Source organism: Sphingomonas lycopersici, from assembly GCF_026130605.1.
In the GTDB taxonomy this organism is placed as follows: Bacteria; Pseudomonadota; Alphaproteobacteria; order Sphingomonadales; family Sphingomonadaceae; genus Sphingomonas; species Sphingomonas lycopersici.
The window spans coordinates 1-172,467 of sequence record NZ_JANFAU010000008.1 but is presented as its reverse complement, the minus strand read 5'-3'; the positions used below and the strand labels follow the sequence as shown (position 1 = coordinate 172,467).

Annotated in this window: 148 protein-coding genes, 3 tRNA genes and 1 pseudogene; 83 read left to right on the top strand and 69 right to left on the bottom strand. The window is 67.2% G+C overall.

Annotation, left to right across the window (positions count from 1 at the left end; all coding sequences use genetic code 11):
* The 4 genes from NED98_RS16445 to NED98_RS16430 all read right to left on the bottom strand — a co-directional run.
* Positions 1 to 1,211 (bottom strand): AAA family ATPase (locus tag NED98_RS16445; protein WP_265313688.1); only part of this gene is annotated, 1,211 nt, incomplete at its 3' end.
* Positions 1,212 to 1,235: 24 nt separating this feature from the next.
* A complete protein-coding gene (locus NED98_RS16440) occupies positions 1,236 to 1,967 on the bottom strand; it encodes a DsbA family protein (protein ID WP_265313687.1) in 732 nt (243 codons plus the stop codon).
* Between the two features lie 23 nt (positions 1,968 to 1,990).
* On the bottom strand, positions 1,991 to 2,665 hold the full coding sequence (locus NED98_RS16435) for a DsbA family protein (RefSeq protein WP_179512162.1): 675 nt from the start codon (positions 2,663 to 2,665) through the stop codon (positions 1,991 to 1,993).
* Positions 2,662 to 3,171 carry a DUF721 domain-containing protein gene (locus tag NED98_RS16430; RefSeq protein ID WP_265271415.1) on the bottom strand — a complete coding sequence of 170 codons (510 nt, stop codon included), beginning with the start codon at positions 3,169 to 3,171 and terminating at the stop codon, positions 2,662 to 2,664. Before NED98_RS16430 ends, NED98_RS16435 begins: the two co-directional genes overlap by 4 nt.
* Before the next feature lie 26 nt (positions 3,172 to 3,197).
* Here NED98_RS16430 and mutY point away from each other — a divergent pair, with 26 nt between their 5' ends.
* Genes mutY through nudC form a run of 3 tightly spaced genes read left to right on the top strand, consistent with a single transcriptional unit; the run spans position 3,198 to position 6,435 of the window.
* Positions 3,198 to 4,220, top strand: coding sequence for an A/G-specific adenine glycosylase (gene mutY, locus NED98_RS16425; RefSeq protein WP_265313686.1), 1,023 nt, complete (start codon positions 3,198 to 3,200; stop codon positions 4,218 to 4,220).
* Positions 4,220 to 5,566, top strand: coding sequence for a serine hydrolase domain-containing protein (locus tag NED98_RS16420; RefSeq protein ID WP_265313685.1), 1,347 nt, complete (start codon positions 4,220 to 4,222; stop codon positions 5,564 to 5,566). Before mutY ends, NED98_RS16420 begins: the two co-directional genes overlap by 1 nt.
* On the top strand, positions 5,563 to 6,435 hold the full coding sequence (gene nudC / locus NED98_RS16415; protein WP_179512158.1) for an NAD(+) diphosphatase: 873 nt from the start codon (positions 5,563 to 5,565) through the stop codon (positions 6,433 to 6,435). The genes NED98_RS16420 and nudC overlap by 4 nt, the downstream gene beginning before the upstream one ends.
* Positions 6,436 to 6,501: 66 nt before the next feature.
* On the opposite strand, the gene NED98_RS16410 is transcribed toward nudC, so the two are convergent.
* The 6 genes from NED98_RS16410 to NED98_RS16385 form a co-directional block, all read right to left on the bottom strand.
* Positions 6,502 to 7,398 carry an NAD(P)H-binding protein gene (locus NED98_RS16410; RefSeq protein WP_179512157.1) on the bottom strand — a complete coding sequence of 299 codons (897 nt, stop codon included), beginning with the start codon at positions 7,396 to 7,398 and terminating at the stop codon, positions 6,502 to 6,504.
* The gene (gene proB / locus NED98_RS16405) at positions 7,395 to 8,495 is read right to left on the bottom strand and encodes a glutamate 5-kinase (RefSeq protein WP_265313684.1); all 1,101 of its coding nucleotides are present in this window, start codon (positions 8,493 to 8,495) and stop codon (positions 7,395 to 7,397) included. Before proB ends, NED98_RS16410 begins: the two co-directional genes overlap by 4 nt.
* A gap of 136 nt (positions 8,496 to 8,631) precedes the next feature.
* Positions 8,632 to 9,351 carry an SDR family NAD(P)-dependent oxidoreductase gene (locus NED98_RS16400; RefSeq protein WP_265271427.1) on the bottom strand — a complete coding sequence of 240 codons (720 nt, stop codon included), beginning with the start codon at positions 9,349 to 9,351 and terminating at the stop codon, positions 8,632 to 8,634.
* 7 nt (positions 9,352 to 9,358) lie between these two features.
* On the bottom strand, positions 9,359 to 10,819 hold the full coding sequence (gene purF / locus NED98_RS16395; RefSeq protein ID WP_179512154.1) for an amidophosphoribosyltransferase: 1,461 nt from the start codon (positions 10,817 to 10,819) through the stop codon (positions 9,359 to 9,361).
* 143 nt (positions 10,820 to 10,962) lie between these two features.
* Positions 10,963 to 11,349 carry a DUF1801 domain-containing protein gene (locus tag NED98_RS16390; RefSeq protein ID WP_265313683.1) on the bottom strand — a complete coding sequence of 129 codons (387 nt, stop codon included), beginning with the start codon at positions 11,347 to 11,349 and terminating at the stop codon, positions 10,963 to 10,965.
* Positions 11,346 to 12,125, bottom strand: a complete 780-nt coding sequence (locus tag NED98_RS16385; protein WP_265313682.1) for a class I SAM-dependent methyltransferase — start codon at positions 12,123 to 12,125, stop codon at positions 11,346 to 11,348. Before NED98_RS16385 ends, NED98_RS16390 begins: the two co-directional genes overlap by 4 nt.
* 75 nt (positions 12,126 to 12,200) lie before the next feature.
* On the opposite strand from NED98_RS16385, the gene uvrC reads away from it, so the two are divergent.
* From uvrC to leuB, 6 genes are all read left to right on the top strand, one after another.
* On the top strand, positions 12,201 to 14,123 hold the full coding sequence (uvrC, locus tag NED98_RS16380) for an excinuclease ABC subunit UvrC (RefSeq protein WP_265313681.1): 1,923 nt from the start codon (positions 12,201 to 12,203) through the stop codon (positions 14,121 to 14,123).
* A gap of 58 nt (positions 14,124 to 14,181) precedes the next feature.
* Positions 14,182 to 16,965, top strand: a complete 2,784-nt coding sequence (locus tag NED98_RS16375; RefSeq protein WP_265313680.1) for a DUF3857 domain-containing protein — start codon at positions 14,182 to 14,184, stop codon at positions 16,963 to 16,965.
* Positions 16,966 to 17,104: 139 nt separating this feature from the next.
* Positions 17,105 to 18,052 (top strand): polysaccharide deacetylase family protein, encoded by a 948-nt coding sequence (locus tag NED98_RS16370; protein ID WP_265271436.1) that lies wholly within the window; start codon positions 17,105 to 17,107, stop codon positions 18,050 to 18,052.
* Positions 18,049 to 18,930, top strand: coding sequence for a GNAT family N-acetyltransferase (locus NED98_RS16365; protein WP_265313678.1), 882 nt, complete (start codon positions 18,049 to 18,051; stop codon positions 18,928 to 18,930). Before NED98_RS16370 ends, NED98_RS16365 begins: the two co-directional genes overlap by 4 nt.
* A 185-nt stretch (positions 18,931 to 19,115) precedes the next feature.
* Positions 19,116 to 19,847 carry a DNA repair protein RecO gene (gene recO, locus NED98_RS16360; protein ID WP_265271439.1) on the top strand — a complete coding sequence of 244 codons (732 nt, stop codon included), beginning with the start codon at positions 19,116 to 19,118 and terminating at the stop codon, positions 19,845 to 19,847.
* Between the two features lie 44 nt (positions 19,848 to 19,891).
* On the top strand, positions 19,892 to 20,935 hold the full coding sequence (gene leuB / locus NED98_RS16355) for a 3-isopropylmalate dehydrogenase (RefSeq protein WP_179512148.1): 1,044 nt from the start codon (positions 19,892 to 19,894) through the stop codon (positions 20,933 to 20,935).
* 41 nt (positions 20,936 to 20,976) lie between these two features.
* Here the strand turns inward: leuB and NED98_RS16350 are convergent, their stop codons facing one another.
* Positions 20,977 to 22,242, bottom strand: coding sequence for a glycosyltransferase family 39 protein (locus NED98_RS16350; protein ID WP_265313677.1), 1,266 nt, complete (start codon positions 22,240 to 22,242; stop codon positions 20,977 to 20,979).
* 212 nt (positions 22,243 to 22,454) lie between these two features.
* Here NED98_RS16350 and NED98_RS16345 point away from each other — a divergent pair, with 212 nt between their 5' ends.
* The 11 genes from NED98_RS16345 (at position 22,455) to tatC (ending at position 31,736) form a co-directional block, all read left to right on the top strand.
* On the top strand, positions 22,455 to 23,663 hold the full coding sequence (locus tag NED98_RS16345; RefSeq protein WP_265271445.1) for a trans-sulfuration enzyme family protein: 1,209 nt from the start codon (positions 22,455 to 22,457) through the stop codon (positions 23,661 to 23,663).
* Positions 23,660 to 24,058: a Co2+/Mg2+ efflux protein ApaG gene (gene apaG / locus NED98_RS16340; RefSeq protein ID WP_265271447.1), complete on the top strand. Its 399-nt coding sequence runs from the start codon at positions 23,660 to 23,662 to the stop codon at positions 24,056 to 24,058. Before NED98_RS16345 ends, apaG begins: the two co-directional genes overlap by 4 nt.
* Positions 24,055 to 24,846, top strand: coding sequence for a LysR family transcriptional regulator (locus tag NED98_RS16335; RefSeq protein WP_179512145.1), 792 nt, complete (start codon positions 24,055 to 24,057; stop codon positions 24,844 to 24,846). Before apaG ends, NED98_RS16335 begins: the two co-directional genes overlap by 4 nt.
* Before the next feature lie 94 nt (positions 24,847 to 24,940).
* A complete protein-coding gene (gene argS / locus NED98_RS16330; RefSeq protein ID WP_265313676.1) occupies positions 24,941 to 26,665 on the top strand; it encodes an arginine--tRNA ligase in 1,725 nt (574 codons plus the stop codon).
* A gap of 12 nt (positions 26,666 to 26,677) precedes the next feature.
* A complete protein-coding gene (locus tag NED98_RS16325) occupies positions 26,678 to 27,412 on the top strand; it encodes an SPOR domain-containing protein (RefSeq protein ID WP_265313675.1) in 735 nt (244 codons plus the stop codon).
* 177 nt (positions 27,413 to 27,589) lie between these two features.
* Positions 27,590 to 28,591 (top strand): beta-N-acetylhexosaminidase, encoded by a 1,002-nt coding sequence (gene nagZ, locus NED98_RS16320; RefSeq protein WP_265313674.1) that lies wholly within the window; start codon positions 27,590 to 27,592, stop codon positions 28,589 to 28,591.
* Between the two features lie 200 nt (positions 28,592 to 28,791).
* Positions 28,792 to 29,523 (top strand): segregation and condensation protein A, encoded by a 732-nt coding sequence (locus NED98_RS16315; protein ID WP_179512141.1) that lies wholly within the window; start codon positions 28,792 to 28,794, stop codon positions 29,521 to 29,523.
* Positions 29,520 to 30,095 (top strand): SMC-Scp complex subunit ScpB, encoded by a 576-nt coding sequence (gene scpB, locus NED98_RS16310; RefSeq protein ID WP_265313673.1) that lies wholly within the window; start codon positions 29,520 to 29,522, stop codon positions 30,093 to 30,095. Before NED98_RS16315 ends, scpB begins: the two co-directional genes overlap by 4 nt.
* Positions 30,096 to 30,273: 178 nt before the next feature.
* A complete protein-coding gene (locus NED98_RS16305) occupies positions 30,274 to 30,507 on the top strand; it encodes a twin-arginine translocase TatA/TatE family subunit (RefSeq protein WP_179512139.1) in 234 nt (77 codons plus the stop codon).
* Between the two features lie 57 nt (positions 30,508 to 30,564).
* Complete coding sequence (tatB, locus tag NED98_RS16300; RefSeq protein WP_265313672.1) at positions 30,565 to 30,963, top strand: Sec-independent protein translocase protein TatB; 399 nt, start codon at positions 30,565 to 30,567, stop codon at positions 30,961 to 30,963.
* A complete protein-coding gene (gene tatC / locus NED98_RS16295; RefSeq protein ID WP_265271461.1) occupies positions 30,960 to 31,736 on the top strand; it encodes a twin-arginine translocase subunit TatC in 777 nt (258 codons plus the stop codon). Before tatB ends, tatC begins: the two co-directional genes overlap by 4 nt.
* Positions 31,737 to 31,739: 3 nt before the next feature.
* Here the strand turns inward: tatC and NED98_RS16290 are convergent, their stop codons facing one another.
* The 3 genes from NED98_RS16290 to NED98_RS16280 all read right to left on the bottom strand — a co-directional run bounded on the left by NED98_RS16290 (position 31,740) and on the right by NED98_RS16280 (position 33,797).
* The gene (locus tag NED98_RS16290; protein WP_179512136.1) at positions 31,740 to 31,865 is read right to left on the bottom strand and encodes an entericidin A/B family lipoprotein; all 126 of its coding nucleotides are present in this window, start codon (positions 31,863 to 31,865) and stop codon (positions 31,740 to 31,742) included.
* Positions 31,866 to 32,102: 237 nt separating this feature from the next.
* The gene (locus NED98_RS16285; RefSeq protein WP_265271463.1) at positions 32,103 to 33,656 is read right to left on the bottom strand and encodes a sensor histidine kinase; all 1,554 of its coding nucleotides are present in this window, start codon (positions 33,654 to 33,656) and stop codon (positions 32,103 to 32,105) included.
* A 51-nt stretch (positions 33,657 to 33,707) separates the two neighbouring features.
* Entirely contained in the window at positions 33,708 to 33,797 is a 90-nt protein-coding gene (locus NED98_RS16280; protein ID WP_179513686.1) for a NepR family anti-sigma factor, read from the bottom strand.
* A 326-nt stretch (positions 33,798 to 34,123) separates the two neighbouring features.
* Between NED98_RS16280 and NED98_RS16275 the strand changes: the two genes are divergently transcribed.
* On the top strand, positions 34,124 to 34,918 hold the full coding sequence (locus NED98_RS16275; protein ID WP_179512134.1) for a response regulator: 795 nt from the start codon (positions 34,124 to 34,126) through the stop codon (positions 34,916 to 34,918).
* A 295-nt stretch (positions 34,919 to 35,213) separates the two neighbouring features.
* Positions 35,214 to 35,858: a sigma-70 family RNA polymerase sigma factor gene (locus NED98_RS16270; RefSeq protein WP_265271468.1), complete on the top strand. Its 645-nt coding sequence runs from the start codon at positions 35,214 to 35,216 to the stop codon at positions 35,856 to 35,858.
* Between the two features lie 147 nt (positions 35,859 to 36,005).
* Here NED98_RS16270 and NED98_RS16265 read toward each other — a convergent pair whose 3' ends face one another.
* Positions 36,006 to 36,173, bottom strand: coding sequence for a hypothetical protein (locus tag NED98_RS16265; protein WP_265271470.1), 168 nt, complete (start codon positions 36,171 to 36,173; stop codon positions 36,006 to 36,008).
* Between the two features lie 53 nt (positions 36,174 to 36,226).
* On the opposite strand from NED98_RS16265, the gene NED98_RS16260 reads away from it, so the two are divergent.
* Positions 36,227 to 38,905: a bifunctional [glutamine synthetase] adenylyltransferase/[glutamine synthetase]-adenylyl-L-tyrosine phosphorylase gene (locus NED98_RS16260; RefSeq protein ID WP_265313671.1), complete on the top strand. Its 2,679-nt coding sequence runs from the start codon at positions 36,227 to 36,229 to the stop codon at positions 38,903 to 38,905.
* Complete coding sequence (locus NED98_RS16255) at positions 38,898 to 39,344, top strand: peroxiredoxin (protein WP_265271474.1); 447 nt, start codon at positions 38,898 to 38,900, stop codon at positions 39,342 to 39,344. The genes NED98_RS16260 and NED98_RS16255 overlap by 8 nt, the downstream gene beginning before the upstream one ends.
* A gap of 51 nt (positions 39,345 to 39,395) precedes the next feature.
* Here the strand turns inward: NED98_RS16255 and NED98_RS16250 are convergent, their stop codons facing one another.
* From NED98_RS16250 to NED98_RS16230, 5 genes are all read right to left on the bottom strand, one after another.
* A complete protein-coding gene (locus tag NED98_RS16250) occupies positions 39,396 to 40,148 on the bottom strand; it encodes a PEPxxWA-CTERM sorting domain-containing protein (protein WP_265313670.1) in 753 nt (250 codons plus the stop codon).
* Positions 40,149 to 40,344: 196 nt separating this feature from the next.
* A complete protein-coding gene (gene moaC / locus NED98_RS16245; RefSeq protein WP_265313669.1) occupies positions 40,345 to 40,827 on the bottom strand; it encodes a cyclic pyranopterin monophosphate synthase MoaC in 483 nt (160 codons plus the stop codon).
* A complete protein-coding gene (gene trpC / locus NED98_RS16240) occupies positions 40,824 to 41,603 on the bottom strand; it encodes an indole-3-glycerol phosphate synthase TrpC (protein ID WP_265313668.1) in 780 nt (259 codons plus the stop codon). Before trpC ends, moaC begins: the two co-directional genes overlap by 4 nt.
* A complete protein-coding gene (gene trpD, locus NED98_RS16235; RefSeq protein ID WP_179512125.1) occupies positions 41,600 to 42,589 on the bottom strand; it encodes an anthranilate phosphoribosyltransferase in 990 nt (329 codons plus the stop codon). The genes trpC and trpD overlap by 4 nt, the downstream gene beginning before the upstream one ends.
* Entirely contained in the window at positions 42,586 to 43,152 is a 567-nt protein-coding gene (locus NED98_RS16230) for an anthranilate synthase component II (RefSeq protein ID WP_265271482.1), read from the bottom strand. The genes trpD and NED98_RS16230 overlap by 4 nt, the downstream gene beginning before the upstream one ends.
* 135 nt (positions 43,153 to 43,287) lie before the next feature.
* On the opposite strand from NED98_RS16230, the gene NED98_RS16225 reads away from it, so the two are divergent.
* From NED98_RS16225 to NED98_RS16195, 7 genes are all read left to right on the top strand, one after another.
* Positions 43,288 to 43,773 carry a hypothetical protein gene (locus NED98_RS16225; protein ID WP_179512123.1) on the top strand — a complete coding sequence of 162 codons (486 nt, stop codon included), beginning with the start codon at positions 43,288 to 43,290 and terminating at the stop codon, positions 43,771 to 43,773.
* Between the two features lie 311 nt (positions 43,774 to 44,084).
* On the top strand, positions 44,085 to 46,022 hold the full coding sequence (locus NED98_RS16220) for a heme lyase CcmF/NrfE family subunit (protein ID WP_265313667.1): 1,938 nt from the start codon (positions 44,085 to 44,087) through the stop codon (positions 46,020 to 46,022).
* Positions 46,019 to 46,546: a DsbE family thiol:disulfide interchange protein gene (locus tag NED98_RS16215; RefSeq protein ID WP_265271487.1), complete on the top strand. Its 528-nt coding sequence runs from the start codon at positions 46,019 to 46,021 to the stop codon at positions 46,544 to 46,546. The genes NED98_RS16220 and NED98_RS16215 overlap by 4 nt, the downstream gene beginning before the upstream one ends.
* Positions 46,543 to 46,959 (top strand): cytochrome c-type biogenesis protein, encoded by a 417-nt coding sequence (locus tag NED98_RS16210; RefSeq protein ID WP_265313666.1) that lies wholly within the window; start codon positions 46,543 to 46,545, stop codon positions 46,957 to 46,959. Before NED98_RS16215 ends, NED98_RS16210 begins: the two co-directional genes overlap by 4 nt.
* A 204-nt stretch (positions 46,960 to 47,163) precedes the next feature.
* The gene (locus tag NED98_RS16205; RefSeq protein WP_265271490.1) at positions 47,164 to 48,375 is read left to right on the top strand and encodes an LLM class flavin-dependent oxidoreductase; all 1,212 of its coding nucleotides are present in this window, start codon (positions 47,164 to 47,166) and stop codon (positions 48,373 to 48,375) included.
* Entirely contained in the window at positions 48,372 to 49,442 is a 1,071-nt protein-coding gene (locus tag NED98_RS16200; RefSeq protein ID WP_265313665.1) for a zinc-binding dehydrogenase, read from the top strand. The genes NED98_RS16205 and NED98_RS16200 overlap by 4 nt, the downstream gene beginning before the upstream one ends.
* 11 nt (positions 49,443 to 49,453) lie before the next feature.
* Positions 49,454 to 50,791 (top strand): cytochrome P450, encoded by a 1,338-nt coding sequence (locus NED98_RS16195; protein ID WP_265313664.1) that lies wholly within the window; start codon positions 49,454 to 49,456, stop codon positions 50,789 to 50,791.
* A gap of 114 nt (positions 50,792 to 50,905) precedes the next feature.
* On the opposite strand, the gene NED98_RS16190 is transcribed toward NED98_RS16195, so the two are convergent.
* Complete coding sequence (locus NED98_RS16190) at positions 50,906 to 51,286, bottom strand: VOC family protein (protein WP_265271496.1); 381 nt, start codon at positions 51,284 to 51,286, stop codon at positions 50,906 to 50,908.
* 326 nt (positions 51,287 to 51,612) lie between these two features.
* Here NED98_RS16190 and cysQ point away from each other — a divergent pair, with 326 nt between their 5' ends.
* Both cysQ and NED98_RS16180 read left to right on the top strand, forming a co-directional pair.
* Positions 51,613 to 52,449: a 3'(2'),5'-bisphosphate nucleotidase CysQ gene (gene cysQ, locus NED98_RS16185; protein WP_265271498.1), complete on the top strand. Its 837-nt coding sequence runs from the start codon at positions 51,613 to 51,615 to the stop codon at positions 52,447 to 52,449.
* A 384-nt stretch (positions 52,450 to 52,833) separates the two neighbouring features.
* Positions 52,834 to 53,418, top strand: coding sequence for an opacity protein (locus tag NED98_RS16180; protein WP_265271502.1), 585 nt, complete (start codon positions 52,834 to 52,836; stop codon positions 53,416 to 53,418).
* A 207-nt stretch (positions 53,419 to 53,625) separates the two neighbouring features.
* Here the strand turns inward: NED98_RS16180 and NED98_RS16175 are convergent, their stop codons facing one another.
* Entirely contained in the window at positions 53,626 to 53,865 is a 240-nt protein-coding gene (locus tag NED98_RS16175) for a hypothetical protein (RefSeq protein WP_265271503.1), read from the bottom strand.
* Positions 53,866 to 53,949: 84 nt separating this feature from the next.
* Between NED98_RS16175 and NED98_RS16170 the strand changes: the two genes are divergently transcribed.
* On the top strand, positions 53,950 to 54,375 hold the full coding sequence (locus NED98_RS16170) for an ExbD/TolR family protein (protein ID WP_179512112.1): 426 nt from the start codon (positions 53,950 to 53,952) through the stop codon (positions 54,373 to 54,375).
* A gap of 198 nt (positions 54,376 to 54,573) precedes the next feature.
* Here NED98_RS16170 and NED98_RS16165 read toward each other — a convergent pair whose 3' ends face one another.
* The 5 genes from NED98_RS16165 to NED98_RS16145 form a co-directional block, all read right to left on the bottom strand.
* Entirely contained in the window at positions 54,574 to 55,632 is a 1,059-nt protein-coding gene (locus tag NED98_RS16165) for a ribonucleotide-diphosphate reductase subunit beta (RefSeq protein ID WP_179512111.1), read from the bottom strand.
* A gap of 55 nt (positions 55,633 to 55,687) precedes the next feature.
* Entirely contained in the window at positions 55,688 to 55,885 is a 198-nt protein-coding gene (locus tag NED98_RS16160) for a hypothetical protein (protein ID WP_179512110.1), read from the bottom strand.
* A complete protein-coding gene (locus NED98_RS16155; protein WP_265313663.1) occupies positions 55,882 to 56,226 on the bottom strand; it encodes a hypothetical protein in 345 nt (114 codons plus the stop codon). The genes NED98_RS16160 and NED98_RS16155 overlap by 4 nt, the downstream gene beginning before the upstream one ends.
* 373 nt (positions 56,227 to 56,599) lie before the next feature.
* Positions 56,600 to 57,913 (bottom strand): ABC transporter ATP-binding protein, encoded by a 1,314-nt coding sequence (locus NED98_RS16150; RefSeq protein WP_265313662.1) that lies wholly within the window; start codon positions 57,911 to 57,913, stop codon positions 56,600 to 56,602.
* A 17-nt stretch (positions 57,914 to 57,930) separates the two neighbouring features.
* Entirely contained in the window at positions 57,931 to 59,679 is a 1,749-nt protein-coding gene (locus NED98_RS16145; protein WP_265313661.1) for an ABC transporter permease, read from the bottom strand.
* Between the two features lie 649 nt (positions 59,680 to 60,328).
* On the opposite strand from NED98_RS16145, the gene NED98_RS16140 reads away from it, so the two are divergent.
* A complete protein-coding gene (locus NED98_RS16140) occupies positions 60,329 to 61,303 on the top strand; it encodes a phosphatase PAP2 family protein (protein ID WP_265313660.1) in 975 nt (324 codons plus the stop codon).
* Between the two features lie 244 nt (positions 61,304 to 61,547).
* Here the strand turns inward: NED98_RS16140 and NED98_RS16135 are convergent, their stop codons facing one another.
* Both NED98_RS16135 and NED98_RS16130 read right to left on the bottom strand, forming a co-directional pair.
* On the bottom strand, positions 61,548 to 63,434 hold the full coding sequence (locus tag NED98_RS16135; RefSeq protein ID WP_265268852.1) for a ribonucleoside-diphosphate reductase subunit alpha: 1,887 nt from the start codon (positions 63,432 to 63,434) through the stop codon (positions 61,548 to 61,550).
* Positions 63,435 to 63,923: 489 nt separating this feature from the next.
* Entirely contained in the window at positions 63,924 to 66,575 is a 2,652-nt protein-coding gene (locus NED98_RS16130) for a putative bifunctional diguanylate cyclase/phosphodiesterase (RefSeq protein ID WP_265313659.1), read from the bottom strand.
* Between the two features lie 209 nt (positions 66,576 to 66,784).
* On the opposite strand from NED98_RS16130, the gene NED98_RS16125 reads away from it, so the two are divergent.
* Positions 66,785 to 68,986, top strand: coding sequence for a ribonuclease R family protein (locus NED98_RS16125; protein ID WP_265313693.1), 2,202 nt, complete (start codon positions 66,785 to 66,787; stop codon positions 68,984 to 68,986).
* 1 nt (position 68,987) lies between these two features.
* Entirely contained in the window at positions 68,988 to 69,296 is a 309-nt protein-coding gene (locus NED98_RS16120; RefSeq protein WP_265313658.1) for a hypothetical protein, read from the top strand.
* 31 nt (positions 69,297 to 69,327) lie between these two features.
* Here NED98_RS16120 and NED98_RS16115 read toward each other — a convergent pair whose 3' ends face one another.
* Both NED98_RS16115 and NED98_RS16110 read right to left on the bottom strand, forming a co-directional pair.
* Positions 69,328 to 70,491: a saccharopine dehydrogenase family protein gene (locus tag NED98_RS16115; RefSeq protein ID WP_265313657.1), complete on the bottom strand. Its 1,164-nt coding sequence runs from the start codon at positions 70,489 to 70,491 to the stop codon at positions 69,328 to 69,330.
* Positions 70,492 to 70,547: 56 nt separating this feature from the next.
* Positions 70,548 to 72,341 (bottom strand): ABC transporter transmembrane domain-containing protein, encoded by a 1,794-nt coding sequence (locus tag NED98_RS16110; protein WP_265268856.1) that lies wholly within the window; start codon positions 72,339 to 72,341, stop codon positions 70,548 to 70,550.
* 324 nt (positions 72,342 to 72,665) lie between these two features.
* Between NED98_RS16110 and NED98_RS16105 the strand changes: the two genes are divergently transcribed.
* From NED98_RS16105 to NED98_RS16095, 3 genes are all read left to right on the top strand, one after another.
* The gene (locus tag NED98_RS16105; protein ID WP_265313655.1) at positions 72,666 to 73,883 is read left to right on the top strand and encodes a polyhydroxyalkanoate depolymerase; all 1,218 of its coding nucleotides are present in this window, start codon (positions 72,666 to 72,668) and stop codon (positions 73,881 to 73,883) included.
* Positions 73,884 to 74,216: 333 nt separating this feature from the next.
* The gene (locus tag NED98_RS16100) at positions 74,217 to 75,425 is read left to right on the top strand and encodes a methionine gamma-lyase (protein WP_265268858.1); all 1,209 of its coding nucleotides are present in this window, start codon (positions 74,217 to 74,219) and stop codon (positions 75,423 to 75,425) included.
* A 49-nt stretch (positions 75,426 to 75,474) separates the two neighbouring features.
* Entirely contained in the window at positions 75,475 to 75,930 is a 456-nt protein-coding gene (locus NED98_RS16095; RefSeq protein WP_265313654.1) for an Lrp/AsnC family transcriptional regulator, read from the top strand.
* A 127-nt stretch (positions 75,931 to 76,057) separates the two neighbouring features.
* On the opposite strand, the gene NED98_RS16090 is transcribed toward NED98_RS16095, so the two are convergent.
* The 5 genes from NED98_RS16090 to NED98_RS16070 all read right to left on the bottom strand — a co-directional run bounded on the left by NED98_RS16090 (position 76,058) and on the right by NED98_RS16070 (position 82,631).
* Positions 76,058 to 76,819, bottom strand: coding sequence for an ABC transporter permease (locus NED98_RS16090; protein ID WP_265268860.1), 762 nt, complete (start codon positions 76,817 to 76,819; stop codon positions 76,058 to 76,060).
* Positions 76,816 to 77,748 (bottom strand): ABC transporter ATP-binding protein, encoded by a 933-nt coding sequence (locus NED98_RS16085; protein ID WP_265313653.1) that lies wholly within the window; start codon positions 77,746 to 77,748, stop codon positions 76,816 to 76,818. The genes NED98_RS16090 and NED98_RS16085 overlap by 4 nt, the downstream gene beginning before the upstream one ends.
* Entirely contained in the window at positions 77,745 to 78,467 is a 723-nt protein-coding gene (locus NED98_RS16080) for a DsbA family protein (RefSeq protein ID WP_265313652.1), read from the bottom strand. Before NED98_RS16080 ends, NED98_RS16085 begins: the two co-directional genes overlap by 4 nt.
* The gene (locus NED98_RS16075; protein ID WP_179512094.1) at positions 78,464 to 79,816 is read right to left on the bottom strand and encodes a M48 family metalloprotease; all 1,353 of its coding nucleotides are present in this window, start codon (positions 79,814 to 79,816) and stop codon (positions 78,464 to 78,466) included. The genes NED98_RS16080 and NED98_RS16075 overlap by 4 nt, the downstream gene beginning before the upstream one ends.
* A gap of 244 nt (positions 79,817 to 80,060) precedes the next feature.
* A complete protein-coding gene (locus NED98_RS16070) occupies positions 80,061 to 82,631 on the bottom strand; it encodes an Rne/Rng family ribonuclease (RefSeq protein ID WP_265313651.1) in 2,571 nt (856 codons plus the stop codon).
* A gap of 460 nt (positions 82,632 to 83,091) precedes the next feature.
* On the opposite strand from NED98_RS16070, the gene NED98_RS16065 reads away from it, so the two are divergent.
* The 4 genes from NED98_RS16065 to NED98_RS16050 all read left to right on the top strand — a co-directional run bounded on the left by NED98_RS16065 (position 83,092) and on the right by NED98_RS16050 (position 88,924).
* Positions 83,092 to 84,315, top strand: coding sequence for an N-acetylmuramoyl-L-alanine amidase (locus tag NED98_RS16065; protein WP_432423335.1), 1,224 nt, complete (start codon positions 83,092 to 83,094; stop codon positions 84,313 to 84,315).
* A gap of 47 nt (positions 84,316 to 84,362) precedes the next feature.
* Positions 84,363 to 86,879, top strand: coding sequence for a penicillin-binding protein 1A (locus NED98_RS16060; protein WP_265313649.1), 2,517 nt, complete (start codon positions 84,363 to 84,365; stop codon positions 86,877 to 86,879).
* 123 nt (positions 86,880 to 87,002) lie between these two features.
* The gene (gene prfB, locus NED98_RS16055; RefSeq protein WP_265268866.1) at positions 87,003 to 88,130 is read left to right on the top strand and encodes a peptide chain release factor 2; all 1,128 of its coding nucleotides are present in this window, start codon (positions 87,003 to 87,005) and stop codon (positions 88,128 to 88,130) included.
* A 32-nt stretch (positions 88,131 to 88,162) separates the two neighbouring features.
* Complete coding sequence (locus NED98_RS16050) at positions 88,163 to 88,924, top strand: class I SAM-dependent methyltransferase (protein ID WP_265313692.1); 762 nt, start codon at positions 88,163 to 88,165, stop codon at positions 88,922 to 88,924.
* Here the strand turns inward: NED98_RS16050 and NED98_RS16045 are convergent.
* A complete protein-coding gene (locus NED98_RS16045) occupies positions 88,847 to 89,209 on the bottom strand; it encodes a JAB domain-containing protein (protein WP_265313648.1) in 363 nt (120 codons plus the stop codon). The genes NED98_RS16050 and NED98_RS16045 overlap by 78 nt on opposite strands.
* 116 nt (positions 89,210 to 89,325) lie before the next feature.
* Between NED98_RS16045 and thyA the strand changes: the two genes are divergently transcribed.
* A complete protein-coding gene (thyA, locus tag NED98_RS16040; protein ID WP_265313647.1) occupies positions 89,326 to 90,252 on the top strand; it encodes a thymidylate synthase in 927 nt (308 codons plus the stop codon).
* Positions 90,253 to 90,276: 24 nt separating this feature from the next.
* On the opposite strand, the gene NED98_RS16035 is transcribed toward thyA, so the two are convergent.
* The gene (locus tag NED98_RS16035) at positions 90,277 to 91,161 is read right to left on the bottom strand and encodes a LysR family transcriptional regulator (RefSeq protein WP_265313646.1); all 885 of its coding nucleotides are present in this window, start codon (positions 91,159 to 91,161) and stop codon (positions 90,277 to 90,279) included.
* A 99-nt stretch (positions 91,162 to 91,260) separates the two neighbouring features.
* Here NED98_RS16035 and NED98_RS16030 point away from each other — a divergent pair, with 99 nt between their 5' ends.
* The 3 genes from NED98_RS16030 to NED98_RS16020 all read left to right on the top strand — a co-directional run bounded on the left by NED98_RS16030 (position 91,261) and on the right by NED98_RS16020 (position 94,180).
* A complete protein-coding gene (locus NED98_RS16030; protein WP_432423337.1) occupies positions 91,261 to 93,333 on the top strand; it encodes a malate synthase G in 2,073 nt (690 codons plus the stop codon).
* Positions 93,334 to 93,564: 231 nt separating this feature from the next.
* Positions 93,565 to 93,690, top strand: coding sequence for a hypothetical protein (locus tag NED98_RS16025; protein WP_265268870.1), 126 nt, complete (start codon positions 93,565 to 93,567; stop codon positions 93,688 to 93,690).
* 16 nt (positions 93,691 to 93,706) lie between these two features.
* Positions 93,707 to 94,180, top strand: a complete 474-nt coding sequence (locus tag NED98_RS16020; protein WP_265313644.1) for a dihydrofolate reductase — start codon at positions 93,707 to 93,709, stop codon at positions 94,178 to 94,180.
* A 69-nt stretch (positions 94,181 to 94,249) separates the two neighbouring features.
* On the opposite strand, the pseudogene NED98_RS16015 reads toward NED98_RS16020, so the two are convergent.
* From NED98_RS16015 to rpoB, 3 genes and pseudogenes are all read right to left on the bottom strand, one after another.
* Positions 94,250 to 94,503 (bottom strand): annotated as a pseudogene (locus NED98_RS16015) (GIY-YIG nuclease family protein).
* A gap of 120 nt (positions 94,504 to 94,623) precedes the next feature.
* Complete coding sequence (rpoC, locus tag NED98_RS16010; protein WP_265313643.1) at positions 94,624 to 98,907, bottom strand: DNA-directed RNA polymerase subunit beta'; 4,284 nt, start codon at positions 98,905 to 98,907, stop codon at positions 94,624 to 94,626.
* Between the two features lie 132 nt (positions 98,908 to 99,039).
* On the bottom strand, positions 99,040 to 103,188 hold the full coding sequence (rpoB, locus tag NED98_RS16005) for a DNA-directed RNA polymerase subunit beta (RefSeq protein ID WP_265313642.1): 4,149 nt from the start codon (positions 103,186 to 103,188) through the stop codon (positions 99,040 to 99,042).
* 412 nt (positions 103,189 to 103,600) lie between these two features.
* Here rpoB and NED98_RS16000 point away from each other — a divergent pair, with 412 nt between their 5' ends.
* Positions 103,601 to 105,520: a CocE/NonD family hydrolase gene (locus NED98_RS16000; RefSeq protein ID WP_265313641.1), complete on the top strand. Its 1,920-nt coding sequence runs from the start codon at positions 103,601 to 103,603 to the stop codon at positions 105,518 to 105,520.
* On the opposite strand, the gene NED98_RS15995 is transcribed toward NED98_RS16000, so the two are convergent.
* Complete coding sequence (locus tag NED98_RS15995; protein ID WP_265313640.1) at positions 105,439 to 106,089, bottom strand: hypothetical protein; 651 nt, start codon at positions 106,087 to 106,089, stop codon at positions 105,439 to 105,441. The two genes, NED98_RS16000 and NED98_RS15995, sit on opposite strands and share 82 nt — an antisense overlap.
* Between NED98_RS15995 and NED98_RS15990 the strand changes: the two genes are divergently transcribed.
* Entirely contained in the window at positions 106,052 to 106,789 is a 738-nt protein-coding gene (locus tag NED98_RS15990) for a hypothetical protein (RefSeq protein ID WP_265268876.1), read from the top strand. The two genes, NED98_RS15995 and NED98_RS15990, sit on opposite strands and share 38 nt — an antisense overlap.
* 124 nt (positions 106,790 to 106,913) lie before the next feature.
* On the opposite strand, the gene rplL is transcribed toward NED98_RS15990, so the two are convergent.
* The 12 genes from rplL to NED98_RS15930 form a co-directional block, all read right to left on the bottom strand.
* Complete coding sequence (gene rplL, locus NED98_RS15985) at positions 106,914 to 107,297, bottom strand: 50S ribosomal protein L7/L12 (RefSeq protein ID WP_179512080.1); 384 nt, start codon at positions 107,295 to 107,297, stop codon at positions 106,914 to 106,916.
* A 67-nt stretch (positions 107,298 to 107,364) separates the two neighbouring features.
* Positions 107,365 to 107,880 (bottom strand): 50S ribosomal protein L10, encoded by a 516-nt coding sequence (rplJ, locus tag NED98_RS15980; RefSeq protein WP_179512079.1) that lies wholly within the window; start codon positions 107,878 to 107,880, stop codon positions 107,365 to 107,367.
* Positions 107,881 to 108,215: 335 nt separating this feature from the next.
* Positions 108,216 to 109,385, bottom strand: coding sequence for an alpha-hydroxy-acid oxidizing protein (locus NED98_RS15975; protein WP_265313639.1), 1,170 nt, complete (start codon positions 109,383 to 109,385; stop codon positions 108,216 to 108,218).
* Positions 109,386 to 109,444: 59 nt separating this feature from the next.
* Complete coding sequence (locus NED98_RS15970; protein ID WP_265313638.1) at positions 109,445 to 111,514, bottom strand: TonB-dependent receptor; 2,070 nt, start codon at positions 111,512 to 111,514, stop codon at positions 109,445 to 109,447.
* 240 nt (positions 111,515 to 111,754) lie between these two features.
* Positions 111,755 to 112,447 carry a 50S ribosomal protein L1 gene (rplA, locus tag NED98_RS15965; RefSeq protein WP_179512076.1) on the bottom strand — a complete coding sequence of 231 codons (693 nt, stop codon included), beginning with the start codon at positions 112,445 to 112,447 and terminating at the stop codon, positions 111,755 to 111,757.
* Between the two features lie 2 nt (positions 112,448 to 112,449).
* A complete protein-coding gene (gene rplK / locus NED98_RS15960; protein ID WP_179512075.1) occupies positions 112,450 to 112,881 on the bottom strand; it encodes a 50S ribosomal protein L11 in 432 nt (143 codons plus the stop codon).
* A gap of 155 nt (positions 112,882 to 113,036) precedes the next feature.
* Complete coding sequence (locus tag NED98_RS15955; RefSeq protein WP_265313637.1) at positions 113,037 to 114,050, bottom strand: CAP domain-containing protein; 1,014 nt, start codon at positions 114,048 to 114,050, stop codon at positions 113,037 to 113,039.
* Positions 114,051 to 114,130: 80 nt separating this feature from the next.
* Entirely contained in the window at positions 114,131 to 115,426 is a 1,296-nt protein-coding gene (locus NED98_RS15950) for a sensor histidine kinase (protein WP_265313691.1), read from the bottom strand.
* Positions 115,427 to 115,469: 43 nt separating this feature from the next.
* Entirely contained in the window at positions 115,470 to 116,189 is a 720-nt protein-coding gene (locus tag NED98_RS15945) for a response regulator (RefSeq protein ID WP_179513675.1), read from the bottom strand.
* Between the two features lie 116 nt (positions 116,190 to 116,305).
* Positions 116,306 to 116,890, bottom strand: a complete 585-nt coding sequence (locus NED98_RS15940) for an EF-hand domain-containing protein (RefSeq protein WP_265313636.1) — start codon at positions 116,888 to 116,890, stop codon at positions 116,306 to 116,308.
* A 150-nt stretch (positions 116,891 to 117,040) separates the two neighbouring features.
* Positions 117,041 to 117,826, bottom strand: coding sequence for a thioesterase family protein (locus tag NED98_RS15935; RefSeq protein WP_265313635.1), 786 nt, complete (start codon positions 117,824 to 117,826; stop codon positions 117,041 to 117,043).
* A complete protein-coding gene (locus tag NED98_RS15930; RefSeq protein WP_265313634.1) occupies positions 117,823 to 119,355 on the bottom strand; it encodes a class I adenylate-forming enzyme family protein in 1,533 nt (510 codons plus the stop codon). The genes NED98_RS15935 and NED98_RS15930 overlap by 4 nt, the downstream gene beginning before the upstream one ends.
* Positions 119,356 to 119,426: 71 nt before the next feature.
* On the opposite strand from NED98_RS15930, the gene NED98_RS15925 reads away from it, so the two are divergent.
* Positions 119,427 to 120,215 carry an SDR family NAD(P)-dependent oxidoreductase gene (locus NED98_RS15925; protein ID WP_179512070.1) on the top strand — a complete coding sequence of 263 codons (789 nt, stop codon included), beginning with the start codon at positions 119,427 to 119,429 and terminating at the stop codon, positions 120,213 to 120,215.
* A 53-nt stretch (positions 120,216 to 120,268) separates the two neighbouring features.
* Here the strand turns inward: NED98_RS15925 and NED98_RS15920 are convergent, their stop codons facing one another.
* The gene (locus NED98_RS15920; protein ID WP_265313633.1) at positions 120,269 to 121,477 is read right to left on the bottom strand and encodes an MFS transporter; all 1,209 of its coding nucleotides are present in this window, start codon (positions 121,475 to 121,477) and stop codon (positions 120,269 to 120,271) included.
* Between the two features lie 289 nt (positions 121,478 to 121,766).
* On the opposite strand from NED98_RS15920, the gene NED98_RS15915 reads away from it, so the two are divergent.
* The 3 genes from NED98_RS15915 (at position 121,767) to NED98_RS15905 (ending at position 125,248) form a co-directional block, all read left to right on the top strand.
* Positions 121,767 to 122,987 carry an acyl-CoA dehydrogenase family protein gene (locus NED98_RS15915; RefSeq protein ID WP_265313632.1) on the top strand — a complete coding sequence of 407 codons (1,221 nt, stop codon included), beginning with the start codon at positions 121,767 to 121,769 and terminating at the stop codon, positions 122,985 to 122,987.
* Between the two features lie 108 nt (positions 122,988 to 123,095).
* On the top strand, positions 123,096 to 124,160 hold the full coding sequence (locus tag NED98_RS15910) for an acyl-CoA dehydrogenase family protein (protein WP_179512067.1): 1,065 nt from the start codon (positions 123,096 to 123,098) through the stop codon (positions 124,158 to 124,160).
* Between the two features lie 245 nt (positions 124,161 to 124,405).
* Positions 124,406 to 125,248, top strand: coding sequence for a helix-turn-helix domain-containing protein (locus NED98_RS15905; protein WP_179512066.1), 843 nt, complete (start codon positions 124,406 to 124,408; stop codon positions 125,246 to 125,248).
* Between the two features lie 138 nt (positions 125,249 to 125,386).
* Here NED98_RS15905 and NED98_RS15900 read toward each other — a convergent pair whose 3' ends face one another.
* Complete coding sequence (locus tag NED98_RS15900; protein WP_432423334.1) at positions 125,387 to 126,631, bottom strand: TetR/AcrR family transcriptional regulator; 1,245 nt, start codon at positions 126,629 to 126,631, stop codon at positions 125,387 to 125,389.
* Between the two features lie 155 nt (positions 126,632 to 126,786).
* On the opposite strand from NED98_RS15900, the gene NED98_RS15895 reads away from it, so the two are divergent.
* The 5 genes from NED98_RS15895 (at position 126,787) to NED98_RS15875 (ending at position 132,114) form a co-directional block, all read left to right on the top strand.
* Entirely contained in the window at positions 126,787 to 128,094 is a 1,308-nt protein-coding gene (locus NED98_RS15895; protein WP_265313631.1) for an acyl-CoA dehydrogenase family protein, read from the top strand.
* A gap of 144 nt (positions 128,095 to 128,238) precedes the next feature.
* Complete coding sequence (locus NED98_RS15890) at positions 128,239 to 129,327, top strand: Zn-dependent alcohol dehydrogenase (protein WP_265313630.1); 1,089 nt, start codon at positions 128,239 to 128,241, stop codon at positions 129,325 to 129,327.
* A complete protein-coding gene (locus NED98_RS15885; protein WP_265313629.1) occupies positions 129,324 to 130,382 on the top strand; it encodes a phosphotransferase family protein in 1,059 nt (352 codons plus the stop codon). Before NED98_RS15890 ends, NED98_RS15885 begins: the two co-directional genes overlap by 4 nt.
* 15 nt (positions 130,383 to 130,397) lie before the next feature.
* Positions 130,398 to 131,162 (top strand): SDR family NAD(P)-dependent oxidoreductase, encoded by a 765-nt coding sequence (locus tag NED98_RS15880; protein ID WP_265268887.1) that lies wholly within the window; start codon positions 130,398 to 130,400, stop codon positions 131,160 to 131,162.
* Between the two features lie 154 nt (positions 131,163 to 131,316).
* Positions 131,317 to 132,114 carry an SDR family NAD(P)-dependent oxidoreductase gene (locus NED98_RS15875; protein WP_179512061.1) on the top strand — a complete coding sequence of 266 codons (798 nt, stop codon included), beginning with the start codon at positions 131,317 to 131,319 and terminating at the stop codon, positions 132,112 to 132,114.
* 42 nt (positions 132,115 to 132,156) lie between these two features.
* Here the strand turns inward: NED98_RS15875 and NED98_RS15870 are convergent, their stop codons facing one another.
* From NED98_RS15870 to NED98_RS15840, 7 genes are all read right to left on the bottom strand, one after another.
* Positions 132,157 to 133,995 (bottom strand): DUF885 domain-containing protein, encoded by a 1,839-nt coding sequence (locus NED98_RS15870; RefSeq protein ID WP_265313628.1) that lies wholly within the window; start codon positions 133,993 to 133,995, stop codon positions 132,157 to 132,159.
* A gap of 181 nt (positions 133,996 to 134,176) precedes the next feature.
* A complete protein-coding gene (locus NED98_RS15865; protein WP_265313627.1) occupies positions 134,177 to 135,070 on the bottom strand; it encodes an acyl-CoA thioesterase II in 894 nt (297 codons plus the stop codon).
* 144 nt (positions 135,071 to 135,214) lie between these two features.
* Complete coding sequence (locus NED98_RS15860) at positions 135,215 to 136,342, bottom strand: acyl-CoA dehydrogenase family protein (protein ID WP_265313626.1); 1,128 nt, start codon at positions 136,340 to 136,342, stop codon at positions 135,215 to 135,217.
* Between the two features lie 100 nt (positions 136,343 to 136,442).
* A complete protein-coding gene (locus NED98_RS15855) occupies positions 136,443 to 137,627 on the bottom strand; it encodes an acyl-CoA dehydrogenase family protein (protein ID WP_265313625.1) in 1,185 nt (394 codons plus the stop codon).
* A complete protein-coding gene (locus NED98_RS15850; RefSeq protein ID WP_265313624.1) occupies positions 137,627 to 138,946 on the bottom strand; it encodes an amidase family protein in 1,320 nt (439 codons plus the stop codon). Before NED98_RS15850 ends, NED98_RS15855 begins: the two co-directional genes overlap by 1 nt.
* A gap of 171 nt (positions 138,947 to 139,117) precedes the next feature.
* Positions 139,118 to 141,145, bottom strand: coding sequence for a 3-hydroxyacyl-CoA dehydrogenase NAD-binding domain-containing protein (locus tag NED98_RS15845; protein WP_265268893.1), 2,028 nt, complete (start codon positions 141,143 to 141,145; stop codon positions 139,118 to 139,120).
* Between the two features lie 43 nt (positions 141,146 to 141,188).
* Positions 141,189 to 142,412 (bottom strand): serine hydrolase domain-containing protein, encoded by a 1,224-nt coding sequence (locus NED98_RS15840; RefSeq protein ID WP_265313623.1) that lies wholly within the window; start codon positions 142,410 to 142,412, stop codon positions 141,189 to 141,191.
* Positions 142,413 to 142,563: 151 nt separating this feature from the next.
* Between NED98_RS15840 and NED98_RS15835 the strand changes: the two genes are divergently transcribed.
* A complete protein-coding gene (locus NED98_RS15835) occupies positions 142,564 to 144,261 on the top strand; it encodes a class I adenylate-forming enzyme family protein (RefSeq protein ID WP_265313622.1) in 1,698 nt (565 codons plus the stop codon).
* Between the two features lie 132 nt (positions 144,262 to 144,393).
* On the opposite strand, the gene NED98_RS15830 is transcribed toward NED98_RS15835, so the two are convergent.
* Positions 144,394 to 145,854, bottom strand: coding sequence for an FGGY family carbohydrate kinase (locus NED98_RS15830; protein WP_265313621.1), 1,461 nt, complete (start codon positions 145,852 to 145,854; stop codon positions 144,394 to 144,396).
* A gap of 230 nt (positions 145,855 to 146,084) precedes the next feature.
* Here NED98_RS15830 and NED98_RS15825 point away from each other — a divergent pair, with 230 nt between their 5' ends.
* Together NED98_RS15825 and NED98_RS15820 are read left to right on the top strand one after the other, a co-directional pair.
* The gene (locus tag NED98_RS15825) at positions 146,085 to 147,344 is read left to right on the top strand and encodes an AI-2E family transporter (RefSeq protein ID WP_265313620.1); all 1,260 of its coding nucleotides are present in this window, start codon (positions 146,085 to 146,087) and stop codon (positions 147,342 to 147,344) included.
* 23 nt (positions 147,345 to 147,367) lie between these two features.
* A tRNA-Asp gene (locus tag NED98_RS15820) sits at positions 147,368 to 147,444 on the top strand.
* Positions 147,445 to 147,469: 25 nt separating this feature from the next.
* On the opposite strand, the gene NED98_RS15815 is transcribed toward NED98_RS15820, so the two are convergent.
* A complete protein-coding gene (locus tag NED98_RS15815; RefSeq protein WP_179512049.1) occupies positions 147,470 to 147,652 on the bottom strand; it encodes a hypothetical protein in 183 nt (60 codons plus the stop codon).
* 108 nt (positions 147,653 to 147,760) lie between these two features.
* On the opposite strand from NED98_RS15815, the gene NED98_RS15810 reads away from it, so the two are divergent.
* Positions 147,761 to 147,845, top strand: a tRNA-Leu gene (locus NED98_RS15810).
* Between the two features lie 61 nt (positions 147,846 to 147,906).
* Positions 147,907 to 149,538 (top strand): trigger factor, encoded by a 1,632-nt coding sequence (tig, locus tag NED98_RS15805; protein ID WP_265268897.1) that lies wholly within the window; start codon positions 147,907 to 147,909, stop codon positions 149,536 to 149,538.
* A gap of 66 nt (positions 149,539 to 149,604) precedes the next feature.
* On the opposite strand, the gene NED98_RS15800 is transcribed toward tig, so the two are convergent.
* Positions 149,605 to 149,889 (bottom strand): helix-turn-helix domain-containing protein, encoded by a 285-nt coding sequence (locus tag NED98_RS15800; protein WP_265268898.1) that lies wholly within the window; start codon positions 149,887 to 149,889, stop codon positions 149,605 to 149,607.
* On the bottom strand, positions 149,886 to 150,254 hold the full coding sequence (locus tag NED98_RS15795) for a type II toxin-antitoxin system RelE/ParE family toxin (protein ID WP_265313619.1): 369 nt from the start codon (positions 150,252 to 150,254) through the stop codon (positions 149,886 to 149,888). The genes NED98_RS15800 and NED98_RS15795 overlap by 4 nt, the downstream gene beginning before the upstream one ends.
* Before the next feature lie 133 nt (positions 150,255 to 150,387).
* On the opposite strand from NED98_RS15795, the gene NED98_RS15790 reads away from it, so the two are divergent.
* The 3 genes from NED98_RS15790 to clpX all read left to right on the top strand — a co-directional run bounded on the left by NED98_RS15790 (position 150,388) and on the right by clpX (position 153,443).
* Positions 150,388 to 151,317: a glycosyltransferase family 2 protein gene (locus NED98_RS15790; protein ID WP_265268900.1), complete on the top strand. Its 930-nt coding sequence runs from the start codon at positions 150,388 to 150,390 to the stop codon at positions 151,315 to 151,317.
* Positions 151,318 to 151,372: 55 nt separating this feature from the next.
* Complete coding sequence (locus NED98_RS15785) at positions 151,373 to 152,062, top strand: ATP-dependent Clp protease proteolytic subunit (protein ID WP_265268901.1); 690 nt, start codon at positions 151,373 to 151,375, stop codon at positions 152,060 to 152,062.
* Positions 152,063 to 152,177: 115 nt separating this feature from the next.
* Positions 152,178 to 153,443 carry an ATP-dependent Clp protease ATP-binding subunit ClpX gene (clpX, locus tag NED98_RS15780; protein ID WP_179512046.1) on the top strand — a complete coding sequence of 422 codons (1,266 nt, stop codon included), beginning with the start codon at positions 152,178 to 152,180 and terminating at the stop codon, positions 153,441 to 153,443.
* Positions 153,444 to 153,576: 133 nt separating this feature from the next.
* On the opposite strand, the gene NED98_RS15775 is transcribed toward clpX, so the two are convergent.
* Positions 153,577 to 153,894: a GIY-YIG nuclease family protein gene (locus tag NED98_RS15775; RefSeq protein ID WP_265313618.1), complete on the bottom strand. Its 318-nt coding sequence runs from the start codon at positions 153,892 to 153,894 to the stop codon at positions 153,577 to 153,579.
* Positions 153,895 to 154,040: 146 nt separating this feature from the next.
* On the opposite strand from NED98_RS15775, the gene NED98_RS15770 reads away from it, so the two are divergent.
* Positions 154,041 to 155,159, top strand: coding sequence for a calcium:cation antiporter (locus tag NED98_RS15770; protein ID WP_265268902.1), 1,119 nt, complete (start codon positions 154,041 to 154,043; stop codon positions 155,157 to 155,159).
* A complete protein-coding gene (locus tag NED98_RS15765) occupies positions 155,156 to 155,737 on the top strand; it encodes a GNAT family N-acetyltransferase (RefSeq protein WP_349293270.1) in 582 nt (193 codons plus the stop codon). Before NED98_RS15770 ends, NED98_RS15765 begins: the two co-directional genes overlap by 4 nt.
* A gap of 54 nt (positions 155,738 to 155,791) precedes the next feature.
* Here NED98_RS15765 and NED98_RS15760 read toward each other — a convergent pair whose 3' ends face one another.
* Complete coding sequence (locus tag NED98_RS15760) at positions 155,792 to 157,429, bottom strand: M1 family metallopeptidase (protein WP_265313689.1); 1,638 nt, start codon at positions 157,427 to 157,429, stop codon at positions 155,792 to 155,794.
* A gap of 153 nt (positions 157,430 to 157,582) precedes the next feature.
* Between NED98_RS15760 and lon the strand changes: the two genes are divergently transcribed.
* From lon to gspK, 14 genes are all read left to right on the top strand, one after another.
* On the top strand, positions 157,583 to 159,979 hold the full coding sequence (lon, locus tag NED98_RS15755) for an endopeptidase La (RefSeq protein ID WP_265313617.1): 2,397 nt from the start codon (positions 157,583 to 157,585) through the stop codon (positions 159,977 to 159,979).
* A 170-nt stretch (positions 159,980 to 160,149) separates the two neighbouring features.
* Complete coding sequence (locus NED98_RS15750) at positions 160,150 to 160,422, top strand: HU family DNA-binding protein (protein WP_179512043.1); 273 nt, start codon at positions 160,150 to 160,152, stop codon at positions 160,420 to 160,422.
* Positions 160,423 to 160,494: 72 nt separating this feature from the next.
* Positions 160,495 to 160,569: transfer RNA gene (locus NED98_RS15745), tRNA-Val, on the top strand.
* Between the two features lie 224 nt (positions 160,570 to 160,793).
* Positions 160,794 to 161,447, top strand: coding sequence for a PEPxxWA-CTERM sorting domain-containing protein (locus NED98_RS15740; RefSeq protein ID WP_265313616.1), 654 nt, complete (start codon positions 160,794 to 160,796; stop codon positions 161,445 to 161,447).
* Between the two features lie 605 nt (positions 161,448 to 162,052).
* Complete coding sequence (locus NED98_RS15735) at positions 162,053 to 162,706, top strand: PEPxxWA-CTERM sorting domain-containing protein (protein ID WP_179512041.1); 654 nt, start codon at positions 162,053 to 162,055, stop codon at positions 162,704 to 162,706.
* A 398-nt stretch (positions 162,707 to 163,104) separates the two neighbouring features.
* Positions 163,105 to 163,950, top strand: a complete 846-nt coding sequence (locus NED98_RS15730) for a type II secretion system protein N (RefSeq protein WP_265313615.1) — start codon at positions 163,105 to 163,107, stop codon at positions 163,948 to 163,950.
* Entirely contained in the window at positions 163,947 to 166,139 is a 2,193-nt protein-coding gene (gene gspD, locus NED98_RS15725; protein WP_265313614.1) for a type II secretion system secretin GspD, read from the top strand. The genes NED98_RS15730 and gspD overlap by 4 nt, the downstream gene beginning before the upstream one ends.
* Positions 166,136 to 167,680 (top strand): GspE/PulE family protein, encoded by a 1,545-nt coding sequence (locus tag NED98_RS15720; RefSeq protein ID WP_265313613.1) that lies wholly within the window; start codon positions 166,136 to 166,138, stop codon positions 167,678 to 167,680. Before gspD ends, NED98_RS15720 begins: the two co-directional genes overlap by 4 nt.
* Before the next feature lie 137 nt (positions 167,681 to 167,817).
* A complete protein-coding gene (gene gspF, locus NED98_RS15715) occupies positions 167,818 to 169,041 on the top strand; it encodes a type II secretion system inner membrane protein GspF (protein WP_265268910.1) in 1,224 nt (407 codons plus the stop codon).
* Between the two features lie 8 nt (positions 169,042 to 169,049).
* Positions 169,050 to 169,493, top strand: coding sequence for a type II secretion system major pseudopilin GspG (gspG, locus tag NED98_RS15710; protein ID WP_179512036.1), 444 nt, complete (start codon positions 169,050 to 169,052; stop codon positions 169,491 to 169,493).
* Between the two features lie 40 nt (positions 169,494 to 169,533).
* The gene (locus tag NED98_RS15705; RefSeq protein ID WP_349293269.1) at positions 169,534 to 170,034 is read left to right on the top strand and encodes a GspH/FimT family pseudopilin; all 501 of its coding nucleotides are present in this window, start codon (positions 169,534 to 169,536) and stop codon (positions 170,032 to 170,034) included.
* Positions 170,035 to 170,071: 37 nt separating this feature from the next.
* A complete protein-coding gene (gspI, locus tag NED98_RS15700; protein ID WP_432423336.1) occupies positions 170,072 to 170,509 on the top strand; it encodes a type II secretion system minor pseudopilin GspI in 438 nt (145 codons plus the stop codon).
* 59 nt (positions 170,510 to 170,568) lie between these two features.
* Entirely contained in the window at positions 170,569 to 171,327 is a 759-nt protein-coding gene (gene gspJ, locus NED98_RS15695) for a type II secretion system minor pseudopilin GspJ (protein WP_265313611.1), read from the top strand.
* Entirely contained in the window at positions 171,317 to 172,333 is a 1,017-nt protein-coding gene (gene gspK / locus NED98_RS15690; RefSeq protein WP_265313610.1) for a type II secretion system minor pseudopilin GspK, read from the top strand. Before gspJ ends, gspK begins: the two co-directional genes overlap by 11 nt.
* Positions 172,334 to 172,467: the final 134 nt, after the last annotated feature.

Below are 172,467 nucleotides of genomic sequence, written 5' to 3'. Positions count from 1 at the left end.
CGATCCGCGCGCGTCCGGGCGGCAGCGAGCGCGGCGTGCGCGACGCGCGCCTCGGCCGCCTCGCTCGCCTGCCGCGCGAGCGCCTGCGCCAGCGCCACCTCGGCGTCGCGCGCGAGCCGTTCGGCCTCGCCCTGCGCCTGATCGAGCGCGGGCAGTTCGGCGGCGACCGCGGCGATCTCCGCCTCCAGCGCCTTGCCCTCGTCGGCGAGCCGGGTCAGCGCCTCGGCGGCGTCATTGGCGAGCTGCCCCTCGCGGTCGCGGTCGGCGACGATCCGCTCTGCCGCCTCGGCCAGTTCGGCGAGCCGGCGTTCGACCCCGGCCTTCTCGGTGTTGAGCGTCGCGAGCTTGTGCGCCGCCTCGGTCGCGCGATCACGCGCGGCGAGTGCCGCGGCGCGTGCCTCGGCCAGCGCCTCGGTCGCCTGTGTCTGATAGGCGCCCGCCGCGCGCTGTGCCTCGGCGGCGGCGTTGACGCGGGTTTCGGCCGCCGCGGCCTCGGCCTTGGCCGCATCCGCCGCCTCGGCGGCCTCGCGCCAGCGGCTGAAGATCAATCGCGCCTCGGCGACGCGGATTTGCGCGGAAAGCACGCGATAACGCTCGGCCTGGCGTGCCTGTCGGCGCAGCGCGGCGGCGCGCGCCTCCTGATCGGCGATCACTTCGTCGAGCCGTTCGAGATTGGCCTCGGTCGCGCGCAATTTCTGCTCGGCGTCTTTGCGGCGGACGTGCAAGCCCGCGATCCCGGCGGCTTCCTCCAGCATCGCGCGGCGCTCGGCCGGCTTGGCGGCGATCACCGCGCTGATCCGCCCCTGGCTGACGAGGGCGGGCGAATGCGCGCCGGTCGCCGCATCGGCGAACAGCAAGGCGACATCCTTGGCGCGCACGTCGCGCCCGTCGATGCGATAGGCGGAGCCGGCGCCGCGCTCGATGCGGCGAACGACCTCCTTCTCCTCGCCGTCAAGCTCGGCGAGGATCGAGACTTCGGCGAAATCGCGCGCCGGCCGCGTCGCGGTGCCGGCGAAGATCACGTCTTCCATCCCCGCGCCGCGCATCGATTTGGGCGAATTCTCGCCCATCGTCCAGCGCAGCGCTTCGAGCAAATTGGATTTGCCGCAGCCGTTGGGGCCGACCACCCCGGTCAGTCCCGGCTCGATGCGCAGATCGGCCGCGTCGACGAAGCTCTTGAAGCCCGACAGCCTCAGTCGCTTGATCTGCATCGCGCGCGGCCCCCTTCGCGCTCGTCAGGCGCCGGCGTTCTTGAGCGCGGCCTCGATCTGCGGCCAGGTGACCGAACCGTCGAGCTGCTTGCCGTTGAGGAAGAAAGTCGGGGTGCCGGTGACGTTCTTCTCCTGCATCGCGGTTTCGGTGATCTTGCCGATCGCCTCGAGCTTCTTGGCGTCGGCGAGGCAGGCGCGCGCCTGCTGCTCGGTCACGCCGCGCTGCTTCACGAAATCGATATAGCCGAGATACTCGACCCAGGCGTTCGCCTGCTGCGCCGGGCTCATCGACTGGAGCTTCTGCTGGAAGTCGGCCGGCACCTTTTCAAGTTTTTCGAGGAAGGCGGGCTGTTCGACATACATTTGTTCGAGCAGCGGGAAGAACGGCGCCTCGCCGACGCATTCCCCCAAGGCAGCAACGCCAAGATCGGGCGCGTGGACCAGGAAGTCGCGGAATTCATACGAGACCTTGCCGGACTTCACATATTTTTCCTCGAGCGGCTTCATCCCGGTCTGACCGAAGGCGCCGCAGGTCGGGCAGGTGCGCGAGCCGTATTCGACCAATTTGATCGCGGCATTGGGGTTGCCCATCACATAGCCGCCGTCGGCGGTCTTGGAGACGACCTGGGTCCAGTCCTGGCCCGCCGGCGGGGCGACCGCGGCGACCGGCGCGGCGGGGGCGGAGGAATTGCCGTTGCCGCCGCAGGCGGAAAGCAGCGCCAGCGCGGCGACGGAAACGGCGAAACGAACGGTCATTGAGTAATCCCTCCAGATAACAATTACTTCGCCCCGGCGGCGCGGAGCATCGGTTCGAGCTTGGCCCAGTCGATACCCTGGACCAATTTGCCGTTGATCTCGAACGCCGGGGTGCCGGCGATCTTGTCGCTGATCGCATTGGCGCGCTCGACCACCGCCTCGGCGACCTTGGGATCGGCGAGGCATTGGTCGATCGCCGCCTGCGTCATCCCGGCATTGCGCGCGATCGCATCGAGCCCGGCGCCCTGCGCCATCGCGCGATATTGCGCGGCGGCGGCGTACATCCCGAGCCGCTGGCCGTTGCTGCTGTCGAAATCCTGCGCGCGCTGCAGCCATTGCTCCTGCCCGGCGAAGAGCGCGTCGTGGAGCCTGGGGAAGATCGCCGGCCCGGAGCAGCGCGCCAGCATCGCTGCGACCAGATCGTAGCGATCGTGGACCGCGCTGCGCACTTCGAGGCTGAGCGAGCCCGAGGCGATCATCTTGCCCTTGAGCACCGCCGCCGACTCGCGCGCGAAATGGCCGCAATGCGGGCAGGTGTAGCTGGCATATTCGACCAATTTCACCCGCGCGGCGGGGTTGCCGATGACATAGCTGCCCTTAGGCGCGGTCGCGGCGACGCTGACCCAGGGGCGCGGCGCGGCGACCAGCGGGGCGGCGGCGAGTAGGGCGAGGAGCGGGAACAGGCGTTTCTTGATCATCGGACGGTCGGCAGCCTCGGGGTTACGACGCCGGCGGCAAGCGCCTCCAGCACCGCCTTGAGTTCGGGATCGCCGATCGTGCGCAGGCTCTGGCCCAGCTCGGCGGGGACGGGTTGCGGCTCGGGGCGCGGGCGCGGCACCGCGCGCGGCGCGACGTCGCCCTGGCGGATCGATACTCGTGCGACCGCGGTGTAGCCGAAGAAGCGGTTCACCCGCTCGATGATCTCCGGGGTGATATGGCTCAGCATCGCGGCATGCGCGCCGCGCACGGTGAGCGTCAGCACCCCGTCCTGCTTCTTGCCCTGCGGGAAGCGGATCGATTCGGGGCAGGAGGCGCGCGCCAGTTTCTCGCCGACGATCTCCGGCCAGCGCGTGACGATCGACGATTGGACGAAGCCGAATTTGCGGAATGCGGCCGCGCCGACCGCCGGCAAAAGCTCGGCGACCTGACGGGCGCGATTCTGCCGCACGGGCTCTGGCTGGGGGGCGCGAGGGCGCTTGCTCATTCGCCGCCTCATGCCATAGCCGGGGCGTGGACGCCAAGCATTCGATCGCAGCCGATTTGCTCAATTGGTATGACGCGCACCGCCGCGATCTGCCGTGGCGCGCGCCGCCGGGCGCGCAGGCCGATCCGTATCGCGTCTGGCTCTCAGAGGTGATGCTCCAGCAGACCACCGTCGCGACCGTCACCCCGCGCTTCACCGCATGGGTCGCGCGCTGGCCCGATATCGCCAGCCTCGCCGCCGCCGACGAGGCGGAGGTGATGGCCGCCTGGGCCGGGCTCGGTTACTACGCCCGCGCCCGCAATCTGGTGAAGGCGGCCAAGGTCGTCGCCGCCGAGCACGGCGGCCGCTTGCCCGATAACGAGGCGGCGTTGCGCGCACTCCCCGGGCTCGGCGATTATACCGCCGCTGCGGTCGCCGCGATCGCCTTCGGACGGCGCGCGGTGGTGATCGACGGCAATGTCGAGCGCGTCGTCGCGCGGTTGTTCGCCGCTGCCGGCAAGCCGGCGGTCCGCGCCGCGGCGGAAGCGATCACCCCCGATCGGCGCGCCGGCGATTTCGCCCAGGCGATGATGGACCTCGGCGCGACGATCTGCACCCCGCGCAGCCCGCGCTGCATGCTCTGTCCGCTCGCCGCTGCCTGTGTCGCGCGCGCCACAGGGGCGCAGGAAAGCTTCCCGGTGAAGCCCGCGAAGAAGCCGCGCCCGCAACGCTTTGGAACGATCTTCTGGCTCCAACGCGGCGACGACGTGCTGCTCGTCCGCCGCCCCGCGCGCGGGCTGCTCGGCGGGATGCGCGCGCTGCCGACCGGGCCGTGGGGCGAAACCCGACCCGCGCTGGCGGATGCCCCGGCGGATGCCGACTGGCGATTGCGCAATGCGACGGTGACGCACGTCTTTACCCATTTTGCGCTCGAACTCGCGCTTGCCGTCGCCCGCTGGGACGCGCAGACAATTCCGGTGGCTGGAGAATGGTGGCCGGTGCGCGAGATCGATTCGGCGGGCCTGCCGACCGTCTTCGCCAAGGCTGCCGCGGCAATAAGAGGGGAATGATGCGCGCAATTCATCTGATCGGGGCGAGCGTGGCGCTGGCGGCGGTCGCCGCCGGGGCGAGCCTCGCGCGGCAGGCGCAACCGGCACCGGCCAACCCCGCGCAGCCCACCGTCGCGGCACGCGCCAACAGCCTGCTGCCCAACATGCAGGCGCTGTTCGACGGCTATGTCGCCGACGGCAAGATGCCGGGCGTCACCGGCGCCTTCGGGTTCGGCGACCGGCCGACGCTGTTCGTCTCCGCCGGGCGGATCAGCGACGATCCGGGCGCGGCGCCGGCGGGGCCGGACAGCCTGTGGCGGGTCTATTCGATGACCAAGCCGATCACCGGGATGGCGGCGATGATCCTGGTCGAGGAAGGCAAGATCAGGCTCGACGATCCGCTGAGCAAATATTTCCCCGCCTTCGCCAACATGCGCGTGCTGACCAGCCCCGATACCTCGCTGGACAGCGTGCCGGCGAAGAATCAGATCACGATCCGCGAATTGCTGACCCACACCGCCGGGCTCAGCTACAACATCATCGCCAAGGGGCCGCTGCTCAAGGAATATGAGCGGCTCGGCATCCTGCCCGGCGCGGTCAATGCGCAGATGGAGGCGCAGGCGCGCAAGGCGCGGCCGGCGACGCTCGCCGAATTCGCCGATCGCGTCGCACAGGCGCCGTTGATCGCCGAGCCGGGGACCAAGTGGAGCTATTCGATCGGGCTCGACGTGATGGGGGCAGTGATCGAGAAGGCGAGCGGGATGCCGTTCGACCGCTTCGTCCAGACCAGATTGCTCGATCCGCTCAAGATGAATTCGACCTATTGGACCGTCCCGGCGAGCGCGGCGGGGCGGCTGTCGACCAATTACATCTTCGTCGGCGACAAGCGCACCCCGATCGACGCGGGCGCGGCATCGGCGTGGCTCTCGCCGCCCAGCTTCCCTTATGGCGGCGCCGGGCTGGTCTCCTCGGCACGCGATTACGACCGTTTCCTCCACATGCTGCAGGACGGCGGCACGCTCGACGGGGTGCAGGTGATGAAACCCGAAACCGCGGCGCTCGCCATGTCCAACCTGATGCCCCCCGGCGTCGTGTTCGGCGGGATCGGCGGCGGCACCGGGGGCAATATGTCGGCGAAGATGGGGTTCGGCGCGGGCGGCTCGGTCTATCTCGAGGACGGGCCGGGCGGTTTGCCGTCGAAGGGGACTTACGGCTGGGGCGGGGCCGCGGGAACGGTCGCCTGGGTCGATCCGGTGAAGAAGGTACGCGGGACGGTGATGGTGCAATATTTTCCGGCCGAGAAATGGCCGCTGCGCGCCGAGGTGGTCGGCGCGCTGACCAAGGATGTCGCGAGGTTCCGCCGATGAACGTTCCGGGCTTCACTGGCGGGATGCTCGACCGCGCCGATCGGTTGCGCCACGACGAGGAAGCGCTCGCCGCCGCGATCGGCAATTGGCAGGCGCGGCTGCTCAAGCTCCACGCCTGGGAGCCCGAGGTGACCGACGATGGCCGGCTCGGCTGGACGATGCTGAGCGAGGCGTCGGAGGAGGCCGAATTCATCCTGCTCGGGCTCGACGAGGGCCGACCGCGCTTCGCCGCGTTCGAGCCCGCGGTGGGCGCGGCGCCCGCCGCGTTTCGCTCGCCGACTTTGCTCGCCGCGCTCGACCAGCTTCAGATGGGGGAGGCCGCGACCTTCGCCGCGGCGCGATCGGTGCTCGACTGGCACGCACGGCATCGCTTCTGCGCCAATTGCGGCACCCCGACCACGATGTTCCGCGCCGGCTGGGCGCGTCGCTGCGGCAATTGCGGGGCGGAGCATTTCCCGCGGGTCGACCCGGTGGTGATCATGATCGCCGAGCATGACGGCCGCGCGCTGCTCGGGCGCCAGCCGAGCTGGCCCGCTGGGCGCTATTCGGCGCTCGCCGGGTTCGTCGAGCCGGGCGAATCGATCGAGGAAGCGGTGCGGCGCGAGATCGCCGAGGAAGCGGGGGTGCGTGTCGGCGCGGTGCGCTATGTCGCGAGCCAGCCGTGGCCGTTCCCGTCGCAGCTGATGATCGCCTGCGTCGGGATCGCCGAGGGCGATGCGCTGACGATCGATACCAACGAGCTGGAAACCGCGGGCTGGTTCACCCGCGACGAGGTGCGCGACGTGCTGGCGGGGAAAGAGGGCCCCTTCCTCGCCCCGCCGCCCTATGCGATCGCGCATACCTTGCTGACCGAATGGGCGCGGGGGTAGGGCTTTTCCACACCGTCACCTTATTCTGCTCCCCTCCCTCGTGAAGGGAGGGGAGTAGGGAAGGGACTATAACAACCCCGCCGCGCGATAGCTTTCCGCGGTCTCGCGCAACCCCGTCTCGGTCGCGATCTGCGGCACCCACAGCGCCGCCGGCGGGCGCTTCGTCACGTCGACCGTCCAGTCCGGGTGGCAGAAATAGGCGACGCGGTCGGCGGTGAGCCTTGCGCCCTTGCCGCGCGCCAGCCGGTCGATCCGCGCGCCCACCCGCAGCAATGCGCGTGGCAGCGCGATCGGGCGTACCCGCCGCCCGACCGCCGCGCCGATCGCGCTGGTGAAGCCCTTGTGCGTCCACGCCCCGTCGCGCGCGTCGTCGACCTCGTAGATCGCGCGCGTCGCCGGCGCCGCCGCGAGCGCGACGAGCAATCGCGCGAGATCGTCGGCATGGATCACCGACAGCCGCCCCGCTGGCGGGGTTAGTGCCACCCCGCGCCGCGCGAAGCGGAACAGATCGAGCATGTCCATATCGCCCGGCCCGTAGATCGCCGGCGGGCGCACCATATCCCAGTCGAGCGGTGCCGCGGCGACGACCGCCTCCGCCTCGCGTTTCGACCAGCCGTAGATCGAGAGCTGCGGCTCGCGCGCGCTGAGCGAGGAGACATGGACGAAGCGCGTCCCCGGCGCGGTCGCGGCGACGATCGCCTGCGTGCCCGCGATATTGCCTGCGACGAAGCCGGCGCGGTCGGGCGCATTGACCACCCCCGCGATATGGATCACCGCGTCCGCGCCCTCGACCAGCGCGGCGAGCGCCGCCGCATCGTCGAGCGCCCCGGCGATCCACGTCACCCCGTCGCGCGGCGGTTGCGGGCGGCGGGCGAGCGCGCGGACCTGATGCCCCGCCTCGACCGCGCGGCGCACGACATGCCCGCCGACGAACCCGGTCGCCCCGGTCAGCGCAAGGATCACAGCAAGGCCATATGGTTGCGGTGGACGAGGGCGGCGCGCGGGGCATAGCCGAGGATCGCCTCATGCTCCTCGCTGCGCCGGCCGAGCAACGATTGCGCCTCGGCCGCGTCATATTCGGCGAGCCCGCGCGCGATCGCGCCGTCGGGGCCCTCGATCGTCACCACGTCGCCGCGCGCGAACCGCCCGGTCACCCCGGTCGCCCCCGCCGCGAGCAGGCTGCGCCCCGCCGCCAGCGCCCGCGCGGCGCCGGCATCGACCTGGATCGCGCCCTTGGCGGTCAGCCGTCCGGCGAGCCACGCCTTGCGCGCGCGCTTGCGCTTCTCGGGGGTGAAGATCGTATGCCGTGCCTCGGCCGACAGCGGGCGATCGATCCGCCCCGAGGCGATCGCCAGCGCCGCGCCCGCGCCGGTGGCGATCCGCGCCGCCTGGATTTTCGAGACCATCCCGCCCGATCCCATGCCGGAGGCGGAGCCGGTATCGGCCATCGCCGCCACCCCGGCGTCGATCCGCTCGACCCGCGCGATATGCAGCGCGCCGGGGAGGGCGGGGTTGCGATCGTAGAGCCCGTCGATGTCGGACAGCAACACCACGCCCTGCGCCCCCGCCGCCTGCGCGACGCGCGCGGCGAGCCGGTCATTATCACCGAAGCGGATCTCGGCGGTCGCGACGCTGTCATTCTCGTTGATGATCGGCACCACGCCGAGCTGGAGCAGCCGGCCCAGAGTCGCGGCGGCGTTGAGATAGCGGCGGCGATCCTCGAGATCGTCGAGCGTGACGAGGATCTGCGCCGCGGTCAGCCCGCGCGCGGCGAGCACCTCGGCCCAGGTATGGCCGAGCGCGATCTGCCCGGTCGCGGCGGCGGCCTGCGCATCTTCGAGGCTGGCGCGGCCGCCCTTGGGGAGGTTGAGCCGCCGCGCGCCGAGCGCGATCGCCCCCGACGAGACCACCGCGACCTGCTGCCCCGCGGCGACGCGCTCGGCGATATCGGCGGCGATCCCCTCCAGCCACGCGCGGCGCACCCCGCCGGCGGCATCGACGAGCAGCGCCGAACCGATCTTGACGACGATCCGCGGGCAATTTTCGGGAGGAAACAGCATCGCCGCCCGCGTTAGCGCGTCACGGGCGCGGCGCCAATCGTTGCGATCGTATGGGACGCCGGCATCTCGGGGCACTGTTTCCCCGCGAAGGCTGGGACCCAGTCCGGGCTCCCGCCTTCGCGGGAGCACGATCAGATCACCCCTCGACGCGCTCGAAGTGATTGGTCTCGAACCCGTCGACCGCCAGCGCCGCGATCCGCTCGGCCACCACGCGCGGGTCCTTCACCGAGGCGGGGTCTTCGCCGGGATAGGCGCGCGCGCGCATCTTGGTCCGCGTCGCGCCGGGATCGACGATCGCGGTGCGCACGCGGCTGATCGCCTCCACCTCGTCGCCATAGGCCGCGATCAGCGTCTCCAGGGCCGCCTTCGAGGCGCCGTACGCGCCCCAATAAGCGCGCGGCGTGCGCCCGACCGAGGAGGTCAGCGCGATCACCTTGCCGGCGTCGGCGCGGCGCAGCAGCGGGTCGAACGCCTGGATCAGCGCGACCTGCGCCGACACGTTGAGCGTCAGCACCGCGGCCAGTTCCTTGGCGTCGATCGCCGGCACCGGGGCGAGCGAGCCGAGCATGCCGGCGTTGAGCACCAGCACGTCGAGCGCCTGCCAGCGTTCGCCCACCGCCGCGGCGAGCCGCGCGATCGCATCGGTCTCGGTCAGGTCGAGCGGCGCGATCGTCGCCGATCCGCCGGCGTCGAAGATCGCTTCTTCGACCGCTTCGAGCTCCTTGGCGGCGCGCGCGGTGATCACGACATGCGCGCCCTTTTCGGCGAGCGCCATCGCGGTCGCCGCGCCGATGCCGCGCGACGCGCCGGTGACGAGCGCGAGCTTCCCCGCGAGCACTTTGTTCTGATCGGTCATTGGAGGCTCAGGCGACCCGTTCTTCGAGAAGCGCGAACTGGTCGACCTCGGCCAGTTCGTCGTGATCGGTCAGCGTGGTCGGATAATCGCCGGTGAAGCACGCATCGCAATATTTCGGCCGCACGCCCTCGCGCGCCGCCTCGCCGAGCGCCTTGTACAGCCCGTCGATCGAGACGAAGCCGAGCGTATCGGCGTGGATGAAATCGGTCATCGCGCGCAGGTCGAGCTTCGCCGCGAGCAATTTGGCGCGCTCGGGCGTGTCGACGCCGTAGAAGCAGCTATGCTTGGTCGGCGGGCTGGCGATGCGCATGTGCACCTCGGCCGCGCCGGCCTCGCGCATCATCTGGACGATCTTCAGGCTGGTGGTGCCGCGCACGATCGAATCGTCGATCAGCACGACGCGCTTGCCCGCGATCAGCGCGCGATTGGCGTTGTGCTTGAGCTTGACGCCGAGGTGGCGGACCTTGTCGCCCGGCTGGATGAAGGTGCGGCCGACATAATGCGAGCGGATGATGCCGAGCTCGAACGGGATGCCCGATTGCTGGGCATAGCCGATCGCCGCGGGGACCCCCGAATCGGGCACCGGAATGACCAGATCGGCGTCGACCGGCGATTCGATCGCGAGCTGCGCGCCGATCGCCTTGCGCACCGAATAGACCGAATGATCGTCGACGATCGAATCGGGGCGCGAGAAATAGACCCATTCGAAGATGCACGGCCGCGCCGCCGCTTCGGGGAAGGGGCGGATCGAGCGCATCTCGGTGCCCTGGACGATCACCAGCTCGCCCGGATCGACCGAGCGGACGAATTCCGCCCCGACCACGTCGAGCGCCACCGTCTCGGAGGCGAAGATGATCGCATCGCCGAGCTTGCCCATCACCAGCGGGCGGATCCCCAGCGGGTCGCGGCACGCGATCATCCCTTCCGGGGTCATCACGATCAGCGAATAGGCGCCCTCCACCTGGCGCAGCGCATCGATGAAGCGGTCGAGCAGCGACCGGTAATTGGAGGTGGCGACGAGGTGGATGATCGTCTCGGTATCGCTGGTCGACTGGAAGATCGATCCGCGCCGCACCAACTCGCGACGCAGCCGCATTGCGTTGGAAATGTTGCCGTTATGCGCCACCGCAAACCCGCCCGAGGCGAGCTCGGCATAAAGCGGCTGGACATTGCGCAGCGCGGTCTCGCCGGTGGTCGAATAGCGGACGTGGCCGCAGGCGACGCTGCCCGGGAGCGCGCGGATCACCTCGTCGCGGTCGAAATTGCCCGCGACATGCCCCATCGCGCGGTGCGTGTGGAATTGCGCACCGTCGAAGGTGGTGATCCCGGCGGCCTCCTGCCCGCGATGCTGGAGCGCGTGAAGGCCGAGCGCCACCAGTGCCGCGGCGCTGTCAGCAGCGCCGGAAACACCGAAGATGCCGCACTCCTCGTGCAGATGGTCGTCGTCGAAAGGATTCGTGGTCAGCATGGCGGGGGCTCGCGTCGTGCGGGGGCGCATATAGTGGCTGTCGCGGATTTGTCACGGTCCGAACGCCGCCGCTTTGGTGAGGAGGCTCAGATTTTACGGATCGCGCCTCTCCAAATGTGCTCCCGCCTTCGCGAGAGCACATCTTACTTCCGCTTTTTCGCCAGATTGTGCGCCACTGCCGCCTGCACCAGCGCGGTGAAGGCGGCGGCGTCGATCGTTTCGCCCTTGCGGATATCGATCGCGCGGCGGGTGTTGCCTTCGAGGCTGGAATTAAACAGCCCCGCCGGATCGGGCAGCGCCGCGCCTTGCGCGAAGGTCAGCTTCACCACCGCTTTGTAGCTCTCGCCGGTGCAGATGATCCCGCCGTGCGACCACACCGGCACGCCGCGCCACTTCACCTCCTCGATCACATCGGGATCGGCGGCGCGGATCAGCGCGCGGACATCTGCCAACGTCTCACCGCGCCAGTCGTCCAACGCGGCGATCTTCGCGTCGATCGCGTGAGAGGCCGATTCGGTCTCCGTTGTCACGATTTGACGAACTTGTAGACGAACTGGTCGGTCTTGCCGCGGATCACCGGGTCGAACACCTTGTTGGTGTGCGGATCGGCCGGATTGGCATAGATCGGGCTGGTCCCGGCGAGCTTGAACCCGGCGGCCTCGATCTCCTTCTTGGTCGCGTCCGCATCGCCGCGATGCAATGTCTCGGCGACCGCGAAGGGCGTCGCGCCGGGCTCGCCGACATGATCGACCACGAGCAGCACCCCGCCCGGCTTCAGCGAATCATACAGCGCCCTGGCCACCGATGCGCCGAGCGTTGCCGGCGATTTGGCGAGGTGCAGGTCGTGCCAGTTCTGCACGGTGATGATCGCGTCGAGCTTTTCGGGGAAGGTCACCGCGCCCAGCGATTCGCGCGACGGGACGACATTGGCATAGGGCTTTGCCGCGTCGTCCTGATCGGTGCCATAAGCGGCGCGGAACGCGATGAACTCGGCGGGCTGATAGGCATAGACCTTGCCCTTCTCGCCGACGGTCTTGGCGAGGATGCGGGTCCAATAGCCGCTGCCCATGATGAAATCGCCGACCTTGTCGCCGGGCTTCACCCCCATGAAGCTGAGCAGCTCGGCGGGGTGGCGCGTCGCGTCGCGTTCCTTGTCCTTGGCCGGGCGCGCGGGATCGGCGAGCGCGGCGTGGAGCGCATGCTCGGCCATCGGGTGCGCGGCCATCTTATGCCCCTCATGCTGCGCGAGGCTCGGCGCGGCGAGAAGCAGCGCGGCGGCGGCAGTCGAAACAACAGCGAATCGCATCGTTTCATCCTCTCTCTAGATGGCGGCTGCCGTACCACATTGCTGGCGCCAGCGTACGTCCCTAGATCACTGAAAATGTCTGGTTACGGCCCTCCCGATCGCTTCAACGAGGAAAAGGCGACCTTCGCCGTGCGCGGCGCCGACGCGCCCGATCTGGAGGCGGGTGTCGCCGCCATCCGCAACGTGGTGCAGACGCTGCCGCTCAAGCCCGGCGTCTATCGCATGCACGATGCGCGTGGCGACGTGCTCTATGTCGGCAAGGCGCGTGCGCTGAAGAATCGCGTCACCAATTATACCCAGGTCGAGCGGCTGCCGCGGCGGCTGCAGCGGATGGTCGCGCTCACCCGGTCGATGACGATCGTCACGACCAACAACGAGGCAGAGGCGCTGCTGCTCGAGGCGCAGCTGATCAAGCGCTACCGCCCCGCGTACAACGTGTTGCTGCGCGACGATAAGTCCTTCCCGTTCATCCTGCTGCGCGCCGATCACGATTTCCCGCGAATCCAGAAGCATCGCGGCGCGCGGCGGGCGAAGGGCGATTATTACGGCCCGTTCGCCAGCGCGGGGAGCGTCAACACCACGCTCAACGCGCTGCAGAAACTGTTCCTGCTTCGAAGCTGCACCGACGGTTTCTTCAAGACGCGCGACCGGCCGTGCCTGCTGTTCCAGATCAAGCGCTGTTCGGCGCCGTGCGTCGGGCGGATCGACGCGGCGGGCTATGCCGAGCTGGTCGCCGACGCCAAGCGCTTCCTGTCTGGGAAGGCGACCGACGTCCAGGCCAAGCTCGGCGCGCAGATGACCGCGGCGGCGGAGGCGATGGACTTCGAGCTCGCCGCGGTGCTGCGCGACCGGTTGAAGGCGCTGACCTTCATCCAGGGCAGCCAGTTCATCAACGCCGAGGGGGTGGGGGACGCCGATATCTTCGCCCTCGCGCGGCACGAGGGGGTGATCGGCATCCAGGCCTTCTTCATCCGCGGCGGGCAGAATTGGGGCCACCGCAGCTTCTTCCCCGCGCACACTACCGATGTGCCCGAGGAAGAGGTGCTCCAGCAGTTCCTGATGCAATTCTACGAGGAAGTGCCCCCGGCGCGCTGCGTGCTGGTCGATCGCGCGCTGCCCGAGGCGGCGCTGCTGGCGGAGGCGCTGTCGGCGCCGGCGGGGCGCAAGATCGCGATCGAGGTGCCGCGGCGCGGGACGCGGCGGCGGCTGATCGATCAGGCGCGCCGCAATGCCGAGGAAGCGCTCGAACGCCGGCTCGCCGAGAGCACGACGCAGGCCAAGCTCAACCGCGAAGTGGCCGATCTGTTCGAGCTGGCCGAGCCGCCGCAGCGGATCGAAATCTACGACAACAGCCATATCCAGGGCACCAACGCGCTGGGCGCGATGGTCGTCGCGGGGCCGGAGGGGTTCCGCAAGGGCCAGTATCGCAAGTTCAACATCCGCAGCAAGGACACCATCCCCGGCGACGATTTCGGGATGATGCGCGAGGTGCTCACCCGCCGCTTCGCGCGCGCGCTGGAGGAGGACCCCGATCGCGATGGCGACACCTGGCCCGATCTGGTGCTGATCGACGGCGGGCGCGGCCAGCTCAATGCGGCGCGCGCGGTGCTCGAGGAACTGGGGATCGAGGATATCTGCATGGTCGGCGTCGCCAAGGGGCCGCACCACGGCCGCGAAGGGCGCGAGGTGTTCCACCTGATGGACGGGCGCGAGCTGACCCTGCCGGTCAATGCCCCGGTGCTGTTCTATCTCCAGCGGCTGCGCGACGAGGCGCACCGCTTCGCGATCGGCGCGCACCGCCAGAAGCGCGCCAAGGCGATCGGTGCCAGCCCGCTCGATGAGGTGCCGGGGATCGGCCCGGCGCGGAAGAAGGCGCTGCTGATGCATTTCGGCACCGCGCGCGCGGTGCGCGACGCCAGCCTCGCCGATCTGCAGAAGGCGCCCGGCGTTTCGGCGACGGTGGCGCAGCAAGTGTATGATTTCTATCACGCGAAATAGGTTGCGGGGGCGGCGCGGCTGAGCCTAGCATCGCATCGGGGAAAAATTGGGGGACAAGATGCGGCGTCTGCCGTTGTTTGTGGTGTTGCTTGCCACCAGTGCGATCGCGCACGCTGGCGATAAGCCGCTCTATCAGCCGATGCCGGATTGGGTGAAACCCGCCCCGGCGATCGATGCGACCAAGCTGGGCGACGACGCGCCGATGGTGCTGATATTCGACAACCAGCAGCGGCTCGAGAACGGGCGCGCCTGGTCGTATATGGAAACCGCGACCCGCGCCGCGTCGGCCGAGGCGTTGAGCAGCATCGGCACGATCAAGATCGATTGGCAGCCGTCGCAAGGCGATCTCATCGTCCACCGCGCGCAGATCATCCGCGGCGCGGAGCGCATCGATCTTATAAAAAACGGCAATCCGCTCACCGTGTTGCGGCGCGAAGAAGGGATGGAGCAGCGCGTGCTCGACGGTCGCCTCACCGCGACGATGCCGGTCGAGGGGCTGCGCGTTGGCGACGTGCTCGACGTGGCCTTTTCGGTCACGCGGCGCGATCCGACGCTGAAGGGCGATGTGCAGGCGTTCGCGCCGCTGCTCCTCGCGCCGTTGCGGGTGCAGTTCGCGCGGGCGCGGCTGTCGTGGCCGGTGGGCAGCGACATCAAGTGGAAGGCCTATGCCGACGGCGTCGCCGCACAGCCGGTGGTCGAGGGCGGGTATAAGACGCTGACGGTGACGATGCCGCTCGCCAAACAGCCGGAAATGCCCGACGATGCGCCCGCGCGCTTCGCCAAATTGCCGCTGCTCGAAGTGACCAGCTTCGCCGATTGGGCGGCGGTGTCGAAGGTGATGGCGCCGCTTTACGCCACCGACGGGCTGATCGCGCCGGGCAGCTCGCTGGCGGCCGAGGTCGCGCGGATCAAGGCCGCGGAGAGCGACCCGCTGAAACGCGCCGCGCTCGCGCTGCAACTGGTGCAGGACAAGATCCGTTACCTGATGCTGGGGATGGATACGGGCAATTACGTGCCCCAGTCGCCGACGCGGACCTGGGAATTGCGCTACGGCGATTGCAAGGCCAAGACGCTGCTGTTGCTCGCGCTGCTCCACGAGATGGGGATCGAGGCCGAGCCGGTGACGGCCAATTCGCAGCTCGGCGATCTGGTGCCGAGCCGCTTGCCGAGCGCCGCGGCGTTCGATCACGTGCTGGTCCGCGCGACGATCAACGGCGAAACCCTGTGGCTCGACGGCACCGGCGCGGGCGCGCGGCTGGCCGATATTCGTGATACGCCGCCGCTCGGCTATGTCCTGCCGCTGCGCGCGGTCGGCGCCGAGCCGGTGCGGATCGCGCTGCACGCGCCGGCGCGGCCCGATATGACGCTGACCTTCAGCTATGATCAGGGGGCCGGCATCAACCTGCCCGCGCCGTTCAGCGCCACGGTGACGATGAAGGGCGCGGTGGCGCAATTGGTGCGGCTGGCCAAGACGCAGGGCAGCCAGGACGATTTCGAAAAGCTCGTGAACCGGATGATCGCGAATTTCGACAAGAACGCGACCCTCGTTTCGCGCGATTTCAGCTTTGACGAAGCGGCGGGCACCGCAACGGTGACCGCGACCGGGGTCGCTTATCCCGCGTGGGACCGCGAGAATGAACGCTGGCGCCGGCCGCTCTATGCCGCGCAGACCGAATTTTCCCCGGATCGCGCGCGCACCGCGTGGAAGGACATCCCGGTCAAGACCGATGCGCCATTCTACGTGATGATGCGCACCCGCTTGCGCCTGCCGCGCGCCGGCTTCACGATCGACGGGGCGAAGACCGAGCAGGCGGTGCTGGCGGGGCATGCGGTCGATCGCAGCGTCACGCAGGAAGGCGAATGGATCGTCGCCACCGACAAGACGACGACCAGCGGGGTGGAGATCCCCGTCGCGGATATCCCGGCCGAGCGCCGCAAGGTCGCTGCGGCAAAGGCCAATTCGCCGCGAGCGATCGCGCCGGCCGATTATCCCAGTTCGTGGGACGAGATCGCCCCCGCACGGCGCGACAAGAAGCTCGATCCGATTCTCGCGGTCTATACCCGCCAGATCCGCGACCGGCCTGACGACCGGACGAGCTATACCAATCGCGCCTGGTTTCTGGAGAGGGTGTACGATCGCAAGGCGGCGATCGCCGATCTCGACAAGGCGCTGGCGATCGAGCCCGATGCCGATACCTATGTGAAGCGCGCACGGCTCTATGCCGCGCTCGGCAACGACGACAAGGCGCTGGCCGATGCGATCGAGGCCAACCGGCTCGATCCGTCAGACGACGACGCGCTCGCGCGGCTCGCCAACTCGCGCGCCGATCGCGGGGAAAAGACGGCCGCGCTAGATCTGATCCAGGAACGGATCGATCAGGGCGACAAGAACAAGGCCGACTATATGTCGTTCAAGGCCACGCTGCAGATGAAGTTCGGCGACAAGGACGGCGCGATCGAAACGATCGACGGGGCGATCGGGCTGAAGCCCGCCGATGCGGGGCTGCTCAACACGCGGTGCTGGTTGAAGGGGTTGGGCAATGTCGCGCTCGATACCGCGCTCAAGGATTGCACCAAGGCGATCGCGCTGAGCGACAATAGCGCGCAGGTGCTCGACAGCCGGGCGATGATCTATTTCCGCATGGGGCGGATGGACGAGGCGCTGGCCGATCTCGATTCCGCGCTGGCGATCGCGCCCGACATGGCGGCCAGCCTCTATATGCGCGGGGTGATCCGCCGGCACAGCGGCAAGACGAAGGAGGGCGACAGCGATCTCGCCGCCGCGCGCACGCTCTCGCCGCGGATCGATCGCGATTACAGCCGTTACGGGATCGTGCCGTAGCGGCCTACTCCCGCGCGAGCGTGAGAGTGGAGGCCGGGTGTCGTTCCGCCCCCGCTCTCGTCGCGCGCCGGAATCCTAACCTCTTTTTTTATTTCGGTTTTGCGGTTTGTTCATTCCCCGCTCATAAGACCGCGGCGGGATGCAGGTTTTTCTGACGATCGATACCGAATTGTCCTGGCGCCACCACGCGTCGGGGTTGGCGGTGGGGGAGATAGCGGCGCGGTCGTTCGAGCCGGCCGGGGTGGGCGTGGCGCATCAGCTCGATCTGCTCGCGCAGCACGGGCTGAAAGCGACCTTCTTCGTCGATCCGATGCCGGCGCTGGTCTATGGCATCGCGCCGATCCAGGCGGTGGTGTCGGCGATCCTCGCCGCGGGGCAGGAGGTCCAGCTCCATCTCCACCCCAATTGGCGCGGCGCGTCGGCGGCGGACCGGCGCGAGCACGGCCAGTTCGATCTGGTCGATTTCTCGCGCGCCGGGCAGCAGATGCTGATCCGCGAGGCGGTCGCGCTGATCGTCGAGGCGGGGGCGCCGCTGCCGATCGCCTTCCGCGGCGGCAATTATGCCGCCAATGACGATACGTTGCGCACGCTCGCGGCGCTCGGCTTCCGCTACGACAGCAGCCATAACGGCGCGGCGCAGCCGTGGCCGAGCGCGATCGACCTGCCCGCGGCGCAAATCGCCCCGGTGGTGCGGCACGGCGTGACCGAGGTGCCGGTGACGGTGATCGAGGATTTCGCGGGCAGCTATCGCCAGTTCCAGATCTGCGCGCTGTCGATCGACGAGCAGCAGGCCGCGCTCGATCACGCAATTGCCGAGCGCCACGCCGCGACGACGATCGTCGGGCACAGCTTCGAGCTGGCGGTGCGCGACGGCACCCGCCCCAATGCGGTCCACACGCGCCGCTTCGCGCAATTGTGCGAGCTGCTCGCCGCGCGCCGCGCCGAGGCGCCGACCGCGCATTTCACCGATCTGCCCGCGCTCGCGCTGGGGCAGGACGATCGGCCCTTGCCCGCCAATTCGAGCCGGCGGCGGATGCGCCAGGTCGAGCAGGTGTGGTCCAATCTGGTGGAGGAGCGCACGACGTGAGCGCCAGCGCGCTGAAATTCCAGATCGGCGCGCGCACGCTGGCGGAAATCCCGCGCCGGTTGCGCCGCATCGCGCTGTCGCTCGATCAGGCGCTGGCGGGCGCGCCGCCGCTGTTGCCGCCCCTCGATGCCGATGACGACGGCTATCTCGTCACGTCGCTCCCGGCGGAGGCGGCGCTGCCGTGGCGTGGCGTGGCGTTCGTGCGGCAGCATTATACGCGCTATTATGTCGATCTGGCGGCGGGGGAGGATGCGTGGCGCGCCCGGCTTTCAGGGCAGGCGCGCGCGACGCTCAGGCGCAAGACGCGCAAGCTGGCCGAGGCCAATGGCGGGCGGCTCGACGTGCGCAGCTATCGCGCGCCGACCGAGCTCGCGGCGTTCCATCCGCTTGCCCGCGCGGTATCGGCGACGACCTATCAGGAGCGGCTGATGCAATCGGGGCTGCCGGCCGATCCGGCGCACGGCGATGCGCTGGCGGCGGCGGACGGGGTGCGGGCGTGGCTGTTGTTCCTGCGCGATACGCCGATCGCTTATCTGTGGTGCCGCGGCGACGGCGATACCCTGCGCTACGATCATGTCGGGCACGATCCGGCCTATGGCGCGCTGTCGCCGGGCAATGTGCTGCTCGGCGCGGCGCTGGAGAGCCTGTTCGGCGACCGTTTCCGCCGCTTCGACTTCACCGAGGGCGAGGGGCAGCACAAGCGCGCGCTGGCGAGCGGCGGGGTGGCGTGTCGCGACTTGCTGCTCCTGCGCCCGACGCTGACGAATCGCGCCTCAGTGGCGGCGGTCGGCGGGTTCGATGCGGCGCTGCGGGTGGCGGCCCGCGCGGCGCGGACGCCGGCGCTGGCGGGGATCGCGCGGCGTATCCGGCGGGCTTGATTCGATGTCGGGGTGCGCCGGCGTCTCCCTCCGTTCGCCCTGAGCTTGTCGAAGGGCTGACCTTCTTCCGCGGAAGAAAAGCACAGGGCTTCGACAGGCTCAGCCCGAACGGGGAAAGGAAGGTCGCCCGCGATTGCAGCACACCGGCCCTGTTCCCCGCGCGCTTTTCGCCTACATCAGCCCGCATGCATCTGACCGTCGACGCCATCGTCCTCGCCGTTCGCGCGCATGGCGAGCACGGTGCGGTGGTGCGCGCGCTGACCCCGGCGGACGGGGTGCTCGCGGGCTATGTCCGCGGCGGCCGCTCGCGCCGGCTCGGTCCGATCCTGCAGCCGGCCAATATTGTGCGCGGCGAGTGGCGCGCACGGACCGACGACCAGCTTCCCGCACTCACCGTCGAATTGCTGCGCAGCCGCGCCGCGCTGTTCGATGCGGCGCTGCCGGCGGCGGCGATCGCGTGGCTGACCGCGCTCACCGCGGCGACGCTGCCCGAGGCGCAGCCCTATCCGCGGCTCCATGCCGCGCTCGCCGGGGCGCTCGATGCGGTGGAGGCGGCACCGACGGCGCGCGGCTGGGCGGGGAGCATCGCGCGCTACGAACTGCTGCTGCTCGCCGAGCTCGGCTTCGGGCTCGATCTCGATCGCTGCGCGGCGACCGGCAGCGCGGACGACCTTGCTTTCGTCAGCCCCAAAAGCGGTGCCGCGGTGAGCCGCGCGGCGGCGGCCGGCTATGAATCGCGGCTGTTCGCCCTGCCGCCGTTCCTCCGCGCCGGCGGGGCGGCCGAATGGAGCGATGCGCTCGCCGCGCTCGATCTCACCGGGCATTTCCTCGCGCGCGACGTGCTCGTCGAGCGCCGTGCCGAGCTGCTCCCGGCGCGCGCGCGGCTGCTCGATCGGCTGAAAAGGGCGGTTGCGTGATCGCGGTTACCGCCTAAGAGCGCCCGCGAACGAAAGGGACTTTCATGGCATTGATCGCGATCCTGCCGGGCGACGGCATCGGCCCCGAAGTAACCACCGAGGCGCGGCGCGTGCTCGAACGGCTCGGGCTCGATCTCAGCTTCGAGGAGGCACCGGTCGGCGGCGCGGCCTATCATGCCGCGGGGCATCCGCTGCCGCCGGCGACGCTCGATCTCGCGCGGCGCGCCGACGCGATCCTGTTCGGCGCGGTGGGCGATCCGACCTGCGATTCGCTCGACCGGCATCTGCGCCCCGAACAGGCGATCCTCGGGCTGCGCAAGGCGCTCACCCTGTTCGCCAATCTGCGCCCGGCGAAGATGTTCGCGGGGATGGAGGACGCCTCGGCGCTGCGCCCCGAAGTGGCGCGCGCGATCGATCTGGTCATCGTCCGCGAGCTGAACGGCGACGTCTATTTCGGCGAAAAGGGGATGCGCACCACCGCGGACGGGCTGCGCCAGGGCTATGACGTGATGAGCTATGACGAGGCCGAGGTGCGCCGCATCGCGGTCGCCGGGTTCGAGGCGGCGCGGCGGCGCCGCGGCAAGCTCTGCTCGATCGACAAGGCCAATGTTCTCGAAACCTCGCAATTGTGGCGCGACGTGGTGATCGAGACCGCGGCGGATTACGCCGATGTCGCGCTGACCCATATGTATGTCGACAATGCCGCGATGCAGCTGGTGCGCGATCCCGGCCAGTTCGACGTGATCGTCACCGGCAATTTGTTCGGCGACATCCTCTCCGACCAGGCCTCGATGTGCGTCGGGTCGATCGGGCTGCTGCCCTCGGCGGCGCTCGATGTCGCGGGCAAGGGGCTGTACGAGCCGATCCACGGCTCGGCGCCCGATATCGCCGGGCAGGGCAAGGCCAATCCGTGCGCCGCGATCCTCTCCGCGGCGATGATGCTGCGCCATTCGCTCGGCGAGCCGGCGGCGGCCGATCGTATCGAGGCGGCGGTGGCGGCCGCGCTCGCTTCGGGCAAGCGCACCGCCGATCTCGGCGGCACCTGCTCGACCCGCGAGATGGGCGACGCGGTGCTGGCGGCGCTCTGAATTATCGCTCCCCTCCCTTGCTCAGGGGAGGGGAGGAACACTCAAACCCACGACGGCAGCCACGTCCAATATTGGAAAGCGCGCGGCGACCCGAGCGCCTGCGCCGACAGCACCGGGAAATAGCAAAGCGCGAGGATGAAGGCGGCGATCACCAGCCGCTCGTCCCATTTGCCCAGCCGCGCGCGCCAATGATCGAAGACGGCGGCGATCGCGATGACGATGAAGATGCTCGACGGATAGTAATAATAATAGAATCCCAAGGACTTGGGGATCAGGGCAAAGATCGCCACGCTCCCCGCCCATAAGGCGAAGGCGGCCAGCAGCCGCGCGCTGCGGCTCGTCATCCAGCCCCACAGGCACGCGGCGACCGCGACCAGCCCGCCCCACATCAGCAGCGGATTGCCGATCATCAGGATGCCGCGCTGCGCCCCGTCGGTCACTTCGTAGAGATACCAGATCGGGCGGATCAGCAGAGGCCAGGTCCACCAATCGGATTGATAGGTGTGATGCGGCAGCACCTGCACCTGCTGCTCGTACATATAATATTGGTAGCTCAGCAGCCCGCGCCACGTCAGCGGATCGACGCGGAAATGCAGCACCGGCGCGAAGCTCAGGAAATAGGTCGCGACCGATACCAGGCCGAGCAGCGCCACCGCCGGCAGCGGCGCGAGCCCCGGCCAGCGCTGCAGATGCCCGCGCTTGAGCAGCAGGAAGGCGAAAGCGGCGAAGGCGACATAGGGCGCGGCGGCCCATTTGCACGCGGTCGCCGCGCCGAGCAGCATCGCGCCCGCGAGCCACTTGCCCCAGCCGCCGTCGCGCATCGCCCAGGCGATCGTCGCGATCCCCGCAAGCAGGAAGGCGGTCATGAACGTATCGAGCATCGCGATCCGCGCCTGCACCAGCACGGTGAAGTTGAGGATCGTCAGCACTCCCGCGACCAGCGCGCTGCGCAGCCGCCCGGTCATCAGCTGGACGATCGCGAACACCGCCAGCACCGTCGCCGTCCCCGCCAGCGTCGACATGAAGCGCCAGCCGACCGGCGTGTCGCCGAACAGCCGGATGCCGAGTGCGATCAGCTCCTTGGCGAGCGGCGGATGCTCGCGGTTGAGCAGATAGGCGCGCTCCAGCATCGCGCGTGCGGCGGGGACGTAATAGATTTCATCGAAGATCGGGCGATGCGGCACCGCGACGCGGACGAGGAACAAAGCCTCCGCCACCGCGCCGAGCAGGATCGCGACCGGCAGCGGGGTGCGCGGCAGCCACGCGTTGATCGCCGTCCCGCGCGTCGCCTTGCCGGTTTGCTTCATCGCCGCGGGTTTAACGAGCGGGATGCGGTGGGCAAGCCTCTTGCCCCGCCGTCACCCCGGCCTCGAGCCGGGGTCCATCGGGAACAGGCGCGGGGCAAGAGGTTCTGGCCGTGGCGTTCGCGGCACAATGGACCCCAGCTCATGGCCGGGGCGACGAAGGCATCGGCACCAGACCTTGCGATACCCCTGCTTTTGCGGGCAAAGGGCACGACATGAAACGCCGTACCGGACAAGACCGCTCGATCACCGCCAATTGGCGCCCCGCCACGCGTGCGATCCGCGGCGGCACCGCGCGCTCGGAGTTCGGGGAGACGTCGGAGGCGTTGTTCCTCACCTCGGGCTATGCCTATGATTGCGCCGGGGATGCCGCCGCGCGCTTCGCCGGCGAGCAGCAGGGGATGACCTATTCCCGCCTCCAGAACCCGACGGTGCAGATGCTCGAGGAGCGGATCGCGCTGCTCGAGGGCGCCGAGGCGTGCCGCACGATGGCCACCGGCATGGCGGCGATGACCGCGGTATTACTGTGCCAGCTCCAGACCGGCGATCATGTCGTCGCGGGGCGCGCGGCGTTCGGCTCGTGCCGCTGGCTGGTCGATACCTTGCTGCCGCGATTCGGCATCACCACCACGGTGATCGACGCACGCGATCCGCAGCAATTCGCCGATGCGGTGCGGCCCGAGACCAAGGTGTTCTTCTTCGAGACCCCGGCCAATCCGACGATGGACGTGGTCGATCTGCGCGCGGTGTGCGGGATCGCGCGCGAGCGCGGGATCACGTCGGTGGTCGACAATGCCTTTGCGACGCCCGCGCTCCAGCGCCCGCTCGATTACGGCGCCGATGTCACCGCTTATTCGGCGACCAAGATGATGGACGGGCAGGGCCGCGTTCTCGCTGGCGCGGTGTGCGGCTCGGCCGATTTCGTCGAGAACACCTTGCTCTCCTTCATTCGCAACACCGGGCCGACGCTGTCGGCGTTCAACGCCTGGGTGGTGCTCAAGGGGCTGGAGACGCTTGATCTGCGTATCCGCCGCCAGTCGGAAAGCGCGTTGAAGGTCGGCCGCTTCCTCGAGGGCCGCGTCCCGCGCGTGCTCCACCCGGGGTTGCCGAGCCACCCGCAGCACAATCTGGCGATGTCGCAGATGGACGCTGCCGGGCCGATCTTCGCTTTCGAGGTCGATGGCGGGCGCAAGCAGGCGCATGCTCTGCTCGATGCGCTGCAACTGATCGACATTTCGAACAATATCGGCGATTCTCGATCCTTGATGACCCACCCCGCCACCACGACGCATCATTCGGTCGCCGAGGACAAGCGCATCGAAATGGGAGTCAGCGACGGGATGCTGCGACTTAACGTCGGGCTGGAGGACGTGGACGATCTGATCGAGGATCTCGATCAGGCGCTCCGCGTGGCGGGATTGTGAAGGCGCTCTTCCCCTATGAGGAAACCACGCACGGCGTGACCGTGCGCGTCTCGGTCACCTATCTGCCCGAGCAATCGGAGCCCGAGCGCGGGCGCTGGTTCTGGGCCTATCATATCCGGATCGAGAACCACGGCGAGCACAGTATCCAGCTGCTCAGCCGCTATTGGCTGATCACCGACGGGCGCGGGGTGCAGCATCCGGTCGAGGGCGAGGGCGTGGTCGGCGAAAAGCCGGTGATCGAGCCCGGCGCGAGCTACGATTATGTCTCGGGCTGCCCGCTGGGCACCTCGTCGGGATCAATGCAGGGGCATTATCGCATGATCGGCGAGAGCGGCGCGCCGTTCGACGTCGCCATCCCCAAATTCGCGCTGCTCGCGCCGGCGGTGGGGGCATGAAGCGCACGCATCTGCCGCTCAACGGGCTGCGCGTGCTCGATGCGGCCGCGCGCCATCTGTCCTTCACCCGCGCGGCGGACGAGCTGGCGGTGACCCCGGCGGCGGTCGGCCAGCAGATCCGCGCGCTCGAGGATACGCTGGGCGTCGTGCTGTTCCGCCGTACCACCAAGGGGCTCGAACTGACGCAGGAGGGCGAGGCGGGATTGGCCGCGCTGCGCGACGGTTTCCTCCATTTCGAGGAATCGGTGCGCGCGATGCAGGCCGGGCAATCGTCCAAATCGCTGACGATCGCCGCGCCGCGCGACGTGACGCAGAAATGGCTGATGCCGCGGCTCGCGGAAATCGCGCGCGACGACGGCGAATTGCGCTTCATCCTCGTCGCGGCGGACGATGTGATCGACTTCACCGAGGCCAATCTCGATCTCGCGATCCGCTGGGGGGAAGGCCCCGGCGCGCATGAGGGCGAGGCGCTGGAGAGCGAGGGGATGGTCACCGTTGAGTGCCCCGGCGGCGGCAGCGAGCTGCGTATCGCCTGGCCCGGGTGTGGCGCGGAGGATGTGTCGGCGCCGATCCGCGTCGCCGACGCGGGGTTGGCGATCGACGCCGCGGCGCAGGGGCTGGGGCGCGCGACCGTGCCCGAATTGCTCGCCGCGCGCGATATCGCCGCGGGGCGCGTGGTGCGTGTCGGCGAGGCGAAGTCGTCGCGGCTCGGCTATTGGCTGGTCGCCCCGCTGCCGCAATGGCGGCAGAAGAAGGTCCAGGCGCTGGTCGACGCGCTGACGGCTTAGGGGGGCTCAAGCCCCTCCCCTTCGGAGGAGGGCTTTTTGCTTCCGGCGCCCGCTTGGTCTATCGCGCGCGCAATCCCGGACGATCACGGACACCATGACGCTTTATTCTCGCTTTGCCGCGCATATCGACGCGGCGCTCGATGCCCTTGTCGCTGGCGGCGCGCTGCCGGCGGATCTCGATCGTCGCAACGTGACGGTCGAGCCGCCGCGCGACACGAGCCACGGCGATCTCGCCACCAATGCCGCGATGGTGCTGGCCAAGCCGGCCAAGTCCAACCCGCGCGCGCTGGCCGAGAAGATCGCTGACGAGCTGCGCCGGCTCGACGAGGTGGCGGCGGTCGAGATCGCCGGCCCCGGCTTCATCAACCTGCGGCTGACCGACGATACGTGGCGCGCCGAGCTTTCCGCGATCCGCGACGCGGGCGGCGATTACGGCCGGTCGCAGCGCGGCCACGGCACCCGCGTCAACGTCGAATATGTCTCCGCCAACCCGACCGGGCCGATGCACATGGGGCATTGCCGCGGCGCGGTGGTCGGCGATGCGCTCGCCGCGCTGCTCGAATTCGCCGGCTATGACGTGACGCGCGAATATTATGTCAATGATGCCGGCGGGCAGGTCGACGTGCTCGCGCGCTCGGCGCATCTGCGCTACCGCGAGGCGCTGGGCGAGGCGGTCGGCGAGATCCCCGAGGGGCTCTATCCGGGCGACTATCTCGTCCCGGTCGGCCGCGCGCTCGCCGACGAATTCGGCGATCGTTACGCGACGGCGCCCGAGAGCGAATGGCTCGTGCTGTTCCGCACCCGCGCGGTCGCGGCGATGATGGCGCTGATCAAGGCCGATCTCGCGCTGCTCGGCATCCACCACGCGGTCTTCGCCTCCGAGGCGGAGCTGCAGGCGGCGGGCAAGCCCGAGGCGGCCGAGCAATGGCTGCGTGAGCGCGGTCTCGTCTATGACGGGGTGCTCGATGCGCCCAAGGGCGAGGTGCCCGACGATTGGGAGCCGGTCGAGCTGCCCCTGTTCCGCTCGACCCAATTCGGCGACGATCAGGATCGCCCGATCAAGAAGTCGAACGGGCAATGGACCTATTTCGGCGCCGATCTCGCCTATCACTTCCAGAAGGCGCAGGCCGCCGACGAGCTGATCGACATCTGGGGCGCCGATCACGCCGGCACCGTGAAGCGGATCGTCGCCGCGGTCGCCGCGCTGACCGAGAACAAGACGCGCTTCGATATCAAGCTCGTCCAGATGGTCCGCCTGCTCCGCGCCGGCGAGCCGGTGAAGATGTCCAAGCGCGCGGGCAATTTCGTCACGCTCGCCGATGTGGTGCGCGAGGTCGGCAAGGACGTCGTGCGCTTCACGATGCTCACCCGCCGCGCCGATGCGCAGATGGATTTCGACTTCGCCAAGGTGGTCGAGGCGTCGAAGGACAATCCGGTCTTCTACGTCCAATATGCGCACGCCCGCATCGCCTCGCTGCATCGCCGCGCCGCGGAGGCGGGGATCGATGCGACCAGCCCCGATCTGTCCCGTCTTGATACGGAAGAGCTTGCGCTGGTGAAGCTGGCGGCGCAATTCCCGCGGATCGTCGAAACCGCCGCGGCGGCGCGCGAGCCGCACCGTATCGCTTTTTATCTCTACGATTTGGCTGCGGCCTTTCACTCTTTGTGGAATGTCGGCAATGATCGGCCCGATCGGCGCTTCCTGGTCGTCGAAGATCCGGCGTCGAGCGCGGCGCGTCTACTCTTGGCGGATGGCTGCGCGCAAATTATTCGTAACGGACTTTCCATCGTGGGGGTGGAAGCGGTCTCGGAGATGTAGGCGGTGACGGCGGTGGACAAGATCGATCTCAGTAACCTTGATCGTTTGCCCTGGCTGGAATCGGTAGAGCCCGAGGAAGAGGATAATGGCGCGCCCGGCGTTCTGCGCCAGGTGCTGCTCGTCATCGTCGGGCTGGTGATGCTCGCGGGCATCGTTTTCGGCATCTACAAGATGCAGCAGCATGTCGGCACCCCCTCGGGCAGCGGCGATCTGATCAAGGCGCCGCCGGGCGATTACAAGATCAAGCCGGAGGAGCCGGGTGGGCTCAAGGTGAGCGGCGAGGGTGATTCGGCGATCGCGACCAGCGCCGGCGCCAATTCCTCCGCGGCGATCGACCTGAGCGCGGTGCCCGAAGCGCCGATCGACGGCCGCCGCGCCGGCGCCAAGCCCGTGCCAGCGCCGGATGCCGGCGAGCGCGTCGCCGCGGCGAAGGTGCCGCCGAGCGGCGGCAAGCTCACCGCGGAAGCCCCGGTCAGCGTGCCGCGCGCGGCGGTGCCGGGGGCAGGATCGGGCGGATCGCTCGTCCAGCTCGGCGCTTTCCCCAGCGAGGCGGTGGCCAATGCGGCGTGGAGCGCGCTGGCGAAAAGGTTCAACTATCTCGCGACGTTGAACAAATCGGTCGAGGCGGCCGATGTCAACGGGCGCAAGGTCTATCGCTTGCGGGTCAATGCCGGCAGCGCCAGCGCCGCCGCCGATATCTGCGGCCGGCTGAAGGTGGCGGGCGAACGCTGCTTCGTGGCGGGGTAATTTCAGCGCATCGCGTTACCTTAATCCGGCATTCCTCCCTCTCCCCGTTCGCCCTGAGCTTGTCGAAGGGCGTCCCCCACCGGGTGGGACAGGCCGCCCTTCGACAAGCTCAGGGCGAACGGAAGATATCGGTTGGCGTGCCTTCCCCCCCGGCAGCGCTGACGGTATCGACCGGGCATGAAGCCAGTCATCTTCGGCCTCTCCGGCCCGACGCTCTCCGCCGACGAACGTGCATTCTTCCGCGAGGCGCGCCCGGCCGGCTATATCCTGTTCAAGCGCAACGTGATCGATCGCGCGCAACTTCGCGCGCTCACCGATTCGCTGCGCGATCTGGAGAGGCGGGGCGATGTCGCGATCCTGATCGATCAGGAGGGCGGGCGCGTCGCGCGGATGGGGCCGCCGGAATGGCCCGCCTTTCCCGCCGGCCCGGCGTTCGACGCGCTTTACGAACGCGCGCCGATGTCGGCGATCGAGGCGGCGCGCGCCAATGCCCACGCGCTCGGGCTGATGCTCGCCGAAATGGGGATTACGGTCGATTGCATGCCGTTGCTCGATGTTGCGCGCGCGGGGACGACCGAGGCGATCGCCTGCCGCGCTTATGGCCGCGAGCCTAAGCGTGTCGCGGCGATGGGCCGCGCGACGCTGGAGGGGCTCGCGGCGGCCGGGGTGGTCGGGGTGGTCAAGCATATGCCGGGGCACGGCCGCGCGATCGTCGATTCGCATTATGATCTGCCCACGGTCACCGCGAGCGACGCCGAATTGGAGGAGGATCTCGCCCCGTTCCGCGCGCTGGCCGGCGCGCCGATGGGGATGACGAGCCATATCGTGTTCGAGGCGTGGGACCGCGATCGTCCGGCGACGCTGTCGCCGATCGTGATCGAGCAGGTGATCCGCCGCCGCATCGGGTTCGACGGGCTGCTGATGACCGACGATATCGACATGAAGGCGCTCAGCGGCACCGCCGGCGAGAAAGCCGCGGGGGCGATCGCGGCGGGGTGCGATGTGGTGCTCGATTGCTGGGCGCGAATGGACGAGATGATCGAGATCGCGGGGCGGCTCGATGAGATCGCGCCGGCGGCTCGGGATCGGCTGGATCGTGCAATGGCGAGCGTCCCGCCCGCCGAGGGCGATTTCGGCGGGCTGATCGAGAAGCGCGACGCGTTGTTGGCCCTCGCCTGACCCCTTCCGTCACCCCGGCTCAACGCCGGGGTGACGTTTGTTAATAAATATATGAAATAAAAGGATTTATTTTGATTTGGCCACATTGGTGCCAAACCTTCACTCGTGTGAACTTCGTGAACTTTGCGCAGCCGGCTGGGCAACGCCCGCCCATTCTGCCAGCATAGTGTGATGTATCCCTCCTGCCCCCCAGCAAGCCGTTGACCGAAGACGACGATATCCTGAAGCTCGATCTCGAGGGCTGGGAAGGGCCGCTCGACCTGCTGCTCGCGCTCGCCCGCTCGCAGAAGGTCGATCTCAAGCAGATCTCGATCCTCGCGCTGGTCGAGCAATATCTCGTCTTCATCGAGCAGGCGCGCTCGCTGCGGCTCGAGCTGGCGGCGGATTATCTCGTGATGGCGGCGTGGCTCGCCTATCTCAAATCGGGCCTGCTGCTGCCGCGCGACCCCGAGGTCGAGCCGAGCCCCGAGGAACTGGCGCTCCGCCTGCAATTGCGGCTCGAACGGCTCAACGCGATGCGCGAGGCCGGCGCGCGGCTGATGGCGCGCGACCGGCTCGGGCGGGACGTCTTCCGCCGCGCTGCGCCCGAAGGGTTGCGCACGGTGCGCAAGGCGCGCTGGACCGCCGAAATCTATGATCTGATCGCGGCTTACGGGCGTATCTCGGCGCGTACCCGCCCGGTGATGCACGTCGTCCACGATCGCCAGGTGATGACGCTTGAGGCGGCGATCGAGCGCGTCTCGGCGCTGATCGGCAGTACGATCGAATGGGCGTCGATCGAGCGGTTCCTCCCCGACGGCGCGTCGGGCACCTTCCGCAAATCGGCGCTGGCGTCGAGCTTCCTCGCCGCGCTCGAACTGGCGCGGCAGGGGCGGGTGGAGCTCGCGCAGAAATCGCCCTTCGCCCCGCTCTACCTGAGGGCCTCGGCATGACCCCGCCTGACGATCTCGCTCGCGCGGTGGAAGCGGTGCTGTTCGCCGCGACCGAGCCGATGCCCGCGGAGGCGATTCGCGCGCATGTCGGCGAGGGTGACATCGCGGCGGTGCTGGAGACGCTGGCGGCGGATTATGCCGGGCGCGGCATCAACCTCGTCGAGCGCGGCGGGCGATGGCATTTCCAGACCGCGGCCGATCTCGCCCATCTGCTGCGCCGCGATCGCGAGGAGGCGCGCAAGCTTTCGCGCGCCGGGATCGAGACGCTGGCGATCATCGCCTATCACGAGCCGGTGACCCGCGCCGAAATCGAATCGATCCGCGGGGTGCAGATCTCGAAGGGCACGCTCGACGTGCTGATGGAAGCGGGCTGGGTGCGCCCCGCGGGGCGGCGCGAGGTGCCGGGCCGACCGCTGATGTTCGCGACGACGCCGGGATTCCTCGATCATTTTGGACTTGAAAGCCGGCGTGACCTGCCCGGGATCGACGATCTGAAGGCCGCGGGATTGCTCGATCCGGTCGATCTCGCCTTCGATCAACTCGCGGTGGAAAAAGACGACGATGATGACTAGGGCCGTGGCGTCATGCCGGACTTGATCCGGCATCCAGGGCAACCGGCGCCGGTCCTTGCGGCTCTGGATGCCGGGTCAAGCCCGGTATGACGGTGAATGAGGTAGCCAGCCCGCTCACGGCGTTGTCCTGAGCGCGTTTAGACCCTAGATACAGGGTTCGCTTATCAGGAGAGCCGTCATGGGCACGTTTGGCCCGCTGCATTGGATCGTCGTCGCCATCATCGCCATTCTTCTCTTGGGGGGCGGGCGCTTTTCGAACCTGATGGGTGACGTCGCCAAGGGCGTGAAGAATTTCAAGAAGGGCATGGCCGAGGAGGACGAGGACGTCCCCGCCAAGCCGGCCGCGCGGATCGAGGCGCAGCAATCGGTGCGCCCCGCCGAGACGATCGTGCAGGACGAGAAGGCGCGCTGATCGGCCGACGCCCTCAGCCCGCTCCTTTGCCGTCCCCCTCGCGCCGCCGGCCCGCTCATGCTTGATTTCAATTTCTCCGAATGGGCGGTCGTCGCGCTTGTCGCGCTGGTCGTCATCGGGCCGAAAGACCTGCCCAAGGCGATGCGCGTCCTGGGCTATTGGGTCGGCCGCGCCCGCTCGGTCGCGCGCCAGTTCCGCGCCGGCTTCGACGAGATGATCCGCGAGGCCGAACTCGCCGAGATGGAAAAGAAGTGGAAGGAAGAGAATGAACGGATCATGCGGCTGCATCCGTCCGACTCTTCCGCCGATACCCCCGATTATCCGCATCCGTTGCCAGCCGAGACGGCGACCGACGGCGAGGATGCGCCACCGGTGATGGTCGAGAAACCGGTCGTCGCGCCGCCGCCGGCACCCGCCGATGAGGCGCATCCGGTCGAGAGCAAGCCCGCGTCATGAAGGACATCGACGACACCAAGGCGCCGTTGCTCGAACATCTGATCGAGCTGCGCCGGCGGCTACTCTACAGCATCGCCGCGCTGATCCTGGCGTTTTTCGTCTGCTATTATTTCGCCGAGGATATTTTCGGCGTGCTGGTCCGCCCGTTGCTCCAGGCGGGGCAGACTAAGCTCATCTACACGCAGATTTTCGAGGCGTTCTTCGTCAAGGTGAAGGTCGCCTTCTTCGCCGCGATGATGCTGTCCTTCCCGGTGATCGCCAACCAATTGTGGCAGTTCATCGCGCCCGGCCTGTATCGCAAGGAAAAGCGCGCTTTGCTGCCGTTCCTGCTCGCGACGCCGGTGCTGTTCTGCCTCGGCGCGTCGATGGCCTATTTCATCGCGGTGCCGATGGCGCTGCATTTCCTGCTGAGCTTCCAGGGCAATATCGGCGGGGTGAACCAGGAGGCATTGCCCGCGATCGGCAATTACCTGTCATTCATCATGCAATTCCTGTTCGGCTTCGGGATCGCCTTCCTGCTGCCGGTGCTGCTGATGCTGCTGGAACGAGCGGGGATCGTGACGCGCAAGCAATTGGTGAGCGCGCGGCGCTACGCGATCGTCGCCGCCTTTGCGATCGCCGCGGTGCTGACCCCGCCGGACGTGGGATCGCAACTGCTTCTCGCGATCCCCTTGTGCTTCCTCTACGAACTCGCGCTGATCGGGATCTGGTTCACCGAGCGCCGTCGTGCACGTGACACGACGGGCGAAGGTGAGATTGTTCCCGGCGAGTAAGCGTTACTTCGCCGCCTTGGTGACCGTCTGGCCGACCGACGAGACGTCGCGGCCGACGCCCTGAACCGTGTTGCAGCCGGCGAGCAGCAGCCCGGCAGCGATTGCGGTGAATCCGATAATCTTGCGCATGGCGAACCTCCTGAAAGCGCGGGACCGCACCGGTCTTACGGCGATTTTGGGAAACCCGCAAAAATGAAGGCCCGAAAGCGCCACCGGGGGGGAGTGACGACGCTTTCGGGCCTGTGACCTGGATAGCGAGAGCGGGGGGGCATGATTTCGCTATCCGAAGAGCAGAACGACCGTTGTGAAGCGCGGTTCCGTCCATCGTAAAAAAAAGTCAATTCGCGGGTCGACGGCGTTTCGCGGTCATTCGAGCCCGAGAATAGTGATCGCGATCGCATATTCGCCGATCGCGGCATCATAATCGAGCGGCGCGCGCAATTGGCGCGACAGCCCTTCCATCACCCGCCCGTAGCGCTGGCTGAGCCGGGCGACGAGCGTTTCGCTTTGGATCAGCGCGGGGGAGGAGATGCGCAGGATCGCACGATCCGCCTCGCCAGGCGCCGGCTTCAGCGTGATGCGGATCTGCGCCTCGCGATCGCACGCCATCGCCAGTTCGACCGCCTCGGTGACTAGAAAGGCGATCGGGACGGCGACATCCTGCCCGACGAAGAAGGGATCGAGATCGAGCGCCAGCCCGACCCGGCTTCCCTCCGGCGCGGTCGCGCGGATGCTGGTGGCGAGTTCGCTGATCACCGGGCGCAGCCCGAGCCCGCGGTTTTCCTCCAGCTCGGCGAAATGGTGGCGATGCACCACCGCCAGCGCATCGACGCGGCGCTGGATCGAGGCATAGGCCTGCGTCACCTCGGGCGTCCGCGCGCTGCGGGCGTGGAGGTTGATCAGGCTGGAGATCACCTGGAGGTTGTTCTTCACACGATGATGCACCTCGCGCGTCAGGCGGGTCTGGCGCACCAGCCCCTCGGCCAGCCCGGCCTCGTGCAGCGAGACGGTGCGGGTGAGGGCGCGGAACGTATCGCCCAACTCGCGGATCTCCTGCGCGTGGAGCGTGCGCAGGATTGCCGGATCGAGCTCCTCGCCGGGGTGGAGCGCGGCGATATCGGTGCGGAGCTGGCGCAACGGGCGCACCAGCAGGCGATCGACTACGAACCACGAAATCCCGGCCGCCGCGGCCCACATCAGCAACGGCAGCAGCAGCGCGATGACCAGCGACGAGGTGATCGGGGTGCGCCGCATCTCCATTTCCAGCGCCAGCCCGGCGATGCCGAGATCGGTGCGGTTGGCGCTGCGCCGTTCGAGCGCGGATTCGCGCGGCATGGCGTCGATCACCAGCCGTTCGTTGCCCTTGACCAGCGAGAGCTGATAGGACTGGATGGCGCCGCTCGGCCGGCTGAGGTTGGCGAGGAATTCGGTGGGGAAAAAGGCCGCGCCGAACATCCCGTGCCGGTTGGACGCGATGCCGAGCAGCAGCCCGCGCCCCGGCACCAACCGCGCGAAGACGATCGCGTGCCTGGCCTGGCTCGCGACATCACGCGCGCCGGGGAAGGAAACCCCGCACACCGCCCGCCCTTGCCGATCGAAGATGACGAACCGGGTGCCAATCGTCGATTGCTGCGCAAATACGCCCTGCGCGCGCGCGCAGCTCGGGCCGTTATGCGGATCGAGCTCGAGCGCATCGACCGCGGCGTGGAGCGCGGTCATGTCGCCGATCAGCTCGATCGCCATCGCGCGGCTGCTTTCGTTGGAGGCGAGGCGCAGCCCGGCGCGCGATTCGGTGTCGGCGATGCGGGTCGTCTGCAAGGTGGCGAATACCGCGATCACCGCCAGCGGCAGCAACGCCACGCTTAGGATCACGAATAATTTGGCTCCGGTCGGCCAGCGCGCGACGAAGATTCGCGCCAAGGCTGTCGCCGAGCCGGGATATCCTGCGTTCCCAGCCACTTCGGCTACGATCTAGTCGAGCTTGCCGAGCAGCGACAGCATCTCGTCCGGGATCGCTTCCTCGACTGTCTTTTGATAGATCGAGCGCAGGGCCGAGCCCATATCGCGGTCCTTGCGCTGGACCGCCGCGCCCTTCTGTCGATCCGGTTTTTTTGCCTGATCGTCCGAACTCAACACATGCCCCCCGGAACCGCCCGACCGTCGGGATTCTAAAAGACGCGGTTGCCAGAAACCGCAAGGCCCCGCACACACATTGTGCGGTGAGCATAATGAAACCAAAAACCGGCTCGTTGGTTCCACTTGCCGGTGACAAATTCGCCGGTTGGCCGCAGGGCCGGTCGGCGGGCGATCGGTTGCCGTGTTATCGCGTTTGAATCGGCCGGGCGAGGCAAAGGCGCTTCCGGCCCTGTGAGGAGAAACCACCGCCAATGTCGCTTGGACAACAGCTTGCGCCGCATCTTCCGTTTCTTCGGCGCTACAGCCGCGCGCTGACGGGCAGCCAGTCCCAGGGTGACCAATATGTCCGTGCGACGCTGGAGGCGATCGTTGCCGCGCCGGCGGAATTCCCGCGCGATGTCGATCCCCGGCTCGGCCTTTATCGTACCTTCCAGGTGATCTGGGGGTCGGCGCATATCGAGGGCACGGCGAGCGCCGATGCCAGCGAGCATGAGAGCATCGCGCGTGCGCGGCTGGCGCGGATGACGCCGCTGTCGCGGCAGGCGCTGCTGCTGACCGCGATGGAGGGGTTCACCCCCGAAGACGCTGCCTATCTGATCGATGTCGAACCCGAGGAGGTGGAAGAATTGGTTGCGGAGGCAATGACCGAAATCGAAAAGCAGACCCGCGCGCGCGTATTGATCATCGAGGATGAGCCGATCATCGCGATGGACGTCGAGACGATCGTGCGCGATCTGGGCCATGAGGTGACCGGCGTCGCGGTGACCCGCGACGAAGCGGTCGCGCTGGCGATGGAGGACCGGCCGGGACTGGTGCTGGCGGATATCCAGTTGGCCGACGACAGTTCGGGAATCGACGCGGTGAAGGATATTCTCGCCGAATTCCAGGTACCGGTGATCTTTATCACCGCTTTCCCGGAACGCCTGCTGACCGGCGAGCGGCCGGAGCCGACCTTTCTGATCACCAAGCCATTCCAGCGCTCTACCGTGAAAGCCGCGATCAGCCAGGCATTGTTTTTCGATCAATCGACCGTGCCCGCCGAATGAGTTGATACGGACCCAAAACGGTTGTTGTTCGTTGGTGTTCTATGGCGGACGAAAACGAAACGGTACACCGCAGCACGGAACAGGCGAGAGCTGGTGCAACACCGCATATGACGCGGTATATCCTCGGTTTTTCCCTCGTGCTGGTGGTGGTGATCTTTGCGATCCTCGTGCTCGTGCGGGTCTAGTCGCCTCGACGGCGGCAGCATGGCAGGCGGGTGGCAAATTGCGCCTGCACGCCTATCTTATAAATACAGACCGGGCAGAGCCGGTTGCGACGGGGAATGATCGCGACATCATGACGCAAGATCCATCGCAGGATGATGGGGCGGATGTGACGTCGCCTGCCGGGCACGTCGCGCTTTCCGACCCCGAGTTCAAGGCCGAGCTGGCGCAGGTCATTCCGCACCTGCGCGCCTTCGGCCGATCGCTTTCGGGTAACCGCGATCTCGCGGACGATCTGGTGCAGGAGACGCTGCTCAAGGCCTGGGCGGCGCGCAAGCGCTTTCAGGCCGGCACCAATATGCGCGCCTGGACCTTCATCATCCTGCGCAACCTTTATCTGTCGCAGATGCGGCGCTCGCGCTTCCGTGGCGAGTGGGACGATCTCGTCGCCGATCGGCTGCTCGCCGCGCCGGCGGGGCAGGACAAGCATGTCGAGCTTGCCGACATGCAGCGCGCCTTGCTGATGTTGCCGCAACCGCAGCGCGAGGCGCTGATCCTCGTCGGTGCCGGCGGCTTCGCTTATGAAGAGGCGGCCGAAATCTGCGGGGTTGCGGTCGGCACGATCAAGAGCCGCGTCGCGCGCGGCCGCGTCGCGCTCGAGGCGCTGATGAGCGGTCGCGACATGACCGGCCGCACCGGGCAGAAGGGCGACGATTCGGGGCGCACGACGCTCGATACGATCATGCACGAGGTGGACGAGCTGAGCCGGGATCGCTGAGCGTTTTTGCGAAACGGGCTCTTATCGTCATGCCGGGCTTGTCCGGCATCCAGAGTCACAAGCGATGCCGCCCCTGGCTCTGGATGCCGGGTCAAGCCCGGCATGACATGACGTGTGGAATGAGAACAGGCGCGACCTGTCTTCCGCTTATTCCAGCCGATACAGCCGATCGAGCAATCCGCGCATCGAATCCGGCACGGGGGGCGGCTGGAAGGCGCGGCGCAGCGATTCGCCGATGCCGTCGCTGCGCTGCGGCGGCGATACGACGAATCCCGCGGCGGGCGAGACGTCGGACGAGGTAAAACGACGTTCCATCCTCGCGAAAACGGTTGAACGCCGATGAAGTTTCTCGGCAGGTAGCGCCGGCAATGAATGATATCGTCCAAATCGCTCCCGCCGTCGCGAAAAACGCGCTCGATCGCGCCCGCGACAATGCGCCGTTCCTCGCGATGCTGCTCGATCGCGAGCCCGACCTCGCGGCGACGCTGGCGCAGGGCGCGCTGCCGCTCGGTGCGGCGGCGAGGTTCGGCGAGGGACCGGTGAGCCAGTCGCTGCGGCTCGCGCGGCGCCGGCTTGCGCTGGTCGCGGCGGTCGGCGATCTTTCCGGCGCGCTCGATCTTACCGCGGTCACCCGCGCATTGTCCGATTTCGCCGATGCCGCGCTCGATCGTGCGATCCGCGCGGCGATCGAGGAGCGTACGCCGGGCGCCGAACCGGTCGGCTTCGCCGCGATCGCGCTCGGCAAACAGGGCAGCCGCGAACTCAATTATTCCTCGGACATCGATCCGATCCTGCTGTTCGACCCCGAGACGCTGCCGACCAAGCCGCGCGAGGAACCGGTCGACGCCGCGGTCAGGATCGGGCGGCGCGTCGTGGAACTGCTCCAGACGCGCGATGGCGACGGCTATGTGCTGCGCGTCGACCTCAGGTTGCGCCCGTCGCCCGAGGTGACCCCGATCGCGATCCCGATAGAGGCGGCGATCACTTATTACGAATCGCAGGCGCTGCCGTGGGAGCGTGCCGCCTTCATCCGCGCGCGTGCCTGCGCCGGCGATATCGCGCTCGGTACGCGCTTCCTCGACGCTATCCGCCCGTTCGTGTGGCGGCGCAGCCTCGATTTCGGCGCGATCGGCGAGATCGTCGACATCACCCGCCGGATCCGCGATCATCATTCGCAGGGCCAGGCATTCGGCCCCGGCTATGATCTGAAACGCGGGCGCGGCGGAATCCGCGAGGTCGAATTCTTCGCGCAGATCCACCAGCTGATCCACGGCGGCCGCGATCCGGCGCTGCGCGTCGGCAATACCCGCGAGGCGCTCGCGGCGCTGGCGGAGGCCGGGCGGATCGACCCCGACGACGCGCGCGCGCTGACCGCGGCCTATGAGGCGCTGCGCACGATCGAGCATCGCGTCCAGATGATCGACGATCGCCAAACGCATCATCTGCCGACCGGCGACGCGCTCGATCGGGTCGCGCGGCTCGACGGGCGTGCCGATGGCGCGGCGCTGCTCGATCACCTCCGTCCGCATGTCGAACGGGTGGCGGCGGTGTTCGACGTGCTCGCCGCGCCGGCCGACACCGCTTTGTCGAGCGATCCGGCCAAGCTGGTCGAGCAGCTCGCCGCGCTCGGTTTCGCCGATGCGGAGGGGGCCGCGGCGCGGATCGGATCGTGGCGCTCGGGGCGCTATCCCGCGCTGCGCAGCCCCGCGGCCAAGGCGGCGCTGGAGGCGGTGCTCCCGGGGATCGTCGCGGCGGTCGCGGACGCGCCGGTGCCGCAGGCAGCATTGCAGCGCCTCGATACGTTGCTTGAGCGATTGCCGAGCGCGATCAACATCTTTCGCTTGCTGGAGGCGCGGCCGGCACTCGCCAATCTGCTCGCCACGGTGCTGAGTCACGCCCCGACCCTGGCTGACGAACTGTCGCGCCGCCCCGATCTGCTCGACGGGTTGATCGACGCGACCGCCTTCGCCCCGGTCGGCAGCGTCGCCGAACTGGTCGCCGAGATGGAAGCGGTCGAGCGCGGCGCCGATTATCAGGCGCGGCTCGATCATGCGCGCCGCGTCGTCGGCGACAAAAGGTTCGCGCTGGGGACGCAGATCATTGCGGGCGTCGCCGATCCGCTGGAGGTTTCCGCGGGTTACGGCCGGGTCGCCGAGGCGGCGATCGAGGCGCTGGCGGCGGCGACCGTCGCCGAATTCACCATCGCGCACGGCCGCGTGCCGAACAGCGAATTCGTCATCCTCGCGCTCGGCCGGATGGGCGGGGGCGAGCTGACCCACGCCTCCGATCTCGATCTGATTTATCTGTTCACCGGCGATTTCGCGGCGGAATCGGACGGCGCCAAGCCGCTCGGCGCGACGCTCTATTACAATCGGCTGGCGCAGCGCGTCACCGCGGCTCTGTCGGTCGCGACGGCGGCGGGGCCGCTCTATTCGGTCGATACCCGGCTGCGCCCGTCGGGGGCGCAGGGGCCGCTGGTGGTCAGCCTCGATTCGTTCGCGCGCTATCAGCGCGAGGAGGCGTGGACGTGGGAGCATATGGCGTTGGCCCGCGCCCGTCCGGTGTTCGGCTCGGCCGCGGCGCGCGCGGCGCTCTCGGCGGAGATCGCGGCGGTGCTGGCGGGCGCGCGCAAGCCGCACGACGTGGTGAACGATGCCGCGAACATGCGCGCCGAAATGGCCGCGCATAAGCCGCCGGCGGGGCCGCTCGACGCCAAGTTGCTGCCGGGCGGGCTGGTCGATCTGGAATTCGCGGTCCACACCTTGCAACTCGAGCACCGCACCGGGTTCGATCCGCGGCTGGGGCGGGCGATCGACTTGCTCGGCGCGTTGCTGCCGCCCGGAATGGGCGCGGCGCACGATCTGTTGACGCGGCTGCTCGTTACGCTGCGGCTGGTCGCGCCCGATGCGCAGGAGCCGGAGGCGGCGGCGACGCGTGCGCTGATCGCGCGCGCGCTGGGCTATGAGGATTGGGCGGCGGTGCTTGCCGGCTTCGCTGCGGCGCGGCAGGAGGTGCGCGCCGCGTGGCTAGGAGTGAGCAATGGATAAGATTCCCGACCTGACCTTGGTCGACCCCAACGGCGCCCCGGTGCGGCTCGCCGCGCTGCCGCGACCGCTGGTGGTCTATTTCTACCCCAAGGACGATACGAGCGGCTGCACCCGCGAGGCGCAGGACTTCTCCGCGCTGGCGGACGATTTCGCCGCGGCAGGCGTGGCGCTGCTCGGCATCTCGAAGGACAGCCCGAAGCGGCACAGCAATTTCATCGCCAAATATGACCTTAAGGTGCCGCTGGCGAGCGACGAGGATGGCGCGGCATGCGAGGCGTTCGGCGTGTGGGTCGAAAAGTCGCTCTACGGCCGGAAATATATGGGGATCGAGCGCGCGACCTTCCTGTTCGGGAAGGAAGGCGCCTTGGTCCGGGCGTGGCGCAAGGTGAAGGTGCCGGGCCACGCCGCCGCGGTGCTGGCGGCGGCGAAGGAGGTTTGAGGCGCCCCGTCATCCCAGCTTTCGCTGGGACGACGGAGTGCTTGTATTCCCTTATTTCGCCGCTTCGGCCCGGCGCGGGCGGCGGCGCATCACGCCGGCGACGGCGCCGAACCCCATGATCATCATCGCCCAGGTGCTCGGCTCCGGCACCGCGCCGACCGGCGCCTCATAGGCTTTGAGCGACACGCCATCGAGCATCGCGATCGGCGGCTGGCCGTTGGGCGTGCCCTCCGCGAGGAATGTCAGCACCTGCGACGTTGCCGATGCGACGAAGGTCATCGACTGCTTTTGCCAATCGCCGACCGCACCCTCCGCGAGCAGGAATTTGTCCGAATATTGGACGTCGTTCCCGAACGATACTTTCCACTGTTCGGTGGTCGGCCCGACGCGATCGATCTGCTGGCCGGCGGCCTGCCAGAAAGTGAGCGTATATTTCTCGCCGACCGTCAGACCTTTCACCGTCTGATATAGCGTTCCGTTGAAATCGGTATCGGCGTCGGCGAGGATGAAGTCGCCGCCGTCGGGGCTCGTCTTCGGGAACGGACCGTAAACGGTTAAACCACTGCCGGTCTGGACGTCGGCCGTGCCGGGCGTGGCAATAAATGTCAAGTTGTGCTGAAAATTGTACTGGTCGATCCGATTTTGATAAGACCAGTCGGCGAGGCCAGCATAGAATATCCACTGCTTTGTGCCGTCCGAAACCGTGTTATTCTCGAACGAGCCATTCTTGATAAGTTCTACGGCGGCGAATGCAGGCGTAGGCAAGATCATCGCCGCAAGCGCGGCCATCGCAAAATTCTTCATTTCCATCACCCCGATAATGTGCCGTGAGGGAATAATGCGGCACCGTTGGGGACGATATAAATCACAAGGTGCGAATAGTACGGCGTAAAAGGTTGTAAACTAAGTAACGGATCGTTTACGGAATCCAGCATTGAGACATTTGCTTTGTCTCAGTCGCTTGACAGTCCCGCATTTTCCGATCCGCGCATCGCCCGATTCAGGCGTCGCCGGTCTCCGCCCGCCAATCCCCCGATCGCCCGCCGCTCTTGGCGAGCAACCGAACGCCGTCGATCCGCATCGCGCGGTCGAGCGCCTTGGTCATGTCGTAGATTGTCAGCAGAGCGACCGAGACCGAAGTCAGCGCTTCCATCTCCACCCCGGTCTTGCCGTCGGTCGCCGCGGTCGCGGTGGCTTCGACATGATCCGCGCCGACCGTCAGATCGAGCGACACGCGGGTGAGGGGGAGCGGGTGGCACAAGGGGATCAGCTCGCTCGTCCGCTTGGCCGCCATGATCCCCGCAACCCGCGCCACCGCGAGCACATCGCCCTTGAGCGCGGCGCCGTCGCGGATCGCGGCGACGGTTTCGGGGGACATCAGGATGCGGCCGGTCGCCACCGCCTCGCGCCGCGTTACTTGCTTGTCGCCCACATCGACCATATGCGCCGCGCCGGCATCGTCGATATGCGTGAGCCGCGTCATCCGATCAGCGCCCGCGTCGCCGCCTCGACATCGGGCTGGCGCATCAGCGATTCGCCGATCAGGAAACAGCGCACGCCATGCGCGGCCATCGCATCGAGATCGCCGCGGGTGGTGAGCCCGCTCTCCGCGACGAAGGTGCAGCCCGCCGGCGCGCGGCCGACCAGTTCGTAGGTCCGCGCGAAATCGACCGTGAAATCGCGCAGGTCGCGGTTGTTGACGCCGATCAGTCGCGACTTGAGCTTGAGCGCGCGCTCCAGCTCGTCGGCGTCATGGACTTCGACCAGCACGTCCATCCCGCGCTCGATCGCCGCCGCTTCGATCTCGGCCAGCGCCACATCGTCGAGCGCCGCCATGATCAGCAGGATCGCATCGGCGCCGATCGCGCGCGCTTCCGCCGCCTGCCACGGGTCGACCATGAAATCCTTGCGCAGCACCGGCAGGTCGCACGCCGCGCGCGCCGCGACCAGATAGGCCTCGCTGCCCTGGAAATAATGCGCGTCGGTCAGCACCGAGAGGCACGCTGCCCCGCCGGCCTGATAGGCGCGGGCATGCGTCGGAGGATCGAAATCGGCGCGGATCAGCCCCTTCGAGGGGCTCGCTTTCTTGATCTCGGCGACGAGGCCGTAACCCGGCGCGCGATCGAGCGCGGCGCGGAACCCGCGCGGGGCGGTCTGCTCGCCCGCGCGCGCATCGAGATCGCCGAACGACGCCTTAGCGCTGCGGCTGCGCACCTCGTCGCGCTTGGTGGCGAGGATCCGGTCGAGAACGTTGCTCATGCCCAGGCGATCCAGCGGTCGAGCAGCGCATTGGCGGCGCCTGAATCGATCGCTTCCGCCGCGCGCGCCACACCCGCGGGCAGCGTCGCGCCGTCGAGCGCCAGCGCGGCGGCGGCATTGAGCAGCACCGCGTCGCGATAGGCGCCGCGCTCGCCGCCGAGCAATCGGCGCAGGGCAGCGGCGTTATAGTCGGGGTCGCCGCCGTGGATCGCCGCGATCGGGTGACGCGGCAGCCCGGCGTCCTCCGGGGTGATGCGATCGGGCAGCGCGACCGCGCCGACCGATACCGCGATCGTCGGCCCGGCGCCGGACACTTCGTCGAGCCCTTCCTCGCCCGAGACGACCAGCGCCGCCTCCGCGCCCAGCTCGGCCAGCGCGGCGGCATAGACCGGGGCGTAGTCAGGGCGGGCGATGCCGATCAGCTGGCGGCCGACCCGCGCCGGATTGGCGAGCGGCCCCATCAGGTTGAAGATCGTGCGCTTGCCGATGTGGCGGCGGATCGGGGTGATCCGCTTCATCGCCGGGTGGTGATTCGCGGCGAACAGGAAGCAGATGCCGAGCTCGGCGAGCGTCTCCTCGGCGCACGCCCCGGCGCGATCCATATCGAGCCCGAGCGCCTCGAGCGTGTCCGCCGCGCCGGCCTTGGACGAAGCGGCGCGGTTGCCGTGCTTGGCGACCGGGACGCCGCACGCTGCGACGACGAGGCTGACCGCGGTGGAGACGTTGAGCGTGTGATGCCCGTCGCCGCCGGTGCCGCAGACGTCGATCGCATGCGCGGGGGCGTCGATCGGGATCAGTCGTTCGCGTAGCGCGCGTGCCGCCTCGGCGATCTCGATCTCGGTTTCGCCGCGGTCGCTCAGCGCGATCAGGAAATGCGCGATCGCTTCGTCGCTGGCGCCGCCGTCGAGGATATCGGCAAAGGCCTGCGCGGCACCGGCGCGATCGAGCGGCGCGGCGGGATCGGGCAGCGGGCCGAAATCGGTCATGCCCCGGTCGTCTTCAGGAAATTGGCGAGCAGCGCGTGGCCATGTTCGGTGGCGATGCTTTCCGGGTGGAATTGCACGCCGTGGATCGGCAGTTCGCGGTGGCGCAATCCCATCACCGATCCGTCGGGCGCAGTGGCGTTGACCAGCAACGTATCGGGCACGTCCTCGACGATCAGTGAGTGATAGCGCGTCGCGGTGAATGGCGAGGGCAGCCCGGCGAATATTCCGGTGCCGTCGTGGGTGACCGGGCTGGTCTTGCCGTGCATCAGCCCGCCGCGCACGACATGTCCGCCGAAATGCTGGCCGATCGACTGGTGCCCCAGGCACACGCCGAGCAGCGGGCGGCGCGCCTCGGCGCAGGCGGCGACGAGATCGAGGCTGATCCCCGCCTCGTTCGGGGTGCACGGGCCAGGCGAGATCAGGAAGCCGGTGGCGTTGCTCGCCAGTGCCTCGGCGGCGGTCAGCGCGTCGTTACGCACCACGCGCACCTCGGCGCCCAGCTCCATCAGATAATGGACCAGGTTCCAGGTGAAGCTGTCGTAATTGTCGACGACAAGGATCATTACAGCGCCGCCTTAGGGGGCAAAGTCAGTTACGGCAACGACTGTTGCTGCAACGAAACATCGGGTAATCCGAAGGCTACGTTCGGCCGGGATACAAGCCCCGCAGGGGACGTTAGGATATAACAGGAGTCTCGCATGTTACGTCCCCTGATCACCGTCGCCCTCGCCGTGCTGCCGGCCGCGGCGCTTGCGGCGCAGGCAAGCCAGCCCGCGCCCGCCAAGGCGCCGGCGGAGACGGTGCATCAGGAGGCGCAGGCCGAAACCGGGCAGCCGCCGAAGCGGATTCGCAGCGTGACGTTGAGCGGCACCGAGAAATGCCCGCCGTCGACCTCGACCGAGGTGGTGGTGTGCAATCGCATCGACCCCAACGAACAATATCGCGTCCCCAAGGAATTGCGCCGCCCGCCCGAAGTGCCGGCGAAGAACCAGAGCTGGGTCAACCGCGCCCAGCAACAGGATGAGGTGGGCCGCACCGCGGGCGGCTTGCCCAATACCTGTTCGGCGGTCGGCACGGGCGGGCAGAGCGGCTGCGCGCAGATGAATGCGCGGCAATGGTATCTCGAGCGGCAGGCGATCAAGCGCGCGCAGCAAGAGGGCACGAATCCGCCGCCGCAGGATTGAGGCCGCTTGCGTCCCCGCGAAGGCGGGAGCCCATCGGGGGTAACGCCTTCGCGGGAGCACAATTGAGAGAGGGTGGCCCCGGGCTATTATACATCGTCATGCCGGGCTTGACCCGGCATCCAGAGTCTCAGGCGGTGTCCTTTGTGGCTCTGGATGCCGGGTCAAGCCCGGCATGACGGATAAGAGGCGAAGGCGGCGGATGAAGATTGGCGGCTTGTGTCGCGAGGCATCGTGCCGCAAGAGCGGCGACCGATGCGTCCTGATCGTCAACGCCCCATGATGTCCGCCGCACCCGTGCGGAGCGACCGCGCGTGACCGCCGAAGCCGGCCTCGCCGCTTTATGGCTCGCCGCCGCGCTCGCCGGGCTGCAATTGCTGCTCGCGGGGCTTGCGGTGAAGCGCGGCGAGGCGACCCTGCTCGGCGCGGTCCGCCCGGTGGCGATCGTGCAGGGGATCATGGCGCTGATCGCGATGGGCGCGTTGATCGCGGTGTTCTGCGCCTCCGACATGTCGGTCGCGCTGGTGGCTGAGAACAGCCATTCGGCCAAGCCGATGCTGTACAAATTCGCCGGCGCCTGGGGCAATCACGAAGGCTCGATGCTCTTGTGGGTCACGATCCTCGGGCTCGCCGGGGGTGCGGTGGCGCTGTTCGAGCGGCGACTCGACGAACGCACCTTGATCGCCACGCTCGGTGGGCAGGCCGCGATCGCGCTCGGCTTCTACGCCTTCCTGCTGTTCGCCTCCAACCCGTTCGGCCGCGCCGATCCTGCGCCGCCCGACGGGGCGGGGCTCAACCCGTTGCTGCAGGACCCCGGCCTCGCCTTCCACCCGCCGACGCTCTACATCGGCTATGTCGGCCTGTCGGTTGCTTTCTCCTTCGCGATCGGCGCCCTGGTGACGCGCGACGTCGGCCCGGCCTTCGCGCGCGCGATGCGGCCGTGGGTGCTGGGGGCGTGGATCTTCCTGACGCTCGGCATCACCGCGGGCAGCTATTGGGCCTATTATGAGCTCGGCTGGGGCGGCTGGTGGTTCTGGGACCCGGTGGAGAATGCCTCGCTGATGCCGTGGCTCGCCGCGACCGCGCTGCTCCATTCGGTCACCGTGCTCGCGACGCGCGACGGCCTGCGCGCCTGGACGGTGATGCTCGCGGTGGTCGCTTTCTCGATGTCGATGATCGGCACCTTCCTCGTCCGTTCGGGCATTCTCACCAGCGTCCACGCCTTTGCGGTCGATCCCGAGCGCGGGGCGTTCATCCTTGCCTTGCTGGCGATCTATATCGGCGGCGCGCTCGCGCTGTTCGCGTTGCGCGTCGGCACGGTGCGGGCGGGCAACACCTTCGAATTCCTCAGCCGCGAGGGCGGGCTGGTGATCAACAACCTGTTGCTCTCGGTGATCCTCGGGCTGGTGCTGATCGGCACCTTCTACCCGATCGTCGCGGCGGCGATGGGGACGCAATTGTCGGTCGGGCCGCCGTTCTTCGATGGCACCGCGGGGCCGATCGCGCTGGTGCTGGTCGCGGTGATGGCCGCCGGGCCGCTGCTGCGCTGGCGCCGCGACGATATGCAGGCGGTGCTCGAACGGCTGATGCTGCCGATCGCCGCGACTTTGTTCGCGGGCGCCGGGGTGTTCGTGCTGTCGTCCAAGCCGGTCGGCGCCTTGTCGCTCGCCGGGCTGGCGCTCGCGGCGGGGCTGGCGGTGGCGAGCGTCGCGCCCTTGTGGAAGCGCGATCTGCGCCGCGCGCCGCTGTTCCTCTACGGGATGGTCGTCGCGCATCTCGGCATCGCGGTGACGCTGGCCGGCATGGCCGCCTCGACCACCTGGACCGAGGAGCGGCTGGTCGCCGCGCGGGTCGGCGAGCCGGTGCAGGTCGGCCCGTTCAGCGTCACCTTCGAAGGGGTGAATCCGGTGCTCGGCGCCAATTGGTCGGCGCTTGAGGCGCGGCTCGCGGTCCAGCGCGGCGAGGATGGCGCGACCTTCTATCTCCGCCCGCAATCGCGCTTCTTCGCCAACCCCGTCACCAACACCAGCGAGAGCGCGATCGCGACGACGCTCGACGGCCAGCTCTACACCGTGCTCGGCCAGCCCGATAACGCCGGGCGCTGGCAGCTGCGCTTGTGGTGGAAGCCGTGGGTGACGTTGATCTGGCTCGGCGGGGCGATGGTCGCGATCGGCGGGGCGCTGTCGATGCTCGGGCATATCCTGCGCGAGCGTCGCGCGACGCGGCGTGCGATGGAGGCGGCCTGGGCATGAGGCGCTGGTTGCTCTGGCTGCCGCTGCTCGCGCTGCTGGTCGTGCTCGGGTTCGCCGCGCGCGAGCTGATGAAGCCGGCCGATCGCACTGTCTATTCGGCGATGGTCGGCCAGCCGGTGCCCGATTTCGCGCTGCCGCCGCTCGTTCCGGGCAAGCCGGGGGTCGCCGCTGCCGAATTCCGTGCCGGCCAGCCGCGGCTGATCAATATCTTCGCGAGCTGGTGCATCCCGTGCATCGCCGAAGCGCCGCAACTGATGCGGCTCAAGGAAATGGGGGTGCCGATCGAGGGGATCGCGATCCGCGATACCCCGTCGGCGGTGACCGCGTTCCTCGCGCGCAACGGCGATCCCTATCGCGCGATCGGCGACGACAAGGTGAGCCGCGTCCAGCTCTCGCTCGGCTCGTCGGGGGTGCCCGAGACGTTCATCATCGACGGGCAGGGCAAGATCGTGAAGCAGCATGTCGGCGATATCCGGGCCGACGAGGTGGACGCGATCTATCAGGCGTGGCGCGCCGCGCGATGAGGCGTGCCGCGCTCCTCGCGCTGTTGCTGTGCGCCGCGCCGGCTGCGGCGGATTCGGGGCTGCCGCCCGCTGCCTTGGCCTATACCCAATTGCCCGATGCCGCGCAGGAGGCGAAGGCCAAGGCGCTGATGGAAACGGTGCGTTGCGTCGTCTGCCAGGGCCAGTCGATCGCCGACAGCGACGCCGATATGGCGGGCGACATGCGCGCGATGATCCGCCAGCGCATCGCCGCGGGGGAGACGCCCGCGCAGATCCGCAAATGGCTGATCGCGCGCTACGGCGATTATATCACCTACGATCCGCCGCTTTCGGCGGTCACCTTGCCCTTGTGGCTGGCGCCGCTGGTGCTGCTCGGATTGGGCGCGTGGATCGCGCGCGCGAGCTTCCGGCGGCGGCGGAGAACGAACGAGTAGAACCACCTCTCCCCATTCGGGCTGAGCCTGTCGAAGCCCTGCACTTTCTTCCTCGCAAAGAAGGGCGACCCTTCGACAAGCTCAGGGCGAACGGGGAGAGTTTGCGTCCTCCAATTTAGCCCGCACGAATAAGCTGGATTCCGCCCCGACTCTCCCATAGCCTGCGTCGCAGAACAAAAGTTATGTAGCAAGGAGAGACGCTTCATGGGCGAGAAGCTGCGATTCGGCACGTTCATCGCGCCGTTCCACCCGTTGCGGGAGAATCCGACTCAGGCGATCGAACGCGATCTCGATCTGGTCGTCCATCTCGACAAGCTCGGCTATGACGAAGCGTGGATCGGCGAGCATCATTCCGCCGGCTATGAGCTGATCGCCAGCCCCGAACTCTTCATCGCCTTCGCCGCCGAGCGGACGCGCAACATCCGGCTCGGCACCGGGGTGTCGTCGCTGCCCTATCACCACCCGCTGATGCTGGCGGACCGCATCAACCAGCTCGATCACATGACGCGCGGGCGGGTGATGTTCGGGGTCGGGCCGGGGGCCTTGCCCTCCGACGCCTTCATGATGGGCATCCCGGTGGCGAAGCAGCGCGACCGGATGGACGAGGCGCTCGACGTGCTGGTGCGGCTGCTGCGCGGCGAGACGGTGACGCGCAAGACCGACTGGTTCGAGCTCGCCGAAGCCAAGTTGCAGATGACGCCCTATACCCGCCCCTCGGTCGAGATTGCGGTGGCGAGCCAGGTGTCGCCGACCGGCGCGCAGGCGGCGGGGCGCAACGGGGTCGGCATCCTGTCGATCGGCGCGACGCAGACCGGCGGGTTCAACGCGCTCGCCTCCAATTGGGCGATCGCCGAAGATGTCGCGCGCGAGAACGGCAAGACGATGGACCGCGGCCGCTGGCGGCTGGTCGGCCCGATGCACGTCGCCGCGACGCGCGAGGAGGCGCGCGCGCAGGTGCGCTTCGGGATCGAGGACTGGCTCTATTATTTCCGCGAGGTCGCCGCGCTGCCGCTCGCCCCGACCGAGGGCGATCCGATCGATGCCCTGGTCGACAACGGCATGGCGGTGGTCGGGACGCCCGAGGATGCGGTTCGCCAGATCGAGCGGCTCCAGCAGCAATCGGGCGGGTTCGGCGCGTTCCTGACGCTCGACACCAATTGGGCCGAATGGGACGCCAAGAAGAAATCCTACGAGCTGATCGCGCGCTACGTGATGCCCAAGTTCCAGGATCTCAACATCAACCGCGATACCTCGCTCGCCTGGGCGCGCGACAACCGGCCACGCTTCATCGGCGAGGCGCAGGCGGCGGTCGGCGCGCGGGTCGCGCAGCATATCCAGCAGAAGGGCACCGAGAATATCCGCCCCGAAATCCTCGCGGCGATGGGGCTCGACAAGAAAACGGACGCCGCGGAATGAGGGCGGTCGTCCGCCGCGGCGCGTCGCTGGTACTCGATAGCGTCCCCGATCCGACGCCGGGCGCGGGACAGGTGCTGGCGCGGACCCTGTGCTGCGGGATCTGCGGCTCCGATCTTCATGCCGTGCATGCGATGGAAACAATGGTCGAACTCGGGCGGCGCAGCGGCGAGCCCGCGCTGATCGATCCGACCCGCGATATCGTCTTCGGCCACGAATTCTGCGCCGAAATCCTCGATCACGGCCCCGATACCGACCGGCGATTGAAGGCGGGGACGCGGGTCGTCGCAATGCCGGTGGTCGCCACCCCGCAAGGCTTCGAAACGGTCGGCTATTCGAACCGCTACCCCGGCGGGTTCGGCGAGGCGATCGTGCTGACCGAGCCGATGCTGCTCGCGGTCCCCAACGGCCTCGGCGACGTCCAGGCGGCGATGACCGAGCCGTTCGCGGTCGGCGAACATGCCGTGGCGGAAAGCGATGCGGGGCCGGATACCGTCAATCTCGTCGTCGGCTGCGGCCCGGTCGGGCTGGCGGTGATCGCCGCGCTCAAGGCGCGCGGGCTGGGGCCGGTGATCGCGTCAGACTATTCCCCCGCGCGGCGCCGCGTGGCCGAGGCGTTCGGCGCCGATGTGGTGATCGATCCGGCGGCGGAAAATCCGCATTCCCGCTGGAGCGCGCTGGGGGTGCCGCATTCGCGCACCGAGCGGTCGGTGCTCGCGCTGACCGGCAATACCGGCAAGCGCGCGGTGATCTTCGAATGCGTCGGGGTGCCCGGGGTGATCCAGTCGCTGATCGAGGCGGTACCGGTGGGGTCGCAGATCCTCGTCGTCGGGGTGTGCATGCAGACCGACGCGATCGAGCCGTTTCTGTGCATCAACAAGAGCCTCGAGCTCAAATTCGTGCTCGGCTACACCCCCGAGGAATTCGCCCGCACGCTCCATCATATCGCCGAAGGGGTGATCGACGTGCGCCCGGCGATCACCGCCGAAGTGGGGCTGGAGGGCGTCGCCGATGCCTTTCGCGCGCTCGGCGATCCCGAGGCGCAATGCAAGATGGTGGTGCGTCCCTAGGAGAGCGACACATGCGGCTGGTCAGCGATCATATCGTCGAGGGGCGCGAGGGGCCGACACTCGGCCAGGTCTATCCCACGCTCCTCGACGTCGATCTTTCGGACATCTATGCCTTCACCAAGGGGCAGCCCTGGGCGGACTATGCGCGGATGCGCGCTGAGGCGCCGGTGATGTGGCACCCGATGCCGCGCAGCGGGGTCGGCTTCTGGGCGGTGACGCGGTTCGAGGACGTCAAGCGCGTCAACGGCGATCCCGAGACGTTCAGCTCCGAAAAGGGCGGCATCCTGATGGCGCTGGGGCCGGAGGAGACGCGCCACCCGACCTTGTTCTCCGCCTCGACCAATTCGATGATCAACCTCGATGCGCTGCCGCATCGCCAGCTCCGCAAGGAGCATATGCCCTATTTCACCGCGACCTATATCAGGGGCCTGCGCGAGCGGGTGGCAGGGGAGGTGACCCGGCTGCTCGACGCGATGGCGCCGCTCGGCACCTGCGACATGGTCGAGAAGTTCAGCCAGCGGCTGCCGATCTTCACTTTGTGCGAGATGCTCGGGGTGCCCGAGGCGGATCGCGAGCGCTTCATGGGCTGGATCCATTTCCTCGAAATGGCGCAGCAGGTGGCGATGGAGCAGATCGACCAGCTCGACGGCCTGTCCGAACCCAGTCCGCAGATCGCGGCGTTCATCGAGCTGTTCAACACCAATGTCGCGGATATGTTCGATTACGGCCGGCATATGCTCGCCAAGCGTCGCGCCGATCCGCAGCCCGATCTGATGAGCGCGATCGCCAATGCGACCGTCGACGGCGAGCATTTGCCCGATCCCTATCTCGACGGCGCGTGGCTGCTGATCGTTTTCGCCGGCAATGATACGACGCGCAACTCGCTGAGCGGGGCGATGAAATTGTTCACCGAAAATCCCGATCAGAAGGCCCGGCTACAGGCCGACGGCACGCTGTTGAGCAATGCGGTGCACGAGATCACGCGGATGGTCTCCCCCGTCATCTACATGCGCCGCACCGCGACGCGCGATACCGAGATCGGCGGGCAGCGCATCGCCGAGGGCGAGAAGGTGATCATGTATTATGGCGCGGCCAATCGCGATGATGCGATGTTCGCCGATGCCGATCGCTTCGATATCACCCGCGCCAATGCCGAGAAGAATATCGCCTTCGGCTACGGCCCGCATATCTGCATCGGGCGGATGACCGCGCAATTGCAGCTCGAGGAAGCCTATCGCCAGATCTTCGCGCGCTTCCCCGATATCCGCTGGACCGGCGAGATGGATATCGCGCCGAACAATTTCGTCCATGCGGTGCGGCGGCTGGAGGTGGCGTTTACGCCGGCGTGACCGAGGTCAAGTCAGGGGCTCCCCTCCACCGTTCGGGCTGAGCCCGTCGAAGCCCTGCACTTTCTTCGCGAGGAAGAAGGGCAGCCCTTCGACAAGCTCAGGGCGAACGGGGACTTACGGCATACGGTGGAGCGCGCAGAGCTTGTTGCCGTCGGGATCGCGCAGATAGGCGAGATAGAGGTTCATCCCGCCGCCCGAGCGGACCCCGGGCGCATCCTCGATCGCGGTGCCGCCCGCCGCGACCCCGGCCTGGTGCCACGCATCGGCCTGCGCCGGCCCGTCCATCGCGAAGCCGATCGTGCTGCCGTTGCCGTGCGTCGCGGCTTCGCCGTCGATCGGCTTGGTGATCATGAAGATACCGCCGTTGTGCAGATAGACCAGCCGGCCCTTCTCGTCCTGGATGCCCGGCTTGCCGCCGACCGCGCCGAATACGGCGTCGTAGAATTTGCGCGAACGATCGAGATCGTTCGAACCGATCATCATATGGCTGAACATCGTGCCTCTCCCTAGAAAACGCGAGTCGCGGGATGTTTCCCGGAGCTTCCGGCATAGGCGCGATACGCGCCACGGCAAGCGATATCGCGGTAGGAGAAATAGTTGCTGGCGTGCGAGCAGCGGCGAGGATTAGAGCGGCTCGATCGAACCCTTTCCGTCACCGGCCTTGAGCCGGGGTCCATCGGGAGGCAAAGGCTGGACAAGAGGTTCTTGCCGCTGAGCATGCGGCACGATGGACCCCGGCTCGGCCTGCCCTGAGCGCCTGCCTTGCAGGCAGTCGAAGGGCCGGGGTGACGGTGTGGTGGGCGCAGAGGAAGATCGCGAATATGACGGGCAAGGCAGCGATTGACGGGCTGGATCGCGGCGTGCTGCTCGAGGCGCTGATCGCATTGGCGGAGGCCGCCGGGGACATCGTGTGGCGGCATTTCGTCGAGGGCGCGACGGTCACGATCAAGCCTGACGAATCCCCCGTCACCGCCGCCGATCACGCCGCCGAGGCGGCGATCCTTGCCGGGCTTGCCGAGGTTGCCCCGCATATCCCGATCGTCGCCGAGGAAGAGGCCGCCGCCGGGCGCGTGCCCGATGTCGACGGCGCCTTCTTCCTTGTCGACCCGCTCGACGGCACCAAGGAATTCATCCGGCGCGGCAATGATTTCACGGTCAATATCGGGCTGATCGAACAGGGCGCGCCGACGATGGGGGTGGTCTATGCCCCCGCGCGCAACGCGCTTTATTGGGGCGACGCCACGATCGGGCAGGCGTGGCGCGCGGATCGCGCACCGGACGCGCCACGCGCCGCCGAGCGCAGGATCGCGGTGCGCGATCCGCATACGCCACCCTGTGCGGTCGCGTCGCGCAGCCACGCCGATCCGGCGACCGCGGCGTGGCTCGACGCTGGCGGGATCTGCGATTGCGTGTCGGTCGGGTCGAGCCTGAAGTTCGCGCTGGTGGCGAGCGGCGAGGCCGATGTCTATCCGCGCACCGGGCCGACGATGGAATGGGATACCGCCGCGGGCGACGCGCTGCTGCGAGCGGCCGGCGGCACGACGCTGGATCCCGACAACCGTCCGTTCCGCTATGGCAAGCCGGGGTTCCGCAACACCGGCTTCGTCGCGGCGGGGCGCTACCGCCCCGCGCCGCTGCGGCCGTTCATCCGCGATTGAGATCGCCCGGCAAAGTTCACGAAGTTCACACGAGTGAAAGCTCTCTCCCCTCCCTTCACCAGGGAGGGGGCGGGGGCGGGTTGGTGTGGGGGGCACCGGATCGCCAGCCTCATACCCACCCACCCCCAGCCCCTCCCTTCACCAGGGAAGGGGAGTAGGTAAGCGGGCGCGCCCGCCGCCGGCCATGCGCTTGCCCGATCCCCGCCGCAATTGGTTCATCGCAGCGAAAGAAACCGTGACATCAACGCAACAACCGCGGATTTCGGCCGGTTTTTTCGGTTTGCGGTGCAACAAATCGGGTGGCGGGCGGGTTCGATCAGTCCCGGTGCAGGGCGATGTGCTCGCCCCAGTATCCACCAGGGAAGGAGTAAAAGAGGTTTAGTCATGCGTAAATTCATGCTGTCCGCCGCGGCCGTCGCCGCGACCTTTGCTGCGCTGCCGGCGATCGCGCAGGATCAGGCCAGCGCGCCGGCACCCGACACCGACCGCGCCAACCGCATCGAACCCTATTTCGGCGTGATGGGCGGCTGGGAAGGCTTCGACAACCAGCCGAACAAGGCCGGGATTCCGCCGGTCGCGTCGTCGGACAAGCTCAACGGCGGGCTGGTGCAGGCCGTGGCCGGGGTCAACGTCCCGGTCGGGCCGGTGTTCGTCGGCGCCGAGGGTAATGTCGCCAAGGGCTTCTCGGGCGATATCAATTGGGAATATGGCGCCGCGGGCCGCATCGGCGTGCGCGCCGGGCATAGCGGGCTGATCTATGGCAAGGTCGGCTATCAGTGGGTCAATTTCGACAAGCGCGTCGATACCGATCGTCACTATAACGACTGGACCTATGGCATCGGCTTCGAAGTCGGCCCGCGGGATCTGGGCGCCCAGAGCGACGGCGGGATCCGCCTGCGCGGCGAGGTTTCGACCTTCGGCAATTTCCACAGCTTCCGCCCGATGATGGGTCTGGTCAAAGCGTTCTGAGGTAACGTCATGCCGGTTCGCGCACGCGTAGCGTAACTGTGCGCGCATGACGGAAGGGCGGGGGCCGGCGACGGTTCCCGCCCTTTTTCAATATTGTGCGTTCAATCCAGACCATTCCGTTCGCCCTGAGCCTGTCGAAGGCCGTCCTGCCGTCCGAGAGGTGGGGCTGCCCTTCGACAAGCTCAGGGCAACGGGTCATATGTCGCCCTAACGCCCCATCGCATTGGCGAGGGTGGCGAGGTCGCGCTGGTCGACCGCGCTGCCGGTCGCGTCGGTCGCCTCGGTCGCGGCATTGGCGGTCGTCGCGTTGGCGGCGGCGTGGCCGCCCGGTTTGACCCCGGCCACCTCGATCGCGAACCACAGGATCCCGGCGGCCCACCACAGGGCCGCCCAACGGCTGCGGAACAGGCGCGGCGTCGGCAACATGCCGGCGATGATGCGGGGCAAAGGTTAACGCGCGGTGCGCGGGGACGCGCTTGACGAGGCGCAGGATGTGTGATGGTATTTCATTACATATCGAGGGGATGTGCTATGCGCCGAGTCCGTTCGTTTGCGTCGCCTGTCGTTGCCGAGGAACCGATCGGGACGATCAACACCACGCCGCTGATCGACGTGATGCTGGTGTTGCTGATCATGTTCGTGATCACCATTCCGCCGATGCTCAATCAGGTGCCGATGGAATTGCCGCAGCCGGCGCCTGCGCGCACGCTGCCGATCACGACGCACCGGCTGGAATTGCTGAGCGACGGCGGGTTGCGGCTCGACGGGGCGGCGGTGGATCAGGCCGGATTGAAGGCGAGGCTCGCGCTATTGCGTGCCGATCCGCAGAATTCACTGGTGATCCGCAGCGACGCCGCGACGCGCTACGGCCTGTTCGTCGAGACGCTCGCGACGGTGAAGCGCGCGGGGATCACCCGGCTCGGCTTCGAGGGAAATGCGCAATTCGCGCGGGAGTGAGTGGCTGACGCTGAAGCATGACCACCTATCCTCCGTTCGCCCTGAGCTTGTCGAAGCCCTGCCTTTTTCTTCGCAAGGAAGAAAGACAGCCCTTCGACGAGCTCAGGGCGAACGGATTTTATGGCGCCTCCTGCTTTAACGCCTGGCGTTCAGCGAAATCGAACGAGCGAGGGGCGGCACGCGCCGCCACTCGCGGGCTCACTCCGCGGCGACGCCGGCCGCCGAGAACATATCGCCTTCGCCGCCCGAGGCATCCTCGTTCGCCGCCTTGCCGGCCTTGGCCTTCTGGCGCGTGTCGAAGCTGTCCCACACGTCGGACCATTGGCCGCGGGTCGCCGCCTTCGAATATTCGGTCGCGCGGGTCTCGAAGAAATTGGCGTGCTCGACCCCGTTGAGCAGCGGGGTGAGCCACGGCAGCGGGTGTTCGTCGATCATATAGATCGGCTTGAGCCCGAGCTGCCCCAGCCGCCAGTCGGCGATGTAGCGGATATATTTCTTGATATCCTTGGGCGCCATGCCGTTGACCGGCCCCATCTCGAACGCGAGGTCGATGAAATTATCCTCGAGCCGCACGGTCGTCTGGCAGACGTCGGCGATATCGTCCTTCACCGCCTTGGTCAGGCAACCGCGCTCCTTCACGAAGGTGTGGAACAGGCGGATGATCCCCTCGCAATGCAAGCTCTCGTCGCGCACCGACCAGCTGACGATCTGCCCCATACCCTTCATCTTGTTGAAGCGCGGAAAGTTCATCAGCATCGCGAAGCTGGCGAAGAGCTGCACCCCCTCGGTGAACCCGCCGAACATCGCCAGCGTCCGCGCGATATCCTCGTCATTCTCGACCCCGAAGCGCTGGAGGTAATCGTGCTTGTCCTTCAGCTCGGCATAATCGAGGAACGCGCCATATTCGCTTTCCGGCATGCCGATCGTGTCGAGCAGATGGCTGTAGGCGGCGATATGCACCGTCTCCATGTTGCTGAACGCGGTCAGCATCATCTTGATCTCGGTCGGCTTGAACACGCGGCCGTATTTCTCGTGGTAGCAATCCTGCACCTCGACGTCCGCCTGGGTGAAGAAGCGGAAGATCTGCGTCAGCAAATTGCGCTCGTGATCGGTCAGCTTCTGCGCCCAATCGCGGCAATCCTCGCCCAGCGGCACTTCCTCGGGCAGCCAGTGAAGCTGCTGCTGACGCTTCCAATATTCGAACGCCCACGGATATTCGAACGGCTTGTACTGTTTGGAGGCTTGGAGGAGGGGCATGGGGATTACTCCGAGAGAAATTCGAACATAGGAAGAAAGGCAGGGGAACGGCGCATCACGTCAGCCCGCCGCGCCACATTGCGGTGGCGCTCATCGCGAGCACCGCGCCGGCGGCGAGTGCCATGATCCCGGTCATGCGGAAGACATAGACCTTGGCCGGCCCGCTCGGCCGGATCAGCGCGAGCAGCAGCCCCGCGCCGGTCAGCGCCAGCACCACGGCGACGGCATACATGATGGCGACCTGGATCGTCACCGGTTGCGCCATTTCACGACGGTGACGGTGCGCGTCTTGCGCGCGCCGACGCCGAAGAAGACGATCCCGACGAAGAAGCCGAAATCATACCAGCCGCCGTTGTTGGGCACCGCATAGACCGCGACATCCGGCATGAACAGCGAGAGCACCCACGCCACCGGGAAGATGAAACCGTGCCACAAGCCGAGCAGGAACCCGGGCGTATCGGCCGCGTGGTTCACCGCCGACGGCACCTGATGCGCGCAGGCGGCGAGCGACAGCGCGAGGAGCGGCGGCGCGAGGCGACCCAGCCCGTGAAACGGACGCGTCGATGCGACTGCGGCGAAATTGGGCATACGCATTTTCTGTCGCTTTCCCAATGACCTGCCCCCCGGCGGACGAAGGGAATATCCCGACGTCCCTGCCACCGGATGGAGCTTAACCCGACCGGCCCCCGCGTCCAATGCCTAAAAGGATCGGCTCACCGATTTTTTCTGGGGATAACACTATCCCTAGTGGGCGAACGCGGCGCACAGGCGCGATATAGCCGGTACGGTCTATATATTCCCGATTTGTTCCAGGATCAAGGGCGCGCCCCTTCCTCTCCCCTCCCTGGAGAAGGGAAGGGAGGGGGTGGGGGGCGGGTATGGGGGCACCGATACGCTTCCTCGCAGGCCAACCCATCCCCGACCCTCCCTTGTTCAAGGGAGGGGAGAAGAAGAGCGGCGAAGGAGATCAGATCGGATTGTCGAGGCTGAATTCGTCCGCATCCTCGTCATAGGCGAACAATTCGGCATAGCGGCACCAGTGCGTCACCGCGCGCAGCGTCTCGTCGGCATAATCGGGGGACATATGGTCCTCCAGCTCGTCGCGGAAGCGCCGCGCGGGGGCGGTGTGGCTCGGGCGTTCGTCGAGGATGCGGCGGATGTGCTGGGCGAGCGGGACATGCTGGACCAGCGCCTGCGCGAAGATCGCCTTGCGCGCGTCGGTATCGGCCTGGGCATAGCGCCGCGCCGCCGGGGTGAGCAAAAGATCGCCCCCCGACAGATCGGCGAAGCGCATCAATTGCAGCGTTTCCGCCATCGGGAACAGGTCGTCGATCTCGAGCTGGAGCTGATCGGACAGATCGGCCATCGCCGCGCGGCCGTCGAACGGGGTGGCGTCGACCTCCTCGATCAGCCCGGCGAGCGCGTTGGTCGAGACGACCGGCAGCACCATCGAGATGCCCGTGCCCGGGAACAGCCCGTCGCGCGCCGGTTGCGCCACGGTGCGCGCGGTCATGCGGGCATAGATATCCTCGACCAACGCGCGGAACGCCGGATCGAGCCGGTCGCGCGGCTGGGGTAGATCGACCTTGATCTCCGCCGCGATCCGCCCGGGATTGGAGGCGAAGACAAGGATGCGGTCGCACATCAGCACCGCTTCCTCGATATTATGGGTGACGATCAGGATCGACTTGATCGGCATCCGCCCTTCGGACCACAGATCGAGCAGATCGGTGCGCAGCGTCTCGGCGGTCAGCACGTCGAGTGCGGAGAAGGGCTCGTCCATCAGCAGCAGCGAGGGATTGACGACGATCGCGCGCGCGAGGCCGACGCGCTGGCGCATCCCGCCCGACAATTCCTTGGGATAGGCGTTCTCGAAGCCGTCGAGCCCGATCAGGTCGATCGCGGCCAGCGCACGGGTGCGGCGCTCCTCGGCGGGGACGCGCTGCGCCTCCAGCCCCAGTTCCACATTTTGCAGCACGGTAAGCCACGGGAACAGCGCGAAGGTCTGGAACACCATGCTGACGCTCGGGGCGCTGCCGTCGAGCTGCGGCTCGAAGCGGATCTCGCCCTCGCTCGGCGCGATCAGCCCGGCGATCGAGCGCAGCAGGGTCGACTTGCCCGAGCCCGAGCGGCCGAGCAGCCCGACGACCTCGCCCTCGTTGAGCGTCAGATCGACATTGTCGAGCACCAGAAGGTCGCCGGTGCTCTTGCCATAATGGTGGCGGACCCCCGCGACGGTGACGAGCGGGGCGGCGGCGGGGAGGCGGGCGAGGGTGGCCATGATTGCGTCTCCTCTGGTCAGCCGAGCCGCAACCGGCGGTCGGCATAAGCGTAGAGCGGCCGCCACAGCAGCCGGTTGAACCCGATGACGAAGATCGACATCACCGCGATGCCCAGCGTCACGCGCGGGAAATCGCCATCGGCGGTGGCCTGCGCGATATAGGCGCCGAGCCCGGTCGCGGTGAGCTTCTGATTGCCCCACATCACCAGCTCGGCGACGATGCTGGCGTTCCACGACCCGCCCGAGGCGGTCAGCGCGCCGGTGACATAATAAGGGAAGATGCCGGGGATCGCGAGGCTGCGCCACCATTGCCAGCGCCTCACGCCGAACATCCCCGCCGCCTCGCGCAGATCGTTGGGGATCGCGCTCGCGCCCGCAATGACGTTGAACAGGATATACCATTGCGTCCCCAGCACCATCAGCGGCGACAGCCAGATATCGGGGTTGAGGTGCCAGTGGACGATCGCGATCACCGCGAACGGGAACAGCACGTTGGCGGGAAAGGCGGCGAGGAATTGCGCGACCGGCTGGAGCCGCTCGGCCCAGCGCGGGCGCAGCCCGATCCACACCCCGATCGGCACCCAGATCAGGCTGGCGAGCGCGATCAGCACGAGCACGCGGACCATCGTGATCACCCCGAGCCCGAAGGCGCGCAGCACGTCGCCGGCCGACAGATTGTGCGCGACATAGCCGGCGATCAGCCACACCGCCCAGCCGACCGCGCCGGCGACCAGCGCGAGCCACAGCCAACGGCCGACGTCGCTACGCTCCGTAGGTTCGCGTCGCGCGCGTTGCGCCACACGGCGATCGAGCGTCATCAGCGCCTGCCCCAGCGCGGTCAGCGGGGCGAAGATCACCGGCAACAGCCGGGTGCGGCGGAACAGGTCATAGGCCCAGGAGCGCGGGCGGTGCGCGCTCGCGGTCTGCTCGAAGCGGAAGCGATCGGCCCACACCACCACCGGGCGGAACACGAACTGGTCGTAGAGCAGGATCACCACCGCCATCGCCGCGACCGCCCAGCCGACGCTGACGAAATCCTGTCGGTCGATCGCCAGTGCGAGGTACGAGCCGATTCCGGGGAGCATGATCCGCGTATCGCCGACGCTGATCGCCTCCGACGCGACGACGAAGAACCAGCCGCCCGACATCGACATCATCGCATTCCACACCAAGGCCGGGGTGGCGAAGGGCAGGTCGAGCCGGATGAAGCGCCGCCACGGCGAGAGCGCGAAACTGTCCGCGACTTCCTCGAGGTCGTTGGGCACCGAGCGCAGCGACTGATAGAAGCTGAACGCCATGTTCCACGCCTGGCTGGTGAAGATGGCGAAGATCGCCGCCAGCTCGACGCCGAGCTGGCTCGCCGGGAACAGCCCCATGAAGAAGGTGACGGTGAAGGTGAGGAAGCCGAGGATCGGCACCGATTGCAGGATATCGAGCGCGGGGACGATCACCATCCCCGCGCGCCGGCTCTTGGCGGCGAGCGTCGCGACGACGAAGGTGAAGACGAGGCTCGCGCCGAGCGCGGCGAACATCCGAAGCGTGGTGCGCAGCGCATAGCCCGGCAGATTGGCGGGATCGAGCGTCACCGGCGCGATATGCAGCCGCGACAGCGGGGCGATCATCCCCTCCGCGCCGCGGATCACCAGCACCGCGCCGCCGGCGAGCAGCAGAAAGGCGATCGCGTCGGCCCAGCTCGGCGCGACTCTCCCGCGCCATTGGCGCGACAGGCTCAGCAGGCCGCGTGCGGTCTGTGGTACGAAATCCATGTCTCACCTCGTTGGGACGCCACCGGCGGTGCCCTTGGGCGAGACTGACGCGATCAGGCCCGGCCGGGCGCCTCCGATGGCGCGTACAATCGACTTTTACTGTCGCTTGGCATTGCGTTGCGGGTTCCTGATCTGCCGGCGGGGAGCGCCGACGCGGCCGCCCCTGCGCCCGGCGCGCGGCCGAGTCAACCGGGGAGCGGCGATGTTTTCGCGCGACGGGCGGGTGTCGCCGCCATGTCACAGCGATGCAACGAAGTGGTGCTTAACAGGCTGTTTTGCGGTGGACGGAGTCTTTTCCGGGTGACAATAGGCTGCGCCGCGCGCATTCACCCGACAGAAACCATATCGGGCCGAGGCGGACGCCTCCTCAGGGCCCAAACTCACTCAGGACAACCCCGTGACGGAGCGGATTTTGGCGCCAGGCAAGGAGCAAGGAGGGAGCGATGCTGATGCATCGTGACCGACGAGGGACGCCGCATGGCGTCAAAAGCCGCCCGCCGCAGGGCGGTCGCCCGGAGAAGTCCGCTGGACGGCGTCGCTTGCTTGCGCGTAGCATCTGCTACGCGTCTGCGCTGCGCTCCTTGCCAGCGGACTTCTCCGGGCGATCACGGGGCTGTCCTGAGTGAGTTTGGACCCTAGGGCGCTGCCGTTGAAGTCATCCACATCCGCCATTGCGCCGCTGCGGCCCACGCAGGCGCAGGACGCGCTGGCATTATCGACTTCCACTTCCCCGCGAGGCTATGGCTGGGCGCTGTTCGCCTGTCTCTTTGCCGGCTTCGCGGCGCTCACCGCGATGATGTACGCCGCCGGGCTGGTGATCGATCCGGCGAGCCGCGGCATCCTGCCTTATTACGTTGTCGCCGCGGTGCTGATCCCGTTGCGGCTCGGTGCCGGGCGGTGGATCCCGCGTTACGGGCAGGCGATCGCCGATTGCGCCGAATCCTACGGCGCCTTCATGCTCATCGCGCTGACCGGGGCGACCGCCGCCTATCCGATCGCGGCGCTGACCAGCGGGATGCACGATGCCGCGCTGCAACGCATCGACGCGGCTTTGGGGTTCGACTGGCTCGCCTGGTATCGGCTGGTCGCCGATCACCGCCCGCTGCAATGGCTCGGGCTGGCGGCGTATCGCAGCATCTATCTCACCCCGGCGATCCTGCTCGGCTGGTTCGCCTGGACCGGGGAGCGCGCCGCGGCGCATCGCTTCCTGCTGACCTTCTGGGTCGCGGCGATCCTGACGCTGGCGCTCTATCCGCTGATGCCGGCGATCGGGCCCCTGTCCTACCTGTGGCACGGCCCGCTGCCTTATCTGCCCGAAAGCGAGCAATGGCAGCAGTCGCTGATCCCCGCGCTGCGCGCGCATCAGGTGCATTGGGTCGATCTCGGGCATTTGCGCGGGATCGTCTCGGCGCCGAGCTTCCACACCGCGGCGGCGGTGCTGTATATCGCCGCGGCCTGGCCGCGCCGCGAATTGCGCGCGCCGATCGTCGCGCTCAACGTCGCGATGCTGCTTTCCACCCCGGTGGAGGGGACGCATTATCTGGCGGACATGCTGCTCGGCGCGGCGGTCGCGGTGGTCGCGATCCTGGCGATGCGGGTGATGCTGCCGGCGGAGAGCGACTGAGCGGTTTCGGTTAAATCGGAACCACCTCCCCGTTCGGGCTGAGTTTGTCGAAGCCCTGTACTTTTCTTCGCAAGGAAGAAGGGCAGCCCTTCGACAAGCTCAGGGCGAACGGGTTTTGCTTAAACGTCATTCCCGCGAAGGCGGGAATCCATTCTGGCTGGCCCATGCGATAGAAACGCGACGGCAGCGCGAATGGATTCCCGCCTTCGCGGGAATGACGGAATAGGGGGCGTCTCCACCCGCCTTACTGGCAGGCGAGGCACTCGTCGTAATCGGTGGTCTCGGCCAGTTCGAACTTGGGCTTCTCGATCGTATTGTCCGCCTCGACCCCGCCGGCGAACCCGGCGCGCTGGACCGATTTCGAGCGGAGGTAATAGAGCGATTTGATCCCCAGCTCCCACGCGCGATAGTGGAGCATCAGCAGATCCCATTTCTCCACATCGGCCGGGATGAACAGGTTGAGCGACTGCGCCTGATCGATGAACGGCGCGCGATCCCCCGCCAGTTCGAGCAGCCAGCGCTGATCGATCTCGAACGAGGTCTTGAAGCAATCCTTCTCTTCCTGCGTCAGGAAATCGAGGTGCTGGACCGACCCGCCCTGTTCGAGGATCGAATTCCACACCGCATCGGTGTTCTTCGCCTTCTCGACCAGCAATTTCTCGAGATACGGGTTCTTGACCACGAACGAGCCCGAGAGCGTCTTGTGGGTATAGATATTGGCCGGAATCGGCTCGATGCAGGCGGACGTGCCGCCGCAGATGATCGAGATCGACGCGGTCGGCGCGATCGCCATCTTGCAGCTGAACCGCTCCATCACCCCCATGTCGGCGGCGTCGGGGCAGGGGCCGCGCTCGACCGCGAGCTGCATCGACGCTTCATCGACCTGCGCCTTGATATGCTTGAAGATGCGCAGGTTCCAGGATTTGGCCATCGCGCCTTCGAACGGCAGCCCGCGCGCCTGGAGGAAAGAGTGGAACCCCATCACGCCGAGCCCGACCGAACGCTCGCGCCCGGCGGAATAGGCCGCGCGCTCCATCCCCGGCTCGTGGCGCTCAATATAATCGCTCAGCACATTGTCGAGGAAACGCATCACGTCCTCGATGAAATTCTTGTCGTCCTTCCACTCGTCCCAGGTTTCGAGGTTGAGCGAGGAGAGGCAGCACACCGCGGTGCGATCGTTGCCGAGATGATCGACCCCGGTCGGCAGCGTGATCTCGCTGCACAGGTTCGAGGTGGAAACCTTGAGCCCGAGATCGCGGTGATGCTTGGGCATGTTCTTGTTCACGTGATCGGCGAACACGATATACGGCTCGCCGGTCGCCAGCCGGGTTTCGACCAGCTTCTGGAACAGCGCGCGCGCGTCGACCTTGCCGCGCACCGAGCCGTCCTTGGGCGATTTCAGCTCCCATTCGGCGCCGTCGCGCATCGCTTCCATGAAGGCGTCGGGGATCAGCACGCCGTGGTGCAGGTTGAGCGCCTTGCGGTTGAAGTCGCCCGAAGGTTTGCGGATCTCGAGGAATTCCTCGATCTCCGGGTGCGAGATGTCGAGATAGCAGGCGGCCGAGCCGCGGCGCAGCGAGCCCTGCGAAATCGCGAGCGTCAGGCTGTCCATCACGCGGACGAAGGGGATGATCCCGCTGGTCTTGCCGTTGAGCCCGACCGGCTCGCCGATCCCGCGCACATTGCCCCAATAGGTGCCGATCCCGCCGCCGCGCGAGGCGAGCCAGACATTCTCGTTCCAGGTGTCGACGATGCCGTTGAGGCTGTCGGGCACCGAATTGAGATAGCAGGAGATCGGGAGGCCGCGCCCGGTGCCGCCGTTCGACAGCACCGGCGTCGCCGGCATGAACCACAGCCGCGAGATATAGTCGTAGAGCCGCTGCGCATGCGCGGCATCGTCGGCATAGGCCGAGGCGACGCGGACGAACAGATCCTGATAGGATTCGCCCGGCAGCAGATAGCGGTCGTTGAGCGTATCCTTGCCGAAATCGGTAAGCAGCGCGTCGCGCGCGTGATCGACCTCGACCGGAAAGGGCGCGCGCGGGGTCGCCCTGTCGCCGGTGCCCGCGCCGCTCGTCGCTTCCAGTGTCTCGGTCGCCATACCTGCCTCGCTCGAGTCTCTGAAATCCATCGCCGCCATTCCCTCGTCTATCTACACCGGGGCGAGCCGCCGCGCTCTGACCGATGTGACCGGCGCTGCCTAAAAAAGCGCGCGAAAGGCCACCCCGCAATATAGCATTGCGGACACGGTTCTACCAGCGATTGGGTCGTCCCCCGAACTCAACCCCAACAGATTGTGGGAATCGCGCGCGGGGCGCAAGAGCGTAAATGGGCCCGCACCGGGCGCTTCGGCGCAGTTCGCCGGGGTTTCGCCGATCGCGTGAATCGCGACGCGCGGACTTGAGCCGCTTTCCGGGAAGGCAAGCGCGAATTGGCAAATTTAAAAAATTTTCGGTGGAAAGGGTAAAGCGCTCGTCCACCAAAATTGGCTGTCACGCTTCTCCGCTCCCTTGAACGAAGGAGGGGTCGGGGGTGGGTTGGCCTGCGAGGTTACCGGTCCGCGCGCCTTATACCCACTCACCCCCAGCCCCTCCCTTCACCAGGGAGGGGGAGAGGGGAATCACCCCGTCGCCGTGCGCTTGCGATTCTCCGCCGGCGCGCTCTGGCCGAGCCGGTCGATGTCGAACGCCTCGGCGAATTGCAGCCCCGCGCGGCCGTCGCTGGCCCAGCGGATCGTCGCGGCGAACAGCTCGTTGTCGAGCAATTCGATCAGCACGTCGGCGCCGACCGCTTCGGCGGGGAAATCGACCCCGTCGATCAGCGCGCCGGTGGTGGAGATGTTGCGGATGCGGATATTGCCCGCCTCGTCGCCGATCTCGAGCCGCGCGGTGCGCAGGATCGAGGTGCGCGGCGCGCGGCTGGTGCGGTGCCCGATCGCGAGCGCCCGCCCCGCCGCCGCCTTGAGCTGCTCGGCGACATCGCCGGCACGCGCGGGCTTGCCGTAGACGAAGCCCTGGATGTGGCTGCACCCCAGCTCGCGGATCAGCGCGATCTCGTCCTGCTGTTCGACCCCCTCGGCGGTGGTTTCCATCCCCAGGGTCTCGGCCAGCGTCACGATCGCCTTGATGATCGCGGCGTTGCGGTTGCCGGGCTGGACGGCGCCGCGGACGAAGGTCTGGTCGATCTTGATCTTGTCGAACGGCGCCTTCTTCAGATAGCCGAGGCTCGAATAGCCGGTGCCGAAATCGTCGAGCGCCAGCCGCACGCCGATCCCCTTCAAGGTGCGGAACATGAAGTCGGTCGAGGCGCTTTCGTCGAGGAACACCCCCTCGGTGATCTCCAGCTCCAGCCGGTGCGGCGCGATCCCCGATGCCGCGACCGCGCTGGTGACGATCGCGGGGAGCACCGGATTGGCGAACTGGATCGGCGAGACGTTGACCGCGACGCGCACATCCTCCGGCCAGTGCGCGGCCTCAGCGCAGGCGGTGCGCAACACCCATTCGCCGATCTGCTCGATCAGCCCGCATTCCTCCGCCACCGGCACGAATTCGGCCGGGCTGATCGGTCCGCGTGCCGGGTGATCCCAGCGCAACAGCGCCTCATAGCCGACGATCCGTTCGTCGGCGGTCGAGACCACCGGTTGATAGGTGAGGTGGAATTCGTCGCTCGCCAGCGCCTGGCGGAGATCGTCCTCCAATTGCTTGCGGTTCTGCGCTCCGGCGAGCAATTCGGGGCGGTAGAAGCGGTGGATGCCGCGTCCGTCCGCCTTGGCCGCGTAAAGCGCGAGATCGGCGTTGCGCACCAGCGTCTCGGGGTCCTCGCCGTGATCGGGGGCATTGGCGATGCCGATCGAGCAGCCGATCGACAGCGTCGTGCCCGAAATGAAATAGGGCTCGGACAAAGCGGCGATAATGTCCTGCGCCATCGCCGCCAGCCGCGCGCGATCGCCTTCGCGCGGCAGGACGACCTGGAATTCGTCGCCGCCCAGCCGCCCGACCAGCCCCGAATCCCCCACCGTGCGCTGCAAGCGATGCGCGACCTGCTTGAGCAATTCGTCGCCCACCTGATGCCCGAGCGTGTCGTTGACCGCCTTGAAGCGATCGAGATCGAGCAGGAACAGGCTGGTCGCGCCCGGCGCGCTGCGATGCGACGCGAGCGTCTTTTCGAGCGACAGCCGCATCCGCTGGCGGTTGGCGAGCCCGGTAAGGCTGTCGAACAGCGCCAGCCGGGTGATCTCGGCCTCGGCGCGGCGCTTTTCGGTCAGATCCGAACCGGAGCCGATGAAACCCTGGAAGCAGCCGAGCTCGTCGAGGATCGGACGGCCCGAGATCGACCACCAGCGATCGAGCGCCGCATCGAACGCCGGGCGCACCGAATAATCGGAGAAACTGGTGCGCGACGAAAGGTGGAAGGTCAGCGTGCGCTCGGTCTCGGCGAGCTTCGAATCGACGCGGAAGATGTTCACCAGCCGCTCGCCGATCGGCGACACCCCCATCCGCTTCAGCTCGTCGGCGACCTTGCTCGTGAGATAGGTGAGGTTGCCCATCCGGTCGGTCTGCCAGAACCAGCCGCTGCCGTGCGCCTCGAACTCGCCGACCAGCCGCGAGGCGAGGCGATCGGCGTCGCGCTCGGCGGCCTGGGTCGCCAGCTCGTCCAATTGCCGCGACGCGACGCGGAGCATCCCCGCGGTGAAGATCGCCGCGAGCAGCGCGCTGATCAGAAAGGCGAGGCCCAGCCCCGCGGACACCACCACCATCGCCGCGAGCGTGACCGCAAAGGCGATGCTCGCCGCGCGAATGGCGTGGAGCGCGACCGCGACGACGATGATCCCGCCGAATGCCGAGACGAATGCCGCCAGCCGGATCGGGGCCGCGGTCAGCGTCTGCGCGCCGTTCAGCAGCAGCGACAGCGTCACGCCCAGGCCGATCGCGAGGACAGCGATCGCCGCGATGCGCTGATGCGGCGGGCGCGTCTTGGCCACGGGCAGGGTAAGAATGCCCCAGATCGCCAGCCCGAGCAGCGCGGCGAGCGCGCCGGCATCGAATACCAGCCCGATATTGGCGCGGTCGAACAGGTCGCGGCCGAGCGTCGCGATCGGGCCGAACACCAATACCGCCACCGCGATCGGCCAGATCGCGCGGGTCTCGCCGAGGGTGCGCGCACGCGCCGCGTCGACGATCTGATCGCTTGTCGGCGCCAGCGCCAACAGGTCGCGCAGTGTCGGGGGCGCCGCGTCATCGGCGCTCCGTGCAGCGTGATGAAGTCTTCCCATAGCGGCGCAGATAGCGAAGGCGGGTTGGAATCAGGTTAGGGATCAAGCTTAATTTTGCGTGGAGATTGCAGCAGTATCTATATTTATCAAAATCTTAGTGCGTAATTGTAAGGAAGTGCCGCTTGCCGGGACGCGGCGCGGGGGCAACCCGGCGGGGATTTATCCGCTTGGTGCGTGACGCTGGCGCGTTTCGTCCCTATTTCCGACGGATGCGAAAACCGAAGGCCGGCTTGCCGACCCGCCAGCAGATCCTGGATTTCATCACGTCGAGCGAGAGCCCCGCCGGCAAGCGCGAAATCGCGCGCGCCTTCGGCCTCTCCGCGCAGGAAAAGATCGCGCTCAAGGCGCTGCTCAAGGACATGGCCGACGAGGGGCTGATCGATTCGGCGCCGGGCCGCGCGTTTCATCGCATGGGCGGGGTACCCAAGGTGACGGTGCTGCGCGTTGCCGATGTCGACGACGGCGGCAATGTCTGGGCGGTGCCCGAGCGCTGGGAAGCGGAGACCCCGCCGCCGCGGCTCCGGGTGCGCGAGCGCAAGCGCGGCGCGCTCGGCGTCGGCGCACGCATCCTCGCGCGGACCGAGGAGGCGGGGAACGGCTGGATCGCGCATCCGATGAAGGCACTCGCGCCCTCGTCCGAGCAACTGATCGGCGTGTTGCGCGGCGAGGGCGACCGTTTGTGGTTGCAGGGCGTGGAGAAGAAGGAACGCCGCGAATTTCCCGTCTCCGATGCGGGCGGGGCGGTGGCCGGCGATCTCGTGCTCGCCGAGCGTGCCGGGCGCCCGCCGCGCTTCACTGCGCGGGTGGTGCAGAAGCTGGGCGATCCTTTCGCGCCGCGCAGCTTCTCGCTGATCGCGATCCACCAATTCGATATCCCCGACACATTCGCCGAGGCCGCGCTCGATGAGGCGGTCCGCGTCGCGCGCCAGCCGCTCGGCGAAGATCGCGAGGATCTGACGCATCTGCCGATCGTCGCGATCGATCCTGCCGATGCGCGCGACCACGACGACGCGGTATGGGCCGCGCCCGACGACGATCCGGCCAATGACGGCGGGTGGCAGGCGATCGTCGCGATCGCCGATGTCAGCTTCTACGTCCGCCCCGGGTCGGCGCTCGACCGCGAGGCCCGATCGCGCGGCAATTCGGTCTATTTCCCCGATCGCGTCGTGCCGATGCTGCCGGAGATATTGTCGGCCGATGTCTGCTCGCTCAAGCACGACGAGGATCGCGCCGCGCTCGTCTGCCATCTGCAGGTGACGAAGGGCGGCGCGCTCAAATCGTGGCGTTTCACCCGCGCGGTGGTGCGGATCGCGGCCAATATCGCTTATGAGGATGCGCAGGCGACGATCGATGCCGGCGCGGGGCCGATGTTCGAGGCGCTCGAACCGCTCTGGGCCTGCTGGCGTGCGCTCGCCGCGGCGCGCGACAAGCGCGAACCGCTCGAACTCGATCTGCCCGAGCGCCGCGTGGTGCTCGACGAGAAGGGGCGGATCATGTCGGTCGCGCCGCGCGAGCGGCTCGATGCGCACCGGCTGATCGAGGATTATATGGTTGCTGCCAATGTCGCCGCGGCGCGCGCGCTGGAGGCGAAGAAAGCCCCGGTGATGTACCGCGTCCACGAGCCGCCGGCGCGCGAGAAACTGGTCGCGCTCAAGGATTATCTCGAAACCTTCGGGGTGCCTTTCGCGCTCGGGCAGGTGATCAAGCCGGCGACCTTCAACCGCATCATCGAGCGGGTCGGCGACGCCGATTTCCGCCCGCAGGTGATGGAACAGGTGCTGCGCACTCAGACCCAGGCCTATTACGCCCCCGCCAACCACGGCCATTTCGGGCTCGCGCTGGGCAGCTATGCGCATTTCACCTCGCCGATCCGGCGCTATGCGGACCTCGTGGTGCATCGCGCGCTCGTCTCGGCCTATGGCCTCGGCGACGGCGGGCTCAACGGCGACGAGGATTTCGAACGCGTCGGCGAGACGATCAGCCGGCTCGAACGCCGCGCGATGGAGGCGGAGCGCGACACGATCGACCGTTATGTCGCTGCCTATCTTGCCGAGCGCGTCGGCGAGACGGTCGAGGCGCGGATCACCGGGGTAGCCAATTTCGGTTTCTTCGCCACGGTCGACGGGGTCGGCGGCGACGGGCTGATGCCGGTGCGCGATCTGGGCGGCGAATATTTCCGCTTCGACGAGGCGGCGCGGCGGCTGGTCGGCGAGACCAGCGGCGAGGAATATGCGCTGGGCCAGCGGCTGTCGCTGCGGCTTGCCGAGGCCAATCCGGTGTCGGGCGCGCTGCGCTTCGAGCTGCCCGAGGGGAAGGGCGCGCTGCCGCCGTCGCGCGGGGCGGGGCCGCGGCGCGAGATCAAGCGGCGCGGTCGCCCCGCCAATATCCGACATCAGGGGCGCAGGAGGTAGGATGAACATCGTCGGCCGTATCGCCGAGCGCGTCGCGATCCGCGCGCAAGCAGCGATCGTCACCCATTTCACCGCGGCGAAGGCGACCAGCGCGGATCGCGCGATCGCGTTCGAGCCCGAGGGGCGGGCGCAGAAGCGCATGTTCCGTCGCATGACGCGCTTCGGCGCGATCGTCGCGGCGGCGGAAGGGCATTGGTGGCTCGACGAACGCGCGCTGGCCGATTTCCGCAAGGAGGAACTGGCGCGGCTGCTCGGCGTGATCGCGCTCACCGGCTTCGCCGCGGCAGGGGCGATCGCGCTGGGGCGTTAGTGTCTTTTTTGTGTCCCCGCGAAGGCGAGCGTCACCCCGCGGCGAAGGTCATCCCCGCCTTGGCGACCAGCCGTTTGACCAGCGCGTCGCCCATCAGCGCGCCCGGGGTCCAGATCCCGCCCGCACCCTTCACGTCCTCGACGAGGCAAAGCGCGCTTTCCGCGAGCATCTTGCTGGTCGAGCCGTAACCCGGATCGCGATCGCCGGTGACGACCGCGTCGACGCGCGCGCCGTCGGGCATCAGCCCGATGAACAGCACGTCATAATGCCCGCTGTCGCGCTCCTCTTTCGAGGGGCCTTCGCCGGGCTTGGGGCCTTTGTCGCCGGCGAGCGGGTTGATCTTGGCGAGCGCCTCGGCGGCCGCCTTGCCGACATCGCCGAGCCCGGCGACGATCATCTCGTCATAGACGAAATCGGCGCCATATTTCTGCCCGAGCAGGAAATTGGTGCGGTGGACGTTCTTGGTGTTGATCGGCGCCATGATGAACGGCGCGACCCAGGCGGCGATCGTCGAATCATATTCGGGGATCAGCCCGGTCGGCTGGTGCGGCCCGCTATGCCCCGGGGTCAGCGCGAACGGGCTGGTCAGCAGCGCGACGAGCGAGGGATCGCGCGCCGCCGCCGCCAGCGTTGCCTTGAGGCTCGCCGCGGTGCCGCCGGAGAATTTGCCCTTCATCGTGCGGACGCGGCATTTGACGCGCGGCGCGGGGCGGCCGAAGCGCTTGATCGCCGCCTCCTGCAAGGTCAGCACACCGAGATCGAACGGGATCGAATCGAACCCGCAGGAAAAGACGATCCGCGCGCCGCTCGCCTTGGCGGTCGCCTCGTGCGCGTCGATCATCTTGCGCATCCAGGCCGGCTCGCCGCACAGATCGACATAAGCGGTGCCCGTCGCCGCGCAGGCCGCGACGAGATCGCTGCCGTAAAGCTGATATGGCCCGACCGCCGAGATCACCACCGTCGCGCGCTCGGCCATCGCGGCGAGGCTGGCGGGATCGTCCGAATTGGCGGTGACCAGCGGCACGTCCGTCGCGATGCCCATTTCGTCGCGGACTTCCTGCAGCTTGCTCAGCGAGCGCCCCGCCATCGCCCATTTCGGCCCGGCGGTGCCATAGGTCTCCTGGAGATATTCCGCGACGAGCCGCCCCGTAAAACCGGTGGCGCCATAGACGATGACGTCGAATTCGCGGGCCATTGCTGCTCTCCCTTATGCCGTGCGGCACAGGTTAGAGCAGAAAGGTCGGGGCGGCGCTATGCCGCTTCGCTGAATTGCAGGCTGGCGAGCCGTGCATAGAGCCCGCCTTGCTTCATCAGCGCGGCATGGGTGCCCTCCTCGACGATCCGGCCGTCGTCCATCACCACGATCCGCCCCGCCGCGCGCACCGTCGCGAGCCGGTGCGCGATGACGAGCGTCGTGCGGTCGACCATCAGCCGTTCGAGCGCTTGTTGGACGAGCAATTCGCTCTCCGCATCGAGCGCGCTGGTCGCCTCGTCGAGCAGCAGGATCGGCGCATCGCGCAGCAAGGCGCGCGCGATCGCGACCCGCTGGCGCTGCCCGCCCGAGAGGCGTGCGCCGCCCTCCCCGAGATAGGTATCGAGCCCCTGCGGCAGCCCGCGGAGGAAGTCGGCGGCATTGGCGGCTTCGGCGGCGTCCCACAATTCGCTATCGCTGGCGTCCCAGCGGCCGTAGCGGAGGTTGTCGCGCGCCGAGGCGGCGAAAATCACCGTCTCCTGCGGCACCATCGCGATCCGCGAGCGAATCCCGGCGGGATCGGTCTCCCTGAGATCGATCCCGTCGATCAGCACCCGCCCATTGTCGGGATCGTAGAAACGCTGGATGAGCTGGAACAAGGTCGTCTTGCCCGCGCCCGACGGGCCGACCACCGCCACCGTCTCGCCCGGCGCGATCGACAGGCTGAAATCGTGCAGCGCCGCGGTTTCGCGGCGGGTCGGGTAACGGAATTCGACATGATCGAAGGTCACCGCGCCGCGCGGCGGGAGCGGCAGCAGTAAAGGCGCGGGGGGAGCAGCGATCTCGGGCTTTTCGGCGAGCAATTCGGCGAGGCGCCCGGCGGCGCCCGCGCCGCGCAGCAGCTCGCCGTAAACCTCGGTCAGCGCGCCGAACGCGCCGGCGACGATCCCGCCGGTCAGCACGAAGGCGGCGATCGACCCGCCCGAAATCCGCCCCGCGGCGACATCGATCGCGCCTTCCCACAGGACGAGCGTGATCGAGCCGAAGATCAGCCCGATGACAATCGCAGTCATCACCGAGCGGAGCATGATGCGGCGGCGCGCGGCGGCCATCGTCGCCTCGACCGCGTCGGAGAAGCGGTGCGCTTCGCGCTCTTCCTGCCCGAACGCCTGGACGATCTTCATCGCGCCGAGCGTTTCGGTGGCCATCGCGCCGACATCGGCGATGCGATCCTGCGAGGTGCGCGAATAGCTGCGCACCCGCCGGCCGAGCAGCACGATCGGCAGGATCACCACCGGGATGCCGAGCAGCAGCAGCCCCGCCAGCTTCGGCGAGATCGCGAACAGATAGATCAGCCCGCCGATGCCGGTGAACAGGTTGCGCAGCGCGACCGAGACGGTCGATCCGACGACGCTTTCGATCTGCGCGGTATCGGCGGTGAGCCGCGAGGCGATTTCCGACGGGCGGTTTTCCTCGAAGAAGCGCGGGGTAAGCGTGAGCAGATGGCGCTGCACGCGGGTGCGGATATCCGCGACGACGCGCTCCCCGAGCCACGAGACGAAATAGAAGCGGATCGCGGTCGCGATAGCGAGCACCGCGACGATCATCAGCATATAATGGAAGGCGCTGGCGACATCGCCGTGCGCGCCGGGGCCGAAGCCGCGATCGATCACCCGCTTGAAGCTATAAGGGATCGCGATCGTCGCCAGCGAGGTGACGCTGAGCGCGCCGAGCGCCGCGGCGATCTGGCCGGGATAACGGCGCACATGATCCCAGACGAGCGCGAGGTTTCCCAGTTTCCGGTTGGACGGGGCAGGGGCGGCTTCGGCTGGGGCAGGGGCATCGCTGGACATGATGCAATGCGCCTAGCAGCGCCGCCCCCGCGGCTCAACGGCTGCGCCGATCGCATCCGTCCTACGCCTCCCTTTCCGCGTCCCCGCGCAGGCGGGGACCCAGAGCGACGGAACGGAACGCGGGCCACCTGGGGACTGGGTCCCCGCCTGCGCGGGGACGCGGGAAATTTCATCCGCACCACCCCAGCCTTCGCCGGGTGGTGGGAAGGATGCAAGTCGTCCCGTTTTCACCCCGCAATTTCGCGATTGCAGCATTTGAAATTGTCATCTGGATGAAACACGCTACCTACTTCAGGTTCAAAGTGTCGGGAAACAGGATACCGAATGCTCTACGACGCCTATGAAATTCAGCGTTCGATGCTCGCCAGTGCCAGTGCATTGGCCAATTTTGGCGCGGGCATGCTCCAGAACCCGGCAAACCCATTCGCCTATTTCGGCGGCGGAACGGTCATGGCCTCCGCGCTCGAAGTGTTCGCTCATGCTGCGGCGCCGCGCGGCAAGCCGGCGTTCGGGCTCGATCGCACCACGGTCGACGGCCGCGAGGTCGAGGTGATCGAGGAGATCGTGCTGCAGAAGCCGTTCGGCCAGTTGAAGCGGTTCGCGCGCAAGGGCGTGAAGGGCGGGCCGAAGCTGCTGATCGTCGCGCCGATGTCGGGCCATTATGCCACGCTGCTGCGCGGCACGGTCGAGCGGATGCTGCCGACCTGCGACGTCTATATCACCGACTGGCGCGACGCGAAGCTCGTGCCGCTGGCCGAGGGCTTCTTCGACCTCGACGATTATATCGATTATCTGGTCGAGTTCATGGAGGCGATCGGGCCGGGCGGGCATATGCTCGCGGTGTGCCAGCCGTCGGTGCCGTGCTACGCCGCCGCCGCGCTGATGAGCGCGGACAAGAATCCGTGCCGTCCCAAGACGTTGACGATGATGGGCGGCCCGATCGACACCCGCGAGGCGCCGACCGCGGTCAACGAGCTCGCGACCCAGCGGCCGCATGCCTGGTTCCGCCAGAATGTCATCGCGACAGTGCCGGTGGTCTATCCGGGCGGCGGGCGGCGGGTCTATCCCGGCTTCCTCCAGCTCACCGGCTTCATGTCGATGAACCTCGGCAACCACATGATGAGCCATTGGGAGATGTTCAAACATCTCGTCCGCGGCGACGGCGAGAGCGCCGAGGCGACCAAGGATTTTTACGACGAATATCGCTCGGTGTGCGACATGACCGAGGAATTCTATCTCCAGACGATCGACGTGGTGTTCCAGGAGCATAAATTGCCGCGCGGGCTGATGACCCACCGCGGGCGCCCGATCGATCTGTCGGCGATCACCGATATCGGGTTGCTCGCGATCGAGGGCGAGCGCGACGATATCTCCGGCATCGGCCAGACCAAGGCCGCGCTGACGCTGGCGAAGAAGCTGCCGGCGGCGAAGAAGCGCTATCTGCTCGCCGAGGGCGTCGGGCATTATGGGATCTTCAACGGGTCGAAGTGGCGTAATCGCATCGCGCCCGTGGTTGAGGAATGGATCGCGGCGAACAGCTAGGCGCGCGCTGCGCGCCGGTCGCGTAGCGGAGCTGAGCGAAGCTGTCGCCCGGCCGGCGGGTCGGCATAGCCGAACCCGTCCGACGACGCGGCTTTGCCGCGGCGGGCCACGTTATCTTCCGTCATTCCCGCAAAGGCGGGAATCCATTCTGGCTGGCGGAGCGGTTCTTTCGCTGACCTGCGAGAATGGATTCCCGCCTTCGCGGGAATGACGGGGAGGGACGATATTGGCATCATCTGCCAAAATCGCCCGCAATAGCAGCCGACTTTGGCAGCACCTGCCCCGCACGCGCTGTTAGGTCTCCGATGGCATCTCCACCGGAAGGACCAAATAGTGAGCGACCCCAAAGCGCCCGGTTTCATGACCCGCGCGATCCACCTGGGTTACAACCCCGCGGATAACGATTGGGCGCTCACCCCGCCGCTGCACCTCACCTCGACCTTCGCGTTCGAGGATGCCGATCACGGCGCCGCGATCTTCGCCGGCGAGCGTGCCGGCCACGCATATTCGCGGATTTCCAACCCCACGCTCGATCTGCTCGAACAGCGCTGCGCCTCGCTCGAAGGCGCCGAGGCGGGGCTGGCGCTCGCTTCGGGGATGGGGGCGATCACCGCGGTATTGTGGACGCTCGTCTCGCCCGGCGACGAGATCGTCATCGACAAGACGCTCTACGGCTGCACCTTCGCCTTCATGCGCCACGGGCTCGGCCGGTTCGGCATCCGCGTCACGCATGTCGACATGATGGATCTGGATGCGGTCGCGGCGGCGATCTCGGACAAGACGCGCGTGGTCTATTTCGAGACTCCGGCCAACCCCAATATGCGGCTGATCGATATCGCGGCGGTGGCACGGGTCGCCAAGGCGAAGGGCGCCAAGGTCGTCGTCGACAATACCTATGCCACCCCGGTGCTGACCCGCCCGATCGAGCATGGCGCGGATATCGTGGTGCATTCCGCGACCAAATATATGGGTGGCCACGGTGATCTGATCGGCGGCATCGCGGTCGGCTCGCGCGCGGATATCGCCGAGGTGCGCCTCGTCGGGATGAAGGACATGACCGGCGCGGTGATGGCGCCGTTCAACGCGATGCTGGTGCTGCGCGGGCTCAAGACGCTCAAGCTCCGCGTCGAGCGGCATTGCGCCAATGCGCTGGCGGTGGCCCGGATGCTGGAGGCGCATCCGGCAGTGGAGGTGGTCCATTATCCCGGGCTCGAAAGCTTCGCGCAGCATGAGCTGGCGGCGCGCCAGATGCCGGGGTTCGGCGGGATGATCGCGTTCGAACTGGCCGGCGGCGCGGCCGCGGGGCGCGCGATGATGAACCGCCTGGCGCTGATCCAGCGCGCGGTATCGCTCGGCGATGCCGAGACGCTGATCCAGCATCCCGCCTCGATGACGCATTCGACCTACACCCCCGAGGAGCGCGCCGCTTACGGCATTTCCGAGGGGTTGATCCGGCTGTCGGTCGGGTTGGAGGATGTCGAGGATATCATCGCCGATCTCGATCGGGCGCTGGGCGGATCGGTGACCGCGCTCGCCGCCTGATCGCGCGCGCGCATTGACGAAACGCCCCGATCGTCGTGAAGGATCGTCGATGGATGCGAAAGACCGCCAGATTCTCGCCGCGCTGCAGGAAGACGGACGGCTGACCAATTTGGAGCTGTCCGAACGCGTCGCACTGTCACCGTCGCCGTGCCTGCGGCGGCTGCGCGCGCTCGAAAAGAGCAGGGTGATCCAAGGCTATACCGCGATCGTCGACGAACAGGCCTATGGCCTGCCGCTGACCGCCTTCGTCCGCATCCGGCTCGATCGGCATAGCGAGGAGGCGGTCGCGAGCTTCGAGGCGAGCATCGGCGGGATGGACAATATCCTCGATTGCTATGTGATGACCGGCGACGCCGATTATCTGCTGCGCGTGCTGGCGAAGGACCTCGCCGATTACGAGCATTTCGTCCGCTCGAAGCTCCACCGGCTGAAGCATATCGCGTCGATCGATACGAGCTTTGCCTACGGGGTGGTGAAGCGCTCGAACAATTTTCCGAAGATTTGAGCCTTGGCGCACGGAAGGACGGTGTCTCCCGTTCGCCCTGAGCTTGTCGAAGGGCTGCCCTTCTTGCGTGGAAGAAAAGTGCAGGGCTTCGACAAGCTCAGCCCGAACGGGGAGGGGCAGCTTGCCCCTAATGCTTGAGCCGCCACCCGGTGCGGAAGATCACCGTCACCGCGATCAGGCACGCCGCGAACAGCGCGAACGTCGCTGAAAGGCTCACCGCCACCGCGACGTCGCTGGTGCCGAAGAAGGTCCAGCGGAAGCCGTTGATGAGGTACACTACCGGGTTGAACAGCGTCACCGTCCGCCACGGCTCGGGCAGGATCATCACCGAATAGAAAGCGCCGCCCAAGAAGGTGAGGGGGGTGACGATCAGCAACGGGATCACCTGAAGCTGCTCGAACCCCTTGGCGAAAATCCCGATCACGAAACCGAACAGGCAGAAGGTGACACAGATCAGCACCAGATAGCCGATCATCGCGAACGGGTGGACGATCGTCAGGTCGACGAACAGATGCGCGGTGGCAAGGATGATCAGCGCGATCACCAGCGACTTGGTCGCCGCCGCGCCGACATAGCCGAGCACCGTCTCGAACGGCGATAACGGCGCCGAGAGCAGTTCGTAGATCGTCCCGGTGAACTTGGGCATGTAGATGCCGAAGCTGCCGTTCAAGATGCTCTCGGAGAAGATCGCGAGCAGCATCATCCCCGGCACGATGAACGCGCCATAGGGCACCCCCGAAACCTCGCGCATCTGCGACCCGATCGCCGAGCCGAACACGACGAAATAGAGCGAGGTGGTGATCACCGGCACCAGCAGGCTGGTCCAGAAGGTGCGGCCGAAGCGCGCCATCTCGAAGCGATAGATCGCCCAGATACCGTTGAGGTTCATGCCGTTTCCCTCACCAGATCGACGAAGATGTCCTCGAGGCTCGATCGCTTGGTTTCGAGATCGCTGAACGAAATGCCGCGATCCGATAGCGCGCGGAGCAACGAGGGGATGCCGGTATGCTCGGCCTGTGCATCGAACGTGTAGCGCAGGATCCGCCCGTCGGCCTCAAGCTCGAGATGCCATTGCTCCAGCCCCGCGGGCAGCGCGGCGAGCGGCTCGGCGAGCGTCAGCGCGAGCTGGCGGCGGCCGAGCTTCTTCATCAGCGCGTCCTTCTCCTCGACCAGCAGCAATTTGCCGCGGTTGATGACGCCGACGCGGTCGGCCATTTCCTCGGCCTCCTCGATATAATGCGTCGTCAGGATGATCGTCGCGCCATTGTCGCGCAGCCGGTGGACCAGTTTCCACATGTCGCGACGCAGCGCGACGTCGACCCCGGCGGTCGGCTCGTCGAGGAACAGAATCTGCGGCTCGTGCGCCAGCGCCTTGGCGATCAGCACGCGGCGCTTCATCCCGCCGGAAAGCTCCAGAATCCGCGACTTGCGTTTGTCCCACAGCGACAGGTCGCGCAATATCTGCTCGATATAGGCGGGGTTGGGGCCGTGCCCGAACAGCCGCCGCGAGAAGGTGACGGTGGCGAGCACGCTTTCGAACGAATCGGTCGAAAGCTCCTGCGGCACCAGCCCGATCGCGCGGCGCGCGGCCTTGTAGTCGCGCTGCGCGTCATGCCCCGCGACGGTGATCGTCCCGGCGGAGGGGGTGACGATGCCGCAGATGATGCTGATCAGCGTCGTCTTGCCCGCGCCGTTCGGCCCGAGCAACGCGAAGATCTCGCCCTTGCGGATCGAAAGGTCGACCGGCGACAGCGCGGTGACCCCGCCGGCATAGGTCTTGGTGACGCCCTCCAGGCGCAGGATCGTGTTTTCGCTCACGATTTTGCTGCCCGTGCGGCGGCGATCGCTTCCTGGAGGCGATCGAGCGGGAGCGCGCCCGACAGCACGCGATCGCCGACGATCCAGCTCGGGGTGCCGCGCATCCCGAGCTTGGCGGTGAGCGCGAGGTTGTTGCGGATCTCGTCGTCGGTGTCGGACGGCCGCTTGGAAAGGTCGACCCCGGCGGTGCGCGCGGCGGCGGCGATCGTCTGGTCGCTCACCGGCCCGGCGGCGTAGAGCGCGTCGTGGAACGGCTTGAACTTGCCCTGCGACGCGGCGGTCAGCGCGGCGCGCGCGGCGGCGATGCTGCTCTCCGCCAGCACCGGCATCTCGCGGAACACGATGCGCAATTTGGGATCGGCCTGCACCAATTTGTCGAGCGTCGGCAGGCTCGCGCGGCAATAGCCGCAATTGTAATCGTAGAACTCGACCAGCGTCACATCGCCGTTGGGATTGCCCATATAGGCATTGCCATAGGGCGTCTCGATCGCCGAGCGCTGCGCGGCGATCACCTTGCCGTTCTCGCGGTCGGCGAGCCGCTGCATCGCCTCCGGGATGATATCGGGGTTGGCGAGGATGTAATCATGCACCGCGCGATCGACGCGCGCGCGATCCGCCCCGCTCAGCTCGCCGGGCGCGACGCGCTCGGCAAGCCATGTTCCGCCCGCGCCGAAAGCTGCGCCGAGCAGCACCAGCCCCACCAATAAAGTCCGATTCATCTGCGCTTATACTTCTTCGGATTGTCGTCCATGTCGTTCTGCGCCGTCATCGCGATATCCTGCGCGCGAATCCAGTCCGGCGTGTTCTTCGGGATGCCGGCCATCGCCGCGCGCGCGCTATAGGCGGCGGTGCGGCTGTCGCCGTTCATGCTCGCCCGCTCGGCGGTGGCGAGCATCGCGCGCGGCTCGTCGCCGGTCAGCTCGTAGACCGTGCCGAGCTGGAGCCAGGCGAAGGGATTTTCGGTGTCGCGCGCCACCGCGGTACGCAGCACCTTGATCGCCTCCGGGTAATTGGCCTTGTTCTCGGTCGCGATCAGCGCGTGGCCGAAGGTCGTGGCGATCAGCGGGTTGCTGCGCGACAGCTCGGTCGCCTCGCGCAGCGGCGCGAGCGCTTCGGCCGGCTTGCCGGCTTCGAGCAGGATCTGCCCCTTCACCTCGAGGAAATAGGGGTCGTGCGGCGCGGCCTTGACCAGCGCATCGGCCTCAGCATCGGCTTTGTCGGGATAGCCGCCCTTATGATAGGCATAAGCGCGCGCATAATGCGCATAGACGCTCTGGTCGCTCAGCGGATAGGTGTTGAGCGTTTGCGTCGGCGTGCCGACATAGCCGATCAGCTTGGCCTTCACGCGCAGGAAACGCTCCTGCAGCGCCGGGTCCGCCGGCTTGTTATAGGCCGGCGAAGCGGTGATGTCGGCGGTCATCGTCTGGATGCGCTCGCCCGACAAGGGGTGGGTCTGCATGAACGGATCGATCTTGCCGACCCCGTAGCGATATTCCTGCTGCTGCAAGATCTTGAAGAAAGACAGCATGCCTTTGCCGGTGATCCCGGCGGCGTTGAGATATTTGACCGCACTGGCGTCCGCGGTCGATTCCTGGGTGCGGCTGAAGGCGAGGAACTTGCCCATCGCCGCCTGCTGCCCGGCGGCCATCACGCCCATCCCGGCCTCGCCCGCGCCCGCAGCGGTCGCGGCCAGCCCCAGCACCATCGAGAGCAGATAGATCGCCATCGCCGGCCTCGTCCCGGCATCGGCGTTGACGATATGGCCGTCGGCGATGTGGCCCAGCTCGTGCGCGATCACGCCCTGCACCTGATTGGCGTTATCCGCCGCCTGGATCAGCCCGCTATGGATATAGACGACCTGCCCGCCGACGACGAAGGCGTTGATCGAATCGTCGTTGATCAGCGCGAACTGCACGTCGCGCGGGTTGAGCCCGGCCGCTTTCACCAGCGGCGCGGACATGTCCTTGAACAGCGCCTCGGTCTCGGCGTCGCGCAGCAGCGACTGCGCATGCGCGGGCTGCGCCCAGATCAGGATCGCGGTGAGCGCGGCGGCGAGCGTCTTCTTCATCAGATGACCGCCTCGACCGTCACCCCGGCCGCCGCTGTGCTCCCGCGCGGGCGGGAGCACAGGCTGGGTCCCCGCCCGCGCGGGGACACAAGGAGGCGCGCGCTATCGCGCAAACACTTTACGGAACAGGCAAAAGCCCTGCGCGTCATCACGTCTTTCCTGCGCATGGCCCGAACGGGGCGGTGGTGGCCGGATTTCTGCGCGGTTCGCGATGAACCGCCGCTGAAACCCGGCGACGCACGGCTCAGGCGCCGAACGTCCGCTGCCACCAGCCGCGACGCGGGCCGCCGGCGGGTGCGTCGTTCGCCGCTTCGGGTGCCGCTTCCTCCTCGGCCGCGCCATTGGCGTTGGCGGCGTCGGCGGCGATGGGCGTTTCCGCCGTATCGGCCTTCTTGCGGCGCGTGCGCTTCGGCTTGGCCGGCGCTTCGGCCGCTTCGGCCGGCGCGGCTTCGGGGGCCGGGGCGGCCTCGGGCGCAGCCGCGTCCGCCTTCTTGCGACGCGGCGCGCGCTTCGGCTTCGGTGCGGCTTCCGCCGCCGCCGCTTCGGCCGGTGCCGGGACTTCGATCACCGGCGCTTCGGCCGCGGGCGCCTCGGCGACCGTTTCGGCCTTGGCACGGGCACGCGGGCGGCGGCGCGTCTTGGGCGCTACCTCGGCGAGCACTTCGGCCGGCTCCTCGGCGACGGGCTCGGCAGCCGGCGCTTCCTCGACGGTTTCGACCGCCGTTTCAACCGGTGCCTCGGCACCGCCGCGGTTGCGACCGCGCCGGCCGCGCCGGTTGCGCCGACGCACACCTTCGCGTTCGCCTTCCTCTTCGGCGTGCGCCTCGGGCTGTGCGACGACCTCGGCTTCGGCCTCCTCGGCCTCGGCGTCGGCATGTTCGCCACCCTCATGCGCCTCGCCATTCTCCGGCCGCCCGCGACCGCGCCGGCCGCGACGGCGACGGCGGCGACGCCCGCCTTCGCGATCGCCGTCCTCGCGCGGCTGACCCGCGTGACGCTCCTCGGCGACTTCCTCTTCCTCAGCCTCCTCGGCTTCGTACTCCTCGGGGAAATCTTCCTCGATTTCCTCGACCGGGGCGGCGAACTTCGGCGCATAGGCCGGCGGCGGGCCCGAGGCCTCGACCGACATGCGCGCGCCTTCCTGCTCACCGTCGGGCAGGATCTCGACGCGCACGCCGTAGCGATCCTCGATCTCGGCGATGTCGCCGCGCTTGCGGTTGAGCACGTAGAAAGCGGCTTCCTGGCTGGCGCGCAGCGTCAGCAGCGAGCCGCGCCCGCGCGCCGCTTCATCCTCCAGCAGCCGCAGCGCGGAAAGGCCGGCCGACGACGCGGTGCGGACGAGCCCGGTGCCCTCGCAATGCGGGCAGGCGCGGGTCGATGCCTCGAGCACCCCGGTGCGCAGCCGCTGGCGGCTCATTTCCATCAGCCCGAACGAGGAGATGCGGCCGACCTGGATGCGCGCGCGATCGTTCTTGAGCGCCTCCTTCATCGCCTTCTCGACCTTCCGGACATTGGAATTATTGTCCATGTCGATGAAGTCGATCACGACCAGCCCGGCCATGTCGCGCAGGCGGAGCTGGCGGGCGATCTCGTGTGCCGCTTCCAGATTGGTCGCGGTCGCGGTCTGCTCGATATTGTGCTCGCGGGTCGACCGGCCCGAGTTGATGTCGATCGACACCAGCGCCTCGGTCGGGTTGATCACCAGATAGCCGCCCGACTTCAGCTGCACCACCGGATGATACATCGCGGCGAGCTGATCCTCGACGTGGCTGCGCTGGAACAGGGGAATCGGATCGCTGTAATGCTTCACGCGGCGCGCGTGGCTCGGCATCAGCAGCTTCATGAAGTCCTTCGCCTGGCGATAGCCTTCGTCGCCTTCGACGATCACTTCGTCGATATCCTTGTTATAGATATCGCGGATCGCGCGCTTGATCAGGTCGCTGTCGCCATAGATCAGCGCCGGCGCGGAGGAGGCGAGCGTCTGCTCGCGGATCCCGTCCCACAGCCGCGCGAGATAATCGAAGTCGCGCTTGATCTCGGTCTTGGTGCGCTGGAGCCCGGCGGTGCGGACGATGCAACCCATCGACGGCGGCAGCTTGAGCTCCGCCATGATCGACTTCAGGCGCTTGCGGTCGCCGGTGTTGCTGATCTTCCGCGAGATGCCGCCGCCGTGCGAGGTGTTGGGCATCAGCACGCAATAACGCCCGGCGAGGCTGAGATAGGTGGTCAGCGCCGCGCCCTTATTGCCGCGCTCTTCCTTCACCACCTGGACCAGCAGCACCTGGCGGCGATGGATCACGTCCTGGATCTTGTAGCGGCGGCGCAGGTTCATGCGGCGCTGGCGCAGCGCCTCGACCTGATCGTCGTTGACGGTCGAGCGGGCGGGGCGCGCCTCGCCATCCATGTCCTCGGCGACGTCGGGGTCCATTCCGCCATCGTCCTCGAAACGCTCGATATCCTCTTCGGACGGCTCGTCCGCCTCCTCGGCGGCTTCCTGCTCGGCGCGCAGCTTGGCTTCCTCGGCGGCATGCTCCGCCTCTTCACGCAGCAGCGCGTCGCGATCCTCCTTGGGGATCTGATAATAATCCGGGTGGATTTCGGAAAAGGCGAGGAAGCCGTGGCGATTGCCGCCGTAATCGACGAACGCCGCCTGCAGCGACGGCTCGACGCGCGTCACCTTGGCGAGATAGATGTTCCCCTTGAGCTGCTTGCGCTCAGCGCTCTCGAAATCAAATTCCTCGATCCGGTTTCCCTTGACGACGGCCACCCGGGTTTCCTCCCGGTGGCGTGCGTCGATCAGCATACGCATGGTCATTATATGGTCTCCGCGCACGCGTGCCGCCGGGCGGCGCCGTCGTGCGATAATCTGGCAATGGCGGGGCGCTGCGCCCGGCCACGCGAATTGTTGGTAAAATCGCCTTCGCTCGTGCCGCACGCCGGGGCGCCTCGCCCCGGAACAGGCCCGAACCCGCGCCGCCGGCGAAAGCCGGGCGGTTCAGCGGTGGGAAAAGATGCGGCATTCGAACGTCAACCTGAAAGCCCGGCCCCGCAAAATGCGAACCGAGCGGTGGGCCGGAGGTAAAGGCACGAATACGACGTGCCTGTCCGGTCGAGATGGGGATTAGCACCGGACTTGTCATGCATCAACTAGCTCAAATCCGCTCATTCCGCCGCAAAAAGCTCGTTGCCCCGTCAAGCTTCTGTTAACCGACCTCGGGCCAGCGTGGAAACGCGTCGCGATAAGGCGCGTGTAAGGGGTAAAGGGCGGTTTCTCGATGGCGGGGCGGTGGGCCAGAGCGATAGGGCGGTGGCGATGCGTGTCCGCATTGCTCGTGTCCGTCGCGTTCGCGGCCCCGGCGCAAGCCACCACCGTCCAGCGCGTCGAGATCGACGGCGGCCGCGTGCTGATCCATTTCGATGCCGCGGTGGAGCAGGCATCGAGCTTCGTCCTCGATGGCCCGCGCCGCATCGCGATCGATATCGACGGCGCGCGTCCCGGCCCGTCGCTGCCGGGCGAGGGCGTGGTCAGCGCGATCCGGCAGGGGTGGCGTGGCAGCGACGGGGCGCGAGTGGTGCTCGATCTCGATCGTCCGATGCTGGTGTCGGGCGGCGGGTTCGAGGATGAGGGGCGCACATTGGCGCTGATCCTCGCGCCGACCGATGCGCGCCATTTCGCCGCGGCGATCGATCAGCGGCCGCTGAGCTTCCAGCCGTTCGGCTTCGGCGCGGAGCGCGTCGCGAGCTACAGGGTTTCGGCCCCCGTTCCCCCGGCGCGGCGCGCACCGCTGCCGCGTGCGGAAGGGGAAGCGGATCGCCCGCTGGTGGTGATCGACGCCGGGCACGGCGGCCCCGATCCCGGCGCGATCAATCCCAAGACCGGGCTGCGCGAAAAGGATGTGACGCTCAAGATCGCCAAGGCGATCCGTGACGCGCTGGTCGCCAGCGGCCGCGTGCGCGTCGCGCTGACGCGGAGCGACGATCGCTATCTCGTGCTGCGCGAGCGCTTCGGCATTGCGCGACGGATGCGCGCCGATCTGTTCATCTCGATCCATTGCGACAGCGTGGGGGCGGGCGACGCCACCGGCGCGACCGCCTATACCTTGTCTGAGGTTGCCTCCGACAAGGAAGCCGCGCGGCTCGCGGCGCGCGAAAACAAGTCGGATATCATCGCCGGGGTCGATCTCGATCAGAACCCCGATGTCTCGACGATCCTGATCGATCTCACCCAGCGCGAGACGATGAACGCCTCGGCGGGGTTCGCGCGGCTCCTGGGGCGCGAGGCGGCGCCCTTGATGCCGACCAAGGCGAAATTCCACCGCATGGCCTCGCTGATGGTGCTGAAGGCGCCGGACATGCCCTCGATCCTGTTCGAAACCGGCTATATCTCCAACCCCAAGGACGCCGCCTTCCTCGACAGCAAGGCCGGGCGCGCCAAGATTGCCGAGAGCGTCAGGCGCGCGGTGCAAATCTATTTCGCGCGGCGGATCGCGGCGAAATAATGCCGGGTTCCCCCGCCCGGCAATCCTGCTAAATACCCCCCAAGCGTATGGCGTCTTCTCCCCCTGAACCCGAAACGACCCTCAAGCTGCGCCGCGATGCCGGCCATTGGCGGCGGTCGCTGCGTGAGGCGTGGGCGAAGCGCTGGATCAAGATCGGCGCGGCGGTCGCGGTGCTGGCGGCGATCGCTTATGGAGTGTTCTGGTTCGCGATCGCACGCGATCTGCCGTCGGTCGATCAGCTGCGCACCTATGAACCGCCGCTGCCGACCAACGTGCGCGGGGGCGACGGCACGCCGATCTATTCCTATGCGCGCGAACGCCGTGTCGAACTGTCGTTCGCCGAATATCCGCCACAGCTGATCCACGCTTTCCTGTCTGCGGAGGACAAGACCTTCTTCGAGCATCACGGCGTCGATTACCCCGGGCTTGCCGGCGCGGTAGTCGATTATGTGTCGAAGATGGGATCGGGCCGGCGCGCCAAGGGCGGGTCGACGATCACCCAGCAGGTCGCGAAGAACCTGCTGATCGGCAATGCTTATTCCCCGACGCGCAAGATGCGCGAGGCGGTGCTGGCGTGGCGTATCGAGGATTCGCTGAGCAAGCAGCAGATCCTCGAACTCTATCTCAACCAGATCTTCCTCGGGCGGAACGCTTATGGCGTCGAAGCGGCGAGCCACGCCTATTTCGACAAGGAGCTGACCGAGCTCAGCCTGCCGCAGATGGCCTATCTCGCCATATTGCCCAAGGGGCCGTCGAACTACGATCCGTTCCGCGACACCGATCGCGCAATCGCCCGCCGCAACTGGGTGCTCGGCGAGATGGAGAAGAACGGCTACATCACCGCCGCGCAAAGAGACGAAGCCCGCGCCGCGCCGATCGGCGCGATCATCCGCCGCACGCCGAAGTTCGAGCAGGTCGGCGGCTATTTCGTCGAGGAAGTCCGTCGCCAGCTGATCGGCAAATATGGCGAGACCGCGCGCGACGGGCCCAACAGCGTCTATTCGGGCGGCCTGTGGGTGCGCACCTCGCTCGATCCCAAGCTTCAGGCCTATGCTGCGCAGGCGCTGCGCGACGGGCTGGTGCGCTACGATCGCGGGCGTGGCTGGAACGGCCCGCTGCGGCATGTCGATTTCGAGGGCGATAGCTGGCTTGGGGCGCTCGCCAACACCAATATCAGCATCGATTACAACGACTGGCGCGCCGCAATCGCGATCGCGCGTGAGGGCGATGCGTGGCAGATCGGCTTCGCCAACGGCCAGACCGGATCGATGCCGCGCGATCTGGCGCAGATGCCGGTGCGCGGCAAGGGTGGCACCGCCTTCGCCGCGATCAAGCCGGGCGACATCATCGCGGTCGCGCCGCAGGGCGGGCAGTTCGCGTTGCGCGCGGTGCCCAAGGTCTCGGGCGGGTTCGTCGTGCAGGAGCCGGCGACCGGCCGCATCCTTGCGATGCAGGGCGGGTTCGATGCCTCGATCCAGTCGTTCAACCGCGCGACCCAGGCGATGCGTCAGCCGGGGTCGACGATCAAGCCGATCGTCTATTCCGCCGCGCTCGAACACGGCATGACCCCGGCGTCGATCATCGTCGACGGGCCGTTCTGCGTCTATCAGGGCGCGCGGCTGGGGCAGAAATGCTTCCGCAACTTCGGCAACAGCCGCGGCGCCGGCCCGCACACGATGCGCTGGGGCATCGAGCAATCGCGCAACCTGATGACGGTGCGCGCCGCCGCGCAGACCGGGATGACCAATGTCGTCGGGCTGATGAAGGCGATGAACATCGGCGATTACCAGCCCTATCTCTCCTATGCGCTCGGCGCGGGCGAGACGACGGTGATGCGGATGGTCAATGCCTATGGCGTGCTTGCCAATCAGGGCCGCTGGCATTCGCCGACGTTGGTCGATTTCGTCCAGGACCGTCACGGCAAGGTGATCTGGCCGGAGAATTGGCGCGCCTGCGATCGCTGCAACATGCCCGATTGGGACGGCAAGCCGATGCCGCGCCCCGGGCTGCGCGGGCGGCAGGTGGTCGATGCGATGACCGCCTATCAGATGATCCACATCACCGAGGGCGTGATCCAGCGCGGCACCGCGACCGTGCTGCGCGATCTCGATCGCCCGATGTTCGGCAAGACCGGCACCAATTCGGGGCCGACCGACGTGTGGTTCATCGGCGGCACCCCGCAAATGGTCGGCGGGCTCTATATGGGCTATGACGCGCCGACCAGCCTCGGCGGCTATGCCCAGGGCGGCACGATGGCGGCGCCGATCTTCAAGGAATTCGCGGTCAAGGCGTTCGACGGGCTGGAGAAACTGCCGTTCCGCGCGCCGCAGGGGATCCGCATGGTGCGCGTCGACCGCGCCTCGGGCCGCCCGGTGTTCGGCGCCTGGCCGGCCTTCGGCGAATATACCCCGGCGGTGATCTGGGAAGCGTTCAAGCCGCAGAGCGAGGCGCGCCGCGCACCGCGCCGGCCGGAAGCGGCGCCGACCGCCACCGCAACCAATGCCGCGCCGCGCGCACAGCCCGGCGATAGCGACTTCTTGCAGCGGCAGGGGGGGATTTACTAAATCCCGCCGGCTTGAATTGAGACGTCATCCCGGCGAAGGCGGGGATTTCCCGGTTATCAGGCGAACAGCTTGTCCCGCGAGATTCCGGCCGTCGCCGGAATGACGAGATTTGGAGAATGAACGATGCGCGCCGAAGCGCAGGCCCATGTCGAGACGATCAACGAGGCGCTGGCGCTGTTGCGCCGCTTCCTCGATTGGGATCGCGCGCTCCGCCGGCTCGACGAGCTCAACGCGCGGGTCGAGGACCCGACGTTGTGGGAAAATCCCAAACAGGCGCAGGAAGTGATGCGCGAGCGTCGCCGGCTCGACGAGGCGATCACCGCGACCCGCGCGATCGAGCGCGAACTCGCCGACACCAGCGAACTGATCGAGCTCGCGGAAGCCGAGGGCGACGAGGATCTCGCGGTCGAGGGGACGCAAGCGCTCGCCCAGCTCGCCGAGCGTGCGCAGCAGGACAAGGTGAAGGCGCTGCTCGCCGGTGAGGCTGACAGCAACGACACCTATCTGGAGATCAACGCCGGCGCCGGCGGCACCGAGAGCCAGGACTGGGCGGAGATGCTCCAGCGCATGTACACGCGCTGGGCCGAACGCCGCGGCTATAAGGTCGAGCTGGTCGATTATCACGCCGGCGAGCAGGCCGGGATCAAATCCGCGACGTTGCTGGTCAAGGGCGAGAATGCCTATGGCTATGCCAAGGTCGAAAGCGGCGTCCACCGGCTGGTGCGGATTTCGCCCTATGACAGTTCGGCGCGGCGCCACACCAGCTTCTCGTCGGTGTGGGTCTATCCGGTGATCGACGATTCGATCGACATCGAGATCAACGACAGCGAGCTGCGCATCGACACCTATCGCGCGTCGGGCGCGGGCGGGCAGCATATCAACACGACCGATTCGGCGGTGCGCATCACCCACCTGCCGACCGGGATCGTCGTCGCCTGCCAGAACCAGCGCAGCCAGCACAAGAACCGCGCCGAGGCGTATAACCAGCTCCGCGCGCGGCTTTACGAGCACGAGCTGCGCAAGCGCGAGGAAGAGGCCAATGCGGTCAACGCCACCAAGACCGATATCGGCTGGGGGCACCAGATCCGTTCCTATGTGCTCCAGCCCTATCAACTGGTGAAGGATCTGCGCACCGGCACCACCTCCACCTCGCCGAGCGACGTGCTCGACGGCGATCTCGACGACTTCATGGCCGCCGCGCTGTCGCAGCGCGTGACCGGCGAGACGGTCGACGTGGAGGATGTCGATTGAGGCTGGGCGCGGCCCTGATTGCTCTGGCGGCGATGCTGGGCGGTTGCGACGGGTCGCAGCCGCTGATCCGGCATGACGACAAGGGTGAGCCCGGGCCGTTTCCCGCCGCGGATCGCCCGGTGGCGCATATCGTCTCGTCGCGCTGGTCGAACGAGGAGGCGCGCGACCGGCTCAACGAAGCGACGATAGTGATGGACCGCGCCAAGATCAGGCCCGGCATGACCGTCGCCGATATCGGCGCGGGCGAGGGTTATTACACGATTCGTCTCGCGCAACGCGTCGGCAAGGACGGGCGTGTGCTCGCCGAGGATATCATGCCGGCGGTGCGCGATGCGCTGGCCGAGCGCGTCGCGCGCGAGCGGCTCGATAACGTCAGCGTGCGGCTCGGCGTGCCGGCCGATCCCAAGCTGCCCGATGCCAGCTTCGATCGGATCTTCATGGTGCATATGTATCATGAGATCGAGCAGCCCTATGAATTCCTGTGGCGGATGCGTCCCTCGCTGCGCCCCGAGGGGCTGGTGGTGGTGGTCGACGCCAACCGTCTCGTTGTCGATCACGGCACCCCGCCGGCGCTGCTGCGCTGCGAATTCGCCGCGGTCGGCTATCAGCTCGTCGGGATGGAGAACATGCCGTCGGCGGGCGGCTATTTCGCGACCTTCAAGGCGGTCGGGCCGCGCCCGGCGCCGGGCGCGATCAAGCCGTGCCGCCTGCGCCCGTCACAACAGCCCGCGGGCACGCAGGCTGACAATGGCGCCGCTCCCAAGCACCAGATGGTCGACGAGCCGAATCCCTAAGGCATTGAATACCGTGACGACGAGGCGCGTGACCGTCAGGTCGTTGCGGCTCGGTTCGGCGTCGCCCGACGGGTGATTGTGCGCCATTGCGACCAGTTTCGCGTCGAACGACAGCGCGTCGCGCACCACCGTGCGAATGGGCACGTCGATGCAGAGCGTATCGCCCGACCGGATGTGGCGCAGCCCCAGCACGCGCCCGGCCGAATCGAGATAGGCGAAGGCGACAATCTCGACCGTAGCGGATGCGATTGGCGCGAACAGACCGGCCAGATGGGCGAAATTCATCGCGCGAGCTAACGGCGGGGAACCGGGTTAACCACTATTATCATCCGTTTCGGATCGATCTTTCTCTTCCGCTCATCGCCCTTGTGCGACCGACACGCGCCTGCCACTGCTGCGGCATGAGCGATGCGCATTTCGAGGACCAGTATCTCCGGCTGTTGCGCGAGGTGTGGGAGCGCGGCGACGAACGCCGCGACCGCACCGGGGTGGGCACGCGATCCTTGTTTGGCCCGACGCTGCGCTTCGATCTCAGCGACGACCGCGTGCCCTTGCTGACCACCAAGCGCGTCGCGTGGAAGACCGCGGCGCGCGAGATGCTGTGGTTCCTGACCGGCGACACCAATATCCGCGAATTGGTGCGGCAGAAGGTGCATATCTGGACCGACTGGCCGCTCGATCGCTATCGCCGCGCGACCGGCGAGACGATCGATCGCGACGCGTTCGAGGCGCGCATCCTCGCCGACCCGGATTTCGCCGCGCAATGGGGCGATCTCGGCCCGGTCTACGGCAAGCAATGGGTCAATTGGGATACGTATGAACCGGCGGGCGAGGGGCTGTTCCGCCCGGGCAAGCCGGTCAACCAGATCGCCGAACTGGTCGAGATGATCCGGCATAACCCCATGTCGCGCCGCTTGCTGTTCACCGGCTGGAATGTCGCCGAGCTCGGCGGGATGGCGCTGCCGCCGTGCCACATGACCTATCAATATCATGTCGCCGGCGGGCGGCTTTCGGGGATGCTGTGGCAACGTTCGTGCGACCTCGGGCTGGGTTTTGCTTTCAACGCCTTTTCGGCGGCGATGCTGCTGCGGATGCTCGCGCAGCAATGCGATCTCGCGCCGGGCGAATTGGTGTGGAGCGCGGGCGACGCACATATCTATCTCAACCACGCGCATCTGGTGGAGGAGACGCTGGCGCGCACCCCGCGCAGCGAGCCTCGGCTGCATATCGCGCGGCGGCCCGCGTCGATCTTCGACTATGCGATCGAGGATTTCGCGGTGACCGATTACGATCCGCACCCGCATATCGCGGCGCCGGTGGCGGTCTGAATTAGCCTCCGAACGGGGAGAGTTTTAAAACGTCGTATCCGCCAGCGTCTCGCGCAGGAATGCGATGAACGCCGTCACCGCCGGCAGCACCGCCGGCGCGCGCGGGTGGACCGCGTAGATCCCGACGTCCGTCGATCCCTCCCAGTCGGGCAATATGCGGACGAGATCGCCGCGCGCCAGCGTCTCGCCGACATCCCATAACGAGCGTAGCGCGATTCCCACCCCGGTCAGCGCGAGTTCGCGGACGATCTCGCTCGAATTGGTGATGACTGCGCTCGGCTGCTCGATCGTCGCGCGGCGTGTCCCGCTCACCAGCCGCCAGGGCATTTGGCCGGTCGCGGCGAGCAGGCGGTGGTCGCTCAATTGCGCGATCGTCTCAGGCGCATCGTGCCGCGCAAGATAGGCGGGCGCGGCGCACAGCAGCCGCCGGCTGGTGCCGAGCCGGTGCGCGACAAGATCGGGCGCGATCTCGGGCGCGATGCGCAGCGCGACGTCGATCCGCTCGCCGATCAGATCGACGAACCCGTCCGACAGGTTGAATTCCAGCGCCACCGCAGGATGATCGTCGAGAAAGCGATGCAGATGCGGCGCGATATGCAGCCGCCCGAACGAGGTGGGAGCGGAAACGCGTAGCGGCCCGCTCGGGGCGGCGCGCACCCCGGTGACGCGCGCCTCGGCCTCGCGCATCGTCGCGAGGATCGCGACGAGATCGGCGTGGAAACGCGCGCCCGGCTCGGTCAGCGCCAGCCGCCGCGTCGTGCGGTGGACCAGCCGTACCCCCAGCCTTTCCTCCAGCCGCGCGAGCCGTTTCGACACCATCGCCGGGGAGATTCCGAGCGCCCGCCCGGCAGCGGAAAGGCTGCCGACATCGACCACCCGGGCGAACAGCTCATAATCGGGATCGAGCATCATTCGTTCCTTATAGGAAAAGCTGCTTCAATTTCTTATAGCCTACCGATCAGGATGCGGCTGGTCTATTCGCCTTGGACAAAGGAGCAGGCGATGACGATGAACGACAAAGCGGGATTGCAGGTTGCGGCGGAACTGGCGCAATTCGTCGATGATCGCGTGCTGCCGGGCACCGGGATCGCCCCTGAGGATTTCTGGCGCGGCGCCGCGGCGATCTTCGCCGATCTCGTCCCCGAGAATCGGGCGCTGCTCGCCGAACGCGAGCGGCTGCAGCAGGCGATCGATGCGCGCTATCAGGCCGGCGAGGCAGTCGACGAAGCGTTTCTGCGGAGCATCGGCTATCTCGTCGACGACCCCGCGCGCTTCACCGTCGGCACCGCCAATGTCGATGACGAGATCGCGCGGCTCGCCGGGCCGCAGCTTGTCGTGCCGATCCTCAACGCGCGCTTCCTGCTCAACGCCGCCAATGCTCGCTGGGGCAGCCTGTACGACGCGCTTTACGGCACCGATGCGATCCCCGGCAGCGCGGCGCCGGGCGGCTATGATGCGGCGCGCGGCGCGCAGGTGATCGCCTGGGCCAAAGCGTTCCTCGATGAGGCGGTGCCGCTGGCGCAGGGTTCGTGGGCGGACCTCGCGGGCGATCCGGTGTTGCGCGATCCGGCGCAATTCGTCGGGCGGCGCGACAAGGCTCTGCTCTATCGCCACAACGGCCTGCATATCGAGGTGGTGATCGATCGCGATCACCCGATCGGGCGCGACGATCCTGCCGGCATCGCCGATGTCGTGCTCGAATCCGCGCTGACCACGATCTGCGACCTCGAGGATTCGGTCGCGGCGGTCGATGCCGAGGACAAGGTGGCGGCCTATGCCAATTGGCTCGGGCTGATGCGCGGCGATCTGGAGGACAGTTTCGAAAAGAACGGGCGGATGATGACGCGGCGGCTCAACCCCGATCGCGTCTACGCCGCGCCCGACGGGTCGACGCTGACTTTGCCGGGGCGGAGCCTGTTGCTGGTGCGCAACGTCGGGCATCTGATGACCAACCCCGCGGTCCGGCTGGCCGACGGCAGCGAGGCGCCCGAGGGTATTCTCGACGCGATCGTCACCAGCCTGATCGCGCTGCACGATCTCAAGCGGCAGGGGGCATTCGCCAACAGCCGCGCGGGCTCGCTCTATATCGTCAAGCCCAAGATGCACGGGCCGGCGGAATGCGCCTTCACCAATCGGCTGTTCGATCGCGTCGAGGATCTGCTCGGGCTCGCGCGGTATACGATCAAGGTCGGGGTGATGGACGAGGAGCGCCGCACCTCGGCCAATCTCGCCGCGTGCATCCATGCGGTGAAGGACCGCATCATGTTCATCAACACCGGTTTCCTCGATCGCACCGGCGACGAGATGCACACCGCGATGCGCGCCGGCGCGATGATCCGCAAAGGCGAGATGAAGACCGCGCCGTGGATCGCGGCTTATGAGGATCGCAACGTCCAGATCGGTCTCGCCTGCGGGCTTTCGGGCCGCGCGCAGATCGGCAAGGGCATGTGGGCCGCGCCCGATCGCATGGCCGATATGCTCGAACAGAAGATCGGCCATCCGCGATCGGGGGCGAATACCGCCTGGGTGCCGTCGCCGACCGCGGCGACGCTTCATGCGACTCATTACCACCGCGTCGACGTCTTCGCCCGCCAGCGCGAGCGCAGCGCCGAGGCGCCGGCGCCGCTGGAAAAACTGCTGACGGTTCCGGTCGCGCCCGGCCGCAACTGGCAGGCGGAGGAGGTGCGCGAAGAGCTCGACAATAATGCGCAGGGCATCCTCGGCTATGTCGTGCGCTGGATCGATCAGGGGATCGGCTGTTCGAAGGTGCCCGATATCCACGACGTCGGGCTGATGGAGGATCGCGCGACCTTGCGCATCTCGTCGCAGCATCTCGCCAATTGGCTGCTTCACGGCGTCGCGACCGAAGAGGCGGTCAATCAGGCGTTCGCGCGGATGGCGGCGAAGGTCGATGCGCAGAATGCCGGCGACGCGGCCTATCGCCCGATGGCAGGCGAGGGCGACGCGAATCTCGCCTATCGCGCGGCCAAGGCCTTGGTGTTCGAAGGGGTCGGCCAGCCGAGCGGCTATACCGAGCCGCTGCTCCACCGCTTCCGCGCCGAGGCGAAGGCGCGGGGGTAATCTCCTGTCATGCCGGGCCCGACCCGGCATCCAGAGTCGCGAGCGATGACCTTTGTGGCTCTGGATGCCGGATCAAGTCCGGCATGACGATGAATGAGGAGGAGGGCAGCGATGGCGCGCGGCTTCCGCTCGCGCGCCATTTCGCCTAGCGTTCGCGCATGACAATGCTCGTTAATCTGCCGTTCAGCCGTATCGACTACAAGTGTAGTCAATGGTTTGGGAGACGGTGCGATGCGCGACTATTTGATCACCATCATCACCGCGACGGCGGCCGCGTGGATTCTTCAATACAGCGTCCCGCCGGCGCCGGCAACGCCTTCGCCGATGGCGACGCCGAGCCCGCCGGCAGGGGATTGATGCCGAGAGTCGCGGCGTGACCCGTGTCTCGCTGCACCTCGCGCGCGCCGACAATGGCGTGATCGGCCGCGACGGCGGGCTGCCGTGGCGGCTCCCGGCGGACCTCAAGCGCTTCAAGGCGCAGACGATGGGGCGGCCGATGATCATGGGCCGCAAGACCTTCGAAAGCTTCCCCGCGCCGCTGCCCGGCCGCCGCCATATCGTGCTGACGCGCGATCCGGCGTGGCGGGCGGAAGGCGCCGAAGTGGCGCGCGATGTTGCCGGAGCGCTGGCGCTGGCCGGGGAGGATGCGGCGGTGATCGGCGGGGCGGAGGTGTTCGCGCTGTTCCTGCCGCTCGCCGACCGCGTCGAACTGACCGAAGTGCATCTCGACGCGGAAGGCGACACGATCGTCCCCCCGTTCACCGGCTGGCGCGAGGCGGCGCGGGAGGACCACCCGGCGGCGGAAGGCCGGCCGGCGTATAGTTTCGTGACCTTGGTGCGGGGATAGCCCGCATCCGTCATGCTAGCGAGAGCTGGCATCTCGTGCCTCAGGGATGCGGTCGAACAGATCGTCCCATTAGGCGTTGGCGGCGTCGATCAACGCAATCTTCCAATCGCGCTTCCACGCCTTGAGCGCCCTTTCTCGCGTGAGGGCTTTCCCATCGAGTCATGAAGTTCGGCGTGGACAAGCCGCGTCAAACCGTAGCGTCGGCAGAACGATGGACCAGCCCCGGGCCGATGCTGATCGACCCTTTCCGCGAGATACGCCGTCACGCCAGTGTCGAGGACACCGCGGGGTTTGTTGGTCATGATATAGGTCCAACCGCCCATCCGACATCCTACCGTGTGCCGATCGAGATGCGGCTTTCGCTGGCATGACGGACTTGGATAAAAAAACCGCCGCCCGGGCATCCCCGGACGGCGGTTCTTCTTTCACGTCGAGCGACCGGATCAGTCGTTCAGATATTCGCCCGCAGCCTCGTCGCTGCCGTCACCCGAGGGGACGACTGCGGCGAGCGGGTCCGGGCCGGTGCCCTGCGCATCGCGCGGCGAGCGGGCCAGCTCGGCGGCATGTTCGGCCGCCGCGCTGGTCGGCGCGGTGATCGCCATCGCCTCGGCGAGCTTGCGCTGCTGGACGCGGAGCGCCGCATCGCGCGACGATGCCGCGACCCTGAGGCGGTTCATGCCCGCGCCGGTGCCCGCCGGGATCAGGCGGCCGACGATGACATTCTCCTTGAGCCCCATCAGCGTGTCCTGCTTGCCCTGCACGGCCGCCTCGGTGAGCACGCGGGTCGTTTCCTGGAACGACGCGGCCGAGATGAACGAGCGGGTCTGCAGCGACGCCTTGGTGATGCCGAGGAGGATCGGCTTGCCCTGCGCGGGCTGCATGCCCTTGCTGAGCTTCGCGTTGACCTCGTCCATCTCCTCGCGATCCACCTGCTCGCCGGGGAGCAGGGTGGTGTCGCCGGCCTCGGTGATCTCGACCTTCTGCAGCATCTGGCGAACGATCACCTCGATGTGCTTGTCGTTGATCTTCACGCCCTGCAGTCGATAGACTTCCTGGATTTCGCTGACGAGATATTCCGCCAGCGGCTCGATCCCGAGCACTTCCAGAATGTCATGCGGGTCGGGGCTGCCGCCGATCAGGTTGTCGCCACGCTTGACGTAGTCGCCTTCCTGAACGTCGATCACCTTCGACTTCGGCACCAGATATTCGACGACGTCGCCGCCATCCTCGGGCTGGATGCCGATCTTGCGCTTCGCCTTATAGTCCTTGCCGAACACGACACGGCCGGAGACCTTTGCGATGATCGCATTCTCCTTCGGCTTGCGCGCCTCGAACAGCTCGGCGACGCGCGGCAGACCGCCGGTGATGTCGCGGGTCTTGGCGCTTTCGCGCGCGACACGCGCCAGCACGTCACCCGCCTGCACCGTCGCACCGTCCTCGACCGACAGCACCGCACCCGGCGCCAGCATGTAGCGCGCGGTCTCGCCCGAGCCCGCGTCGAGCAGGGTGATCCGCGGACGCAGATCCTCCTTCGACTTGGAACCGGCGCGGAACTCGGTGACGACGCGCTGGGCGATGCCCGTCGCTTCGTCGACCTGCTCGGTCAGCGTCTTGTTCTCGACGAGATCCTGGAACTTCACCGTGCCGCCGGTCTCGGTGATCACCGGCATGGTGAACGGATCCCACTCGGCCATGCGATCGCCCTTGGAGACGATATGGCCGTCGTCGAACATGACATAGGCGCCGTACGGGATGCGATCGACCGACAGCTCGCGACCGTCCATGTCCTTGATCGCGATCTCGCCCGAGCGGCTCAGCACGACGCGGCGGCCACGCTGGTCCTCGATCAGACGCAGGTCGCGGAATTCCACCGTCCCGTCGGCATGCGCCTCGAGGTTGGAGGTTTCGTTGAGCTGCGCCGCGCCGCCGATGTGGAAGGTACGCATCGTCAGCTGGGTGCCCGGCTCGCCGATCGACTGGGCGGCGATGACGCCTACCGCCTCGCCGATGTTGACCGGCGTACCACGCGCGAGGTCACGCCCGTAGCATTTGCCGCACACGCCGATCTTCGATTCGCAGACCAAAGGACTGCGGATCTTGACCGCCTGGATGCCGATGCCCTCGATCACCGCAACCGCCGGCTCGTCGAGCAGCGTGCCGGTGGGAATGACGACCGCATTGGTCTTCGGGTCGACGATATCCTCCGCCGTGGTGCGGCCAAGGATACGCTCGCCGAGCGACGCGATGGTCGAGCCGCCCTGAACGATCGCCTTCATCTCCAGCGCGCGTTCGGTGCCGCAATCTTCCTCGACGATGACGCAATCCTGCGACACGTCGACGAGACGGCGGGTGAGGTAACCCGAGTTGGCGGTCTTCAGCGCGGTGTCCGCAAGGCCCTTACGGGCGCCGTGGGTCGAGTTGAAGTACTCAAGGACGGTCAGACCTTCCTTGAAGTTCGAGATGATCGGCGTCTCGATGATCTCGCCCGACGGCTTGGCCATCAGGCCGCGCATACCGGCAAGCTGCTTGATCTGCGCCTGCGAGCCACGCGCCCCGGAGTGGGCCATCATGTAGATCGAGTTGATCGGTGCTTCGCGGCCCGTTTCCGGGTCGAGCTTCACCGCCTTGATCTCGTTCATCATCGAATTCGCCACCTGATCGCCGCAACGGCTCCAGGCGTCGATCACCTTGTTGTACTTCTCCTGCTGCGTGATCAGGCCGTCCTGATACTGCTGCTCGAAGTCCTTCACCTGCTCGCGGGTCTCGTCGACCAGCTTTTCCTTGTCGCCCGGGATGACCATGTCGTCCTTGCCGAACGAGATGCCGGCACGGAACGCGTGGCGGAAACCGAGCGCCATGATCGCGTCGGCGAACAGCACGGTCTCCTTCTGGCCGGTGTGGCGATAGACCTCGTCGATAACGTCGGTGACGTCCTTCTTGGTCAGCAGCCGGTTGACCGTCTCGAACGGCACCTTGTGGCTCTTCGGCAGGCACTCGCCGAGCAGCATGCGGCCCGGGGTCGTCTCATAACGCTTGAGATACTGCTCGCCATTCTCGTCGGTCTGCGGAACGCGGCTGACGATCTTGGTGTGCAGCGTCACCGCGCCGGCGTTGAGCGCCTGGTGGACTTCCTGCATGTCGCTCAGCAGCATGCCCTCGCCCGGCTCGTTCTGCTTCTCCATCGAGAGATAGTAGAGACCGAGCACCATGTCCTGCGACGGCACGATGATCGGCTTGCCGTTGGCGGGCGACAGGATGTTGTTGGTCGACATCATCAGGACGCGCGCTTCCAGCTGCGCCTCGAGGCTCAGCGGGACGTGCACGGCCATCTGGTCGCCGTCGAAGTCGGCGTTGAACGCGGAGCAGACCAGCGGGTGAAGCTGGATCGCCTTGCCCTCGATCAGCACCGGCTCGAACGCCTGGATGCCGAGGCGGTGGAGCGTCGGCGCGCGGTTGAGCAGCACCGGATGCTCGCGGATCACCTCGTCGAGGATGTCCCAGACTTCCTTGCGCTCCTTCTCGACCCACTTCTTGGCCTGCTTCAAGGTCATCGACAGACCCTTGGCGTCGAGCCGGGCGTAGATGAACGGCTTGAACAGCTCGAGCGCCATCTTCTTCGGCAGGCCGCACTGGTGCAGCTTGAGCTCGGGACCGGTCACGATCACCGAACGGCCCGAATAGTCGACGCGCTTGCCGAGCAGGTTCTGACGGAAGCGGCCCTGCTTGCCCTTGAGCATGTCGGACAGCGACTTCAGCGGACGCTTGTTGGCGCCGGTGATCGTCCGGCCGCGACGGCCGTTGTCGAACAAAGCGTCGACCGCTTCCTGCAGCATGCGCTTTTCGTTGCGGACGATGATGTCCGGCGCACGCAGCTCCATCAGCCGCTTCAGACGATTGTTGCGGTTGATGACGCGGCGATACAGGTCGTTGAGGTCGGAGGTCGCGAAGCGGCCACCGTCCAGCGGCACCAGCGGGCGCAGCTCGGGCGGGATCACCGGGATCACCTCGAGGATCATCCATTCCGGGCGGTTGCCGGATTCGAGGAAGCTCTCGACGACCTTGAGGCGCTTGATGATCTTCTTGGGCTTGAGCTCGGACTTGGTGGTCGCGAGTTCTTCCAGAAGCTGCGTCTTTTCGCCTTCGAGATCGAGGCTTTCGAGCATGATGCGCACGGCTTCCGCGCCGATCCCGGCGGAGAAGGCGTCCTCGCCATATTCGTCCTGCGCTTCGAGCAGTTCGTCCTCGGTGAGAAGCTGATACTTCTCAAGCGGGGTGAGGCCGGGCTCGATGACGATATAGGCTTCGAAGTACAGCACGCGTTCGAGCTGCTTGAGCTGCATGTCGAGCAGCAGGCCGATGCGCGAAGGCAGCGACTTCAGGAACCAGATGTGCGCGACCGGCGCGGCGAGCTCGATATGGCCCATGCGCTCGCGGCGGACCTTGGAGACGGTAACCTCCACGCCGCACTTTTCGCAGACGATGCCCTTGTACTTCATCCGCTTGTACTTGCCGCACAAGCATTCGTAATCCTTGATCGGGCCGAAGATGCGCGCGCAGAACAGGCCGTCACGCTCGGGCTTGAACGTGCGGTAGTTGATCGTCTCCGGCTTCTTGATCTCGCCGAACGACCACGAGCGGATACGATCCGGCGATGCGATGCCGATCTGGATCTGATCGAAGGTCTCGGGCTTCGCGATCGGGTTCGCGAAAGGGGTAATCTCGTTCATATTCCTACCTCTTTCTCCCTCTCCCCGCTTGCGGGGAGAGGGTAGGGGAGAGGGGGAGGGTGGGGCGTCGCGCGTGCGACTGCCCCTCTCCCCGGCCCTCTCCCCGCAAGCGGGGAGAGGGAGATTGCATCTTTACTCGGCCGCCTCGGCCAGGCCGTCGTCCTCGTCCATCGACTTCAGATCGACGTTGAGGCCCAGCGAGCGCATTTCCTTGACGAGCACGTTGAAGCTCTCCGGGATGCCGGCCTCGAAGGTGTCGTCGCCCTTGACGATCGCTTCGTAGACCTTGGTGCGGCCGACCACGTCGTCGGACTTCACCGTCAGCATTTCCTGGAGCGTATAGGCCGCGCCATAGGCCTGGAGCGCCCACACTTCCATTTCGCCGAAGCGCTGGCCGCCGAACTGCGCCTTGCCGCCCAGCGGCTGCTGGGTGACGAGGCTGTACGGCCCGATCGAACGCGCGTGGATCTTGTCGTCCACGAGGTGGTGCAGCTTGAGCATGTAGATGATGCCCACCGTCACCTTGCGATCGAACTTCTCGCCGGTGCGCCCGTCGAACAGGTCCGACTGACCCGAGGAGTCGAGCCCGGCCAGTTCGAGCATCGCGGCGACATCCGCCTCGTGCGCGCCGTCGAACACCGGGGTGCCCATCGGAACGCCGCCCTTCAGGTTCTGCGCCAGTTCGACGATCCCGGTGCCGTCACGCCCGTCGATATCGGCGACATAATGTTCGCCGTAGATCGTCTTGAGGCGTTCCTTCACCGGTTCCGGCATCGCGCCGGGCCGTGCGTCGGGGTTGGCCTCGCGCCAATCTTCGAGCGCCTGCGCGACCTGCTGACCCAGGCCGCGCGCGGCCCAGCCCAGATGGGTCTCGAAGATCTGCCCGACGTTCATGCGCGACGGCACGCCCAGCGGGTTGAGCACCAGATCGACCGGGGTCCCGTCGGCGAGGAACGGCATGTCCTCCACCGGCAGGATGCGGCTGATCACGCCCTTGTTGCCGTGACGGCCGGCCATCTTGTCGCCCGGCTGCAGCTTGCGCTTCACCGCGACGAACACCTTGACCATCTTGAGCACGCCCGGCGGCAACTCGTCGCCACGCTCCAGCTTTTCGCGCCGGTCGTGGAACTTGTCGGTGATCCGCTTGGCGGCCTCGTCATACTGCGTCTTGACGGTTTCGAGATCGCTCTGGACCTTGTCGTCCTGCACGGCGAACTTCCACCATTCGTGGCGGTCGACCGAATCGAGCACGTCGTTGTCGATCGTCACGCCCTTCTTGACGCTCTTCGGCGCCGAGGTGGCGACCTGACCCAGCAGCATCTCGCGCAGACGCGACCAGGTCGCGCGGTTGAGGATCGTGCGCTCGTCGTCCGAGTCCTTCTTCAGGCGCTCGATCTCCTCGCGCTCGATCGCCATCGCGCGCTCGTCCTTGTCGATGCCGTGGCGGTTGAACACCCGCACGTCGACGATCGTCCCGGCAACGCCCGGCGGCAGACGCAGCGAGGTGTCGCGCACGTCGCTCGCCTTTTCGCCGAAGATCGCGCGGAGCAGCTTCTCTTCCGGCGTCATCGGGCTTTCGCCCTTCGGGGTGATCTTGCCGACCAGGATGTCGCCCGGCTCCACCTCGGCGCCGATATAGACGATGCCCGCCTCGTCGAGGTTGCGCAACGCTTCCTCGCCGACGTTGGGGATGTCGCGGGTGATGTCCTCCGGCCCGAGCTTCGTGTCGCGGGCGGCCACTTCGAACTCGTCGATGTGGATCGACGTGAACACGTCGTCCTTCACGATCCGCTCGCTGATGAGGATCGAGTCCTCATAATTGTAGCCGTTCCACGGCATGAACGCGACGAGCGCGTTGCGGCCGAGCGCCAGCTCGCCGAACTCGGTCGACGGGCCGTCGGCGATGATGTCGCCGGCGTTGACCACGTCGCCCACCTTCACCAGCGGGCGCTGGTTGATGCAGGTCGACTGGTTCGAGCGCTGGAACTTCATCAGCGTGTAGATGTCGACGCCCGATTCCTCGGCCGAAACCTCGCCCGTCGCGCGGACGACGATACGGCTGGCGTCGACCTGGTCGATCACCCCGGCGCGCTTGGCGGCGATGGCGGCGCCCGAATCGCGCGCGACCGTCTCCTCCATGCCGGTGCCGACGAACGGCGCCTCGGCCTTGACCAGCGGCACCGCCTGGCGCTGCATGTTCGAGCCCATCAGCGCGCGGTTCGCGTCGTCGTTCTCAAGGAACGGGATCAGCGAGGCGGCGACCGAGACGAGCTGCTTCGGCGACACGTCCATCAACGTGATCGTCTCGGGCAGCGCCATCAGGAATTCGCCCGCCTGACGTGCCGAGATCAGTTCCTCGATCAGCCGGCCGTCACGATCGACTTCGGCGTTGGCCTGCGCGATCGTGTGCTTCGCCTCCTCCATCGCGGAGAGATAGACGACCTCGCCGGTCACCTTGCCGTCGACCACGCGACGGTAGGGCGTCTCGATGAAGCCGTATTTGTTGACGCGGCTGAACGAGGCGAGGCTGTTGATCAGGCCGATGTTCGGGCCTTCCGGCGTCTCGATCGGGCAGATACGGCCGTAATGCGTCGGGTGGACGTCGCGGACCTCGAAGCCCGCGCGCTCGCGGGTGAGACCGCCCGGCCCGAGCGCCGAGACGCGACGCTTGTGCGTCACTTCGGAGAGCGGGTTGGTCTGGTCCATGAACTGCGACAGCTGCGACGAGCCGAAGAATTCGCGCACCGCGGCGACCGCCGGCTTGGCGTTGATCAGGTCGTTCGGCATCACCGTCGACACGTCGACCGACGACATGCGTTCCTTCACCGCGCGCTCCATGCGCAGCAGGCCGACGCGATACTGGTTCTCGAGCAGCTCGCCCACCGAACGCACGCGGCGGTTGCCGAGATTGTCGATGTCGTCGATCTCGCCCTTGCCGTCCTTCAGGTCGACGAGGGTCTTGACCACCGCGAGGATATCCTCGGTGCGCAGCGTCGTGACGCTGTCATCGGTGTCGAGATCGAGGCGCATGTTGAGCTTGACGCGGCCCACCGCCGACAGGTCGTAGCGGTCCGGATCGAAGAACAGCCCGGCGAACAACGCCTCGGCGGTCTCCAGCGTCGGCGGCTCGCCGGGGCGCATCACGCGATAGATGTCGGACAGCGCCTGCTCGCGCTCCTCGGCCTTGTCGGCCTTGAGCGTGTTGCGGATCCATGGCCCGGTGGTGACGTGATCGATATCGAGCAATTCGATGCGATCGACGCCCGCCTTGTCGAGCTTTTCGAGGTTCTCGGGCGAAATCTCGTCGCCCGCCTCGACGTAGATCTCGCCGGTCGCTTCGTTGATCAGGTCATAGGCCGAATAACGGCCGAAGATTTCCTCGGTCGGGATCAAGAGGTCGGTGAGGCCGTCCTTCGACGCCTTGTTCGCGGCGCGCGGGGAAATCTTCTGCCCGGCCGGGAAGACGATCTCGCCCGAATTGGCGTCGACGATGTCGAACATCGGCTTCACGCCGCGCCAGCTTTCCGCCTGGAACGGGATCTTCCACCCGCCTTCGCCGCGGACGAAGGTGAGGCGGTTGTAGAAATGGTTGAGGATTTCCTCGGAGTTGAGGCCGAGCGCATAAAGCAGCGCCGTCACCGGAAGCTTGCGCTTACGGTCGATACGGACGTTGACGATATCCTTGGCGTCGAACTCGAAATCGAGCCACGAGCCGCGATACGGGATCACCCGCGCCGCGAACAGATATTTGCCCGACGCGTGGGTCTTGCCGCGATCGTGATCGAACAGCACGCCCGGCGAGCGGTGCATCTGGCTGACGATGACGCGTTCGGTGCCGTTGATGAAGAAGGTGCCGTTCTCGGTCATGAGCGGCATGTCGCCCATGTAGACGTCCTGCTCCTTGATATCGAGCACCGAGCGGGTTTCCGTATCCGGATCCACCTCGAACACGATCAGGCGCAACGTGACGCGCATCGGCGCCGCATAGGTGATGCCGCGCTGACGGCATTCCTCGACGTCGAACTTCGGCGGCTCGAGTTCGTAATTGACGAAATCGAGCTCGGCGGTGCCGGCGAAATCGCGGATCGGGAACACGCTGCGCAGCGTCTTTTCCAGACCGGAGACATAGCCGATCGAGGGATCGGAGCGCAGGAACTGTTCGTAGCTCTCGCGCTGGACCTCGATGAGGTTCGGCATCTGCACCACTTCGTGGATGTTGCCGAACACCTTGCGGATGCGCCGCTTGGGCGTGGTCGCGCCCTCGATCGCCTTGGTTGCCATGTAGCTGTCAGCCCTCAGTCAAAAACCGTTCGAGCGCGTGAACGGACGCCAAAAGGCCGCAGTCCTTCCCCGGGCGGGGCGACGGCAGCCTGTAGCGTCTATGAAACCGGAAACTCCCATTCGTCCGATACGGTGCGCGACGCCGCATCATGTCCCGAAGCTCCAGCAAGAGGCGCGATATAGGATGCCGGTCCAACAACGTCAATGAGGGGTTCCAGTCATTCCTCCCACAACGCCGTCATCCCCGCGAAGGCGGGAATCCATTCTGGCTGGCCTCACGATTCTTTCCCCGACCTGCGCGAATGGATCCCCGCCTTCGCGGGGATGACGAAGTGGCCTGGCGTGGTTGATCCCGCCGCCCGACCCGGCATAACGCAGCGCATCCTTCTTCCCGAACGGGGCAGACACACAGATGCATCGCAAATCCCTGATCCTCGCCGCCCTTGCGCTCACCGCCGCGCCGCTTGCCGCGCAACAGGTCAGCGCGCCGCAGGTCGGCGGGGATATCCCGGCCAATTTCGCTTACCCCACCCAGGCCAACGATTATATCAAGCGCGACGTGATGATCCCGATGCGCGACGGGGTGAAGCTCCACACCGTCATCGTCATCCCCAAGGGCGCGACCAACGCGCCGATCCTGCTCACGCGCACCCCTTATAATGCCTCGGCGCGTGCGCAGCGGATGGCGAGCCCGAATATGGTGTCGGTCCTGCCGCAGGGCGACGAGCCGTTCGTCCGCGCCGGCTATATCCGCGTGTTCCAGGATATCCGCGGCAAATATGGGTCGGAGGGGGATTATGTCGTTACCCGCCCGGTGATCGGCCCGCTTAACCCGACCAAGGTCGATCATACCACCGACGCCTGGGATACGATCGACTGGCTGGTCAACAAGGCCAACCTCCCCGAAACCAACGGCCGCGTCGGGATGCTCGGCTCCTCCTATGAGGGGCTGACGGTGGTGATGGCGCTGCTCCACCCGCATCCCGCGCTCAAGGTCGCCGCGCCGGAAAGCCCGATGATCGACGGCTGGATGGGAGACGACTGGTTCCACTACGGCGCGTTCCGCCTCGCCAATATCGGCTGGCTCGGCTCGCAGACCGGGTTCAAGGGCGGCGCGCCCGAGCCGGCCTCGGGCTTTTACGACGATTACGACCAATTCCGCCGCATCGGCTCCGCAGGGGCCTGGGCGGAGAAGTCGGGTTATGCCGCTCTGCCTTTCTGGCAGCGGATGGTCGCGCATCCAGCCTATGACGAATTCTGGCAGGGGCAGGCGCTCGACAAGCTCATCGCCGCCAATCCTTCCGATGTCCCGACGATGTGGGAACAGGGGCTGTGGGATCAGGAGGACATGTATGGCGCGATCCATACGTGGGAGGCGCTGAAGGCCAAGGGCAAGCTCGGCAGCAATTTCCTCGTCATGGGGCCGTGGCGGCATAGCCAGGCGAATTACGACGGCTCGTCGCTCGGCGATTTCAAATGGAACGGCGACACCGCGACCGAGTGGCGCGAGAAATATCTGTTCCCGTTCTTCGACCAATATCTGCGCGACGGCCGCCCCGCGTTCACCCCGCCGCAGGCGCTGATCTACAATAGCGGCGAGAACCATTGGGACAGCCTCGCGCAATGGCCGCTTGCTTGCGAGACGGGGTGCGCCGCGCCGTTGAAGCCGATCTATCTCGAGGCCGACGGCGGGCTGGGCTTCGACAAGGGCGGGGCAGGGGGCGACAGCTATGTCTCCGATCCGGCCAAGCCGGTGCCGCATCTGCCGCGCCCGGTGAACCTGGGCGACGGCGATCGCTGGAAATCGTGGCTGGTGCAGGATCAGCGCGCGGTCGACGGGCGCCCCGATGTGATGACCTATCAGACCGCGCCGCTCACCGCGCCGGTGCGCGTCTCCGGCGCGCCGATCGCCGAGCTGTTCGCCAAGACGACCGGCACCGACGGCGATTTCGTGGTCAAGGTGATCGACGTCTACCCCGACGAATATGCCAATGACCCCAGGAAAGGCGGCTATCAGCTCGCGATCAGCCTCGATATCTTCCGCGGGCGCTATCGCGAGAGCTTCGCGCATCCGTCGGCGATCCCGGCGAACAAGGTGCAGCGCTATCGTTTCCGCCTGCCCACGGTGAACCATGTGTTCCAGCCGGGGCATCGCATCATGGTGCAGGTGCAATCGTCGCTGTTCCCGCTCTACGACCGCAACCCGCAGAAGTTCGTGCCCAACATCTTCCTCGCGAAGCAGGCCGATTATCAGAAGGCGACGGTCACCCTGATGCGTGGCGGCGCGGCGGCGAGCGCGGTGTGGCTGCCGGTCGTCCCGGCGGAGAAGTGATCGTTGGCTAAGGTTAAGCTTCGAGCGGATAACGCGCGCGGGATGAAGATCGGTACGACGGGGTTGGCGCTGGCCGCGGCGGCGCTTTTGGGCGGGCAGGCGCCGGTGCAGGCGATCGCGCAGGCGGCGCCGCAGAGCAATGCGACGCCCAGCCCGGGCAATGCGCCGGTCGCGACGATGCCGCCGCCGGTCATCACGATGCAATTGCCGCCCACGGTTTCCGAGACGCCCGTGCCGGTCGTGGTGCCCACCGCGCAACCGACCCCGACGCCGCCCGCGCGCCGCGAGATCGAGCCGCGCCCGATCGTCCGCGCGACGCCGCAGCCGACCGCGACACCGCGCGCGCGATCGGCGCCCATCGCCGCCCCGGCGGTTGCGCCCGAACCCACGCCGACTCCTACCCCGACCCCGGCGGTGTCGCTCGGCACCGCGCCGATCGCATCGCCTAGCGCTACGCCGACGCCCTCCGCGACCCCGATCGCGGTCCCGACTTTGCCGGACGCCGGGACGAGCGGCTGGCCCAAATGGCTGGTGCCGGCGGCGATCGGCGGGCTGCTGGTGCTGGTCATCGCGTTTTTCCTCTGGCGTCGCCGCCGCGTGGCGGCGGAGGCAGCCGAGGTGGCGCAACGCCCGGCGCCGGCGCGCTTCGTTCCGCCGTCGCCGCCCGCCGCGCCGGTCGAACCCGAGCCCGCGCCGCTGCCCGAACCCTCGCCGCCGTCGCCTGCTGCCGCGCCGCAATTCCTCGAGCGACCCGCGCCGAGCGAGCGCGCGTGGCTCGATCTCGCCGCGCCGACGGTGCATCGCGCGGGGGTGAACCTCGTCACCGCCACCGCCGATGTCTCGCTGACCGTGCGCAACGAGGGGAGCGCCCCCGCGCGCGACATCCGTCTCGCGATCCTGCTGACCAGCGCGCAGCCGGGGCAGGATGCGGTGCTCGATGCGCTCTATGCCGAGCCGGTCGCGCGCCCGATCGTCCCGCCGTTCACACTCGCGCCGGGCGATGAGAAGGTCGTGCGCGGGCTGGCGACGATGCCGCGCGAGGCGATCGTCGCGCTTTCTGCCGCCGACCGGCCGATGTTCGTGCCCGTCGTCGCGCTCAACGCGGTTTATGATGCGGCCGGCGGCGCGCCGGGGCAGACCACCGCAGCCTTTGCGGTGGGGGTCGAGCGCGCCGACGGCGCCAAGCTCGCGCCGATGTGGCTCGACGAGCCGTCGCGGATGTACGACGCGATCGCGATCCGCGCGCACGGGACGACGGTGAAACGGTGATTCCGCAACTCCCCTCCTTGAAGGGGAGGGGAACAGGGCAAAAAAAGGGCGGCTCCCGCGAGGGAACCGCCCTTTTTTCGTGTCAGCCCGCCGCGGGAGCGAACCCCCGCGACAATGCCGAAGCTTACTTGAGTTCGACGGTCGCGCCGGCTTCCTCGAGCTGCTTCTTGACCTTCTCGGCCTCGTCCTTCGAGACGCCTTCCTTGACCGGCTTCGGCGCCGACTCGACGAGCGTCTTGGCTTCGGTCAGGCCGAGACCGGTGATCGCGCGGACCTCCTTGATGACGTTGATCTTCTTGCCACCGTCGCCGGTGAGGATCACGTCGAATTCGGTCTTTTCTTCGGCGGCCGCAGCCGCGCCACCGGCGCCGCCGGCGGCCGGGCCCGCAACCGCAACCGCGGCAGCGGCGCTCACGCCCCACTTCTCTTCGAGGAGCTTCGAGAGCTCGGCCGCCTCGAGGACGGTCAGTTCGGACAGCTGGTCAACCAGCGCGTTCAGGTCTGCCATTGTTCACTTCCTTCATGTCTGTGCCCGGCGAGGGGCACCAGTTTCGCTTGAATAAACCGCCTGGAAATCAGGCGGCTTCCTTCTCCGAATAGGCCTTGAGCACGCGCGCGAGCTGCGCGGCGGGCGCCTGGGTGACGGTCGCCAGCTTCGTGGCGGGTGCCACGAGAAGCCCGACGATCTTCGCCCGGAGCTCGTCCAGCGACGGCAGCGTAGCGAGCGCCTTCACGCCCTCCACGTCGAGCGCATTTGCGCCCATCGCCCCGCCCACGATTTCGAACTTGTCGTTCGTCTTCGCGAATTCGACCGCCACCTTCGCCGCAGCGACGGGGTCGATCGAGCTGGCGAGACCGACCGGACCCGTGAGCATGTCGCCCAGCGAGAGATAGTCGGTGCCGTCGAGCGCGATCTTGGCAAGCCTGTTCTTCGAGACCTTATAGCTCGCGCCGGCTTCCCGCATCTTGTTGCGCAACTGAGTCGATTGCGCGACGGACATTCCGTGGTTGCGGGTGACGACCACCACGCCGACCTCGGAAAAGGTGCGGTTCAGCTCGGCAACGGCCGCGGCCTTTTGAGCACGATCCATGCCATTCTCCACGTTCTGAGCATGGGCTTGCGCCCACGCCCGGTTGCATTTCCCCGCACGGGGCAAGCCCCGCACGAAGTTGTCCAGCGATGGGGAATGGGAAGCGACGCGAGCCGCCGAAAGCGGTTCACGCAGCAGACCGGCGCGTCACGGATGACTGGCCGGAAAAATCCTGTCCCCGTCTCGGCGGGAAGATTAAGCCGGCTAACCGGCACCCGCTGTCTCGGACGGTGCCCGGCGGCACAAGGCTGCCGGACGCGCGCGGGCTCATACAGGGCGGGGGGCGAAAGTCAACCTTGCGGCACCTCTCCCCGTTGTGGCGAAGGGAGGTTGTACTATCTATCCGTCCGGCTTGCCCCTTCGGCGCGGACGGCGGCCAGCGTCGGATAACCGTTGACCGCCATCAGCAGATCGGCCTCGGCGAGGATCGATTTCAGCACATGCGCCGCGCCCTCAGCGCCGCCGAGCGCGAGCCCGTAGCTATAGGGTCGCCCGACGCCGACCGCATCGGCGCCGAGCGCGATCGCCTTCACCACGTCGCTGCCCGATCGGATGCCCGAATCGAACAGCACCGGAACACGCCCCTTCACCGCCTCCGCCACTCCCGGCAGCATGTCGATCGCGGCGATCCCGCCATTGGCCTGCCGCCCGCCGTGGTTGGAGACGTAGATGCCGTCCGCCCCGCCGTCGATCGCGCGCCGCGCGTCATCGGGGTGGCAGATGCCCTTGAGCACGATCGGCAGCTTGGTCAGCGATTTGAGCCACGGCAGATCGTCCCACGTCAGCACCTTGCCGAAGGTCGCGCCCCAGGTGCCGATCGCGGTGCGCAGATCGGCCTCGGGCGGGGCGCTCAGCAATTTGCGGAAGGCGGGGTCGACGAAATAGTTGGTCAGCACCGCGCCGCGCAATTGCGGGAAATTGGAGACGTTGAGGTCGCGCGGCCGCCAGCCGGTCACCCAGGTGTCGAGCGTCACGACGATCGCCCGATAGCCCGCCGCCTCGGCGCGGCTGACGAGGCTCGCCGCAACATCCTTGTCGCGCGGGGTATAGAGCTGGAACAGCGCGGGCGTATCGCCGCACGCCAGCCTTACGTCCTCGAGCGGATCGTTGGCGAGGGTGGAGGCGCAGAGCGGTACTCCGGTCGTCGCCGCGGCACGCGCGGCGGCAAGATCGCCGTGCCCGTCCTGCGTGACGATCCCGGTCACCCCGATCGGCGCCATGAACAGCGGCGAGGCGAGCTTCATGCCGAAAAGTTCGGTCGACAGGTCGCGCTGTGTGCAATCGACCATCATCCGCGGCACCATCCCCCAATGGCGGAAGGCGCGGGCATTTTCGTCCTGGGTGAATTCGTCGCCGCACCCGCCCTGGACGTAATTGAGCACCGCCGGGGGCATCGCCGCCTCGGCACGTGCCTTGAGGGTCGCGAAATCGACCGGCAAGGTCGGCAGGACGCCCGAGAGCCCGGCGCCGTAGATCAGGGTCTGATAATCGCCGTAATGCGGCATCCTCGCCTCCGTTTTATCTGGTCGCGGTTGTCGACCGCGGCCACCGCCGGCGTCAAGGATCACCGCATCCGGTAGCGCAGCCCGAGCCACAAGGTCCGCGGGGTCGCCCGTTCGACGATATTGTTGCCGCTGATCCCTGCCTCGACCCGCGCGTCGAACATATTCTCGGCGCGCGCCTCGACCGTCCAGGCGTGGGCGAGCGGCAACGTCGCTACCGCGTCGAGCGTCGTCGCGGGACGCAGCACGTTGCTGTTCTGATCGTCGTCGAACTGGCGCGCGACATAACGCAGCGTGGTGGAGAGCGAGGCCTCGCCCGATCGCCAGCCGAGCGTACCGGAAACCTGATCGCGCGGCGTCTGCGCCGGGCGCAATCCGTCGAGCGCGGCGGCGGCGCCGGAGGCGACGACACGCGCGGAGACATGCTGCCACGAGGCGCGTGCGTTGAACGGCCCCGAACGCCAGCTCGCCTCCACCTCTATTCCGGTCGAGGTGATCGCATCGAGGTTCTGGCGCACGCGATAGACCCCGCCCGCCGCGACGAAGCCGACCCCGGGGAAGGTCCTCGGCCCGCGCCCCATCGTGACGTTGGCGATCGCATCGTCGAGCCGGTTATGGAACCAGGTGACCCCGAGCGAGGTCGTCGCGGTGGGGGTGAAGGTCGCGCCCCCCTCGTACCCCGTCAGCCGCTCGGGGTTGAGCGCGGCATTGGCGGCGGTAGCGTCAGCGCCGACGCGGAACGGGCGGTAGAGTTCGTTGAGCGTCGGCAGCCGCCAGCCGCGATAGGCCGCGCCGCGCAGGACGAGCGCATCGACCGGTCGCCACGCGATGCCCGCGCGTCCGGTCGCCTCGGTGCCGTCGCGATTGGCGAAGGGCGCGTTGGTGAGCGGCGCGCCGGTCGCAAGGTCATGCTCCTTGAGATAGCCGTCGGCGATCCGCCACCAATCGATTCGCCCGCCGAGATCGATCGTCACCCGGCCGAGATCGGCGCTGCCGTCGGCGAACAGCCCCGCGGTGCGCGTCTCGCCCCCGGCATAGCGCTGCCGCGTCGGTGCGCCGGCGACATAGGTGTAAAGCTCTTGCGTGCGCCCCGAGACCGCGCGGATATCGCTGCCGAGGCGGAGCGACAGGCCGTCGCCGATCGGCGGCGCTACCTCGATCCGCGCACCGACCCCGGTCGCCGGGGTATTATATTGGTTGAGCGTCTGGGTCGCGGTGGTGCGCGCGGGGTTGATGCTGGCGAATTGCGACGAAAAGGCGCGGGTCTGGAGATAGCCCAGCACCGACCAGCCCCAATTGCCGCGCCCGACCAGCCTGAGGCTCGCATCGGCGCCCTGGTCGCTGTTGGCGGTATAAGCGGTGCCGCGATCGCGGCTATCGGTGAAGGCGCTGACATTTGCCTGCAATTCGGTCGACGGCGCGATCGAGATCACCCCGCGCACCGCCCCGCTCGCCTGCTCATAGGGCGCGGGGCGATCGACCGGCCCGCGCGATTCGGAGACGGTGGGGGTAAAGCCGTCGCCGCGCGCATAGCTGCCGGCGATCGTTGCGAAGCCGCCGCTGCGCACCAGCGCGGCGCTGCCGTCCGCCTCGAGCGAATTGCGGCTGCCATAAGCCACCCCCATCGCCAGCGGCGACAGCTGATCGGGGGTGGCGCTCTCCATCTCCACCGTGCCAGCGAGCGCCCCCGGCCCGAAATAGCCGCTGCCGCCGCCGCGCGTCACCCGGATGCGGCCGAGCCGCTCGGCGCTATAGGCGGGGAAGGGCACCCAGCCGCCGAACGGATCGGCCTGCGGCACCCCGTCAAGGATCAGCAATGCGCGGCTCGACGCGTTGCCGCCGATCCCGCGCAGCGAGATGCCCTGGCTGGTCGGGTTGGCCGAGCGCGAGTCAGACCGGCGGAACTGCTGGAGCCCGGCGACATCGGCGAGGATGCTTTCCAGCCGCGCGCTGGCATTGTCGGTGATCCGGTCGCGATCGATCGTCACGGTGTCGAACGCGCGATCGCCGGCGCGGTCGTCAAGCCCGCGCCCGGTGACGACGACGTCGCCGGGCTGCGCATTGTCGGCAATCTGCGCCGCAGCGGGCGTGGCGGTGGAGGCGAGCAGCGCGATGGCGAGCGGGCGAAGCATGAGTGGCGCACTAAGCAAAGGATTCGGGGAAGGAAAGCGCTCCCCGCCTACTACCGTCACCCGGCTCAACGCCGGGGTGACGGAGATGCAGGCCCTCGCTTGTGTTCCCGCGAAGGCGGGGCCCAGACTGGGTTCGGGCCTTCGCGGGAGCACTAAGGAGGCGCCGAAGCGCGCGCCCCAAAAAGAAAGGGCCGGGATCGCTCCCGGCCCTTCATTGGTCTTGCGACCGGAAACGTCGGCTCAGGCGCCGGCGACTTCCGCCACGTCGACCTTGATCCCCGGGCCCATCGTCGAGCTGACCGCGATCTTGCGGACATACTTGCCCTTGGCGCCCGACGGCTTGGCCTTGATCACCGCATCGACCAGCGCGTCGAAGTTGCGACGCAGGTCTTCCGCGGCGAAGCTCGCCTTGCCGATGCCGGAGTGGATGATGCCGGCCTTTTCGACGCGATATTCGACCTGGCCGCCCTTGGCCGCCTTCACCGCCTCGGCGACGTTCATCGTCACGGTGCCGAGCTTCGGGTTCGGCATCAGGCCCTTGGGGCCGAGCACCTTACCGAGACGGCCGACGACGCCCATCATGTCCGGGGTCGCGATGCAGCGGTCGAAATCGATCGTGCCGCCCTGGATCGTTTCCATCAGATCCTCGGCGCCCACGACATCCGCACCGGCAGCGCGCGCCTCATCGGCCTTCGCGCCCTTGGCGAACACGCCGACGCGCACCGTCTTGCCGGTGCCGGCCGGGAGCGTGACGACGCCACGGACCATCTGGTCGGCGTGACGCGGATCGACGCCGAGGTTCAGCGCGATCTCGATCGTCTCGTCGAACTTCGAGGTGGCATTGGCCTTGGCCAGCGCGATCGCCTCGTCGACGCCGTGCAGCTTCTCGCGATCGATCTGGATCGCCTTATGCTTCTTGGTCAGCTTCGCCATGTTCAGCCCTCCACCACTTCGAGGCCCATGGCCCGCGCGCTGCCTTCGATGATCTTGGTCGCGGCGTCGATGTCGTTCGCGTTGAGGTCCTTCATCTTGGCCTCGGCGATTTCCGCCAGCTGCGAACGCTTGATCTTGCCCGCGCTCACCTTACCCGGCTCCTTCGAGCCCGACTTGAGGTTCAGCGCCTTCTTGATCAGGAAGGTGGCCGGCGGCGTCTTGGTCTCAAACGAGAACGAGCGGTCGGCGTACACGGTGATGATGGTGGGGAGCGGAGCGCCCTTTTCCATGTCCTGCGTCTGGGCGTTGAACGCCTTGCAGAATTCCATGATGTTCACGCCGCGCTGACCCAGCGCCGGGCCGATCGGCGGCGACGGGTTTGCGGCGCCGGCGGGCACCTGCAACTTGATATAGCCGGTAATCTTCTTTGCCATGTCACTCTCTCAATCCGGCCGCTCCCTTGGGTAAGGGGGACGGCCTGGTTTCAAGTTTAGCGGTCCGAGCGGGCATGCGCCCTCCCGCAAGCTTTCCACGATTTTCGCGAGGAAGCGGCGCCCCTAGCCGAAACAGGGTGCGATTGCAATCGGCCCTACGGCACCATCCGGAACGTATAGCTGTAGCTCGTCTTCGGCGCGCCGGAGACGTTGTTGATCGTCACCGAATAGCTAACCGCCGGCTGCAGCCCGGTGACACGCCACTGGATGCTGTTGGGCACGCCATAGCCGAGATTGTCGGTGCTGACGTCGGTGACCGGCATCGCGCCCGACGGGCCGGTGACGGTCACCGTGGCGCTGGCGAAGCTGACGCTCTGATTGGCCCACACCCCGAGCGTGCTCGCGATCGCGGTGAACGACAGATAATCCGATGCACCGAAATAACGCTGCGGATAATCGCCATAAGGATAAGCGACGAACGCGGGGACGCCGCTCGGCACCGCAGGGGCGGCGTTGAAGTTCAGCACCCGCATCGAGGCGGCGCTGGCGCGGCTGCCGTCGGCCAGCACGATCGAGACGCGACCATAGGATGTCTTGCCGAGGAACGGATCGAGGATCCAGCGGCGATGGCCGATATCGGCGGCGCCATTCTCGGTCATCCACAGCGCCAGATAATCGTCGTCGCTGTCGAACGCGGTATTGCTGCCCCATACCCCGACGAGATTGCTCGCGCCGGCGCCCCCCGCGCCGCTCGCGCTATAGCATTGCCAGGTCGACGACGGCGAATGGCTCAACTGCCGCGCCACCGCCATCATCAGCGACGAATCCTGCTCCTGACTGTCCTCGTCGTTCGAATAGACGACCGGCGGCAGATTGTGCAGCGCGCGCAACGTGTTGAGGTTAGAGAGGAAGTTGGCCTTCACGCTCGCCTTGAGCGTGCCCGAGCTGCAGGTCGAAACATTCGGCTGCGCATCATAGAGCGCCGCGGCTTGCTGCGCCCAGCTTCCCGGCGTCGACGAAGAGGTCGGCGATGAGCTGGGCGAGGGCGAAGGCGAGGGAGTCGCCGCCGGCTGGCTGACGCTCAGCCCGCCGCCGCCGCCCGAGTCGCCGCAGCCCGCCACCAAAAGCGGGAGCGCGACGAGGCAGGCGCGGCGGATGCGGCAGTTCATGACGCATGCGTAATTGCGAATTCCTGCCAAATTGCAAAACGCCAAATAAACGGCGCGTTCTGCCGCAAAAATTCAATGCTTCACCGCACGGGCAGCGTCAGCACCGCTTCCAGCCCGCCGCCATCCCGGTTGGCGAGCGATACATCGCCCCCCGCTTCGCGGGCGATTGCGCGGGCGAGGGCGAGACCGAGACCGATCCCGCCGGTCTCGCGGTTGCGCGAGTTTTCCAGCCGGGTGAACGGCTCGAACACGTCGGCGAGCCGGTCCGGCGGGATGCCCGGCCCGCGATCGGCGACGACGACCGCCACTGCTCCGCCGCGCGGCGCGAGCGTCACCTCGGCCCCCGCGCCGTATTTCACCGCATTCTCGATCAGGTTGCGCACCGCGCGGCGGATCAGCGAGGGGCGCAGCCGCACCGGCAGCCGATCGGCTTCCTCGAACGCCACCGGATGGCCGAGATCGCGAAAATCCTCCACCACCGCGTCGACCAAAGCCGCGAGATCGACCTCGGTCACCGGCTCGCTCGGGCGCCCCAGCCGCGCGAGGCTCAAGATGTCGTCGAGCGTGCGGTTCATCTCCTGGATGATATCCGCCATCCGCGCGCGATCGGCCTCGTCCTCGACCGATTCGATCCGCACCCGCAGCGCGGCGAGCGGGGTGCGTAGATCGTGCCCGAGCGCGCCGAGCATGCGGTCCTTCTCGTCGAGCATCGCGCGGACGCGGACGCCGAGCGCATTATAGGCGGCGATCACCGCGCGGACGTCGGCCGGCCCCGCCTCGAGAACCGGCGCCGCCGCACCGCCGAGCGAGAAGCGCTGCGCATCATGCGTCAGTGCACGCAACGGCTGCGAGATGCGCCGCGCCAGCCACAGCACCGGGACGAGCAGGACGATATAAAGCACCAGCGTCTGCGCGATGAGCCGCCACAGGATCGCCGGCCCGGCATCGGGCCAGAAGGCGCGTGCGACCAGCCAGCCGTGCCCCGGCTGCTCGACCGCGATCAGCAGCATGCGGCGCGGGCCGCGACGACCGGTGTGCATGCCCCCGTCGTCGCGCGCGCGGGGCGGCAGGTGGATCACCGCGGCATCGACCTGCCCGGCCGCAACTCCCATCCGCGCAAGATTGGCACGCACCGCCGCCGCGACATCGGCGCGACGCGGCAGATCGGCGGGGATCGGGTTGGTGTCGACGCGGCGGATGCGGCCGCGATCGCCGGCGATCGGCTGCCCGCCGGCTTCGCGCCCGATCGCATCGGCGATGCGCAGCGCAGGAATGGCGGAGGCCTGCTGGAGGCGACTGGCCGATCGATCGCGGACGATCAGCGCGAAATTGACTGCCTGTGCGACGAACAAGGCCACCGCGACGAGCAGCGCCATCTGCCCCGCGAGGCTGCGCGGCCAGCGTGTCACCGGCGCGGGCTCACAGTCGGGTGACCTCCGCCGCGAAGGTGTAGCCGCCGCCCCATACCGTCTTGATGATCTCGGGCGATTTGGGATCGACTTCGATCTTGCGCCGCAAGCGGCTGATCTGATTGTCGATCGAGCGATCGAATGCGGCGGCCTCGCGCCCTTGCGTCAGATCGAGCAACTGGTCGCGGGTCAGCACCTGACGCGGGCGGCCGACGAGCGCGAGCAGCAGATTATATTCGCCGGTCGACAAGGGCACCGACACGCCGTCGCGATCGACCAGGGTCCGCTCGCCGGTCTTGAGCACGCGCCCGGCGAAGGCATAGGCCCCGCTTTCGGGCGCATTCTGCCGCGTGCCGCCCGCCTGCATGCGGCGCAGCACGACCTTGATCCGCGCGGAAAGCTCGCGCGGGGAAAAGGGCTTCACGACATAATCGTCCGCGCCCATTTCGAGCCCGACGATCCGGTCGGTCTCCTCGGCGCGGGCGGTAAGCAGGATGACGGGCAGGTCGCTCGTCTCGCGGATATGGCGGCAGAGCGACAGCCCGTCTTCGCCCGGCATCATGATATCGAGGACGACGAGATCGATCGCATAGGCCGCGAGCCGCGCGCGCGCCTGCTCGGCATCGGGCGCTTGCGTGACGCGGAAGCCCTGCTTGGTCAGATAAGTGGCGAGCGGTTCGCGGATCGAGCGCTCGTCGTCGACCAGCAAGAGATGTGGCGTTTCTCCCATCGCGTCGGGGATTAGCATGTCCACGCTCCGTGGGAAGCACCGGGCGGCGGGGAGGCCGCCCGGTGCGCTGGCAGGTCCTGCTCCCCTCCCTGGTGAAGGGAGGGGGAGAAGTGCGATCAGCGGGCGTTCGGCGTCGGCGCGGGCGCCGGCCCCGGCGTATCGCCCCGGTCGCGACGCATCTGCATCCGCTCGCGGAACTTCTCGCGCATCTGTTCGCGCGCGGCCTTGCGTTCGTCGGGGGTGATCTGGCCGTCGTGGTTGAGGTCCATCCGGTCGAAGCGCTCCGCGGCCTTCTCGTGCCATTCCTCGCGGGTGATCACGCGATTGGGATCGCCGCGCATCCCGCGCATTCCCATGTGGTGACCGCCGCGATGGCCGCCGCCCCATTTGTGGTCCGGCGTGGCGTTGGCATCGGCGCCCGGCGCAGTCTGCTCCGCGTGGCGCGCCTGCCAGCGTTCGCGCATCTTCTCATGCGCGGCCTTGCGCTCATCGGGGGCGATCTTGCCGTCGTGATTGGTGTCGATTGCGTCGAACATCCGGTCGGCGCGCGCCAGCGCCTCTTCGCGGGTGACGGTGCGATCGCGCATCCGCTCGTGCGGCGCGGCGGCGGCCGGCGGCGCGGCCTGGGCGAAAGCGAAAGACGGCGTCCCGGCCAGCGCGGCCGATCCGAGCGTCAGAGCAAGCAACAGCTTTTTCTTCATCATCGATCCTCATGCGCGGCGGGGCGATTTCCCCGTCGTTGGCATGAGGATTAGCCGTGGGCTGTCGCGCAGTTATGTCCGTCGCGGCCCCGAATTGTCGCAATTTGTCGCGTTTTTCTCCCCTCCCTCGTTCAAGGGAGGGAAGTGGAGTCAGGCGAACAGCGCGACCGACTGCATCTGCTCGGCGACCATCTCGCCCGCCGCGTTCCAGATCCCCATCTGCTGCGACGAACTGCCGGCGCGCGCATAATCGGCGTTGGAGCGGAGCAGCCACCAGCCGTCCTCGGTCGACGGCGTCGGGCCGAGCACGTTCAATATCCACGTCATCGAGCTCATCGGCACGTTGCGCCCGATGAGTCGCAGCGCGGCGGGGGGCAGGCAATCGCCGACCGCGAGCAATTCGACCATCGGATCGAGCCCCTCGCGCTCGTTGAGCCGCGTCCAGCGCAGCCATTCGGCCGGCAGCAGTCCCGGCCCGTCGCGCCGGTCGACGAATTCGAAATTGCGCGTGAAGGCGACCGCTGCACCGCCCTTATAGGTGGTGTCGCCGGGGCCGGGGCGCGGGAAATCGGGGAGAGTGGTGGTCTGATAATCCACCTCGCTCTCGATCGCGCGCATGAAGACGAAGGTGCAGCGCAGCCCGAGCCCCGCCTCGCTTTCGATGCTCGCCTCGATGAACGCGGCATTCTTGCCGCGCCGCAAGCGGTGCGTCGTGACGAGGATCGGCCCGGCGAGCGGGCCGACGAACGACACCTGCGCCGACCGCAGCGGGGGCAGGTCCTCGTCCGACCGCATCGCGCAATGCAAGGCGATCGCCGCGGAAAGCCCGCCATAGGAGGTGCGGCCCTGCAGCCAATCCTCGGGGATCGCGCCGCGCCAGCCGATCCCTTCCGCGAGCGGATTGAGGCCGTCGAGAATCTGTTTCAGGCTGGTCATGCGAACTCCCCCGCCGCGAGCCGGTCGCGCAGCTCGCGCTTCAATACCTTGCCGATCGCGCTGCGCGGCAGCTCGTTGGTGACGTGGAGCGCCGAGAGGCGCTGCGTCTTGCCGAGCCGGGCATTGGCCCAGTCGCGGATCTCGTCGGCGCTCTCGCTCGCCCCCGCGCGCGGGACATAGAAGCCGACCGGGGTTTCCCCCCATTGCTCGCTCGCCACCCCGACGACGGTGCAATCGGCCACCGCGGGATGCTCGGCGAGCACCGCCTCCAGGTCGGACGGATAGATGTTGAACCCGCCCGAGATGATCATGTCCTTCTTGCGATCGAGCAGGGTGAGGAAGCCGTCCTCATCGAACCGCCCGACGTCGCCGTGGCGGATCCAGCGGTTGCCGTGGGCGTCGAACCATTCGGCATCGCGCGTCGCCTGTTCGCGGCCGTGATAGCCGCTCATCATCGCCGGCGAGCGCCCGACGATCTCGCCCACCCCGCCGGGGGGCACTTCATTGCCCTCCTCGTCGAGCAGTTTCGCCTCATGCCCCGGGGCGAGGCGGCCGACCGTGTGGAGCTTGTCGGGGAATTCGTCGGCGATCAGGATGAACGACGCGCCGCCCTCGGTCATGCCGTAATATTCGACCAATTTGCCCGGCCAGCGATTGACCACATCGCGCTTCAACTCGGGCTTGAACGGCGCCGAGGTGCAGGTCTTGAAGCGGAAGGCGGACAGATCGAAGCGATCGAAATCTGGAAGCGCCATGATCCGCTGATATTGCACCGGGACGAGCATCGTGTGGGTCGCGCGGAATTTCTCGGCCAGTTCGAGGAATTGATGCGCGTCGAACTTCGCCATCAGCACCGCCGTGCCGCCCCACGCCAGCGTCGGGAGGAAGCTGACGAGCGTGGTATTCGAATAGAGCGGGGTGGAGAGCAACGTCACCGCATCGGCGAATCCGGCCTCCTTGTTGCGCGAGAAATGCTGCCAGCGCATCGCGTGGCTCTGCACGATGCCCTTGGGAATGCCGGTGGTACCCGAGGAATAGATGATGTTGAAGCCGTCGTCGGGCGCGATCGTGACTGGCGCGGGTTTGGCATCGGCGGGGGCGAGCCAATCTTCCAGCGCCTCGAGCCGGATCGCGCGCGCGGCGAGCGTCTCGCCCGCGAGCGCGGCGGCATTGGCGGCGTCGAGGAAGACGAGGTTCGCGCCGCTGTCGGCGATCATCCCGGCAATCTGCGCCGGGGTGGCGGAAGGCTGGATCGGCGCCGCGACGCTCCCCGCGCGCAACGCCCCGAGGAACACGATCGCCTGCGCCACCGACGGATAGGAAACCATCGCCACTGCCTGGCCTTGCGCCGTGCCGTCGCGCTGCAAAGCGGCCGCGACGCGATCCATCGCGCGATCGAGCGCGGCATAGCTCAGCTCGGACGCGCCGTCGGCGATCGCGCGCTTGCCCGGCTGGCGGGCGGCATGAAGGCGGATCAGATCGGGCAGCAGCCCGAACGGCCCGGCGAGCATCTCGGCAGGATCGGTCATGATTTAAGCCGCTAGGCGATGCCGCGCGCGAATGCCATACGCGATCTTCGAAAATGCATACGGAGGGCAGGATGAGAGGTTCGGTAGCGATCGTGACCGGCGGCGGGACGGGAATCGGCGCGGCGGTGGTGCGGCGACTCGCGGCGCGCGGCGTGGCGTGCGTGATCAATTATGCGCACAGCCGCGCCGATGCCGAGGCGCTGGCCGCCGAGGTGGGCGAGGGCGCGATCGCGGCCCAGGCGGACATCGTCGACGATGCCGCGTGCCGCGCGCTGGTCGCGGCGGCGACCGAGCGGTTCGGGCGGGTCGATTTTCTCGTCAACAACGCCGGGCGCACCAAGCATGTCGCGCACGAAAAGCTCGACGGGCTGGAGGCGGAGGATTTCATCGATATCTATCGGCTCAACACCGTCGCCGCCTTCCAGATGATCCGCGCCGCGGCGCCGGCTTTGTCGGCGAGCCCGCATGGTGCGGTGGTCAATGTCGCGTCGGTCGCGGGGCTTCACGGGATCGGCTCGTCGGTCGCTTATGCCGCGTCGAAGGGCGCGTTGATCACGATGACGCAGAGCCTCGCGCGGGTCCTCGCGCCGGGAATCCGGGTCAATGCGGTTGCGCCGGGCTATGTCGGCACCGGCTGGTTCGAAAAGACGCTCGGCGCGGAGGGCAAGGCCGCGCTCGATGCGCGGATCGCGGCGGCGACGCCGATGGCGATGGCGCCGCAGGCCGAGGATATCGCCGCGCCGATCGAGATGCTGCTCGACCCCGCCACCCGCGCGATCACCGGCGAGACCTGGCGGGTCGATGCGGGGACGCATCTCGATGTCGGGCTGAGCCGCCGGCCGGGGCGCGGGATGGAGTGAAATATTTCTCCCCTCCCTTGTTCAAGGGAGGGGAGACGGAAGAATGGGAGGGCTCACGCCAGCACCCCCTTCCGCCTGACCACCCCGAACCAGATCGTCGCGAGCGCGACCGCCGCCAGCGCCGCGGCGAGCAGGAACGCCGCGCCGGGCAGCCCGCGATCGGCGCCGAACGCCAGCGATTGCGTCATCACCAGCGGGCCGACGATCGCGGCGATGCTGGAGAGGCTCGCCATCCCGCCCTGCAGCGCGCCCTGGTGGCTGGCGTCGACGCGATTGGCGAGGATCGCGTTGATCGACGGGAAGACGAGTCCCGCGAGCGCGCCGATCAGGATCAGCGGATAGACCTGCCAGCCGTTGGTCGCGAAGGCGATCAGCGCGAATTCCGCGGCGCCGATCGCCAGCCCGATCAGCGCGGTGCGCTCCTCGCCGAAGCGCTTGATCGCGCGCCCGGTGAGGAAGATCTGCACGATCATCATCGCCCCGCCGACCGCCGCCAGCGACCAGCCGACCTGACGCCCGTTCCAGCCCAGGGCGATCTCGGCATAAAAGGCCCAGGTCGCGGGATAGACCATATGCGCGATCTGCCAGATGAGCGTCGCGATCAGCAGCGGGGTCGCGCCGCCGGCGTGGAACAAGGGCGCGAAGGCGCCGAACACATTGGCCTGTTTCCAGTCGAACCGGCGGCGGCGCTCGGGCGGCAGCGTCTCGGGCATGACCAGCGCGATCGTCGCGGCATTGGCGAGCGCGAGGCAGGCGGCGGCGATGAACGGCGCGCGCGGGCCGAGCGTCGAGAGCAATCCGCCGATTGCTGGCCCGATGATGAACCCCGCGCCGAATGCCGCGCCGACCAGCCCGAAGGTCGCGCCGCGCTTGTCGGGCGGGGTGACGTCCGCCAGCACCGCATTGACCGGGCCATAAGTCGCGCCGGTGATGCCGGCGATGATGCGGCCGAGGAACAGCCAGCCGATCGTCGGGGCGACCGCCATCAGCGCATAATCGGCGGCAAAGGCAGTCATCGCCGCGAGCAGCACCGCGCGCCGTCCGAAACGGTCGCCGAGATTGCCCAGCACCGGCCCGGCGAAGAATTGCGCGGTGGCGAAGGCGATCAGCATATAGCCGCCGATCCGCGTCGCATCGGGCAGCCCGACATGCGCGAGATGGACGATCAGCGAGGGCAGCACCGGGAGGATGATGCCGAAGCCGATCGTGTCGATCAGCACGGCGGCCAGCGCGATCGGCACCGCGCGGTGATGGAAACGCATCGAGCGGAACCCCTTGCAGATGCGGGGCTTTTCCCCCGTAGTGGGGCTATCCTATCGCAACGCGCGCAAAAGATAAGCCGTTCGCCCTGAGCTTGTCGAAGGGCGTCCTGCCGCCCGTGAGTTGGGGCCGCCCTTCGACAAGCTCAGGGCGAACGGTGGAGGAGTGATTTGGACCCAGCGCACTTTGTTTCAGCGCCCGCGCCCATTCTCCCCCTTTGCATCTTCGCGCCGGACGTGCGATGCGATTGTCCATACCCGATATTCAGATTCGGAAAATGGAGTGATGCCGATGGCGACCGCCGCCGACCTCGACCGACCCGCCGACAGCGTCGAAGCCTTTCGCGAGGAAGCGCGCGCGTGGCTGGCGGCGAATTTCGATCCCGCGCTGCGCGGGCAGGACAATGCCATGTCGGCGGTCGACGGCCCGAGCGCCGAAACCGACGCGCAGCGCAAATGGCGCGAGGCGATGGGCGAAAAGGGCTGGGGCGTCCCGACCTGGCCGCGCGACTATGGCGGCGGCGGGCTCTCGCGCGCCGAGGCGCGCGTGCTGCAGGAGGAAATGGCGAAGATCGGCGCGTGGAACCCGATCGGCGGGATGGGCGTGATGATGTTCGGCCCGACTTTGCTCGAATATGGCAATGAGGCGCAGAAGAGCGAGCATATCCCGCGTATCGCGCGCGGCGAGGTGCGCTGGTGCCAGGGCTATTCGGAGCCGGGCGCGGGATCGGATCTCGCCAGCCTGCAGACCTTCGCCGAGGACAAGGGCGATCATTATCTCGTCAACGGCCAGAAGACCTGGACCTCGGGCGGGCAATGGGCCGACAAATGCTTCGCGCTCGTCCGCACCGACAAGTCGCAGAAGCATGCCGGGATCAGCTTCCTGCTGATCGACATGACCAGCGAGGGGGTCGAGACGCGGCCGATCCGGCTGATCTCAGGCGCGTCGCCGTTCTGCGAGACCTTCTTCACCAACGTGAAGGTGCCCAAGGAAAATCTCGTCGGGCGCGAAGGGCAGGGATGGGAAATCGGCACCCGGCTGCTCCAGCACGAGCGCAATTCGCTGTCGGGCGGCAGCGGCTCGGCGGCGCGGATGAATGCGGGGCGGACCGTCCCCGAGATCGCCAAGAAATATCGCGGCGCCGACGCCGAGGGGCGGATCGCCGACGCCGATCTGCGCACGCGGATCATCAAGCATGAGATGGATCAGCGCGCCTTCGCGCTGACGCTGCGCCGCGCCGCGCTCGAGGCGAAGGGCAATGCCGGCCCGTCGGCGGCGACGAGCATCATGAAGAACGTCGGCGCGCGGATCACGCAGGATCGCGCCGAGCTCAACATCGAGATCATGGGGATGCAGGGGCTGGGCTGGGAGGGCGAGGGCTTCACCCCCGCCGAGCTCGAGCAGACCCGCACCTGGCTGTGGGGCAAGGCGGTGTCGATCTACGGCGGGTCGAGCGAGATCCAGAACAATGTGATCGCCAAGCGCATCCTCGGGATGCTCGATCATCAGTGACTGAGGTTGGCGGCTGCCCGCAATGAGGCAGTGCGCCTGGAGAGGGCCGGGTGGAGGAGGGACGCGCGAGACGTCCTCCTCCCCGGTTTCTAAAGGAAGGATTTGAACATGGCAGCGCTCAACGAAGAACAGGTGATGCTGCGCGACATGGCGCGCGAATGGGCCGATAACGAAAGCCCGGTTACCGCCTTCCGCAAGCTGCGCGACGCGGGCTCGGCGACCGGCTTCGACCCCGAAGCGTGGAGCGCGATCGGCGCGATGGGCTGGGCCGGGATCGTCATCCCCGAGGAGTTCGGCGGATCGGCGTTCGGCTATCTCTCGCTCGGGCTGGTGGTCGAGCAGCTCGGCCGCAACCTCGCGGCGACCCCGCTCGGCGCGACCGCGGTGGCGGCGAGCGCGATCGTCATGGGATCGTCGGACAAGGCCAAGAAAGACTGGCTGCCCCGGCTCGCCTCGGGCGAGGCGATCGCCACGCTGGCGATCGACGACGGCCCGTCGCACGACATGAAATTCACCGCGAGCGTCGACGGCGGCAAGCTCAGCGGCACCAAGCCGTTCGTCGCGGAAGGCGACGGCGCCGATGCGTTCGTGGTCGCGGCGGCCGATGGGCTCTATCTGGTCGCGAAGGGCGAGGGCGTGACGGTCTCGACCCGGCATATGGCGGACAGCCGCAGCCATGCCGCGGTGACCTTCAAGCATGCGCCGGCCGAGCGGCTCGGCGATACCGCGCTGACCCAGGCGATCGTCGACCGCGCTGCCGCGGTTACCGCCGCGGAGATGCTCGGGATGGCCGAAAGCGCATTCCGCCAGACGCTCGATTATCTCAAGCAGCGCGTCCAGTTCGGGCAGGTGCTATCGAGCTTCCAGGCGCTTCAGCACCGGATGGCGAAGATGCTCACCGAGCTGGAGCTGATGCGTTCGGCGGTCGAGGGCGCGCTCGAGGCGATCGACGCGGGACGATCCGACGTCGATCAGGCGGTGAGCCTCGCCAAGGCGGTGGCCAACGATACGCTGCGGCTGGTGAGCCGCGAGATGGTCCAGCTCCACGGCGGGGTCGGGATGACCGACGAATTCGACGCCGGGCTGTATCTGAAGCGCGCCGCGGTGCTGGAGACGATGTGGGGCACTGCCTCCTGGCATCGCGACCGCTTCGGGCGGCTCAACGGTTATTGAGCTTTTTTCTCCCCTCCCTTTCAGGGGAGGGGCCGGGGGTGGGGCAGGGTTCTCGTAGAGACCATCCACCCGTGACTCCCCCACCCCAACCCCTCCCCTGAAGAGGAGGGGGGCTTTTTATTTCTGCCGCGCGCCGTTGCGCCAATATTGTCTCAAATTGGCACAAATCATTATAAATTGTAAAATTTTCCGCTAATCTAAGTTTAGTTACCTGCTAACTCCCTGTGTTCAGCGCGAGGGAGAAAATGGCGGATTCGGATAACGCGCCCATTACCTATTGGCGCGCAGACAAACGCTTCGCGGGGCTGATCACCGGCTTTCACCGGTTTCGCATTCCATTTCGTCCAGGAACGACGTTTCGCGACGTATTCTTTCCGGGCGATCCCGTAATACGTTTCGGAATCGAGGAGCCGCAGCCCTGGTCGCTCCGGGTCGGCTCGCGGCGGTTCGACATGCCGCTGGCGTCGTTCGCCGGCCCGACCAATGTTGCCGGCTGGGCCGAGGCGACCGGCGGGACGGTGGTGGGGATCGGGCTGCGCGCGGTCGGCTGGGCGCAACTGTTCGGTGGCGATCTTTCGGTCCACGCCAATCGCGTCGTCCCGCTGTCGGTGCTCGATCCGGCGGCGGATGCGGTGCGCGAGGCGCTCGACGCCGGCGAGCATCCCCCCGTGGTCTTGGAACGCTGGCTCGATGCGCGGCTGGCGGAGCCGCGTCCGGTCGATCCGCTGGTGCCGCAGCTCGAGGCGGCGTTCGACGAGGCCGAGACGATGCGGATCGAGACGCTGGCGGAGCGGGTCGGCATGACGCCGCGCCAGTTCGCCGCGCGGACGCGGCAGCATTTCGGTTTCACGCCCAAATTGCTGCTCCGCCGGCGGCGCTTCCTGCGCGCGCTGAGCGGGACGCTCGATGCGCCGCCCGAGACGGCGGGCGCGCTGCTGGCGGAGGCGGGTTATTGGGATCGGTCGCACTTCCTGCGCGACGCACATCTGTTCCTCGGCTGCTCGATCCGCGAATTCCGCCAGCGCCGGGGGCCGTTTCACGCGCTGGCGATGCAGGCGCGCGCGGCCGCTTTCGGGGCGGCGGTGTAGGGGAGCGGTCGCGCTTCGATGCCCGTCGTCATCCCGGCCTCGAGCCGGGATACATCAAGCCTCAAGCGCAGCGATCAGAGCCTCTTGTCCCGCGCCTGCCTTCCGATGGAGCCTGGCTCGCGCCGGGGTGACGGGGTGCTATTCCGCCACCGCGCGATCGTCGAACAGGCCGAAGGTCAGCGTCGAGGCGTAGAGCGCGATCGCGCGGTCGCGGGGCATCGACCACGCCCATTTGCGCATGTCGAACGCCGCGTTGAGGAACGCCATCAGCGCCTGCGCCGCGATCAGCGCGTCGACCGGGCGGATCGTTCCTTCGGCGATCCCGTCCGACATGGTGCCGGCGAAACGCCGCGCGATGCGGTTCGACCGCTCGACCATCACCTGCCGCACCCCGGGCGGCAACCCGGACAGCGCGGTGGTGCGCAGGAGCGGGCCGAGTTCGGAGAATTGCACGTCGAGCAAGGTGGCGATCATGCTCGACAGCCGGTTCCAATGCGTCCCGCCCTGTTCGTCGGCGATCCGCTGCGCCGCGGCGATCGTATCGAAGCTGCGCTTGTAGCAAGCGACGACCAGATCGTCCTTGGCATCGAGATGGTGGTAGAAGCTGCCCTTGGTGACGTTGAGCTCGGACGCGATGCGCTGGACCGAGGCGCCGCGATAGCCGAGTTCGTTGATCAGCCGCGTCGCGGCGAGCAGGAACGCCTCGCGTCCCGGCACCGTCTCGTCGTGCGGCAGATCGATCGGCGTGGGCCGCCACAGCGCCCCCGGCGCGGCGATGCCGTGGCGGAACACGTCCATCAGCCGCGCCTCGGCGCGGGCATATTGATCGGGCTCGTAGCGCACCAGCCACACCGGCAGCCAGAAGGTGTTTTCGAGCAGCACATGCGCGCGCGCGCCGTGAAGATCGGTTTGCTGGCGCGTCTCGGCCGATCCCCACAGCAGCCGCGTGCGACGGAACACCTCGCGCCAGCCGGCCATCAGCGCGGATCGCACCGGCTCGTCCATCGCGCGCAGGTCGGAGAGTCCGGCCATCTGCCGCTCCTCGCCGCGCTGGATGCGGGCGAGCCGCTCCATGTTGAGCGCGAGATAACGCTCGACCCGCGCCTCAGGCGTATGCTGCGTCATCGCCTCGTCGAGCATCCCCATCAGCCGTTCGAGCGTATGCTCGAACGCGGCGGCGGCGAGATCCTCTTTGCGCTTGAAATAATAAGTGACGCTTGTTGTATTGAGCCCGACGCGGCGTGCCACGTCGGCGAAGGTCATGCCCTTCGCGCTTTGCTCGTTGATCGCATCCGCGGCCGCGGCGAGGATCGCGTCACGCTTCGCCCTGAAGCGGCGCGTACCCGATTCCTCTCCCCGGCCGGATTCCCCCATGCCGTTCATCGAATCACTCTAGCAGCAAGATTTCGAAGAAACAGTCCCTTTTATGACAGAGGCGATAAGCTGTGTTGCGTAGGGAGTGAGCGGCGATTCGGATGCTTTACCGAATGAAGGGTACGGTCTAGAGCTTCCCGCAAGACAGGCTCTGGAGGGATGCGATGGACTTCACGCTTAGCGAACGCGAAACCTATTTCCGGGACCGGGTACGCGATTTCATCGACCAGCAGATCCGTCCGCGGCAAGCCGAATACGATCGCCAGCATCATGCGGGCGACCCGTGGAAGGTCATCCCGGTGCTCGAGGAGGTGAAGGCCAAGGCCAAGGCCGCCGGGCTGTGGAATTTCTTCATGCCGCCGCATTCGGGCCAGCAACATGTCGACGACACGTTCGAATTCGAAGGGACGCAGCTCACCAATCTCGAATACGCCCTGTGCGCCGAGGAGATGGGCAAGATCGGCTGGGCGAGCGAATGCTTCAACTGCTCGGCGCCCGATACGGGCAATATGGAAGTGCTCCATCGCTACGGCACGCGCGAGCAGAAGGAGCAATGGCTCCGTCCGCTGATGAACGGCGAGATCCGCTCGGTGTTCCTGATGACCGAGCCGGCGGTCGCCTCGTCGGATGCGACCAATATCGAGACGCGGATCGAGCGCGACGGCGATCATTACGTGATCAACGGGCGCAAATGGTGGTCGTCCGGCGTCGGCGATCCGCGCTGCAAGGTCGGCATCCTGATGGGCAAGACCAGCTTCGAGGGGTCGCGCCACCAGCAGCAGAGCCAGGTGCTCGTGCCGATGGACACCCCGGGGGTGAAGATCGAGCGGATGCTGTCGGTCTACGGCTATGATCATGCGCCGCACGGGCACGGCGAGGTGAGCTTCACCAACGTCCGCGTGCCGGTCGAGAATCTGCTGCTCGGCGAAGGGCGCGGGTTCGAGATCGCGCAGGGTCGGCTCGGGCCGGGGCGGATCCATCACTGCATGCGCACGATCGGCGTCGCCGAAGTCGCGATCGAGAAGATGGCCAAGCGGCTCGTCAGCCGCGTCGCGTTCGGCAAGAGGCTGTCGGATCACAGCGTGTGGGAGCAGCGCATCGCACGCGCGCGGATCGATATCGAGATGACCCGGTTGCTGTGCCTCAAGGCCGCCGACATGATGGACAAGGCGGGCAACAAATCGGCCAAGCTCGAAATCGCGATGATCAAGGTGCAGGCGCCCAATATGGCGCTGCAGATCCTCGACGATGCGGTGCAGGCGCATGGCGGCGCGGGCGTCGCGGAGGATTTCGGGCTCGCGCATGCCTGGGCGTCGCAGCGCACCTTGCGGCTGGCGGACGGGCCGGATGAGGTCCACGCCCGCGCGATCGCGCGCGACGAATTCGGCAAATATGCCGATTGGAAGGCCGAGCGCCCGGTGCCCTATGGCGGCAGCGACGTATCGAGCGGGGATATCGGCGTTTCGCGCTGAACGAATGCCCGTGCCGTCATCCCCGCGAAGGCGGGGATCCATTCGCGCGGGTCGTGGAGAGACACGCACCGCCAGCCAGAATGGATTCCCGCCCTCGCGGGAATGACGAGGGATAGGATGATGACGATTAACTAGGAGAGGCACATGAAGGCCGCCGTTTTGTTCGAAGCCAAGAAACCGCTTGAAGTGACCGATGTGCTGGTCGCCAAGCCGGCGGCGCATGAGGTGCTGATCCGCACGCTGGCATGCGGCGTGTGCCGGTCCGACCTGCATTTCGTCGACGGCGCCTATCCGCATCCGCTCCCGGCGATTCCGGGGCATGAGGCGGCCGGCATCGTCGAGGCGGTGGGCGAGGAGGTGCGCACGGTGAAGCCGGGCGACCACGTCGTCACCTGTCTCTCGGCATTCTGCGGCCATTGCGAATATTGCGTGACCGGGCGGATGTACCTGTGTCTCGGCGGCGAAACGCGGCGCGCGGCGAGCGCCGAGCCGCGGCTCAGGCTCGCCAATGGCGATCCGGTCAACCAGATGCTCAACCTCTCGGCCTATGCCGAGATGATGCTGGTCCACGAGCATGCCTGTGTCGCGATCGACCGGGAAATGCCGCTCGATCGCGCCGCGCTGATCGGCTGCGCGGTGACGACCGGGGCCGGGGCGGTGTTCAACACCACCGACGTATCGCCGGGCGAGACGGTGTGCGTCGTCGGGTGCGGCGGGATCGGGCTCGCCGCGGTCAATGCCGCGAAGATCGCGGGCGCGGGCAAGATTATCGCGCTCGATCCGGTGCCTGAAAAGCGCGCGATCGCCGAGAGGCTCGGCGCGACCCACAGCTATGACCCGCTCGCCGAGAATGTCGTCGCCGAGGTGATCGAGGTGACCAAGGGCGGGGTCGATCATGCGATCGAGGCGGTCGGCCGCCCGCAATCGGCCGAAACGACGGTCAAGGTGCTGCGCCGCGGCGGCACCGCGACGATCCTCGGCATGATGCCGTTGAACGAGAAAGTCGGGCTGTCGGCGATGGACCTGTTGTCGGGCAAGAGGCTGCAGGGCGGGATCATGGGGTATAACCGCTTCCCGGTGGATATCCCGCGGCTGGTCGATTTCTACCAGCGCGGGCAGCTCGATCTCGACACGATCATCGCCGAGCGGCTGCCGCTCACCCGGATCAACGACGCGTTCGACGAGCTCCGCAAGGGCGACGCGACGCGCAGCGTGATTGTCTTCGATCAATGACCGATACCAGCCTGCAAGCCGAGATCGCCGAACGCGACCGGCTCGATCTGGACGCGCTGGCCGCGTGGATGAGCGCCAATGTGCCCGATTTCGCCGGCCCGCTGAGCTATGCCAAATTCGCCGGCGGGCAATCCAACCCGACCTACAAGCTCACCACCCCGACCCGCAATTATGTGCTGCGGCGCAAGCCGATGGGCGAATTGCTTCCCTCGGCACATGCGGTCGACCGTGAATATCGCGTCATCGCCGGGCTGCACCCCACCGGCTTCCCGGTGCCGCGCCCGTTCGGGCTGTGCGAGGACGATACGGTGATCGGATCGGCCTTTTACGTGATGGAGATGGTCGAGGGGCGGACGATCTGGGACGGCGCCTTCCCGGGCATGGACGCCGATACCCGGCGCGCGCATTATCACGCGATGATCGACACGCTGGCGCAACTCCACAATGTCGATCACGTCGCCGCGGGGCTTGAGACGTTCGGCCGCCCCGGCAATTATTTCGAGCGCCAGGTGTCGCGCTGGACCAAGCAATATCGCGGCGCCGAGACCGAACATATGGAGCCGATGGAACGGCTGATCGAGTGGCTGCCGCGCACCTTGCCGCCGCAGACCCGCACCTCGATCGTCCACGGCGATTATCGCTGCGACAATATGAAGTTCGCCCCCGGGCTGGAGCCGCGCGTCGCCGCGGTGCTCGACTGGGAATTGTCGACGCTCGGCGATCCGCTCGCCGATCTGTCCTATTTCCTGATCTCCTGGGTGACCGAGCCCGAGGGCCGCTCCGGGGTGCTGGGGCTCACTGGGCCGGAGACGGGGATCCCGACATTGGAGGAAGTCGTCGCGCGTTATTGCGAGAAGACCGGCCGGCCCGAGGGGCTGCCCGATCTCAATTGGTATCTGTCGTTCAACATGTTCCGCCTCGCCTCGATCGTCCAGGGGATCAGGAAGCGCTTCCTGATCGGCACCGCCTCCAACGCCAATGCCGAGGCCGCCAGCGCGCGCGTTCCGGCGCTGGCGCAGGCGGCGTGGGATTTCGCGGTGAAAGCAGGGGCCTGAAGGGAGGAAACACGCATGTCGCTGTTCGATCTGACCGATAAGGTCGTGCTCATCACCGGATCGTCGCGCGGGATCGGCAAGGCCGCCGCGATCGCCTGCGCCGAACAGGGCGCGAAGGTGGTGATCTCCAGCCGCAAGCAGGATGCGTGCGACGCGGTCGCGGCGGAGATCAACGACCGCTTCGGCGCGGGCACCGCGATCGCGGTCGCCGCCAATATCTCCGACAAGGCGGGGCTCCAGCATCTGGTCGACGAGACGCGGCGCGCGTTCGGCCGGATCGACTGCCTCGTCTGCAACGCCGCCTCCAATCCCTATTACGGCCCGCAGGAAGGGATCGCCGACGAGCAGTTCCGCAAGATCCTCGACAATAATATCGTTTCCAACCACTGGCTGATCACGATGGTCGCGCCCGAGATGAAGGAGCGCGGCGCGGGATCGATCGTCATCGTCTCCTCGATCGGGGGGCTGCGCGGCTCGACGACGATCGGGGCTTATTGCATCTCCAAGGCGGCCGACATGCAGCTCGCGCGCAATCTGGCGCACGAATACGGCAAATACGGCATCCGCGTGAATTGCATCGCGCCGGGGCTGATCAAGACCGATTTCGCCAAGGCCTTGTGGGAAGACGAGGCGGCGGTGAACGAACGCAACCGCACCACCCCGCTGCGCCGCATCGGCGAGCCGGAGGAGATTGCGGGCGCGGTGGTCTATCTCGCGTCCAAGGCGAGTACGTTCATGACCGGTCAGGTGCTGGTGATCGACGGCGGCGTGACGATCTGAGCTGCCGTTCTTTCGTCATTCCCGCGAAGGCGGGATCCATTCTGGCTGGCTTATCGGCTGAACCGCGACACCAGCGTCACTGGATTCCCGCCTTCGCGGGAATGACGAGGGGGAGAGGCTGGCGGCATTTCAAAACGAACTGGAGGATGCGGCAATGAGGTTCACCGACAAATCGATCATCGTCACCGGCGCCGGCTCGGGTATCGGCCGCGCCGCCGCCACCCTGTTCGCGGCGGAGGGCGGCAAGGTGATCGTCGCCGACGTTACCGACGGCGCCGAGGCGACCGCCAAGGCGATCCGCGATGCGGGCGGCGTTGCGGAGGCGATCCGCATCGATGCCGGGTCGGAAGAGGATGTCGTGAAGGCGGTCGCGCTCGCCTGCGATCGCTACGGCGGGCTCGACGTGATGTTCGCCAATGCCGGCATTTCGGGCGGGATGGCCAATATCTTCGATACCAGCGTCGAGCTGATCACCGAGGTGCTGCGGGTCAACCTGATCGGCCCCTATCTGGCGGTGAAGCACGCCGCGCCGCGCATCGCCGAGCGCGGCAAGGGCGCGATCATCCTCACCGCCAGCGTCGCCGGGATCCGCTCGGGGGCGGGGTCGCCGGCCTATTCGGCGTCGAAGGCGGGGGTGATCAACCTCGCGCAGGTTTCGGCGCAGCAGCTTGCCGGATCGAACGTGCGGGTCAATGCGATCTGCCCCGGGCTCACCGAAACCGGGATGACCAAGCCCACCTTCGATTATGCGCGCGATGCCGGGAAGATGGATCGCGTCGGCCGGCTCAATCCGCTGCGGCGCGGCGCGCAACCCGAGGAGCTGGCGAAGGTCGCGCTGTTCCTGGCGTCGGACGACGCGAGCTACGTCAACGGACAGGCGATCGCGGTCGACGGGGGGCTCTCGTCGAGCCATCCGGTGACCAAGCAGGAATATGGGCGGACGGCGGTTTAATTTCCTCTCCCCTCCCTGGTGAAGGGAGGGGAGTTAGAAGGATCAGGCGCTCGCTGCCCAGCGATCGACCACCTTTGCCAGCACCCCGAGCGGGACGCCGCCGGTCTGCACCACCGCGTCGTTGAACCCGCGCACGTCGAACCGCGCGCCGAGCTTGGCCTTGGCGACATCGCGCAGGCGATTGATCTCATTATGCCCGGTCTTGTAGCCGAGCGCCTGCCCCGGCCAGGTGCAATAACGGTTGAGCTCCGACCGCGCCTGGCTGGCGGTGAAGCCGGTGGTCGCCATGAACCACTGCATCGCCTGATCAATCGTCCAGCGCTTGTGGTGCAGCCCGGTATCGGCGACGAGCCGCGCGGCGCGGAAGTTCATCGACTGGAGATAGCCGATCCGCCCGAGCGGATCGTCGGCGTAGAAGCCGACCTCGTCGGCGATCTGCTCGGCATAAAGCCCCCAGCCTTCCGAATAAGCGTTGAAGCTCAAGAGGGTGCGGATCAGCGGCAGATCGAACGTATATTCGCCCTGCCACACATGCCCCGGAATCCCTTCGTGGAAGGTCAGCGTCGGCAGCGAATAGCGCGGCCAGATCCCGGTATCGCGCAGGTTGATGTAATAAGTGCCGGGGATCTTGCCGTCGATCGATCCGGGGCCGGCATAGCCGTTGGGCGCGCCGTCCTGGATCGCCGGGGGGACGCGCTTGATGTTGAGATTGCCGCGCACCAATTTGCCGAACGCCTTGGGCATCAGCGGACGGATCTTCGCCACCACCTGATTGAGATAGGCGAGCAATTCGGCGCGCCCCGCATCGGTATTGGCGAACAAGAGATCGGGGCGTTTGCCCAGCACCGCGAGCCGCTCGCCCGCGGTGCCCTGCGTCAGCCCCTGCGCGCGGAGCAGCGGGTCCATCTCCGCCGCCAGCGCCTTGCATTGTTCGAGCCCGGCGGCGTGGATGTCCTCGGGCGTCCGCTTGGTGGTCGTCCCCGCCTCGACCAGCCAGCCGTAGATGTCGGCAGCATCGGGCACCTGCCACATCCCCGCGACATCGGGCGCCTTGGGACGCAGCGCGACAAAGGCATCGGCCTGCGCGGCGAGTGCCGGGGCGATCTCCTGCTCGGCGATCGCGGCGGCGCGCCGGGCCCAGTCGCCCGCGATGCCGGCGGCCTGGGTCTTGCTGCCGAAGCTGGTGACGATCGCCCAGTCGGCCGGCCGCGCCGCGCCGTCGCGCAGCTGGCGCGCGGTGATCTCGTTGAGGAAGGCGGGGAGGTAGACGCCCTTGGCGGCATCGGCCTTCACCCGCTCGGTTTCGTCGCGCAGTTCCTGCGCATAGGCGCGCATCCGCGCGAGATAGGCCTCGGCATCGGCGGTATCGGCGACCTGATGCTTGTTTTCGAGCAGATCGGGCACGTCGACGAACGCGCCATTGCCCTGGCTCACGACATAGGGGGTCGAGCGATAGCCATTGGCGGAGAGGAACGCCATGTCGCCCACCGGCATCCGCCGCCAGCCGTCGAGCGCGATCTCGTGCGCGACCGTCGCGGTCTCGACATGCACGGTGACCGCGGGGGAGAGCGTTTTGGTGTCGATCGCGCGCAATTCGGTCAGGCGCTGCGCGGCCTCGGCGCGGCGTTTGGCTTCGGCGCCAGCGCTATGATCGCCGAGCGCGGATTTGAGCGCGGCGCGTTTGCCCGTGTCGATGCCGAGCGTCATCGCGTTTTCCGGGTAGCTTACCAGCAGCGCCTCGGCGTGCTTGTCGAGCAACGCCATCGCGGCGGCGTCGCCCCGCGCGCCGGTGGCGGCGAGGGCGCGGGCGCGGGCGGGGAGGGCGGCGGTCGCGCCCAGCGCGGCAGCGCCGGCAACGAACCGGCGGCGATCGATTTGCATGATCAGAGTCCCACTTTTGGCGGTGATGCTGGCGGGGATACGCTATCCGCGGCGCAATTGAAGCCCCTCCCCTTCAGGGGAGGGGTTGGGGTGGGGGAGTCAGGAGTCACGGGCGGACGGTCTCGGTGAGACACCTTCCCCACCCCCAACCCCTCCCCTGAAGGGGAGGGGCTTTTTGGCGCTACCCCCGCGGTTCGCGCAGGCGGATCAGGCCTTCCTGCGCGACGCTGGCGACGAGCCGGCCGTCGCGGGTGAAGATCTGGCCGCGGTTCATCCCGCGCGCGTGGCCCGCCCAGGGGCTGTCGGTGGAATAGAGCAGCCAGTCGTCGGCGCGGAAATCCTCGTGCAACCACACCGCATGATCGAGGCTCGCGCTCTGGAAGCCGGGGGTCGTCCAGTTGACGCCGTGCGGTAGCATGCAGGTGCCGAGCAGCGACATGTCCGACGCATAGGACAGGATCGCGCGGTGGATCGCCGGATCGTCCCCCACCGGCGCGACGATGCGGAACCAGCTATGCTGGATCGGCGCGGTCGGGGTGGGGTTGAACCATTTGCGCGGGAAGACCGGGCGGATCTCGATCGGGCGCGGGCGGGTCAGCGCGCGGCGGTAACGCTCGTCGACATGCGGGCTCTCTCGCGCGCGGATCGCCGCTTCGCTCTCGAGTTCCTCGGGCGCGGGAACGTCGGGCATCTGATCCTGGTGGTGGAAGCCGCCCTCCGGCACCTGGAACGATGCCGCCATGTTGAGGATCGGCGCGCCGCGCTGCATCGCGATGACGCGGCGGGTGGCGAAGCTGCGCCCCTCGAAATCGCGCACGACGCGGAAGATGATCGGATAATTCTCGTCGCCCGGGCGCATGAAATAGGCGTGGAGCGAATGCGCGACCTTGGGCGCATCGGTCGAGCGCTGCGCGGCCTGCAGCGCCTGCGCGATCACCTGCCCGCCGAACACCCTGCCGACCCCGTCGCGCTGGCGACGGCCGCGATACAGATCGGTGTCGATTTCCTCCACGTCGAGCAGGTCGACCAGCTCTGCGGCAAGCTCCGCCGGGGTGGGGGTGGGGGCGTCTGACACGTCGATCGGCTCCTTTTCGGGCTTGTCTTTTACCGTCATGCCGGACTTGAACCGGCATCCAGGGCAACAGGCGGTGGTATTTGTGGCTCTGGATGCCGGGTCAAGCCCGGCATGACGATAGAAGGTCGCGGGTCGCGTGTGCGATCAATAACCCGCCGCGCGCGCCAATTGGTCGGCGTGGAAATTGGCATCGCCGAACATTTCGGCGAGCACGCGCTGGCGCTTCATGTAGAAGCCGATGTCATATTCGTCGGTCATGCCGATCCCGCCGTGCATCTGCACGCCTTCCTGCACGCTGAGCATCGTCGCGAGGCCGGTCATCGCCTTGGCGACCGAGACCGCGGCATCGGCCTTGTCGTCGCCCGCATCGAGCAATTGCTGCGCCTTGAGCACCGCGGCGCGCGCCACCTCCATCTCGCTATAGAGATGCGCGGCGCGATGCTGGAGCGCCTGGAAGCTGCCGATCAGCGTGCCGAACTGCTTGCGTTCCTTGAGATAATTGACGGTCATGTCCATCGCGCCGCCGCCGACGCCGAGCATCTCCGCCGCCGCGCCGGTACGGCCCGCCCGGAGCAGCCGGCCGAGCGGCCCGCGTCCGGCATCGACCTCGCCGATCACCGCATCCGCGTCGACGTCCACGCCGTCGAATTCGAGCCGCGCGGCAAGGCTCGCATCGGCCAGCCGCTCGGGGGTGACGGTGAGTTTCGCCGCATCCTTCGGCACCGCGAACAAGGTGACGCCCGCCTCGTCATCGGGCGAACCCGCGGTGCGCGCGGCGACGATCAGCAGATCGGCGACATGCCCGTGGGTGACGAACTGCTTCTTGCCGGTGAGGCGGAAGCCGTTGCCGGCGCGCTCGGCCTTGAGCCCGACCGCGGTGCGATGCTTGGCGCCCTCGTCGATCGCCAGCGCGGCGACCGTCTCGCCGGCGAGGATGCCGGGATACCAGCGCTGGGCGTGGTCGGTGCCCTTGAGCGCCTCGACCGCCGCGACCGCGGTGGCGAGGAACGGGGAGGGGGAGAGGTTGCGTCCGATCTCCTCCAGCACCACCCCGGCCTCGACATGGCCGAGCCCGAGCCCGCCGTGATCCTCGCCGATCAGGATGCCGGTGAAGCCCATATCGGCGAATTGCTTCCACAGATCGCGGCTGAATCCGGTCGCGTCATTGTCGTCGCGCAGCTTGCGCATATGGCTGACGGGGGCGTGTTCGGCGACGAAATCCTTCGCCGTGTCGCGCAGCATCGTCTGCTCGTCATTCAGGAAAAGCGGCATTTTCTTTTACTCCGTCATCCCGTCTCTCCATCCGTCATCCCCGCCTCCGCTGGAATGACGGGGAGAGCGAACGGGTCTATCGCGTGGATCGGTTCGCGCGTCACGCGCCCGGCAGGTTGAGGATGCGCTTGGCGATGATGTTGAGCTGCACCTCGGATGTGCCGCCCTCGATCGAATTGGCCTTGGTGCGCAGCCAGGCGCGCACCTCGCGGCCGTGTTCGGTGGCGTCGCTTTCCCATTCGAGCTGGTCCGATCCGCCCGCGGCCATCATCAGCTCGTAGCGCGCCTTGTTGAGCTCGGTGCCGTAATATTTCATCATCGAGGGCTGGGCGGGGTGCGCCTGACCCGCCTTCAATTCGTCGATGAACCGCTCTGACTGTGCCGCGAACGCCCTGGCGCGTACCTCGAACAGCGCGATCTGCCCGCGCAGCAGCGGATCGGCGAGCCGCCCGTCGTCGTCGAGCCCGATCGTCTTCTTGGCGCCCTCGATCAGCGGATTCTTGCCCCCGCCGCCGAGCCCCATGCCCGAGATCATCTCGCGCTCGTGGCCGAGGAGGTATTTGGCGACGTCCCAGCCCTTGTTGAGCTCGCCGACCAGATTCTCCTTCGGCACCTTCACATTGTCGAAGAAGGTTTCGCAGAACGGGGAATAGCCGGAGATCAGCAGGATCGGCTTGGTCGAAACACCCGGGGTCCGCATGTCGAACAGCACGAAGCTGATGCCGTTATGCTTGTTGGTCGGATCGGTGCGGACAAGGCAGAAGATCCAGTCGGCCTTGTTGGCATAGCTGGTCCATATCTTCTGGCCGTTGACGAGGAAGTGATCGCCCTTGTCCTCCGCCTTGGTGGCGAGGCTGGCGAGGTCCGACCCCGCATTGGGCTCCGAATAGCCCTGGCACCAGCGGATTTCGCCGCGCGCGATCTTGGGCAGATGCTCCTTCTTCTGCGCCTCGTTGCCATATTTGAGCAGCGCCGGCCCGAGCATCGAAATGCCGAACGACGACAAGGGATTGCGGCAACGCAGCTTGGCCATTTCCTCGCGCAGGATTTTGGTCTCGGCCGCCGAGAGGCCGCCGCCGCCATAGTCCTTCGGCCAATCGGGCACCGTCCAGCCGCGTGCGCCCATCCGGTCCATCCACAATTTCTGCGCCGGGGTCATCTCGCTCTGGTCGCGGCCGCCCCACACGGCGTCCTTTTCGGTGCGCACCGGCTCGCGCATCTCCGGCGGGCAATTGGCTTCGAGCCAGGCGCGCGTCTCGGCGCGGAATTGTTCGAGGTCGCTCATCACTTGCTCCATATGAGATTGTGCGCCGCGCGCGCGGCGGCGATCGAGAGATGATCCTGATAGCGGTCGGTGATGACCTGCACCCCGATCGGCAGCCCGTCCTTGCCGGTCGCGACCGGCACGCTGGTTGCGGGCAGCATCGGGAAGGTGGCGAGCCCGGGCCAGGCGAATTGCGCGCCGAACGAGGTGTCCTCGCCGTCGATCGTCAGCCGGCGCTGCGCCAGCGGGGTATCGTCGTGCGGGAAGGCGGTGGTGGCGAACATCGGCGCGATCACCGCGTCATAATCGCCGAACAAGGTGGCCCATTGCCGCATGTTGCGCGCCTGATGATCGCCGAGATCGAACCATTCGGCGAGCGTCGGCACCGGGCGATCGCCCATCGCCGCGCCGCGCGTCATCGCGATGTTGAGCATGTGCATGTAATGGCGGTGCTGCTGCGCGAGATCGGGGAGCAGATCGCTGCGATGATCGACCTTCGCCCCGGCATCGGCGAAGGCGTCGCCCACCGCCTGCAGCGCCGCGCGCATCTCGGCTGAAAGCGTCGCCTCGGGGTGATCGGCGAGGATCAGGATGCGCCACGCGCCGGCCTCGCGGGGTGCTGCCGGGGCGACCGGATGATCGGCGAGCACATCGAGCGCGACGACCAGATCGTCGGCGTTGCGCGCCATCGGCCCGCACACCCCGAGCGCGACCCGCGCGCCGTCGCTCCCCGGAAAATGATGCCCGGTGGAGGAGAGCAGGTCGAAGGTCGGCTTCAATCCCCACACGCCGTTGAACGCGGCAGGGGTGCGGATCGAGCCGCCGATGTCCGATCCGATCTCCAGCGGCACCATCCCGCTCGCCAGCGCTACCGCCGCGCCGCCTGACGATCCGCCGGCCGAGCGCGTGTGATCGTGCGGATTGAGCGTGCGGCCGTAGATCGGGTTGTTCGATTGCAGATCGGCGAGGCCGACGGGCACATTGGTCTTGCCGAGCACGATCGCGCCCGCCGCCTTGAGGCGCTTGACCAGCACCGCATCGTCCTGCGCGGTGAAATTGCGTTGCGCCTCGAACCCCCAGGTCGTCTTGAGCCCGGCGATGTCGTAGCTTTCCTTCACCGTCATCGGCACGCCGAGCAGCGGCGCGTCGAAGCCGTGCTTGATGCGCTGGTCGAGCGCGGCGGCGGCGGCGCGGGCGCGATCGAAATCGCGCACCACCACTGCGTTGAGCGCGGCGTCGCGCGCCTCGATCCGCGCGATCGCCGCCTCGGTTTCGAGCAACGCGCTGGTCTCGCCGGCGCGGACGGCGGCGGCAGTTTCAAGGGCGGAGCGTTCGGTCATTGCGTTACTCCAGGAAATCGCCGTTCCGGCAAAGGCAGGGAAAGGAGAGCTTGCCACCCCGGCGAAGGCCGGGGTCCAGCCACCGGCCGTTCGCGACCGGGCCCCTGCCTCCGCCGGGCGGCGCTCAAATTATCCTGCCTTCTTCTAAGGCGCGGGAGGTGGCGTGATGGGTCACTTCAACTGGCCACCGCTCTCGGCCGCCGCCTTCAGGCTCTCGGCGACCTTGAAGCCGTATTTCTCCAGCGCGGCGACGACCTTCTTCAGGCCCTCGGTCTGCGCCCAGAACATCGGGCCGCCGCGATAGACCGGCCAGCCGTAGCCGTAGATCCACACCACATCGATATCCGACGCGCGCTGCGCCTTGCCTTCCTCGAGGATCAGCGCGCCTTCGTTGACCATCGTGTAGAGCGTGCGCGCGACGATCTCCTCATCGGTGATCTCGCGCTTGGGCAGGTTCGATTTCTGGCGGAATTCCTCGATGATCTCGGCGACGCGCGGCGACGGGGTCGGGTTCCGCTTTTCGTCGTAATCGTAGAAGCCGGCCTGCTTCTTCTGACCCCAGCGGCCCTCGGCGCAGAGCGCGTCGCGGATCGTCTCGATGCGGTTGGGGTCGCGGTGCCAGCCGATATCGACCCCGGCGAGGTCGGACATCTGGAACGGCCCCATCGGCATCCCGAAATCGACGTGGACCTTGTCGATCTGCTGCGGGGTCGCGCCTTCCATCAGCAGCTTGTTCGCTTCCTGCTGGCGCGGGGCGAGCATGCGGTTGCCGATGAAGCCGTGGCACACGCCCGCGACCACCGCGACCTTGCGGATCTTCTTGGCCAGCGCCATCACCGTCGCCAGCACGTCCTTGGCGGTCTTGTCGCCACGCACGACCTCAAGCAGCTTCATGACATTGGCGGGCGAGAAGAAGTGCATCCCCAGCACGTCCTCCGGCCGGCTGGTCGCCGCCGCGATCTCGTTGACGTCGAGATAGGAGGTGTTGGAGGCGAGGATCGCGCCCGGCTTGGCGATCTTGTCGAGCCGCGCGAAGATTTCCTTCTTCACGTCCATATTCTCATAGACCGCCTCGATGATCAGGTCGCAGTCCTTGAGTGCGTCGAAATCGAGCGTCGGGGTGAGCAGCCCCATCGCCTTTTCCGGCGCGTCGGGCTTGATCCGGCCCTTGGCGGCGGATGCCTCGTAATTCTTGCGCATCACGCCGGTGCCGCGATCGAGCGCTTCCTGATTCATCTCGACGATCGTCACCGGGATGCCGGCCGACAGGAAGTTCATGCTGATCCCGCCGCCCATCGTCCCCGCGCCGATCACGCCGACGCGGTTGACGGTGCGCAGCTTGGTATCGGCGGGCACGTCGTCGATCTTGGCCGCCTGACGCTCGGCGAAGAAGATGTGGCGCTGCGCGGCGGACTGGACCCCCATCATCAGCTTCATGAATTCGGTGCGCTCGAATGCCATCCCCTCGTCGAAGGGGAGCTCGGTGGCTGCCTCGGCGCAGCGGATGTTCGCCTCGGGCGCGTCGAAACCGCGGAACTTCCTGGCATTGGCCTTGCGGAATTCGGCGACCGCTTCCGGGTCGGCCTTGGCATCCTTGTCGCGGATGCGCGGGATCGGGCGCTTGGCGGCGACTTCGCGCGCAAAGGCGATCGCATCGGCTTCGAGGCTGTCCTCGCCGACCAGGCGGTCGATCAGCCCCAGGTCGGCGGCCTTCTTCGCCGGCACCGGATCGCCGATCGCGAGCATCGGCAGCGCGGCCCTCATCCCGATGAGGCGCGGCAGCCGCTGCGTCCCGCCGGCGCCGGGCAACAAGCCGAGCTTCACCTCGGGCGTGCCGATCACCGCCGAGGGCACCGCGACGCGATAATGGCAGGCGAGCGCGGTCTCGCACCCGCCGCCCAGCGCGGTGCCGTGGATCGCGGCGACCACCGGCTTGGGCGAGGCGTCGATCATGTCGATCACCTCATGCAGCGAGGCACCCTTGGGCGGCTTGCCGAATTCGGTGATGTCGGCGCCGGCGAAGAAGGTGCGGCCGTCGCAGCGCAGCACCATCGCGGTAATCGATGCATCGGCGATGCCTTCCTTCACCCCGGCTTCGAGCCCGTCGCGCACCGCCGCGCCGAGCGCGTTGACCGGCGGCGAATCGGAGATGATGACGAGGACGTCGCCGTGGCGTTCGGTGCGGACAGGGGAGGTCATGATTTCAGGTCTCCAATTGATCGGACAGGAAGCGCGCCGGCGCTCAGGTCAGCGCGGAATAGATCATCGTCTTCAGCTCGCGGCGGATCGGATAGAGCATCGACGGCGATAGCTGGGTCATGAATACCATCGACAGCCGCTCGACGGGATCGATGAAAAAGGCGGTCGAGAACATCCCGCCCCAATAATATTCGCCGACCGACCCCGGCATCATCGAGCGCGCGACGTCGATCGTCACCGCAAAGCCGAGCCCGAAGCCGGTGCCGGCATTCTGCGTCTCGCTGAACAGCGAGGTCGACATGCTCGAAAGGTCCGCATTGCCGGGCAGATGGTTCATCGTCATCAGCTCGATCGTCTTGCGACCGACGATGCGCGCGCCGTCGAGCTCGCCGCCGCCCAGGCACATCTGACAGAAACGGTTATAGTCATGCGCGCTGGACACCAGTCCGCCGCCGCCCGAGACGAATTTGAACGGCGTCGCCCACATGCTCTCGCTCGCGCGATCGAACATCTGGCGGCCCTTGCCCTCGATGACGGTATAGCAATCGACCAACCGGTCGAGCTTGTCGGTGGGGACGGTGAAGAAGGTGTCGTTCATCCCCAGCGGGGCGAAGATGCGCTCGGCGAAGAAGCGTTCGAGCTTCATCCCCGATACGCGCTGGACAACCAGCCCGAGCACGTCGGTCGCCACCGAATAATTCCAGCGCGTGCCGGGGGAGAATTCGAGCGGCAGCTTGCCAAGAGCGGCGATGAAGCTGTCGAGATCGTAATCGCCGTGCCAATTCTCCAGCTTGAGCGCGCGGTGCGCGGCGTCGATGTTCGATCGGTTCTGGAACGAATAGGTGAAGCCCGCGGTGTGGCGCAGCAGATCGACCATCCGCATCGGCTCGGCGCACGGCTTGGTCACGAACGGAACCCCCGCGCCACCGCCGTCATAGACCCCGACGCCCTTGAGCTCGGGGAGGACGTGGTGGACCGGGGTGTCGAGCGCGACCTTGGCCTCCTCGACCAGGATCATGAACGCCAGCGAGGTGATCGGCTTGGTCATCGAGGCGATGCGGAACAGCGCGCTTTCGTCGATCGCCTTCTTCTTGCCCTCGCGCGCCGCGCCCTGCGACGAGAAATGCACCACCTCGCCGTCGCGCGCGATCAGCAATTGCGCGTGCGGGAAGTGCCCCGGATCGAGGTAACGCTCCTTGAGCAATCGATCGATCGCGCCCAGCCTGCTTGAGTCGAGCCCATGCTTTTCCGGCTTGGCGATCTTCATGTCCGCTCCATACCCCCGCTTCAAATCTTCTCCACGCCCTATCGCTTGAGTGATAAGAAAATCAATCCTAACCTCTGCGCTGACAAACCCATTTTTCGAGTTGGAGAGATTCGCCGTGGATAATCAGCCGACGGCCCGCGCGTGGCCAGCGATGACGTTGGACGAGGTGACCGCGATCCTCACCGCGCCGGGCGCACGGTTCGAAATGGAAACGGTGGCGATTCGCGGGGTGCCGACGCGGGTATGGAAGAACGCCCCGCCGCATATGGCCGCGCTGGTCAATTTCTCGCGCACCCACGGCGAGGCGCTGGCGACGATCTACGAGGATGAGCGGGTCTCCTACGAGGCGCAGTTCCGCGCGATCGCGGCGCTCGCCACCGATTTGCGCGCGCGCGGCGTCGCCAAGGGCGATCGCGTCGCGATCACGATGCGCAACCTGCCCGAATGGGTCGTCGCTTTCTTCGCGATCACCTCGATCGGGGCGATCGCGGTGCCGCTCAACGCGTGGTGGACCGGCGACGAACTCGCTTACGGCCTCAGCGATTCGGGGGCGAAGGTGCTGATCAGCGATGACGAGCGCTGGGCGCGAATTGCGCCGCATCGCAAAACGCTGCCGGCGCTCGACCGCGTGCTGGTCAGCCGCGCGGCGGCGATGCTCGACGGCGCGGAGCGGCTGGAGGATGTGATCGGCACCCCGCACGACTGGGCCTCGCTGCCCGATCGTGCGTTGCCGGCGGTCGATCTGGTGCCCGAGGACGATGCGACGATCCTCTACACCAGCGGCACCACGGGCAATCCCAAGGGCGCGCTCGGCACGCATCGCAATTTCATGACCAATATCCTCTCCACCGGCTTCGCGATGGCGCGGATGGTGTTGCGGCGCGGCGACGCCTTGCCCGAGCCGACGCGCAAGGTGGCGCTGACGGTGATCCCTTTGTTCCACGCCACCGCGCTCTCGGCCGGGCTGATGGGGGCGATGGCGGCGGGCAATACGACGATCTACATGCGCAAGTTCGAGGCGTTGCGCGCGATGGAGATCATCGAGCGCGAGCGGGTCAATTCGACCGGCGGGGTGCCGACGATCGCGTGGCAATTGCTCGAACACCCCGAGCGGCACCGTTTCGATCTCTCCAGCCTCGAGATGATCGGTTACGGCGGGGCGCCCTCGGCGCCCGAACTGGTGCGCAAGATCGCGACCGATCTCAAGGCCTTGCCCGGCAACGGCTGGGGGATGACCGAAACCACCGCGACCGTCACCACCCACGGCGCGGAGGATTATCTCGAACGCCCCGAAAGCTGTGGGCCGCCGGTCGCGGTCGCCGATCTCAAGATCATGGACGCGGACGGGGCGCGGGAACTGCCGGTGGGCGAGGTCGGCGAGCTCTGGGCGCGCGGGCCGATGATCGTAAAGGGCTATTGGAACAAGCCCGAGGCGACCGCGGCGACCTTCATCGACGGCTGGGTGCGCACCGGCGATCTCGCGCGGCTGGATGCGGAGGGGTTCTGCTTCATCGTCGATCGCGCCAAGGACATGGTGATCCGCGGCGGCGAGAATATCTATTCGAGCGAGGTGGAGAATGCGCTCTACGCCCACCCGGCGGTGACCGATTGCGCGGTGATCGGCATCCCGCATCGCACCTTGGGCGAGGAACCGGCGGCGGTGGTCCATCTCGCGCCGGGTTCGAGCGCGACCGAGGCGGAATTGCAGGCGTGGGTGCGCGAGCGGCTGGCGGCGTTCAAGGTGCCGGTGGCGATCCGCTTCTCGCCCGAGACGCTCCCGCGCAACGCCAACGGGAAGATATTGAAGCGCGATCTGAGGATGCTGTTCGAGGACCGGGCGGCGGCGTGAAGGTCGACTCCCCTCCCTGGTGAAGGGAGGGGCTCGGGGTGGGTGGGTATGTGGGGCACCGATCCGCTTCCTCGCAGGCCAACCCACCCCCGACCCCTCCCTTGTGCAAGGGAGGGGAGAAGCGGGTAGCTCCTAACCCCCCACGACCTTCCGCACCGCTTCCTCCCAGCCCGCGAGCCGCCGCTCGCGCACCGCTTCGTCGATTGCGGGCGTAAACGTCTCGCGCTCGCCGCGCATCGCGCGTGCTTCGTGGAGGTCGGCGAACAACCCGCGCCCCACCGCCGCGAGCATCCCCGCGCCCAGCGCGGTCGTCTCGGCGAAATGCGGGCGTTCGACTGTGACATGGAGCATGTCGGCGAGGTCCTGCGCCATCCAGTCGTTGGCGACCATCCCGCCGTCGATCCGTAGCGCTGTCCAGTCCTGCCCGTCGGCGGCGAAGGCACGTTTGAGGTCGTGCGCCTGATGCGCCATCGCCTCCAGCGCGGCGCGGATGACATGCGGCTTGCCCGCGGCGAAGGAAAGCCCGCTGATCGCCGCCCGCGCATCGGGTTCCCACCACGGCGCGCCGAGCCCGGAGAGCGCGGGGACGAGATAGACCCCGGCATTGTCCGCCACCGATCGCGCCAGCGCGTCGGTCTCGCGCGCATCGGCGATCAGCCCGAGCGAATCGCGCAGCCATTTGATCAGGCTGCCGGCGACGAACACCGACCCCTCCAGCGCAAAATGCCGCTCGCCGCCGATCTGCCACGCGACGGTGGCGAGCAGCCTGTTGTCCGACCGCGGCGGGGTGGTGCCCGCCTGGGTGAGCACGAAGGCGCCGGTGCCGAAGGTCGCCTTGGTATCCCCCGGCGTCAGGCATGACTGCCCGGCGGTCGCGGCCTGCTGGTCGCCGGCCATGCCGGTGATCGGGATCGAATCACCGAACAAGGTGGTGCGCCCGACCTCGCGGGCACAATCGACGATCTCAGGCAAAGCGGCGCGCGGCACGCCGAACAGCGCGATCAATTCGTCGTCCCATCCGCCGTCGAGCGCCATCAACGCGGTGCGGCTGGCGTTGCTCGCGTCGGTGACATGCACCCCGCCGGTGAGCTTCCACACCAGCCACGATTCGATCGTCCCGATCGCCAGCCGGTCGCCCGCCTCGCGCAGCTGCGGCCATTCGCGCATCGCCCAGCCGATCTTCGAGCCGGAGAAATAGGGATCGAGCAACAGCCCGGTGCGCGCCTGCACCATCGGCTCGTGCCCGGCATCGCGCAGCGCGCGGCAGTCTTCGGCGGTGCGGCGATCCTGCCACACGATCGCCGGGGCGAGCGGCTTGCCGGTCTCGCGATCCCAGAAGACGATCGTTTCGCGCTGGTTGGTGATGCCGATCGCCGCGACTCGCGAAGGCCCGCCGGCCTGCGCGACCATCGCCCCCGCGACGCTCAACGTCTTGCGCCAGATCTCGTCGGCATCATGCTCGACCCAGCCGGGGCGGGGATAATGCTGAGTCAGCTCGGTCTGTTCGGTGGCGAGGCAGCGGCCGTCAAGCGTCAGCAGCATCGCGCGGGTGGAGGTGGTGCCCTCGTCGATAACCAGGATCGTTTCGCTCATGAGATGAGGCTAGCGAGGTTCTCGATGGGCGGCAATTCGGGTGGTTTGGTTCTCCAGATCCACCGTCATCCCGGCCTTGCGCCGGGATCCATCGTGCCTCACGCGCATTGGCAGGAACCTCTTGCCTCCCGCCTGCCTCCCGATGGACCCCGGCGCAAGGCCGGGGTGACGAAGGGGAGGCGGGAAAAATCGTGTTTCCGCTGAATATCGATCCGTCCTAGGGTCAGGCCATGGCCAATCGGTTCCCCACGCCGCCCGACGATGCTCCGCCCGCGCCGCCGGCGGAGGGTGCCTTTGGCCTGCCGCTGACCGCCGACGGGATCGAGGATGCGCGGATCGCGTTGCGCCGCGATCGGCTGCTCGCCGCTTTGACCCTGCTCGTCGGCATCGGCGTGGTGATCGGCACGCCGTTCGCGCTCAAGGCAGGGGCGGAATTCTTCCTGCCGACGACGATCGCGCTGGTCGTCGGCATCGCGCTGATCCCGATGCTCGAATGGCTCGAACGGCGCCGCATCCCCTCGGCGCTGTCAGCGCTGATCTGCGTCTTGCTGTTCCTCGTCGCGGCGAATGTGGTGGTAGCGGCGATCGTCTTTCCGGCGATCGACTTCTTCCGCCAATTGCCCAAGCGAATCGGGCGGATCCAGGAAAATCTCGCGCCGCTGCTCGATCTTTATTCGAGCCTCGAAAAATACGCGAACCGCACCCTGCATCAGATCGCCTCGACCCCGATCCGTCCGACCCCGGCGGCCGCGGCGGTCGCGCCGCCCAATTCGATTCTCGAGCTGGTCGCGAGCTCGGCGCCGGCGGCGATCATCCAGTTGTTCTACGCGGTGCTGGTGATCTTCTTCTTCCTCTCCGGCTGGCGGCGGCTGCGCGAACGGGTGATCACCAGCCGGAACAGCTTCGGCGGGGCGATGGCGACCGCGCGGGTGATCCAGGACGTGGTCGATCACGTCTCCTCCTATCTGGGCACGATCACCGTGATCAACATCATGCTCGGGCTGGTGGTTGCGGGGCTGTTGCACCTGCTGGGTATGCCGTCTCCGCTGATGTGGGGCGGGATCGTCGCGATGCTCAATTACATCCCCTATTTCGGGCCGGTGATCGCCGCGCTGCTGATCGCGATCGGCGCGCTGATGACCTTCGGCGACGTGTGGACCGCGCTCGCCGCGCCGGGGGTGATGTATGCCTGCCATCTGATCGAGGCGAATGTGCTGACCCCGCTGATCGTCGGGCACCGGCTGACAATCAGCCCGGTGATGATTCTCATCTCGATCAGCTTCTGGGGCTGGATCTGGGGGACGCCGGGCGCACTTCTTGCGGTGCCGCTGCTCGTCATCATCCAGACGGTGGTGGGCGCGGCGGGCAAGCCGGACATCGCCGGCTTCCTGTTCGAACACGGCACGCTGATCCGCCAGGAACGCCGCGGCAGGCGTCGCGATGAAAAAGGTTCAACAACCCCTGTTGACAGCCCCGGGTCACCCGCCTAGTTGGCGCGCCTCACGCTTTCCAAGCGGGTGTAGCTCAGTTGGTTAGAGCGCCGGCCTGTCACGCCGGAGGTCGCGGGTTCGAGCCCCGTCACTCGCGCCATTCCCTTTGATCCGGGAAGGCGTTTTCAAGCAGCAGAAACAGGATTCACCGGGGCGGGATCGTCGCCGGGTGAACCGGGATCGGGCACGTCGACGTCCGGCCCCACCGGATCGATTTCCGGCGGCGGCGGGGCAGGCGGCGCGGGCTGGTCCGGCGGCGGGATGCCCGGCGGTTCGGACGGCGGCGGGGGTGGTGATGACACGGCCATGACGGCTCCTCTCACGTGGGGAACGCGGCGGCGGCGATGCGGTTTCCGCGTGCGGCTTGCCGAAGCGACCCCGGCGGTATAGAGGCGCGCACTTCGGCGGTGTCCCATGCGGGCGTGGCGGAACTGGTAGACGCGCCGGATTTAGGTTCCGGTATCGCAAGATGTGGGGGTTCGAGTCCCTTCGCCCGCACCAGTCCCCCGCGCGTTTCGCGGGGCGGCACCACCTCATCCGATTTTCTAGACGAAGGCTGACGATGCAGACTGTCGAGACGTTGAACGAAGGGCTGAAGCGCGCCTACACGCTGACCATCACCGCCAAGGACATCGAGAAGAAGGTCGATGCCGAGCTGAAGCGGGTCGCGCCGCAGATGCGCATGCCCGGCTTCCGCCCCGGCAAGGTGCCGGCGAATCTGGTGCGCAAGATGCACGGCCCGGCGCTGCTGCAGGATGCGCTCAACACCTCGATCCAGGAAGGCGTGCAGTCGCTGATCGCCGAGAAGCAGCTGCGCCCCGCGATGCAGCCCTCGGTCGAGCTCAACGACGGCTATGAGCCGGGCAAGGACGCCGAGATCAAGGTCGCGCTCGAAGTGCTGCCGCAGGTGCCGACCCCGGCGATCGACGGGCTCAAGCTCGAGCGGCTGACCGTGCCGGTCGCCGACGAGGCGGTCGACGAGCAGCTCAAGAAGTTCGCCGACCAGATGAAGCGCTGGGAAGACGCCAAGCCGACCTACAAGGCGAAGATGGGCGATCAGGTGACCGTCGATTTCGTCGGTAAGACGATGGACGGTGTGGCGTTCGAGGGCGGCACCGGCACCGATATGGCGATCGAGCTCGGCGCGGGCCGGCTGATCCCGGGCTTCGAGGATCAGGTCGTCGGCGTGAAGACCGGCGACGAGCGTCAGATCAAGGTCACCTTCCCGGAGGATTATCCGGCGAAGGAATTGGCCGGCAAGGACGCGACCTTCGACCTCATCGTCAAGTCGGTGAAGACCGCCGCCGAGAGCCAGATCGACGAGGAACTGGCCAAGAACCTCGGGCTCGAGAGCCTCGAGCAGCTCCGTGGGCTGCTCAAGGGGCAGATCGAGCAGGAGCATAACGGTCTCACCCGCACCTATATGAAGCGCAAGCTGCTCGATCAGCTCGCTGCGGGCCACGATTTCGAAGTGCCGCCGTCGATGGTCGAGGCCGAATTCAGCCAGATCTGGCACCAGCTCGAGCATGAAGCGACCCATGAGGCCGATCCCAAGGCCGCGATGGAAGAGCTGGAGAACGACCGCGAGGATTATCGCAAGATCGCCGAGCGTCGCGTGCGGCTCGGGCTGCTCCTCTCGGAGATCGGCCAGGCCAACGGCGTCGAGGTAACGCAGCAGGAAATGAACCGCCTGATCGCGCAGGCTGCGCAGCAGTATCGCGGCGAGGATCAGCAGCGCTTCATCCAATACGTCCAGCAGGAGCCGATGGCCGCCGCGCAGCTCCGCGCGCCGCTCTACGAGGACAAGGTCGTCGACTTCCTGTTCGACAAGGCCGAGATCACCGATCGCGAAGCGACCCGCGAGGAGCTGGAAGCCGCGATCGAGAGCGACGACGGTTTCGCGACCGGCACGCACAGCCACGATCACGACAACCACAAGCCGCGCAAGAAGGCCGCCGCGAAGAAGGCCGATGCAGGCGACGACGCCGCCGAAAAGCCGGCGGCGAAGAAGGCGCCGGCCAAGAAGGCCGCGGCAAAGGCTGACGAAGCCCCGGCCGCTGCCGAGGAAGAAGCCAAGCCCGCCGCCAAGAAGGCGCCGGCCAAGAAGGCTGCCGCCGCCAAGGCCGACGACGCCGAGGCTGCGCCGAAGCCTGCCAAGAAGGCCCCGGCCAAGAAGGCTGCCGACAAGGCCTGATCGCCGCACGGCAGATTTGGATAAGGAACGGGCGGGGCGTCGCAGGACGACCCCGCCCGTTTCGCGTCAGGCGACCTTGGCGATGATTCGTTCGACGCCCTTCGGATCGACCTGGATCATTTTCAGCAGCATGGCCGATCCGGCGTCGGGGTTTCGCCGGCCCTGTTCCCAATCACGCAACGTGCCGATCGGGAAATGATAGGTCCTGGCGAACGCGGCCTGCGTCAGCGCGGTCGCCTCGCGCACGGCTTTGACGTCCACGGTGGCAACACGGCCCCGGCTGTCATCACCTTTTGCATAGGCAATGGCGTCTTCCAGCCCGGCTGCGATCTTGTCGAATGCGCTTTTCATCGTGGGTCCTTCGGTCGATCGTAAGGCTGCTCAGCGGAGAGACTGGCAGCGAGTGTCTTGGTTAATCCTGCAAGCGCGTTCCGTTCTGCCTTGGTGAGGTTCGCTTTTTCGTTCTTGCCAAATACGGTCAGCAGGAAGACCGGGATCGTGTCACCGCCGAAATAAGTGACGACACGATAACCACCCGATTTGCCTTGGCCCGGCCTTGCGACCCTCAGCTTACGTGCGCCGCCGCAGCCCGGCATGATTTCTCCTGCTCCCGGGTCTTCCGCGATCATCACAACGATTGCTGTCCGTTCGTCATCGTCCAGGCCAGCATCCTTTGCCGCGGCTATGAACGCCCTAGTCTCGATGACCGTGTGCATGTTTTCTTATACGGCATTGCCGTATATAAGCAAGAGAAATACGGCATTGCCGCATCAGGTGCGTTTGCAGCCAGCGGTTGCGGACAGTCCACAAAAGAGTCGAAGCCCCACGCGATCCTGTTATTGGAGCGAAATGACCCCCACGATCGCCGTCCTGTTGCCCTGCTATAACGAGGAAGCCGCGATCGTGCAGACGATCGAGAGCTTCCGCGCGGCGCTGCCCGAGGCGACGATCTACGTCTATGACAATAATTCGCGCGACCGCACGATCGAGGTGGCGCGCGCCGCCGGGGCGATCGTCCGGTCGGAGCGGATCCAGGGCAAGGGCGCGGTGGTGCGGCGGATGTTCGCCGATGTCGACGCCGATATCTATGTGATGGCCGACGGCGACGCCACCTATGACGCCGCCTCCGCCCCGGCGCTGGTCGCGCGGATGCTCGACGAGCAGCTCGATATGGTCGTCGGCAGCCGGGTGGGGGAGGCGACCGAGGCCTATCGCCGCGGCCATCGCTTCGGCAATGCCTTGCTCACCGGCATGCTGACTCGCCTGTTCGGGCGCAGTTTCACCGACATACTATCGGGTTACCGCGTCTTCTCGCGACGCTTCGTCAAAAGCTTCCCGGTGCTGTCGGCAGGGTTCGAGATCGAGACCGAGATCAGCGTCCACGCGCTCGAGCTCAAGATGCCGGTCGCCGAGATCGAGACGCCGTATTTTGCACGGCCCGAGGGATCGACCTCCAAGCTGTCGACCTATCGCGACGGCTGGCGAATCCTCAACACGATCATCACGCTCTATCGCATCGAGCGGCCCTTGTGGTTCTTCGGCGCGATCGGCGCATTGCTGCTGGTGGTGGCGCTGATTCTCGCCGCGCCGCTCGCGGTGACCTATATGCAGACCGGGCTGGTGCCGCGCTTCCCGACCGCGATCCTCGTGACGGGGCTAACAATTCTGGCCGCGCTCAATGGTTTCGCCGGGCTCATCCTCGATACGGTGGTGCGCGGCCGCCGCGAGATGCGACGGCTTGCCTATCTCGCATTCCGGGCGCCGCAGCGCGGGGCTTGAACAAGCTTCGCGGAGCGCCGATGTTGGCGGTCCACAAGGCATAAGAGAGTCTTCCATGCACAATCCGTTCGACAATGGCGATTTCGCGGGCAAGCTGGCCAGCGCGGGAATCGGCCTCCAGCCGACGCAGGCGGGGCTCGTCCCGATCGTGATCGAACAGTCGAATCGCGGCGAGCGCTCGTTCGACATCTTCTCGCGGCTGCTCCGCGAGCGAATCGTTTTCGTCACCGGCGGGGTCGAGGATGGCATGGCCAGCCTGATCACCGCCCAGCTGCTGTTCCTCGAATCGGAAAATCCGAAGAAGGACATCTTCATGTACATCAACTCGCCGGGCGGGGTCGTCACGGCGGGCATGGCGATCCACGACACGATGCAATATATCCGCCCGCGCGTCGGGACGGTGTGCATCGGTCAGGCGGCGTCGATGGGGTCGTTCCTGCTGGCGGCGGGCGAGCCGGGGATGCGCGTCGCGCTTACCAATGCGCGGATCATGATCCACCAGCCGTCGGGCGGGGCGCAGGGCATGGCCGCGGATATCGAGATCCAGGCGCGTGAAATCCTGCGCATGCGGCATTTTCTTAACACGCTTTATGCGAAGTACACCGGCAAGCCGCTGGAGGAAATCGAGCGCGCGATGGATCGCGACAAGTTCATGTCGGCCGACGAAGCCAAGGAATTCGGGCTGATCGACGAGGTGTTCGACAAGCGCCCGGCGCCGGCGGACGAGGTTGCGGCAGCCGCCTGAGTATCAGGCCGGGATTGCGGCCGAGATTCAGGCATTGCCGTTTTGTGACGGGCCGGGTTACCATATCCGGCCCGAAAGTCGCTCCCCCGGTGGGGAGCGCGAAAGGATTGATTGAATGACGAAGCTCTCCGGCGGCGACTCCAAGAGCACGCTCTACTGCTCGTTCTGCGGCAAGTCGCAGCACGAGGTTCGCAAGCTCATCGCCGGCCCGACGGTCTTCATCTGCGACGAGTGCGTCGAGCTGTGCAACGACATCATCCGCGAGGAAACGAAGTCCGCGCTCGTCGCCAAGAAGGACGGTGGCGTCCCCACGCCGCAGGAAATCTGCGACGTGCTCGACGATTATGTCATCGGGCAGAAGCAGGCCAAGCGCGTGCTCTCGGTCGCGGTGCACAATCACTATAAGCGGCTGAACCACGGCGCGAAGGGTGCCGACGTCGAGCTCGCCAAATCGAACATCCTGCTCGTCGGGCCGACCGGCTGCGGCAAGACCTTGCTCGCGCAGACGCTGGCGCGCATCCTCGACGTGCCGTTCACGATGGCCGATGCGACGACGCTGACCGAGGCGGGCTATGTCGGCGAGGATGTCGAGAACATCATCCTCAAGCTGCTCCAGGCGTCGGATTACAACGTCGAGCGCGCGCAGCGCGGGATCGTCTATATCGACGAGATCGACAAAATCAGCCGCAAGGCGGAGAATCCCTCGATTACCCGCGACGTGTCGGGCGAGGGCGTCCAGCAGGCGTTGCTCAAGCTGATGGAGGGCACCACCGCCTCGGTCCCGCCGCAGGGCGGGCGCAAGCATCCGCAGCAGGAATTCCTCCAGGTCGACACGACCAACATTCTGTTCATCTGCGGCGGCGCTTTCTCGGGGCTGGAGAAGATCATCGGCGATCGCCTGCAGGGCAAGTCGATCGGCTTCGGCGCCTATGTCGCCGCGCCCGAGGAGAAGCGCACCGGCGAGATGCTGCGCCAAACCGAGCCGGAGGATCTGCTCAAGTTCGGGCTGATCCCCGAATTCGTCGGCCGTCTGCCGGTGGTCGCGACGCTCGAGGACCTCGACGTGGCGGCGCTGGTCAAGATCCTGACCGAGCCGAAGAACGCGCTGGTCAAGCAATATCAGAAGCTGTTCGAGATGGAGGAAGTGAAGCTGAGCTTCACTGACGACGCTCTGGTGTCAGTCGCCAAGAAGGCGATCGAGCGCAAGACCGGCGCGCGCGGGCTGCGCTCGATCCTCGAAGGCATTCTGCTCGACACGATGTTCGACCTGCCCGGAATGGAGGGCGTCGACGAGGTGATGATCGACAAGGACGTGGTCGACGGCCGCAAGGAACCGATCCGCGTCTATGCCGAGAAGAAGAAGGCCGGCGACGCGGCCTGATCTTTCCGGCGTCGGATAACGAAGCGGGCGTCGCGAAAGCGGCGCCCGTTTTGTTTTTGGGGGCTAAGGGTGCCCCAAACCACTCCGTCACCCCGGCCTTGAGCCGGGGTCCATCGTGCCGCAGGCCCTGTGGTCAGCGGCTTTCGCGCACCGGCGGCAAGCCCAGCCCGGTCGCCAGATCATCCCACCGCGGATTGTCACGCTCGATCAGCTCGATCTTCCAGTCGCGTCGCCAGCGTGTGATGCGCTTTTCCGGCGCGATCGCATCGTCGATCGTGTCCGCGGTCGCGTACCAGGCGACGCGCGTCACCGCATATTCGGTGGTGAAGCCGCCGAACCTGACTTCGCGATGCTGCATCACGCGGCCGACGAGGGTCGACGTCACCCCCACGTAGAGCGTGCTGTAAAAGCCGCTCGCGAGGATGTAGACGCACGGTTGCCGCTCCCTCATGCCGCCGGAGCTCGCCCCCCGATGGACCCCGGCTCAAGGCCGGGGTGACGGGAGTGCGAGTGGCAGCGTGCCCCGCCACCACCAAAACAATGGAAAGCAACGCGCAGTTCGTGCATTTTCCTCCACTGAATCAACCGGGAGGAACGATGACCGCCGACGACAGCACCACGCCGCCGGAGACCTCGCCGGCCGACAGGGGCATCGGCCTGCCGTGGTGGACGTTGGCGTTTCCGGTGCTCGGCGTCGTCGCGGTGCTCGTCAATCTCGCCAAGCTCGGCACGCTGGGGACGATCGCCGCGGCGGTGATCCTGATCGGCAGCGTGCTCGCCGCGGTGCATCATGCCGAGGTGGTGGCCCATAAGGTTGGCGAGCCGTTCGGCACGCTGGTCCTCGCGGTGGCGGTGACGGTGATCGAGGTGTCGCTGATCGTCAGCCTGATGCTGTCCGACGCGGGCGATGCCTCGACGCTGGCGCGCGATACCGTGTTCGCGGCGATCATGATCATCGTCAACGGCATCGTCGGGCTCTGCCTGTTGAGCGGCGGGGTGCGGTTTCGCGAGCAGCGCTTCACGCTACGCGGGGTCTCCGCGTCGCTCAACGTGCTCGTCGCGATGTCGGTGCTGACGCTCGTTCTGCCCAATTTCGTCGAAAGCGCGCCGGGGCCGGCCTATGCTCCGTCGCAATTGGTGTTCGTCGCGATCGTCTCGCTGATCCTCTACGGTACTTTCGTTCTCGTCCAGACGGTGCGCCACCGCAGCTATTTCCTCCCCGAGGGCGGCGCGGAGGAGGAGCATGCCGATCCCCCCGCCACGCGCACCGCCTGGGCCGCCTTCGGGGTGCTGTTGGTCGCGCTGGTCGGAGTGGTGCTGCTCGCCAAGGGGCTGGCGGCGACGGTCGAGAAGGCGGTGCTCGGCGCCGGGCTGCCGCTCGCGGTGGTCGGCGTGGTGATCGCCGGGGTGGTGCTCGCGCCCGAAAGCCTTGCCGCGTGGCGCGCGGCGCGGCGCAACCGGCTGCAGACCAGCCTCAACCTCGCGCTCGGCTCCGCACTCGCCTCGATCGGGCTGACGATCCCCAGCGTCGCGGTCGTGTCGCTGGTGCTCGGGCTTCCGCTGGCGCTCGGGATCGGGGCCAAGGGGCTGACGCTGCTGGTGCTTTCATTATTCTCGATCACCTTGTCGCTCGGCACCGGGCGGACGACGATCCTCGGCGGGGTGGTGCATCTGGTGATCTTCGCGGTCTATCTGTTCGTCACGGTGGTGCCGTGACGCTGCGCGTCGCCGGCCACGCCGATCGCGATGCGATCGCGGCAATGCTGGCGCGTGCTTTCGCCGACGATCCGGCGACTTCCTATATCCTCCCCGATCCGGTCGACCGCGCGAAGCGGCTGCCGCGCCTGTTCCGCCTGTTGTTCGAGGGCGACGCCGGGGGGATGCGGCTCGTGACCCCGGGCGGCGAGGCGGCAACGCTGTGGCGCGCGCCGGGCGAGGCCGACGTGCCTTTGTGGGAGATCGTGCGCCGTGCCCCGGCGCTGCTCCACGCGCTCGGCGGCGGGGTGGTGCGGGCGCTGCGCGTGTCCGAGGCGATGGAGGCGCATCACCCCAAGGGCGATTATTGGTATCTGCATATCGCCGGCTGTGACCCCGTGGCGCAGGGGCGCGGGCTGGGCGGCGCCGCGGTGCGCGGCGGGCTCGAGCGCGGGGCAGGGCGCTGGCCCGCCTATCTCGAGACCGCGACCGAGCGGAACCTGGGGTTCTATCGCGCTCTGGGGTTCGAGGTGACCGCCGAATGGCGCGTGCCCAAGGGCGGGCCGCTGTTCTGGTCGATGCTGCGCCCGGCGGATTAGGCAGGCCGCAACCGCTCAGCCCGAAAGGGGGGGAAGGATTCCGATTCGATACCGCTATTTCGCCGGCGCCGGTCGGTCGCGCCACGCCTGATATTGCTCGATCGCCTCCGACCGGCGCAGCACCCGCGCCATCGGGTCGATCACGACCTGCGCGCCGGCCGGCACCGTCAGCACCGCCTTGCCGCCGGGCAGGTCCACGCGCTGCACCGCGCCGTCGACCGACAGCTCGATCGGCATCGGAAACGCCCCGCCCGCGCGCCATTCGAGCGTCAGCCGGTCACCGTCGCGCGTCTCGACCAGTTCGGGGAGCGCGGCGCGGCGCAGATAGGCGTCGAAGAGCCACCCGAGATCGCGCCCGCTCGCCGCATGCACGTCGCGCTCGAAATCGGCGGTCGACGCATAGCGCGGGGTGAAATTGCCCGGCCGCGGATCGGGGCGGCCATAGACCAGCCGGCGCGTCGCGTCGAAAAAGGCCTGGTCGCCGATCAGCCAGCGCAGCGTGTGAAGCATCCACCCTGCCTTGTAATAGATGTCGGCGCCCGGCCCGCCGCGTTCGACCTTGTAGACATCCTCCTCGGTGCGCGACCGGCCGGAGACGACGGGCATGCGGTTGGCGATCAGATTGCGCTGCTGGTCGAGCAGCACGATGTAGCGCGCCTCGCCCTCGCGCCAGCGGCCGTAGAGCGGCTGCATGTAGCTCGCGAACCCCTCGTGGAGCCAATAATCGTCCCAGTCGGCGGCGGTCATCTGGTTGCCGAACCATTCGTGCGCGAATTCGTGCTGGAACAGCCAGTCGAACCCCTCGGGCGCCTTGGCATATTCGTTGCCATAGGCGTTGATCGTCTGGTGCTCCATTCCCTTGTACGGGGTTTCGACCACCCCGACCTTCTCGTCGCCGAACGGATAGGGGCCGATCACGCTTTCGAAGAAATCGAGCGCGGGGGCGAATTCGGCGAACAGCGCGCGCGCCTGCTTCTCCTCGCCGGGCAGATACCAATAATGCAGCGCGATCGTGTTGCCGAAGCGGCTGTGGTAGCTGCCCGACAATTCCTCATACGGCCCGACATTGAGCGCGATCGCATAGGTGTTGGGCTGGCGCGCGTGCCAGTTCCAGCGCGTCCGGCCGTCGGGCAGGGTATCGACGCCGGTGAGCACGCCATTGGCGGGCGCCTTCAGCCCCTTGGGCACGGTGACGTGGAGATCGACCGACCCCGGCTCGCCGGTCGGAAAATCGAGGCACGGCCACAGCAGGTCGCAGCCATAACCCTCGGTGGTCGAGGCGACCCACGCGCGCTTGTCGGGGGTGCGCGACCAGACCATTCCGTCGTCCCACGGCGCGTTGAGCGCGACATGCGGGGTGCCGCCGTAGCTGATCCGCACCGTGGCGCGCGCGCCCGCGGCGAGCGGGTGGGGCAGGGCGATCGTCAGCCGCCCCTCGGGGTTGCGCCACGCCGTCCTGGGCAGCCCGACGTCATCGACCGCGATCGCCGAGACCGGCAGGTTGCGATCGAGATCGAGCACGACGCGATCGGTCGCCGCGCGCGCGGTGAAGGTGAGCGCGGCGATGCCGCTCAACTGGCGTTTGTCGGGATAGACCTCGAACGACAGATCGGCGTGATCGAACGCCAGCTTCGCCTGATCGGGGTCGATCGGCCCGCCCGAACGCTGCGTCTGTTCGGTGAGCGGCGGCATCCCCTTTGCCGGCAGCCCGGCGGCAACGGCGGCGGCGTTGGCGGCCAGAGCCAATAGGATCGTCACCCGCGGCGCACGCCAAGATTGATGCAATCGTCCGAGACACCATATAAGCCGTGAACGCCGCCCGGCCGGGGCGGCTGTGGAGTATCCATGACCCAGACTTTTCCCGTTCTTCCGCTGCGTGACATCGTCGTCTTCCCCCAGATGATCGTGCCGTTGTTCGTCGGCCGCGACAAGTCGGTCGCCGCGCTGGAGGCAGCAATGGGCGGCGACAAGGAGATTTTCCTCGTCGCGCAGCTCGATCCCGCGCAGGACGATCCCAAGGAAGATGATCTCTACGACATCGGCGTCACCGCCACCGTCCTCCAGCTCCTCAAGCTCCCCGACGGCACGGTGCGCGTGCTCGTCGAGGGCAAGACGCGCGGCCGGCTCGGCGAGCTGAGCGAGGCCGACGGCTATCTCAGCGCCACGGTCGCGCCGGTCGACGACCAGCCCGCCGAAGGCACCGAGGTGAGCGCGCTGATGCGCTCGGTGGTCGACCAGTTCGAGAATTACGCCAAGCTCAACCGCAAGCTGCCGGCGGAGACCGCGGTGCAGCTCGCCGAGATCGAGGAGGCGGCGCGCCTCGCCGATGCGGTGGCCGGCAATATCGCGATCAAGGTCGCCGACAAGCAGTCGCTGCTGGTCGAGACCGATCCGGCCAAGCGGCTGGAGATGGTCTATGCCTTCATGGAGGGCGAGCTCGGCGTGCTGCAGGTCGAGCGCAAGATCAAGAGCCGCGTCAAGCGCCAGATGGAGAAGACGCAGCGCGAATATTATCTCAACGAGCAGCTCAAGGCGATCCAGCGCGAGCTGGGCAATGAGGGCGAGGACGGCGAGGGCGACGAGATCGCCGAGCTGACCCAGAAGATCGCCACGCTCCGCCTGTCGAAGGAAGCGCGCGCCAAGGCCACCGCCGAGCTCAAGAAGCTCAAGACGATGGCGCCGATGTCCGCCGAGGCGACGGTGGTGCGCAATTATCTCGACGTGCTGCTTGGGCTGCCGTGGGGCAAGAAGTCCAAGCTCAAGAAGGACATCGCCGCGGCGCAGGCGATCCTCGACGAGGATCATTACGCGCTCGAGAAGGTCAAGGACCGCATCGTCGAATATCTCGCGGTGCAGGCGCGGACCAACAAGCTGAAAGGACCGATCCTGTGCCTCGTCGGCCCGCCGGGCGTGGGCAAGACCAGCTTGGGCAAGTCGATCGCCAAGGCGACCGGGCGCGAATTCATCCGCCAGTCGCTGGGCGGGGTGCGCGACGAGGCCGAGATCCGCGGCCACCGGCGGACCTATATCGGCTCGCTGCCGGGCAAGATCGTCACCAATTTGCGCAAGGCAGGGACGTCGAACCCGCTGTTCCTGCTCGATGAAATCGACAAGCTCGGGCAGGATTTCCGCGGCGATCCCGCCTCGGCGCTGCTCGAGGTGCTCGACCCCGAACAGAACAGCAAGTTCAACGATCACTATCTGGAGATCGACATCGATCTTTCGGACGTGATGTTCGTCACCACCGCGAACACGCTGAATCTGCCGCAGCCGCTGCTCGATCGGATGGAGATCATCCGCCTCGAAGGCTATACCGAGGACGAGAAGGTCGAGATCGCCGAGCGGCACCTGATCGCCAAGCAGGTCGAGGCGCACGGGCTCAAGGACGGCGAGTTCACGCTGACCAACGAGGGGCTGCGCGCGCTGATCCAGCGCTACACCCGCGAGGCCGGGGTGCGCACGCTCGAACGCGAGATCGCCAAATTGGTCCGCAAGGCGCTGCGCCGGATCCTTGAGGGCAAGGCCACGACGGTGACGATCACGCCGGAAAACCTCCACGAATTCGCCGGGGTGCAGAAATATCGCCACGGCCTGTCCGAGCAGGAGAATCAGATCGGCGCGGTCACCGGGCTCGCCTGGACCGAGGTGGGCGGCGAATTGCTGACGATCGAGAGCGTCACCGTACCCGGCAAGGGCGCGGTGAAGACCACCGGCAAGCTCGGCGACGTGATGAAGGAATCGGTCCAGGCCGCCTTCAGCTTCGTCCAGGCGCGCGCGCCCTCGTTCGGGATCAAGCCGAGCCTGTTCAACCGCAAGGACATCCACATCCACTTGCCCGAGGGCGCGGTGCCCAAGGACGGGCCGTCGGCGGGGATCGGGATCGTCACCTCGATCGTCTCGACGCTCACCGGGGTGCCGGTGCGGCGCGAGGTGGCGATGACCGGCGAGGTCACGCTGCGCGGCCGCGTGCTGCCGATCGGCGGGTTGAAGGAAAAGCTGCTCGCCGCGCTGCGCGGCGGGATCGAGACGGTGCTGATCCCGCAGGAGAATGAGAAGGATCTCGCCGAAATCCCCAAGAACATCCGCGAGGGGCTGAAAATCATCCCCGTTTCGCACGTCGACGAGGTGCTGCGACTCGCGCTGACCGATCCGCTCGAAGCGATCGATTGGACCGATGCGGATGAACTGGCGGCCCTGCCGCCGGCGCCTATTGCGCCGGCCGGTGGCGAGTTGCATCATTGACAACGACTCATCCGCGGCGGGCCAGATAGGTCCGTCGCGGAGGGTGTTCGTCGCGATCTTGGCGGATTCGTTTGACAGCAGACGAACCACGCGCATTACTGTGCGGATCGGCCGCGTGGCCGCGAATCCATTTTTATATCCCACTTTCCAGCACATGGGGGTTACTGGACATGAACAAGCAGGAACTGATCGCGGCGGTGGCGAACGCTTCCGGCCTCGGCAAGGGTGATGCCAGCCGGGCTGTCGAGGCCGTGTTCGACACCATCTCGGCCAGCCTGAAGAAGGGCGACGAAGTGCGCCTGGTGGGCTTTGGCACGTTCGCGGTCTCCAAGCGCAAGGCGTCCACCGGGCGCAACCCGCGCACCGGCGAGCCGATGACGATCAAGGCCTCGACCCAGCCCAAGTTCAAGGCCGGGAAGGTTTTGAAGGATTCTCTCAACTGAAATGATCGCGGGCTGGACAGGCGCGATTCCCGCGCCTAAAGGCCCGCTTCCGGTTTGGCCCTCAGGGCGATCGGGCGCGTAGCTCAGCGGTAGAGCACACCCTTCACACGGGTGGGGTCACAGGTTCAATCCCTGTCGCGCCCACCATTTCAGCAAAGCCCGTCGATCGATCCCGATCGGCGGGTTTTTGTTATTTTTCGCCGTGGCTGCAGTGATTTGCGGCGGTGGAAGGCGGGAACTCGCAAATTGTATCATCGTAAATTGTCGTTAACCTTCCTTGATTGTAGGAAGTCCTGAAAATACCCCCCTGATCGCAGAAGAGAAATCACAATCGGGCGTCGCGCGTTCGGAATTAGTGACAGGGGATGATCATGCGCATGTTTCTGAAAGCTGCCGCCGTTTCAGGTGTTTTTACTGCTATCCCGGCTGTCGCCACGCCGGTAATGATCAACTCGATCACCGTTTCCGGTAGTGATACCGGAACGACTTGGAACACCGCGGTCGATAACAACTATACGCTGTTCATCCAGCATCCTGTCGGCAAGCAGGTGAATCCGAACGACGATTTTTCGCCGACGCATATCTTTACGAACCGGGCGTCGGACTATCTGCTGATCGGGGACGGCTTTCCGACGAACAGCAGGAGCGGCAATTCCGACCCCGTCTACAATCTGGCGGTCGAAATCGCTCACGACGGGGTGTCGCAATGGTTGAGCGGCAATCTCGACGGCGCGACGGGCGCGTTCACGGTGACCAACGCCACGGCGCGTTTCGAGGGCGTGGAATACACGCTGACCAATTTCAACTGGATGCGCGGCATGTCGAACCTGGTCGGTTCGTATAGCGTAGGCAGCGCCACTTATGCCGGCCAGCCGAGCGGTTCGTTGTCCGATTATCAGGGCGCGTTCACGCTCAGTGCGGCCTCGGTCCCCGAGCCGTCGACCTGGGCGATGATGATCATCGGTTTCGGCGCGGTGGCAGGCACGATGCGCGTTCGGCGCAAGACAGCGCCCGCGCTGGGCTGATTTCTCCAACCACGGGATAGGCGCCGGCGGTTCGGGAACCCGTCGTCCCCGCGAAAGGCTGGGATCGCCGGTCGCTTGCCGTCCCCTTGTGCTTCCGCGAATTGTGCTCCCGCGAAGGCGGGAGCCCAGACTGGGGGCCCCCCTTGGGTTCCCATCAAAGTAATACTTTGATGCGGGCCCTTCGCGGGACACACGATGGGGGACCACCACTCCGGCGCAGGGCGCGCGCGGATTAAGGGCAGCGGAGTCCTGAAAGCCGATCCGTGCTGGCCCGACGCTCCAAATTCGGCCGACTTTATCCTCATTCGCGCCTGCCTTGTCGCCGCCCCGCCCCCGCCGTTCGAGGGGTGCGCCCTTCGACAAGCCCGGCACCAGCGCCGCGTCGCGCAGCTTCCGAGCCCCGCTGAACGACCCGACCGGCACGCCCGTCATATCCCCCGCCGCCACGGCAAATGCTTGTCCCAAAGCGGGACCTCCTATGCCGAAGATTTATCGGGCAATTTTGGTTAATCTCGTTGAAACCAATTTGGCGCTCAGGTATTTGACTGCCAAGCCACAAGATCAACCACGGTCGCTTGCCCGCGCTCACAAATAGGGGATCGTATATGCGTGCTTTTCTGAAGATCACTGCTGCTGCCGTCGCGTTCGCTGCCCTGCCGGCATCGGCCGTCCCGGTTCTCACGTCCGCATCGGTCACCGGCCCGACGGGTACGGTGTGGAACACGACCGCTGACAGCTTCTACAACCTGTTCATCCGTCACCCCACCGACCAGGGTTACGTGAACTCGAACGACAATTTCTCGGGGATTTCGCTGGGCGGTCTGGCGACCGACGGCGACTTCCAGATCACCGGTGACGGTTGGCCGACGGGGGCGAGCGCCCACTACACCAACTCCGATCCTTATTATAACCTCACGCTGGTGCTGACCGAGGCGGGCAAGTCCCTCACGCTCACCGGGAAGTACACCCCGGGCACCCAGGAGTTCGTCGGGCTCACCGGTTCGGGCATCCTCAACGGCGTGAAGTACACGCTCGACTCGTTCGACTGGACGCGCGGCACGACCAATCTGGTCGGCGGCTACACCTATGCCGGCCGTATCGGCCAGACCGGTGGGTCGGCGCGCGACTATCAGGGCACCTTCTCGCTCAGCTCGGGCGGGGTTCCCGAGCCGGCGACCTGGGGTCTGATGATCCTCGGCTTCGGCGGTGTGGCCGGCGCGATGCGTCGCCGTCGCAGCACGACGCTCGCGACTGCCTAAGACGCTTTCCGGTCCACGGAAATGAAAGCCGGTCGGTCCAATCGGACCGGCCGGTTTTTTCTTTGCATGGCCCTGTCATCCCAGCCCAAGCCGGGATTTCGGGCGGCAAGCGCGACGCCCGTGGCGGAAGACCTTAGGTGATATGTAGCAGGCGTGATGCGTGGAACGTCATCCTGCGATGTCGGCGGCATTTTGCGTCATAGCAGCGGACAAGCCGCGCCGTGCCCCGCGATGAACCGCGCATGAAATCGCGCGCGACCGATCCTCATTACGGGGCAATTCTCGCCGTGTTGCCGCGAGATCGCGGTGCGATGCAGGGCTTTATCGTCTGATAACTATACCCAAGCCGCCCGTCTCGCGGTAGTGTCGCGCCGTGGGGTGCGCGGGATGGGCGTTAGATGAAGTTGAAGTTCGACGCCCGGGCGCGGGCGATCATGCAGAGATTGCCGATCCCCAGCGTCTATTCGGCGGCCGAGCTGGTCCTGCTCGGGCTGCTCGCTTTTCAGGCCGCGCGGCTGGTGTGGGTGGCGGTGACGCCGGTCGCCCCGGTCGGCGAATGGCGCGCGAGCGTGCCGACGATCCCCGCCGCGCCGGGCGACGTGCTGCGCGGGTTCGATCCTTTCTATCGGTTGGAGGGCGGCGGCGATGCGCCGGCCGTGGTCACCTCGCTGCGCCTGACCTTGTTCGGCACGCGCGTCGACGAGGCCAGCGGGCGCGGCTCGGCGATCATCGCCGGCCCCGACGGCATCCAGAAAAGCGTCGCCGTCGGAGAGGAGATCATCCCCGGGGTGACGCTGAAGGAAGTCGCGTTCGATCACGTGACGATCGATCGCGGCGGTGCGCGCGAGGATCTGTTCCTCGATCAGTCGGCCGGGACGGCGAATGCGGTGTCGCCTGGCGTCGCGCCGGCGCCGGGCGCCGTGCCGCCGCCGGTGGCGGGCAACCCCCCGCCGGGGGGCGGGATCACGATCAGTCGGTTCCGCGCCGAGGTCGGTTTCGTGCCGCGTATCGAGGGCGGCAAGATCGCCGGCCTCGTCGTACGTTCGCAAGGTTCCGGCGCCGCGTTTCGCGCCGCCGGATTGAAGGAGGGTGACATCATCACCGCAGTTGGGGGTCGGTCGATCAGCAATCCGGCCGATCTGGATATCATCGCCGGCGGGTTGAACGGCGGCGGCACGCTCTCGCTGACCGTGCAGCGCGACGGCCAGTCGATCCCGCTCAGTCTCGCGGTGGCGCCGCAATGAGGCTGCTCTGTTTCGCCAGCGGCATCGCACTGGCGCTTGCCGCCCCGGTCGCCGCGCAGACCACGCTCAACGTGCGCGACGCCGATATCCGCGCCTTCATCGCCGATGCGGCGAAGGTGACCGGCCGCGTGTTCATCATCGACGGCCGCGTGCAGGGCAAGGTGACGGTGGTGACCGATCGCCCGCTGAGCAAATCCGAATATTTCGAGGTGTTCCTCTCGACGCTGCGCGCCAACGGGCTGGTCGCGGTGCCGACCAGCAACGGCGCGTTGCGCGTCCAGCCGATGGAAAATGCCGCCGCCCAGCCGGGGCGCGTCGGGCTCTCCGGCGCGGCGCGCAACCAGTTCGTGACCGAGATCGTCCGGCTGCGTTCGATCGACGCGCAATCGGCGGTCGATACGGTGCGGCCGCTGGTCAGCCCGCAAGGCTCGCTCACCGCCAATCGCGGCGGCAATTCGCTCGTCGTCGCCGATTTTGCCGATAACGTCCGCCGCGTGCGCGAGGTACTCAAGCGGATCGATACCGACGGTGCCGCGACGCGGGTGATCGCGCTCAAGAACGCCGGCGCGCGCGACGTCGCCACCGCGCTCCAGGCGCTGGTCGGCAATCCGGCGGCGGGCGGCGGGCAGCCGACCAGCGTGGTCGCGGTCGACGGCGCCAATTCGATCGCGCTGCGCGGCGATCCCTCCACCGTCGCGCGGCTGGCGCAGGTCGCGCTCGATCTCGATCAGAAGGCGAAGAGCGGCACCGAGATCCGCGTCGTCTTCCTCGAGCACGCCGATGCCGCGCAATTGCTGCCGGTGCTCCAGCAGCTCGTCGGCCAGGCGCCCGACCAGATTCCGCAGAACACGCTGTCGCAATCGAATTTCGGCGGCACCTCGGCCAACGGCGGCGGGCGTTCGGGCAACAATGCGCCGATGGCGATGGCGCCGTCGCAGACCCAGTCGCAGGCCGCCCCCGGCGGCGGGGCGGCGGGGCAGGCGGCGATCTCCGCCCAGGGCGGGCGCGCGCCGGCGGTGGTGACGCGCTTCACCGGGGCGAATGCGATCGTCATCGCCGCCCCGGCGGATATCCAGCGCCAGCTTTCGGAGGTGGTGCGCCAGCTCGATACGCGGCGCGAACAGGTGCTGGTCGAGGCGATCGTCGCCGAGGTTTCGGATACCACCGCGAACAAGCTCGGCTTCCAGTTCCTGCTCGGCAATCTGAAGGGCGGGGCATTCGGCGCGACGAGCTTCTCCAGCTCGGCGCCCAATCTGCTCACCGTCGCGGGTGCGATCGGCGCGCGCCAGCTCGCGACCACCACCACAACGGTCAACGGGCAGACGACCGTCACCCAGACCAACAATTCGATCAGCGACGCGCTGGCGCAACAGGCGGTCAATTCGATCCTCGGGACGAGCGGCGGGCTTGCCGGCTGGGGCGGGAAGATCGGCGACACGATCTTCGGCGCGATCATCAACGCGGTGAAATCGGACAATACGTCGAATCTGCTCCAGGCGCCGAGCCTGATCACGCTCGACAATCAGGAAGCGCGCATCCTCGTCGGGCAGGAAATCCCGATCACCACGGGGCAGGCGCTGAGCCAGAATTTCGACAATGCCTTCCGCACCGTCCAGCGCGAGAATGTCGGCATCCAGCTCGAGGTGCGGCCGCAGGTCAATTCGTCGGGGTCGATCAAATTGTTCCTGCACCAGCAGGTCAGCTCGATCGCCGGGCCGGTTTCCAGCGACAATTCGGATCTGATCCTCAACAAGCGCGAGGTGGAGACGACGCTGACCGTCGACGACGGGCAGATCGCGATCATCGGCGGGCTGCTCGACGATAATGAGCGGCGGACGATCGAGAAAATCCCGTTGCTCGGGGACATTCCGGGGCTCGGCCAGCTGTTCCGCTCGAAGGCCAAGACGCGCACCAAGACCAATCTGATGGTGTTCATCCGCCCGACGATCCTGCGCACCCCGGAGGACAATCGCCGCGTGACCGAGCAGCGCTACGGCTATCTCCGGCTCAAGCAGGGCCTGTCGGACCCGTCGCGCGAGCCCTCGATCGACGAGCTGGTGCGCGATTATATGGGCGCGGCGCCGCCGATCCCGTCCGCCCCGATCCCCGGCAATATCGAGGATCCGCGGGTCAACGTGCCGGTGCAGCGCAGCTCGACCACGGTGATCAAGCGCGGGAAGGAGCGATGACCGCGCCGGCCGAGGAAGCGCCGCTGCCCCCGGTCGACGAGGGTGCCGCGCCGCTTGCCGGCATCGTCCCGCCGGTCCAGCTGCCTTATGCCTTTGCACGCCGCTTCGGGGTGATCTTCGACGGCGAGCGCGTCGCGCTGCGCGACGGCGCCGACGCCGCGGCGCTGATCGAGGTGCGGCGCGTCGTCGGGCGCCCGTTCGATGTCGAGGTGCTGGAGAAAGCCGCGTTCGACCGGCTGCTCGGCAATATCTATGCGATGGACGGACAGGCGACCGCGCTGGCCGCGGTGGGGATGGGCGACGAGCTTGATCTGCTGGCCGACGGCATCCCGACCGCCGAAGACCTGCTCGACACCGCCGATGACGCCCCCGCGATCCGGCTGATCAACGGCGTGATCGCCGATGCCGCGCGGCACAATGTCAGCGATATCCATATCGAGCCCTATGAGACCGGGCTGGTCGTCCGGATGCGGATCGACGGCGTGCTGCGCGAGACGTTGCGGATGCCGCCGCATGTCGCCCCGGTGGTGGTCAGCCGCATCAAGGTGATGGCGCGGCTCGACATCGCCGAGCGCCGCGTGCCGCAGGACGGGCGCATGGGGCTGACATTGGGCGGCAAATTGCTCGACGTGCGCGTCTCCACTTTGCCGAGCCGCGCGGGGGAGCGGGTGGTGCTGCGTATTCTCGACAAGGAGAATGCCGGGATCGATCTCGACGCGCTCGGGATGAGCGAGCGGATGCACAATCTGATCGATCATGCGATCCACGAGCCCAACGGGATCGTGCTCGTCACCGGCCCGACCGGCAGCGGCAAGACCACCACGCTCTATGCCGCGCTGCGCATGCTCAACGATGGCGCGCGCAATATCCTGACGGTCGAGGACCCGGTCGAATATGCGGTCGACGGGGTGGGGCAGACGCAGATCAACCCGCGCGTCGGGCTGACCTTCGCCGCGGGGCTGCGCGCGATCCTGCGCCAGGACCCCGATGTGGTGATGGTCGGCGAAATCCGCGACCGCGAAACCGCCGAGATCGCGGTGCAGGCGTCGCTCACCGGGCATCTCGTGCTCTCGACCGTCCACACCAATGACGCGGTCGGCGCGATCACCCGGATGCGCGACATGAAGGTCGAGCCGTTCCTGCTCGCCTCCACGCTGCGCGCGGTGGTGGCGCAGCGGCTGGTGCGGCGGCTGTGCCCGGTGTGCCGTCACGCGGTGCCGGCGGGGGACAGCGTGTCGAGCCTGCTCGGCATCCCGGCGGATACGATCGTCTACGAGTCGGTCGGCTGCGGCGAATGCGCGCATACCGGTTATAAGGGGCGCGTCGGGGTGTTCGAGGCGGTGCGCGTCGACGATACGATCCGTCGCCTCATCAACGAAGGCGCCGACGAAGTGGCGATCGCGCGCCACGCCTTCGCGGTCAACGAGACGCTGGCCGATGCGGCGCGGCGGCTGGTCGAGCAGGGGGTGACCACCCCCGAGGAAGCGGTACGCGTCTCGCGGCGCGATGCGATGGACGTGGAAGAGGTGCTCGATGTTTGAGGCATCGGGGTGCCCGAAACCGCCGTCATCCCCGCGAAGGCGGGGCTCCATTCTGGCTGGCCTGTCGGATCTAGCCGCACCCTCAGCGTCAATGGATTCCCGCCTTCGCGGGAATGACGGGGTGACGACGGGGCATAATGGCTGATTTCGACTATCTCGCGATCGACAAGCGCGGCAACGAGACGCGTGGGCATATCGCGGCGCCCGATGCCGAGGCGGCGCGCGCGATGCTCGATCGGCGGCGGCTCTATGTCGTCAAGGTCGAGCCGGGGGCGGGGCGTGCCGCGCGCGGGCGGCCGTTGTTCGGGCTGCGCATCCTCAGCGCGCGCATGTCGACCAAGCAGCTCACGTTGTTCACCCGCCAGCTCGCGACGTTGAACCGCGTCTCGCCGCTCGAGGAATCGCTCCGCACGATCACCCGCCAGACCGAGCAGGAGAGCGTCCGCGCGATCGTCTCGCAAGTCCATGCCGGCGTGGTCGAGGGGCGGCGGCTGGCCGATGCGATGGCGCGCGAGCCGCGCAGTTTTCCCTCGCTCTATCGCGCGATGGTCGCGGCAGGCGAAAGCTCGGGCACCTTGCCGACGATCCTCGACCGGCTTGCGCTATTGCTCGAACGGCAGGCGGAAATCCGCGGCAAGATGCTGACTGCGCTCACGTATCCCGCGATCCTTGCGGTCGTGGCGATGGGCGTGGTGCTGGCGCTGATGGCGTTCGTCGTGCCGCAGGTGGTCGAGCAATTCGATACCGTGGGGCAGCAATTGCCGCTGCTGACGCGGATCGTGATCGGGATTTCGCACCTGCTGGTCGGCTGGTGGTGGGCGATGCTGATCGTGCTCGCCGCGCTCGGCGCGCTGGCGTGGCTTGCACTGCGCCAGCCGCCGATCCGGCTCGCGTTCGATACGCGCCTGCTGCGCGTGCCGTTCGTCGGGCGGCTGCTGCGCGATCTTCATGCGGCGCGGATGGCGCGGACGCTGGCGACGATGGTCGCGAGCCGGCTGCCGCTGCTCGAAGGGCTCGCGCTGACCGGGGGGACGATCCACAACCGCCGGCTCAAGCTCGCCTCGGAGGAGATTACCGAGGCGATCCGCGGCGGCGGCAGCCTGTCGGGCGCGATGCGGCGCACCGGGGTGTTCCCGCCGCTGCTCACCTATCTCGCCGCGTCGGGCGAGGCGGCGGGGCGGCTCGACGAGATGCTTGAGCGCGCCGCCGATTATCTCGAACGCGAATTCGATCGTTTCACCGCCACCGCGCTTTCGCTGCTCGAGCCGGCGATCATCGTGATAATGGGTGGCGTGGTGGCGACGATCGTGCTGTCGATCCTGCTGCCGATTCTCCAGCTCAACACGCTTGCAGGCCAATGAGGAATCCGATGTCGACCGAACAGAAAAAGCGCCGCCGCAAGAGCGAGGAGGGGTTCACCCTGGTCGAGCTGATGGTGGTGATCGTCATCATCGGGCTGCTCGCGACGATCGTCGCGATCAACGTGCTGCCCTCGGGCGACACCGCGCGGATCCAGAAAGCCAAGGCGGATATCGCCAATATCGAGCAGGCGCTCGAAATGTATAAGCTCCAGGTCGGCAGCTATCCGACGACGACGCAGGGGCTCGGCGCGCTGGTCACCGCGCCGTCGGGGGTCGATGCGGGGCGCTATCAGGCCGGCGGCTATCTGAAGAAGCTGCCGAACGATCCGTGGAACCGGCCCTATCTCTATGCATCGCCGGGGAAACATTCCGCCGCCGACGTGTGGAGCCTCGGTGCCGACGGCAAGGAAGGCGGCGAGGGCGTCGATGCCGATATCGGCTCCTGGCAATAAGAACGGGGGGCACACCAACCGTCACCCCGGCCTTGCGCCGGTGAGCGTCGTTCCTTGTGTCCCCGCGAAGGCGGGGACCCGGTCTGGGCTCCCGCCTTCGCGGGAGCGCAATTCCGCCGGCTTCACCCTGATCGAGTTGATGATCGTCGTCGTCGTGATCGCGCTGGCGTCGGCGGTGGCGGTGCTGGCCTTGCCCGATCCGCGCGGCCGCGTGCTTGACGAGGGCGCGCGCTTTGCGGTGCGCGTCCGTGCTGCGCGCGACGGCGCGATCGTCGAGGCGCGACCGACGAGCGTGTGGGTCACCCCGCGCGGCTATGGCTTCGATCGTTGGGAGGCTGGCCGCTGGATCGCGATTGACGACAAGCCGCTGCGCGCGACCGAATGGGGCCGCGGCACGACGGTGGCCGTCCCCGAGCGTTCGCGCGTCACCTTCGACACCACCGGCGCCGCCGATCGCCCGGTGACGATCCCGCTGCTGCGCGAACGCGCGCGCGCGACGGTGACGATCTATCCCGACGGCACGGTGAACGTCGATGGCTAGGGCGTGCGCTACCCCGCGTCGCCCCGGCCCCGATCCGGTGCGCGCCCTTCCTTGTGTCCCGGCGAAGGCGGGGACCCAGTCTGGCCTACCGCTTTCGCGGGAGCACAATTCCGCCGGCTTCACCTTGATCGAGATCATGGTCGCGCTGACCGTATTCAGCCTCGCCGCGCTCGCGCTGGTGCGGCTGGAGGGTGCGACGATCCGCTCGACCGGGATGCTCGATTCGACATTGCTGGCGCAGATCGTCGCGCGCAACGTCGCGGTCGAGGCGGTCACCGATACCGTGCCCCCGGTGGCCGGCAAGGCCGAGGGCAATGAGCAGAACGGCGGCCGCGACTGGCATTGGGTCCGCGACGTGCGCGCGATCGGCGACGGGCAAGTGATGCGCGTCGACGTGTCGGTCGCCGATCGCGACGGGCGCGTGCTCGGCCGGCTGACGATGGTCCGCCCGCCCGACGCGGTGGCGGCACGATGAGAGCGCCTTTCCCCTCCACCCCGGCGAAAGCCGGGGTCCAGCAACCTACCTCAAGGCAAATGCCGTCCACCCCCGTTCGCCCTGAGCCTGTCGAGGGGCGGCCCTCGCTCACGGACGGCAGGACGCCCTTCGACGGGCTCAGGGCGAACGGCCTCTATTTCGCGCGCGGCGAGCATTCCGCCGAACACGGCTTCACGTCCCCCGCCGGGCGCTCCGCCGAACACGGCTTCACTTTGGTCGAAGTGCTGATCGCGATGCTGATCTTCGGGATGATCGCGGCGGCGGGGGTGGCGTTGCTATCGTTCAGCATCCGCGCGCAGGGCGCGGCGGTGGCGCGGCTCGACGATGTGGATTCGGTCGAGCGGCTTTCGTCGATCCTGTCCGCCGATTTCGCACAGGCGGTCGAACGCCCCAATCGCGACGAGCGCGGCGTGATGCAGCCCGCCTTCGTCGGCACCGGCACGTCGGTGCGGCTGGTGCGCGGCGGGTGGAGCAATCTCGACGGCGCCGCGCGGCCGTCGCTGCAAAAGGTCGAATATCGGCTCGAAGAGGAGGCGATCGATCGCGTCGCTTATCCGATGCTCGATGGCGCCGAGCCCTATCCGCCCGGCGCGATGCTCAGCGACGTGCGCGCGATGACGCTGCGCTATCGCTTTCGCGGGGCGTGGAGCGATCGCTGGGACGGCACGCAGGGCGCGGCCTTGCCGCAGGCGGTGGAACTGACTGTCACCCGCCGCAACGGCACGATGTTGCGCCAGTTGTTCCTCGTCGGCACCGGATACGAACAGGGGCCGCCGGAAGCCGAACATGGCCGGTAAGCGCATCGATCCCCCCGCGCGCGAGCGCGGCGCGGCGCTGCTGACGGTGCTGCTGCTCGTCGCGGTGATCGCGGTGATGGCCGCGACCGGGCTGGAGAAATTGCGCCTGTCGACCCGGCTCGGCGGCAATGCGATCATGCTCGATCGCGCGCGCGCCTATGCGCAGGCGGCCGAGACGCTGGCGACGACGCGGATTACCGCGCTGCTGCAGCGCGATGCGAGCAAGGTCACGCTCGCCGGCGGCTGGTATAACCGCCCGTTCCCGCTGCCGGTGCCCGACGGGACCGCGATCGCGCGGGTGGTCGACGGCGGTAATTGCTTCAATCTCAATAGCCTGGTTACCCGGGGCGGCGACGGGCGCTATACTGCGAATCCTCCGGCGGTCGAGCAGTTCGCGCGGTTGATGCGGCTGATCGACGTGCCCAACGGCGGGAGAATCGCCGCGGCGACCGCGGACTGGATCGACAGCGACGATACCCCCTTGCCCGGCGGCGCCGAGGATTCAGCCTATCTCGGCGGGCAGCCGGGCTATCGCACCGGCGCCACATTGATGGTCGACCCGAGCGAGTTACGCGCGGTCGCCGGGGTTTCCGCCGTGACCTACACGCGGCTGCGCCCGTGGATCTGCACGCTGCCGGCCGCCGAACGATCGGTGATCAATTTCAACACCTTGCTGCCCGAACAGGCGGCGCTGTTCGCGATGCTGCTGCCCGATACGATGAGCGTCGGGCAGGCGCGCGCGCTGCTCATGCGGCGCCCGTCCGACGGCTATGCCGATCGCGATGCGATCTGGAAGGCGCCGGGGCTGTTGGGGATCACCGCGGATCAGCGCGCGCAGGAGCAGGCGGATGTCACGACGCACTGGTTCGCGCTCACCGTAGACGTTAGGCTGGGGCAGGTTTCGATGCAGGAACGCGGGCTTATCGACGCAAGCACACTTCCCGCGCGGCTCGTATCGCGGCAATGGGGTGATGAGGGTCCAAACTTGACTAGGACAGCACCGTGACGGAGCGGATTTTGGCGCCAGGCAAGGAGCAAGGAGAGAGCGATGCATTATGCATCGTGATCGACGCGCGACGCGGCATGGCGCCAAAAGACGCCCGCCCGCAGGGTCGCGCGGGGGAGGCCCCCGGGCGGCGG

What these genes read in the sequence shown, in the direction of transcription:
- NED98_RS15720 (WP_265313613.1), top strand. Translation starts at nt 166,136, where the DNA reads ATGACCGCGCCGGCCGAGGAAGCGCCGCTGCCCCCGGTCGACGAGGGT.
- gspD (WP_265313614.1), top strand. Translation starts at nt 163,947, where the DNA reads ATGAGGCTGCTCTGTTTCGCCAGCGGCATCGCACTGGCGCTTGCCGCC.
- cysQ (WP_265271498.1), top strand. Translation starts at nt 51,613, where the DNA reads ATGACGGGCAAGGCAGCGATTGACGGGCTGGATCGCGGCGTGCTGCTC.
- argS (WP_265313676.1), top strand. Translation starts at nt 24,941, where the DNA reads ATGACGCTTTATTCTCGCTTTGCCGCGCATATCGACGCGGCGCTCGAT.
- NED98_RS15830 (WP_265313621.1), bottom strand. Translation starts at nt 145,854, where the DNA reads ATGAGCGAAACGATCCTGGTTATCGACGAGGGCACCACCTCCACCCGC.
- NED98_RS15735 (WP_179512041.1), top strand. Translation starts at nt 162,053, where the DNA reads ATGCGTGCTTTTCTGAAGATCACTGCTGCTGCCGTCGCGTTCGCTGCC.
- NED98_RS16335 (WP_179512145.1), top strand. Translation starts at nt 24,055, where the DNA reads ATGAAGCGCACGCATCTGCCGCTCAACGGGCTGCGCGTGCTCGATGCG.
- NED98_RS16275 (WP_179512134.1), top strand. Translation starts at nt 34,124, where the DNA reads ATGTCGCTTGGACAACAGCTTGCGCCGCATCTTCCGTTTCTTCGGCGC.
- NED98_RS15945 (WP_179513675.1), bottom strand. Translation starts at nt 116,189, where the DNA reads ATGGGAGAAACGCCACATCTCTTGCTGGTCGACGACGAGCGCTCGATC.
- NED98_RS16000 (WP_265313641.1), top strand. Translation starts at nt 103,601, where the DNA reads ATGCATCGCAAATCCCTGATCCTCGCCGCCCTTGCGCTCACCGCCGCG.
- NED98_RS15875 (WP_179512061.1), top strand. Translation starts at nt 131,317, where the DNA reads ATGAGGTTCACCGACAAATCGATCATCGTCACCGGCGCCGGCTCGGGT.
- NED98_RS16200 (WP_265313665.1), top strand. Translation starts at nt 48,372, where the DNA reads ATGAGGGCGGTCGTCCGCCGCGGCGCGTCGCTGGTACTCGATAGCGTC.
- NED98_RS16105 (WP_265313655.1), top strand. Translation starts at nt 72,666, where the DNA reads ATGCTCTACGACGCCTATGAAATTCAGCGTTCGATGCTCGCCAGTGCC.
- NED98_RS15800 (WP_265268898.1), bottom strand. Translation starts at nt 149,889, where the DNA reads ATGAAAAGCGCATTCGACAAGATCGCAGCCGGGCTGGAAGACGCCATT.
- NED98_RS16230 (WP_265271482.1), bottom strand. Translation starts at nt 43,152, where the DNA reads ATGATCCTTGTCGTCGACAATTACGACAGCTTCACCTGGAACCTGGTC.
- rplL (WP_179512080.1), bottom strand. Translation starts at nt 107,297, where the DNA reads ATGGCAGACCTGAACGCGCTGGTTGACCAGCTGTCCGAACTGACCGTC.
- NED98_RS16435 (WP_179512162.1), bottom strand. Translation starts at nt 2,665, where the DNA reads ATGATCAAGAAACGCCTGTTCCCGCTCCTCGCCCTACTCGCCGCCGCC.
- gspJ (WP_265313611.1), top strand. Translation starts at nt 170,569, where the DNA reads ATGCCGTCCACCCCCGTTCGCCCTGAGCCTGTCGAGGGGCGGCCCTCG.
- moaC (WP_265313669.1), bottom strand. Translation starts at nt 40,827, where the DNA reads ATGACGCGGCTCACGCATATCGACGATGCCGGCGCGGCGCATATGGTC.
- NED98_RS15860 (WP_265313626.1), bottom strand. Translation starts at nt 136,342, where the DNA reads ATGCCGCTTTTCCTGAATGACGAGCAGACGATGCTGCGCGACACGGCG.
- NED98_RS16165 (WP_179512111.1), bottom strand. Translation starts at nt 55,632, where the DNA reads ATGCCCCTCCTCCAAGCCTCCAAACAGTACAAGCCGTTCGAATATCCG.
- NED98_RS15905 (WP_179512066.1), top strand. Translation starts at nt 124,406, where the DNA reads ATGGCGGATTCGGATAACGCGCCCATTACCTATTGGCGCGCAGACAAA.
- NED98_RS16065 (WP_432423335.1), top strand. Translation starts at nt 83,092, where the DNA reads ATGGCGGGGCGGTGGGCCAGAGCGATAGGGCGGTGGCGATGCGTGTCC.
- NED98_RS15995 (WP_265313640.1), bottom strand. Translation starts at nt 106,089, where the DNA reads ATGACCAGCACCAGCAGCCCGCCGATCGCCGCCGGCACCAGCCATTTG.
- recO (WP_265271439.1), top strand. Translation starts at nt 19,116, where the DNA reads ATGCATCTGACCGTCGACGCCATCGTCCTCGCCGTTCGCGCGCATGGC.
- NED98_RS15870 (WP_265313628.1), bottom strand. Translation starts at nt 133,995, where the DNA reads ATGCAAATCGATCGCCGCCGGTTCGTTGCCGGCGCTGCCGCGCTGGGC.
- rpoB (WP_265313642.1), bottom strand. Translation starts at nt 103,188, where the DNA reads ATGGCAACCAAGGCGATCGAGGGCGCGACCACGCCCAAGCGGCGCATC.
- NED98_RS16370 (WP_265271436.1), top strand. Translation starts at nt 17,105, where the DNA reads ATGCAGGTTTTTCTGACGATCGATACCGAATTGTCCTGGCGCCACCAC.
- NED98_RS16290 (WP_179512136.1), bottom strand. Translation starts at nt 31,865, where the DNA reads ATGCGCAAGATTATCGGATTCACCGCAATCGCTGCCGGGCTGCTGCTC.
- rplK (WP_179512075.1), bottom strand. Translation starts at nt 112,881, where the DNA reads ATGGCAAAGAAGATTACCGGCTATATCAAGTTGCAGGTGCCCGCCGGC.
- NED98_RS15895 (WP_265313631.1), top strand. Translation starts at nt 126,787, where the DNA reads ATGGACTTCACGCTTAGCGAACGCGAAACCTATTTCCGGGACCGGGTA.
- leuB (WP_179512148.1), top strand. Translation starts at nt 19,892, where the DNA reads ATGGCATTGATCGCGATCCTGCCGGGCGACGGCATCGGCCCCGAAGTA.
- NED98_RS15855 (WP_265313625.1), bottom strand. Translation starts at nt 137,627, where the DNA reads ATGAGCGACCTCGAACAATTCCGCGCCGAGACGCGCGCCTGGCTCGAA.
- NED98_RS16400 (WP_265271427.1), bottom strand. Translation starts at nt 9,351, where the DNA reads ATGACCGATCAGAACAAAGTGCTCGCGGGGAAGCTCGCGCTCGTCACC.
- NED98_RS15970 (WP_265313638.1), bottom strand. Translation starts at nt 111,514, where the DNA reads ATGCTTCGCCCGCTCGCCATCGCGCTGCTCGCCTCCACCGCCACGCCC.
- tig (WP_265268897.1), top strand. Translation starts at nt 147,907, where the DNA reads ATGCAGACTGTCGAGACGTTGAACGAAGGGCTGAAGCGCGCCTACACG.
- trpD (WP_179512125.1), bottom strand. Translation starts at nt 42,589, where the DNA reads ATGACCGATTTCGGCCCGCTGCCCGATCCCGCCGCGCCGCTCGATCGC.
- rpoC (WP_265313643.1), bottom strand. Translation starts at nt 98,907, where the DNA reads ATGAACGAGATTACCCCTTTCGCGAACCCGATCGCGAAGCCCGAGACC.
- NED98_RS15835 (WP_265313622.1), top strand. Translation starts at nt 142,564, where the DNA reads ATGACGTTGGACGAGGTGACCGCGATCCTCACCGCGCCGGGCGCACGG.
- NED98_RS16090 (WP_265268860.1), bottom strand. Translation starts at nt 76,819, where the DNA reads ATGAACCTCAACGGTATCTGGGCGATCTATCGCTTCGAGATGGCGCGC.
- NED98_RS16215 (WP_265271487.1), top strand. Translation starts at nt 46,019, where the DNA reads ATGAGGCGCTGGTTGCTCTGGCTGCCGCTGCTCGCGCTGCTGGTCGTG.
- nudC (WP_179512158.1), top strand. Translation starts at nt 5,563, where the DNA reads ATGAACGTTCCGGGCTTCACTGGCGGGATGCTCGACCGCGCCGATCGG.
- NED98_RS15850 (WP_265313624.1), bottom strand. Translation starts at nt 138,946, where the DNA reads ATGACCGAACGCTCCGCCCTTGAAACTGCCGCCGCCGTCCGCGCCGGC.
- NED98_RS15930 (WP_265313634.1), bottom strand. Translation starts at nt 119,355, where the DNA reads ATGACCGATCCTGCCGAGATGCTCGCCGGGCCGTTCGGGCTGCTGCCC.
- NED98_RS15910 (WP_179512067.1), top strand. Translation starts at nt 123,096, where the DNA reads ATGGCAGCGCTCAACGAAGAACAGGTGATGCTGCGCGACATGGCGCGC.
- NED98_RS15885 (WP_265313629.1), top strand. Translation starts at nt 129,324, where the DNA reads ATGACCGATACCAGCCTGCAAGCCGAGATCGCCGAACGCGACCGGCTC.
- NED98_RS16375 (WP_265313680.1), top strand. Translation starts at nt 14,182, where the DNA reads ATGCGGCGTCTGCCGTTGTTTGTGGTGTTGCTTGCCACCAGTGCGATC.
- NED98_RS15925 (WP_179512070.1), top strand. Translation starts at nt 119,427, where the DNA reads ATGAGAGGTTCGGTAGCGATCGTGACCGGCGGCGGGACGGGAATCGGC.
- NED98_RS16440 (WP_265313687.1), bottom strand. Translation starts at nt 1,967, where the DNA reads ATGACCGTTCGTTTCGCCGTTTCCGTCGCCGCGCTGGCGCTGCTTTCC.
- NED98_RS15915 (WP_265313632.1), top strand. Translation starts at nt 121,767, where the DNA reads ATGGCGACCGCCGCCGACCTCGACCGACCCGCCGACAGCGTCGAAGCC.
- NED98_RS16050 (WP_265313692.1), top strand. Translation starts at nt 88,163, where the DNA reads ATGCTGGGCGGTTGCGACGGGTCGCAGCCGCTGATCCGGCATGACGAC.
- NED98_RS16280 (WP_179513686.1), bottom strand. Translation starts at nt 33,797, where the DNA reads ATGGGCTCGGCCCTGCGCTCGATCTATCAAAAGACAGTCGAGGAAGCG.
- NED98_RS16250 (WP_265313670.1), bottom strand. Translation starts at nt 40,148, where the DNA reads ATGAAGAATTTTGCGATGGCCGCGCTTGCGGCGATGATCTTGCCTACG.
- proB (WP_265313684.1), bottom strand. Translation starts at nt 8,495, where the DNA reads ATGCTGTTTCCTCCCGAAAATTGCCCGCGGATCGTCGTCAAGATCGGT.
- NED98_RS16060 (WP_265313649.1), top strand. Translation starts at nt 84,363, where the DNA reads ATGGCGTCTTCTCCCCCTGAACCCGAAACGACCCTCAAGCTGCGCCGC.
- NED98_RS16115 (WP_265313657.1), bottom strand. Translation starts at nt 70,491, where the DNA reads ATGGCCCGCGAATTCGACGTCATCGTCTATGGCGCCACCGGTTTTACG.
- NED98_RS16385 (WP_265313682.1), bottom strand. Translation starts at nt 12,125, where the DNA reads ATGCGATTCGCTGTTGTTTCGACTGCCGCCGCCGCGCTGCTTCTCGCC.
- NED98_RS16130 (WP_265313659.1), bottom strand. Translation starts at nt 66,575, where the DNA reads ATGGGAAGACTTCATCACGCTGCACGGAGCGCCGATGACGCGGCGCCC.
- NED98_RS15760 (WP_265313689.1), bottom strand. Translation starts at nt 157,429, where the DNA reads ATGCCGCCGCTCACCGAACAGACGCAGCGTTCGGGCGGGCCGATCGAC.
- rplJ (WP_179512079.1), bottom strand. Translation starts at nt 107,880, where the DNA reads ATGGATCGTGCTCAAAAGGCCGCGGCCGTTGCCGAGCTGAACCGCACC.
- NED98_RS16045 (WP_265313648.1), bottom strand. Translation starts at nt 89,209, where the DNA reads ATGAATTTCGCCCATCTGGCCGGTCTGTTCGCGCCAATCGCATCCGCT.
- purF (WP_179512154.1), bottom strand. Translation starts at nt 10,819, where the DNA reads ATGCTGACCACGAATCCTTTCGACGACGACCATCTGCACGAGGAGTGC.
- NED98_RS16180 (WP_265271502.1), top strand. Translation starts at nt 52,834, where the DNA reads ATGCGTAAATTCATGCTGTCCGCCGCGGCCGTCGCCGCGACCTTTGCT.
- NED98_RS15935 (WP_265313635.1), bottom strand. Translation starts at nt 117,826, where the DNA reads ATGACCAGCCTGAAACAGATTCTCGACGGCCTCAATCCGCTCGCGGAA.
- clpX (WP_179512046.1), top strand. Translation starts at nt 152,178, where the DNA reads ATGACGAAGCTCTCCGGCGGCGACTCCAAGAGCACGCTCTACTGCTCG.
- NED98_RS15790 (WP_265268900.1), top strand. Translation starts at nt 150,388, where the DNA reads ATGACCCCCACGATCGCCGTCCTGTTGCCCTGCTATAACGAGGAAGCC.
- NED98_RS16210 (WP_265313666.1), top strand. Translation starts at nt 46,543, where the DNA reads ATGAGGCGTGCCGCGCTCCTCGCGCTGTTGCTGTGCGCCGCGCCGGCT.
- NED98_RS16030 (WP_432423337.1), top strand. Translation starts at nt 91,261, where the DNA reads ATGAACGACAAAGCGGGATTGCAGGTTGCGGCGGAACTGGCGCAATTC.
- NED98_RS15975 (WP_265313639.1), bottom strand. Translation starts at nt 109,385, where the DNA reads ATGCCGCATTACGGCGATTATCAGACCCTGATCTACGGCGCCGGGCTC.
- nagZ (WP_265313674.1), top strand. Translation starts at nt 27,590, where the DNA reads ATGAAGCCAGTCATCTTCGGCCTCTCCGGCCCGACGCTCTCCGCCGAC.
- NED98_RS16255 (WP_265271474.1), top strand. Translation starts at nt 38,898, where the DNA reads ATGGATAAGATTCCCGACCTGACCTTGGTCGACCCCAACGGCGCCCCG.
- NED98_RS16420 (WP_265313685.1), top strand. Translation starts at nt 4,220, where the DNA reads ATGCGCGCAATTCATCTGATCGGGGCGAGCGTGGCGCTGGCGGCGGTC.
- NED98_RS15750 (WP_179512043.1), top strand. Translation starts at nt 160,150, where the DNA reads ATGAACAAGCAGGAACTGATCGCGGCGGTGGCGAACGCTTCCGGCCTC.
- lon (WP_265313617.1), top strand. Translation starts at nt 157,583, where the DNA reads ATGACCCAGACTTTTCCCGTTCTTCCGCTGCGTGACATCGTCGTCTTC.
- scpB (WP_265313673.1), top strand. Translation starts at nt 29,520, where the DNA reads ATGACCCCGCCTGACGATCTCGCTCGCGCGGTGGAAGCGGTGCTGTTC.
- NED98_RS16080 (WP_265313652.1), bottom strand. Translation starts at nt 78,467, where the DNA reads ATGAATCGGACTTTATTGGTGGGGCTGGTGCTGCTCGGCGCAGCTTTC.
- rplA (WP_179512076.1), bottom strand. Translation starts at nt 112,447, where the DNA reads ATGGCGAAGCTGACCAAGAAGCATAAGGCGATCCAGATCGATCGCGAG.
- NED98_RS16125 (WP_265313693.1), top strand. Translation starts at nt 66,785, where the DNA reads ATGCGAAAACCGAAGGCCGGCTTGCCGACCCGCCAGCAGATCCTGGAT.
- NED98_RS16145 (WP_265313661.1), bottom strand. Translation starts at nt 59,679, where the DNA reads ATGGATTTCGTACCACAGACCGCACGCGGCCTGCTGAGCCTGTCGCGC.
- NED98_RS16150 (WP_265313662.1), bottom strand. Translation starts at nt 57,913, where the DNA reads ATGGCCACCCTCGCCCGCCTCCCCGCCGCCGCCCCGCTCGTCACCGTC.
- NED98_RS16265 (WP_265271470.1), bottom strand. Translation starts at nt 36,173, where the DNA reads ATGGAACGTCGTTTTACCTCGTCCGACGTCTCGCCCGCCGCGGGATTC.
- gspG (WP_179512036.1), top strand. Translation starts at nt 169,050, where the DNA reads ATGTCGACCGAACAGAAAAAGCGCCGCCGCAAGAGCGAGGAGGGGTTC.
- NED98_RS15775 (WP_265313618.1), bottom strand. Translation starts at nt 153,894, where the DNA reads ATGAGGGAGCGGCAACCGTGCGTCTACATCCTCGCGAGCGGCTTTTAC.
- NED98_RS15770 (WP_265268902.1), top strand. Translation starts at nt 154,041, where the DNA reads ATGACCGCCGACGACAGCACCACGCCGCCGGAGACCTCGCCGGCCGAC.
- NED98_RS15955 (WP_265313637.1), bottom strand. Translation starts at nt 114,050, where the DNA reads ATGAACTGCCGCATCCGCCGCGCCTGCCTCGTCGCGCTCCCGCTTTTG.
- gspF (WP_265268910.1), top strand. Translation starts at nt 167,818, where the DNA reads ATGGCTGATTTCGACTATCTCGCGATCGACAAGCGCGGCAACGAGACG.
- NED98_RS16095 (WP_265313654.1), top strand. Translation starts at nt 75,475, where the DNA reads ATGGATGCGAAAGACCGCCAGATTCTCGCCGCGCTGCAGGAAGACGGA.
- NED98_RS16260 (WP_265313671.1), top strand. Translation starts at nt 36,227, where the DNA reads ATGAATGATATCGTCCAAATCGCTCCCGCCGTCGCGAAAAACGCGCTC.
- NED98_RS16225 (WP_179512123.1), top strand. Translation starts at nt 43,288, where the DNA reads ATGTTACGTCCCCTGATCACCGTCGCCCTCGCCGTGCTGCCGGCCGCG.
- NED98_RS16270 (WP_265271468.1), top strand. Translation starts at nt 35,214, where the DNA reads ATGACGCAAGATCCATCGCAGGATGATGGGGCGGATGTGACGTCGCCT.
- NED98_RS15845 (WP_265268893.1), bottom strand. Translation starts at nt 141,145, where the DNA reads ATGACCTCCCCTGTCCGCACCGAACGCCACGGCGACGTCCTCGTCATC.
- uvrC (WP_265313681.1), top strand. Translation starts at nt 12,201, where the DNA reads ATGTCTGGTTACGGCCCTCCCGATCGCTTCAACGAGGAAAAGGCGACC.
- NED98_RS15785 (WP_265268901.1), top strand. Translation starts at nt 151,373, where the DNA reads ATGCACAATCCGTTCGACAATGGCGATTTCGCGGGCAAGCTGGCCAGC.
- NED98_RS16305 (WP_179512139.1), top strand. Translation starts at nt 30,274, where the DNA reads ATGGGCACGTTTGGCCCGCTGCATTGGATCGTCGTCGCCATCATCGCC.
- NED98_RS15795 (WP_265313619.1), bottom strand. Translation starts at nt 150,254, where the DNA reads ATGCACACGGTCATCGAGACTAGGGCGTTCATAGCCGCGGCAAAGGAT.
- NED98_RS15815 (WP_179512049.1), bottom strand. Translation starts at nt 147,652, where the DNA reads ATGGCCGTGTCATCACCACCCCCGCCGCCGTCCGAACCGCCGGGCATC.
- NED98_RS16350 (WP_265313677.1), bottom strand. Translation starts at nt 22,242, where the DNA reads ATGAAGCAAACCGGCAAGGCGACGCGCGGGACGGCGATCAACGCGTGG.
- NED98_RS16120 (WP_265313658.1), top strand. Translation starts at nt 68,988, where the DNA reads ATGAACATCGTCGGCCGTATCGCCGAGCGCGTCGCGATCCGCGCGCAA.
- NED98_RS16170 (WP_179512112.1), top strand. Translation starts at nt 53,950, where the DNA reads ATGCGCCGAGTCCGTTCGTTTGCGTCGCCTGTCGTTGCCGAGGAACCG.
- prfB (WP_265268866.1), top strand. Translation starts at nt 87,003, where the DNA reads ATGCGCGCCGAAGCGCAGGCCCATGTCGAGACGATCAACGAGGCGCTG.
- NED98_RS15940 (WP_265313636.1), bottom strand. Translation starts at nt 116,890, where the DNA reads ATGAAGAAAAAGCTGTTGCTTGCTCTGACGCTCGGATCGGCCGCGCTG.
- NED98_RS15880 (WP_265268887.1), top strand. Translation starts at nt 130,398, where the DNA reads ATGTCGCTGTTCGATCTGACCGATAAGGTCGTGCTCATCACCGGATCG.
- thyA (WP_265313647.1), top strand. Translation starts at nt 89,326, where the DNA reads ATGAGCGATGCGCATTTCGAGGACCAGTATCTCCGGCTGTTGCGCGAG.
- NED98_RS15890 (WP_265313630.1), top strand. Translation starts at nt 128,239, where the DNA reads ATGAAGGCCGCCGTTTTGTTCGAAGCCAAGAAACCGCTTGAAGTGACC.
- trpC (WP_265313668.1), bottom strand. Translation starts at nt 41,603, where the DNA reads ATGAGCAACGTTCTCGACCGGATCCTCGCCACCAAGCGCGACGAGGTG.
- NED98_RS15740 (WP_265313616.1), top strand. Translation starts at nt 160,794, where the DNA reads ATGCGCATGTTTCTGAAAGCTGCCGCCGTTTCAGGTGTTTTTACTGCT.
- NED98_RS16195 (WP_265313664.1), top strand. Translation starts at nt 49,454, where the DNA reads ATGCGGCTGGTCAGCGATCATATCGTCGAGGGGCGCGAGGGGCCGACA.
- NED98_RS15825 (WP_265313620.1), top strand. Translation starts at nt 146,085, where the DNA reads ATGGCCAATCGGTTCCCCACGCCGCCCGACGATGCTCCGCCCGCGCCG.
- NED98_RS16430 (WP_265271415.1), bottom strand. Translation starts at nt 3,171, where the DNA reads ATGAGCAAGCGCCCTCGCGCCCCCCAGCCAGAGCCCGTGCGGCAGAAT.
- NED98_RS15840 (WP_265313623.1), bottom strand. Translation starts at nt 142,412, where the DNA reads ATGAAGATCGCCAAGCCGGAAAAGCATGGGCTCGACTCAAGCAGGCTG.
- NED98_RS16035 (WP_265313646.1), bottom strand. Translation starts at nt 91,161, where the DNA reads ATGCTCGATCCCGATTATGAGCTGTTCGCCCGGGTGGTCGATGTCGGC.
- tatC (WP_265271461.1), top strand. Translation starts at nt 30,960, where the DNA reads ATGAAGGACATCGACGACACCAAGGCGCCGTTGCTCGAACATCTGATC.
- NED98_RS16075 (WP_179512094.1), bottom strand. Translation starts at nt 79,816, where the DNA reads ATGAAGAAGACGCTCGCCGCCGCGCTCACCGCGATCCTGATCTGGGCG.
- NED98_RS16155 (WP_265313663.1), bottom strand. Translation starts at nt 56,226, where the DNA reads ATGCGTATGCCCAATTTCGCCGCAGTCGCATCGACGCGTCCGTTTCAC.
- gspK (WP_265313610.1), top strand. Translation starts at nt 171,317, where the DNA reads ATGGCCGGTAAGCGCATCGATCCCCCCGCGCGCGAGCGCGGCGCGGCG.
- NED98_RS16025 (WP_265268870.1), top strand. Translation starts at nt 93,565, where the DNA reads ATGCGCGACTATTTGATCACCATCATCACCGCGACGGCGGCCGCGTGG.
- NED98_RS16110 (WP_265268856.1), bottom strand. Translation starts at nt 72,341, where the DNA reads ATGTCCAGCGATGCCCCTGCCCCAGCCGAAGCCGCCCCTGCCCCGTCC.
- tatB (WP_265313672.1), top strand. Translation starts at nt 30,565, where the DNA reads ATGCTTGATTTCAATTTCTCCGAATGGGCGGTCGTCGCGCTTGTCGCG.
- NED98_RS16345 (WP_265271445.1), top strand. Translation starts at nt 22,455, where the DNA reads ATGAAACGCCGTACCGGACAAGACCGCTCGATCACCGCCAATTGGCGC.
- NED98_RS16190 (WP_265271496.1), bottom strand. Translation starts at nt 51,286, where the DNA reads ATGTTCAGCCATATGATGATCGGTTCGAACGATCTCGATCGTTCGCGC.
- NED98_RS15730 (WP_265313615.1), top strand. Translation starts at nt 163,105, where the DNA reads ATGAAGTTGAAGTTCGACGCCCGGGCGCGGGCGATCATGCAGAGATTG.
- NED98_RS16205 (WP_265271490.1), top strand. Translation starts at nt 47,164, where the DNA reads ATGGGCGAGAAGCTGCGATTCGGCACGTTCATCGCGCCGTTCCACCCG.
- NED98_RS15920 (WP_265313633.1), bottom strand. Translation starts at nt 121,477, where the DNA reads ATGCGTTTCCATCACCGCGCGGTGCCGATCGCGCTGGCCGCCGTGCTG.
- NED98_RS16070 (WP_265313651.1), bottom strand. Translation starts at nt 82,631, where the DNA reads ATGACCATGCGTATGCTGATCGACGCACGCCACCGGGAGGAAACCCGG.
- NED98_RS16135 (WP_265268852.1), bottom strand. Translation starts at nt 63,434, where the DNA reads ATGGATTTCAGAGACTCGAGCGAGGCAGGTATGGCGACCGAGACACTG.
- NED98_RS15900 (WP_432423334.1), bottom strand. Translation starts at nt 126,631, where the DNA reads ATGAACGGCATGGGGGAATCCGGCCGGGGAGAGGAATCGGGTACGCGC.
- NED98_RS15950 (WP_265313691.1), bottom strand. Translation starts at nt 115,426, where the DNA reads ATGGCGCTGCTCGTCGCGGTGGCCTTGTTCGTCGCACAGGCAGTCAAT.